Here is a 230,686-nt window from a genome sequence, read left to right as displayed (position 1 = left end):
AGAACACCAAGGTCCAGGCCAAAGCTGACCGATTGACCACAGCTCCCCCGAAAATGGAACACAATTTACGGCATTCTTCCGGGGGACAAGCCATGAACGGCATTACCCGATCACAAATGGAAAGCGGATTCGGGACGGACTTTGGCAATGTTAAAATACATACGGACCACAAAGCCGTCCAGATGAACCAAAAACTGGGTGCGCAGGCATTCACACACGGCAATGACATTTATTTCAATGAGGGGAAATATAATCCTTCATCCCGCTCCGGAAAACATTTATTAGCACATGAACTGACACATACGGTGCAGCAAGGGAAGGGAGAATTGATTCAAAGAAAATCAGAAAAACCAGAAAGTAAAATCGAAGATGAAATAAATAAAGAATTGCCTAATAATAAAGTTGGAGTTCCTTCTCAAAAAGATAATTTGAAAAGAAATGCTCCAGACCAGAATAAGGAAGTAAAATCTACAGATATTATTAATGATTTATCATCATTAAGTGATAATAAACAACCTAAACAACTAGATGAAAAAGCTAAGAATCTATCTCAAAATAAGGCTAACTCATCTAATGGTGTTTTAAATCAAGGTCAAATAGCACCAATAGATGAACAACCAAATCAATCTCAACTTAAAAAAACGAAAGAAAGTGCAGAGAAAAATATGCAGGCTTCCCTTAGCGAAACAAAGAAAAAAGACCAAAAACCAGGGAAACAACCTAATAAAAAAGGTAAAGTTAAGACAAACAAAAAAACTGGGATTAAATCAACAGTTGAGCGTGGTCAATCTAAATCAAATAATGATACAACTGGGGTTTCAGCTATTAGTTTAAATACTGACTTACCAAAAATATCTAATACCAGATCGATTGGTAGCAAAGTGTTACTCACAAAAATAAATGAGTCATATCTACAATTACAGCAACAATTTTTAGATCGTTACGCTGAAAAGAAAGAGAGCTTGTCCGCTTTTGTTACGTTACAGCAACAAGACTTAACAGATACCGGTATAAGTATTGAAGCGCGTATAACGAATGCAATTACAAATGCGAGAACTATTATTATAAACAATATAGCAACCAGTCAAGGCCAAATATCTTCCCATAGAGTAGGTCAAGATGGCATATTAACTGGTTCTGAGAATAGTTCAACAACTAATGTTGCCACTATTTTTACAACAGGTCAAACAGATATTACAAATGAGGCAAATACTTTAGCAAATCGATCAGTTCAAACAGCAAACGATTCTGCAAACCAATTACAAACCAATGTGACTCAATCGGTAAACGAAGCATACAATGTTGGTGAGCGAAAAGCAAATGTAAACGACTCAGATACCGGTGTGAGATCGGCAAAACAGAGAACAGCTCGAGAAATAGCTGCAGATTCATCTGAAAAAATAGCAGGAGGCCGTGCAGATGCAGAACAAAAGATACGAAGTACGGGACCTATGGCTTCGGAAGAATTTCAAAAGCAAGGCAGAGAAGCAGCTTCGCAGTTAATTTTAGGAAAGTCACAAGTTGATGGTGAGATATTAAATATATTTTCAAATGCCAAAGTTGGTGTTAAATCAATTGAAGAATCATCTGACCAATCATTACAGCAAACTCAAGCACAACTTTTAGATCAGTTAGTAGATCTGGAAATAAAACTGCTACAGCAACTTAAAAAAGAAATAGATAAGAAAATTGCCGATTTACATAAAGCCGAGCAACAAACGATGAGTTTGTTTGATGAGCAAACACAACAGGCTCTTACTAAGAGTAAAATGCAATTGCAAAACAATAACAGCGAAATTGCAGCCGCAAATATTTCTGAACAAAAAGTAGACGAAGCTCATGCACTTGTTGTCCATGACATGAGTGGCGGCTTCAATTCTTTGCAATTGAGTTTTGAAAACAGTGCGCAAGAAGCAACAAATCAATTAGCACAACAGAATACTGAACTCAGAGGTAACCTGGGCAATACACAATCCGTAATTTTGTCCCAAATCGATGTGTTTTCTTCTAGTGCTCAAACACAAATAGATCAAAGCAAAGGGAATACCATAACACAGCTAAGCGAAGCAACCGGACAAGCTGTCTCCGGATCAAATCAAATCGTCGGGCAAGTCGACACTAATATTAAACAACAAGTACAAACCATAAATCAAAACTTCACAAGTGGCTTTGTAGATTTTGAAGGGAATTTAGGAACCCAGGTTAATGAAGCGACTCAAGAAGCCCGAACTCCACTAAGAGATTTAAATTCTCGTATTGATGAAGGTCAAACCCGAGCCGCTACCCGAGCGGAAAGAAGTTGGTTGTCCAACCAGTTTCATGACGCAGTCGAAATGCTATCCAGTCCGGGCTTTTGGGCTGGTTTAATTGTAGGTTTATTGCTCACCATAGTTTTTTTATTGCTCATAGCGGGTACAGCACTTACAGGCGGAGCTCTTTTGGCTGTATTGGTAGTTGGTTTTGCCGTCATTGGTGGGGTGGCTGCAGCGGTAGGATCTGTAGTAAATCAAGCTACTAATGGAAGTTTCACGGGGGGATGGGATTGGTCTCGTGTAGATTGGGGGCAAGTAGGAATGGCAGCACTATTTGGCGCTGCAGCAGGGGCTGTATTTGCAGTAGTCGCATTTGTAGCTGTTGAAGTTTTTTCCGTAGCGGTAGCTAGTTGGACCTTTGTCGCAATAATGTCTGTAACTGCGGGCGTAGTAACTGTCATTACAAATCTAATTAATGGTCAACCATGGGATAAAGATTTATTGATCAACATGACTATCGCTGGTTTTTTTGCTTGGCTGGCAAGATTTTTGCCTGGCGGCAAGGGGCGCCCAACGGAGGAAGTGCCATCAGATACTCCCGAGCCAATACCAGGAAGGCCTAGTGAGCCTGACGGTCCTGAAAGGGTTCCTCCAGAAACAGAAGTACCTGTACCAATTAGGCCAGGACAAGAGATTATAATTGATGATGTTTCTAGGTTATCATATACAGATGTGACATCTAACGGAAGTAAAAACACCTGGAATCTCTATGATACAGAAACAGGTGCTAGGTTTACTCATTACGTTAAAGCAACTCCAGAAACTGGACCAGATATGTTTCTTGATCCACAAAATGCTCTCATACCAGGGGTAGGTAGAGTCAAACTGGTAGCTGAAGGGTTTAAGTGGACGCCAGAGGCTAATAGGTTGAATATGGAAGCTTATGAAGCCTTATATGGTCACCGTCCTCCTAATTTGAATGGGCAAATATGGGCTTCAAATTTAGATAGGTTTGTAATTAACTATGATCAGGTTCGTGCTCAAAACCCAAGTCTTTCCAGACAAGCAATTGCAGATACAGCCATTAGGGACACCTCTTTCGGACAAGGCAAAATAGAACAAGGATATGGGGACTTGAGAGTTGTAATGGATGGCGTAGAATTTAGAGATGTTACAATTTATAATAAAAAGACTGATACTTATACAACTTATCGTGACGTTCCAAGAAATGATGTGGCTATAGATGTTATAGCAGAACCTGATTCACAATAAAGAATTAGTATTATAATTGTAAATTAGAATATAATAGGCTGAATTTTATGCTTAAACAAAAAATTAATATTAGTATTAAAGATATGAACAAATATCAAATATCAAATTTAAATGAGATACCAGAGGAGCTGATAGGGAATGCAAGAAAGCTAGATAGTGAATTTGAAGCAGAATCCTATTTAAACCTTCTTGTAACCCCAGAAAATTCTAAATATCTCAGAAGTTTCGTTAGACAGGTAGTCATTAATGGAGAAAAAGTAAATACATGGAAGAAAGGACGGGCACTTATTGTGGATTCATCACTAGTAGATCAATTAACTAAAGACAAAGAGGAGATTTTCGGATATGACAGTGCAAATTTTAAAACGATCATAAGACCGAATTATGAGGCATGGAGTCGAGGATCTGATTTTGGTGGTATGTTTGTTTTTTGTGAGCCGGATGCAGATTACCGGTCATATACTCCACCCGGATATGGTATCATTTCTTTAAAAGAATTGGATCTAATAGAAGTAGACCAGAAACACATTACAACACAATTTCGAAGATGGTTAGCTTCAAGGATGGCTGCTTTTCTGAAACATAAAAATCAACTGGAAACTTTTGATAATGCCAAAGTTTTAGAGGAGCTAGTGACTAGAGATCAATGGACTGAGGATGCAGTAAGAGCCTTTGAAGGCCTTGGCAAAGAAAAGGCAACTTGTAGTTGGGGAGATGATGCCATACCTGGCTTTTGTGGCGATGATGCTTTTTATGGTGAAATCTAATTGTAAAGTACCGTTAAAGAACCCAAATACTTAGGGGAATATTCCCCATATTTTACCGGAATTTCCCTGTTGATTTATTCTTCCTGTCCTCGTATTTTAGAAATAGCTTTCAATAACCAAGATCATGAAAACAATAAAATACCGATCCACCGGCCCCGACGTCCGCTTCCTGGAAGAAATACTGGAAAAGATGGGTTATACCGTGGTGGTTTCCGATTATTTCGGTAAGGACACTGATGCCGCCGTACATGATTTTCAGCAAAAAAACAGCCTAGTTGTGGATGGTGTCGTAGGCATCAAGACCTGGTCCAAACTCCTGGAAGCTGAAAAGGACATCCTGCAACACAATGACAAATTACTGGCCGAACAGGACCTTATAGATTTTGCGCAACACTATAACCTGGAACTGGCCGCCGTTAAGGCCGTGAACGAAGTGGAAAGCAACGGTAAGGGATTCCTGGTGGACGGACGCCCCAAAATTCTCTTCGAAGGGCATGTATTCTGGAAAGAGTTGGTAAAAAGAGGTGTTGATCCTCAGCAATTCCTGTCATCCAGAACTGCTGATATCCTGTATAAAAACTGGACCAAAAAACATTATGCCGGTGGTGCGGGAGAATATCACCGCCTGGAAAAGGCCGCCGGGATGTCCGACTTACAGGATGTCCATGACGCCGCCTACAGCGCCGCTTCCTGGGGAGCATTCCAGGTCATGGGATACCATGCCAAAGACCTGGGTTACATGTCTGTAGATCATTTTGTGGCCAAACAATACGAACACGAAAGAGAACATTTGAAAGCATTTGGCAAATACCTGGAAGTAAATCATCTTATCCGTCATATTAAAAACAAAGATTGGGCTGCTTTTGCAAAAGGTTATAACGGGCCGGGATACAAAGAGAACCGATACGATGAAAAGTTGTCAAAGGCATACAACCGGTATAACTGAACCGCCCTGCACTGAAACGCACAGAGGTTTTGATATGCCATGAAATTGGGTGTTGGTTATTGAGTTATTAGGTTATTCAGTTAGTCATGCAATACGCATAAACCAAATAACCCATTAACCTAATAAATAACCAGGCTATAATTTTTTCGCACAACTAGAGTGCGGTAATAATCCCGATTGCAATAGTTATCGGGAACAGGGGCTTGACCCTCAACTGAAAACAATAAAAAACCTGAAAGCAATGAAGCCATTTTTTGACCTCTTAAAAAATACCCTGGAGTACCGGATGTACATTGCTTTCGGAACGGGAGAAAATGTAGCCAAACCCTGTTTTTGTCCCCCCAGGGATGAATTTGATCTCTCCTCTCCCCTGGCGCGTTTTATATCCGAACACCGCCTGGGCGACCAAGATCTGCTCCTGCTTTTGCTTGCCCTGATACCTCACCTGTCCCCGAATTATCTCAGCGATATCGTATCCGTTGTTTTACCTAATGGCGGGGAATTTCCCCTCTTCGGAGGGGTAAAGGCCAAAAATCACCGGGGCATTCTTCCTACCGGAGAAACTGCCCTTTTTCTACTGGCAGGCGGCGATATGGATGAACGTGTACAAGCCATAGAATTCATACACAGCGAATCCTGTTTATTCCGAAAAAAGATCCTCTCCATGGAGGAAGTGCCCATCGGAGAGCCTAAAATGAGCGGCAAACTGATCCTGGATGAAGAATATACGGAACTGCTGACCACGGGGAAAATACTTAAACCGAAACTCAGCACCAACTTCCCCGCACAACTTCTGGAGACCGAAATGGAATGGGAAGACCTGGTTCTGAACCAAAAGACCCTCAAACAAATAAAAGAAATAGAATCCTGGCTTCACCATAATGATATATTGCTGAACGAATGGAACATGAAAGGAAAGATAAAACCGGGATACCGGGTAATGTTATACGGTCCTCCGGGTACCGGTAAGACACTCACGGCAAGTTTGCTGGGAAAATATACGGGCCGGGATGTATACCGTATAGACTTGTCTCTTGTAGTATCCAAATATATAGGAGAAACAGAGAAGAACCTTTCTTCCTTGTTTGACAAGGCTACCAACAAAGACTGGATATTATTTTTTGATGAAGCGGATGCTATATTCGGAAAACGGACCAATGTCCGTGATGCCCATGACAAATACGCCAACCAGGAAGTGTCCTATCTCCTTCAGCGCATCGAGTCCCATCCCGGGCTGGTCATACTGGCATCCAACCTTAAAAGCAATATAGACACCGCATTCAGCAGGCGTTTCCAGTCGATCATAGATTTTGACATGCCCACTTATACCGAGCGCTTGCAATTATGGCAAAACAACCTGCCCGAAAAGATCCCCCTGGCCAAAAATGTCTGCCTGAAAGAAATATCCCGGAAATATGACGTTACCGGGGCCAATATTGTCAACATTATACAGTATACCTGTTTGAAAACCCTGGAACAAGAGCAGGATACCATCCAGCTGGAAGATATCGTAAACGGTATCAAGAAAGAATATGTAAAAGAAGGGAAAATGTTATAAATATAAATAGACCGGTACTTAGCTTAAGTCCCTATTTATAAAGCTCGGTCAACAGGTCCTGAATATCCAGGGGTCTTGTATACATATGCAGCGATCCGTCCGGTTTCCGGGGCCATTCTTCCCTGGGACGATCCCGGTAAAGTTCTACTCCGTTACCATCCGGGTCATCTAGGTACAAGGCTTCGGATACACCGTGGTCCGCAGCTCCCGTAAGCGGATATCCCGCCTTTCTCAGCCTGTTATATATTACTGCGAGATCCTTACGGGTAGGATACAAAATTGCCGTGTGAAACAGTCCCGTAGCATCAGCTGCCGGATGCGGCCCGTTTTTACTGTACCATGTATTCAGCCCTATATGATGATGATACCCTCCGGCGGAAATAAAGGCGGCATCTTCACCGTAAGTGGTTATCAGTTCGAACCCCAGTAAATCACAATAAAATTCCAGAGCTCTTTTAATATCCGAGACTTTCAGGTGCACATGCCCTATTCCTGTTCCTTCCGGAACTTTATACATATCTGCCATAAATATACTTTACCTCTCCGGATACGCGCTAAGCAATCACGGTTTTTTGCATATCAAAGATAGTGCATAATAGGGGTACAAAACGAACATTATGACAACAACAGAAGATCTATTTCTTTTAAAATGTGCAACGGGATGTCATAATATGTTTTTTAATATCGTATATTCTCCTCAAAACATAAAAAAGCCTTCCGGGACAGGTATTTTTTGCGCCGTCATACACAGGCAACAATTTTTTTAAATAATTTTAACAGCCCATGTGGAATAATTAGTTTTACTTTCGCGTTTCTAAAGGATATTTCCCTTTAAACCATACACTAAACCTTTTCAGTTTCATGGATAATACCCCGGATTCCGTTCTAATCGAGTTGTTGTCACACGATAACGAAAAGGCGTTTACTGTCCTCTATTACAGGTATGCGGGAAAAATAAGGGGTTTTCTGTACCGCCTTAGGCTGAATACTCATACCGATGATATTATCCAGGAAACTTTTATCACTGTCTGGCGAAAACGCCACGATATGGATGCGTCCGGTAGCATAGGGGCATATATTTTGACCATAGCCAGGAACCTTGCTCTTAAATCTATGAAAAACGAATTGCAACTTGCCATTTCCGATCTTTCCGCCGCAGACATCCCCGACCTGACGGATATGGACAGTACAATGACCAAAGAAGCTTTTCACCGGGCGCTGGAATCTTCCATTGAAAAACTTCCCGACCGTCCCCGGGAGATCCTCATTCTGAAGCGTATCAAAGGACTATCTACTGAAGAAATAGCCCGTGAACTGGGCATCAGCAAAAGTACGGTCGAAAACCATATGAACCGTGCCCTTGCCACACTTAAGGAAGAACTCTCCGGTTTTTCTACCATTTCCCTGTTGCTGCTCGAAATATATTTCCTGCGTTAAAAAGTACTCTTCTCTTATTTAACACCCATTTAACAAAAAACCATTAGGTGTTTTTGCCACTTCGCGGATATACCATATGACGAAAGTCTAAAAAAGCAACCTAAATGGACAGATTAAACATATTGTGGCAAAAATATCTCCGGAATGAACTTTCCCGTGAAGAAACCCGCCAATTACTGAAAGCGATGGAAAAGGAAGCTAACCGGTTGTTGTTTTCACGGCTGATGGAAAAAGAATGGGATGCTGCCGAAAAGGAAAACATTACCAGTTCCGATCACAAATTAATGCAAAAGATCAGAATTGAACTCGGGATGAAACAAAACAGGCCTTCCGTACGCAGGAGGCTGTTCCTTTATACTTCTGCGGCCTGTTTTATTCTTTTGTTCGGGTTAGGAGTCTGGTGGATAGCCCCTCAGTTTTTCGGAGGGAGAGACTTCATAAGGGTGGAAGTTGCAGCGGGACAACCTGCAGAAGCTTTTACTCTTCCCGACAATTCCGTAGTATGGCTCAACTCGGCAACGGTTCTGGAATACCGTAAGAATTTTAAGGAGGGCAGGGACATAAAACTGGAAGGCGAAGCTTATTTTGAGGTGTCTCCCGACCGCACGCACCCCTTCCGGGTAAATTTTCGCGATAACGAACTCCTGGTCACAGGGACCCGTTTCGTCGTCAAAGCCTATACCAACGAGGAGCTTTCCCGGGTAGATGTGGAAGAAGGAAGTGTAAAGGTCTATCACGATTCCGACAGTACTGCCCTGCAACGGAACAACAGTCTTGTTATTGATGAATATGATAATACGGCTACATTCAGCCGGTCCGACTTCACCGGGGCCAATTCCTGGAAAGATGGCCTGCTGAGCTTCAATAATATTCCCCTGGACGAAACCCTGAATGCTCTCGAAAGGTATTTCAACGTATACATAGATACCGATGCTCTTTCCGGGACAACAGTAAAAAAACACATTACCGCAGCATATCCGCTCGGGACATCGCTTAAAGAAGTCATGGAAGGGTTACAACATCTGCTGGACATTCATTATGAATTTAAAGATTCCGGAACATTGAAAGTTTATGAATCCCCGGAAACAAAACTTCCCTGAAAACATATTCAGTTCCTTTTCCGCCAACTTAATTACAAACATTAAACTAAAAACAACGTATGAATCTTTTGTGTAAAAGAGTATGTCTCTTTGTGTTCCTGACATGTAGTTGCATTCCTGCCCTGGTGGCCCAGCAGGATGATATTCCGGACAATATCAGTGTGAATGTAAGACCGGGTAGCTTAAAGTCCATACTTGAACAGGTACAACAACATTCCCCCTATTCCTTTGCCTATAACAACGAAGAAATATCCCGGGTGACCGATGCCGGGATAAAACAAGGAGAATACCGTCTTGTTAAACTATTGCAAACACTGGAACAAAAACACCGGCTGGATTTTCAGAACAGGAACGGGGTGATCTATGTAAAGCAAAGAAAACCGCGGACACTCCGGGAAATAAAAGGTCGTGTAATTGATGAGTCAGGCGAACCGTTACCTCAGGCTAATATCATAGAGAAGGGAACGTCCAATGGTGTGGTAACAGATATGAACGGTAATTTCAACATGAGAATTTCCGGGACAAATGCCATTTTGCTTATCTCCTATCTGGGATACCTGACCCGCGAAATACGGCCGGGAGATAAATCCGTTATCAATGTCGATCTTAAACCGGATGCCTCCAAACTCGATGAAGTCGTGGTCACCGACCGCAGAAATATTACGGAAATCAAAAAACCGCAGATGAGTGTAAACCGGCTTTCGGTTGAACAGATCAAACGGATCCCTGTAGTGCTTGGAGAGCCTGATCCGTTAAAATCATTGTTACAGCTCCCGGGAGTTACCAATGCCGGAGAGGCCTCTTCGGGGTTTAATGTCCGCGGCGGCGCTGCCGACCAGAACCTTATTCTGCTGGACGGCTCCCCGATGTTCAGCGATTCTCATCTTTTCGGTTTCTTTTCGGTATTCAACGCCGATGCTATAAGTGATATGGAACTCTATAAAGGAGGTATCCCCTCTACCTTCGGCGGACGTGTTTCTTCGGTGCTGGACGTGCATCAGAAAAACGGCGACTATCAGGACTTTCACATGAACGGAGGTATCGGACTGATATCGAGTAGGCTACTGGCAGAAGGACCTCTTGCTAAAGGAAAAGGATCATTCCTGGTTGCCGGGAGAAGTTCTTATGCGCACCTCTTTTTAAAATTGGCAGACAACGATAATTCCGCATACTTTTACGACCTGAATACAAGACTGAATTACAGGTTCAACAAGAACAATACTCTGTTTTTGTCCGGTTACTTCGGTAGGGATATTTTCGACTTCGGTAATAATTTTTCCAGCTCATACGGAAATACCATGCTCAATCTCCGGTGGAAGCACGATTTTTCCGATAATTTAAGCTCCGATCTGTCCCTGATCTATAGCGACTATCGTTTTGGCCTGGAACTGGAATCCCAGGATTTTATATGGGACAATGCCATTGAATCCTATAGCGCCAAATATGACTTGAGACATTACGTATCGGATAATTTTAACCTCCATTACGGCGCCCATGCTACTTATTACGATTTTAATCCCGGCACATTGAAACCGAACGGGGAAAACTCTTCGATCAATTTTGAACAGCTGGATAAAAAATACGCCCTGGAACCGGCCTTTTATATCGATGCCGAACATGAGATATCCGAAAAATTATCTGTACGGTATGGCTTGCGATACAGTATGTTCTACAGGTATGGGCAAGAGGACATCAACATGTATGAGAATGACCAGGCAGTGGTTTTCAACCCTGATTTCGGAATTTACGAAGAAGGCACGCCCATAGGTTCAACCCATTACGGAAGCGGAGAAAGTATAGCAAGCTTCGACAACCTCGAACCGCGAATAGGTATTTCGTATGTCCTGAACGATAATACATCCGTAAAAGCTAGTTATAACAGGATGTCGCAATACCTGCATTTGCTTTCCAACACCCAGTCTCCTACTCCGATAAATATCTGGACCCCAAGCGGCCCTTTTATAAAACCACAGCTCCTGGACCAGGTAGCCCTGGGGTATTTTAAAAATTTTAATGAGGATGCCTATTCCCTCGAAACCGAAGTATTTTACAAGAAGGTAAAAAACCGTATCGATTATATTGATGGCGCTGAGCTTATTGCCAATAACGATATTGAACAGGTTATCCTGAACGGGGAAGCCCGTTCCTATGGACTGGAAATATTGCTCCGGAAAAACACCGGCCGGCTCACAGGATGGATAGCCTATACCCTCTCCCGCGCGGAACAGAAAACCCCTGGGCGCACTCCTGAAGAAACAGGGATCAACAATGGGGAATGGTACCTGTCACCTTACGACAAACTCCACAACCTGGCTATAACCGGGGGGTATGAATTCAATGACAAATGGTCTTTCGGAGCAAATTTCACCTTCCAGACCGGGCAGCCTTATACATATCCGAAAGGGCAATACGAGATCGGGGGAATTATGGTGCCTAATTATACCTCGCGCAACGAAGACAAGCTTCCCTCCTATCACCACCTGGATATTTCGGCTACCTATACCCCGAAACCGCAAAAGAAAAAAGGCTGGCAAAGCGAATGGGTCTTTGGTATTTACAACCTGTACAGCCGGAAGAATTCGGCCTCCGTAAGCTTCCGGCCCAATGAAGACACCGGTGTAAACGAAGCAGTTCGTCTCTCCATATTCGGTATTATTCCAAGTGTATCATATAACTTCAAATTTTAAAGAAAATGGACTCTTTTAAATATATATTTCTATTAATTGTAATCACAGGTTTGGTCTCATGCGAAGACGTGGTCGATGTTGACCTGGATACCGAAGAACCGCGACTGGTTATCGATGCCGGCATAGAATGGGTAAAAGGTACCAACGGAGCGCAGCAAACCATTAAACTGAGTACGACCACCGACTACTATTCCGAAGAAATTCCCCCGGTTTCCAACGCCGGGGTATATATAATGAACAGCGACGGTACTGTCTTTGATTTTGTGGAAACGCCGGGAACGGGGATATATGTTTGTACCGATTTTATCCCGGTTATCGGGGAGACCTATGAACTGACGGTTACGGCAGACGGGCAGACCTATACGTCCAGTGAACAACTTATGAGTGTTCCTGAAATTACACGTATAGAGCAGGATTACGACGCTGGTTTCTTGGGGGATGAAATTGAAGTTACATTTTATTACCAGGATAACCCCGAGGAAAATAATCACTATATGGCCAGGTTTGAGACGGATTTTCTTATTTACCCGGAATACGATATCGATAATGATGAATTTACACAGGGCAATGAAATGTTCGATAGTTTTAGTGACGAGGACCTTGAAATCGGTGATCGGCTTGACATAACTCTATATGGAATTTCCGAACGTTTTGACAATTATATGTCCCTCATTCTCGAAGCGACTGGCGGAGGGTCGTTCAGCACACCACCGGCCAATGTACGGGGAAATATCATAAATACTACCGATGAAAAAAATTATGCCTACGGTTATTTCAGGCTTTGTGAAACGGATGTGCGTTCGTACGTGGTGGAGTGATCTGCGAACAGAAACTTTTAGGTGTAGGCTTACCGCCTGGTCTCGCTACTGACTATTTTCTATTTCCACTATTTATCAGAAAAAGTATGAAGAAAGAAGTTCCCGTTATTATAGAAATATTCCGAACCGATATTACCGATCCGGTTAGGGCTGATATATGTCAACTGGTATTGTCCCGTCACTTTCCGCTTGCTGATATTAATTTCGACCTGGAAGATCCGGATCATATATTACGTGTGGAAGACAGGGATGTAGATACCACAGGAATCATTCGTGTCGTTGAATCTATGAAGATAGCCTGTGAACTTCTATAAGATAACAACTATAAAAAAATCCCCGGGAATCTTAATATTCCGGGGATTTTTGATAAATTATTTCACGTGTTACTATTATCAAATGAACTTAGTTCCTTTTTTACATAATAAACTGAAGCTTCAAATAACAAAACACTATTGATTTACTATCAGTCCTTTATCTCAACAAGTTCCAGGTCAAAAATAAGGTCTTTGCCTGCAAGAGGATGGTTACCGTCCAGAACAACGTGATCTTCTTCTACTTTCGCAACACGCAACTGGTATTCGGAACCGTCGGGATTTTTGGCTACCAGTCCCATACCGACTTCCGGAGTAATCTCGGCAGGAAGTTCCTCTTTTTTGATAGAATGGAAGAGTTCCTCGCGCACTTCACCATAAGCTTCTTCCTTCGGAATGGTCACAGTTTTCTTTTCATTTACCGCCATGTCTATAAGTCCCTGTTCAAACCCGGGTATAAGGCTACCCTGCCCCAACTGTACTTCCAGGGGTTCTCGCTCCAAAGAACTGTCAAATACCTGTCCGTCATTCAGTTTTCCTGTGTAATGCACTCGTACCGTGTCGTTTGCTTTTACTTTACTCATAAATAAAATGTATCTAAATTTATAGTCGTTTAGCTACAAAGGTAAGATTTCTCAAGTATCTCCAAGGGAAATTACGGGATAATTTACTGATTTTGATCTTATTTCGGTTCTTTCATGTCCCTAATAACCTGCTCAAATGGTAATACGGCGCTTTCTTGCCGTAATTTCCCAGACCTCTGATTTTTCCCCGTTGCGGATCACCGCTATCTCGTCGTATAAGTTGATCGTAGGGCATATATGATAAGGAATACCGTACAAAACATCTCCCACACGAATATTTTCCCAATTGTCTACCCGAAGAACACCGTGCTCTTCACTTTGGGAGAGCAGCTGGTAACCGGACAGGTTCAGGAATTTCACGCGGCGGTCCGTAGGGTTTTCCGCAGCAACTGCTTTATGTCCCAGGTCTATGGTAACGATTTCCTCGGCAGGTTTGGAAATCACCCGGCTTACCAGAAGTACGGCAAATTTAAAGTCCTGTTCTGTAAGTTTTTCATCATAACCCCAATCCCAGAATACACAGGTGCCGGGGCTGCATATCTTCTCTTTGTCCAGGCTATGCGTGGTAAATGCAGGAGTACCGCCTGATATAACCTGTAAATCCGGATGTATCTTTTTAAGGTTGGCAATCACTTCTGTCAACCCATCGAAGCCTGCTTCCAGTTTTTCCTTTCTTTCCCTGTAATCCGGATGGCAGTGATGACCATCATATACATGCAATCCCTCCAGGCTTACATGGTCTGTTTTTTCTATTTTATCGATGAGTTCCGTTAACCGGGGTCCCAGTTCCACTCCGGACCGGTTCATTCCATTGTTTATATCGATAAAAACAGACACATTCTTCCTTGCCTCTTTCGCCTTTGTTTCCCATATTTCAAGAGTGTACGAATTATCTATAATCGTGTAAAACCGTGTTTCGGGAAAACGGTCCGCAAGTGTAAAGAAACGATCCGTCTTGGGGCCTACGAGTTGGTGGGCTATCAGAACACTTTCCGCACCTTCTTTTGCAGCCATCTCCGCTTCTGCTATGGTAGACGATTTAAAGTTTTTTAATCCGAGCTTGACCATACGTTTTACCACTTCCGGCATTTTATTGGTTTTCAGATGCGGTCTCAGCCTGTTTATATCTCCTCCTACTATATTGAGCATCTGCTGCAGGTTATGCTCCAGGTGTTTTTCATATAACACCACTGTCGGCGAGTCTATTTTCTCTATATTATCGATAATATACCAGTCTTTCATATTACAGTTTTTGCCTTTCAAAGCTAAGTAAAACCAAAATATTTATTATCAAGTTATAGGTTAAAACCTGCTCCCGACTATATCAATATTCATTGCGGTTACTTTACTTTCTATAAATTTTAGCCACCAATACCCGGATAGCCCCACAGTTGTTTTAAAATGATTTGTGCATCCGTGGCAAAACAGACTTCCGGTTTGGCATAAACCTATGGGATTTAAGTCCATAGCAGTTTAGTGGCTTGCGTCTTTGTCAATTCGGAATAATCTAAAAATCATCACAAAAAATTGCGTGACCAAATAGTTTTATATAAATTAGTAACCGATTAGTTACATAATATATGAGAAGAGATGTCTTTCAGGCTATAGCCGATCCTAACAGAAGGGCCATTATCCATTTACTGGCAGGTGAACGGCTTACAATTAACCAGATAGCAGACAATTTTGAAGTGAGTCGGCCTGCTATTTCCAAACACATCAAAGTGTTGACGGAATGCGGACTGGTAGTGATAAAACCACAAGGCAGGGAGCGATATTGCGAGGCCCGCCTAAAAAAACTCGGGGAAGTCTCCGAATGGATAGGGCAATATCAAAAATTCTGGACCGGTAAACTCGATGCCCTTGAAGATTTTCTCCATGAAAATTGAATAAATTTTGACAACCCCGACCAGTTTAAAAACCTATGGCTTTATGAAAAATAGTCCCTTAATTATCGAACGAATATTTAACGCTCCCATAGAAAAAGTCTGGAAGGCGCTTACGGACAAAGATCATATGAAACAATGGTACTTTGATTTGGAAGAATTTAGTCTCGAAGTCGGTTTTGAATTCAGTTTCATGGCCGGAAAGGATGAAAAAAAATACCTGCATTTATGTAAAATAACCGAGGTTATAGAAAATAAAAAAATTGCCTATACCTGGCGATACAAAGGTTATGCAGGCAATTCCCAGGTGATTTTTGAATTATTTCCCGAAGGCGACCGGACAAAGCTTCGACTTACCCATGAAGGTCTTGAAACATTCCCGGAAAGCAACCCGGACCTTTCCAGGGAAAACTTCAACTACGGATGGACATATTTTATCGGTACGGCATTGCTGAAATTCATAGAACGACCGGAAGAGGTTTAATTCGTAAAACTTACATAAACAAACGGAAAACATGAAAAAACTAAATCGGAGTATGTAGAAGCACAAATGCTCATACGAAAGCCCGTAGCAATGGTTTTCGAAGCATTCATGGATCCGGAAATCATAAAGAATTTCTGGTCTGCGCATAGCAACGGTAAACTGGAACCGGGAAAAGCCCTGACCTAGAAATGGGAAATGTACCAGGTTTCCACTCCTGTCTTTGTTAAGGAAGTATCCGTTAATACTAAGATTTCCATAACATGGGGAGAACTTCTACCGTTGTGGATTTTGATTTTACAGTTCTTAATGAAAATGCTACTTACGTAGTCATCAAAAATTACGGATTTGTGGAAGAAGGTGACGAACTTCTCTGGATCATAAAGGATTCTGCCGGAGGCTTTACCACTGTTCTGGACGGATTAAAAGCGTTTCTGGAACACGGAATAAACCTAAATCTCATTGCAGATAAATTTCCCTATAAAGCCCAGGGGCGTGAATAAAAATTCCGGGGCTTTATCCATAATACTGCAAAAGATATATATACAATAGCCTTAGTACGGTTGGAATTAACGAGTTGATAACAATTCGCTTATTTTTTTACAGACCTCGTTGATTTATATCTACAATTTTCATATTTTGCAATCCCTTTGTTCTTAATTTTCCTTACCTTTAATTAAGACAAGGTTTTAAAATAGCAGAAGATGACCGACGTTACACGTATATTTGATATTCCCTACCTCCAACTTGAAAAATACAACCTGAAAGACGCCCTGGTAACCAAACAGGATGGTACCTGGAAAGAAACCTCCAGCAAGGCTTATGTGGACCAGGCCAACGGTATAAGCAGGGGACTTCTCCGCGCAGGGCTTGAGGTAAACGATAAAGTAGCCGTTATCTCTTCCTCCAATCGCACCGAATGGCACCTGTTGGATATAGGTGTATTGCAAACAGGGGCACAAACCGTGCCTATCTATCCTACGATTTCAGAAGAAGATTATGAGTACGTGCTCACCCATTCCGGGGCGAGATATTGTTTTGTATCGGATGAGGAAGTGCTGGCCAAAGTAAATGCCATCCGTGCCAAAGTCCCTTCTTTGCAGGAGGTATACTCCTTTGATAACATTGAAGGAGTAAAACACTGGACAGAAATCCTCAATGCAGGTAAAGACAGCTCCAATCAAGATGAGGTGGAAGCCCGGAAAAATGCTATAAAAGCAGGGGACTTGGCTACATTGATCTATACTTCAGGAACTACCGGAAGGCCTAAAGGCGTTATGCTCTCACATCACAACATCGTGTCCAATGTACTCGGTAGCGCCGAACGGGTCCCGCTGAATGCAGGAGACTCCAGGGCTCTGAGTTTTCTTCCCATATGCCACATATTTGAACGAATGGTGGTTTATCTCTATCAGTACTACGGCATATCCATTTATTTTGCCGAGTCCATAGACAAAATGGGAGACAATCTCAAAGAAGTCAAGCCCAATGTAATGACTGTTGTGCCCAGGTTGCTCGAAAAGGTATACGATAAAATTTATGCCAAAGGAGCAGAATTAACAGGCGTCAAGAAAAAATTATTTTTCTGGGCGTTGGAATTGGGAGAAAAATTCAAACCGTATAAAGCCAACGGATGGTGGTATGAAATGCAACTGGGGATCGCCCGGAAACTGATATTCAGCAAATGGCAGGAAGGGCTTGGTGGAAAACTGGACATTATGGTTTCCGGAAGTGCCGCACTGCAACCCCGCCTGGGCAGGGTATTTGCCGCTGCGGGAATCCCGGTAATGGAAGGTTACGGTCTTACGGAAACGTCTCCGGTAATTGCTGTAAACTGCCAGAAAAATCACGGATGGAAAATCGGTACCGTAGGAAAAATGATACCCGGAGTTGAAGTTAAAATAGCCGAAGACGGAGAAATACTTTGTAAAGGGCCCAATGTAATGATGGGCTATTATAATGATCCTGAAAAAACCGAAGCGGCATTGACCGACGGATATTTTCATACCGGGGACATCGGGGAAATAGACTCGGAAGGCTTTTTGCGCATAACGGACCGTAAAAAAGAAATGTTCAAAACCTCCGGAGGAAAATACATTGCCCCTCAGATCATAGAAAACGAAATGAAACAATCACGTTTTATCGAACAGATTATGGTTATTGGCGAAGGCGAAAAACTTCCCGCGGCTTTTATTCTTCCGAATTTTGATTTCCTGAAAGAGTGGGCGGCAAGAAAACGTATCAATATTGGGAAAACCAACGAAGAAATTGTGGTAAACCCGGAAGTTATTGCCCGGTACAAGGAAGAAATTGCTTCTTATAACCAAAGATTCGGTCATTGGGAACAAATAAAGAAATTTGAACTCACCCCCGATATATGGTCTATTGAAAGCGGACATCTTACTCCTACCTTAAAACTCAAGAGAAAGATCATTAAAGAAAAGTACAAGGATTTGTACGACAAGATATATCGTCTCGATGAAAACGGAAATAAAAACTAGATATATATTCGGAATAAAAAAATCCGGTAGCTCGTTTGCATAAACACATACTACCGGATTCAGAAAAGAGAAAGTCCTTAAAAAGTTTTTAATGCTATTTGCCCCTGCCGGACACGCGGGTATTGTTTTCCTAATAAAGTGTTGTTTTTCATAATCAAAAACTACCATAATCCCGAAAACCGGACAATAGCTTGAATTTTTAAGGACTTTTGATTTTCCAAAAACGACCCGAATACGGAGTTCACATTCCCTAATCGCCTTTTTCCGATGTTTGCTCCTCTTGTGGGCCGTATTTATTGAATAGTTCCAACGGGCCATCCAGGCCGACTTTTAATACGGTCATATAGGTATCCGCAGCTTCCTGCGGAACTTTCACATACGATATTCCGGGATAATTTGCCCAGTCTATAGCTCCTTTGGTATAGTACTCCAGCTTCTCACCACTGCCTACAATACTTACGGAAGTTATCTTATTCTTAACCCCTTTCAGTACCAGTTCGTTTTGAGGGATTCCGGGCACAAAGAGGTAAAGCGTTTTTCTGTCTTCTGATAAAGTCGTCGGGCCGTAGAAATAGTGCAGATCAATCCCCTTGCGGGTACTGTATATCGCTTCTTTATGTTTATGCGTCCATTTTCCCAGTTCTTTGAGTATGTGCTCCTGTTCTGCCGGAATTTCTCCATTTGCCTTCGAACCGATATCAAGTAAGAGGTTGCCTCCCATACTCATCATATCCGAAAAAATACGGATGACCTCGTATGGCGTTTTATATTCGGTATCCAGGGGTTGATAGCCCCAACTTCCGTTCATGGTAAGGCACAACTCCCAGTATTTAGCAGGGGGATTAAATACCGGCACCCCTTGTTCCGGAGTGGAATAATCCCCGTACCCCTGCAAACGGGAATTAATGATCGTATTCGGCTTTTTAGCCAGCAGTTTTTTTCTTATCTCAGAAGCTTCCCATTCCTCCGCACTATGCTCCCAGTCACCGTCAAACCACCAAAGATCGGGGTTAAACGCTTCGGACAGTTCCTCTATCTGTCCGAACATATACTTTTTATAACGCTGCCAACGCTTGGGTTCCTTCTTTATATCGTAGCGTTTTTTCTCTTTCGTTAATTCATTATAATCCTTATGCGACCAATTGGAGAGTGAGTAATACATCCCTACTTTCAACCCGTTAGCCCGCAATGCATCTGTAAAGGGAGTGATAAGATCGCGCTTTGCCGGAGTGTCTTTTACGGTAGTCGTACCTCCCTGTTTACTGTCCCACAAGGCAACCCCGTCATGATGACCAGAAGTGAGCACGGCATACTGCGCCCCGCTTTCCTTGATAAGTTCCGCCCAATATTCCGGGTCGTAATTTTTTGCGGTAAATCCGTCTAATTGCTTCATATAATCCTCATGTCCTATCTTCCCGTTGTAGAACGACCAGGATTCGTCTATACCATTTACGGCGTAAATTCCCCAGTGAACAAATATTCCCAGTTTGGCATCGGCAAACCACTTCATTTTTCGTTCGTCTACGGAATCCGATAACTTCTCATTGCCTTGTCCATAAGAAAATGCGGACAACAGGCATAACGGTAATAGTAACAGGTGTTTTCTCATAAAAACAAGGTTTAATCAGTATAACGTGTTCGATAACAAATATACAGTTTTTGTTATATTATGCCCTCCCGCAATACAATATCCCGGGACCAAAGCATACCCGCTTCTTGATGATCTCATTAAGCAGTATGTCAAAACACCTTTAAATAACTGTTAACAGGTAGTTTATACTAGGTATTGTTATAAAATTATCATAAATTAATGGTTCGTTTTACAGATATAAAAATTTAACGCCTATTTACTATGCGTGCATAATAAAATTTTGTATATTTGGTTTTCAGACCAATACACATGAAAGACAAAACCATAGATTATGCCTTGAGAGCTACCTGGCAGGCTGTCGCCAGGATGTATAATGAAGAAGCCGGTAAGTACGAGACCACCATGGCAACGGGTTTCACCCTGTTGAGCATAGACCGGGACAAAGGCACACCTTCCACTTCACTTGGGCCGAAAATGGGAATGGAAGCGACCAGTTTATCCCGTATATTAAAAAACATGCAAGCCAAGGGGCTTATCGAAAGAAAACCCAATCCGAGTGATGGCAGAAGTGTTCTTATATGTCTCACCGAACTCGGACGTGAAAAAAGAGAACTTTCCAAAGCAGTAGTACTCCGGTTCAACGAAGTGATAAAAGACAGTATTTCCGAAGAAAAACTTGAGACATTTTTTGAAGTTGTAGATGTCATCAACAATCTCATTGTGGAAAAGAAGATTTACAAAACGTAAATACGATCGGTTTCCTTCATCCGTACTAAAATACATAATAACGACAAACCACAGAAAACAAAGAAATGAAACGAAACATTAAGAAAGTAGCGGTAATAGGCTCCGGGATTATGGGAAGTGGCATCGCCTGCCATTTTGCCAATATCGGCGTAGAGGTACTGCTTCTCGATATCGTGCCCCGCGAACTTACCGAAAAAGAGCAGCAAAAAGGATTAAGCCTTGACGATAAAGTCGTCCGTAATCGCATTGCCAATGACAACCTGACTTCCGCATTAAAATCCAACCCCTCTCCTATTTATCACAAAAAACTCGCAGACCGGGTCAGTACCGGAAACCTTGAAGACGATATAAAGAAAATTGCCGGTGTAGACTGGGTCATCGAGGTTGTTGTAGAGCGGCTGGATATCAAGAAAAAAGTTTTCGAACAAATAGAACAATATCGCACACCGGGTACCCTTGTTACTTCTAACACATCGGGGATTCCCATTCATTTTATGAGTGAGGGCCGTAGCGAAGATTTCCAGGAGCATTTTTGCGGAACGCACTTCTTTAATCCTGCGCGCTACTTAAAGCTTTTTGAAATCATACCGGGGCCGAAAACTTCCAAAGAAGTGCTGGATTTCCTGAATATATACGGAGACAAATTCCTTGGAAAAACATCGGTAGTTGCCAAAGACACTCCCGCATTCATAGGAAACCGTATCGGGATCTTCGGTATTATGAGCCTGTTCCACCAGGTAATGGAAATGGGACTCACCATAGAAGAAGTGGATAAACTTACCGGCCCGGTAATAGGACGCCCGAAATCTGCTACATTTCGTACGGTAGATGTCGTAGGATTGGACACTCTTGTCCACGTAGCTAACGGCTTGTACGAAAACTGTCCGGATGATGAAGCTCACAACCTTTTTAAACTTCCCGGTTTCATCAATACCATGATGGAAAATAAATGGCTGGGAAGCAAAACCGGCCAGGGATTCTACAAGAAAATTAAAGGTGACGACGGAAAGAGTGAAATCCTTTCCCTCGATCTCAACACGCTGGAATATCGCCCTGGTAAAAAGGCTTCTTTCGGCACGCTGGAACTCACCAAAACCATAGATAGGCCCATAGATCGCTTTAAAGTACTCGTAGGTGGTAAAGACAAGGCCGGTGAGTTCTACAGAAAGAACTTCTCTGCCATGTTTGCCTATGTCTCTCATCGTATCCCCGAGATCACGGACGATCTCTATAAAATAGACGATGCCATGAAAGCCGGTTTCGGCTGGGAAAACGGTCCCTTTGAGATCTGGGATGCAATCGGTTTAAAAGAAGGTCTCAAAGTAATGAAAGCCGAAGGACATGAACCCGCAGCATGGATAGAAGAAATGTTGGATTCGGGCAACGACTCCTTTTATACCGTAAAAGACGGCAATACATACTATTACGATATTCCTTCCAAATCGCAGGTAAAAGTTCCCGGACAGGATGCATTTATCATTCTGAACAATATAAGGGAGAGTAAAAAAGTGTGGAGCAACAGTGATGCCGTTATCGAAGACCTGGGAGACGGAATTCTTAACCTGGAATTCCAGTCCAAGATGAACACTATCGGTGGAGAGGTATTACAAGGGATCAATAAAGCCATAGACCTTGCTGAAAAGGAATACGCCGGACTGGTTATTGGTAACCAGGCAGCCAATTTCTCCGTAGGCGCCAATATAGGAATGATCTTCATGATGGCCGTAGAGCAGGAATATGATGAACTGAATATGGCCATTAAAATGTTCCAGGACACTATGATGCGGGTACGCTACTCCTCCATTCCCGTAGTTGTGGCCCCGCATGGAATGACCCTCGGTGGCGGATGCGAAATGAGTATGCATGCCGACAAAGTGATTGCGGCTGCAGAAACTTATATCGGCCTTGTGGAATTCGGCGTAGGAGTAATACCCGGAGGTGGTGGTTCCAAGGAAATGACCCTGAGAGCGGCCGATACCTTCAAAAAAGATGATGTCGAACTCAATGTCCTTCGCGAATATTTCCTCACTATCGGTACGGCAAAAGTATCTACCTCTGCTTACGAAGCATACGACCTCGGTATTCTCCAAAAAGGAAAAGATATCATTGTGGTAAACAAAGACCGCCAGATAGCCGAAGCAAAAAAACATGCCATATTACTGGCAGAAGCCGGGTATACACAGCCTATCCGAAGAAAAGATGTCAAAGTACTCGGAAAACAGGCGCTCGGTATGTTCCTCGTAGGAACTGACAGCATGTATGCCGGTAAATACATATCCGAACACGATAAGAAGATCGCCAATAAACTTGCCTACGTTATGGCAGGAGGAGACCTTTCCGAAGCCACAAACGTAAGCGAACAATACCTGCTTGACCTGGAAAGAGAAGCTTTCCTCTCGCTCTGTACAGAACGAAAAACCCTGGAAAGGATACAACATATGCTTAAAACGGGGAAGCCGCTCCGCAATTAAATAGTAACAATGTTTACCATGCAGGAAAAATATAAGAACAGATACCGGGTAGATTCCTCACGGTTACCTTTATGGGACTATAAATGGGCAAAGGCTTATTTTGCAACGATTTATACTAAGAAACTGGGAAAATGATTCTCTTTTCTAACTGATATAAAAAATCTAAAAAAATGAAAAAAACAGCATATATAGTAAAAGCATACCGGACTGCCGTTGGAAAGGCCCCGAGAGGGACGTTCCGGTTCAAAAGGCCGGATGAACTCGCTGCGGAGACCATTCAGCACCTGATGAACGAACTTCCGGGACTGGATAAAAACCGTATCGATGATGTTATCGTCGGAAATGCCATGCCCGAAGCCGAACAGGGATTGAACATGGGGAGACTTATTTCCCTTATGGGGCTCGACATCGTAGATGTTCCCGGGGTTACGGTTAACAGATATTGCGCATCCGGAATAGAAACGATAGGCATAGCTACGGCAAAAATACAGGCGGGAATGGCCGATTGCATTATAGCCGGGGGAGCCGAAAGCATGAGTTACATTCCTATGGGCGGATACAAGCCAGTCCCCGATTACGAAATAGCCAAATCGGGACATGAAAGTTACTACTGGGGAATGGGCCTGACAGCAGAGGCCGTAGCCGGGAAATTCAAGGTGTCCCGTGAAGACCAGGACAAATTTGCCTATAATTCGCACCGGAAAGCCTTAGAAGCACAAGCCGAAGGTAAGTTCGACAGGCAGATCGTCCCTATAGAGATCGAACAGATTTATGTGGACGCTTCCGGGAAAAAAACGGCAAAATCATATACTGTAGGTAAAGACGAAGGTCCGCGTGCAGATACCTCCATAGAAGCCCTGGCAAGACTAAGGCCCGTATTTGCCAATGGCGGTAGTGTTACCGCCGGTAATTCCTCACAAATGAGCGACGGGGCCGCCTTTGTAATGGTTATGAGTGAAGAAATGGTAAAGGAACTCAACCTGGAACCCATAGCGCGACTGGTAAGCTATGCCGCTGCCGGTGTAGAACCCAGAATAATGGGTATAGGACCTATAAAAGCTATTCCGAAAGCATTGAAACAGGCTGGAATGCAGCTAAAAGACATTGAGCTTGTAGAACTTAACGAAGCTTTTGCATCCCAATCCCTTGCCGTAATCCGCGAACTCGGTATGGACCCGGATATTGTCAATGTAAACGGAGGGGCCATAGCCCTGGGACATCCACTCGGATGTACAGGAGCCAAACTGTCCGTGCAATTGTTTGACGAAATGAAACGTCGCGGGAATAAATACGGTATGGTTACCATGTGTGTAGGCACCGGTCAGGGAGCGGCAGGAATTTACGAGTTGTTATAAAGCAAGAAAAGAATAAATAAAAAGATAACGGTTATGGAAACACAAGCAGAAAAAGACAATATCCTTCGTGGTGGACAGTTCCTCGTAAAAGAGACCGCATGCGAAGATGTCTTTACTCCCGAAGATTTTTCAGAGGAGCAAAAGATGATGCGCGATACGGTAAAAGATTTTATAGACCGGGAAGTATGGCCAAATAAAGAACGATTTGAGAAAAAAGATTACGCCTTCACCGAAGAGATCATGCGCAAAGCTGGTGAGCTTGGTCTTCTCAGTGTAGCCGTACCGGAAGAACTTGGCGGTATGGGAATGGGATTCGTGTCCACAATGCTCGTATGTGATTATATTTCCGGCGCTACAGGTTCTGTGGCTACCGCTTTCGGGGCGCATACCGGAATAGGTACTATGCCCATACTTCTTTACGGAACTGAAGAACAAAACCAAAAATACGTCCCCAAACTGGCTACGGGAGAATGGTTTGGTTCTTATTGTCTCACTGAGCCGGGCGCAGGAAGCGACGCTAACAGTGGTAAGACAAAAGCCGTTCTTAGTGACGATGGGAAACACTATCTCATTTCCGGGCAGAAAATGTGGATATCCAATGCCGGGTTCTGTGATCTTATGATTGTATTCGCCAGAATCGAAGATGACAAATATATTACCGGGTTTATTGTAGAATACGACCCGGAAAACGGCATTACCCTCGGGGAAGAAGAACACAAACTCGGAATCCGGGCCTCCTCTACCCGGCAGGTATTCTTCAACGAAACCAAAGTTCCGGTAGAAAACATGCTTTCCGAACGGGGAAACGGTTTTAAAATAGCCATGAATGCCCTTAATATAGGCCGTATAAAGCTTGCTGCCGCATGTCTGGACGCGCAGCGAAGGGTAATTACCAACTCCGTAAAATACGCCAATGAGCGTGTACAGTTCAAGACCCCTATAGCACAGTTCGGGGCAATCAAGGCCAAACTTGCCGATATGGCCACGACTATGTATGCGGGAGAATCTGCCTGCTATCGTGCTGCCAAAAATATAGAAGACAGGATTGCTATCAGAAAATCCGATGGTAACAGCCACCAGGAAGCCGAACTGAAAGGTGTGGAAGAATACGCTATAGAATGTTCTATTCTGAAAGTGGCCGTTTCCGAAGATATACAGCACTGTACGGACGAAGGTATCCAGATATTCGGCGGAATGGGATTCTCCGAAGACACACCTATGGAATCTGCCTGGAGAGACGCCCGTATTTCCCGTATCTATGAAGGTACCAACGAAATAAACCGTATGCTTGCCGTGGGCATGCTGGTAAAAAAAGCCATGAAGGGACATGTGGACCTCTTGTCCCCGGCCAAAAGTGTAGCGGACGAACTCATGGGCATCCCCTCTTTCGACACTCCCGATTATTCCGAACTGTTCTCCGAGGAAAAAGAAATGATCGGGAAGCTGAAGAAAGTATTTTTAATGGTTGCCGGGTCAGCCGTACAAAAATACGGTCCGGCATTGGAAGAACATCAGCAGTTGCTTATGGCTGCCGCCGATATCCTGATTGAGATCTATATGGCCGAATCCGTAATACTCAGAACGGAAAAACTCGCTAAAAAGAACGGAGAGGAAAAATCCGAAGCACAGATCGCTATGGCCAGATTATACTTGTATAAGGCGGTGGATATTATTACCGAAAAAGGAAAAGAAGGTATTGTTTCTTTTGCGGAAGGCGACGAACAACGAATGATGCTGATGGGGCTCAAACGTTTTACAAAATACACGAACTTACCCAATGTCATAGCCCTGCGCGAAAAAATAGCAGACAAGATTATTGAGGAAAACGAATATTGCTTCTAATTCCCGGTAACAAAAACTATCGGGGAGGTTTTGGTTGGTTAAAAACGCCTTGCTATGCAGGGCGTTTTTGTTTTCCAAATACCCGTTCTTCCCTATTCTTTCTATCTTCAGCAATTCAAAACAAGCCTGTTCTCACCCTGCCAGTATGTCCACTAGCTTCGGTGCAGATATTCCTCCGTGAGATTCACTGTATACGGCTTTCCCGTCCCTGATAAGTATGAGCTGCGGACTTTCGTGCATCACCCCAAAACGGGTAGCAATGGTATTGGACACATCCTTGTATTCCAACAGGTCCAGGTAATAAAATTTAGCATGTACCTTTCCCGGGGTCATTTCACTTTCGAAATTCCTGTAAGCCATCCTGCTTATTCCGCAGCGGGTGCTGTGTTTAAATATGACTACCGGAACTGTATGACTTTCCTTTTCAATGTCCTCCAGCTGTCCAACATCCGTAAGCCGCTCCCACCCCCATGACTTTTGTTTTTCATAATCACTTTCCTCCGAATCCGGAGTCTTTTTACCAAAAATAATATCAAAAAATCCCATAACTTTATATCTGATAAATTTGTCTTAGAGAATGCAAAGGTAAATGATCCTGACCATTTATCCGTAAGACAATTGTCAGGATGACCTTTTGAATAAAAATGCCATTTTGTCTTCTGTTTTTCAGGGGTTTACTGACATTTTGTCCATCTTCTGGTAATGGAACAAGAATTGACCTTACCGGTTAAAATCTATTAGTTACAGTATAATAAAACAATACAGATGAACCTTAATAATTTTACAATAAAATCACAGGAGGCCATACAACAAGCGCAACAAATAGCCCAGGGTTATGGCCATCAGCAAATCGAGAACGAACATCTCTTCAAAGCCATTTTTGAAGTGGACGAAAATGTACTTCCCTTTCTGCTGAAAAAACTACAGGTGAATGTCCCGCTCTTAAAACAGATACTGGATAAGACCCTGGAAAATTTTCCACGGGTGGAGGGCGGACAGCTTATGCTATCCAGGGAAGCAGGTGCCGCTTTGAACGAGGCCAGTGTCATTGCTAAAAAAATGAATGACGAATATGTCTCCATCGAACACCTGATACTGGCGATCTTCAAATCCAAAAGTAAAATCGCACAGATATTAAAGGACCAGGGAGTAACCGAAAAAGGGATGCAAACCGCTATTGACGAATTGCGTAAAGGCGAAAGAGTAACTTCTTCCGGAGCGGAGGAAACGTACAACGCTCTGAACAAATATGCCAAAAACCTCAATCAGCTGGCCAATGACGGTAAACTGGACCCTGTTATAGGGCGTGACGAAGAGATCCGAAGAGTATTGCAAATCCTGTCACGAAGAACCAAGAACAACCCTATGCTCGTAGGAGAACCGGGAGTTGGTAAAACAGCCATAGCCGAAGGTATTGCCCACAGGATCATACAGGGAGATATTCCGGAAAACCTGAAGGACAAGGAGATCTATTCTCTGGACATGGGAGCCCTCATCGCAGGAGCAAAGTACAAAGGGGAATTCGAAGAGCGACTGAAATCCGTTATCAAAGAAGTTACTGCTTCCGATGGGAATATCGTAATGTTCATAGACGAAATACACACCCTGGTAGGCGCTGGTGGCGGCGAAGGGGCCATGGATGCGGCAAACATACTTAAACCGGCACTTGCCCGCGGAGAGCTCCGGGCCGTGGGGGCCACTACTCTCGACGAGTATCAAAAATACTTCGAAAAAGATAAGGCGCTGGAGAGACGTTTCCAAAAAGTAATGGTAGACGAGCCGGATACCGAAAGTGCTATTTCCATACTTCGTGGTATTAAAGAGAAATACGAAACCCACCACAAAGTGAGGATCAAGGACGAAGCTATCATCGCCGCAGTGGAATTGTCCCAGCGTTATATAACCAACAGGTTCCTGCCCGACAAGGCGATTGACCTGATGGATGAGGCCGCTTCCAAACTGCGAATGGAAATAAATTCCAAACCCGAAGAACTCGATGTGCTGGACAGGAGAATTATGCAACTCGAAATAGAAATTGAGGCGCTAAAACGCGAAAATGATGAAGATAAACTAAAATCTCTTAATGCGGATCTGGCCAATCTCAAAGAAGACAGGAATGAGATCTATGCAAAATGGCAAAGTGAAAAAGAGGTTGTAGACAACATACAGAACACCAAAGAAGATATAGAAAATTTTAAAACGGAAGCAGAACGAGCAGAACGGGATGGTGATTACGGAAAAGTAGCGGAAATACGTTATGGAAAAATCAAGGAGGCCCAGGAAAGACTGGATATGCTCCAGGAACAGTTAAATAAGCAACAATCGGAGGGCAGTTCCCTTATCAAGGAAGAGGTTACCAACGAGGATATCGCTGAAGTAGTGGCTAAATGGACCGGAATCCCGGTAACCAAAATGCTGCAGAGCGACAGGGAAAAACTCTTGCAACTGGAAGAAGAACTCCACAAAAGAGTGGTCGGACAGGAAGAAGCAATACGAGCTGTATCTGATGCTATCCGCCGAAGCAGGGCAGGATTACAGGACGAAAAAAGACCTATAGGCTCTTTCCTTTTCCTCGGAACAACCGGGGTTGGTAAGACCGAGCTTGCCAAAGCGCTTGCTGAATACCTGTTTGACGACGAATCCGCCATTACCCGTATAGATATGAGTGAATACCAGGAACGTCATGCGGTGAGCAGATTGGTTGGTGCACCTCCGGGATATGTAGGATACGATGAAGGCGGTCAGCTTACGGAAGCCGTAAGGCGCAAACCCTACTCCGTGGTCCTGCTGGACGAGATAGAAAAAGCACACCCTGACACGTTCAACATATTGCTACAGGTACTGGACGAAGGACGCCTGACCGATAACAAAGGTCGGCTTGCGGACTTTAAGAACACCATTATTATAATGACCAGCAACCTGGGAAGCCATATTATCCAGGGGAAATTCGAAGCCGTAAAAGACATACTAAGTGCTACGGAAGCCGCAAAGGTGGAAGTACTGGGATTACTGAAGCAGACGGTGCGGCCGGAATTCCTGAACCGTATCGACGATATTATCATGTTCACCCCGCTTACCGAGGCCAATATCAGGGAGATCGTACAGTTACAACTCAAAAATGTAACCAGGATGATCGCGAAGCAACACATTGTTCTCGATGCAACGGAAGAAGCCATCTCCTATCTTGCCAGGAGAGGATATGATCCTCAGTTTGGCGCAAGGCCTGTAAAACGGATGATACAGAAGGAAGTCCTCAATGAACTTTCCAAAGAGATCCTGGGGGGCACGATAACTACGGATAGTATTGTACTTCTAGATGAATTTGACGACAAGCTCGTTTTCAGGAACCAGGAAGATATTGTCAAGGAATAAGAAAAGAGTTACCATTATAAAACAAAAATAGCGGGAAAGACCCGCTATTTTTGTTTTATTAAAAGCTACCGCTTTAATCTTATTCCATAGTCTCCAGTTTGGACTTTAATTCCTGGTATTTGGCATCTTCACCAATAGAACCGTAAATATTCATCAGGGTTTTTGTTGCTTCCTGACTATCAGGGTTCAATTCCAGGATTTTTTCCAGGTAAGGAACAGCTTCCTTGTAAAGTCCCTCTCTTTTTGCCTTCAATTCATCATAGCGCTGGTTATCCGCTTTGGAAGTCCCCAAACTGTTCATTTCATCTACTATGGCAACTTCTTCTCCGAGGACCAAAGAAGCCATGTTCATATAACTTGCTTCGTATTTAGGATCAAGTTCTATGGCCTTTTCATAATATTTTCTGGCTTCTTCCTTATTTCCCTGCTCCCCTGTGATAACTCCAAGGTTATAGTAAAGCATAGGATTGTTAGGATCTTTCTGAATAGCCTGCTCCATTACTTCTTTAAACTTGTCCTTTTGTCCCAGTTTAATGTAAAGGTTTGCTTCGGTCATAAGAAGATTAACATCTTCAGGATCTACTTTTCTTGCTTCCTTCACCGCCTCTATCGCTTTTTCGTTATCTCCTTTTTGAGTATAGATCAATGCGATATTTTTTACGATCTCAGGAAATCTCGATTCGTTTTTCTCCTCTTCCGGTTTTTCATGCGTCCCTGCCTTTATCATAAGATCTCTTTGGTCTTTGGGGAGCTCTTCTTTTTCACCGGTTTCCTTGTTGGTGGCATAATATTTCACCGCTTCTCCGGTATACCCGAGTTCCTTGAGTTCTTCGTAATATTTTAATGCTGTGTCGTAATCTTCTCCGTTTACAGCGCTCGAAGCAGCATAATAAAGGTAATCCTGGTTATTGGTATCCAGCTGGTATGCCATATATAATTTTTTGGCTGCCGCTGCATAATCCTGATTCTGATTGTCTTCTACCGCAGAATTTACCAGGTCGGCAGAAATGGATTGTATCAACTGGGAAGCTTCCCCGGTATATTTTTCACTACCGCTCTCCTTTTCAACGGCAATAAGCTCTTTGAGGGATGCTACCGCCTTTTGGTAAGAAGTATCTGCTTCTCCCCCGCTTTTTGCCTCTTCGTAGTTCAGTTTGCCATCCAGAAAATAATACTGGGCCTTGTACTTATCGTCCGCAGAAGAAATCGTGGACTCTATACTCTGCAACGAGGTCCTGGCTTCTGCTATACTTCCTTTTTTCAACGCTTTCTCCGCATCTCTCAATTCTTTCTTCTGAGCTATAGATAAAGAAGAAATTAACAATGCAGAAAAAATAAAAATCTTTTTCTTCATGAGTCTTGAATTAAAATAGTTTCTTTTTTAATTATATCCGTTAAAACGGTTCAAGATTAGGTTTTATTTTTTGGATTTAAATAAACTCCGGATAATATTTTAACAAAATTAATCATTTGTCTCCACATTATCCATCTCGGTTCCATCAAATTCCTCATCATTGGTCTCCTCTTCACGCATCACTTTCGCAACGGCCGCAATAGAATCCTTCCCTTTGATATTTATAAGCCTTACTCCTTGGGTTGCACGCCCCATAACCCGTAAGTCACTAACTTTCAATCGTATAGCAATTCCGGATTTATTAATAATCATCAGGTCATCCGTATCAGATACGCTTTTTATGGCCACTAATTTACCGGTTTTTTCCGTAATGGAAATAGTTTTCACTCCTTTTCCTCCACGATTTGTGATTCTGTATATCGGACTGCCATCTTCAGGGTCATCGATAAATGTTCGTTTACCATAACCGTTTTCGGATACAACCAGTACGCTTTCTTCCTGCGGATTGTTGATCGTTATCATTCCCACAACTTCGTCCGAAGCATCTGCAAGCGTAATACCTCGTACACCGGAAGCATTTCTTCCCATTGGCCGGGTCTTCTCTTCTTCAAAACGGACCGCTTTTCCGGATCTTACCGCAAGCATCACCTGGCTGTTACCTGTGGTGAGCCTGGCTTCCAGCAATTCGTCATCTTCTCGTATGGTAATAGCGTTGATACCGTTTTGTCGCGGACGCGAATATTGCTCCAAAGATGTCTTCTTAACTACACCTTTCTTTGTAGCCATTATCACGTAATTATTATTGATGTATTCTTCATCCTTGAGGTCCTGGGTACAAATAAATGCTTTTACCTTATCGCTCTGTTCGATATTAATAAGGTTTTGAATGGCCCTTCCTTTGGAAGTTCGTGTACCTTCGGGAATTTCATATACCCGGAGCCAGAAACATTTTCCTTTTTGAGTAAAAAACAACATATACTGGTGGTTTGTCCCTACAAAAAGGTGCTCCAGGAAATCCTCGTTTCTCGTATTGGACGCTTTTTGTCCAACACCTCCCCTGTTCTGTGTTTTGTATTCAGACAGCGAGGTTCTTTTAATATACCCCGCATGCGATATGGTGATTACCACCTGTTCGTCCGGGATCATGTCCTCAATACTAAGATCCCCTCCGGCATATTCTATGGTGGACCTTCTGGGATCTCCGTATTTATCCTTGATTTCATGGAGTTCTTCTTTAATGATCTCCATTCTTCGCTCTTTACGTGCCAGAATATCTTTCAGTTCTTCTATCAACTGGATGATCTCTTCATACTCCGTACGCAGCTTATCCTGTTCAAGTCCGGTGAGCTGTCGCAATCTCATTTCTACGATCGCCCTGGCCTGTAGTTCAGAAAGAGAGAAACGCTCCATTAGTTTTTCTCTCGCCTCTTCCCCATTGCTGGAAGCCCGGATAAGGGCTATTACTTCGTCTATATTGTCGGATGCAATGATAAGTCCCTCAAGGATATGCGCCCTTTCTTCCGCCTTTTTCAGTTCGTATTCCGTTCTGCGTACCACAACGACATGGCGATGTTCCACAAAATGGTGGATCATATCCTTAAGGTTGAGCAGTTGCGGACGCCCTGCGACCAGCGCTATATTGTTAACACTGAAAGAAGATTGCAGTGCCGTATATTTATATAATGTGTTCAGTACAATGTTCGGTATCGCGTCTCTTTTCAGTACATAAACAATACGCATCCCTTTTCGGTCTGACTCATCCCGGATATTGGAAATACCTTCGAGTTTCTTATCATTAACAAGGTCTGCGGTTTTCTTGATCATCTCCGCCTTGTTTACCTGGTAAGGAATTTCCGTAACCACGATGCACTCACGTCCCTGTACTTCCTCTATCGTAGCTCTGGCACGGATAACCACCCGTCCTTTCCCGGTCTTGAAAGCTTCCCTGACCCCGTCATACCCATAAATAACACCTCCTGTTGGAAAATCGGGAGCTTTGATGTGTTGCATCAGTTCATCGACATCTATCTCGCTGTTATCAATGTAGGCGATAGTTCCGTCTATTACTTCCGTAAGGTTATGAGGAGGCATGTTGGTTGCCATACCTACAGCAATACCGGAGGCTCCGTTTATAAGGAGGTTTGGCACCCTTGTAGGCAATACCGTCGGTTCCTTTAATGTATCGTCAAAATTCAGGGAGTGATCTACTGTCTCTTTGTCTATATCTGCCAACATGTCTTCCGAGATCTTTCTCATCCTCGCCTCGGTATAACGCATTGCGGCAGGTGGGTCACCATCAACGGAACCGAAGTTTCCCTGTCCGTCCACCATCATGTAACGGAGACTCCATTCCTGAGCCATCCTTACCATGGCATCGTAAACTGAACTGTCCCCGTGCGGGTGATATTTACCCAAAACCTCTCCTACTATCCTAGCCGACTTTTTATACGACCGGTTACTCATAACGCCCAGTTCATACATTCCGAACAGAACCCTTCTGTGCACCGGCTTTAATCCGTCCCTTACATCAGGAAGGGCACGTGACACAATGACCGACATCGAATAATCGATGTAAGCCGACTTCATCTCATCTTCAATATTAATAGGTATCAGCTTTTCTCCTTCTGCCATATTAAAAAAATTAATTATACAGGTTTAATTTCAAATCGAGCCAATATACGGATTTTATCCACTTCCCTTGAGTAAAACCCTTTGCTTTTTTAAGTATTTTATTAACAGTAATGATACATAGCTCAATGTATATTTTTCCTGTTGATAACCAGTATATTTGCGCCTTCGCAGCATTTACCTATCCACAAGCAAATGCGTGTATTCCCCGCTTTTACGGAAGCATTCCAATACCCTTACAGCACCCCGAAAGAGCATTTTTACCCTAAGGAGCCATAGAAAACGAAAGGGTACGCACACAATACCTTACTAGCCCTGGCATCAGCATCCCGGAGACGGTTAATAAAATGCACGTTAAAAATTTTTGTTTTTCATAGATTTTTCGTCTATTAGCAGTACGTTCCACTTCAAAGGGTATGGTTTTTGTAATATCGTTGTAGATTTTTTTTATTTTTAAACCTGTTCCCCGCGGCCCATACCTTTTTAGTGATGTCGGGGATATTCGAAAGGAGACAAAATTATGGATGACAATTTTTCACCGAGAGTAAAAGATGTTATTGCTTATAGTAAGGAAGAGGCGCTTCGTCTCGGACATGATTTTATAGGCACGGAACACCTTATGCTTGGACTACTGCGTGACGGTAGTGGCAAAGCAATAAACATACTTAATGCAATGGATGTGGACCTGGATACGCTGCGGAGAAAAGTGGAAATACTGAGTCCGGCAAATTCAAGCTCTGCTTTTGTTGCCAACGACAAAAAGAATTTACATCTCACCAGACAAGCGGAACGCGCTTTAAAGACAACATTCCTGGAAGCCAAGCTCTTTCAGAGTTCTTCCATAAACACAGCGCACCTTTTGCTCTGTATACTGAGAAATGAAAACGACCCTACTACCAAATTACTGAACAAGCTTAAGGTAGACTATGACGGGGTCAAAGAACAATTCAAGTTTATGAGTGCAAGCGAAGATGAATACATAGACCTGCCTTCCGCCGAATCTTTTTCGGATGAACCGGGAGCTGCGGATGAACCTTCAAGGGACAACCCTTTTAACAATCCTTCCGGGGGTAAATCTACCAAAAAATCCAAGACTCCGGTCCTGGATAATTTCGGACGTGATTTGACGCAACTGGCCGAAGAAGGTAAACTGGACCCTGTAGTAGGAAGAGAAAAGGAAATAGAACGGGTATCACAGATACTCAGCAGAAGAAAGAAAAACAACCCGTTACTGGTCGGAGAACCCGGTGTTGGTAAAAGTGCCATTGCCGAAGGTCTGGCCCTGAGGATCATTAAGAAGAAGGTTTCCAGGATACTGTACAATAAACGTGTGGTTACTCTGGATCTGGCCTCCCTGGTAGCCGGGACCAAATACCGCGGACAGTTCGAAGAAAGAATGAAAGCCGTGATGAACGAACTGGAAAAAAACGACGATATCATCCTCTTCATCGACGAGATTCACACTATTGTTGGTGCTGGTGGTGCAACGGGCAGCCTGGACGCCTCCAACATGTTTAAACCTGCCCTGGCAAGGGGAGAAATACAATGTGTAGGTGCCACGACTCTGGACGAATACCGGCAATATATCGAAAAAGACGGGGCTTTGGAACGACGTTTCCAGAAGGTTATCGTAGAACCGACAACGGTAGAGGAAACTATAGAGATACTGCACAACATCAAAGAGAAATACGAAGAGCATCATAATGTGAATTACACAGAAGAGGCTATAGAAGCCTGTGTAAAACTCACAAACAGGTATATGACAGATCGTTACCTTCCGGACAAAGCCATCGATGCACTGGATGAGTCCGGTTCCAGGGTGCATATCACCAACATGCAAGTGCCCAAGCAGATACTCGAACTTGAAAAACAACTCGAAGATGTGAGGGTCCTCAAAAATTCGGTGGTCAAAAAACAAAAATACGAAGAAGCCGCCAAGTTGCGTGATGATGAAAAACGCCTTGAAAAGGATCTGGCAGCTGCCCAGGAAAAATGGGAAGAAGAAAGTAAACTGCACCGGGAAACCGTTACTGAAGACAACGTTGCGGATGTGGTTTCTATGATGAGTGGTGTTCCTGTTAACCGTATAGCCCAGGCAGAAAGCAGCAAGCTGGCAAAGCTTCCGGACCTTATCAAAGGTAAAGTTATCGGGCAGGATGAAGCTGTTGGTAAAGTGGTCAAAGCCATCCAGAGAAACCGGGCCGGACTAAAGGATCCAAACAAACCCATAGGGTCATTTATTTTCCTGGGGCAGACCGGTGTGGGAAAAACCCAGCTGGCCAAAGTACTCGCAAGAGAATTATTTGATTCCGAAGACTCCCTTGTACGAATTGATATGAGTGAGTATATGGAAAAATTTGCCATATCCAGACTCATAGGTGCACCTCCCGGATACGTAGGGTATGAAGAAGGTGGACAGCTTACGGAAAAAATACGCAGAAAACCATATGCGGTTATCCTTCTCGATGAGGTGGAAAAAGCGCACCCGGATGTATTTAATATGCTGCTCCAGGTATTGGACGACGGTTATCTGACCGATAGCCTGGGAAGAAAAGTGGATTTCAGGAATACCATTATAATAATGACTTCCAATATCGGGGCCCGCCAGATTAAGGACTTTGGCCAGGGTGTTGGTTTTGGTACAGCAGCAAAAAAGGCTCAGGCAGATGATTATCAGAAAAGTGTTATTGAAAATGCCCTCAAAAAAGCCTTCGCTCCGGAATTCCTGAACCGAATAGATGATGTCGTGGTCTTTAATCCGCTCGAAAGAGAAGATATTCATAAGATCATAGATATCGAACTCGAAAGGCTTTATATCCGTATCAAAGACCTCGGTTACAATCTTAAATTAAGTGATGCCGCCAAGGATTATATCGCCGAAAAAGGATTTGACAAGCAATACGGCGCACGTCCGCTTAAAAGAGCTATCCAGAAGTATATAGAAGATACTCTCGCCGAAGAGATCATCACTTCCAAACTTGCGGAAGGCGACAGCATCTTTATGGATCTGGATAAAGATAAGGAAGAACTTACTGTAGCTATAAAAAAAGCAGAAGAGCCCACCAACAGTTAATATTTGTATAACTGTATTCAAGTATAAAGCCGTACTTTACGTTTCTGTTTAAAGTACGGCTTTTATTTTTTCAGGTATCCCGTTGTCTGGTAAAAAGATAACAATAGATTTACAATTTTTTCTTTTAAAATTTTGATATATTGTAGTTTATTTGCTGCGGCAAAAAAGCAACCTTATTACATAAAACATACCATGACAGAAAACAAGACCATCGTTGGAAGTGAAGAGTGGGTTGCCCTCCCCCAACTTCAGATTCCCGCAATAAAAGTACGCGTAGACAGCGGAGCAAAAACTTCTGCCCTACATGCGGTAAACATAAACCCGTTTCAGCGAAACAATGAAACCTGGGTAACCTTCGATGTTTTCCCTATTCAAAATAATGGTAAGAAACTTACGCACTGCGAAGCGCTTGTCATCGACAAAAGAGTCGTAAAAAGTTCTACTGGAAACCGGGAAAACAGGTATGTTATCCGGACTGCCCTGCATATCAACGGTTCGGCCTGGGATATTGAACTCACGCTTACCAACAGGGACAGTATGGGATACCGGATGCTGCTAGGCCGGGAAGCCATGATGGGGCGCATGCTCGTAGACCCTGAAAGCAGCTTTTTATTGGGTGAAATGTCCGACGAAGATGTGGAGAGTGAATACAAACTTAAAATAGAAAGCCGAGACGGACTGAAAATAGGGGTTCTGGCAAGTAATCCCGATCTTTACAGTAACCGCCGGATCATCGAGGCAGGAGAACGAAGAGGTCATGATGTACGGTTTTTTAACATCCGTCAGTGCTATATGAAACTGGATGCCAAAACCCCTGAAATACATTACAGGGGAGGGAAAATACTCAATGACCTTGATGCCGTAATCCCCCGTATCCGTCCGGCAATGACGTTTTACGGTTGCGCCCTGACCAGGCAGTTCGAATCTCTTAAAATATTTTGCCTGAACAGTGCTGCCGCTATAAACCAGTCCAGGGACAAATTGTTTTCCCTGCAATTGCTTCTTAACAACGGTATTGACATCCCTACCACCGGGTTTGCCAATTCCCCTTTGGATACTAACGACCTTATTAAAATGGTAGGAGGTTCTCCACTTATCATCAAGCTATTGGAAGGCACCCAGGGTAAAGGGGTTGTATTGGCCGAAACAAAAAAAGCAGCAGAAAGTGTTATCAATGCCTTCAAAAGCCTGAATGCAAACATTCTGGTTCAGGAATTCATAAAAGAAGCGAACGGTAAGGATATCCGTTGTTTTGTTATAGACGGTAAGGTTGTGGCAGCCATGCAAAGGGAAGCTCCTCCCGGAGAATTCCGCGCCAATATGCATCTCGGTGGTACAGCCTCACTCATAAGGGTTACTTCGGAAGAAAAAAGAATTGCCGTAAAAGCAGCCAAAGCCATGGGACTTCAGGTTGCAGGGGTGGATATCATCCGTTCTTCCAAAGGGCCATTACTTCTTGAAGTAAATTCTTCACCGGGCCTCGAAGGTATCGAAACCGCTACGGAAAAAGATATTGCTTCCCTGATGATCAAAGCCATCGAAAAATACCTGAAATACAATCCGAAGGAATATAAAGATTCATAACTGTCAAAAAGAGGTTGTTTTCCAGTGAAACGCCTCTTTTCTCTCCCCCTCCTTCACGCACATATCATTTTTCAGGATGCTTGCACAATCCTTCTTTTTCCGAATGAAAAGCTTTTTCTTCGAAAATATGTGCCTTTCATCTAGTTTTTTTCTATTTACTTCAAAGCCGTTTTACTTTCGTACCGTCCTTTCAAAACAACCTATACTTTTTGATGTATCTTTTTAACCGGGAAACAGCCCGCTCATTATGACAAAAAGAGTAAAACTGGACTTTGGATATCTCGAATTCCACGAGAACTTCGTTATTTCGGAAATAAACGAAGGGACACATGTTGTATCAGAGCAAAACAAGATTCTTATCTCTCTTTGTCTCGAAAATTTTAAAGGCAAACCATTCGGCTATATTTCCAACAGGATATATTCTTATTCCATTGATCCTTTTACCTATCTGGAAGTGGAGAAAATAGAAAATTTTGTTGCCATTGCTATTGTGGTCAGTACATCCGCACAGAGGCTTAGTTCCAGGATAGAAGAATTGTTCTGCAAAAAGCCTTTTCAGTATTTTTATAATCTGGAAAATGCCAAAAACTGGATACAGCATAATGTAAATGCTTCCGGGGTTACCTTCGATTAACTGCTATATTTCAGCACAAAATCGTCCGGTTATAATTTCCACAATTCTTAAACCCGGTCCGTTTAATCCGTCAGCATTTCCTCATCTATACTATAATCTTTTAAAAAGATGATGGCATTTGCAATATCATTATGTAAGATCCTGTCCTGACTGATAAATGGTACTTTCTTTCGGAAGTTCTTCAGGAACTCCTCCAGAAACGGCGATGTTTTTGCGGGTTCACGAAATACCAGTGCCTGAGATGCGTTGAGTAACTCAATAGCGAGGATACGCTCTACGTTATCCAGTAACCGCAGGCATTTGGTAGCGGCATTGGCCCCCATACTCACATGGTCTTCCTGTCCGTTGGAAGATACGATACTGTCCACGCTGGCCGGTGAAGCGAGTTGTTTATTCTGGCTTACAATGCTTGCAGCCGTATATTGTGGTATCATCAAACCTGAATTAAGTCCGGGATCGTTAACCAGAAAAGCCGGTAATCCCCTCAGTCCGGAGACCAATTGATATGTTCTCCGTTCCGAAATATTTCCCAGTTCAGCCATAGCTATGGCCAGGTAGTCCAGGGCAAGTGCGAGCGTCTGCCCGTGAAAATTCCCTCCCGATAATATTTTGTCTTCATCCTGGAAGATATTTGGATTGTCCGTAACCGAATTAATTTCTGTTTTAAATGTTTTCCGGACAAAATTCAGCGTATCCTTCGTAGCTCCATGTACCTGCGGCATGCAACGGAATGAATACGGATCCTGAACATGCTTCTTTTTCCTGGCTATAAGTTCACTTCCTTTGAGGAAACCGGAAATTCTTTCCGCTGTCTTCACCTGCCCGCGATGCGGCCTTATGAGGTGAATGGATGCATCAAAAGGCTCTATCCTGCCATCATAAGCTTCCAGCGAAATACTCCCTATCAGATCGGCCAGATAAGAAAGTTTATACGAACGTATCACCAGGGATATCCCATAAGCACTCATAAACTGGGTTCCGTTTAGCAGGGCCAGACCTTCTTTGGACTGTAGCTGCACAGGTTCCCACTCCATTAATTTCATCATTTCATTTGCCGCTACCATTTCCCCTTTATAATACACTTCTCCCTTTCCTATCAATGGCAATGCCAGGTGAGCAAGAGGAGCCAGGTCTCCCGAAGCCCCGAGCGACCCCTGTGTATATACCACGGGAATAATATCGTTATTATAAAAATCAATAAGCCTTTGTGCCGTGGACAACTGAACACCGCTATAACCATAAGAAAGAGCCTGTACCTTGAGAAGCAACATCAGTTTTACAATATCCACAGGTACTTTCTCCCCGGTCCCGCAAGCGTGGGACATCACCAGGTTTTCCTGTAACCTGCTGAGATGCTCCCCCGAAATTTTAATATTATATAACGATCCGAACCCCGTATTGATCCCATAAATGGGCTCTTTTGGGCTTTTCAGCTTCTCATCCAGATACGCTCTGCACTTTTTTATATTGAGTTTGGCTTCTTCAGAAAGCGCTATCTTCTTATTGTTCCGGACGATATCCAGTATCTGCTCCAAATTCAGTATGTCCGTGCATATATAGTGTGTATCCCTCATTCCTGTAGAAGTTGAAAAATCGGTCAAAATTCCACATTCAAACCAAAAAATCCAAGTTTTTATTGCTAATTATTTATTATGAAAAGCGAAAACTGAAAAAAACGTGATTTTCCCTGCTCTTCTATTGTTTCGTTTCCTGTCCGGTCGACGGATTCTCCGGGCGGGCAAAAAGGTCCAGGAAAGCATCTCCCGTATAATCTATGATCCCACTTGCCGTAAGCGCTTCATAACCTGTGTTGGAAACAGCAATATCTCCGGCCTTCCCGTGAAGATAAACCCCGAATATAGCCGCGTTGACAGGGGTATACCCCTGGCTTATTAGTCCCGTTATGATCCCGGTCAGAACATCCCCGCTCCCTCCGGTTGCCATTCCGGGGTTCCCGGTACTGTTCACATATAACCTTTCGTTATACACGACAACTGTATGTGCGTCTTTCATAACCAGGACCAGGTCGTGTTCTTTTGCAAAAGCCTTTCCTTTTTCCAGTTTTTCCATATCGTCCTTCCACGCCCCCACTAACCGCTCCAATTCCTTCGGATGTGGAGTGAATACGGATTTTGCCGGTATCCATCGGAACAACTCAGGATTCTCAGATAGTATATTAAGGGCATCGGCATCAATTACCAGGGGGGTATTGTTTTTCTGCAGGAACGCTTTAAAAGCATCTACCGTAGCCATATGTTTCCCCAGTCCCATACCTATACCTATCACCTGTGGCTCTATATCAAATGCTATCGTGGAGATATGTTCGTCATTAGCATCCGTAAGGGCCATACTTTCCGGTAATGCTGTCTGAAGCACCGAATATCCGCAACGGGGTGTATATGTAGTGACGAGTCCGGCGCCCGAGGTCAGGCAAGCCTTTGCTGAAAGGTAAACAGCCCCTATTTTACCGTAACTGCCACCTATAAGCAAGGCATGCCCGTAAGTACCTTTATGCGAAAATTTCTTTCTTGGAAGATAGAAAGACAGGGCTTCCTCTTTTTCTATAAATACGGCTTCGGGTTCCGTGCTTTGCAGGTACTCTTTGTCCAGGCCAATATCCAGCACTTCCCAGGAAGTCGTATAAATACCGGTATCCGGAAGGAAAAACACCAGTTTAGGAAATTGGAACGTCAATGTATGTGTGGCCTGGATAACCGGGGTTCCCTGCTCCGGAACAGCATCCATAAACAACCCGGAAGGCATATCTACGGAAAGTACGAAAGCTCCGGTAGTGTTGATATGCTTCACCAGATCGCTCACCCATCCGGAAGGCGGCCGGTTAAGTCCGACCCCGAAAATAGCATCTACTACAATATCTTCACGGCCTATTTTCGGCAGTTCTTCCCCATTATCCCCGTTGAAATGTTCCGGCCAGTGCTTCATATTTTTTATTCTGTCCAGGTTGAGGAGAAAATCCGGTGATCTTTTTTCATTGAAATCCACAACATACGCTTTAACATGGTACTTGTTCTCCAGCAGGTGACGCGCAATAACAAGTCCGTCACCACCATTGTTCCCGATACCGCAAAAAACATGGATGTGCACCGGATTGCCCTGTAACCTGTTATGCAACCACTCAAAAACCTTCCTTCCTGCCCTCTCCATCAGTGCATCACTGGTTATATTTTCATTCAAAATTGTTAATCTGTCAGCTTCATGTATTTGTTTCAGGGAAAAAATATTCATTATTTTGAGTTTTTATTTTTTCGTTAAAAATTTCGCAAAAGTTAAAAAAATGTTTGCTCCTCTTAGCAAATGTACTACATTTGGACTATCAATACTTTAACAAGTGTCAGAGACTTTTAACATATCACCCATTACTTCTAAAGGATGTACTTCTACATCCGGGATGATATCTTTTGGCATTATTACTACAGGTATTATTACCCCCTTTGGGGTATAATTTCTTTCATATAATCCATATTCCCCTGTTTGAACCAGACATTCAAACCCTTAATACTTATAATCAACTCAAGATTTTTCACACATGAAAGTTTTAAAATTCGGAGGTTCATCCGTTGCCAATGCTGAACGCATAAAATTGGTAAAAAAAATTGTAGAAAGCAACGCCATAAATGATAAACAGGTAGTTGTTGTATCTGCTTTTAGCGGTGTTACCGACCTTCTCCTTGAAGCGGCCGAACAGGCTGCCCTGCGGAACGAAGACTATACACAAATAATGGAAGAAATAGAGAAACGGCACCTGGATATTGCCAGGGAACTACTCCCTGTTTCCTCCCAAAGCAAAACTCTCAGTGCCGTTAAAAGAGAGCTAAATACCCTGGAAACCCTTTTGGAAGGAGCTTTCCTGATCGGTGAAACCACATCAAAATTACTGGACAGGATACTTGGGTACGGAGAACTTCTTTCCTCTTATATTATAGGTGAATTCTTTATTTCCGAAGGTGTGGATGCTATTCACAAAGACAGCCGGACCCTCATCAAAACCGATGAAAATTACGGCAGGGCCGCTGTTGACTTTACCGCTACCAACCACCTTTGTGAAACTTATTTTGGTACCGTAACCTATAAAACAATCGTAGCTCCCGGGTTTGTTGCTTCTTCAGTAGGTGGAAATTCTACCACACTCGGAAGAGGCGGATCGGACTATACAGCAGCTATCATAGCAGCTGCGGTACATGCTTCCGTATTGGAAATATGGACTGATGTAAGCGGTATGTATACTGCAAACCCGAAACTGGTAAAACAAGCTTTCGCCATACCCGATATCTCTTATGAAGAAGCCATGGAACTGTCTCATTTCGGAGCTAAAGTACTGTATCCGCCAACCATTCAGCCCGTACTTCTCAGAGGGATCCCTATTCATATACGCAATACCTTTCACCCGGAAAAAAAAGGCACTTTTATACGTAAAAACACCAATGGTTCCTCCCGTCCCGTTCGTGGGATCAGCCACATAGATAGTATGGCGCTACTTTCCCTGGAAGGTAGTGGTATGGTTGGGATATCCGGTATTTCCAAACGGTTTTTCGAAGTGCTCTCCCTGCACAATATCAATGTAGCCCTTATCACCCAGGCTTCTTCCGAACATTCCATATGTATCGGTATCGCCGAAAAAGATAAGCAAAAAGCGGAAAAGGCGATAAATGAAGCTTTTGAGTACGAAATAGCTGCAAAAAAACTGAACCCGGTAATCGTAGAAGACAATCTGGCCATCGTAGCCCTGGTTGGTGATAATATGAAAAGCCATCAGGGACTCAGCGGTAAAATGTTCAGCGCCCTCGGACAAAACAATGTAAACATCAGGGCCATAGCGCAGGGAGCTTCGGAGCGGAACATTTCTGCCGTGATCCATAAATCCGATGTTAAAAAAGCGTTGAATACCCTACACGAGCGTTTCTTTGAAGATAATGTTAAACAACTCAATATCTTTGTGATGGGTGTCGGGAATGTAGGTGAAAAATTTCTCAACCAGATAGACCGGCAAAAAAAGTATCTCAAAGAGAAACTGCGGCTTAATGTAAGGGTTGTGGCGCTTTCCAATTCCCGGAAAATGTATTTTGACGACAACGGGATAGATCTGAAAAACTGGAAGGAAGCCCTGGAAAACGGAGAAACAGCCGGGAAGGAAAAATTCTTTGAAAAGGTAAAAGAACTCAACCTCAGGAACAGTATATTCGTAGATAACACGGCCAGCGACATCGTAGCTGCAACTTATGCGGATTACCTGAAAAACAGTATTGCCGTGGTAACCTGTAACAAAATAGCTTGTTCTTCAGATTTTGAACACTATTCCCTTCTGAAAGACCTTTCCAGGAAGTACAATGCACCTTTCCTGTTCGAAACCAATGTAGGAGCCGGGTTACCGATTATTGACACGCTCAAAAACCTGGTAGCTTCCGGAGATAAGGTAAATAAGATACAGGCCGTGCTTTCCGGAAGCCTTAATTTTGTATTCAACAACTTCGATGATAAGAGCTCTTTTAACGAGGTCGTAAAGCAGGCACAAACAGAAGGTTATACCGAACCGGACCCAAAAATAGACTTGAGCGGTATTGATGTAATGCGAAAAATACTCATCCTTGCCCGGGAAAGTGGTTATGCATTGGAGATTGCCGATATCGAAAACGAATCTTTCCTCCCGCAAGAGAGCCTGGATACAGTTTCAGTAGATGATTTTTACAAATCCCTGGTAGATTACAAGTCACATTTCGAAAAAATATACATGGATGCTACTTCTAAAGGATGCAGGCTGAAATATGTAGCACAATTTGAAGAGGGCAAAGCTAAAGTCGGACTTCAGCATATACCCAAAGACCATCCTTTCTACAACCTGGAAGGAAAAGATAATATCGTGCTGTTCTTTACGGAAAGGTATAATGAACAGCCCCTGCTTGTAAAAGGGGCCGGGGCCGGGGCCGATGTTACCGCGTCGGGGATATTCGCCGATATCATAAGGGCCGGGAATATGTAGCTATCCATAAAAGATGTCCGGTTTATTATCTGTTACCAACCGATCGGACATCTACTGCTTTAAAAAATGACAAAATGAACGAAATACGATTTTTTTGCCCGGCAACCATTGCAAATGTGACCTGTGGATTTGACGTACTCGGATTATGCCTGGATACGGTAGGAGACGAAATGGTGGTCCGGAAAACAGATAACGGCAAGGTATCCATTACCAGGATCGAGGGCCAGGAACTCCCCCTCCAGGTTGAAAAGAATGTGGCAGGTGTGTCTGCCCTGGCCATGCTTAAAGCCCTCGGAAGTTCGCAGGGGTTTGAAATAGAGATATACAAAAAGATAAAGCCCGGAAGCGGTATAGGAAGTAGCGCGGCAAGTGCGGCGGGGGCCGTATTTGGCATGAATAAGCTTCTCGGGGAACCTTTTTCCGCAGCGGAACTTATTCCCTTTGCCATGGAAGGGGAAAAACTGGCCAGCGGCGCACTTCATGCGGACAATGTGGCCCCTGCCCTTCTCGGCGGCTTTTCCCTGGTGCGTAGCTACGAACCCCTGGATGTTATAAAACTGCATACCCCCGGAGAGCTTTTTGCTTCCGTCATACACCCGCAGATCGAGGTTAAAACTGCAGACGCCCGTTCCGTACTGAAACACTCCGTACCATTAAAAAAAGCCATTCAGCAATGGGGGAATCTGGGAGGTCTCGTAAGCGGGCTCTATACCGAAGATTACGAGCTGATTTCCAGATCGCTTAACGATGTCATTATTGAACCTCTGCGCAGTTTGCTCATTCCTAAATTCGACCAGGTGAAACAGGCCGCATTAGATACGGGGGCACTTGGAGGAGGGATTTCCGGTTCCGGCCCGTCCATTTTTGCCTTGAGCAAAGGACAGGACACCGCTGCAAAAGTGGCAGAAGCCATGGCCGGAATATACGCCGATGCAGGAGTAGATTTTGACGTACACGTTTCCGGTATTAACATAGAAGGGATGCGAATCCTTTCCTGAAAAATATCCTTAGGAAAATGCTTGGTAAGAATACGCAGGAAGAAAAAAGATTTTATGTCTTTACCGGAGGACCGGGAGTAGGAAAGACCACAACCCTCCAGGCCTTATCCCGACCCGGACTGGAATGTGTTCCGGAAGTGGCAAGAGAGATCATCCGCGAACAAATGGATAGTAAAGGGAATGCTTTACCCTGGAAAGACAAGAAAAAGTACAGGGATATGATGCTAAGCCGTTCAATAGATTCTTACCGTTCCGCAAAGGAAAGAAAACCAACAGATATCCTTCTCTTTGACCGTGGCATTCCGGATTCTCTTGCGTATTCCCGCCTGGAGAATATTTCGTTATCTGAAGAATCGGAAAATGAAATACACAGGTATCGTTATAATAGCAAGGTATTTCTTTTCCCGGCGTGGGAAGAGATATACCGGCTTGACGAAGAGCGAAAACAGGATTTTGAAGAAGCCCTGAAAACTTATGAAGTGATGCGCGAAACATATACCAGATTGAATTATGAAATAGTGGAACTCCCGAGAACCAATTTGGAGGACCGTGTGAAATTTATACTGAACCATCTCAACTTGTAAAAAATAATGAACTATTACAGCTTAAACCGCAAAAGTGAAAAAGCATCTTTCAGAGATGCCGTAATACAGGGACTTGCTCCGGACAAAGGATTGTATTTTCCTGAACCGGTACGTCCGCTGGAGTCTGATTTCATAAAAGACCTCGAAAACCTTTCTAAGGCGGAAATTGCCTTCCGGGCCATAGAACAATTCGTCGGAAACGAAATACCGGAAGAAGAACTTCGCAGTATTGTGAACGATACGTTATCTTTCGACTTTCCTCTGGAGAAAATAGAAGAAGATGTCTACTCTCTCGAATTGTTTCACGGGCCCACCATGGCTTTCAAAGATGTCGGGGCCCGGTTTATGGCCAGATGCCTCGGGTATTTTAACCGGGGCAGAAAGCAGGATTCGGAGAAAGTAACCGTTCTTGTTGCCACTTCCGGAGATACCGGGGGTGCTGTAGCAAACGGTTTCCTCGGCGTGGAAGGTGTGGACGTGGTTATCCTCTACCCTTCCGGAAAGGTGAGCGATATACAGGAAAGGCAGCTCACGACCCTGGGACAGAATATAACCGCACTGGAAGTAAATGGTACTTTTGACGATTGCCAGGATATGGTTAAAACCGCCTTTCTGGATAAAATATTAAAAGAAAAGAACCTCACCTCGGCCAACTCTATTAATGTAGCCCGATGGCTACCACAAATGTTCTATTTCTTTTTTGCCTACAAACAACTGAAAAACAAGAATAAAGAGGTCGTATTTGCTGTGCCGAGCGGAAACTTCGGAAACATTTGCGCGGGTATTATGGCCAATAAACTAGGGCTTCCTGTAAATCATTTCGTAGCGGCTACGAATATTAACGATACAGTACCTCAATACCTTAAAAGTGGTGTGTATTCACCAAAACCGTCCAGACAGACAATCTCTAATGCCATGGACGTAGGGAATCCGAGTAATTTTGTACGTATACAACAGCTTTTCGACAATGACATAGAAACGTTGAAAGCTAAATTTTCATCTTGTAGTTTTACGGATGAAACCACGCGAAATACCATGGCCGCACTTTACAAAAAATCCGGTTATATCGCCGATCCGCATGGTGCCGTAGGTTACCTGGGACTTAAAGCTTATCTTGACAAAAATCCCGGAAAAACCGGAATATTCCTCGAAACAGCACACCCGGTAAAATTCCTGGATATTGTGGAAGAAACACTGGGAGTGAATTTAGGTATCCCGGAGCAGATTCAAACGGTAATGGGTAAAGAAAAAGTGAAGCAGAACATAAGTTCTTATGATGAACTTAAAACTTTCCTCCTGGATGCCAGGTAAACTCTGATTGCACAAAATCCGTTGAGAATTAAAAACAGTAATATTCCGGGCAGAACCGGGAAATCTTCAGATCAGGTTTCCCGGCCTTTTCTCAATGATCGGATCATATAAACTGAAACACCTTTGAATATCTTATTTCCGTTATTTTCTCAAAGCATCTTTCAGTATGGTAACCGGGTGTTTTGCTTTTCTGCCCGTCCCGTCCAGTATCTGGTGCCTGCAACTGGTACCGTTCGCTGCAATAATAGTATCACCTTCCGCATCCCGTACGGCAGGGAACAATCGTAGCCCTCCTACTTTCATACTCACTTCATAGTGTTCTTTTTCATAACCGAAAGAACCGGCCATTCCACAACAACCGCTGTTAATGATACGGACATTGTAGTTTTCGGGCAGGTTGAGGATATCAAACGTGACTTTCTGATTGGACAGGGCTTTTTGATGACAATGGCTGTGTATTTTCACCTGCCTGGAATCATCCGTGAACTGTGCCGCGGTAATATTTCCTTTTTGTACCTCTCCTGCGAGAAACTCTTCAATCAAAAACGAATTCCGGGCGATCCTGGTCGCTTCTTTCTTATCGGTAGCCAGCTTCAGGTATTCATCCCTGAACGACAGGACAGCGGAAGGCTCCAACCCGATCAACGGGCAATTTCCGGAAACCAGTCCTCGCAATTTTTCTATATTGCTGTCCGCAACTTTAGCCGCCTGCTTCAAAAAACCTTTGGAAATAAAGGGGCGCCCACTATCTCCTTTATAAATCCGAATACGATATCCTAACCCTTGTAAAAGATCTACCGCATCACTTCCAATATCTCCATCTAAATAATTGGTAAACTCATCGATAAAAAGAATTACTTCTACTTTATCTTTAATATTTTTCGTTTCTGAAATTGACCTTTTAAAAGGTTTTAACGGAGGGAAACTCCTTTCCGGCGCAATACCGATCACTTTTTTAAGCAGTCCTGCCGTAATGTTATTTCGGTATACCTCATTTACCAACCAGGGAAAAATGGATACAAAACTATTCAGTTTCGTATTATAGGCAAAAGCTTTGTCCCGGAAGCTAGTTCCGTTTTCCTTTTGGTATTGGTAAAGAAATTCCGCTTTTAAAGTAGCCATATCCACATTGCTAGGGCATTCACTACTACAGGCTTTGCAACTTAAACAGAGATCGAGTACTTCTTTGATCTCCTTATGGTTGAACTTGTTTTCTTTTTCAGACCGGGTAAGAAATTCCCGTAAAGTATTGGCTCTGGCGCGTGTCGTATCCTTTTCGTTTTTCGTCGCGTGGTAACTCGGGCACATAGCTCCGGCCGACAAATGGGTTTTCCGGCAATCACCACTACCGTTACATTGTTCCGTAGCCCGCAGTATTCCTTCTGATCCTGAAAAATCGAGAAACGTGCGTATTTCCGGTTCTTTGCGATCCTTTTCATATCTAAGGGATTCGTCCATCGGGAGAGAATGAACTATTTTTCCCGGGTTGAAGATATTTTTCGGATCAAAAACAAACTTTATTTCCGTTAATAGTTGATAATTTTCCTCCCCCAGCATTAGTTTCATAAACTCCGAACGCACTATTCCGTCCCCGTGCTCTCCGCTCAGGGAGCCGTTATATTTTTTCACCAGTTGTGCCACATCTGTAGTTATACGGCGAAACATAACCACATCTTCTGAAGCCTTCAGGTTAAGTATCGGCCGTAAGTGCAATTCTCCCGCCCCGGCATGGGCGTAATAAACCGCTCTTTGGTCGTATTTCTTCATCAGAGCCGAAAATTCTGTAATGTAGGGAGCAAGATCATTCAGGGCTACCGCAGTGTCTTCTATGCAAGCCACAGCCTTTTTATCTCCCACAATGTTGCCTAACAGTCCCAATCCGGCTTTCCGGAGTTCCAGTGCTTTCTGAATATCATCGCCATATAGCACCGGGTAAGCATAACTCTGTCTGCTTTCCACAAGCGTTTCCACTAACCTGCTTTTTCTCTCCTCCAACATCTCTACGTCATCCGATCTCAACTCCAGCATAAGAATAGCCTGGGGGTCTCCTTCTATAAAAAAGCGATTGGCCATCTGGTTCTTGTTATTTTTGGTACAATCCAGTATAACCTTATCCATCATTTCACAGGTAAACAGGTTGTGCCGCATTACCGGCACAACAGCGCTGAGGCAACTTTCGATACTCTCAAAATGCGCTGCCACCATAACGCTGTGTTTCGGGGGAAGGTCTTCCAGTTGCAATTTGATCCTGGTAATAAAGGCCAATGTGCCTTCGCTGCCACAGATTAACTTACAGAGATTAAAATTTTCCCCGTTCCGCTCAAACGGTTTCTGCCTGATAATCTCATCAATGGCATATCCGTTATTTCTCCTGTGAATTTCGGGTTTGGGATAGGCATTGTGTATACGTTCTCTTACTTTCTGTGATATTAATTTTTCGTGTAAACTTCTATATATATTACCTTCTAAGGTTTTTAATTTAAGCTTTTCTTCAAGTTCTTTATCTGATAAAGATTTAAACACAACCTCCGATCCGTCGGATAAAACAGCTTCTATTTCCAATACCTTATCCCGGGTGACTCCATATTGGATGGAGGTTGTTCCGCTGGAATTATTACCGACCATTCCTCCTATCATACAACGATTGGAAGTGGATGTATTAGGGCCGAAAAAGAGGTCATACAAGTGCAAATATTCATTCAGTTCATCCCTTATTACTCCCGGCTCCACATCTACTGTCTTCTTTTCCTGGTCGACGTGGAATATTTTAGTGAAGTAACGCGAAACATCTACCACAATCCCCTCTCCGACACACTGCCCTGCCAGGGAAGTTCCTGCCGTTCTGGGGATGAGCGATAAATTGTTCTGCGAAGCGTAAGCAATTAGTTTTCTTATATCTTCTTTGGTACGGGGATATGCTACCGCAAGGGGAAGTTTCCGATATACGGAAGCATCTGTGGCATAGATATTTCGATGTAAATCATCATTTTGTATCTCTCCTTCAAGCTGTAAACCTGCCGATTTTAACATGATTCTGATAAGATTTGTGTAAAAATAGCGTTGTATTGGCATTAAACAAAGTTAAATTGAACCATATGAGAAAAATATTCTTGTTCTTAATTGTTGTACTCGGCGTTGCTTCCGTATCTCACGCACAGCGAATATCTCCCAATGCTTTGGGATTGCGTATTGGTGACAGTGACGGATTTGGTGCAGAGGTATCCTATCAAAGATTGTTAAAAAGTAATACCCGCCTGGAACTCGATCTCGGATGGCGCGATTCGCGTCACGTAGATGCCGTTAAACTTACCGCGCTTCACCAATGGGTATGGAGACTTGATGGCAACTTTAACTGGTTTGCAGGTGCCGGTGGCGGATTGGGTAGTTACGACAATGACAGGCTGGACGAAAGCGGAAGTTTTTTATTCCTGGCAGGAGACATTGGCCTTGAGTATAACTTCGATATTCCCCTTGTACTCTCTCTGGATATGCGTCCGGAACTGGGATTCAATGACCACTACAGGGATGATCTCGATCTGGACATCGCTCTCGGTATCCGATTCCAGTTCTAATATACTGAAACAAAGAAGGTTTTAGAGTTATCCTTTTATTTTGCAATCCGATTCGCAAATATCATATGGATTTGGATGTATAAATGTTAAAAAAATTCCTTATATTCACCTATAAATATTGTTAAATTAATAATATCTGTTATGAAAAATTTTGTTTTTTTAGCCGTTTTGTTTGTGGGGTTCATGGCAACGTCCCAGGCACAGGAGATATCTCCTAATGCCCTTGGCCTTCGTTTAGGGGACAGTAAAGGGTTTGGAGCCGAAATATCCTATCAGAGAGCCCTGGGAGCCAATAACCGCCTGGAACTCGATCTGGGCTGGAGGGACTCCGATCATGTGGATGCCTTTAAACTTACCGGTCTGTACCAATGGGTATGGAATCTTGAAGGTAATTTTAACTGGTATGCAGGCGCAGGTGGTGGCCTTGGCAGCTACGACAATAACGATATTGACGACAGCGGTGCCTTCTTTTTTGTAGCAGGTGACGTTGGTATCGAATATGATTTCAATATTCCGCTTATTTTATCCCTGGATTTCAGGCCTGAACTGGGTTTTACGGATGAATACAGGGACGGACTGGACCTGGATATAGCTCTTGGTATCCGTTATCAATTCTAAGAATATTTATTAACATGATATTTCAGCTCCCGAAAGCCTTGGTTTTCGGGAGTTTTTTATACTATGTCTGTGTGCCGGAAACTCGTACTCCTTCTTTTTTAATGGTATTGAAGGATACCTAGTCTCAAATCCAACAATATCCTGGAAATAATAGCCTAACATTTTCCATCAATCTCTGATCTGTCGGCTTCAAATCACTTTCACTTCCATATTTTATACGTTTATAGTACCTTTAGGTCCAAAACCCAACAAAATGTCTTTGAAAAGTGTTTCCTGTGTCTTTGTTCTATACCTCGTATTACACGGCATCCTGATATCCTGCAATTCCCGGAACAAGGAGCAGAACCAAACCCAAAAAGAGAATCTGGAGCACGAGGTTCCGGATAGTATAACTTCTTGTGAAACCGGACTTCCACAACGGTTTTCCGGTAATTCGGCCAGTGATTCCGCAAACATCCCACAAGGAGAAACTTCCCATAAAGATATGGTCTGGATTCCTGCGGGAGAATTTCATATGGGGGCTTCCGATGACGAAGGACGACAAGATGAATACCCCTCCCATATAGTAAAAGTAAACGGTTTCTGGATGGATGAAACAGAAGTGACCAATGCCCAGTTCCGGAAATTCACGAAAGAAACAGGGTATGTTACCACAGCAGAGAAGGCACCAAAATGGGAAGATATCAAACAGCAACTTCCTCCTGGGACCCCTAAACCTCATGACAGTGTCTTTGTTGCTGCTTCCCTTGTGTTCTCCCCTCCGGCACATCCGGTACCCCTAAATAATGCATCACAATGGTGGAGTTGGATGAAAGGTGCCGATTGGAAACACCCGGAAGGACCGGGAAGTTATATAGAAGGAAAAGATAACTATCCAGTAGTGCACATTTCCTGGGACGATGCCAATGCCTATGCCAGGTGGGCCGGAAAAAGGCTGCCTACCGAAGCAGAATGGGAATTTGCTTCCCGTGGCAAACTTGAAGATAGTAAATACCCGTGGGGAAATGAAGATATCGAAGAGGGCAAACCCAAAGCCAATACCTGGCAGGGAACCTTCCCGAACAAAAATACCGATTGGGACACCTATCCCCTCGCCGCCCCCGTTAAATCCTTTTCTCCGAACGGATATGGACTGTACGACATGGCAGGAAATGTATGGGAATGGTGTTCGGACTGGTATCATAACGATTATTATCAACAATTACAGGGTAAAACAACCGATAACCCGAAAGGTCCGGAAAACAGCTACGACCCTATGGAGCCTACCGTTCCGAAAAAAGTGATCCGTGGTGGATCTTTTCTTTGTAATGCATCATACTGTAAAGGGTATCGGGTAACATCACGCATGAAGTCCTCTCCCGATACCGGTATGCAGCATACGGGTTTCCGGTGCGTTTCTCCCGGAAAATAGATCAGATAACAGTACAGTTTGAGATTCAGCCTGCCCCGGAGTACAGTTCCGGAAGGTATTATAAAAATTATCCTTGAATGAAAACCATAAAAATAACCGGGGTTCCGGAACACTTTAATCTTCCCTGGCACTTTGCTATTGAGGAAGGGGCCTTTAAAGAAAGAGGTGTTGACCTCCAATGGAAAGACACTCCTGAAGGTACGGGTAAAATGTGCAACATGCTTAGGGACGGAGAAACCGACATTGCCATTATTCTCACCGAAGGTATAGTAAAAGATATTACGGCAGGTAATCCGTCCGGTATAGTACAAACGTACATAGAAAGCCCGCTGATATGGGGCATTCATGTGGCAGAAACATCCAGGTACCAAAAGGTTGAGGACCTTCGCAACACTACAACCGCCATAAGCCGTTTCGGCTCCGGGTCACACCTGATGTCTTTCGTTAATGCCCGTAAAATGGAGTGGGAAACAGAAAATCTCAAATTTGAGATCGTGAATACTATAGATGGTGCAGTAGATGCCCTTACGGCGGGCAAGGCTGATTATTTTATGTGGGAACGTTTTATGACCAAGCCACTGGTAGACAGAGGGGTATTCCGCCGTATAGGGGACTGTCCTACACCGTGGCCCTGTTTTGTTATCGCCGTACGGACCGAAACATTGGAAGAAAACAGGAATGTGATCAAACACATTCTGGAAGTGATAAATACGTATACAGAAGATTTTAAACAGATCCCAAGTATAGACAGAACCCTGGCCAATCGATTCGATCAGAAAGCCGAAGACATACGCGAATGGCTTTCTTTAACCCGGTGGAGCCAGTCCCCTATGGATAAAAAGACTATAGAGACGGTACAAGACCAGCTTCTTGAACTGAACCTTATTCCGGAAAAACTGCCTTATGAAAAGTTGGTCACCCTCGTGTAGCCACACATTTCAGGTTGTGTATTTCTATAAATATACAACCTGAAATCCTATCTAAAATCACCATTGTACGGGCTGTTTTCCCAGATTTTCCAGGTAGACATTGGTCTTGCTAAAATGTTTATTGCCAAACCATAGCCCCCGGTTAGCACTCAATGGTGAAGGATGTCCTGTTTCAAGTACAAGATGTTTGCTTCGGTCTATTTTGCTTCCCTTTCGTTTGGCATAACCACCCCATAGCATAAACACCACGTTTTCCTTTTCATCTGAAACCTTTTGGATTACGGCATCCGTAAAATTCTCCCATCCTTTGTTCTGATGACTCCCGGCCTGGTGTGCCCTTACCGTCAGTGTTGCATTAAGAAGCAGTACTCCCTGGTTAGCCCAGCGTTCCAGGTTACCACTTTTCGGATAAGGAATCCCGATATCCGCTTCTATTTCCCGAAAAATATTGATAAGCGAAGGCGGATGTGCTATACCATCATTAACCGAAAAACAAAGTCCGTTCGCCTGTCCGGGACCGTGATACGGATCCTGACCGATAATCACCACTTTTGTATCATCAAAACTACAATGGTCAAAGGCAGAAAATATCTCACTACCTTTCGGGTAGCATTTATACTGTTGATATTCATTCTTTACAAAGTTTGTCAGGGATGCAAAATAAGGCTTCTCAAATTCCGGTTCCAGTTGGGTTTTCCAGCTGGGGTCTATATTTACATTCATTATTTCTAGTTTGTCATGCCAAAAATAATGAATCCCGAAAGCTTATCAAAAAAGCAGGAATAGCTGTTATTCACAAAACAGTAAATTATTATTCCTCAGATCTTTTACAACTTTACTTCTCCCCCATTTTCGGCAGATCTGTAAATGGCTTCCACAACACGGATATCCCTGAGTCCTTCTTCCCCGGGTACCAGCATGGGTTTTTTCTGCATAATGGCCAGCGCATCATCATCCATTTGCCTGGCTTGCTGCCACGGAAGCTTGTAAGGATGGTTGATCTCTCCCAATGGGCTGCTACCCTTAACTCCTTCGTAAGCAGAAAAAGGGGCCATTTTAATATCACCTTTATCGCACGCTATATGGAGAAAATTAATATTCTCCCCGAAACTGGTTTTAATATCTGCAAAAACACCTCCGGGAAATTCCAGTCTTGCCACGGCAGTCTCATCCAGTCCGTTCTTATAAATCTCAGGCCTGGTTGTGGATAGTTCGGCAGAGACCACTGCCACGGGCTCTATGGCAGATCCCAGGCGGGCTCCCTGGATTGCATATACTCCCATATCATATAAAGCGCCACCTCCCATTTCCTTTTTTTGCTTCCAATGATCGGTACGGTTATCTCTGTACCCGGCAGCACAATTTACATTCTTGACATTTCCCAGTAATTTTTCCTCTACAATACGCCGGTATTCCTGTGTATTAGGTTCATGTTGCAGTCTGTAACCAATAGCAAGGGATTTTTTATTCTTAGTACAGGCATCTATCATATCCCTGCATTCCTGTTCCGTAAGTGCCATAGGCTTTTCACACCACACATGTTTTCCGGCTTCCGCTGCCCTAACAACATACTCCCGGTGCATAGAAGGTGGAAGGACTACATAAACCACATCGATATCCGGATTGTCCGCTATGGTATCGAAATTTTCATAATCGTATATGTTCTTATCCGGAATATTATACTTTTTACTCCAGGTTTCCGCTTTGGCAGGAGTTCCGGTTACAATCCCCGCGAGATAACAATTTTTGGTTTGCTGCAATGCCGGAGCCAGCAAATCGGTACTGTAATACCCAAGTCCTACAAGGGCCACTCCCAGGCGTTCTTTGGATATATCGCCAGAAGCTAACAACAGGTTAGGCGTAAAAGCAATGGCACCACTTCCCAGGGCAATAGTTTTCAATACGGTTCTTCTTGAAAAAGCGTTCATGGTTATAGAAGTTTTGATATCAGACGATTAAGTTAATTTATTTTTTGCGGTTATCAAAAAAAACTGTCTCAAAGCCATTATTTACTTCCTTTATGCAGCATTTTCAAATCTTCGTTGTCAATTGCAGTTTCGGTACATCAAACAGGGTTTGTAATTGTTTTTAATTGGTAGCGCTTATCATGTTTGATGTTTTTCGGCTATTTTGTCCAAAACAGCTATAAATATCAGACCTTTCTCACATCTCATGATTTTATACGAAGTAACAATAAGGAGGCAGGAACATTTTTATAAAAAGACATTATTTTTTTGTAAATTTCAATTATGGAACGTTACAAGCGGTTCATCGGAGTGCTGTTTAAGGAAAAGACAGGGAAGTCCTTAAAGAATTACATTCAGCAACATCGCTACAGTCTGCTGGAACAGTGCTTAAAACACGGTACGGGATTAAACAACTCTTCTTGGAATTTGGTTTTATCGACAAGAGCCGTTTACACACGTTTGTGAAAGGATATTCTGTAAAAAACATTTACCGGGTTAAATGAGCATTATTTTTATTTAAAATTATGTAATAAATCGATCGTAATTTTTCTTTTTCCATATTTAAATCCAGGAAATTACTTCTTTCAATGGATTTATTTATAATGTTTTTATAAGTTTGCGATTATTTACGTTAATCCATAATAATACATCATGAAAAGGAAAATTTCCGTATTGGCAGGTATTTTCGGCACTGTCTTTTTCAGCTTCGGACAGGTTCAGAACCCGGAATGCCCACAAAACCTTTCCATTTTTGCAGAACACGCAAAAAACAAAAACTATGATTCGGCCTACGAGCCGTGGAAAATGGTCTATGAAAACTGTCCTGATCTGCATTGGGCTACATATCATTACGGTGAACGGATACTGAAGGATAAAATTCAAAAAGATCCTTCAAACAAGGAACAGTATATAAAAACGTTGACGGAGTTATATCAATCTGCCCCAAAATATTTTCCCAAGCGTTACAATGAAGTAGGAAGCAAGATAGACATTGCCCTCCTGATGAATGACAACAAACTGGGATCAGAGGAAGAAGTTTATAATCTTCTGGACCAGGCTTTTAAAAAAGACAAAGACGCTTTTAAAAACCCGAAAGCACTATACCTCTACTTCTCTACTCTTGTAGATTTACAGGCTGCCGGTAAAAAAGACCTCCAGGAAGTATTTGATGTATATGATGAAGTAACTGCAAAGATCGCGGAAGAGAACCAGGAACTTGCGGAAACCATCGTAAAATACGTAGCCAAAGAAGACGAGGGAACTCTTACTGCTAAAGAAAAACAAATACTGGCCGGTGCCCGTCAAAACGGAGAAAACTACGAAAAAATAAATAGCAGTGTAGATAACAAACTAGGAAAACTGGCGGATTGTGATAACCTGATTCCTCTATACCAAAAGAATTTTGACTCACATCAAAATGATGCAACATGGCTTAAAAGTGCTGCAGGAAGAATGGATTCCAAAGATTGTACCGGAGATCCTCTTTTTGTAAAGCTGGTAGAAGCTCTTGATAAAATTGAGCCTTCCGCAAGTTCCAAATATTATTTGGGTTCCCTGTATGAAGAGCAAGGGAATAAAAACAAAGCCCTGGAGTTTTTCAAACAGTCTATTAACCTTGAAAGCGATCCGGTTAGAAAGGCAAACAAACTGACCAGCATTGCTTCCAAAATGAGCAAAAGCGGACAAAAATCTGCTGCTAGAAACTATGCTCAACAGGCTTTGGACGTTAACCCTGCGAACGGGACACCTTACCTGATCATTGCTTCCCTATATGCCAACAGCGCTAATGAATGCGGTAGCACTACTTTTGAGAAAAGGGCTATTTACTGGAAAGCTGCGGAGATGGCAAGAAAAGCCGGACAGGTTGACCCATCTTTGAAAAGCCGTGCGGCACAAACTGCTGCTAGTTATGCGGGAAGAGCCCCAAGCAAGCAGGATATCTTTAGTGCCGGAATGGCCGGAAAAACAGTTAACTTCAGTTGTTGGATAGGTGGTAGCATAAAAGTGCCTAATTTATAGTAACAACGTTTCCTCTTTCAGCCATTACAATATGAAAAACCGGGCTTACATCGTAAAATTGTAAGCCCGGTTTTTTTTTCAAACGACCGGCACTCCGTTTTTCAGGTATTCGTACATTATTTCATTAAAACATTCCATTTCTTCATAGGGCATTAACTGTACGGCAAATTCCAGAGCAGCTTTTATATCTATATATGGTTGTCGTATGAACCCGGATAAGTCATATTCCGGGTATTCCAAAGCCATAATACAAACTTTGACCAGGCTCGAAACGCCAAACAGTACATCCAAAGGATTGTCCAGCAAAAAACCAGCCCTGTAGTATACGCTTTCGGAATTTTGCTGATATTTATAAAATTTATTTTCTATAAGCTTTTCTATTCTCCTTTTTACCTCGTCCCTTTCTTCTGCAGACAATGGTGTTGTGTGTGGTAATGAAGGGGCTTTTTTCCTGGGCTGTGAAGCATTTTTATCTACTCTGCATGCTGTTATCCCCGTATCGAAAAGCTCTCGGAGAGCGGTTTGCAATACCTTGAATTTCCCTTGCATAAATAGCAGTTCTTCTGTACTTATTTGGTAGTTATATCCGTATCGTACTTCTTTATAAGCACGGTCAAGCAACTGTAATACCCTATTTTCATATTGATTTTCCGGGTCAAACAGTACACCGAGCTGCGGAAAAAAATGCTGGATATATTTTTGATGCTCCGCAATACTATGACATATCTTTTCCTTTCCGGTTACCAGTATTTCCACCAGCCGGAAAGAGATTTCCATAGATTGATGCAACATAAAAGCGGTTTGCGGATAATCTTCCTTATCATAATAAAAATCGGTGCCTTCCCGGAAAGCCTTTATTTTGACACAGTCTGTTTCAAAACGTTTTTTTGCCGTGGCCAGTGCCTTTTCCATATCGATGTTTTCCGATAGTGGTTTCATGTTTTGTCCTTCATTTCTGTAAACCAGATTCGGGCTTTGGCAAATACGTATAAAAAACAAGTTTCCCTCACACATTTGTTTTTGCATATATTCCAACGTATACAGGCGAAGCAGAAAACCTTCCTGGCCTTCCAATATATCTGCTATAATGGCAGAGTGATCGTTTTGCCGGGGCAAAGCTTCTTCCGGAAACAATATCAATATCAGTTTCTTCATATCTTCACCTTTTCCCGTATCGGAAGTGTAAATGTATTGAGCATCTATTAGAGTAGTTATTTTAGACAGTATCTTTTGTAAAGCGGTATTTTTCATAAGTGTTAGATTTAAATAATTTAGAAAAAGGTCGTTTTCAGACAATAGATTACCTTCTCCCTGCCGGCGATAGAGAGGGAAAATACCAGATGAAAACCTCGCATTTAAATTGGGATAAGCTTAAGGACAGACTGAAAAAGCCTTAATCTTCATGGAAATAACCCCGAAAGATGTCAATAAATTCACTTTCGTGCATGGGCAACAACTGATAGATGTTTCCTAGTATGTTGTTTGCATTGATATCCTGGCGGGAAATAGCTCTTCCCCAGTGGCCACGATATACAATTTCAGTAAATCGGAGATCGTGCCCGGAGGTTCTGGTATCCCTTCTGTCGGATTCCTATAATATAATCTTTACCCGGACAATATTTTAATTGCCGGAAATGAGCCGGAGCAATTTTCCAAAATTCTTCTAATATAGAGTGTTTCTGTTTCATAATGGTGTAACTTTAAGTTCTTTTAAATTATACACCTGAAACTTCCACAGGACCCAAGTAAGATAGTTTTTTCAGTAGATTTTTTTCCCATCCATAAAGATTAGGATTTAATATTCTGTGTAAGAACCTGAAAATCCACAAGTTCGCCCGACCTCTTCTGTGTCAGGACAGAAATACTCCTTTCCGTAAGTTGCAAGATACGGGGATATCCTCCGGTAGTCTGGCAATCCCGCATCAATATGATCATTTTTCCGGAAGGGGTAAGCTGTACAGTGCCGGGAATTGTAGCCGAAGTGATTATATTGAAATTGTTGGGAGACAAAAGCTCTTCCAGTTGGTAAGCCATGCGGTTGTTTTGTGCGGAAACAGTAAAAGCAGCATTTTCCAGCTGTTTTCTGTCGCCTTCGGATAATGATTCGTATTCTGGTCCGGGACAGACCTTTAAACGCGACTCAAACAGAAAGTCATTATCTATCTTTATCTCTATAAGATTTTCTATATCTCCCTCAAAAGGTTCATAGGGCAGAGTACCTCCTTCCGGTATACGGGCTGTTTTGGTTACGGGGACATACATTGATCGGCTGTGGAGCACCTTATTCGTTTTTATTCCGCCTTTAATCCCGAGATAGGCACGGATTCCCCTGTGCAATTTACCAAAGGAAAGCACATCTCCTCTTTTTACCCGAACCACACGGTTATATGGTATTTCCGTTTTATTAAGCAAGGGCTGCATCTCTGCCCCGGTAACCACAATATGCGTAGGTTCGGAGAATTCCAGTACTGGTCCCATCATGGTCATCTCCAGAATGGCAGCGTCATCATCATTATTCAGTAACCTGTTGGCAAGCACAGCCGAAAAAATATCCATAGCACCCGAAACCGGCACTCCCATATGCCTGTATCCTGTTCTGCCGGAATCCTGAACGGAGGTATAAAAACCCGGCTTTAAGACTTTAATCATGCCATTCTTCTTTCTTTATTTTATAAACTCCTGCGGAAGCCTCAATACTTATCAGCTCGTGTTCGGCTTTTTTGACACTGAAAAACATCACCTTGTCACCTACCTTTATTCTGCATGGTTTTTTCCGGGAGGCATCAAACAGTTTTATCGGAGAATTTCCGATGATATTCCAGCCTCCCGGGCTCTCCTGGGGGTACACCCCCGTTTGTCTTCCTCCTATACCTACAGCCCCCTTTGCTACTTTAAGCCTGGGTTCGTCCCTCCGTGCAGAAAAAAGTCGTTCGTCCAGTCCGCCCAGGTACATAAAACCAGGCAAAAAGCCTATGCCATATACGGTATACTCCCCTTTCGTATGAAGTTGCACAAGTTCTTCCGCAGGCATTTTTTTATCCCTGGCTAAAGTTTCAATATCCAGCCCGAACTCTTCGTCATAACATACAGGGATATGCCATAAACGTCGTTTGAGCGGTTTGTGTTTACGGTCTGAATACAACTTGCGAAACTCCTTGATTATTTCTCCGAATTCCGTTTTTTCGGAAAAAATAGCCAAAAGGGAGTGATATGCCGGCACCAGTTCGCATTTGTCCCCAAAAGCCTTATGAATGGAATGCCGAAAGCGGATAACGTCTTCCAGAACGGCTTCGTCAATTCCCTCCGGCCACTCCATAAGAACAGCCGTCTCTCCCATAGGTTTATATACGAGTTCGTAGTTTTTCAAAGTTGAAGTCATATTGCTAAGTACCTAAAAAACTCTATATTTTAAAAGTAAAACCTATGTAAATTTGCAACTTATAGATGTTTATTAATATTTGTACATACTACTCTTGTATCAGGTAACGAAGTATTTCAACCGCATTGGGATTGTCTCCGTGCAAACAAAAAGTATCTGTTTTTATAGTCACTTCTTTGCCACTTAAGGTACGTACTTTACCTTCTTTTACCATAAACAATACATGTTTTCGCACCTCTTCTTTATCCAGAATCACGGCATTTTCGGTATTTCTGGCAACAAGGCTCAGATCATCATTGTAGTTCCTGTCGGCAAAAGCTTCGTAAGTAATGCGGAATCCTTTTGAAACAGCCAGTTTTTCGATCACGGAATTATACGGAACGTAAACCGGCACCCGATCGCGGTATGACCTTATAGCAGACAGAAATATTTCCGCAATGTTTTTGTTCTTCGCCATATCGTTGTATAAAGCCCCATGTGCCTTGATATGATGTAACGGTACTCCCTCTTCCCTTAGTATATTTTCCAAAATGGCTATCTGTTGCTGAAGAGATCCGATCAATTCTCTCTCTTCCATATTCAAGGATTTTCTTCCGAAATTTTCCCGGTCCGGATAGGACGGATGAGCGCCTGTCCCCACGTCATTTTGCACGGCCAGGTCCACCACTTTTCGCATACTCTCCATATTTCCGGCATGCCCGCCACAGGCAATACTACACGAAGATATAAAGGGCATCAGCAAATGCTCATTGTTCGACCCTTCGCCTACATCACAATTCAGTTTTACAGACATTCACATCAGTTTTTTTCGCTATTTTGAACAAGTTTTATCAATGATTCGGGTTTACCACCCAAAGACTTTGACAATACTCCGCAATCCCAGGATAACAGTTATAAGTATAATAATCCCGGAAATTATATTTTGCCATAAAGTGTTTTTATAAAAGCCTAGCACTCCCGCGCGATTGACCACCCACCATAAAAACAGGGCTATAACCGGAAGTAAAATACCATTGGCCACCTGAGCGAACAGAATAAGTTCTATGGGCTTCAGTCCCAGGGAAGCAAATACCACCCCTATACCGATGATCACCATCCAGACCATCCGGAACCGTATATCCGTGAGAGAAGCATTCCAACCGAAACATCCGTTAGCCACATAGGCCGCCGCAAGCGGGGCGGTAACGGAGGAAGTTATTCCCGCTGCAAACAAACCGGTACCCACAAAATAGGTGGCATATCTGCCATATAAAGGTTCCAGCCCATGTGCCATATCCATAGCATTACTCACATTGGTAAGGCCGCTACCCGCAGCAGTTATAATGATCGCCATAGACACCATTCCCCCCAGTATTATTGATATCAGGGTATCTTTTCTTGCCGGTTTCAGGTCGGATTCCTTATTCCACCGTTCTCCTACCAGTGAAGCGTGCAGGAACAGGTTATACGGCACTACCGTTGTTCCCACCAGTCCTATAATAGTAAATATACTGTCTTTCGGAAACCCCGGCACGAAAGAACCCCGAAGTACAGCCCCCCAGTCGGGCTTGGTGAGCACTGCAGCACATAAAAAAGAGAGGCTCATAAGTAATACCAGTCCTATCATACACCGTTCCAGAATTTTATAATTTCCTATCCAGAGAAGAACACATGCTATTCCGCCTATTATTACAGGGTAAAAAGTACCGTATGCTTCACCAAAAATTCCTGCAATACCCAGAGAGGCGCCGCTAAGGTTCCCGGCTTCGTAAGCTGCATTACCAACAACTACCGCGGAAAAGACCAGTACCATTGCCGGTATTTTCAACCATTTATCCGATCGTAATTCCCTTTTTATAATTTCGGCCAGTCCCTGCCGGGTGAGAATACCTATACGTACGGCCATTTCCTGTAAAACTATTGTAGCTATTACCGAGAGCACCATAGCCCAAAGTAAAGCATAGCCAAATCCTACTCCGGCCAACGTACATACCGTAACCGTGCCCGGGCCTATAAACGCCGCGGCGACAAGGGTACCTGGTCCTATATTTTTGAAAAATCCGAACATCAGTGCGCAGTGTTCAGGGCATATACGGCAAAAGATCCCAGCCAGTGCGTTCCTTCGTAATTGTCATCTACAATATGCGGAAGTGAATGAAGCACATGGTCGTTTGCTATCCGTTTTAAATGACCGTATTCAGGAAAGTCTTTGGCAATACCGTACAAACACCATGCACGGCTGAAATTAACGCCATCCAGATGCACCAGTTTACCATCTTCCCTGTCGGATACCATTCCCTGTTCCAGGTTAAAAGATCTGTTCTTTAACTGCGGCAGGAATTTCTGCAGCCAGTTCCCGAATTCTTCTTTGGGCAATACTCTTCGCATGATATCCGCTTCTTCCAGGCAGGGGGACAGAAAATCGAAACCTCCGGGCTCCCAGGTGATGGGACAATCCGCGTCCTGCAGGTAAAAGTCTCTGGCCCTGGCTGTAATAAGTTCTAACAGCCGTGCATCGTTTACTGTCTTTGCATAGTCATAAGCAAAAGTAAGCCCGAATGCCGTATTGGAATGCTCCCCTATACGTATGGGATAATTCAGTTTAGGGAGGAAATTCATATAACCGCTTACAATAACATCCGTAAGGGGTTGCAGATTCTCTTCCAGTTCTCTTGCCAAAGGATCGTTCCACGTATGCAATTCTTCAGCCAGCTTCAGCAACCAGGCCCATCCGTAAGTCCGTTCATAAGAAGGTTCTTTGGAGAAATAGGCTATTTCCTGCAATATATTTTCCCGTGAAATATTTTCGTTTAACTTCTTTTTTATTTCTTCTGCCCGCTCGATATCCGGGAATTGTTTCAGCAGATTTACCAGCATCCAGTGCCCGTGTACGGACGAGTGCCAGTCAAAACAGCCGTAAAAGGCCGGATGCAGACTTTCGGGTGATTGCAGGTCGGTAGAATCACTTAAGGTCTGGTTCAGTTTATTCGGATACTCGGTTTGCATACAGGCCAGCGGTAATGCGGCCAGTCTGTTGGCTTCTCCGGGAGTCAGTGTGACTTCGCGGATATCAGGTTCCGGTTTTCCAGATTTTTCCCGGTTTTTTTTCGGAGTACAACACACCAGAAGTAAAAGGATCAAAACAGTAGAAAGTTGTTTCATATCAGATATTAGATGTTAGATATTTGAGACGAGATTACGGATTATTTTAAGCCAGCCAGCCTTCGCGGTCCAGGCTTCGGTATTGAATTGCTTCGCTGATATGATTGCCGGAAACCTTTTCGGAATGTTCGAGGTCGGCAATGGTACGGGCTACTTTCAATATCCGGTCATAAGCCCTGGCGGACAAGTTAAGCCTTTCCATAGCATTTTTCAGCAATTCTTTCGAAACATCATCCAATTCACAATACTCACGGATCTGACGGGTATTCATCTGCGCATTATAATGAATATTTTCAGAATTTTTAAACCTTTCGGACTGTATTTCGCGAGCGGTAGTCACTCTTTTTCGTATTTCCACACTTGCTTCGCCCTTCCGGTTGTCCGATAATTTTTCAAACGGAACAGGAGTAACTTCAATATGTATATCTATCCGATCCAACAGCGGCCCGGAAATTTTTCCCAGATAGCGCTGCATTTCTGCAGGTGAAGAAGTTACCGGGGCATCCGGATCGTTAAAATATCCTCCGGGACTGGGGTTCATACTGGCTACAAGCATGAATGATGATGGATATGTAACAGTGAATTTTGCACGGGAAATGGTTACTTCCCGGTCTTCGAGCGGCTGTCGCATAACCTCCAGCACCCCACGCTTGAATTCGGGAAGTTCATCTAGAAAAAGTACACCATTATGGGAAAGTGAAATTTCGCCGGGTTGCGGATAAGTACCCCCACCGACAAGTGCCACATCCGAAATAGTATGGTGTGGCGAACGAAAAGGCCTCTGGCTCATCAGCCCAGAGTTTCCGGTCCGGCCGGCCACACTGTGTATCTTGGTCGTTTCTACCGCTTCATTCAGGGTCATCGGCGGAAGAATACTGGGCAGACGCTTGGCTAGCATCGTCTTTCCTGACCCGGGCGGACCTATAAGGATAATATTATGTCCGCCCGCAGCAGCAATTTCCATACATCGTTTTATACTTTCCTGTCCCTTTACATCGGCAAAATCGTGTTCCGGGAAGTCGAGTTTTTTGTAAAATTCCTCATGCTTGTCTACTATGGTTCGTTGAAGTTTTTTTTTCTCGTCGAAATGATCGATTACTTCCCGGATATTTTTAACACCATATATTTCAATCCCTTCCACAACAGCAGCTTCCCGGGCATTTTGTTCCGGGAGAATAAACTTTCCGAAACCTTCTTCCCGCGCACGGACCGCAATAGGAAGTGCTCCTTTTATCGGCTGCAGGCTACCATCCAGGGACAATTCTCCCATAATGATATACTCTTCTATCCCTTCACTCTTTATTTGTCCCGAAGCTGCCAGGATACCTACGGCGAGGGTAAGGTCATATGCCGACCCTTCTTTGCGCATATCGGCCGGAGCCATATTTATGGTTATCTTTTTCCCCGGTATCTTATACCCGTTGTTCAGCAATGCGGCGGCGATCCTGTAATTGCTTTCCTTTATAGCATTGTCCGGAAGCCCTACAAGGTGATATCCCACACCTACCGCTACATTGACTTCGACAGTTATCGTTGTAGCTTCCACTCCGAAAACGGCACTTCCGAATATTTTTGTAAGCATATGTTCTTTTTTGTTTAAAAATATAAAAATTAACATATATGTAAGAGAAGCTTCTTAACTTTGTTATTTACAGTCAAAAGTTATATAACATGTTTCACCTCCATCATCTGTATATAACCTACTGGAAAGTCAAGTCCATTATCGGTGTCTGTTAGGGGTTCCTGACAGGCATTTTCTTGGTCTGCTGTATCGTTTTCCCTGATTTTATAATGAAACATTATTTATGTGATTAGTATATACTATTCCTAATTGCTTTTTTAACCCCTTGCCTCTTATGGCCAACAGCAACACAACACATCATGAAAAAAGAAACCATTATAGAGAATATAATAAAGCATAAACAGAACCCTAATCTGAAATTCATTCTAAAAGAAAAAACCGAAGCTTTTGCCTCACAATTGTTCCTCACGTTGTTTGACAGTGATATGTCGGTTTCTGATAATATTAACCTGCTGAAAGAAGAGTTTCAGAAAATTGTGGACCTGGCATGCTGGGCTCCGGGAAAACCCTGCGCTAAGATATGGGAGAGTTACCTCAACGAACTTCCGGAAATCCTAAGGAAACTGAACCTCGATGCCAAAGCTATTGTAGAGAACGATCCTGCTTCCAGGACTATTGAAGAGGTATGCCTGGCTTATCCCGGATTTTACGCTATTGCCATTTACAGGCTTAGCAGACCGCTTCACCTTTACGGACTACCCATAGTCCCCAGGCTGATGGCGGAATATGCCCACCGGCTTACCGGAGTGGACATTAATCCCGGGGCCCAGATAGGAGAATCTTTCTTTATTGACCATGCCACGGGGATCGTTATCGGGGAAACCACACTGATAAAGGATCACGTGAAGATATACCAGGGGGTTACTCTGGGAGCACTCCACGTGGAAAAATCTCTTACAGACGTAAAAAGGCACCCTACCGTAGAAAGTAATGTTACAATCTATGCCAATGCTACCATACTCGGAGGAAAAACGGTAATTGGCGCCAATAGTATTATAGGAGGAAACGTGTGGCTCACAGAGTCCGTACCGGAAAATTCCCTGGTATACCACACGCCGGATATAAAAATTAAAGCTAACGGAAAGATTAAAAGCGAGGATTAAACTTTAAAGTTTAATCCTGGTTTCTTTCCTCTTCAAAGGAATAACATAAGCTCCTCTCTCTTTTTTATAGGAGAGCTTTTTTGTTGTACCTTCTATACGGAGATACGCTTTGGGCGTAAATTCGTCTTTTGCGTTCAGCACCAGTTCCGTTTCCCCGAATTGCGGATCGTAATTCACCTGTTTAAAACTACCGGCATCGAGGGTAAACCATAATTTTTCCGGGGCTAGATATATCTTGTTTTTTGCTGCTGTGGTGAGTTCTACTTTTATTATTTTATTTTCAGCAATGCAATTTCCGCCAAATGCTACCCATCCCATATCCTTGTCTTCGGTTATATAAGTGGCCGAGTTTACTGCGTATCCGAAAAACCCGGAGCCGTAATCACCGGACAGCCCGTCTATCTTTAAAGTGGAAGGGAAAGAGTGAAAAGCAGCCGGACCAAAACCATCCTCGGTAATATTGGAAATCGATCCTAAAAGTCCGCCGTATCCCACTTTTAAAAGATATATATCCTCCGGATGTCTGCGGTAATGGGTAAGTACGGGGATTGCATTTAATCCGGAACCATAATGATGTATCTGTCTTTCTATACGCGAAAGTTTACCTCCGTACAGAAAATCCCAATACCTTCGGGCGTTTCCGTTATAGGCCCAATGTGGCATTACGGGCATGTAGGCCAGTATGGCATCCAGGGTGACCTTTGCTTTTTCATCAAATCCGAAGTAATCGGACCACATGTACACTTCTTCCTGCCCGGTAGAATCCCACGGCATCTCGCTTCCGAAAGGATAATTGAGGCTTTTCCAGTGTTCTGCTCTTTCTTTCATGCGATTTTCCAGGTCACCGGCCATTTCCGTATAATTTTCCCGTTGCAGATCTTTCAGGATGGCGAGAAATACTGTTCCTTCCATTTGTCCGAACTGCGCATAATAGGGTGCCAGGTCGACCATGGCAATTGATGTGTTGTAGGCTTGTTCCAGGTACCACTCCCACGGATGATTGGTGACCAGCCCTTCGTGATATCTCGCCAGACGATACATTACCCAGTATGCAGCGGCGACATGCGGGTAATTGTACGAGCGGCCAATATCGTCCGCTCCTTTTTTATCCCATGCCGCCCAGGTTCCGTAATTGACACTCTCATCGTAGGTCCCGGCGGGCATTTTTTCCGGTTCATAATAGAATATACTTTTCTTTACTCCATATTTTTGTGCCCCCTCACTATGCTGGATGGTTCCCCACAGGGTTTCATCGATAAACCGCTGTAACTTTTCCAGTTCTTCTTTGTCGGGCCGTACCAGTTGTTTCATCATGGCTCCCAGCCAGCTTCCAGCCCCGCCTTCATCGCTAAGACCGGCTATCCAGGCACGACTGTCCTGGGTTACCTGTCTTTTTTCTTCATAGTCATAACTGATTACGGAAGGATTACGGTGAAAAGGGTCCCCTTCTTTGTCAAACCACTGCTCGGTAAGAAGGAAGTTCCCGAAATCTTCTACAACTTCACTTTCTGGTTTTATGATGTTGTAATGTACAGTTTGTTCCAGTCCGTTTTTATACCGGATGGTCAGGCGTGCCCTGCCCCATTGGTTTCCGTTAACCGTATATTTCCGTGCACCGGAGGCGGTGATTCCTTCGGCTTCAATTTCTAATGCGCCTTCCGGCTCCACCTTGAAGGTGTCCACATCTTCTCCGTATTGCAGGAAAAGCTGTCCCTTAACATCCATAGGTAAAACATACCCGGGAATTCCAACAGCAACGGGACGTTCTTCCTCTTTTAATACTTCAGGTATTTGTCTTATGGCGTCCGTAAGTACGAATTTAAGGGAATAGTTACGGATTTCCCCCGGGCGCAAAATTTGTGAGGTGGGATGGTTCCACTGCTCTACTCCTTCCCATTCCGTTTCGGCATAGGCCCTGCTGTGCGCCATCCATTCGTGGAAACCTTCAAATACGATACTTTGGCGTGTGGGATCTTCCAGTAAGGGGCGATATGCTTCAAAAGGCATATTTTCTTCCGGAATTACCAACAGATCAGGGCCGTTACCATGAAGCCTTTTTACTTCCAGGTAACCCGCATCTTTTCCTGTATACGGATCGAAGAATACATTCTGAGCATGGGCTTCATCCAAAGATTTACCTTCGAGTATGTTATTAAATATCATAGGAATTCCCAGGGCGCCTATTTCCACATCAGAAGCAGAGGTATTGGTAATTTCAAAACGCATTACGAGGGAACCTTCCCGGGCTTCGTAGTAACGTTTTACGGAAAGCGGTATATCCTGCGGAAGTGTACCGGCCAGGTCGGCAGCCGCCAGTACATCACCGGAAACAGTCAACGGTTTTACTTCGGATCGTTTGGTTGCGGTAGAATAATTTTTCCATGCTCCACCGGACAGCCTTACCCTTAAATTAATATCTCCCAAATGAAACAGGCTGTCCTTATCTCGGATACGGAGACGATCGCCCGGAGTAAAATCAAAATCAGGAACCGAGACAGGTGACAATGCAGCTACCGTTTGCGAAGATTTTACCAGTTTTAACTGAAAATCTCCGGTAGAATGTGTCGTATATCCCTTTTCCAGTTCCATCACCGAAGGGCGTTCCGTAATCTTGCTCCAATAATCCTGTGCAATCGCAATACGTACCAGAAGTAACATCAGAATTACAGGCATCCGGCTCTTTAAAAATTTAATCATTATACTATACAGTTAATATTTACTAATTATTCTTCTCCTCTTCCGCACCCTAAACGGACAATTTTTGTCCGAAGCTGTTTTATTTCACGGTAAACAGATAGATTCCCGCACTTTCCCGTGGGATTTGAACACTGTTATCCTTTAAGGTTACATCTCTTTCCGAAATGAAAATATTATCTTTATTCTCCTCCGTGTTAAATACCATATCATTTTTTCCGGTGAGGGAGATAAGCTTCCCCTCTTCTTCTACATCTATTCCCGGCAGATTAATTTTTAACGGATACTCATCGTGAGTGGCATTTATTACCGATACGGTAAGCGTTTTACCACCTTCCGAGAGTGTTGCCGCTACATCCAATGGTTCCGGGGCTCCGTTTACGGAAACAGGCCGTGTTCCGAAATACTTTCTGTACATTTTTAAAACCAGCCCGGTGCCTTCCATCCAGGAATCCGTTTTGGTTGTTTTTATAGCCCCGATAACATTTACGGTCTGCGCGTAATTGGCCATGTAATAAATATCCGATTGACGGGAAAATTCGTTAATACCGGCGGCAATTCCAAGCGCGTCCCTGAGGAAATAACGAGTACCCAGCAATCCGAAAACATGCGGGCCATACCAGTAATTCCACTCGTCCATAGCTATTTTTATATCCTTTTCCTTCAAGCCGGGGATTTCTTCCCTGCAACGGCGGTGTTCTTCCGCAACTTCCCGGATGACATCCGGTATCTGCTTTACATGAGTAAGCAATCCGCCTGAGTGCCAGTCCTGTTTATAGAAATGTTCGCTGATGTAGGTCATATTGTTACTGCTATGCGCATACATCATATCGTTCCATTTACCGGGAAAACCTACGCCAATAAGTTCGATGTCCGGATCTTCTTTCCACATGGCTTCGGCTACTTCATTGTGTTTTTTCACATAATCTTCAACCGGCATATGTCCCAGTTGCCAGTCTCCGAACATTTCGTTACCCACTGCCCATAACTTTACATTATATGGTTCGGGATGTCCGTTCTCTGCTCGAAGCTTTCCCATTGCTGTTGAGGTATCTCCGTTAAAATAAGCCACTTCTTCGGCGGCCATTTCCGCAGTTCCCAGGCCGGTGTTTACAGCAACATTCGCTTCGGCATCGAGCAGTTTGCACAATTCCATGAATTCGTGTATTCCCACATCGTTATATTCCAGGCCGTTCCAGGCCCTTTCAAATTTTGTAGGACGGGTATCCGGATCCCCGATACCATCTTTCCACTCGTAACCGGATACAAAATTTCCCCCGGGCCAGCGATAAACGGGAGCATCCAATTGTTTCATGAGCTCAAGTACGTCCGGCCGGAATCCCTGCACATTATCTGCCGGCATCAGGGACACTGCTGCCAGCGTTACTTTACCTCTACCATAAAAGGTAACGGTAAATCTACCATTATCGGAATCGGACGATGCCTCCAATTCAAACGGGATTTTCACAAAACCGTCGCCTGGTATTTTCAGGATCTGCTCCTCCCCGTTTTCACCGGAATGCAGAGAAATCCCTATTTTATCCATCCCGCTTCCGGGCCGTAAAACGACTCTTCCCACATATCTTTTTCCTCCTTTCAAAGCCAGGCTGTCCTGGGTGAGTGTCCATTTTTCCCCGGTTGTATTTACTACGGGAATGTTACCCCTGGAATATTCCTGACTGTTGTCTATGGTTATTGCTGTCGTATCTATACTCGTCTTCCAGGGCGATTTTCCGGTGCCCGGCAGGTGGTAAAATTTACGGTCTTCCAGCATTTCCGCCCATATGCCTCCATATATACATTTACCCATGTGTTCAATGAACTGACCGTAAATGTATGGCGACATCGGGTCGCGCTCTTCCTGTATATTTATCGTAACTTCCGGTTTCAATACCCTGGCCGAAATTTCCTCCAGCCGGATATTGTCAAAACCCGCTTTACCTTTTGCTTTTCCGTTTTTTCCAAGCAGGCATTCTATCATAAAACTGTCTTCTCCGCCGGAATTAAACTCCATTTCCACATAGGTCCAGTCCGTATCGCCGGTAAACACCTGGTCATTAGCTAATTCAAACCGGCCTAACCTAAAACCGGCACCGGAATTTTCATTTTCCCCCGAAACACCTTCTGTCCTGATATAACCGGAAACCTTATAAGTGGCATATGGTTTAACGTTCACCTTTTTAAACCACCTCGAAACTGTCATGGAATCCGACTGTAATTCCAGCACACGAGTATCGAACTGTGTGGATATGGTATCCGAATAAGTTTCCTGATTGCTGTAATATTCTTTTTCCCAGCCGGAATCCGGAGCATTCTTGTCTTGTCCGGGTGATAGTAGTTTTGTTTCCTTTTCCCCGGAACATCCGAATGGCATCCATACTGCCAGAAACAGTATAATTAATGTTTGATGAATTTTCATTTGTTTCGTTCCGTTCCTCATACTTGATTTCTTAGCATTCCAACATCGTAAACCGGACCTGGCTTGTTTTTTTCAGGTAAAGCCTGTGAACTCATTTCCACAGGCTCTTTCCTTTTGTGTTTATCGGTCTTTTATTGGATCGTTATATTAAAGACAAAGGTTGCCTGGACCGTTTGTCCTGGTTCATGTTCATATACCAGCGCTTGTTTTATGGTATACGTATCCCCGACTGCGGTCTGTCCCGGATATTGCCCTATGGTAAACCGGAAAACCGAGGCATCGAATTCGGAATAAACCCTGGCATCATCGCCCCAGCCGATTACGTCACCGACTGCATTGAACCAATGTCCATATCCGTTTGCGGTTGTATTGCTGTTAAGACTTCCGTCACTTTCCACCGCGTAAAAAGTAATACTTTCATCCATCAAATTAGTAATTTCATTAGGCTGAAGCAGGAAAGCCTGTGCAAGTTGTGCCAGATCTTCTTCCAGCGCTACGGTTCCCCCGGAGTAATTGTCCCCGCTGAATGGAAAGCTAACATCATAGGTCAGCGTTACATCGGCCGGAGGCAATGTATCATCTATCGGGATGTTTCCGTAAAGATCGGTATTTGTAAATTTAACTTTATAGGGCCACTGATCGTCGTTGCTTTCGTCCTCATCCCAGGGATGTGGTGCATAAACACTTGGGGCTCCGGTTACGACAAACCACAGTTTACTGCAGTTCTGCGGCACGGTAAAAGTTGCCGTATTTACGGTTCCCTGGTTCATATCCCCATAAACCCTGGTGCCGTCTTCCAGCAAGGCTACATAACCGTAACGCCATCCCGCGCTTCCCGGATCCTGTACCTGGTTGTATCCGGCAGCATTTACCATCCCGGTAAATTCGGTAGATATTTCTGTTCCGGCAGCAGGAACGGCGAGACGTATAACATTATATCCCGTGGTGCCCGGACAACGATCGTAGGTAACCTGGTAGCTTCCGTCGCTAAGCATGTTACATTTAAAGGTCTGTGCTCCAATGTAATCTTCTCCTGTATCGCGTATGGCATCCAGGTCCCAGGTTGCGAATTTGGTTGCAGCATCATAAATTTCCTCATTGAGCTGTGCGGTAGAAATACCCGTAATACGCATATATGCCTGCAGCGGGTCTTCAGGTTCTTCAGCCATACGCCATATTTTCCCAATGATATCTTCACCGTGCTTGTCGGCCCAGTAATAGTGTATAAAATAACTGGCATAACGCTGCCATTCGTGACAGATATGTCGGAAATAATTTTCCGTATAGACGGTAAAATTATGGGATGTAAATGCCTCTTGCGGATAGCTTTGGTAGGACTGCCACTGTGCGGTCTGTTCCCAGAAGCCATTACCGCCATTCCCCCCGAAACCATAGCGAAAACCTGTTCCGCCACCCAGATCGCAATGTACCTGGTACTGAAAACTATGGCCTATTTCGTGCGCAATCGTGGACCCCACGGGCTGACAGGTGTTAGGACTTACCCATAATGCCCCGATGACATCGTCATACCCGGCGCCGGTAGCCAGCCATTCGTCCTGGTGATAGAGAAAAATCATCATCTTATAATCATCCAGATTAGAATTGCCCACCCCTGTTTCTGCAAATTTCAGGTCGTCAATGTTCAATGCGTAAAATTCCTCTGCTTTGGTCAACAGATCGTCAATATCCACCCGGTATGCCGAGGGGGTTTCTGCTGAACCCGGATCGTTATTTCCGTAATCGGCTCCCCAGAATACGATGAAATGCTCGGACTGCCGGCTACGGCCGTAATACCAGGTACTGGTACTGTCAAAAAAATCCATATTACCGAACTCGTTCGGTTTATAAATTTTAGTCGTGTCCACTGCCGAAGGGTCAAAGGTATCTCCGTTACCCCCGCCATTGTCCGGATCCAAAGGGTCCGGGTCTGCTTTGGCACAGCCGGCTATCATTATAACAGCAGCGGCTGCACTCAAAAATAACTTGGTACAGGAACCTAAAAGGTTCTTTTGGTCTTTTGTTTTGAAATCGGTTAATTTCATGGTTGATTTTGATTTAGGTTAAATTAAAAAGTTTAATACCCCTGATTTTGCTGCAGGTTGGGATTGGAATTAAGAAAATCCTGGAAAATCGGGAAGACGTTCTTATTTACCGCCGTTTGGGGATCTGTTTCGGCATCTTTACAGAACCAGGACTTCCCGTTATACACATTCATGTCCTTTCCGGTAACACGAAAACGGATAAGGTCCTGCCTGCGGTGATGTTCTCCGACAAATTCCCAGGCAAGGTCGTCCAGTAGTCCTCCGAATTCGATATCTTCTCCTCCTTCGTATGTTGCAACAAGAGCATCAGGGTCATACACGGTGGCACCCCGGTTGGTCCACTCCCGGTGCCCGTAATCGTAAATGCTGCCTCCCATAAGGTCGGCTGCGGTACGAACGGCATCCGTAGGGTTCATAAACGCCCTTTGGCGTACATCGGTAATCATTTGTGCTGCTTCCGACTGGTTACGTCCAAGGCGGAGCAGACATTCTGCTTTTATAAACATCGCGTCGGCAAGGCGGAAAAAAGGAACATCGTCGCCATAAGTTCCATCATTACCGGGGACTATTTCGTTTTTGACAAACCTGTATCCCTCAAGCATGTAAGCCCCTGGGTTGTCTATGGAATGTACTTCTTTGGTATACACCAGGTTCACTTCGCCCTGGTCATCCGCATTGGTTCTCAAGGGTTCACCGCTGTTATAATCGTATTGCTGACCGTTAGCCCAGGTATCGTCCAGACGGCTGTCGTTTTCGTGATAGGTGTCTATGAACTGCGGTACGGCACAACTCCCGTTCCACGGTGTCCCGTTATATCCGAAAGCTTTTGCTCCCGCACCAATAAGAGCCTTGTTCACAAGGTAATTCCCGGAAGCATAGGTCATATCCAGTGGAATAGCAAAAATAACTTCCGGGTTCCCGTTGAGGTCTGCCTTAAAGTTATCTTTATAGGAAGCTGACAAGGAGTAGCCCCCGTTCATGATGATATCTTCTGCTTCTTCCAGTGCCAGTTCGTAATATTCGTTACTTGAAAAATCGTTGAACCAGGCATTGTGATTAAGATACATTTTAGTCAGGATCATCGAGGCTACATATTTATTGGGATGACCGAAAATCTTATCTGTTCCCAGATCTTCTTTTGCCTCGGTAAGTTCGGTTACGATAAAATCGAATAATTCCTGCGGATCTGCCTGTTCCGGAAGGTATCCCGGCGGCACATCCTGGGTGGTTTCGAGGGCTACATTACGAAAACAGTCAAAAAGAATATAATACAATAATGCCCTCATAGTACGCATTTCGGCCTTCAGAGCGGCATTTTGCTGTACTTCTTCCAGGTCAAGGACTTTATTGGCGTAACCTATGCCATTATAGCTATGGTTCCAGATGGTCCAGAAATGACCGATATAGGAGTTAAAAGAATGTTTGTGCATGGCAATGTAGAGATCTCCCCATCCCACGCCAATACGTAAAGGGGTCATAATAAGATCAGACGATTCTTCCTGGATATCGAAAAGTCCGTTCCAGGCCCAGTATACGCTACGCAATTCACCGTAAACAGCACCTGACATCCGCTCTATATCGGCTTCGGTAAGCTCGATATTCTCCTCGCTGACATCGCTGTATACGGTTTCGGAAAGGTCCGTACAGGCGCTAAGCACAAATACAGCACCTGTAATAAAAATCCTGGATATATAGTTGATCGGTTTCATAATTTCATTATTTGAAGGTTACATTGAGGCCAAGGGTCAGGGACCTGATGGTAGGGTACTTATCGCGAAAGTCGTTTCCGGCTGCAAAAAAATTGTCATTTGCCAGTTCCGGGTCCATTCCTTTATACCCCGTAATAGTCAAAAAGTTTTGTGCCGAGCAATACAGGCGTAAACCGGAAATGTATTTTTCCATTTTTTTCACATCAAAGTTATACCCGAGGGTTACGTTGTCGAATTTCAGGAAATCCCCTTTTTCCAGGTAATGGCTAACAAAAGCCTGGGCCTGTGCACTGGAAAGCGGCGTTATCCCGTAAACAGGATCTGCAGCCGATCTCAGGCGGTTATACTGAATGGAATTATTCTCGTAATACATGCGCTGTTCGTTGAGTATTTTAAAGCCGAACTGTCCGCTCACCTGCATACTCAGATCAAATTTCTTATACCGAAATGTATTGTTCCAGCCCAGGTAAACTTTAGGGAATCCATTTCCGAGATACTGGCGGTAATTGTTGTTATTGAGACTGGTGGAATAAGTCATGGCTTCACCGGTTTGCGGATCTTCTACAAGCCATAGCCCATCTTCCGTAACCCCAACGGATTTCAATCCCCAGAAATCCCCTATGGCGCGTCCTACTTCCACACGGTGGGTAGGGACAGAAATGGGATCTCCGGCAAATGCTTCATCCCGGTAATCTTCGGTCTGGTACAAATCGTTGGATAAGCTCAGTAGTTCACTTCTGTTATGGGAAACGGTTACCGTAGAATTCCACCGAAAGTTATCGTTCTTCACCGGAACAGCATCAATCATCAATTCCCATCCCCGGTTTCGAATAGACCCTACATTGGCAAGTGTCGTATTGGCCAGGTTCGGAGGAACGGGAACATTGTATTCGTAGATCAGGTCTGTAGTTTTTTTACTATATACATCCAGAGAACCTCCTAACCGGCCTTCGAACAGGGAAAAGTCAACCCCTACGTTAATCTCTCCCGTTTTTTCCCATTTGAGGTCCGGGTTCGGATTTTGCGCTACCCGAATGCTGGGTATCCACACACCATCTTTATTCAGATAATTACCGTAACTATTATTAAATTCGTAAGTGGTAAGAGAACTATAGTTGTCATCGGGCCTTTGTCCTGTAACCCCGTAACCTGCCCTTAACTTCAGGTTATTGATCCAGGTGGCCGATTCCAGAAAGCTTTCGTTACTGATGGTCCATCCTGCAGAAACAGCCGGAAAAATTCCCCATTTGTGATTGTCCCCGAATTTAGACGAACCTTCCCGCCTTATACTGGCCAGGATATTGTATTTGTTATCAAATCCATAGCTTAGGCGGCCGAAGAAACCTATGAGCGTGTTATCTTCCTTAAAACTACTCATACTCGCCCTTCCGTCTTTCAGCAAATCTCCCGCACTTATATTATTGTATTTATAAGCATCTGTCGGGAAATCGGCATTACTGACACTAAAGTTGCTCTCACGCTGATAGGTATAACTATATCCCCCGAGAACGGAAAAACGATGTTTGTTAAAGTTAAACTTATAATTAGACGTCAGTTCCAGCGTTTTTTGCTTGGTCTCTTCATGCCCGATATATGCCGATCCCTGAAGCCCTGTAACTCTGGAAGAATAATAACTTGAAGTAGAATACGTTGCAATTTTACGACTGTAAAGGTTATTGGACAACATCAGGTTGGTTTCCCAGTTTTCTATGGGTTTAAAGGTAATGTTACCGATCATGTTGGTTTTTTCCCTTTCGTCCTCACCCAAAAGTTCATTGAGCATGGATACCGGATTATAATACTGGTAGCGGTCCAGTTCTTCATCCCATCCCCCGTTCTCATCATAGACGGGCGCGGTGGGATTGCGTATAACTGCCTGCCGATAGATATTATTGATATCGGAATTACTGGCATTGTTAGGAGTTAAAGTACGGTGATCCTTCAGAAGGTTAATGTTCACTTTCACCATATTATTCAAAAAATACTGTGAAAGGTTCATTTGTACCCTGATCTGGTCATTACTTGTTTTCATGATGGTCCCTTCCTCATAACGGTAGGATACGTTACCGGAATATGTGGTTGTTTTTGTTCCTCCGTCTATATTCAGGGAGTGGTTGTGCATAAAACCCGTTCGGGTCACGGCATCTACCCAGTCCGTATTGTGCCCCCGGTCATTGAAGGACGTTTTTCCTTCCCTTATATCGGAAGCAGTCATAAAATCGGCATCTTTATAAAAATCGGATATGGAGGTATAACCTACATAGTTAATGGTGGTAGGTCTTTCGCGCAAACCGGCCTTTGTGGTTATGTAAATCACCCCGTTGGCCCCCCTGGTCCCGTAGATGGCAGCGGCGGACGCGTCTTTCAACACGTCAATGGACTCTATATTTTCGGGGGCCACCGTATTAATCTCTCCCGGTACACCGTCTATCAGGACCAATGGGTTGACATTCCCCGTAAGCGTGGTAACCCCACGGAGCATGATGGTGGAAGTAGCGTTGGGATCTCCGGAACTTTTAGTGATGACAAGCCCGGCAACTTTCCCTTTGACCAGTTCCGAGGCGTCCTGTATTTTACCTACCAGAAAGTCTTCCGATTTTACGCTGGCAACGGCGCTTGTTACGTCTTTTTTCTCCTGGGTCCCGTAACCGATAACCACGACCTCGGACAGACTGGTTATGTCTTCTTCCATAGCTACCTGTAATGAAGTCTGGTTCCCTACGGCTATTTCCTGGGTTTTGTACCCCATATAGGAAAATATCAGAACGGAATTACCGCCACTAAGCGTAATTTGAAAATTTCCGTCAAAATCGGAAATAATACCTGTAGATGTGCCTTTTTCCGCAATAGACACCCCTGGTAAAGGGGCCCCGGTCTCATCAGTTACTTCGCCTGTAAGTACTTGTTGTGCAAAAGATGACAAAGAACAGCAGAGACAGAGTAGCAGAAACAGTTTCAGGTTCCCTGCTCCGCAATTTGTCCTTGTTTTCCAAAATAAAAAATTGAATGGATAGTTGGTTCTCATAATATTTGAATCGTTAGTTTTGTAAAGTGTATCAAATACACGTTATAAAATTATGAACTCACCATCCATATTGCTAAATAAGATATTAGCCGATTATGGTACTATATTATCATTTTTTTAACTCTAATACTAAAATACCGATCAACATTTAGGAAAAATCCTTAATTGACAAATTAAACATCGTTAATTATGTTAAAAAAATAGCCTTGCAGAAGGTTTTCCCGCAAGGCTATTACCAGTGTATAATAAATATACTACTTACCGTTAAAAGAAATCATAACCCAGATAACAATGGCAAGTATTACTACAGAAGCTGCTATGTCTATCCAGCCATAGCTCTTTTCTTTGTTTTTATCATCTTTCGATAAGGTAGAAAAAGTAAGTCCCGCGAGTTGTTTTTCGTCCTGTGCCGGAGTAAGCAAACTTACGGTAACCAACAATACAATACAGAAAAGGAAGAACCACGCACCGAACGTAAGGAAGTTCACGGTAGCCAGTGTATGAAGTAAACTTCCTTCCGCAAAACTACTGCTCATCAATTCTATAGCAATCCTTCCCATACCCACGATAAAACCGGTCACCAGGGTGGTATATGCTCCTACAGCATTGATACGCTTACTGAAAATACCCAGGAGGAAAACGGCTGTGATCGGGGGAGCTATATACGATTGTACGGATTGCAGATATTCGTATAGCACACCGGATATGTTGGCCATAATAGGGATCCATATGATCCCGAGGAACACTACGATCAGGGTAGCTATACGTCCTATTTGTACCAGCTTTATCTCCGAGGTATCCGGTCTCAGTTTTTTGTAAATATCTACCGTGAACAACGTGGAACAGGAATTAAACACGGAAGCGAGCGAGCTCATCAGTGCCGCAAGTAACCCTGCCGCTACCAGTCCGCGGAGTCCGGAAGGCAAAAGGTTACTCATCAATACCGGAAATGCTTCGTCCGGAGTTTCCCATTGCAACAGTCCTTTTTGTTTCAACGCCAAGGCTATTACCCCGGGAACCAGGAACAGAAATACCGGAAGTAGTTTAAGGAATGCTCCCCAGATAGCGCCTCTCCTACCCTCTTTCAGGTTTTTGGCAGTAAGGGTACGTTGTACGATATACTGATCTGTACACCAATACCATATACCTATAATGGTACTGGTAATAAACAGGCTTGGCCACGGAAAATCAGGATCGGAAGGTGGACGCCACATATTAAAATATTCCGGCCCAAGCGTTGCTTTCAGTTCTCCCCAGCCTCCAACATAATCGAGACCGATAAAGGTCAGCGCTGCAGCGCCGATAACCAGTATAATAGCCTGAAGGGTCTCCGTATAAACCACCGCACGCATACCTCCGAAAATGGTGTATACCCCGGTTAATATAACCGTAGCAATTGCCCCCACCCAGAAATTGATACCGAGCAATGCAGATACCACTATTCCTCCGGCATAAATAGTTACGGAAACCTTGGTAAGAATATAGGCTACCAGGGATACAACGGAAAGGAACCAGCGCGATTTTGCACTGAACCTGCGCTCCAGGAACTCCGGCATAGTGAATACGCCGCTACGGGCATAGAACGGCAGGAATACCCAGCCCAGGATAAGCACTACCCAAGCCTGTATTTCAAAGATCAGCATCGGCATTTTGTTTCCGGCACCTGCACCTGCAAGCCCTACAACATGTTCGGAACCTATATTGGAAGCAAAAATAGAAGCCCCTACGACAAACCAGCCGATATTTCTCCCCGCAAGGAAATAATCTTCGGTATTTTTTGTCTTTTTCATGATTACCCAAACCGCCAGCCCGAACAGGACCAGGAAGTAAAGAGATATACATATCCAGTCCCAATTATCTAAACTCTTCATGTATTTTATGGTTGGTTTTTAAAGAAATAGCATGACCCTAACTATGTCATATACCGCTTTTTCCATATGTTTTATTTAACAGTAAATTTAAAAATGGTCGTCGTGTGGTATTCCTCTCCGGGATTCAGTACCGTAGAAGGGAAATCCGGTTGGTTCGGGGAATCCGGGTAATGCTGTGTTTCCAGGCACAGTCCGGAACGGTGAACATAATTTTTGTTTTTCTTTCCTATCAGGGAACCGTCCAGGAAGTTACCGGAATAAAATTGTATAGCAGGTTCTGTAGTAAATACTTCCATCCTCCGCCCGTTTTCCGGAGCGTACAATGTTGCAGCCTGTCTCATCTCATCGTTTTCCCCGTTAAGTACCCAACAATGATCATATCCTTTACCATATTCCAGTTGGGTATCTTTCTGCCCTATATCCTGCCCGACAGTCTTGGATTCCCTGAAATCGAAAGGAGTTCCTTCTACTTTCTTCAATTCCCCGGTAGGTATCAGGGTTTTGTTAACCGGTAGAAAAGCATCGGCATTCAATACCAGTTCATGATCCAGGATGGTTTCACTTTCCGGAGACAGGTTAAAGTAAGAATGCTGAGTCAGGTTTAAAACCGTCTTTTTATTCGTAGTTGCGCTGTACTCTACTTTCAGTTCATCATCATTGCTAAGGGTGTACACCACGGTCACGTTCAGGTTACCGGGATATCCTTCTTCCATATCCTTGCTTTGGTATTGCAATTTCAGTGCGGTCCCGTTCTCTGCTGTCTCCTCGGAAGCGGTCCAGAGGACTTTATCAAATCCCCTGTTGCCACCGTGCAGGTGATTCGGACCGTCGTTTTTGGCCAGGGTGTATTCCTTTCCGTCCAGGGTAAATTTACCATTGGCGATACGGTTTCCATACCTCCCTATCAGAGCTCCGAAATAAGGTACTTCCTGCAGGTAACCTTCCAGTGTATCGAATCCGAGTACAATATCCGCCTGTTTTCCGTTCCTGTCCGGAGTGGTCAGTGAGGTGATGATTCCGCCATAGGTAATGACTTTCATTTGCAGACCGTTGACATTGGTAAGTGTAAAGCGTTCCACCTCTCCGCCATCGGGCAACGTACCGAACTTTTCACTGGTAACGGATACAGAAGGTTGTTCCTTTTCGACTACCTTGTTTCCCTGTGGTTCGGCCTGTTTTTTCTGTTTGGTATTGCATGCTACTAAGACAAACAATACCACAGCTAAATATTGGGTTTTCATAAAATAGATTTTTACAAACAGAGACCGGTAAGCGCTGCTTGCCCCCTTACCGATCTCCGTTCTTTAGTTACATATTGTTTTGAAACAAGTGGTAATATACTTCATTCCACCGTAACTTTTCCTTAAAATCCCGGACAATAGTGTTCTTGTCTATGGGTAATAGTTCAACTCCCGCCATCTCGGCAAAGTCTTCCAAAAATTCGGTAGTAGCAGCCTTGCTGTACACCGTATGGTGCGATCCCCCGGCCAGTATCCATGCCGATGCCGCGGTTTCCAGGTCGGGTTCAGGTTTCCACAATGCCCGGGCTACGGGAAGTTTGGGCAGGTCGTGTTCCGGTTCTACGGTCTGCACTTCGTTCACAACCAGGCGAAACCTGTTGCCCATATCCATCAGGGCTACATTTATTGCCGGGCCCGCGCCGACGTTAAATACCAGTCTTGCCGGATCTTCTTTCCCTCCGATAGACAGCGGATGTACTTCCAGTTTCGGCTTTTCCGATGCTATGGACGGGCATATTTCCAGCATATGCGATCCGAGTACGCGGGAACCTTCCTCACGGAAATCATAAGTGTAATCTTCCATGAAGGAAGTTCCCCCTTCCAGTCCCTGGGTCATTACTTTCATGGTATGGAGTAAAGCCGCGGTTTTCCAGTCGCCTTCTCCCCCGTATCCGTAACCATCAGCCATAAGCCTTTGCGTGGCGATACCGGGAAGTTGCTTGAAACCGTGAAGGTCTTCGAAGGTATTGGTATATCCTCCAAAATCGCCCTCTTCCAGGAAAGCCCTTAACCCGAGTTCTATACGGGCAGAGTCTTTAACGGAAGCCTGGTTAAATGCGGGGTGATCGGTACGGTATTGTTCTTTGTAAACTGCAAGAAGGTCTTCTACCTGTTTGTCGGTAACAGCATTCAGGTATTCTACCACGTCTCCTATGCCATAGCCATTTACGGAAAAACCGAAGCGCATCTGGGCTTCCACTTTATCTCCTTCCGTAACGGCAACATGGCGCATATTATCTCCTATCCTGGCTATTTTGGCACTTTGGAATACATGCCATCCCACGGCAACACGGGTCCATACACCGAGTTTTTTCTGTACCTTTTCCTCTTTCCAGTGTCCTGTGATTACCTTACGGTTTTTGCGTAACCTGCTGACCATAAACCCGAATTCCCTTCCGCCGTGCGCGGACTGATTTTCATTCATAAAATCCATATCTATGGCATCACAGGGGATTCCCGCGTTATACTGGGTATGCAGGTGGCACATGGGTTTACTCAATAGCTGAAGTCCTTTAATCCACATTTTTGCGGGCGAAAAAGTGTGCATCCACACAACTACGCCTACACACCGGTCGGTCACATTGGCTTCACGGCAAACTGCCGCTATCTGCTCCGGTGTGGTGACGGTAGGTTTGAATACCACATCTACGGGTATTTCACTGCTGTTGTTCAAGTATCCGGCTATTTCCTCCGAGTGCCTTGCAACGTTTTGTAGTGTTTCTTCCCCGTACAAGTGCTGGCTCCCGGTGACGAACCACACTTCGTGATCGTTCAGATTTGTCATATTTTTCTATTCGTTATCCTGATTATTATTTTATTTTTTATGATCTTTTTATTGTCCGTAATAGGCATCCTTACCGTGTTTACGGTTGTAGTGTTTTTGTATGAGGGTATCTTTTAACCTGGGTGCGGACGGATTGATCTGCAAGGTCAGATAGGCCATTTTGGCCAGTTCTTCCAGTACTTTACTGTTGTATACTGCCTTATCCGCATTTTTTCCCCAAGCAAACGGGCCGTGATTTCCAAGTAATACCATCTCTACTTCCGTATGGGAAAGTCCTTTTTCTTCAAAACAATCCACAATCTGTTTACCGGTCATGTGCTCGTAGTTGCCTTGAATGTATTCGTCTTTCATAGGCGGGGCGCAAGGTATATCGGTAGTCAGGTGGTCCGCATGGGTGGTCCCGAAGATAGGAATATCCATCTGTGCCTGTGCCCAGGCCACAGAATAGGTGGCATGGGTGTGTACTATACTGCCTATGTCTTCCCATATCTTATATAAATAGGCATGGGTTTTGGTATCGGATGAGGGACGCATTTTTCCTTCTATGATATTATTGTCAAAATCCACAATGACCATGTCTTCCGGAGTAAGGTCGGCATAGGGTACACCACTGGGCTTAATGGCAAAAACCTTTTTATCCCGGTCCACACAGCTTACGTTACCAAAGGTATACACCACCAGTCCCAGTTCGGGCAACTGCATATTGGCCCGGTAACACACTTCTTTTATTTCCTTGTATTCAGACATCGGATGTTGCTTTTACATTGTTCTTTTTATGTGTGTTCTCTTCTATGAATCCGGCCAGGGCTTCGTAACGGGAATACTTCTCTTTATAAGCTTCCACCATTTCCGCACCGGGTTCATATGTTTTTTCCATAGGGCTTCCCATCGCCTTTACCGCTTTTTCCACGGTGGAATAAACTCCGGCGGCAACTGCGGCATAAATAGCTGCCCCAAGCGCCGGCGCCTGATCTGAAACGGCAATACGTATGGGCCTGTTCAGTACATCGGCAAGGGTTTGCATCACAAAAGGCGCCTTTTTTGCCACACCACCGATACCTACAACCGATTTTATCTCTACCCCTTCATCTTCGAAACGATCCACGATCTTCTTCGCACCGAAACAGATAGCCTCTACAAGGGCACGGAAAATATGCGGCGCTTTGGTTCCCAGATTCAGTCCGGTTATCGCGCTTTTCAGGGCCTGATCGGCAAAAGGTGTGCGACGGCCGTTTATCCAGTCCAGGGCCAGCGGAACGCTTTCTTCCGCCGGTATTTTTTCGGCCTGTGCGGATAAGATTGGAATGACCTTACTTTTTATTTCTTCCAGAAGTTGCTTCCTGGTTTCTTCCGAAATCAGTTGAGTTTCCGACAACAGGTGATCCAGGGGCCAGGACACGATTTCCTTAAACCAGGCCAGCAGGTCCCCGAAAGCGGACTGTCCGGCTTCCAGGCCGATCCATCCGGGTACTACCGAACCATCAACCTGTCCGCAAATTCCTTTTACGGCATTGTTCCCGATGACCTCTTTCGGAGCTACCATAATATCGCAGGTGGACGTTCCCATTACCCGAACGAGGGAAAAAGCCTCCGCTCCTGCTCCAACAGCACCTGCATGAGCATCAAAAGTCCCGACGGCAACTACGGTGTTTTCCGTAAGTCCAAGTTTTTCACTCCATTCTTTACTCAGGTTCCCGGCCGCCATATCGGAAGTATAAGTATTGGTATAGAGGTTGTTCTTTACTTCTGCAAGATAAGGGTCCAGGCGGGAAAGAAAATCATCTTCGGGCAGACCACCCCAGCTTTCGTGCCACATGGCTTTATGACCGGCAGCACATCGGCTTCGTTTAAAAGATTCCAGGTCTTTTTCCCCTGTGAGAATAAAAGTCATCTGGTCGCAATGCTCCATCCATGACCACGCTGCTTCTTTGACGGCGCGGTCTTCCCTGGCAATATGCAGTATTTTGGCCCAGAACCATTCGGAAGAGTATACGCCTCCTATGTATTCGGTATAATCGATCCCGCCCCAGTTCCTGGCCAGGTGATTTATTTCGGCAGCTTCTTTAATAGATGTATGGTCTTTCCATAGCACCATCATCGCGTTCGGGTTTTCTTCAAAACCGGGAGTAAGGGCAAGCGCTTTACCGGTTTTATCCACGGGGACTGGTGACGATCCGGTGGTATCTATACATATACCCACAACATCTTCCGGCTTTACACCGGACCTTTTCACTACGGTCCGGATCGTAAATCCCATACCTTCTATATGGTCCAGCGGATGTTGCCGGAATCGGTTTTCGGGAGCATTGCAGTACTTTCCTTCTTTCCATCGTCCGTACCAATGCACTTCGCTCTCCAGGGTCTCCCCGTTGGCGGTGTCTACCAGTACGGCCCGCACCGAATCCGTGCCAAAGTCCAGCCCTATTACATATTCACTCATTATATTATTATCTTATTTTTAACACTTTAAAAATATACACATAAATAATTACTTTAATTCCAAAGTAACCACAGAAAACGGGGGAAGCTTTACTTCCAGTTCTCCTTTTTTACCGGAAAAATCCTTAAATGCCTTCGGGGTGATTTTTCCGGGATTATCAAAAGTATTATGATCCTGTAATTTAGCCGAGGTAAGTATAGTTCCGGTAGCCCCTTTCGTGTTCACGCCGTCTATATTCAGAGAGAGCGTGTGTGATTTGGAAGTATCTATGTTAACCAGGGAAATGTGTACCACTCCATTCTTATCTCTGGAAGCGGATACCGAAAGCGCCGGAAGTTTTTTTCCGTTGTATGTATAGTCTGTATTGTCAAATTCAACCGGAAGCAATGTGGCATCCTGGTGCACGCTGTACATTTTCATTACGTGATATGTAGGGGTAAGTATCATTTTCTCCTCATCGGTAAGTATCACGGCCTGGAGTACGTTTACGGTCTGTGCCAGGTTGGCCATTTTTACCCGTCGGGCGTGATTGTTAAACGTATTAAGGGTAGTTCCGGCGATCATTACATCGCGCATGGTATTCTGCTGATAGAGAAATCCGGGATTTGTATCGGGTTCTACTTCATACCATCCCCCCCACTCATCCACGACCAGGGCTATTTTGTTATCCGGATCGTACTTGTCCATTATTTCACTGTGTTTGGTAACCAGTTCTTCTATCTCCAGGGCACTTTCCATAGTTTCGAAATACTGCTTTTCGGAGAAAGCCGAAGCAGATCCCTTGGCATTCCAGTCTATTACGGCGTAATGATGCAGGGCCATTCCCTCTATAAGGTTGTGCTTAATATTCTTCATCAACACCTCTGTCCATTTATAATCATCATCGGAAGCGCCGGAAGCAATGCGGAATATACCGGATTCGTTAGACCATCCGCTCAGGAAAGTTGAATACTTTCTATAGACATCAGAATAATATTCCGGGGTCATATTACCACCGCACCCCCATGCTTCATTCCCTATTCCCCAGTATTTTACATCCCAGGGTTTTTCCCTTCCGTTCTCCTTTCTCAGATCGGCCATAGGGCTTTTACCATCGTGGATAGTGTATTGCACCCAGTCTATGAGTTCCTGTACCGTTCCGCTACCCACATTTCCGGACAGGTATGGTTCGGTTTCCAGGAGCTCGCACATATTTAAAAAATCGTGTGTCCCAAAGCTGTTATCTTCGGTGACCCCTCCCCACCAGCGGTTCACGATCGTAGGTCGGTCTTCCTTCGGGCCTATACCATCTTTCCAGTGGTAGGTATCTGCAAAACATCCTCCGGGCCAGCGAAGGTTTGGTATATTCAGTTCTTTAAGGGCTTTAACAATATCATTTCTAACACCGGCCGTATTCGGAACCGTTTTGTTTTCCTCTCCTACATAAAAGCCATCGTAAATACAGCGTCCGAGATGTTCCGCAAAATGGCCATATATATGTTTACTTATGGTATACTCTCCTTTATCGGCATGAATGGTAACTTTCTGCTGGGCTTCCGAACACAGAGCGGACAGGCCAAAAGCAACGGATAAAATAATGGTATTGGTTTTCATAGATTAAAAGTTAAAAGTGTATGTTTTACATTTGTAAATGTAACTAAAAAATATTAAAATGCTAATTATAACCAGAAAAAAAGTGTCCTCTAATTACAAACAACACAATTTACAAGAAGATTCACATCTCTGTCACATCCCGACAATCAAAATATTTAGGGGTGTTTCTGGTTTTTCCTGAAATTAAATGTATATTTATCCGTTCATAAATAATATCTTACAAAAACTGTGCATAATAAAACTGTTTCTCCCCTCTTTGTATAGTGTTCTTAATTTTATCGAATCAACAAATCTTAACAATGGATTACAATTACAATCAAGAAGACAAAGCCCTCGTGGCTGTAGACTGTATTATTTTTGGCTTTGACGAAGAGGATCTCAAGTTGCTCCTCATAAAAAGGGGGTTTGAGCCGGAAAAAGGAAAGTGGTCGTTAATGGGCGGGTTTTTAAAGAAAAACGAAACTCTTGACGAAGCTGCAAATCGTGTACTCTATACACTTACCGGCCTTAACGATGTGTATATGGAACAACTATACGGCTTCAGTAAAGTGGACAGGGACCCTGTAGAAAGAACCATATCCGTCGCTTATTACGCCCTTATTAATATCAATGATCACAATCCGAAACTGCTGGATGAACATTCCGCGCAGTGGTTTTCCATATCCGAAGTGCCCGATCTAATATTCGACCACAATGAAATGCTGGATAGAGCCCTTAGACGCCTGCGTCGCAGAACATCTTCCAACCCCGTTGGCTTTGAATTACTACCCAAAAAGTTTACCATGCGGCAACTGCAAAAGCTCTACGAAGTTATTCTCGGAGACGAACTGGACAAAAGAAATTTCCAGAAAAAGATAAAGCAGATGGATGTCCTGGTAAAATTAAAGGAGAAGGATATGACATCCTCCCGCAAAGGCTCTTTCCTCTATGAATTTGACAAGGAAAAATACGAGGAAAAAGTATCCGACGGCTTTACTTTCCGGGTCTGAAATTCCCGTAACAAAGCGGCAGATGTCCGGAGGAACAGTGAAGTTCTTTTAAAACCCTGTTTTTAAGCGAATTAAATAAGGTGATTTTTTTTTCAAAAAATACATGTCCTTATTTGGCAACTTATTTTTTTTGTACATTTTTGTAACCGATTAGGCTGAATAAGAATGAAACTTGTTTATGACCCCGGGTGTATGGTAATGAGGAAGTCGTTGCCATATACAGTTCCCAAATGGAGCGACCGGGTTTTTAAGCTTACTTCCGTTATTACATCTAAACTTCACTCATATTCCGGGGCATCTGCCGTAACCCATGCCCCGTTTTTACGTATTTGATCTTTTTGCTTTTATATTATATATTGTTACCTACAAAACAACTCTTATTTTTATAATACAAAAGCTTAAGAATGAAAACGAAATACATAGATCTCATAGATCAAACCTATTATTTTCCACAGGAAGAATTCACTCTCGATAACGATTCGCTGAAGTTCCACGATATTGACCTTATGGCATTAGTGAAAAAATACGGGGCTCCCTTAAAATTCACATACCTGCCGCAAATATCCAATAATATACAAAAGGCAAAAAAATGGTTTGACAAAGCCATTGAAATACATAACTACTCCGGTAAGTATCACTATTGCTACTGTACCAAAAGCTCCCATTTTGAGCACGTGCTCACCGAAGCGCTGAAAAACGATATCCATATCGAAACGTCCTCTGCTTTTGACATTAATATCGTGAACAACCTCATGAAACAGGGAAAGCTCACCAAAGACCATTATGTATTGTGCAACGGCTTTAAGCGCGAACAATATGTGCAGAACATTGCCGACCTCATTAACAGCGGGCATAAAAAATGTATTCCCATTATCGATAATTATGAGGAAATAGACCTGCTCAGCGAGGACATTGATGGCAATTTCGATATCGGAATACGTATAGCATCTGAGGAAGAGCCTAAATTTGAGTTCTATACCAGCAGGCTTGGTATAGGGTACAAAAACATCATACCATTTTACAACAGGGCCATAGCTGACAATAAAAAAGTCAGGCTGAAAATGCTACACTTTTTTATCAATACCGGTATACGGGACACCGCTTACTACTGGAATGAACTCCTTAAGTGCCTTAAAGTTTACGTACAACTTCGAAAGATCTGCCCTACCGTAGACAGTCTGAACATAGGCGGAGGCTTTCCTACCAAGAATTCCCTCGCCTTCAATTACGACTACCAGTATATGATCGATGAGATCATTAACCAGATAAAGATTTCCTGCGAAGAGGCCGATGTGCCCGTACCGCATATTTTTACCGAATTCGGCAGTTTTACCGTGGGCGAAAGCGGAGGGGCCATATACGAGGTCCTCTACCAGAAACAGCAGAACGACCGGGAAAAATGGAACATGATAAACTCTTCCTTCATCACTACCCTGCCGGATACCTGGGCCATCAGCAAACGTTTTATTATGCTGGCCATAAACCGCTGGAACGATGAATATGAAAGGGTGCTCCTGGGTGGACTCACCTGTGATAGTGACGACTACTACAACAGTGAGCAGAACATGAACGCTATTTACCTGCCCAAGTACAGCAAGACAAAACCACTATACATAGGTTTTTTCAATACCGGGGCATACCAGGAGACCATAGGGGGCTTTGGCGGGTTGCAACACTGCCTTATCCCTACACCAAAACACATATTAATAGATAGAGACCAGGACGGCAATATCACCACAGAAGTATTTGCCGAGCAACAGAGAGCAGAAGACTTACTTAAAATTTTAGGGTATGACGAAAATTAGAAAAGAAAGCTGACCGCTGCATGAACCGGGTGCCGGGAGACAACATCTTCTTTCTGCCAACAGGCAGACATCCGGACCGGAAAAATGACTGTATATTTCCGAAGGACAGATCACAGAGAGCAAATAGATGTAAAAAATAACTACATTCTCTGTTATCTTCCTCCGAACAACACTAATTAGTAAAAAAACAGATTACCGATGCCGGGAGACCGTCGGGATTAAAAACAGAAGCCCGTTACCCGTCTGCCGTCATCCGGGAAAAACAACAAATACGATGAACAAGAGAACGTACGCAGGAATACCTGAAAAATACACTCGTATAGACGATGCCAGGGTAGTATTGATTCCTGTTCCTTATGATGGTACCAGCACCTGGCAAAAAGGAGCCGACAAAGGCCCCGAAGCTTTTTTGCACGCCTCCGATAATATGGAATGGTTTGATATAGAAACACGTACCGAACCCTATAAAAAAGGAATATACCTGGCCCCGCCCATTACGGAGAACGCTTCCCCGGAAAAAATGGTAGAAACCGTATACCGGACTACCAAAAGCTATATCAACCAGGATAAATTCGTTACTATTTTCGGTGGAGAACATTCGGTTTCTATCGGAACTATCCGGGCCTTTAACGAGTGTTTCGAAGCCCTTACCGTAGTACAGATAGATGCCCATGCCGACCTGCGGCCGGAATACGAAGGCTCTGCCTGCAATCATGCCTGTGCCTTGTACGAAGCCAGCCGGAACACCAATCTTATACAGGTGGGTATACGAAGCATGGATGTTGCCGAACTGGACAACATGGACGAGAACCAGGTTTATTTTGCACACGAGATCATCAACGATGATGACTGGATGACCGATGCCGTACACCAGATGACGGAAAACGTGTTCATCACCATAGACCTCGATGCTTTTGACCCCTCCATCATGCCGTCAACAGGTACTCCGGAGCCAGGTGGACTGCTGTGGTATGAAGCCCTGGAATTTCTCCGCAAAATATTTAAGAAAAAGAATGTGGTGGGATTTGATATCATGGAACTTTGTCCGGATGAAAACGAAAAATCTTCCGACTTCCTGGCGGCCAAACTGTATTATAAAATGCTGGCTTACAAATTCAAATACACCGGGAAACAGGACGATGATGAAGACGAGGATTAATTTAATTGTTTTGTAAGAATATTTTTATATTTTTATTACACCCGGCAGAGATGCTCCACAGAACATCTCTTCGGAAAAACAGAAAAACAGGTCCTCCCTGTTATCACGGGAGGGCCTCCAAAAAATTATAAAAAAGAAAAACAATGAAGGGAGCTATTTCAAACTTTATAGAAAAATATTACCTGCACTTCAACGCGGCCGCCCTCGTAGATGCTGCCAAAGCCTACGAACAGCAGCTGGAGAACGGTGCCAAGATGATGGTTACCCTGGCCGGGGCCATGAGTACTGCCGAACTGGGCAAGATCTTTGCCGAAATGATCCGTAAAGACAAAGTACAGATCATTTCCTGTACCGGGGCCAACCTCGAAGAAGACCTGATGAATCTCGTTGCACATTCCCATTACAAAAGAGTGCCCAACTATCGCGACCTCACCCCGAAAGAGGAATGGGAACTGCTCGAAAAAGGGCTTAACCGGGTTACCGATACCTGTATCCCCGAAGAAGAGGCCTTCCGCCGCCTGCAAAAACACATCTATAAAATATGGAAAGATGCCGATGATAAGGGAGAGCGTTATTTTCCCCACGAATACATGTACAAGCTCTTGCTTTCCGGTGCCCTGGAAGAATATTACGAAATAGACCTCAAGGATTCGTGGATGTACGCCGCTGCGGAGAAAAACCTGCCGATAGTAGTCCCCGGATGGGAAGACAGTACTATGGGCAATATATTCGCTTCCTATATCATTAAAGGCGAACTGAAAGCATCTACCATGAAAAGCGGTATCGAGTATATGGCCTTCCTGGCAGACTGGTATGGCAAGAATTCCGGTAAAGGCGTTGGGTTCTTCCAGATTGGTGGCGGTATCGCCGGAGATTTCCCTATTTGTGTCGTCCCCATGCTTTACCAGGATATGGAAATGCACGATGTACCCTTCTGGAGCTATTTCTGCCAGATATCCGATTCCACAACCAGCTATGGTTCCTATTCCGGTGCGGTCCCCAACGAAAAGATTACCTGGGGTAAGCTGGACATAGACACGCCTAAGTTCATTATAGAATCTGATGCCACGATAGTAGCCCCGCTTATTTTTGCATATTTGTTAGATATGTAAAATGAGAAAAAAAATAACTTGCATACAATATTCATTTTGATTTATTTTTAGGCCAGTATTAACAATTCCCCCGTATGAAACGCGTAATAGTTGATTATAAGAAACTTACCAATGAAATCCTCACCCTGTTGGTAGAAAAGTACCCCGACGGTTATGGTGATGACGACATTATAAGGTTTAAAAATGCCAATAACGAGACCGTGGAAGCACTGGAAGTGCGTACCAATGATGCGGTTTACCTGGTAAAAGTAAGTACCAGGCTGGCAAATACCATGGAGAACTTTGACGAGGATGAAGACGACTTCGACTCCGGGGATGTAAGTAGTTCCGTAGATATTCCGGACGATCCGGAAGAAGACGAAGAATAGAGAAACACAACAAAAACTCCTGAAATACCGTCAGGAGTTTTTTATTGCCGGACAGCAACCAAAAAACAAAGCCACGGATACACAAAAACATCCGTGTATCCGTGGCTTAAATATGTAAACCATATGCGGTAATTATCCGTTTACGGGTATAAAGACTTGCTGCCGTTGGCTACGACATTACTTCCCAGCCCGGAGAAAGATACTTTAAACTTGCTGGAGCTAAAGCTGAGCGATCCCGTTGGTGTACACAGGCCCAGGGCGTACTGGCACTTACCATAGGCCCCGGAGTTTTTGGTGACCTTGCTGTAACTCTTTGCCTTTCCGAGAGAAATATGCCCCCAGTCGCTTACATCCGTATTGGAAACCCTTCCGGAAGAATAATAGATGGTGATCTTATACCCCATTTCTCCCCGTTTGGAGCCCCATAGCCATTTGGCGGTCCACCATTGTTTGTACCACTTGCTATAGGTCCTGGCCTGAATACCTTCTTCTTTTCCGGAAGAAGCTTCTTCCGAAGTTTCGGTTTCCCCTGCTTTATCGATCATGACCAGTCCGCTGAGAATGTTGTCCCATACAATTCCGGAATCGCGATAGAAGCATTGGGTCTTGTAGATGGCTTCTCCCCTTTTCCAGGTGATCTGCATGACGTTGTCGCCGGACTTTATTTCTTCTTTAGCAGCCTCTTCTACCCTGCTTTGTGTATCCGCCAGTCCCTTACCGGAATACAGGCTTTCCATAGGGTCTATTTGCACGGAAGCAGGATCGGTAATATTGCCATAAGCTATAACATTAGCTTTGTCTTTTACCGTACGGTGAGATAATTCCACGCCTTTTTCGGTGGTAACACTTCCCAGTAGCTCAATACCCATAATTTGCAGATCGTCTGGCAAATATTTAGCCAGGTTCTGACGGGTCAGTTCCAGTTGTTCTTTTACCGCTTCCGGCAAATCCTGGGTTGACAGCGGGGTAAGTTCGCTTTTCAGGTCTTCCGTAGTCTTTTGTTCCTGTGCAACTTCATCCGGTAATTCTGTGGTGTCGTTCTGGCAGCTATACATAGTCAGCGCCAATAAGGCTATCATCAGCCTTAGCATAATTGAAGGTTTTGTTTTCATCGTAATGTAAGATTAAGGGTTAATATTATGTTAAAACTAACAAAAAATCTTACATGAATAACAAAACCTAACAAAAAAATATGTGGTCCCGGGAGATGGGGAGTGAATTGGGGATTTTGTTGGGTTGAGGGAAGAAGGACACCCCTCTGCCTGCGGCATCTCCCCTGGAGGGGAGAGACTTTTTACCTTCTATATGGTATATTTCCCCCCGGGGGGGAATTTAAAGATATGGATACGTTGATAAATCTTTATTATCTATCCCTGGGTGGGCTATATTAGTATATACTCCTCCAAACTCTCCAATTCACTAACTCATCAACTATAAATACCGCTCGTTTAGTATTCTCAGGTGGTGCTTTAAGTGTCCGGAGATGATAAAGCCAAGAGCCCGTACGGACAATTGGTTACCGCTTACGGTGCCGGAGCGCATCAGCATTTCATTGGTAAAGGTGTGAAAAAGTGATACCGAATTCAGCCGGGTAGCTTTCAGGTCTACCATCAGTTCCTCCTTAGTTCGGTTGTGGGCATTGGAATATGGCACGTAATCGTCCTGCTCAAAGCCGGGGAGATCGGTTTTGTCGTTGCGGGCAAAGCGCAGAGCCCTGTAAGCAAATATCCGTTCCGTATCTATAATGTGTTGCAGTACTTCAGCTACGGTCCATTTTCCTTCGGCATAACGGTACAACAGCCTGTCTTCGGGCAGATCGCGGATAAAATCGAGCAACTCCGCTTCGGTACTTTTGAATGCGCCAAGCAGTTCCGTCTCATCCAGGGCGAGGATGTAGTTACTGTAATAAGAATGGTATTCGGTTTCCTGGAGTTCCCTTGAGTGTATCATTGTATTTTTTACGAAAGGTAGCTATTTTTTTTCGTGGGGTACAAATAGAATGCGCTCTTTTTTAATCGGGTTTTGCGGTTTCCTGCACGGCTTATAAGAGGATTTAAACGGCTGTAAAACCCTGTTAAAAAAACACGTCTGTTTTACTGCTCATCAACTTTTCTTTATATTTATAGGAAAAGAGACAAACATGTAGTTCTCTTGTTATCAAAATACTACCCATGGATACAGCTACATTTCGAATATCCGTCAACCGTAAGGCCCATATTGTCGAGGCCGATCCTGCCACACCGCTACTGTACGTGTTGCGGGACATCCTGGAACTCAACGGTCCCAGGTTTGGTTGCGGACTGGCGCAGTGCGGGGCGTGTATGGTGCTGATGGACGGCAATGCTGTGCCCAGTTGTAGCATACCGGTGCAGGCGGTTACGGAAGCGGAGATCACCACGCTGGAAGGCCTTGCCCCGGATACGAATTCCCTTCACCCCGTTCAGAAAGCTTTTGCGGAGGAACAGGCCGCACAATGCGGTTATTGCCTGAATGGCGCTATCATAACTGCAGTGGCTTTGTTGCGGAACAATCCGAAGCCAAATGACGAAGAAATACGGAGCGGTATGCAAAGAGTACTCTGCCGCTGTGGTGTACAGGCCAGGATGATACGGGCTATCAAAAAAACGGAACTATAAACAGGACAGACCTCCGTTCCGTTACGCAGCCCCACTCTTCCGGTCTCTGGAACTACAAAATCCATGAACTAAAAAAACACGACTATTATGACCGTACAGAGCCGAAGAAACTTTATCAAGACCACCGGTTGCCTGACCATTGGTTTTACCCTTGGGGCGGTTTCCGCATTTCCGGATGTACTTTCCCCGATGCAGGAACTTCCCCGCGGACTTCGCCGCCATGCTTCGGTAAATGCCTGGCTGGAAATACTACCGGACGGCAGCCTGCGGGTATTCACAGGCAAAATAGAGATAGGCCAGGGTATCCGTACGGCAGTGGCACAGGTAGCTGCGGAAGAGTTGTACATGGGGATGGATAAGGTACAGGTGGTTATTGCGGATACGGACCGTACACCCAACGAGGGCTATACTTCCGGCAGTGGTTCTATAGAAGGCAGCGCCATGTCCGTCCGTTATGCGGCAGCTTATGCCAGGCAAAAGCTACTGGAACTCGCCGCTCCCCGCCTGAACGCTTCCATAGCCGATCTTTGGATCTCCGATGGCCGCATAGGGACGGATAAAAACAGTTCGGGTATATCTTTCAGCGAGGTACTGGACGGGCGGCAGATTGAAGACGTGGTACGGCTGCCCGTACAGCTAAAACCCCGTAAGGAACGTCGTGTTATAGGCAAGCCCGTAGCCCGTAAAGACATTTACTTTATGGCCGCGGCACAGCCTGTATTTGTACATAATATGCGTTTTCCGGCTATGGTACATGCCCGTGTGGTACGGCCGCCGTCGTATAAGGCAAAACTCAAGTCGATAAATGAGGAGGCAACGGGGAAAGAATTTCCGAAGTTGTTGAAAATCGTAAGGGACGGCAGTTTCCTGGCGGTGCTTTCCCGGGATGAATACACGGTAATCAAGGCCCAGGAATATTTGCAGCAAAACGCCAGGTGGGCGATATCCGAACCTCTGCCGGACATAGCGGATAAAAAATTACCGGAATACCTGAAATCTCTCCCTACCGAAGATGAAACCGTGACGGACAAGGGAAGTTTTGCCGGGGATACTGCGGAAAAGGAATGGATCTCGGCTTCTTACTTTAAACCGTACATTATGCACGGCGCTATAGGGCCATCCTGTGCCCTGGGACTTTATAAAGAAGATCAATTATTCATATGGACACACAGCCAGGGGGTATTCCCGCTACGGGAAACACTTAGCGGCCTGCTGGACATGCCGCAGGAAAATATTCATGTGCAGGGTGTACCGGGAGCAGGATGTTATGGCCATAACGGGGCGGACGATGTAGCTGCAGATGTGGCGCTTCTCGCCCGTGCGTATCCCGGTAAACACATCCGGCTGCAATGGTCCCGGCAGGAAGAACACGCCTGGGAACCTTATGGCAGCGCCATGATACTGGAAAACAAGGCCCTGTTGAGTACGGAGGGACGTATTACTCACTGGGAATACGACCTGTGGACTGATACGCACAGTACCCGGCCGGGAGGTAACCCCGGAAGACTGTTGCCAGCGTGGTATCTTAAAAAAAATATGACGGACAACTCCCCGGGTTTTGTCGGCGGCGGGTATCGCAATGCGGAACCGTATTACCAGATCCCCAACCAGAGGATACATGCGCATTTTTTTAAGGGACCGCTTCGTGTATCGGCCTTACGGGCATTAGGCGCCTACGCCAACCTGTTTGCCATAGAGTGTTTTATGGATGAACTTGCCGGGCATGCCGACAAAGATCCGTATGAATTCCGCCTGATGCACCTGAACGATCCCCGTGCCCGCGATGTCCTGCAAAAGCTTCGGGAGCGGACTTCGGTAGAAACCCACCCGGAAGGTACGGGCATGGGTATTGCTTTTTCCCGCTATAAGAATACTGCCGCTTATTGCGCGGTGGCTGCCAGGGTTGCCGTGGATAAAGATAACCGGGTAGTCCTGCAAAAAATGTGGAGCGTTATCGATGCGGGGGAAACCATTAACCCGGACGGACTGAAAAACCAGACGGAAGGCGGTATGATACAATCGGCAAGCTGGACTCTGAAAGAGGAAGTGACCTTTAATACGGAACAGATCACCAGCAGGGACTGGAACTCCTACCCTATTTTTCGCTTTAATGAAGTCCCGGAGGTTGACGTTACCATTATAGACCGTCCGGATGCACCGCCACTGGGCGCCGGGGAAGCTGCACAGGGCCCTGCCGCCGCCGCTGTGGTCAACGCCGTTTATCACGCCTGCGGAAAGCGGGTAAGGCGATTGCCTTTGGAAAAGTATTTGTAGTTGTGAGGTTGTTAGTTAATGGATTATCCCGTTATTCAGGTGGAAATGTGAAACTGGAAAATAAGGGGAATCTTTTTCTATTCATCCTTAAAAATAAAACCTTGTTAAAACTCCTCCCTTCTGATGAAGGGAGTGGACAAACTTCAGTTTGGACAGAGGGTTTTGATAGCCCAAACCATTGGAGTTAATACCAAACATTTGCCTACATACGCCAAAACCAGGTACATCCATCTCCCCTGTTTCCTTAAGTTCCCGGATATCCTCTCCTACTGTATTTTATACTATTCCCCGCATGGCGGCATTATCCTGTCGAGTTCCACTACAGACACATAGCCTGCAAATCCGTATTCCGCATAGCGCTCACAGGCGTACGATTTGTTTTCAGCTTTATTGGCGTAGTCTACGGCGAGAATTATTTTTCCCGCTTCTTTCAGGGCGCGTACGTTGGCCAGGTTTTCGGCGCACCAGTCTTCCGTACAGGGAATATCGGCATCCATAAAAAAGAGGTCTTCCACGCCCAGACCATCTATGGCTTCGGTATAGCCTTCGTAGTGGCGGAGTTCGGGGGAATTCTGCGGAAAAACCCAGAAACCGGGCGATTGTTGTTTGGCATATTCACTGATATGGATGATCTGGTCTACCATTTTCCCGGCCAGGCTTTCCCGGTCTTCGCCGGGCACGAGGTCCAGGTCTATTTCTTCATAGGCATTGGGGATATCGAGATACACCCCGTCAAACCCGGCGGCAATGGCCTGGTCTATACGTCCCTTTACGGCCAGTTCCCACCAGGCCGGCTCCCAGTATTTTACAAAATACTCATCGGGCCAGTCCGGCCAGTGGTTGAGTTGCAGGCCGGCTTCTACTACCGCTGCATATTCCGGGCGGTAGGTCTCGTTAGTGCCCATAGAAAAATAGGCCAGCACTTTTTTACCGGAATTACGCAGGGTTTCTATCTCTTCTTTGGTAAAATAACCTTCGCCCCCGTCCCTTGCCAGGTCTATCACGGCCAGGTCCTGCTCCGCTTCTGCCAGTGCGTCCAGTTTACCATCGGGGTAATTGGTCAGTTGGTACACAAAATTGCGAACTTCTCCCGTTACGGCGGGCGGATTGTTTTCTTCTCCGGCAGTAAGATCATCGTCTTCATCACTACACGCGATGTTTATACCAACTAAAAGAAGTACAAACATATAGGTCAACGGAATACGTAAGGTTTGGCATATGGTGGTCATTTTCATGTTGTTCGTGGTTTTTAAGGGCTTGTTTTTGCTGATAGTATGGTATATCGGCATCATTTTAAAAGAAATTTAACCTTACTTCTTTCCGGAATAACGGTTTTTATAGTGTGTTTATTTTTTACAGGAAGATATCAGCAAGAAATAATAGCTATTTTATGGAAATCCGTATAAACTTACGGAAGATTTGTAGAATATTTGTTATCCCAATTTCGAACCAGGAATGCTTTTTTATGATGGAACGAACTGTAGCTACAAAATTAGGCAATACCTAAACCTGTTATCACGTGGCAATTTTATCTAGGAAATAAGAAAGATTGGTATTTCTTTCCCCTATTGTTTGTGTTTTAGGTTCAATGTAAAGAAAAATGCAGTATTTTTAATCGCCGTTTTTCACTTTAAATAAAGTACACTAACCTATTTGTAATCTGAAAATTAAATGACAAAAAACTACAGCTTAAAAGTCTATGCTCCAATATTGTTATTATTTTTCCTGATCCTCTCCGGTTGTTCAGGTGACGATGACAATGTAATTACACTGGAAAACTTTTACAAAGGGGCCCTTACTTCTGCAAAGACAGAAGACCTGGCGGGGATCTGGTCTGTATACGAAGTGGAATACGAGGGAGAAAAAACATCGGTCCCGGTATCCTACCAGGGATGTGGCCGGGATTTTTTTGTTTTTATGGAAAATGGCAAATACAGCCAATACGCTGCTAATTCCGAATGGTGTAATTACGATACGGATGCAACTAACTGGTCATTGAATGAGGGGATTATTTACATAGGCCCTTCCGTACCACAATCGGAAGAAATGGTCCTTGTCGGTTTGAATAAGGACAAACTTATATTCAGGATGAAAATAGACATGGATGAAGACGGTACCCTTGACATTTTGACTTTTACCGCGCAACGATATGCCCCTCCCAACGATCCGGACATTTATACAGCTTCCTTCCAATGGGACGATAGTTCCGAACACCAGGACAAAATACGGCTTAAGTGGATGAAATACCAGGGGCTAAACAATTTCGAAAAATATGAAATTTACAGAAGTTCCGGGGAATGCAATAAAAACAATGTAGAACTTATAGGTACTATCACCGACAAAGACCAGGACTTTTTCATAGATGAAGAACCTCCTGCGCAAGAAGAACTTTGTTACTTCTTCCGGTTATATACAGATAAGGGCCTGGTGGGAGAAAGCTTTCCTGCCCAGGTCTTTACCCATTACCTGGAGGCCACCCCGGTAGCGTTATATCCCCCCGAAGTTGTGAATGATGCCATTAAACTCCATTGGGAAACCTATAAAGGATATTATTTTTCTCATTACGAAATTACGGTCGGAGCAGCTAATTACGATGATTCCCCCCTAAACGAAATGGTTGTGGCAAAAATAGAGGACATCAATACCACCACCTTTACGGATAATAACCCTCCTTATGTGGTAGACCCCGTATACAGCGTTTATGTATATGATACTTTTGGGTTTAAAAGCTTTGTATCTACAGACATAAACAGTAAAAAAGCGACCTACACAAAACCCGGGGTCCTTCCCTTTGATACTGTAGAATTCGTAGCCATAGATAGCGAAGAAACCATCATTTACCTCGCAGCCGAAGGCGATCTCTACAGGTATAATTACAGTATGCAAGCCATAGAAGCCAAATCGGATATTTTTCCCAATTCGTTCACCTCCACCCCGATACAAGTTGTAAAATCAGCCGATTACGGTAAAGAGATCATCTATCATGCACATAGTGAATTGTATGTATATGATGCTGGTAGTTTAAAGTTAAAGTATAAGCTGAAGGCAGAAAATCACCTCTCCTTCTATCATTTTATTTACCTGCATGACAACTTGTGGCTGCTTACCGACTCAGATTATGTATATACCTGTAAAAGAGAGGCAAATACCTTTACACTCATTGACAAAGTGCCTCATTTTACAGCGCACCAGGGCGATGCAAATTATTATCCCATTGCAATAAATAACAACCAGGTTATTGTGGGGCATAATGAAGAGCCGCAGAGTATCAAATTTACATTGGATGGCAACGGACAACTCGCGGAAAGGGAAAACGTGAACTTTAGAATGAGATCATCATATGATCTGAAAATTATGTATAACCCCCAGCAAGACTATTTGGCAGATTTTGTAAACAAAAAACTTTATACTGCCGATAACTTTACTGTTTTCCGGTCTTTTGAAGAACCCCGCTTCCCTTCGGGCATAAGCGCGGATGGAAACTTGATCCTGGGGTCTAACAACAGCCCCGCCTGGCCCTGGCCCGAAAATGACCAGCCGGAGCGAAAAGCATTGATATATGATGTTTCATCACAAATGGTAAACACATACGAAACCAAAGGTTACCCGCATTTATTATTTGAAAACCACCTAAGGCAAATAGTCAGTATATCATCCGGTTTAAAACGGGACCGCTTGGATGGTCAATTATATCAACCGGACATTTTCGTGGAGATTGTTGAGTAATAAGAAAAACCAGCAAAAAACACTCTCCCCTCTGGCGCTCGTTTGCAACGAGTGCCCAATCGTAAACAGCGTTTGTAACGCCCCCTGTTTTTATAAAAGAAATGTCCGAAAAGTATAAAGTTATAGACAGCACGGAACCTACTTTTATTACCCTTACGATAACAGATTGGGTGGATTTGTTTATCCGTCCCGTGTATACCAATATACTGGATGATAGCCTTAATTATTGCATCCGCCACAAAGGCCTGGTGGTACATGCGTATGTGTATATGACCAGCCATTTACACCTTATTGTAAGCTCTACCGGGGAGGAATTGCAAAACATTGTCCGTGATTTTAAAAAGTTTACTTCCAAACAGATCATAACAGCCATTAAGGAGCACCCGGAAAGCAGACGGGAGTGGTTATTGAATAAATTCAGCTATGCAGCCAAACGAACCGGGAGAGGTAAACATTATAAAGTATGGGAAGACGGTTTTCATCCGGTGTTGCTGGATACCATTAAAAAAATAGAACAGCGTGTACATTACATTCATTACAACCCTATTGCGGCGGGAATGGTGTATGAAGAATTGGCCTGGATACACAGTAGTTACAGGGCTTATATGGAAGATTGGACGGAGAATCCGAATGTGGAGTTGCAAACATTGTGGTGAGTAATGATAGTTTTGCAAATATAGACTGGTTTAGCAAAGGGGAGCATTGCAAATGCAAGAGACAATGGGCACTCGTTGCAAACAAGCGCCAGAGTCTAAATCATACTTTTTCCTTACGGGGATTAGAAACGATAAGATGCACCCATATTTATTATACCCTTATATCCAAAACCTACTTCGGCAAAAACCCCGAGTTTATTACCATACCTTAGTCCTATGGCATTCAGGTGAAAATTAAAATGGGAAAGCGAATCATCATCAGATCCGGATGAAGGTTCGTTGGGGCTGTATTTCTCCTTTGTAAAGGATACCCCGGCACCGATTCCGGAATACAATTGAAATTTAGTATGGTTCAGATAAAGGTAATTTCCTTCAACGGCAATGGTATAGTTGTTTGCACTTACCTCTCCTGTTTCTTTAAAAGAATTGTCTTCTTTTCTGAAAGTAGTGCCCGAGGAATATTCGTATAAAAAAATCCCCCCCACTTTTATTCTTTTGCTGACCTGCCTTTTATACGAAAGGAAAAATCCCCCGGTATAATCCCGATCTACCTTGTAATTTCCTAAGGTAAACAGGAAAGAAAAGGTGTCTTCTGCCAAATCTAATATCTCATTTGAAGTCCCTATTCCATATCCGACAGATATGTCATTTTTAAGAAACGTACGTTCCTGGGACCATGCGAAGTGGCTCCCTGAATACATCATTATCAGTAATAGTAATAGTTGGTAATTTTCTTTTTTCATCATGTTATAACTTAAGTAGGAATTATGAATTTAGCGTAAAATACATTAATTATCTTTTTCACAAGAAAGAATAATCTTTCTAAAACATTAAGAATAAACAGGTAATTAACATATATTTAACAAGGGAATAGTACCGTGAAAGGCGAATATTCATTGCAAAGGAGTGCCAGGCACACAAAAATAAAAACTCGGGATGGCTGAAGTTTTGAGGTTTAAGCCATAGATTATGATAAGACAAAAGCCCCTTGACATGGGGCTTTTTGGTCTTTTCGAGATTTTTGCAGAGCATTACAAATGCTAAAGACAATGAGTACGCGTTGCAAACGAGCTGGTGGCTTACCCGGGTACTTCAATTCATTTGAAACATATGTTTTTTGGTAGCACTATCGTTTTTTTTTGTCGCTAGCCTCATACAGAAAGATGATTAACAAATAAAAATGATGGCCAGGACGGTCACGATCAAAGCCCCGGCTATAATGCCCAGTAAAAAGCAGGTGGCGGGTAGCCGCAGCCAGTTGTTGGCCCCGGGGTTTTTGGTATGGTTATTATGAGCTGTTGAAGTTGACACCACTAATCTTTATGTTCGTCTTCTCCCTGTTGCTTCGTCTTCTCATTCATATAAATTAATATACAATGTGCTTCGTTTAAAAAATGGCTTTCCGGAACAGGTAACATCCGCATGGCCAGCCGTAAGATGTTATTTATGCTGTTCTTCATATCTATCTCCATAAGTTCCCCGGAAGAAGCCTCTTTCTCCGTAGCTATAATGCATAAGTTAAGAAGATCGGCTATGATCAACATGTGTTCGGTATAGCCTGATACTTCTATTTTCATTTCAAAATTGTCTGTTTCCGCATTGTATTTTAAGGTCTCAAAACACTTATATGCCTTTTCCCGCAGGAGGTCAAATAACCTGTTTTTCTGTTCCATATGTATTGGTTTTAGTATTATTAGTGCTATTCCTACTCCCCTGTTATTGTTGTGTTTAACAAAGTGTGCCCCGGCGCTTCCGGCATTTCCACAGGTTCCTCCCGTACATAATGCAATTTCTTTAAACGTTCCAGTTCCTGTATGGCTATTTCCCTGGCGTTGCTCATAAAGCCATCAACCACACCATAAACTTTCTCAACATCTTTCCTGCTGATGCCGGCATTTGTACGGCTGCGTATAATGCTATGGCCATAGCACAGCAGGTAAAACAGGTAATGCTCCCGGTATGAGGTTTTCGGGAAAAAGCGGTCCGGGAGTTCCGTAAAGTGGCTGCACAGGTGCAGCAGGTAATCCAGGGCGTAGTGTTTGGGCTTAAACTCCCAGAATACAAACAACAGTCCCAGGCATACCTGCTCTACCGCATCCCCCAGGATGGCCACCCTTGCGGCGGCATCTTCAGGGTATTCGTCCTGTGCTATAGTACCGTGTATATAGATGGCATGGCGCCAATGGCTTTTCCACTTTTTGTGTATCCGTTTCCACACTTTGGGGTGCCTTACCGGGCTAAAATGAAATCTTTCAGGATCATCTTCTCCTCTGTAATACGCCAGCGGTGTACCCATAATGGTACGAGACAGGAAGTTATGTCCGCGGTCTACCTTATCCCATGCTTTTCCAACATCATATACTACAGGATATACACAGCAGGGTTGCGACAGGCCCTCTCCTGCTTCTTCCAGTAAGGTATACATGGAGGGCGTCCAATGGTCTTCTACGAGTATCAGCAAAGTGTAGGCCGTTAGCTCCACAGGGGCGTAGTGTACAGGTTGCATAAATACCTGCTGTGTGTGCAGCACTTTTCGCTTGCCCATTACATAGATGGCACAAGGGATTATGTATTGCTCTAGCTGTGCTATAAGTTCCTGCAAGAGCGTATCTTTCTCCAAGGGGTATTGTGCAACACCATCGTACTGTGTGGCCTGTTGCGGGGATTTTAGCCCCTTCAAACGGTAGTTGTACCGTTTTTTCAGCAGGGTTTCTATTTGCTCTGCCTGTTGGTGGATATGGGTAAGCTGGTGGTCCGTAATATGGTAGTCGTTGCGGTAGCGGCTGGCTATGTAGGCTTCGTCCAGTAGTTTCAACAGCAAGGCCTCTTCTTCTGTTTCCGTATTAAAGATACGGCCCAGTTTCGGGGCGTAGGGTCTCAGGTTGTTTTGCAGTTCTTTTATACTATGGCTTTTGCGTTCCTTGCCCATGATAAAAAGCGTCGCAAAACGCAGGCTGATCTCTACATACTGGTGCAGCATCAGGGCGGCATGCGGGCGGTACTGGTCTCGCTTGTAATACTGTGCCCCTTCCAGGAAAGCACGGGCTTTTACCGTTTCGTTGGTATAGCGGACCTTTAGATGTTTTTTTACCACCTCGTCTACCGTATAGGGCAACAGCCCGGGGGCATCTTCCGTAGCCTTATAGACCAGTTTATGCGGCAGGCAGCCGTGTATAAAGAACAGGTTCTTTTCTTTAAGCTGCTCTTCCGCATAATCCATATCAAAGATGCGATAGTGATAGGCGGTTTCTTCCCGGAAGATACGGCCTACGGTGGTGGCCAGTTCTGTAGTGAGCACGGAGCAACGTCCCCGCAGCAGGATGATAAGCAAACTCCCCTCCTCTATATCCGTCTGGTAGATATATTGTACTTCCAGGAGCTGTACCAGCTTTTGTGTAATGTCTTGTATAGATAAAGCCATAATATTCGTTTAAAAAGGTTAACAAAAAACTATACGGGGGTAGCAGGTATACGGGTGTAGTGGTAAAAGAAAGGAAAAGGCGTCCCTCTTCCTTTCGTACTACCCCAAAATAACAGGGCATACCACCCTGCTAAGCCTTATGTTGCGAAAACCTTCAGAAAAGAAGTTTATAAGAATGCTTTTGCTTAGTACAGAAGAGTTACCGGAAATAAAATAGGCGTGGAACTCAACTTATTGTTTCGGAGGTACTGGCATACCTTACCACGATAAGTGAGCCCACGCCCGGGTCGTAGGCCATTTACACTTATTGCCTCGTGGTGATGAAAAGTGCCAGTTTTCCAAAACAAGACTCTAAGCGAATAGCTTCTAATATTTTTTTGCTTTTAGAAGTATCGCAAATGTATGTATTTGCATCAAATATAATAAAAAAATCTTCATGTAGGTGAATTCACTCACGATATTTTATTTAAAACTTTAGAGATTGTCCCGTAAATGAAAGAATTACTATGGATTCCGAATATCAAAAAAAAGAGTTTTTACACTTATTTGGCCAGCAGATTGATAAAATACGTGAGACAAAAGGATATAGCTATAGAGATATTGCTACGAGGAGCAAATTAAGTGCAAGCGATATAAGCAAATTTGCAAAAGGTAGGGTTAATATAACTTTATCTTCCATTATGGAACTTGCCAAAGGCTTAAACGTACATCCGAAAGAGTTATTTGATTTTGATGTACCAATGGAGACAGAAAGAGGTTAAACACTTCTAAACTGTTGCTCATTTGCAACCAATACAAGACAGCTTTAGGTATTTTGCCATAAATACACGGTTATGCTAGATGATAAGAAGAAAAAAGAATTCATTGTTAAGTTTGCCCAAAAGTTAGGAGAAATCAAAAAATCAAAAAACTTAAGTTTTCGAAAAATTGGTGCAAACTGTGATCTTGATGCCAGTTTTATTAGCAAAATAGAGAAGGGTACTGAGAATATTACTTTAGAAACTATCCTTAATCTTTTGTATGGTTTAGATGTGCAACCCAAAGAATTATTCGATTTTCATGTGGATTTGAAAAAGGATGATGTTAGGAAATAGAGCATTGGTAAAATTATAAGGATATTGCTTCTATGTGTAGGCTTCCCTAAAAATGTAGGCTTACTTATAGCGATTGTGCCTATAGCAGAAGTCCATGTTTTTGATATTCTACTTTAAACCCCATAAATTTAAACTACAAATAAAGATTGGAAATTAATAATAATTTATAAAAAGTGATCTTTGTGATTTTCCTTGAAATTAAGAATCGCTGACTTGTGCAACAACTACCTATTGCTAGATAGCATTTTTATCAGAAGTATTTCTTATAAATAGCTTCTCCCATTTTCCGGTACTGGCTTGATTTAAATTTTTTGAAATCAAATTGATTAATGTTTTTCAATTTTAATTTGTAATCTTCTACAGATAAGACTTTATTATTCTCGATCAATAATCTCAATACGTTCAATACTCCATTTATAAAGGTTACTGTCAATAGACCTTTGGAATTACTTGGACTGTATGTTTGCCATTGTTCACTATCAAAATTCATTTTTAGAGCTATTAATAAATCTCTTATTTTTTCAACAGAGAAGTCTATGTATTCGTCAAGTAATTCGAATTCTTTATTATTTTTTTGTTTTAATTTCTGTTTGTTAGAATGATTCCAAATCATGTAAATACTGTCCTTTGCTTTTACATCTTCAATTTTTATTAAAGGTCTTAATCCAAAACTAACAATAGAAGCAGTTTTAATTTTACCTTTTTCATACCAATATTGTTCTATTAAATTACCAAGTGGACCACTCTTATTTAAACCGGCCAATATTCTTTTACCAATTGCAACAGAAGAAAATGGACTAATCATTAATTCAATTTCCTGTTTTAATTGAGATCTCACATTGGTCTGATTAGAATTAATTTCCAAAAATAAATTGGCTTCGAATTTTAATCTTGCTTGCTTGCTTTCATTTTTAGGGAAAAGAATTCCGGTAACTAATAAATTTTGAATAGTTCTCAATTTAGAAATATTAGGTTCAAATTGATCGTCTCCTTCGTGATAAGCATAAGTTCTATGTTGTCCATCTATTAGACCAATAATATTGCATTCATCATTAATTTCAATGAGAGCAGGAGTGACTTCCGTTGCATTTCTACCAACAAACTGACCATTGTCATTTACTGAAAGAAGATTGTTTTCTTTATCATATAATTTGATTTTATCTATTGATATTGTCGAAATAATATTGTTTATAAAGACTCTATTCTTGTCTGTTAAATATCTTCTCATACTTGATATCTTCTTCGCCTCAAACATACGTTGATAGTGACCAATATTTTCAATATCACGCCAACCATTTTGTCTTAGAACGTATGACCTTTTAAGTAAGGACTCTGCATCAATATAAAACGACACAATTTTATATCCTTCATCAAAAGAACTTTTCTCTTCTGGAAGTATGTGTCCGGAAAACTTATTAGAAGATTCTAATGATGAATTTTTAATATTCGACCCATAATCTTCAATTGGAATTTTGATAAATTCTAAAAACTCGTATTTACTAGACTTTTTTATTACTTTGGTTAGACTTTTAAAATATTGAACGATGTGATGATCAAAAAATGTTACGTTTTCTACTGTGTTTTTATGTTCTTCCGAAATGGTCTTTTTGGAACAATATAAAATTTGTAGCCTTAACTCATTTTTTGAATACTTCCCTTCAATATTTTCCTTATGGTATTTTTTAAAGCTTTGTAGCTTTTCTTCTGTCAATAAAAAATCTATAAATTTTCTTTTATCAAGATTGACTTTATCATAAAATATTTTCTTTGCAAACAAGTGGTCTTTAGGGTCTCCAATAGTATATTCTACGAGCAAAATGATATTTTCATAAATGAAAATATCATCTAATTCAGTTTTTCGATTGTCATATTCAAAATGCTTTCCGTCTATATATAGCAGTCTTTGAAATCCTATATTTTTTAGAATAGTCGAGATTTCATTTCTTTGATCCCTTTTCTCTTTCCTTAAAGCTTTTTCTTGTGGAGAAAGCTTCTTTCTCGTTGTCTTTTTTCTAGTTTTTCTTGTTGCCATACGAAAATTTATAAATAATCATTTTCACTTAAGTCAACACCAATTTCACTGATAACCTTTATTTTAGGGGAATTAAGATCAGAATTTTTTACAAATGAATATGTATTAGTTTTTGTGTATCCAAAATGTTTTTTATTGTTGAATCTTTTAGATTCTAAAAATCTGAATATTGGCTCAATACCAAATTTAGATAAAGGTGCTTTACTGGTTAATACTTTTACTTCATCCAAAAAAATGTTTTTATCAACTTGTCCAATAACCTGGTATTCAACTAGTATTAATTTGTGTTTAATTTTACTTGCTTCTTTGGGAATGACAAAAATTTTAAAATTATTAAGATTGGTGTTCTTTTCAATGCTATTAATCAAGACGCGAGCATATTTTAAAGATCTTAAATCAAGAATACGTTTTTCAAAATCTCCTTGATCCTTATTTTGGGAAAATAGTTCATACTCATTTCTATATTTTGAAAAGGTATTTTCTAAATATTCTTCGAACATTGAAATGTATTTGGCATTTAATTCGAACCCAATGTAATTTCGCTTCATATATGCAGATTGCGATAGAACTGTTCCACTACCTGCAAAAGGATCCAAAATATTATCATTTTCGTCTGTGCTTATTTGAATCATTGTTGCAACCATACTTTGAGGTAATGGGCAGAAATGTCGAATATATTCATCTCCCCAAGAACCTTGAGTTGGAATTGGAAATTCCCATACTTCGTCTAAAGCCTTTCCTTTAGGGTTATATCTTTCAGGATATTTTATCCACCATTTCTTTAATTGAGAAGTGTCATAAACTCTGACATTATTTTTATTCGACTTATAATTTATGGTTTTAGAGAAGAAAAGTATATACTCAAACTTTCGTTGCATAAAGCCATTTGTTGACCAAGGAACTGTTTTGTCCTTTTTCCAAATAATAACATCTTGGAGCAACCAACCTATCTCTTTTAATTTGCCAGAAAGATCAAAGGGTAATGTGACAACTTGATTATTTCGTTTAAAGGTATCTATTATTATCCATAAAGTTCCGTTCTCTTCTGTAATTTCAAACACACCTGCAAAAATTGATTTTAGATCATTCAAATAATCTTCATAGGTTTGCCCATATCCAACTTGGTTATTAGAATCATAGTCCTTCATATCATAGTATGGTGGAGAAGTAATCGTAGTCGTGATCTTTGTTTCAGAAGAAATAGTATCTAAAATATTTCTGGCATCCTGGTTATAGATTACGTTCAGTGACTCTTTAGTAGTTTTTAATTTCATTTATTTTTAGATGCAATTTTTTTAATTTAGCTTAATGCTCAAATATACACAATGAATCGTTTCTGTTAATAAAATACCTCAATCCCAAAAAGCAACTGTACTTACCTGGAATCAGAAAGTTCTGGTTAATTCATCATTTTATATAGCATTCCTTATTTGGTATATCAATAAAACCCCTAATATCAGAGAAATTTACTAAATAATTTTACGGTTTTCCACATGTTGCAGAAAAAAAAATGGATTTGTTTGGTTTTGTAGGGGAAAGATTAATTGGGTTGTGTGATAAGCCGGGGCTTCGATACACCCCGGTCGCAGACCGGGGCACTCAGCCGCCTTTGCTTAGGTTGTGAAAGGTTGTAATAAGCTACATCAAAAAGGACAGAATAGAGGTGGCTGAATGCCAGCCACAGGCTGGTGTATCGAAGCCACTGAGGCACTCAGCCGCCTTTGCTCAGGCTGTAAAAGTTTGTTATAAGCTACATCGAAAAGGGCAAAACGGAGGTGGCTGAGTGCCAGCCGCAGGCTGGTGTACCGAAGCCCCGGGAGTTTTATTTTTTCAATAATTCCATCCGGTATTTTATCATCCGGATAATAAGGTCTTTTGGCAAAGGTTTGTTCAACGGAAACTGGACCGACCCCTTGCCTTTTTTGTATTCGTCCAATTCGGCATCAAACTTTTCCATAGTTGTGGGATGCGGATAAAGGCCAACGTGTTTTTTATATCCTGCAATCATAATTTGCTGCTCTCTTTTCCCCCCTTCAACCAGCGCATATGCAGGAATATTATAATTGAACAGTTCCGTTGCGCCAGGTTTGGCTTTAAGAATGCATTCTTTCAGTTCCAAAAGTGCTCGTTTCGTCTGTTCGGGTTGAGCGTTAAAATATTCGTCAACAGAATTAAACGGGTTTGTTCCACTCATAATCCGGTGTTTTTTTATTTATAAATACTTTTTTTATAGGGTTGTGGTGAAGCAATATTCGCTACAATTATTTTGTTCGTCCCGTAATAGTTGAATATTTCTTTTGGCGAAACATTCGGTATATTTTCGGCCGATATTGTCGCAACCCAGCACAGAACACTTCTATTAATATATTCCTTAATTTCTGTAGTTAGTTCCATTTTTTTAATTTACGCACAACACACAAATATATACAATCCTCCTATTTTGCATATTTTTTAAGACTGAGTTTTAAAGAACACCCTAAAAAAACAAAACCCGAGTTTTTATAATGCGCTATCAGCCGCACATTATTTCCCGTGGTATCCAGTCTTACATACGGTTTTCCCATAGCTATGGCGTATTCCTTAGCCCAGTCTACAATTTTGGCGGCAAAGTTATGCCCCTGAATCCGGGTTAGTCGCAATTCTATGAATATAAACGGTGCTATCCTCGTTTCTCTTTTGCCAGATCTGTGCATCACTAAACGCAATCGCTCAAATGCAGGCAATTTCCCAATTAATGGTCATTTTCCACTGCCGGTTTTCACTAATTTCATTTTCAACAAGCCCCCGAACCCGGATAGCAAGAATACGAGGGTTTCCGGGAGGAAAATCAACCGCAAGGAAACAAAACCATTATTGTAGCAGGTTTTTTTAATCGTTCTTTGTAATCTTTAAATCTTTAAAAAATCCTTCTGTTCCGATTTCCACCCAAAGTCCAATACTACCCGATGTTGAATTCCCTTTCATTTCACTCACTACAAATGAAGGATATTCTTTGTCATTTAAATACAAGGTTGCCTTCTTGCCTTCTACTTCTACACGCATGGTTATCCATTCGTCCAATCCGATATCCGCATAGGTTTCGAATTCACCTTTTGAGTTTTCTCTAAGCACGTTAAATTTATAATCAGGATAAGCGTAGTATTGAATAGTGTGGTTTCTTCGTAACTGGTCATCTGCCCGGCCATTTGTTGGTCTCAGATAGATAGATTCATAGGACGAATTATCTTCATTAATCCGGAATGCAATTCCAATAAATCCCCTGGCAAACTCCGGAGCGTCTTTAAGTAACCTGCTTAGTACCTTTATCTCAATTGTACCGTTGACGAAGTTCAAATCCTTAATTTTTACAAATGTCGGTTCATCTACGGTATTGAATAAGTTGTCCTTGTCAAAAGGCAACGCTTCTAAATCTCTTTCAATCCGCAGTGCTTCTTTTCCGTGCAATTCCGTAACCGAAGCCTTTACATTAGAGATTTCAAATTCCTGGTTTTCCCATTTCAAAGTTTGGGCACAAGAATTTAATGTGGTTAAACCCAACACTGTTGCCAATAGCGAAATGATTTTCATGGTGAAATGATTTGTGTTCGTTTTTCTTTTGCTTGCCGCTACACACAAATATACACAATCCCCTTTCCATATTTTTCAGGACCTAAACTTTTAAAAGCCAGGGTGGAGGTCAACATACGCACTTCCCTGGTCCAGGGTATAAAACGCTATGAGGACTATCCTGTCAAAAAAGTTCAGTGCACTCAAACCCCATTCGCTTTATTTCCCGGACCAAAAAATCATTGGTTGCGGCATAGCTATTTATCCTGAGTATATTTTCCCTGTCTTCCAGGTCAAAATTCCAGTTCCCCTGGCCAACCAATACATCCAACAGGTCCCGAAGAGATTCTATAGCACCTGTTGTTTTTACCGAGGTTCGAAAAATTGAAATCTCCTGCTTTCCTTTTAGATATAAAGACTTCATAGTACTCACCATTTCATGTTTTTTAAGTTTCAATGTCAAGTCGTATACGCGGTTTTAAGCATTGTTTCGTATGTTGCTGGTTTTGATTGGCTGTGAAGCATTCTTCCTGGTCCCCTTCCTGTATATAATATTTCACAACTAAAAGGGATTAAATGAAATTCCCAGGTTAAAGTAACCCGCAGGCCGGGGCTCATAATCTATCAGCGCATTATCCTGGTTGAAACGTTTCCCTTTTTCCGTAATACGCGACTGGAATACGTTTAATAGTCCCGCTTTTGCCGTTAAAACCAGTTTCCTCTTTAACAGGTATTCATACATAATACCGGATTTTAATGCTGTTTGCCTGTATTCAAAAGTATTGGTGTATGGCACAATCTCGTTGCTTTTAAAATAAAACCTTGTACTCTCCAGTTCTGTTCCGAATGAAATTCGGCCTGTTCGCCCTAAACGCGTACGTAGCATAACATGTGAAGGTAATATTACATCCAGGTTCCACTTGCTCCCGAATAGGGGTGCGGTATATGTAAACGTAGGGAGTATGGGTACCGTAGTCGTAGGATCTATAAACCCCATCAAACCTACGGTTAAAGTGCTGCTTGATCCTCTTTTAAGTACCATAGTGGCAAATGCCATACCCGTTACCCGCCCGAACATTTCCTCGCTGGCATCGGCCGTTATACGGGCACCGTAGATTACAGGTTTTTTAAAAAGGGAAGAGAAGTATGTAAAGTTTACAGAAGAGTTCATATAATGAAGATCTGCCCGTACGTTCCCGTCCTCTGCATTGGTGTAGTCATAACTCCGGAAATTGTAGTTCCCGGAATAACCTAATTTCCATCGCTCCTTTTTTATAATGGGCAGGTTGATATTCAGAGAAAAATCCTGAACCGCCTCTGCATGTCCCTTACCGGCTTCGCTCCCTGAAATTTCCCTATCAAAATCACGCGACCCGATAACTCCGTAACTAATGTCGAGAATCCTGGCCTGGGAAAACTGCTCTGCCACACTTTTATAAAATGCTTCAGGATTAACCTGTAAAGAATCCTGGGCAACAACGTTAAACTTCAGAAGTAATAAACAGGCCCCAAGCAAAAAATATTTCATCCGCTAAAAATTTGAAATTTACGGGACAAATCTAATAGATGAAGAATGGCGTATTTAAGTTATTATACCAAATACCATCTTTTTTATACCAAATGGTCAGGAGGGTATTTTCGTATAATAATAAAGCTGATTGGTATAATAATCCGGTTAGACAAAAAAAAATGGTTTTACTTTACTGCCGGAAATTTGTTTTACTCCTATGAATATTGCCAAAAAAGATTATTTTGTTGATTTTCTAACTCTGAAAAAATACCGGATACTCAGACATATATCCATTCTATTTCTGCTTGCCGTAATTATTCTGAGTAATAAGAAGGTAAACCCGGACCAGTTTTCGAGGCCCTTAATAAAATATTATTTACTGGCTTTTGCATACCTCATGGTAGTCATTATGTTTTATATAAATATGTATTTTTTAATCCCCCGTTTTTTATATAAAAAAAGCTATATCATGTACCTGGTTTCCTTTGTAATTGTCGTGAGCCTGGGTTTTATGTGTATTACGGTTTTTGAAGATATTTATATAGCTGAGTATAGAATTGAACCACGTATAGATAAAGGCTTTTTTTTAAGACTCTTCGATGCTAGTTTTATTCTCATGCCCTTTATTCTAACTTCCACAACATTAAAGCTCTTTCAGTGGTGGATAACCAATGATAAAAAAATAAATGAATTAGAAAACAAGGCTCTGAAAAGCGAATTAAAGGCACTAAAGAACCAGATAAACCCCCACTTCCTGTTCAATATGCTGAATAACCTGAATGTGCTGATTAAAAAAGACCAGGAAAAAGCCTCACAGGTAACCCTTAAACTTTCGGATTTTTTAAGGCACCATTTATATGAAAACAATCAGGCCTCAGTTACATTAGCCTCAGAAATTAAATTTATCAATGATTTTCTGGAGCTGGAAAAAATAAGAAGAGATGACTTTACATTTACCGTTGAAAGTTCTCCGCACATCCATAAAAATTTGAAGGTACCTCCTAATATTTTCACTGTATTTGTGGAAAATGCCATAAAACACAGTAAAGATCCTATAAACCCCGCGGCGATAAAAATATACTTCGAACAAGAAGAAGATCACATCCTTTTTTCCTGTATAAATACAAAGACAACTACAGACAACGAAGACTATAAGAAGGGCATCGGTTTAAAATATGTTAAAAGAAGACTTGATTTGCTATATGAAAACACCTATAACATACAAATAACAGACCTGGATACTTCATATCAAGTAAAATTAAAACTACCATTATGAACTGTATTATCGTTGATGACGAGCCTTTGGCACGGGAAGGAATGACAGATCTTGTAAACTCCAGACCGGATCTGGTATTGTGCGGAACTTTTAAAAATGCGATCCAGGCACAGGAATTTGTTAAGGAAAATAATGTAGACCTTATTTTTCTCGATATTGAAATGCCAGGCATTAACGGATTGGAATTTGCCAGGACTATTTCTGAAAAAACACTTGTCATATTCACCACAGCTTATAAGGAATACGCTTTTGAAAGTTACGCGGTTGATGCTATAGATTATTTGTTAAAGCCCATTTCGGAAAGCCAGTTTAATAAAGCTATTAAAAAAGTATTTTCTTTTAGCAAGCTCCTTCAAAGCGGGTATACGGAAGTGGATAAAATAACTCAGGATTTCCTGTTTATAAAATCCGACAGGCGGTTTTATAAAATACATTTCAATAAGATTCTGTTTATAGAAGGATTAAAAGATTATGTGGTTATACATACTGTAAACGACAAAATAATGACCGCAATGAATTTAAAAACCATTCATAATAAACTTCTCAAAACCATTTTTATCAGAGTCAGTAAATCCTATATAGTTAACGAAGCTGCAATCGAATCTTTTGACAACCACACTATTTATATCCAGGACTATGAAATACCTATCGGAAAAGTATTCCTGGAAGATTTCTTAAAACAATATCTGAATAATGATATCCGGGAATAACATCCTGTTTTCCGCCGGTATTAAGATTATCTTCCGATCCATTGGCAACTCCGCAATTCGCCAGTTAAACCCGGGAGTTCAAAAACAGGTATTCGTATCTTATCCCCTGACCCCGTACAACAATAGTCTTTTAAAAGCGTAAATAGCCGGAAAACTTATGAAATGCTTTTTTATACGCCTAATAAATTCCGATCGGAACAACAACTGTTCTTCTTCGCCCAGCCTTTCCATATACGGAATCAGTGAAGAACCGGAAATGAAGTGATACAGATCCATGTCGTGCTTCGCTATAATGGGGTATACTTTCACAAAAATATTCAGGTCTTTCAACCCGCCGGCATACATCATCCCGGCATAGTCATCTACCTGCAACAAGGGCGAATTCCGGCAAAAGCCATCGAGCGCATCCACAAACGGTTTTTCGCTTACCATTTCTATGAGTATCCTGTTGAGTGTATTTTCTTTCTGAAAAGGCATCTGAACGGCAAACTGTCCGCCGTCGCCTGTTTTAGCAATTAATTCCGGGAACAATTCATAATGGTTTTCCGACCATTGCAGCGCTGCATTGCTAAAAACCAGGTCCCAGTTTTGTTCCGTATCCGAAGCCACAAATTCTTCGACGGTAGATTTTTCAAAACTAAGGTTTCCACTCTCAAACTTCTTGCTTTCGGACAACATTTCGGGCGAAGGATCAATACCCAGAAAACGGGCTTGTCCGAACTTCCGGGCCAGGAAGCTTGTTTGCTCTCCCGTACCGCACCCTATGTCTATACCTTTTTTTAAATGATCACCGGAAATTAATTCCATCAAATCAAAAAAGGGCTGGTACCGGACATGCTTGAACGTGTTGTATTTTTCGGGATTCCAGGGCATAGCTGTCGGCACTTATAAGTTAGTTCTTTTTTCAAATCGGGCCAATAACTCCGTCGGCGTATAGCCATATTGCTTTTTAAACGCAAATGAAAAATGCGACAGGTTTTCAAAACCTGTTTCGTAGCACACCTCTACAGGCCTTTTTTTCTTTTCTGCAAACTGGTAATGGGCCAGTTCCAGTCTTTTTTGTGTGAGCCATCGTTGTGGTGTGGTACGGAATGCTTTACTAAAATCGCGCTTAAACGTGGTGAGGCTGCGCCCGGTAAGATAACTGAATTTTTCTAAAGGCAGGTTGAACATAAAGTTTTTCTCCATGTAGTCCACCAGGTCTATTTTACCGGGCTCTTCAAAATTAGCCAGCACATGGTCTATCTCCGGAAATATGGTGCGGAGAATGCTTATGGCCTCCGTAATCTTGAGCGATGCAAGATCCGAAGGCAGATCCTCCATCTCAAAATACGGTATTAAGGAAGCGAGACAGCTTTCCAGTAAAGGATGATTGTTAAAGCTATAGATTTTTTGCGGTGACGAGGCTACCGGTCTCACCTTCCGGCTGGCATAAAAATAGCGCAGCCGGCTTGTAGACAAATGCATAACCACAGTTTTATGCGGCTGCCCGTCTTTCGGATAGTTGATTATGGTGGCCAGTTGATTTCGGGGAATTAAAAAAATATCTCCTTTTTTAAATACATACGTAGCACTGGCTTGGACTATTTTTGTTTCACCCGAAAGAAACCACACCAGCATATGATGATCGAACATAATGTCCGATTTGAAAAACTTATCCTCGTAGCAGGAAAGCTTTATATCGTCTGTTATATATTTTGCTTTATACTCCATAGGTACCCGTGCTATACAAAAATAAGTATTAATCGACATTAAACGTCATACCCGTCACTTCTTCACTCCATGTCCATACGCGTCTTGCTGCGGTTTGGTCCAGGGAATACGGTTTTACCCCCGCTACCATAACTTCTTCTGAAGCCAGCGGAGCAACGTCCGCATCTTCGCAATACACCCCTCCAACAGTATTTAGCATAGGGCTGGTAGCACACCATACCGTGGTAGCGGCCCCTTGCGGCACAGTTTTTAATGATGCTGCTACTTCGGGCAGGAGGTTACCTTCGGCATCGCAAAAACCCATTTGCTGAAACAGTACCAATGAGGCTTCCCTGGCAAGGTCTGTGCCATTTATTGACCCCGGGTGCAGGGAATAGGCCCTTACGTTAAATGGGCGGGCACGGTGGTCCAGTTCGAGGGTAAATAAATTGCTGGCGGTTTTAGACTGCCCGTAAGCCTGTAACGTTTCGTATTCCCGGTTCAGGAAATTGGGATCTTCAAAATTAAAAGGAGCGAATTGATGCCCTTGTGACGATACGTTAATTACCCTGGCCCCGTTTGCCTTTTTAAGTGCGGGCCACAATGTTGCGGTAAGTTGAAACTGTGCCAGGTAATTGGTAGCTAACTGCGATTCCATACCACGATAGTCCCTGCGCAACGGAACCCACATAATACCTGCATTGTTAATGAGTATATGTAACGGCCTGCCCGAAGCCAGGAACTTTTCGGCAAAGGCGTCTGCAGAACCCGGTTTCATAAAGTCCAGAGCAGCCAGTTCTATATTAGCTATACCACCGAGGTTTTCCTTTGCTTTTTCTACATCCCTTGAAGGAACAATTACCGTAGCCCCTGCCCTGGCAAGGGTCCTGGCAGTTTCCAGGCCTATGCCCGAATTACCCCCGGTTACGATAGCAACTTTTCCTGTAAGGTCAATACCTTTAATAACATCTTTTGCCGTAGATAAGGCATTAAACCCCGAACCTAACGGGTGTTGCAACATCCCCTGATTATTGTTTTGTTTCATTGTTTTAAATTTTAATGTTTATGAAAGCAAAAGTAACAGGGATGCCTTTCGACCTTTTTGTTTAAACGTCCGAATATGCTTTGTTCAAAAGACCGGGGTTTCGATACCCATTGCCTTCGGTAATCACGCAATAGCCATGCCGTCCGGAAACATCATAGAAATTACATTGTTAAAGTAGCCAAAACGAAGGAGGCTGAGTACCCGGGCGTAGCAAAAGGCGTCTCAAAACCATCTTAAAAAAGGCAAAAAAACACACAGTATTTATCACAAAAAAATGTTAATTCACTCATAACAAGACACTTGTACAAATGTTTTTTATTACATTGAGGATATACTTAATCAATATCCACCGTTATGGACTCTGAAAATATGAACCTAAGATATCTTATTTTCCTGCTGGAAAAGATTCATGTGGAAATCCGCAATTTACGCCGTCATCCCATCGTAGAAAAAAAATACCTCGACAATGCAGATATTATGCAAACCTTTAATATAAGTGCACGTACGTTACGCCGTTTGCGGAAAAACAAAGAAATCCCTTTTGAAAAAATGGGCAAAAAATATCTGTACTCCAAAGAGATGATCGAAAAAAAACTGAATAAAAAGTAATTTCAGGTCACATTTTCCCTTCCCTTATTCTTTTTCTTCACCGGAATCCGGCTCCGGTATAATTTCCATATCCTGACAGGTAAAACAAGCTACCTTTCTTCGGGTTGCCTTCGGGTTATCTTCGGGGCACCTTCGGAAAAACATCTTTTTTTCCGAACAACACCCGGACAATATCCGAACAAGACCCGAAGGAAACTGCTATACCTATGGCCAAAAACGGCCAAATGCGGACAAAACCGGCCAAATGCGGCCACCCGCATACAACCTGCCCGAAAGCTTTATATCTTGTTGATTATTAACCATAAATATTTGTAGTATGGCAACTATTGTAAAAGGAATCCTCGGTGGATTCTCAGGAAAAGTAGGTACTGTTGTCGGCGCCAACTGGCGTGGTAAGGATATCATCCGCAGCCGGCCGAAGCCAAGCAAAAAACCACCTACGGACAAACAGGTGTTACAACAGTTGAAGTTTAAACTGGCGGTAACGTTCCTGCAACCTCTAAGAAGCATACAACGTATGTATTTTGGTACGGAAAGAGGTGCAAAATCGAGAGTGAACCTGGCGGTCTCCTATACCATAGGGGAAGCCATGGAAGTGGTAAACGATATACCGGAACTGGTGTATAACAAGGTAATGATTACCAAAGGCGACCTGGCAGGGTTTCAGAATGTAACCCTGACGCCGGAAGCCGGGGGAATATTCAACCTGAACTGGGAGGACAACGCACAGCAAGGCAATGCCCTGGCCACCGATATGGTAAACCTGGTATGTTATTGTGAGGAAACCGGCGATTTTATCCTCTACCTATCCCAGGCTACCCGCGCTGCACTGTCCGCAACGGTTACCCTGCCCGATGTTTATACGGGTAAGGAAATACAGGTCTGGGCCTATTTTAATAACGAGCCCGAAACCCTGGCCTGCAACAGTCCGCACCTGGGGGCGTTTACCGTTCTCTGAATCTAAAGAGGTTATCTGCAAGGATGGCCTCTTTTTTTTGGAATTATCAGGATTATATGAAAAAACATTTCTTTCCGGAGCATTCATGCTGTACGGACCATCTGCAATATATTTTAATTTGCACCCTCCTTCCGGAACTGCATTATTTATCACCAAAGAAGTTATTTTCAGAATAAAAAACTTTTTTTTAAGGGTTTCTTTTATTTTTTATGTCATAATTATAAAATCCCCTCATAATGCCATAAATCAATGTTCTCGAAGACATAACCCCGGAAACCTAAAAAATGTTTAACCTGCTAATTCTATTCTAATGAAGTCTACTAAAATTATTTTTTTACTGTTATTAACTACTTTATTATTTGTTGTTTCCTGTAATGACGATGACACCCTGCCCGATGACACCACCACAACACCACGGGCGGTCACTATGGATAACGAGGCCAGGGAAAAAGGGATTCTCTGGGATCACAACGATACGATAAGTATCTATTTTCTTAACGGAACGAAATCGCAAAAAGACAGTGTAAAGAAATACGTCCGGGACTGGGACGATGTCATTAACCTTGCATTTAACTACCCGGATACGGCCGGTGATACACAAGTAAGAATATATTTTGACTCCACCACCAGTTCGGGGTGGAGCAAAATAGGCAAAAAAGCTTGTTTAAATGTAACCGATACGACGCAGCCCACGATGGCCCTTTATAAAAATATTTCTACCCGCTCCGGGAAAGTTATTTTTGATAAGGGCACCATAAGGCACGAATTCGGCCATATGCTGGGACTGATACACGAACAACTAAGACCGGATACGGGCATTGCGTGGAAAGATTCTTTAAATATACGTGGTGGTGGTGAGCAGATCCTTGAGGAGGATTTCGAAGATTATGTCCGCTCCGAATATGATCCGCTCTCCATTATGCATTATTCCGTCCGAAATACGGAAACTACTGACTCTTCCTCGCTACCGGGATATATAGTCCACGGAGAACTCTCGGTAAAAGATATTGAGTTTATTCAAAGTCTGTACCCCGTACAGAACTAAGATTCAGTAACATCCCCGGGGCTTATACTATATAAAAGAGATGCTGTTTTCTTGTTTAAAACAACATCTCTTTTATGTTCAATCCTTACGGGAGTACCTTTTTAACTTTCTTCATTAGTCATAACGCCTTACAGCATAATCCTTTTTATTGTTGTTTTCAAGCTTAAGGACATCCGTGCACCCATGGCAAAACTTCCCAAGTCCAACTCCAAAGCTTCTCCCTATAGCAAGGAAAACAATACGGAGAACGCTCCCTTCAGCATTACCCTGAGCTTACTATAAGCAATACGTTTCTGTGCCTTTACGGTATTGATGGAAATGGATAAGGCCTGGGATATCTCGTCATTTTTATAGCCTTTTAAACTCAGGTTTATGATCTCTTTGCATTTATAGGGCAGCATATCTACGGCCTCCCGGATAATTTTCGAAGATTCTTCGAGTAATACCTCCCTGGCAAAAAAGGAATCGGATTCCAGTTTTTTCAGGTCGGCGGCTTCCAGGGGGTTCTTGCTCCTGTATTCCTTGCTTTTAAGATAATCGAGCGACTTGTTTTTTACCGCGGTATACAGGTATGATTTCGCAGCGTTCTCATCGCGGAAAGCAACCTCCATGTCCCAGACACGGATAAACACTTCTTGTACGATATCTTTGGAAAGTTCAATATCGCCCACGTATTTGCAGGCAAACAAACACAGGGAATCATAAAAGGTATTGAACAACGCCTTGTACTTACGTATGGAGATTTTACGGGGGTTTGTGGGTTTCAAAATCTCATAAGTATTAGTTTATTATCAGGTTAAAGGTCTAAACCTTGTAAATTCATTGCGGTTATTTTAGTTTCCGTTCATGTTTTAGCCACTAATTCACAGATAATTAAAGCTATATTTTTCTGAAAATAGTCCGTGTATCCGTAGCAAAACAGACTTCCGGTCTGCTATAAAACCTATAGACCAAGTCCCATCGTGATCCAGTAAAAGGCTAAAACCTGCTTCATTGCCGTTCTTTTAGCTCCTATACATATTTTAGTTACTGATTCACGGACATTTTGAATTAGTCTTCTGAAAATTATCCGTGTATCTGTGGCAAAAACAGGCTTCCGGTCTGAAAGAAATACAATGTTAGCAAACAGATCCGGATATAATTATCACTTTAAATATTTCAGCAATAATTTAAGATCATATTCTCAAAAAGTGATTGAATTTAGTATTAAAATTTCAAATACCAAAATATCAGGTACAAATGACTATATCTTGTACATAATATACTGAACAGGTTGAGAGAATTTTTGGATTTATTGAGTTGGAAGTTGGGAATTACCCGGTTACCCGCTTATTGAGTTATCCCCAATAACCTAATAACTCATTAACCAATTAACTTAATAACAAATACCCACTTCCCCCTATCCCTCTTAATATTTGATTTTCGTACTTTTGCTACATGGAAGGAAAAGAGACACTTGAAGAATATTACGCTCATAGTTTTAAACAGATACCGGACGACCTGTTATCTGCTTCGGGCGCCGTGGCACATTTTAATATCCTTAAAAGAGATAACTGCTTTACGGCACTCAGTTTTACCCGGAGAGATTATTATAAAATAGTACTTACCCGGGGGAATGCGGTCCTTTATACGGAAAAGGGAGAAGTTATTATCGATAAACCCGCCCTGTTCTTTTCGGACCGGAGTATCCGCTACGGCTGGCAGAATGTCGGGGACGGGCAGGACGGTTTTACCTGTTTGTTCAATGAATATTTTGCCTCACCTGGATTGCGGAAAGCTTTCCGGAAACTGTTCTCTTTATTCCAGGAGGACATCTACCCTTTTTTATTCCTTACCAATGCCCAATACCGGCAGTTAGAGCAGTACTTTACGCTGATGCGGAACGAGTATTGCAGTAACTTTACCTATAAAGACCGCATGCTGCGCGACCTGCTTAATCTTATTATTTACACAGGAATAAAAATAAAAACATCCGATAACAAAGAATTTCCGGGAATACACCACCGGGACCTGGTAACACGGTTCATGGAAACTCTGGACAACCAGTTCCCCATAGAGTCACCTACGGCTTCCTTAAAAATAAAAACTCCGGCAGATTATGCAGACCTCCTGCATATCCACGTAAACCATCTGAATCACAGCGTAAAGGCACAAACCGGGAAAACCACTTCCGAGCTGATACGCGAACGCATTCTCACGGAAGCCATGAACCTGCTCCGGTACAGCGACTGGCGCATCTTTGAAATAGGCAACAGCCTCGGTTTCGAGTATCCGCAACACTTTAATTCCTTCTTTAAAAAGCATATAGGCATAAGTCCCAAACAATACAAACTGGGAGTTCCGGCTAACATTTGATTTGTTTAACTTTTGATTTGAATTGATTATTTTTTCATCGGGGAAGTACAGATAATTTTGTCGTGTAAAATTACGCTGATTTACCTGCTATGAGAACATATGATAAAAAACACGAACGGATCAGTACTATTTCGATCTTTTTGCTCATTCCATTATCGGGACTGGCCACAGATATTTTCATACCTTCTTTCCCGGAAATGCAGGAAATGCTTTTGACGGACAACAAGGGCGTACAAATGACACTGAGCTGTTTTCTTATCAGTTACGGGATCTCGCTTCTCGTAGCCGGGAGCTTAGTGGACAGTTTCGGGCGGTATAAGCTGGTCCTGGCTTCCTTGTTGCTGTTTTCCCTAAGCAGTTTTGCCATTGCCATTGTGCCTGACCTCTATTTTATTTATGCCATGCGTATATTGCAGGGGATCACTACAGCTTTTATCGTTGTGGGGAAAAGGGCTTTCCTGGTAGATATCTATAAGGGCAGGAAATTGCAGCACTACACGAGTTTAATGACTATCATCTGGTCTATGGCCCCGATTACAGCTCCCTTTATAGGGGGATACCTTCAGAAAGGGTTTGGCTGGACCTCCAGCTTTTATTTCCTCGGGGGCTATGCCCTGGTGATGCTGTTTATAGAATGGTTTTTCTCCGGGGAAGCGTTTACGGAATTCAAAGCCTTTAACCGGAAAAGTATTGTTTCCACTTACAAAGCCGTACTCAAAGCCCCGGATTTTTCCACGGGACTGGTAATTCTGGGCCTAACGTACGGCATGGTCATGGTGTTTGCCATGTCTGCCCCCTTTCTCGTAGAAAACCATTTCAATTTTTCTCCCGTGGTAACGGGCTATTGTGCCCTGCTATCGGGATTGGGGATTATGAGTGGCGGAATACTGGGGCGTTCCCTGAGCACTCATCCTTTTTTACCTAAACTGTTCTTTGGTGTGGTTATGGAAATCGTTGTTGCGGTGTTGATGTTTGCCACGGGTAACTATGTTTCCAATATTTATGTCTTTGCAGGGTTTATATACCTCCTGCACCTCTTCAGCGGGTTTTTATACAACGTATATTTTACCTACTGCCTGACAAGATTCCCGGAATATGCGGGGGTGACCAACGGGCTCACCAGTGGGGCAAGTTACCTGGTGACCTCCGTGGCAAGTTATGCCATAGTAAGTATATTACACATCCGGAACCAACCCGGAATGGCTTTGAGTTATATAATACTATCCCTATGTATTCTTTCCCTGCTCTTTTTCCTTAGGAATGTTGTTAAAAAGCGAAGTCTGTCCAGGAAAGAAAGTTATTAGCCGTAGAGTTCAGGTATCTTTTAGTGCACCCGGGTTTATATGATTGTATTGTTAAATGATATAAATATTCCGGGGTTAAGGACGGATGTAAAGAGGCTGCTAAAACTATTACATTTAAAAGAAATAATCTTCGATCTCCAAAAAAATAAATATTGAAAAATTAAATAATGTTTAGATTCTTTGTTTAAAGTCAATTACCCCGGGGGCAGGCCCGCAAGGAATGATACCGAAATTTGGATGCAAGTGCCGGAGCATTTAAATCGCATATGATAAGGCAGTACGGAATTTAATTGTTACTTATTTTTAAATCTTTGAAATATCCTATCGTTCCTATATCTACAAAGAGACCAATTCCTCCAGATTTGTTCTTACCTTTCATTTGGGTTACTATAAACGAGGGATATATTTGATTATTTATATATAAAACAGCTTTTTTTTCCTGAATTTCAAGCTTTAAATGTATCCATTCATCCAGGCTGATGTCGGCATACGTTTCATAAAGTCCGGCAGATTCTGTTCTCAATCTGTCAAATTTGTAATCAGGATAGGAAAAGTATTGAACGGTATGATTTCGCTTAAACTGGTTGTCAGCCCTTCCATTTGCAGGTCTTAGATAAACAGATTCGAATTCGGAATTAGAATTGTTTATCCTAAAGGCAAGTCCAATAAACCCCCGTGCTCCCAAGAAAGGTGATGGATCCTGAATCTGGCTTAAAACCTTTACTTCAATGGTCCCGTTCTCTAAATTCTCACCGGCCAATTTAAGAAAGGTGGGCTCATCTACGGTTGCACTTAAATCTAACGGATCAAAAGGAAGTTTATCCAAATCTCTTTCTACTTTAAGAACCGTATCTTTATGTAGCGTTTCAACAGATACTTTTACATTGATGCATTCTAAATTGTAACCGCAAAACTTTATATCTTGAGCCATCAATGTCAATGTAGAAAAAAACAATCCTCCAAAAAGAATACTCTTTAATATTTTCATTTCATATATCTTTATTTACCAATTTAAAGGTAACCTCCTGCGCTCTATTGAGACAATAAATAAGCTTAAGAAATAATCTTAATATAGTTTAAGAAAGATGATTATATGGTTTTCTTTTGAGCTATTTTTTTCCTGATCTTACTCAGGAATTCCGGGGTAACCCCCAGGTAAGATGCTATCTGGGTGCTTGGCAGCCGGGTAACCAGATTAGGAAATTCCCTGATAAAAGTCCGGTAACGATCTTCGGCTGTAGAACTGATATTCTGAAGTATCCGTTGCTGATAATCCATATATTTTTGTTCAACAATTATTCTGAAATTCCGGTCAAACTTATGATAATTAACATACAGATGGAGCAAATCATCATGGCCAATCTGCAAAACCATTGAAGGTTCTATGGCTTCTATATACAACTTGCTTTGTTGTTCTGAATAAAAACTTTGAATATCTGAAATCCAGGTGTTTTCAACAGAAAATTGAAGATTATGTTCCTTAAAATTGGTATCAAGCGCATACATTCTTAAACAGCCTGACACCACAAATGTAAAATCTCTGCAAATCTCACCCTCCTGCAGTAAAAAAGCTTTACGTTTCAGAACTCTTGGTTTGAATAAACGTAAAACTTCTTCTTTTTCTTTTTGGTCCAAAGGGAAGAACTTATTGAAATCATTAATCAGAAATTCAAAGGCTTGTTCTATGTTGCGATCTGTTTTCAGTTTGCGGTTGTTTTTGTTATACAGTAAAGGTATCCATAATTTTTCACTCAGAATATCTACGTCTGACGAAAACCAGCATACCTTCCAGCAGAAATACATTGTAATTGCAATAATTATCGGGACGAAAAACAAAATTCAGACAGTCTCTTCATATTCAGTTATCTTTTTTGACAGATAAAATGATCCGTAGTTTTTGCCAGGATGGTATTTTGCTTAAAAATGGCCGTCCGAAATGTATTGTGGTTAAAACAATAATGACCACCATACCCGAGAATGCCATAAATCCGGATATCTCATGCCCAGCCAACAAGACTGCTTGTTGATTAACCTTAAAATAAAGTGCTTTTCCCGCCATAACGGAGGCATCAGCAGTGGTATTTCCTTTAACGATCGCCGTGTGATAAGTGTTTTGAAAGAGGTCTGCAGCCACATGATTTGTCGAACCTATCTTTGAACTTAATTTATTATGGTAATCCTGTGCTCTCCAATATTCAACATAACCTATTACGGATGTGGGTATAAGACTACCTATAGCATTACGTGCCATGGCAAGATAACATAGTACTTGTGTAAAAATATCCAGCTTCACATTTTTGGTAACGTATTTCCCCACCCCGGCAAAAATCAACATATTGCCAAAGCCTCTCAGGACATACGGCAAAATCAGCATGTTGTAATCCGCGTAATTACCAATAGTAAAATAGAGGCTATAATAATACCCCGTTAATGAAGCGAACGCTATTGTAAAGAATATTTTAAAAGGACCGTTAATTTTTAAAAACCAATAATAGCTAAAGATTGCCCCCACCACTATGCCTGTAACAATCCCCCAGTTCAGGCTGCTTATGTGAAGGTGGTCCAATCGCAGTACCCCGGTTGTAAATGGCCCCAGAACACTACCGCTGGCTCCTAAAAATGGCTGCATAAATAAAATAGCCAGTATGGATATATTTACCGATTTTATCTTAAAAACCCCGGGGCTAACATAAGGTCTTCTTGCGCTAAACATTCTGAATGCGGTAAGTATTGCAAACAACAAAGAAAGCCATATAGCCACTTGTATGCTCTCCGAATGAAGCCAATTGAGCACCTGTCCATACGAAAAAATATAAGTCAGCGAGGTAAAAAGACAACACCATAAAAAGCAGCCAAACCAATCGATACCATATAAGGGCAGTTTCCTGGCAATCCTTATGTGCTTTAACAATAAAAGAGCTAGTATGATCATGAATGCGTGGGCACCAATGATGATCTTGTATATAGCTGTCCAGTTATAATCATAGTTAAGTTTGGTGGCCCAAATACCGGATACCTGTCCGCAAAAAAGAACAATCCCCAATACCACACTAAAGAAAACACCGTAATCTTTGTTTGGGGTTATAATGAGTTGTATGGATACTAATGTCTCAAAAGTTCCAAGCATTTTTGCAGTTCCCAGGATAAATGAAGCAGCTGCTATTACCGGTACGGATTCTGAAATAGTAGTTATAAAAAGCATGACCATGACCACCAGGGAGCATCCGATAATAATCTGCCGGGAAGTAAACCTGAGTTTAAACCGGAACAATAACGGAAACATAAAACAGATACCCACCATAGTCATTTGCAAAAAGAAATTCAAATCTTCTTTTAACAACTGATGGGCTCCGCTGATAGTTCCCGCTAAAGGCGGATAGGCTGTATTGGAGAACTGAAAAACAACCGAAAAAAAAAGAAACAAAACGATCCTCAGCCATCTGGGAACACTATTCCTGAAAGCTGCGACTGTATGTTTATGTGCGCCATGAGACATTTGTTATTTCTCTTTTTGAACATTTACAATTACATTCATTCCGGCTTTTAGTTGTGTAAGGATTTTAGGATCAGTGTGATTGTCAAACTCTATCCTGACAGGTATACGTTGTTGCACTTTAACAAAATTTCCTGTTGCATTATCTACCGGTACCATGGAATAAACAGATCCTGTTGCCGATGCAAAAGCTTCTACATGACCCCATAAAACAGTTCTGGGAATACCGTCTACTTCAAGCTTTACTCGATCTCCTTCTTTTATAAACGATACTTGCTTTTCTTTAAAATTTGCAGTAATCCATTTCCGGCCGTTATCGACAATATCTGTCAGTTGCTCCCCTGCCCGGACCAGTTGTCCTTCAGTTATAGTTTTCCTTCCTACAAATCCGCTAACGGGAGCTGTAATCACGGTATACTTAAGGTTTAGTTGTGCCACTTTCAGCTGAGCTTCGGCTCTTTTTACAGATGCGTTACTTACCTGGATTTTATTTTTGGCTTCCTGTACCGTGAGGCTGCTTCCTTCTTTACTTCTTTCTAAGGTTTCCAGCCGGGCCTTAAGGGCATCATAATCACTCTTAACCTGATCGAACTGTTGTTGTGTAACCGATTCTTTCCGCAGGAGCATGGTGTAGCGGTTATAATTTTTCTCAGCATTCCACAACCTGGCTTTAAGTTCCTGAATTCTCGCTTCGGAAATGTGTACCCCATTTTCTACGGTACTAATGGTTGAGGCGGTTACCTTTCTTCCGGCTTTTGCATCCAGTAGGGCTGCTTGGGCCAGTTCTTTTTGAACCATGTAATCACTGTTGTCAATAACCACAAGGGTATCCCCTTTTTCAACGCACTGAAAATCTTCATACCTTACACTTCCGATATAACCGCTTACCCTTGTGTTTACAGGTATCAAAAGCTGCTGTACTTGGGCATCATCTGTATATAGTTCTTTATTAAAAGTAAAAAAATAACAACCTACTGATGCCAATATGACAATTGAAAATAGCCCTATTCCAATTCTTCCAATTTTACCACGTGTATCTTTTTTGTAAGGTTTATGCCGTGCTGGTCTGTTCATAATTATAACTGTCCTAATATTTTTAATAATTGATAATAGGCATATACGATCCGGACTTTTGCCGTGGTCATCCTGAGGTCTGCTTCCAGTTTTTGGTTACTGGCATCCATCACTTCAGTATTTAATGCCAGTTGTTCCATATAATTGTCTGTAATCCTCCTGTAGTTTTCATTGGCGAGCTCCTGTTGTTTCTCTATCGTTTGAAGCTGGTTATATGCCTGCCTGCATTTGATGAAGTTATTACTTACATTCCGTATCAAATTTTGCTCTACAATCTCTTTGGATAAATGTGCAATGCTGATGTCTTTCTCGGCTATTTCAACTTTTCTCTTTGACAAGTATAAATTCCCTACAGGAATATTGACTTTTACGCCTACAGAATTGTTGTTGGCATAAATATCCTTTGCAGGAATGTCAAAAGCATACGGCCTGTTAAATGTTCCTGAAAAAAACAAAGAAACCTGAGGGTAATTGAATGATCGTTGTCGTTCCAGTTTCTTGTTTGCAATGTCAATGTTGACATTGGCTTCCTTGCTTTCCGGGTTTTCACCTAATGCGGAATCCTGCAATTTTTTATCTGTAGTCCGAAAAATCAGATTTTCGAATTCTACAGGAATATCCAGCAAATCATCTGGTAGAATTGTTGAGCCTTGTGGCAGATCTAATACGGAGATAATGTTATTGTTGGTTATTAATATCTGATCTTTGATATTGGTAAGTGCCAGATCAAAAGTGGACACCAATAACTCATTTCTTATTCTGTCACTCTTAAGCGCCATACCGGCTGAGTACCTGTCATTTATCTTGTTCAGCAACTCTTTACTAAGAAAAATATTCTTTTCATAAACGATCTTTTGTTGGTACAGCTGATATAAATCCAGATAGTATCCGATCAGGACAAGCTTTACACTTTGTGTGCGTTTCCGGAGGTTCAGTTCTGCCAGTCTATATTGTAATTCAGCTATATCTATAGTTGTATTGATTCGGCCGCCGGCATAGAGTAAAAGACTTGCCTGCAAAGCATATGAGTTTGCAAAATGAGGCATCTCATAGAAGCCGTCGGGCATTGTACCCAGCCCCACAACCCCCACATCTGTCAAATAACCTGCACTACCCGAGAAACCAATATCCGGTAACTTGTCATTCTTTCTGTCTCTGATCTCTAATCCGGCTCTTGTTAAGTATTCTGCACTTAGCTTTATTTCCCGGTTATTATCCGAAGCCATTTTGAGAAGCTCATTTACGGAGAGTTTTATGGTGTCATTCTGTGCAAACAGCAGGCCCGTGTTAATAATAAAGCAGGTAAACAAAAATATTTTTTCACCTATGGCATATATATTCATCCCTTTGTCAAAAATAAAGATGCAAATCTCACCATTTTATATACTCTGAACCATAGACAAAAGAAATCTGAATATGTCTAAAAGTAAGGTTGTTGTTTTCTATATTTGCAAAACAGATGCTCAGCTTTAAATAAGCGATTTAGCTCATTAAATGGTTACTAAAGGCAAAAATCAGTTAAAAGACATAGAAATCCCGTCCATAAAAAAAGACATCGGGATTACTCAAAATATACCGGATATACTTATCTATGATTCATTGGCCCACGAATCTGGTTTTGTACGAAATAAGCCTTTTCGTTCCGTACACTTTTCATTGATTTTTGTATTGAAAGGGACATTGCAACTGAAAGTCAACTTATTTGAATATTCGCTTAAAGAGCGTAATGTCATCATTATACCTCCATCTGCCATAAGAGAAATAAGGTGGAGTGATCGCAATGTTCATTTTATCTCATTATTATTTACTTCGGATTTCCTTCAGGAAACAGGTGCGCTGGGCAAATACTTTAATCTTGCCAATTTTCTAAAAGAGAGCCTGCTTACTTCCAGGGAAATAACAATCGAGGACCACGAACTGATTTTGGAGCTTATTTTTATTATATACAGGTTACAGAAAGGGGAAAATATTCAGGATACGGATACCGAGATTGTAAGAAATATTTTTAAAAGCATCTTACTTAAAGTCAAACATTATTATAATGACATTGATCAGCAAAAAAATCTATCCGGAACCATTATGTACAGATTTATGAGTTTGCTTTCTCAAAATTACTTAGTGAACCGTGAAGTATCATTCTATGCGCAAAAGCTATTTGTGAATGAAAAGTACCTGACCCAATTGCTAAAAAAACGTACCGGGAAAACCGCACGTAAATTTATTATTGATATGGTTATCCTGGAAGCAAAGGTATTACTGGATGACCGGTCACTTTCCATTAAGCAAATAGCAGAAAAACTTCGTTTTGAAAACCAGTTTCATTTCAGCAGGTTTTTTAAGCAGTATGCCGGTATGCCGCCGAGCAAGTACAGGAATTGACACCTCTTTGGCCTTCATACATTTGCCTTTTTATTATAATAAAATACCATAACCGTGACGTGCCCGTACACCATATCTAAGGTAACAATACCGGATATGCCGTATACGTACTCCAGGCATAATCTTCCCCTCCAGTACTTTTATAAAGGTTATCACCGATATTCCTGCTCCTGCAACAAAAAAATAAAGACACTTTTCTTAAAATCTTAAACAAGTTCAAGCTTATTTCTTAAAGTTCTTTATTGTCTTAGCCTCTCCAATATGATCAACTTTGTGATATTAAATATCAAATGGTTAATCAAATAAAATGAAGAATTTATGACAAATGAAAAAGATGTAATCATGAATGTAGTTCGTGATTATGCTACAGTTTTAAACACTGCCCGGATTGAGGCTATTCCCGGTTTTTACACCGACGATGCCATTTTTATGGCAAACGGCTCCAGAGGAATTACAAAAAATGATCTGCAAAAAAACACCGGCGGAAAATTTTTCAGCCATAACAGGTTCCGTATCGAATACAAGCCCGAAGAAATTATTGTATATGAATTATTCGCTTTTGTGACTGCCACGGCAAGAACATCTACAGATAACATTCCCCTCGGCATAACACTTAACAATACAACCCGTGATTTTTTTGTCTTTAAGAAGATAGCTGAAGATTGGAAAATTTTCCGGTATATGTTTAATAGTGACAATGCCCGGGCGATTTAAACCATGAAAACAGCAACATTATTTCGACCGGGCGGCCCCGAATATTTGTGCATCGTGGAAAGGCCTGTTCCTGTAGCTGTAGATGAGCAGGTATTGATTAGAGTAAAGGCATTTGGACTTAACCGTTCTGAATTAATGACCAGAAAAGGCTTCTCTCTCCAAGTACAGTTTCCCCGGGTTTTAGGAATCGAATGTGTTGGCGAGGTGGCATACGACCCGTCCGGGATATTAAAAAAAGGGCAACAAATCGCCGCCTTTATGGGTGGTATGGGCAGGGACTTTGACGGTAGTTATGCAGAATATACGGTTTTGCCAAGATCAATAATTATTCCTTTTGAAAGTAATCTGAATTGGGAAATATTGGGTGCTTTGCCGGAAATGTTTCAGACCGCATTCGGATCTTTACAAACGGCATTACAAATAGCTAAAGGCGAGCATATTTTAATCAGGGGTGGTTCTTCATCAGTTGGATTACTTTCAACACAGTTGGCCAAAATAAACGGACTTTATGTAATATCAACAACCCGGAATCCAAATAAAAAAAACTGTTTATCAGAACACGGCAGTGATGAAGTTTTCATTGACAACGGTGATCTGTCTTCTCAGGTTAAAAATCTACCTTATAAGATTGACAAGGTACTGGAACTGGTTGGAACCGAAACACTGCAAGATTCATTGAATTGTGTTAAACCCGGTGGAATTGTTTGTATGACAGGAATGCTGTCTGAAAAATGGACAATTGAGGAATTTGCACCCATGGATTATATTCCTGCCGGAGTTTATTTAACCGTTTACGACAGCGGCCGGTTAAGAGTTGAGGGGACTTTTTTTCAGGAATTTATCAAAGATATTGAAAAAGGGTCTGTTTTACCGGTTATCAAACATGTGTTTAAACTTGATGAGATAGTTGACGCACACAAATTGATGGAAAGTAATACAGGAGTTGGTAAAATTGTAGTTACTATCGAATAAAGCATTATAATGATGAAATCAGATTTACACATAAATCTACCTGTTATATCCGAAAAAACACTTTCGGATACATTCCGCCAGGATATAACCAAAGGATTAGGCGATAACCCGAAACGGTTGTTCTCAAAATATTTTTATGACGACGTAGGCGATAAACTATTTCAAAAAATAATGGAAATGCCGGAATACTATCTTACCGATTGTGAATTGGATATTTTCAAAAACAAAACGACAAGCCTGTCCCGGTTCATCCCGTGTAATAATAGGCCTTTTGATCTTATAGAACTCGGGGCCGGAGATGCTAAAAAATCGACCTATCTTCTCAAATATTTTAACACCCAGGGAATGGATTTCAGGTATATGCCTATTGATATTTCCGGCAATATCCTTAACGAGTTAGAAGAAAACCTGAAAAACGATATTCCGGAATTGAAAGTCGTACCATTAGAAGGAGAGTACTTTGAAATGCTAGACAAGGTCCTGGAATTATCCAATAAACAAAAGATCGTTTTGTTTTTGGGTAGTAACATTGGCAATATGGAAAGAGAAGATGCAGAAATGTTTTGCCGTGGTTTACACAACAAACTCACTACGGGGGATATTGTTTTAATTGGGTTTGACCTTAAAAAAAATCCGCATACTATTCTTAATGCTTATAACGATGTCAAAGGCATTACGGCTGCTTTTAACCTTAACCTTCTTTCACGCATAAACAAAGAATTGGGTTCGGATTTCGATGTCGACCGGTTTCAACATTATCAAAACTATGATCCGCTTACTGGAGAGTGCAGGAGTTTTTTGATAAGCCTTTCCAATCAACAGGTTTGTATCGGCGAAGAAGTGATCTCATTTGCAGAAAACGAGTTTATTCATATGGAAGTTTCCCGAAAGTTTTCACTAAAAGACATTGCCAGAATGGCTGAGATATCCGGATTTACACAGATAGCGGCATTAAAAGACACAAAAGGATGGTTTGTTGATGCTGTATGGCAGGTGAGCTGATCCAAAAAAATAAACACCATGAATGCAGAGACAATAACAAACGATAAAATTTCAGCACTTCAAAATCGCTATGCGGAAGTACGTAGCTTATCTGTAAAGATATGTGAACCGTTGGAAATTGAAGATTATGTGGTGCAGCCTGTAGGAGACGTCAGTCCGCCTAAATGGCATTTAGGGCATACTACCTGGTTTTTTGAAGCTTTTATACTCCAGCCCAATGAACCGGGATATAGGGTATTCCATGAACAATACAACTTTGTCTTTAATAGTTATTACGAAACGGTTGGTACGCGGGTTATCCGCACCAACAGAGGCAATCTAAGCCGTCCGTCCGTCGTGGATATTTATCGCTATCGTGAATATATTGACATCAAAATGAAGACTTTTTTTCAAAATAAAAACCTGAATGAAAATGTTTTACAGCTTATAGAACTGGGGCTTAATCACGAACAACAGCATCAGGAACTGTTGTTAGCTGATATCAAATTTATTTTAGGACATAATCCGCTGTTTCCCTCATATAATGGGGAAATAGTTGACAGCCAACGACACTCAAAACCGGTAAAATGGATCTCCTTTCCAGAAGGTGTATATGAGATAGGGTTTAAAGGAAGTGGCTTTTGTTTTGATAATGAATTGGGAAGACATAAAGTATATCTGAACGACTTCAAAATAGCCGATCGACCTGTTACCAACAGAGAATTCCTTCAATTTATGGAAGACGGGGGTTATAACAATTTCAAGCACTGGCATGCAGAAGGCTGGGATTGGGTTAAGCAAACAAATGCAAAAGCCCCCCTTTACTGGCATTTTATGGAAAACAAGTGGATGTATTACTCCTTAAAAGGACTAAAGGAAATTGATCTTGATAGAGCACTCTCCCATATCAATTTTTATGAAGCGTCTGCCTATGCCGCATGGAAGGGAATGCGGTTACCAACCGAAGCAGAATGGGAAGTGGCTTCTGAAAAGACAGATTGGGGATTACGCTGGGAATGGACAGGAAGTGCCTATTTGCCTTACCCCGGATTTAAAAAAGAACCGGGTGCGGTAGGTGAATATAACGGTAAGTTCATGGTGAACCAGATGGTTTTGCGAGGGGCATCGGTTGCCACCCCAAAAGGACATAGCAGAAATACTTACCGCAATTTCTTTTATACTAAGTCACAATGGCAATTTACCGGTATAAGGCTTGCAAAATAGTATTTTATTTAGAACAAAACGAAAAGGAAATATTCGGGCTTTCCGGTCCCGACAGCTGCGTGAAAGCAGCAATCGTAAAAACAATGCCTGCTAACAGACTAAGGCAAAAAAAGATTGTATAATCCGGTATCTTGAACAAGTTCAATGGTCTTTCTTAAACTTGTTTATAGGTTATTCTCATCTCTTTAAGGGAACTTTGCAGTGTGTTAAAATAACAGCTACAAATGAAAATACAAGTTTTTATTCAGAGACTAGTAATTGTGTGTTTCATAATGGTATTGAGTTTTTCCCTTAATGGACAAAACATTGAGAACACACGCTATTTTATGCAAAACCAAGTCATGCCAAACAGTTCGCAACCTTATGGTAACAACAAAAAACATGGACATTACCTGAAGTCTGTTGATGCTAACATCTATTACGAGGTGTATGGTGAAGGTAAACCATTGGTTGTACTACATGGCGGAATAGTAGGCAGTACAAAAGAAATGGGACAGTTTATAGATAGTTTATCGAAAAATCATAAAGTAATAGCTATTTCTACACGTGGCCACGGTAAATCTGAAATAGGACATATACTTCCTTCTTATGACCAGAAAGCCAAAGATGTAAATGCTGTTATAAGCAAAGAAACCAACGATAAAGTAATTGTTCTTGGTTTCAGTGACGGAGCATATACAGGATACTTCTTTGCTAAAAATTATCCTGGTAAAATATCCAAACTTATAGCTATCGGAGCCGGCGAATGGAAGAAAGGTTTTCGTCGCTTTAATATGAGTTCCGAAATAATTTCATCTGCAGATAGCCTTTACTGGCAACAACAACTCTCATTGAGGCCCGAACCGGAAAGAGTTGACGAATGGTTTCATACACTCAATGATTATTATAGTTCACTTGAAATCAGCACTACCATGTTTAAGGAAGTAAAATGCCCGGTACTGTTGCTCGCAGGTGAAAAAGATGAAAATGCGCCCTTATCAACAATTATGGCTGCATACGATTATCTTCCAAATGCTCAATTAGGCATTATACCTAATGCCCCTCATCCCGCTTTTATTACAAATTTTCCGGCGGTATGGTTTTGTATAGCACCATTTTTAAAACAGAAAACAGAACAAATTAAAAATTAAATAAAATGAATACAAACGTAGAAACCGTTCTTTTACACCACCTTACTGCCTTTGGCAATAATGATTTAGACGCAATACTTGAAGATTATACCGAAAATTCAATAATCTTTACCCCCGAAGAAATTATAACGGGCTTAGCTAATATCCGGATTTTTTTTAAGGACTTTTTTTCGGCAGTACCAACCGGCTCTGTTTTTGGAATGAAACAAAGAGCTATTGAAGGAGACGTAGCCTTTATAGTTTGGAGCAGTGAATCTTCAAACACCAAAATCCCTCTTGGGACCGACACTTTTGTTTTTAATGAAAATAAAATACAATATCACACAGTAGCAGATTACAGAATTAAAAAATAATGTATTACCATGAGAAGAGCTTTCAAGTTCGTTTTTTCCACAATTGCTGTGATGTGTGCAGGGCCGGCAGTTAACGCGCAGGAGTTTTTATCACCTGCAAATTCAACGGTTGAAGGTACCGCGCCTGGTATGAAGGTTAAATTGCTCAGTGAGACGGACCAGACTAAAACCTATGTCTTGATTTTCAAAAAAGAAGACGAATTGCGAGCAGGTTTGACCGAGTTTGCGAAAACATACAATGTAAAAAGTGCTCATTATACCGGTATTGGTGATGCTTTATCCGCCAAATTCGGCATTTTTAACTATAAAAGAAAAGAATTTAAGGTTATCTCCGTAGACTCTGCGGAAGTAGCATCATTTGAGGGGAATATAGTATTATATAAAAATGATCCTGTAGCGCATACCCACGCAAGTGCCGCGGCTACAAACGGATTGGTATATGGCGGTCATTTGTTGCAACTAATAGTGGGGCCGACATTTGAAATATTTGTAACCGTAGAAGAAACGCCCTTATATAAAAAATATGACCCTGAATTTGATGCTACCATTATAGCCCCTGAACTGGAAAATTAATCATTAACCATAAATATCATGGAAATAACAGCAGCTGTAGTAAAAGATAAAGGCGGTGAATTTAAATTGGAAAAAGTTACGCTTGATGAGCCAGGTGCAGAAGAAGTATTAATAAAAATTGTAGCAACAGGAATTTGTCATACCGATATGGTAGCCCGTGACTTTATAATGGGTGCCCCGGATTTCCCAGTGATATTAGGACACGAAGGGGCAGGAATTATAGAAAAAACAGGCGGAAATGTTCATCATCTAAAAGCAGGGGATCATGTAGTATTAACTTATGGTTTCTGTGGCGAGTGCGAAATATGTCGTACCGGAAACCCGGCATATTGTTACGAATTTTTCGATAGAAACTTTTCCGGTTCAACAATAGAAGGGCACCATCACCACCATGACCGTGACGGTAAAGATATTAATGACAATTTCTTTTCACAGTCATCCTTTGCAACATATGCCATAGCTCATAAAAACAATGTTATTGCGGTTCCAAAAGATGTCCCGCTTGAAATACTGGGACCACTTGGTTGCGGCATTCAGACCGGGGCGGGTGCAGTAATTAATACGTTGTGTATAAAAGCGGGAAGTTCAATTGTTATATCAGGGACTGGTGCAGTAGGATTATCTTCTGTAATGGCGGCAAAAGCGTCATCGGCAACTACCATAATTGCCGTAGATATTAATGATGAAAGGTTGGTTTTTGCGAAAGAACTTGGCGCAACCCATACTATCAATTCACTCAATGAAAATGTCCCTCAGCGAATTAAGAAAATACTGCCCAATGGCGTTCAGTACGGAGTAGATACAACAGGAAGAAACGAAGTTATTAATAACACATTGGAGAGCCTAGCTCCGGTGGGTGAATTAGCCATTATAGGTGTCGCCACAAAACCTTTAGAATTGCAGACAAATATTTTCCTTACCAAAGGATATAAAATCAGGTTTGTCAACCAAGGAGATAGTGTTTCGGAAGAGTTTATACCAAAATTAATTAATATGTTTAAAAACGGACAATTCCCTTTTGACAGGTTAATTAAAAAATATTCGTTTGAAAAGATAAACCAAGCTGTTGCGGATTCTGAAAAAGGAAAAACTATAAAATCGGTATTGCTCATTGGTGATTACAACAAATAGTCTGATACCATTATGAAAGCACTAATATCAATCCTCAAATTATCTACTTCTACTTACAAATAACATTGTTTATGGCCAGGTAAAATACCCCGTTAACAATCGATGAAAAAAGTACTACGGGTGAGTATCTATAAACCTCAAACAGTTCCTTCAAATTATATTATGTGTTTTATAATTCCGGGAGGGGCTTTTTATATCCTTGGATATGATGATTAAGGCATTTTCCTTGCAAAATCACTTGTTGTAAGAGGATATACGGCAGCAGTTCTAAAGTTCCGTTTGGCCCGGCTTAAACCCGGAATTTCCTTAGAACAATTAGCAAAGGTAATGTCGTTTTATAAACCCCGATCCTGGTAATCGCGATAAATATCAGGATATCAGGAACGGGATTTGAACATTTTGCCCGGTGATCAATATTTTTACTTGATTTGTAGCTTCAGGGTTATTTTTATCCTGGAATTTTCAAGAAAAATCTACCATAGCTTTGATAACATTGTTTTCCGGATCGAGCCAGCTATCAAAATCGCGGATCATTTCGGTATAATGTGCTTTGTGGGTAACAAAGGCTTCTACCGGGAATTCCCGGATATGGGCTATAACGTATTCAAAATCTTCCAAAGTGGCATTCCGGCTGCACATCAGGGTGGTTTCTTTGGCGTGTATTTTCGGGTGATTGAATACCAGGTCTTCTTTGGAGAGTCCCACAAGAACGTACCTTCCACCGTGTGCCATATAGTCCGTACCGCTTTCGAGTGCCCTTTTGTTGCCCGTAGCGTCAAAAACCACCGTAGCCAGGTCGCCATCGGTAATATTATCCACACCGGATACGGGGTCTTCGGAAATATGGAATACATGATCGGCACCGGCTATATCCCTGGCAAAACCTAACCGTGTTTGCACGGCATCTATGGCTATAACCCTGGCCCCGGCTATTTTGGCAAGTTTTATGATCCCCAGCCCTATGGGGCCACAGCCCACCACTACCACAGTTTCGTTAGACTCCAACCCTGCCCGGCGTATGGCATGTGCCCCGATAGCCAAAGGTTCTACCACGGCCATTTCTTCGTGCGACAAACCGTCTACCGGGATCAGGAGATCATTTCGCACAACAATTTCTTCCTGCATCCCGCCATCGGCATGGACGCCAAGCACACGAATATCGGTACAGCAATTGGTTTTTCCCTTCCGGCAGGCAATACAGTCGCCACAGCTTACATAAGGCATTACAATGACTTTATCTCCTGTCTTCAGTCCTTTATCGTTCTTTTCTATTTCCAGTATTTCCGCAGCCAGTTCGTGCCCCAGTATCCGGGGATACTGAAAAAAGGCCTGGTTACCCGCATAAGCGTGCAAATCGGTACCGCATATGCCTACTTTATGTATCTTGAGCAGGGCATGGCCTTCTTTTTTTTCCGGTTTAGGTTTGTCTTCCAGGACAAATTTGCCGGGGGTCTCACATACTATATATTTCATTTTTTTTAAGTTTTAGGTTGTAAGTTACGGGTTGCAAGTTTCAAGTTACAGGTTATAGGTCGCAGGTTTGGGCACAAAACGAGGTGGCTGAGTGTTCCGAACTACGTTCGGAATGTATCGAAGCCACCGGGTTACAGGTTCCATATTCATTTTATATTTAATACTATTTCCGCCGGTTCCAGTCCTTCCGAACGGGCTTTGAGAACAACTTTTTCACCGCTTCCATCGGATTGCAGGATGATCAGGCATTTTCCGTTAAAGGCGTTCTTTTCCGGGGCTTTCATGGAAGTGGTGTCGGCCTGGTAGCCGTTGTCCACTCCTACTATTTTGGCTCCCCCGCTTACTTCAAAAAATACTTTGTTGTCCGCTTTCGGAACAATATTTTTATCTTTATCCACTACATTTACGGTTACAAAGCACAACGTTTTTTTATCTTTCTTCAGATCGTCCCTGTCGGGCTGTAATTGCAGCGCAGCGGCTTTTCCTGCCGTACGGACCTCCTGCTCCAAAACAACTTTACCGTTTTTCCGGGATACGGCTTTAAGCGTTCCGGGAGTATAAGGCACACGCCACATAACATGGAATACATCTTCCTTTTTGGACTTGCTGCCAAGCGATTTGCCATTGAGGAAGAGCTCTACCTCATCGGCCTGGTTGTAATAGGCCCATACATCTACCTCCTGCCCTTCTTCCCAGTTCCAATGAGGGAATACGTGTAGCACAGGTTTATCGGTCCACTCGCTTTGGTACATGTAATATACATCTTTCGGAAAACCTGCGAGGTCTACAATACCGTAATACGAACTCCGTGCGGGGTAATCGGGGTATGGTACGGGTTCGCCGAGAAAATCAATTCCCGCCCATACAAATATACCGGAAATAAAATCGAGGTCTTTAACTACCTTCCAGGTTTCTTCATGGGTCGATCCCCAGTAAGCTGCAACCTGGTCATAAGCCGATACGGTATAATCTTCATGTCCTTCAAAAGGCGCATCGAATGCTTCGGGCCAGTGCATGATACTGTCCGACGGCATGTCGTAACAGCCCCTGGTGGCAAGACCCGAAACATTTTCCGATGCGATAAATTTTGCTCCCGGGAACCGGTTGGGAAGGTCTTTATAGGCATCTATTTTATAGTTAAACCCGAGTAGGTCCAGCGCGCCGGACTGGTATATAAAGTTCTTTCCGGGTTCGTTTTCAGTCAATGCACAGGTCACGGGGCGGGTAGTATCCAGCGATTTTACGATATCGGTAAGTTCCCGTGTTATGGCTATGCCGGTACTGTCGAATTGTTCGCGAATCTCGTTGCCTATGCTCCACATTATCACGGAAGGGTGGTTCCGGTCGCGCTTTATAAAATCTTCCAGGTCTTTTTTGTGCCATGCGTCCCAATCGGTATGGTAATCTTCCTTGACCTTTTTCTTTTTCCAGGAATCAAAAGCCTCATCCTGTACAATAAATCCCATTTCGTCACATAGCCGGAGTAATTCCGTTGAATGCGGGTTGTGCGCGGTGCGAATGGCATTGGCCCCCATTTCTTTCATAAGGGTGAGTTTCCTGCGGAGCGCATCCCCGTACACTGCCGATCCCAGGGCCCCGGAGTCGTGATGCAGGCATACACCGAGTATTTTCATGGATTTGCCATTGAGCGAAAAGCCTTTTTCAGCATCAAAGTCAAAATACCGGATACCGAGCGGGGTTTCGTACTCATCTGTTTTTTCTTCTCCATCATAAACCCGGGTAAGTACTTTGTACATATCGGGGCTGTCTACACTCCACAACTGCGGCTCCTGTACTGCCAGGTGCTGCCGTACTGTTATGGTTTGCCCGGAAGCTATATGCCGGGAAGATTCAGTCGTTGCCACACTACGGCCATTGCTGTCCATGATTTCCGATACGACTTTCAGTTGCCTTTCTTCCGTATTTTCATTAGTCACCTCTACCTCCAGCGTTGCTTTGGCAGAAGCCCTGGAGACTTCGGGAGTGGTGACGTATGTGCCCTGCGGCGCTACATGTAATTTCCCGGTAGCTACCAATTGTACATTGCGATAGATACCGGAACCGGTATACCAGCGGGAATTGGGTTGCGGGGAATTGTCTGCCTTTACGGTCAGTACATTGTCTTTTCCGTTAAAATTAAGATAGGCGCCAATATCGTAGCCGAAGGAGATATAACCGTTGGCCCTTTTGCCCAGGCTATGCCCGTTGATCCACACTTCGCTGTTACGGTATACCCCGCCAAATTCTATCCGTACGGACTTATCCTGCCATTCATCCGGAACTTTAAATGTTTTGCGGTACCAGCCTATACCCGTGGGCAATGCGCCTCCGGCAGTACCTGCCGGGTTGTCTTTTCCGAACTCTCCTTCTATGCTCCAGTCGTGGGGCAGGTCGAGCACGCGCCAGGAGCTGTCGTCATATTCCATAGCAGAAGCATTAAGACTATCTCCCAACAGGAACTTCCAGTTTTCATTAAAGTCCTGAATGATCCGCGCCGGTTTTTCTTCGGTATGACAACTAAAGAAGATTACAGCTATGGCCAGGTAAAACAGGTTCTTGGTTGTTTTTATCATAGTATTGGTTACATTACAAGTTCCAGGTTACAAGTTCCAGGTTACAGTTTCAAAGCCAAAAATAGAGGTGGCTGAGTGTCCCGGCTCCGCCGGGATGTACCGAAGCCCCGCGTTACAGGTTATTACACAGAGATACTCAAAGACACTCAGAGGTTCACAGAGGGTATTTGACCCGGGTAAGCTTTTTTCTTCTCTTCTCCAAGGTCTAACATCTTACATCTAAAATCTCCCCTATTGAAATTCCATTTTATCCAGTCCCTAAACTGGTGCTCGTTTGAGCAAAGCGGAAACGAGTACCTATTGTAAAGTGCGTTTGCAACGCACACGAAAAGACGGACTTTTTATTTTTTCTATATATAAGTTCTGAGTTCTAAAGTCTCTCATCTTAAATCTAAAATCTTATATCTTATATCTCCTCTATTGAAATTCCATTTTATCCAGTCGCAATCGGCTGAGATCGGGGGCGGACAATCGTATTTTATAAGTCCCCGCATTGATATATCCTCCCGTGGTAGTATTGAGTATTTTCCATTTTACATCCGCTACCGGGAAGTTTATCTCATCATCACGAAGCACTATACCGTCGGAAGATTCTATTTGCAGCCTGACTTTTGCCGCTTCCGTGCCGGTATTCATATACCGGAAACGAAGCAGGTATTCCCCGGCCAGGCCCGGGTTTACTTCCCAGGTAATGCTGTTGTTCCCGTCTTTTACAAAGGTTACATAATCTTCTTTTTTAAAATGTCCGCGTTCCGCTTCTTTCCCGGATATGGCGGCATCCTCGGCTTCGTGCGTAAACACAGGACGCGAGTCATCATCTTCTCCCATATCGTATTCCGGCACCACCACAATACTATACATACCTACCCGCTTATTTTCCCCGGTCCCGTTTTTACCGAAAACTACGTCTTCACCCCGGGTTGCCTTACGGTGGTAAACGGTATATGTTTTTCCGGCTCCGTCTGCCGCTACATCTCCTGTTTTTTCATATCCTTTAAGCCACACAGGTAAAACGGTCACCACGCTATCCATAAGCACATAGACATCGGAGTTCCGCAAGGGGATAAAACTACCGCGGAAGTCTTTACCTGCCAGCTCTTCCCAAAAGCGTATACGGTCCGCCCCGAAAAGCTGGTAAGGCAATGCTGAAAAACGGACTTCACTATCGGTACATACCCGGTCTCCTGTATCTAACCAGGAAACTATCTCGTATTTCCCCTGTATTGCGGCATCGGCCTGTACCCCGGTAATATTGGCAGGCGATGCCGGGGCCGCGCGGGCTACGGCATCATCCGCAGCAATAGCTATACCTGATATAATAGCCTGCCCGGAGGTTACTTCGGGAAAGGATATTTTTAGCTTTCCTTGTTCTGCTCTTGCCCGAAATGTTTTTTTTAAGGCTTTGTCATGTCCTGCTTCTTTCCAGATATCGAGATTGTGAAGTACGGTTTTATCATTGATAGCAATATCAAAATTACGCCAGTTGCTGCAATCGGTATGTGTACCGGTTCCGTACCAGGGTTCTGTAAAAAACAGGGTTACGGTATATTCCCCGTCAGGTACCGGGAATTCGTAGCGAAGCCTGTCCATACCGTAACGGTAATGCTGGAACAGCCGCCAGTTGGCGGTACCGGAAACCGGATCAAAAGTTCTGCCCTGGCTGGCATAAAAATCGGGAAGGCCAGCGAAATCATCGGTCCAGGAAAGGGAACCCCAGGTATTTTCCCCGCTCTTATGCACATCGGCAGCCCAGATATTGCCATAGGTATCCGTATATTCCGCTCCCCCGGCATTTACCCGGTACAGGTAATTTTTATCCCTTTCGGGTTCCATGATATCTTCTGTAGTCTCTTTCCATTGTTTAAGTCCGGGGGCTTCGGGCAAGTGATGCAGCACGACATGATCTCTCGCTACTTCCCTGCCGTTCTCATAGCCTACGGCATAAAGCAGGTTGTGCTGTACGGGTACGTTATCCCAATGAAAATGCTTCCCTTTGCCGGGGTTTTTCTTTTTACCCAGCGAGATCTTACCGGTATCATTGAACAATTCCACTTCCTCGCAATTGGAATATACGACAATACTGTCTTTGGTCCCGGCTTTTGTCCATCGGTCCGGCCAGGAATGGGATACGATATAAATCATAGGGTCCTCATGGGCCGGGGCATAGTTGGCCATATACATATAATAGGCATCGAGTGGTTCTCCCCATACGGTAAACAGGCCCTTGTAATTTACCGGGCCTACGCGGTCCATATCGCGCCATGCTTCACCGTTCTGGATTCGCCCCGGATTTTCATGTGATGCGAACAGCCAGTTGAACTGGCCTGCTGCCTTATCCCTGACGGATTCGGCCTGGGCTACCTTGATCTCCATAAGTTGTGAAAAACGCTCTTCGGTATAGACTCCCTTCTGACGGAAAGGGCCTTCTCCGTGCAACCCGGCAGTACGCCAGGCGCCATACTCTCCGTTGAGCCATTCTTTACTGAGCTCAGCGCCGTAGTTAAAGGGGTCCCCTCCATAGGTGCCCGACCAGTTTTGTATGACATTCCAATCTGTCCCTTCTCCGCCGTTACAGGTCGTAACCAGTCTTTGGGCGGATGCGGTCGGGTCCATTTGTCTTATGATTTCGGTACACTCCCGTGCAAAGGCTTCGGGGATAACACTTTCGTTCTGTAGTCCCCAGAGCACTACGGAAGGACTGTTCCGCCGTTCGCGTATCCACTGTTTTAAGAGTTTTTTGAAGTTTTCGCGAAATTCGGGAGTATCGTACCAGATATGTGCGGAAAACTGGCTCCAGAACAGCAGGCCTTCTTCATCGAGATGTTCCTGGTATCGCAGATTATGCGGTTGGTGTGCTTCCCGGAAAGCATTGAACCCGGCAGCCTTTACCTGGTCTACCCGTGCTTTTACCTGTGTACCGCTAAAGGCATGACTTTTCCCGGTAAGGTGCTCGTATTCGCAGGTTCCGTTGATAAACAAGGGTTTGCCATTGAGGTAAAAACGTCTGTCGTCTCCTTCTCTACCCGCCGGCCAGCTGATCCAGCGTATACCGTAAGGAGTACCTATGCTGTCCACAACTTTTCCGTTCTCCCTGATGACGGTGGACAACTGGTACAAATAAGGGTTTTCGGGCGACCATAAATGCGGACGCTCCACTTCGAGTTTTGTTTTTGCGGTCTCCAGGACTTCTCCCTTTTTCAGCGATACATTCTGAACGGCCTGTGCGATAATCTTGTTCGTACTATCCCGTAAAGTATGCTTCAGTTGTACCCCGGCCCGCTTTGTACGGTAATTATGTATTTCGGCTGTTACCCATAACAAGGCTTTTTCTTCGGATACTTCGTCGCCGTTCCAGATATGTACACCGAATGGCTCTACACGAACATCTTCGGTAATCACAAGGGATACGGGACGAAATATCCCCATAGGTTGTGATCCTTCGGAAAATCCCCATTCGCCGGAACATCCGCCGCATACCCAGGGCAGATCGGCTATAAAGGCAGGGTGTTCTGCTTTTACGGCTATGATATTGGGCTTGCCGGTATGTACGGCATCCGTAATGTCTATGGTAAAGGTGGTTCGCCCGCCCTGGTGCTCCCCGAGTTTCTGGCCGTTGACCCATACGGTCGCATAAGACCCGACACCTTCGAAGAACAGGAAATAATGTTTGTTCTTTTCTTTTTTGTCCAGTGACAACTCACGGCGATACCAGGCGGTACCGTGACGATTACCATGCTTCATCCGGCGGTATCCCTCGTAACGGTCCCAGTTGTGCGGAATGTTTACCTGTTGCCAGGCGGTATCAGGGAAATCACGGCGAATAAAGGATGCTTCTCCAATAGTGTCCCGGCTTTCTTTGATCGTGGTTTTCCAATCTGCATCCAGGGGAATGACCCGGCGGACAGATTTTTCCTGGCCGGCGGACATTCCCGGAATGCAGCACCATAAACATATTAAAACTAGTATTTTGTACATTTTTTTATTTATAGTTGGGGTGGGTTGTGGATTCGAGATTCGAGGTTCGAGGTTCCAGGTTTCAAGTTTCAAATTGCAGGTTAAAAGTTGCAGGTTTCGGGTTACAAGTTACAGGTTGCGGATTTGTGGATTTGTGGGTTTGTGGGTTTGTGGGTTTGTGGGTTTGTGGGTTTGTGGGTTTGTGGGTTGCAGCCAGAGCAAAGGCGGCTGAGTGTTCCGGGCATAGCCCGGAATGTATCGAAGCCCCGGGTTGCAGGTACTCGTTGCAAACGAGCATCAGGTCAAAGACAAACTTAATAACCCAGTAACTAATAAAACAACCAATCTATAGCTTTCTTCTCGTCTGCCCCGACGAGTCCGGCATCACGGTCCTTGATCTCCTGTTCCGCATCTATAAACCCGAGAATAAGGGCCCGGCCTTTGTCCAGTACCAGTTCGTTATTCCCGGCATCGAATTTATAGGTATGTATGTTTATTCTCGGCATATCTTTTACTTCCATTGCGTTGGCTATGACTACTTCGGCTTCTCCCCGCAGGTTTCCTGCCGCATTGGTTTCGAGTACAGGGGGTAATAAAAATCGTTTTTGATCGGTATTGAAATACCCGACCACGACTTTTACGGGTTTATCATTCTGAAATTTAAGATGTGTTCCCCGTTCTATCTGTTCTTCCTGCGATATATATACGCCTTCGAGCACTTTAAGTTCGTCAGCTATCGCTGTTACGGGTATTCCTTTATATACCTGCTGACCTGTTTTTACCACATACCTTTTTGCTTCCTGTTGCAATGTTACTTCTGCGGACGCCCAGGGATTTACTTCTTCTTTTTGTAGTTTTCCGTCTTCGGATGCTTTAAGCCTTTCTATATTTCTTTGAAGGTTAGCCAGTTCTCTTTCGTATAACGGCAGCATTTCTTCCCAGGTTTTGTGCTTGCCATCGTCTCCGCCTATCGGTATACGTCTTTGGGCGGTTTGCATACTATTAGCATACAAGTAATTATCTTTAGTTAATTCTACTAATTCTTTATAGTGTACTATACTCTTTTCCAGCGGATCTACGGCTTTTTCCAGATCCGGCAGGTTTTCGGAATACTGGTAACGCAATACGTGCTGCATGGATTTTACTTTCCACGAAAAGAAATTGGCGAAGGCCCTGTAGCAGTACATGTCGTTTTTAAGCCTTTGGAATTCTTCCTTATTTTTGGTTACCCCGGCTTCGGCTTTTTCTATGGCTTCGACCGCTTTTTCGCCATGTGCCGTAATTTCACTGATAATCTGTACCGGGGTCTCTCCTGTATGCTTCTCCCCGTTCCATTCCTTTTCGGCATACTCGATGAGCTTTTCCCCTACGGGACCACAGGATTCGTAAAACCCGGGATAAATATGATATTTATATGGATTTACAAGCTGGCTGGCCAGCATACCCAGCAACAGGGTTTGCCTGTTACCCTCGGTAATACCGAACCTTCTCAGTGTTTTGGGGGCTATTTCCCCGGATTCTTCATAGGCATCGAGAATAGCCTTACCTTGTTCCGGGCCTGTTCCGTACATGTCTGCCAGCATATCGCCCCAGTAGGCAATTTCGTCTGTCCTGTTTCTTTCGCTTTTCCAGGCATATCGCGCCCAGGCCTTGTACCATATCCAGTCGCGCTCTATTTCCAGTAAACGGGGTTCGGTTTTGTCGGCTGTATAAGGCCAGTCCCAGTAAGACGCCTGCGGGTACAGGTGCAGGGCATTGGCGCCGTGAACGCGATGCATAGCGAGTACGCTTTTCTGAATGAAATCGGGCGAACCGTAACGGAAAGGTTCCAGGTTGGCCAGGATATGTACATTGGAGATATGTACGGAACCTGCTTCACTCAGCTTTTTATGAATTTCGGACCACGGGCCACGCGGTTCGTAGGTAGTGAGGGACTCCCCGTTGTATTTATGAGTTGTATAGAGATTGTTATATAGGGGCAACGCATGTTCCATGACCAACGGCGCGTCGGTATCATGGGCCCGGAGAATAATAGGCGGTTCATCTGTACGGCCCAGCGCTTTAAGTCCATCCTTAACCCCCGGAATGATGGTTTCGGTAAACCACTTTACATCGGTTTCCTTACCGCTCATGGCTTCGCCGAGGGCTACCAACAGCCCTACATTGGGATATTTCTCTATAAAAGCGGCAATGGATTTCCTGGTGTAATCGGCTATCAGCGGGGTTATAGGCCGCTGCCTGTCCTGGGTCTTAATATCGTAATGCTCGGCAAAGGGTTTGGACACGATAATGTTGTAGAACATTTGTATGACCCAAATCCCCCTTTTGTTGGCTTCTTCGGTAAGAAAACGAAAGATCTCCTCGTTTTTCTTAAAGGTTTCTTCGTCTACTTCTACGGCAAAAGGATAGTCGTTCAGCTTTACCAGGGAAGCAAACGGGTGGCCGTTCCACAGGTAAAGGGAGTTCATCCTGTTTTCTACCATATTGTCGAGATATTCGATCCACAACTCTTTATCGTAAAACCAGGGAAAGGTTTCCGGGGTATAGGGGTATTCGTATACGGTCCTGCCGGGAAGATAGGTGGGTTTCTGTACCCCGATACAACTACCGCGAAGTACCATTTTGGGGGCATCGGAGAAATCGAGCGTAAAGTCCACCTCACCGGATTCTTTGACCCGGTCCGCTATTTCCAGTGCACCGTATAAGGCTCCGGAAGGGTCTGCGCCTTCTAACCGTAACCCGTTTTTTGTTGCTGCAATGCGAAAACCTTCTTTTTTAAGTGAACTATCTCCGGCATTCCGGATGTAAATTGTTTTTGCATTCCCGGAAAGCAAGGTGGTATCTGATAAAATATCGGTTTTATAACCTGCTTCCTGTAATGCTTCCGAGAGTTTTTCCGCTCCGAATTTTATTCTCGGCGAAGCGTCAGCGTCGTAGACAACAGTTACCTGCTTTTTTTGAGAACAGGACAGGAATATCATGCTCAGGATGAGGATAAAGTACGGTTTGTATGATTGGGTTTGTTGCATTTTGATTTAATATTACAGGTTACAAGTTGCAGGTTACAGGTTATAATTTTAGTCACAAAGCCAAAACGGAGGTGGCTGAGTGTCCCGAACTATGTTCGGGATGTATCGAAGCCCCGGGTTGTTGCAGGCACTCGTTGCAAACGAGCACCTGGGAGCCTTTTCTTTTTTCAATACATAAATCTTACGCCTAACATCTAAAATCTCATATCTACCCTTACTGAAATACCGATTTCAAATAGGCTACATTGGCGCCGTAGTTGGCTTTTACGTTCCTTACCATGTTTACATCTCTTGACCTTTCTACGATGAGCCATCCTTCCCACTTCATTTTGTCGAGGGTTCTTTTTATTTCGGGCATATCTATCTGTTTATCGTTTTCCAGCCATACGCCATCGGTATTGGAACAGTGTATCTGGGCGATATGTTTTTTTCCAAGTATACGAAGTTCCTCGCTAATATCTTTTCCGTGCTCTACGGCATTGGCGAAATTGAAGGAACTTTTGATGTACGGGGAATTAACTTCTTCCAGGAATTTTTTTTCTTCAGTGGCATCAAAAGAGGTTTCCACGGCGATGACCCCACTTATCTTACCTGCTTTTTCTCCTGCACTGCGGAGTCTTTTCACGATTTTGGGGCGCAATTCGGAGTGTTTTACCATATCGCCCTGTACCCCGAGTGGTAAAAAGGCTATTTTGACATTCATGGCTTTCATGGCATCTACCGTATCCTGTACCATACGGTCTACCGTAGGACGTTCGGCAAAGGACTGGGCATAAAATCCGGACATGGCTATGGAACTGATACCTACACCGGTATTCCGGGAGGTTTCGAGGAACTGTTTTACCATAGCGGGATCGGACAGTTTACTGTCAAAAGTTTCCCTCGAACCGAGTCCGCCCATATCCAGTTCTATACCATCGGCATGTATTTCTTCTGCAAGAGAAAAGGCACTGAGTTTTTGCCTTTTTAATATCATCCAATCGCACACAGCTATTTTATACCGCTGCTTTTTGATATTTCCAGTCAGCGCCTCTATCGGGTTACCGTATGCCCCGACTACTACTATTCCTGCCGTAGCCATGGAAACGGTTTTCAGAAAGTCTCTTCGGTGGTTTTGTTTATGCTGGTTTTTCATTGTTTGGGTTATCAGGTTTCAAGTTACAGGTTTACAAAACGAGGTGGCTGAGTGACAGCCGCAGGCTGTTGTACCCAAGCCACCGGTTTGCAGTCTAAGCCAAAGCAGAGGCGGCTGAGTGTTCCGGCGGAGCCGGAATGTATCGAAGCCCGGGTTCTACTCCCCCCTCCCTGTTCCCGGCCATATACCGTTCTCTATAGGATAAGACACCATTTTATCAGGGTCTATTTTTACGTATTTTATCTTTTCTCTTCTCCAGGTATATACGATATGGATCATACCGTCCGCGCCCTGGATTACGGAGGGATAGGAATACTGACTGATCTCGGAGTCTTCGAGGATAAGGGATGCTTTCCAGTTGATACCGTTATCCGACAGGGAAACATGTAAGGGAGTCCTCGGGCCTTTTACTTTTCCGTCCGGTGGCAATACGTGATTGTATACCAGCAAATGTCTTCCGTCTTGCAGGGTCACGGCATCGGTGCCGGAGTTATTGTTAGGCAGGTCAAGCAATTCCCAGTTTGACCAGGTTTCCCCGTAGTCTTCGGACCAGGACGTCCCCAGTGCCCTGTTTCGCGTACGGCAGATGATCTGTAGTTTTCCGTCTCCGTGTTTGAGTATGCTGGGCTGAATGGCATTTATGGGCTCCGGTCCTCTCGGGATGGTATCGGTCATGCTCCACGTTTCTCCGAAATCGGGGGTGATCTCCATACGCACATGCCAGCCGTTTCCTTCGGTACTGGTAGGGCATACGAGCTTACCGTTTCCGACAAGTTCGGGTTTATTCTTTACCGGCCCTATATATCCTTCGGGCAGTTCTTCGGGCTCGGACCAGGTTTTTCCGCCGTCGGAAGAAGTCATTTTTAATCCCCACCATTCGGATGGTTTAGGGCCTATTTTATAAAACAATAACAGGTCGCCATCGGGAACCTGGTACAAAACGGGATTCCACGACGGGTAGCGCAACGTATCGTTTATCACACCATTGGCCACTTCTATGGGTGTACTCCAGCTATCCCCGGTATTACGGCTTACCCATATACCTACATCAGGATTGCGCTCCTTGGTGCCGCCGAACCATGCGGCTACAAGCCCGTCCGGAGTTTCGGCTATGGTTGCGGCGTGGCATGAAGGATACGGTGCTTCTTCATAAATAAATTCGTCGGTTACAATCCCTTTCCTCCAGGTCTCTTCTTCAGGGGATGTCTTGTTTTCGGTCTTGCAGTTATACAAGGTCAGTGCAACACATACGAATGCTGCAATACGTAAGGTTTTCATGTATGTTTTTATTGTTTTTTAATGGTCACATGGAACCTTTGATGATCAAAATAATCATTATTTTGTGTATTAAGGATTATTTTAATCATGTCGGTTTCATCTTTTTTGTTTTTATGGCTATCATCTGTCGCTGCTAATGTAAAAAATACATTTATTAAGGGTATCCTGCACTGTCCCGACTTTACCGTTTTATCCGTCGATACGGATCGCATAAGTCCCCGAAGGCAATTTCACAATGATCTTCTCCTGTTCCCGGCGATAATCTATTCCGCTCCGGTTTAACTTTTTCTTATCGATCTTCACCTTTTCCGCTTCTTCTCCGGGAAGATATACTTCTGCCGATGTGTCCGGCGGAATGGTTACCTCCCATTGCAGTTTCCCGGCTTTTTTGTGCCAGTGGCTTTCGATAGGTCCTCTCACGGAATTGTAAGTTGCGGACACTTTATCCAAACCACTGTCAAAGGCCGGCTTCATTATTATCTTCTTAAACCCCGGATAATCCGGAGCGCTTTTTATTCCGGCGAGGTCTTCGTAATACCAGATCAGCAGATCGCCGAGCAGCATAACATGGTTCTGCGAGTTCATTTTGGGACTGGCGGTATTACCATTCCACAATTCCCATATGGTAGTAGCCCCGTTCTCTACCATGTATCCCCAACCCGGATAGGTGATATTGGAAGCCAGTCGATAGGCAAGATCGGCCCTTCCGTATTCGGTCAGGGTACGCATGAGGAACTGTGTACCTATAACCCCGGTACTTATATGGCCGTTATTGGTCTGTTCTATGGTATTTATAATATTGCCGAATACTTTTTCCCTTCGGTCCTTCGGTGTCATTCCGAAGGTCAGGGGCAACAGGTTTGCGGTTACGGTGTTATTGTCGTACTGATTGTTTTCTTCATTGAAAAAACGGGACTGGAAGGCAGATGTCATATCTTCCATAAGGGTCTGGTAATGCCTGATGTCTTCCTGCGGAGCGTCTATTATCCCGGCAAACCTGGTCATCAATTGCAGCAGGTATACATAATAGGCCGTAGCCAGTAATACCCCGTCCGTTTTACGCGCGGGATCTTCGGAATGGATAAGTTCCAGGGATTCCGGGGGCACGCACCAGTCGCCATACTTGTCTTTGGTCATCAGGCCTTCGTTGAGATAGTTGGCTTCCATATACCGCATCCATTTTTTCATGGAGGGGTAATGCGCTTTTATACTCCTGCTATCCGCATATTGGGAATACAGCATATCGGCCACGGTAAAATAGGTCGCGGGCCAGGTAACATTGTCGCCGTAATACCTCCAGAAAGCGGGAGCCACATCGGGGATACCGCCGTCTTCGGTCTGGGCATTCCTGATATCGTGGAGCCATTTGGCATAGAGGGTAGCGTTGTCAAAAACAAAACTTTCCCCGTAAGCCCCGGTAGCCCTGTCACCCAGCCAGGGTTGTCTTTCGTTGCGCTGCGGACAATCGACCGGCATCCCTTTATAATTGCCTCTTATCCCCCAGTAGGCATTCTCAAAGACCCGGTTGAGGGTGGCGTCGGAAGTCTCGAAAGTCCCGGTGGTTTCCATTTTATCATATACTACTCCCCCTTTGAAATTCCGTAACGCGGGCTTTCCGGGAAAACCTGATATTTCCACGTAGCGGAAACCGTGATAAACAAAAGTGGGCTGCCATATTTCTTCTCTGCCTCCTTTCAAAGTATATACGTCGGTTACTCTGGCATCGCGAAGGTTTTCGGTATAGAGCGATCCGTCTTCTTTCAGGGATTCTGCAAAACGCAGGGTTACGCGGTCGCCCCGGTTGCCGTTTACTTTAACCTGTAACCAACCTACCATATTCTGGCCCATATCGAGAATATACTTTCCTTCGCCATGCTCTTCTATGGCAATGGGATCAATTTCTTCCATCACCCGCATTCCCGGGGTCATCTGTGCTTCGTAAAATCCGCCGGGCTCCTGTACATAGTTCGCATTTAACCAATGACTATCGTCATAACCCGGCTGGTCCCACCCGAGTATTTCCTTACGGGCATCGTATTCTTCGCCGTCATACTCATTATTTGTACGAATGGGACCGTCGGCCGTGAGTTTCCAGCTTTCGTCCGTTTTGATAACTTCCCGGCTGCCGTCGGTGTATTCTACATCTAACTGCATGGCCATTTTCGGGAATCCGAAAGTTTTTATTTTGTACGGTTTGTAATGCTGCCGCATGGTAAAATACCTGCCATTACCCAGGATGGTCCCTACGGCATTTGTACCGGATTTGAGCATGGGAGTGACATCGTAGACGTTATATTTCACATTTTTGGTGTAATCGGTAGGTACGGGAGCCAGTACCTGGTCACCGACTTTCCGGCCATTGATGTAGAGCTCGTACATACCAAGCCCCATGATATAGACTTTGGCTTTACGCACTTCTTTTTTAAGGTCTACTTCCTTGCGGAGATAGCGTGCAGACAAACGGGAAAACTGTGTTATGCTATCCCACGGAAAAGCCTTGTCCATACCTATCCACCGGGTGGACTTCCATTCGGCATAATTCAGTATACCCATACTCCAATAGGCCGGGCTGCTCCAGGAAGTTTCTCTGTTACCGGTCCACACTTTTACTTTCCACCAGGCTTCCTGCTTGCTGTGCAGGGGTTTGCCTTTATAGGTTATGTAGAACGCATTTTCGTCCTGTACTTTTCCGCTATCCCATAGATCGGCTTCGTTGTTTTCGAGTTTTTCTTTGGTAGATGCCACCAATACCCGGTAAGCCGTGCGGCGGATATTTGGTTCATTGGTCCCTAACTGCCAGCTCAACCTAGGGTTTACTACATCAATGCCCTCTGGATCGGTAAGCATTTCACATTGCAGGCCGATTGCGCGTACACCGGTATCGTCCGTAGCTGCACAAATTGTTGTCAGGCTGATCAGGCAATATATCAGGTAAAGGATACGGGTGTGCATGTTATTTATTTTTATTCTGTTATGATCTTCTCCAATTGCCCGGTTGAAGCTATTTCCTTCCCGTTACGGAATACACGAAAGCCTTTGCCCTTATGGTACTTCTCCCCGGTTTTATCCCATAGGATGGTGAGAATGTCTCCGTGATACAGTACATTATCCAGGCAAAACCAATCCCATGTATCCCGAGGGATAAGCGGGCTCACTTCAATTTTGTTGTCTTCCCTCGGGCGTAGCCCTATAAGACCGTTAATGATCAGGTCGTTAAATGTGGAATGATTGTAATACCTGCTTCTCTCCCGGTCTCCCATTAACCAGTACCCGGTAGTTTCGTCGAGATATTCCCCTATGTATGGTCTGCCACGGTAATACTGACTTTCGACATACAGGTTCATATGTTTAAAATAATCTTCCTTATTTACGTAGTCCTGCTTATACCCGTTGAGTACATTGGCCATAGCCGTCAGGGTCTGGGCAGTGGCAAAAGGCCATACGGCACCGTCCCATTCGCAGGTCCCGGAGCCATGGGTACGAAAGCGGGGGCTTCGTCGCTCGGCGGTAGTAAGGCCGAAAGGAGCGAGAAAACCTTCCTCTTCTTTCACTTGCTGCCACGCTTCTTCATAACCCTTACCCTGCTCCGGGAGGTTAAAATACCATGGGATAAATCCTATAGCTTCTCTTACGTTTGCAGAGCTATCGGCCTGTTTATAGGTTTCGAAAAAACGATCGGAACTGTTCCACAGGGTATTTTGGATTAATTGTCGGAGGGTATCCGCTTTTGCATCGTACAGCCCTGCAAGCCCCATATCACCTTTCAGTTTGGTTATGCTGGCAATAGCCCGTGCATTACCATACATATAACTGTTTATGGTGGGGCGTACATTTCGCTCATGACGGCTTCCGCTCAGAGATTCTTCCATACCGTCCTTAACATCATTCTGCCAGAACAACCCGTCGGGGCGTTTCCTGTTCTCTTCCCACCCCTTATACTCATCCACCAGGTCGGGCAACATATCAAACAAAAATTCCTTATCGCCGTTTACGAGGTAAAGGTCATAGAGGGAAGATGCCGTCCAGCTACTGAAAGAGTTCAACTTTTTCATAGGAGCGCCATCATTTCCACGGTACCAAAGGTGTACATCCTGTTCTATGTATTCCGGGTTGTGCAACCAGCGGAATTCGCGAATATGATGCCCGAGGGCGCAGCTTATCAGATTGTACTTATCGGCATATGAACGCTCTACAAGGAACTCGGTAATACCATAGCCTTCGGGAGTGTTTTTAATATGTTTACGCACACTCCACCAACGGTAATAATACATTTCTTCGAAATTGTCCTGCGGACACTCGAATAGCGGAATATTGTCTTTCATCCACGCCCAGGCACTATCGTTGGGTATGGCCTGACGGATGTTCTCGTCTTCCATACGGTTAAAGTATGCTGCGTAATGTTCAAAATCTTCCGCTTTCAGCACGGCAGGTTTTCCGGCCTGCCCCTCCGTACCGCAACTGATTGTTGTAGCGATAATGATGATGAAGAGGTATTTAATAAGTTTCATTTTTAGTTGTTTCAGGTTACGGGTTACGGGTTTCAGGTTCCAGGTTGCAGGTTGCAGGTTAGGCATTGGTTTTCAAAGCCTCTACAGAGGTGACTGAGTGTTCCGAACTCTGTTCGGAATGTACCGAAGCCACCGATCTACCCTCCATAAACCGTATATATTTTTCCTGCTACGGTCCGGAGATCGTATTCTTTATACCGGGGTAACTTTACTTTGTTCAGTTTGGATTTATCTGCTATAATGGGTTCGGCTACTTCGGGAATCGTAAAAAACGGGTTCGGGTTTTCTCCTTTTGCTCTTTGGAGGTTTTCTCCTTTTAACCCGGTTGCGGAACGCAACCTGAGGTTTCCCCCGTTTTTGGATTTTACAACAGCTTTATGGAGTTTACCGTTTTTCCAGGTCATATCGAGTATAAATCCTCCACGGGTTACCAATCCTTTGACTTCGCCGTCTTTCCAGGCGGAAGGCAATGCCGGAAGCAGGTGTACGGCACCTTCCTGGCTTTGTATGAGCATTTCGGCTATACCGGCTATACAGCCAAAGTTTCCGTCGATCTGGAAAGGCGGGTGTGCATCGAACATATTGGCATAGGTGCCCCCTCCTTTTTTTCCGGGGACTACCAGGCTAAGCTGGTCCTGTAATAGTTTGTACGCATGGTCGCCGTCGAGCAACCTGGCCCACAGGCACACTTTCCATCCCATAGACCACCCGGTGGATTTATCCCCGCGAAACTTTAAGGATGTTTTTGCGGCATCGAACAGTTCCGGGGTGCGGAAGGGGGAAATCTGGTTACTGGGAAACAGCCCGTAAAGGTGCGACACATGCCGGTGTTTATCTTCGGGATCGTCCCAATCGTGCATCCATTCCTGCAACTGGCCGTGTTTTCCTATCTGCATGGGAGCAAGCCGGGATTTGGCTTTTGCCAGTTCGGATGTGAGATCCTTATCTGTTCCCAATATCGCAGCTGCTTCGGCAACGTGGGTAAACAGATCGAATACAAGTTGATTGTCCATTGTGGTCCCGGCTGCAACCGATGCTTTTCCGCCTTCTGCGGCATGGGTATTTTCGGGAGAAACGGATGGTACCACCACCAGCCAGCCATGCTCGGGGTGCGGTACCATAAAGTCAAGGAAAAACCGGGCCGATCCTTTCATTACAGGGTATATTTTTTCCAGGTACCCCTTGTCTCCCGTAAAAAGGTAACGGTCCCATAAGTCCTGGCAAAACCACGCTCCCCCGGTGGGCCACATTCCGGATGCGGCCATGTCTATTGCCCCGGTAAAGCACCATATATCGGTGTTGTGGTGCAGTACCCAACCGTCGGCATCATACATGACCCTGGCGGTTTCTTTCCCGCTTTCGCTCACTTCTTCGGCCATCTGCACAAAGGGCTCATGCATTTCGGTGAGATTGGTGGATTGTGCCGGCCAGTAGTTCATTTCGGCATTGATATTTACGGTGTATTTACTTTCCCAGGGCGGAAAGAGCTGATCGTTCCAGATGCCCTGTAAATTGGCAGGTTGTCCGCCGGGTTGTGAACTGGATATCAGCAGGTACCGGCCGAACTGGAAATACAGGGCGGCAAGCTGAGGATCGGATACTTCGGAAAAGTTTCTGATCCTTTGATCGGTAGGTAGCTTTGCGGCATCGGTAATTCCGAGATCGAGAGACATCCTGTCCATAAACTTTCGATAATACGCGGTATGTGCGGAACGGATATTGTCAAAATTTTGAGCCAGGGCCTTTTGGAGAAGGTCCCTGCTCTTTTGTTCCTGGTCTGCGGACAGTTCTTTATAGTTCTTAAAATTGGTGGCTATGGAAATATACAGGGTGGCTTCGTCTACGTTGTCGAGACTCATAATGCCGTTTTGTACGGTAATTTTTCCTCCCCGGTGTGTTGCCGCCAGCCGGCCCATAAACTTAACTCTTCCTTTTTGCCCTTCTACGGTACTGCTAACCCCGGAAAGTACGAGCTGGTCTTCGTCGGTATAGGGGTCGGTATGATCGAACGGGCTGTTCATAGAAAGATTACAGGTAATACTTCCCCGTTGGTCGGCAGAAAGCTTAACGGCTATAACATCGGTCCTGAAGGCGGTGATGATCTCTCTCGTATAGGTTACATCGCCTGCTTTATATTTTACGGTGGCAGTAGCATTGGCAATATCCAGGTCCCGGTAATAATCGGTATATGTCGCATGCCCGGGAAAGGAGATATACAAACTGCCAAAGGTCTGGTAAGGCATCCCGTTATTGGTCGTAGCCATCATTTCCTTGTTGACCAGGGCATCGGCTTCCTTATATTTCCCTTCGAAAATAAGTTTTCTGACCTCGGGCAATGCCTTTAGTGCTTCGGGATTAGCATTGTTATTCGGTGATCCGGCCCATATGGTTTCTTCATTCAGTTGAAGGCGCTCTATGGCAGGGTCACCGAACACCATGGCCCCGAGCCTGCCGTTACCCAGCGGTAGGGCTTCGTTCCAGTTTGATGCGGGTTTGTCGTACCAGAGTTTCATCCGGTTTTCCGGGGATTGTGCATGCAGTGTAGCAATTCCGGAATAAAAGGTTAATAGTAATACGATGTGCAATAGTTTCATCGGGATATTTGTTTTTTATTGTAGTTCTTAGTTGTTAGTTCGTAGTTGTTAGTTCGTAGTTTGTTAGTTATCACTCTCCCGAGTTTCGGTACGGGAAAACGCCGAAGGGTTTGCCCAGGGTTGCTGATTAGAGCGCTTTTTTGTTTTCTTTTCCAAAAAGTTTATATAGCGCATTAATATCTTTCAAGGCATTTGCCGGGAGTTTTTCTCCGTTATCACCGAATACTTTCAGGGTGTTCTCTTCTTCTGCCACGCAGGCTGATTCGTCTATTTCTCCTTTACTGTTCTGTACTTTTTTCAGATCCAGATCGAGGTATTCTGTCATAAAACGGTATACGGCCATTCTTTTGGATTTTCCGTAATCGTGACCTTCGTCGGGGAAATGGGCATTGCTGACCCGGTCTTTTTTGCCGTAGAAACCATATGTGCGTTGGATAAAGGGAAATTCGAGTTGGGGGACGGCATGGGTCCAGTCTTTTCCGTCGGAAACTACAAGCTGTGGCCTCGGGGCTGCCATAGCGGCGATCTCGGCATTATTGGTCCCGTTGCCGCAAAGGTGCAGGGGCTGACCACTCTCGCAAGGACAACCACCGGAAAAATGTGAGGAAACCATAACTACGGGGGCAGATGCTTTTACCCTGTCGTCCAGCGCAGTGAGGAACATGGTATGTGAACCTCCGCCTGAACCTCCGGTTACCGCAACCCGTTCCGGATCAGCATGGCGCAGGGTAAGCAGGTAGTCCAAAAGGCGCATGCCATCGAGTACCTGTACGGTTGCCGCAATACTGTTATGATGGTATTTGTAAGGAAACTGCAATTGTGATTCTCCCCAGCCAAACAGGTCAAAACCGGCTACTATAGCGCCCATCCTTGCCAGGGTGGCGCTCCTGACCTGCTGACTTTCCCGGTATCTTCCCTGGCCGAAATGCCCGTTGGGACATACAATAACCGGGTGTTTTCCTTTCAGGGGATACGGTTTGTATACGGAACCTGTGGCATATACTCCCGGGAGTATTTCGAGTGCGATATTTTCCACGCTATAGCCATTATAAATCCGTTTTTTGGTAAGGACCGGTTTGGTCCCGGGCGCTTCCGGGGCTTTATCGAGCCACAGGGCAGCATACATACAGCTTTTAAGGGAGTCCTTGCGCTTTTCCCAGCTATCTTTGTCATTATACAGAGTTTCCAGATATTGCAGGCGCTCTTCCCCCACGTTTACGGAACGCCGGGGATATTCGAACTTCCGGATAATGTAGACGGAATCGGACTCCTTAAAGAAAGTCAGGTCGAACGGGGCGAGAATATTGGTAAGAGATATTTCCGGGTGTCCGTAGCGTATACGCCAGTCGGCATAGTCGAGGTTCTTGTCTTTCAGAAGTCCTCTTTCATCTTCAACTGTTACATTAAATATTCGTTCTATCTTATTAATAGTGTGCAAAATAGGTTCATTGTATTTACTATCGGAGTTTTGTGCAAACAGTTTACTGCCATGAGCCAGAAGGAGCGGCAGGATTAAAAATATTCCTCTCCCCGGCATAGCATTTATACGTTCTTTTTTTATCTTTTTCTTATTCATAACCCGTTTTTATGTGGCGGTTCCAATACATATTCTACCGTATATTTTCCTGAACCGAGATGAAACGAAGGTAAATTACTACCTGTTATCTGATCGCTCTCCCGTATGATTTTCCCGTTTATGGTTATCCCTTCGGACTGTGCCCCGGGGAGTTTTACCGTGGCGGTGGTATTTGCCGGGATTTCGAATGTGTACTTTACGGTATCTCCTTCCCGGTGCCATTCGGAATGTATAGGGCCGTAAATGGAATTATACCCGGCTTTTACATAGGTCAGATCGCCAGTAACTTCAGGTTGCAGGAAGAAATGCCGGAAACCTGGTTTTTCTTTATCGGGAACGATTCCTCCCAGGCTGCGGAAAAACCATTCTTCTATCTGTCCCATCATAAAATGGTTGAGGGAATTCCCTTTCCGGGGGTCCCACTGCTCGGTGAGTGTCGTTAATCCGAACTTGATCTGGAACCCGTAACCAGGGGTGTCGTAATGATTGTGCATTTTATACAGCACATCGTTATAACCGTTGCGGGCAAGTACCTGGTACAGGTAACGGTTACCCACATCGCCGGTAGTCAGGCGATATCCGTGTTTCCGGATATCCGCCAGGAGGTTTTCCAGTACTTCCTGCCTGTTCTCTTCCTTTACGATATCCATAAAAAGCGGTACGGCATTACTGAACTGGCTGCCGGTACCGTATTGTCCGGTCGCGGGATCGAAAAACTCACGGTTGAAGGCTTTGCGGATCGTTTGGGCAAGATCTTTATATTTTCCGGCATCTTCTGTTTCACCAAGCATGCCGGCCGCTTTGGCCACCAGTTCTGCTCCCATGAAATAGTGGGATGTGGCAGACAGGGCAACGGGACTGTTTTTGGAATACCCGGCAGCATGTTCGCCATAGTCGTACCAGTCTCCCAGCCCATGCGATACGATATGACCAGTGGCAGTGGTTGTAAGGTAATCGACATACTTTTTCATGACCTGGTAGTACTTTTCGATAAGCGATGTATCACCATAGTATTCGTAATACATCCAGGGCAGCATAATCCCTGCCACTCCCCACTCGGGCGAATCGGTAAAGTCTCCTCCGAAGACAATATACTCGGGGGCGATATTGGGAATAAGCCCGTCCGGTCGTTGCGCATCGGCTATGTCCCGCATAATCTTCGGGATAAAGGTTCGCAGGTCGTAATTGTAAATGAGTCCCGGGCCGTTAAGGTGGGTTTCTTCGAGCCAGCCGAGCTTTTCGCGATGCGGGCAGTCCGTAAAAACACTTTGGAAGTTACTTTTTACGGCATTATCGATAAGCTGGTGTGTACGGTTGAATATTTCGTTGGAAGAAGTAAAACTCCCGGTATTTTCGGCAGAATTATATACAAAGAGTGATTTAACTTCAGAAATGGTTGGCAGGGTATCATTACGGGCTTCAGGGTAATTGGCGCCTTCGAGCTGGACGTATTGAAATCCGTAATAACTGAACCGTGGGCGCCAGGTTTCTTCGCTATCTCCCTTCAGGGTATACTGGTAATAGTATGGCTTTCCGGAACCACCTTGTGCCACGGTACCGTCGTCTTTGCGTGATTCTCCCACCCATATACGTACGGTCTGCCCCTTTTTGCCTTTTATTTTAATTTGGGGGAAACCGGATATGTTCTGCCCCATATCCAGTACATATACACCGGGAAGGGGTTCGGTCTGTTCTTTCACGTCATACTCCCGCAATACTTTTACAGGTGGCGCGGTCTGCGGCCTTAATGTTCCTTTGGGGGCTTCCTGTATAACTACAGGTTTCCAGCCTCCTCCCCGGAACCCGGGACTATCCCAACCGGGTTGTTCAAGCCGGCCGTCGTAATCTTCACCTCCGAAGATGCTGTTGAACACTACCGGACTGGAAGCATATTTCCAGGAATCATCGGAACGGACCACCTGTTCGGTTCCGTCCGCATAAGTAATCTTCAAACGGAAGAACAGGGTAGGCGGTCCAAAACTGACGTAAAATTTGGAATATCTTCCTGCCAGGGTGTTGTACATGCCATTGCCGAGCATCACTCCCACTACATTTTCACCCTGGGTCAACTGACCGGTGACATCGTAGGTATTGTAATACACGGTTTTATCGTAGTCGGACCATAAAGGGGCAAACTCACTACCTCCTGTTTTCTCCCCGTTGATAGTGAGTTCGTACTGCCCCAATCCACTTATGAAAACTATGGCTTTTTTTATTTTTTTATCGTTTTTCCACGTCTTTCGAAGTAGGATGCTTCTACCGGCCAGGGAGTCCGCGGCAGCAACGATGGAATCTCTTTTTTTCTTTTTAAGGGTTGGTGTGTGGTAATTTCTGCCTTCCGGCAGATCGCTGTCTTCTTTCCGTATGGCTCCTATCCACCGGGCTTTCATCATATTTTCTTCCGGGGCCTGGTACCAGGTGTTTACCGCACTCCAGGGAGATTCGTTCCCCCGGTTATCCCATACTTTTACTTTCCAGTAATAATACTGCTCTCTCTGTAATGAATTGCCTTTGAAGGGTATCCTCTGGCTTTCTGACGAATTTACGGTACCGCTGTCCCATACATCACCCTCCTCTTTTTCCAGTTTTTCCCTGGTGGTAGCTACCAGGATGCGATAGACAGTTTGTAGGACGTCTGTTCCGGAGGCCTGTAACTGCCAGCCCAGACGGGGATGCTGTGTGGTAATTCCCATCGGGTTTGCTCCTGCTTCACAGGTAAGCCGTATCGCTTCGGGAGAAGTGTCTTTGACTTCTCCGCATGCCGATAAAAAAGCTGTACAGGTTAAAACAAGGATAATATGTATACAGTATGCTTTCATCAAAAGTTTTCAGTGGTCAGAGATTCCAGCAGAAATACTGCTTCGGGTATTTGTTTGCCGGTATCGGGCAGGTCATCGTAATTATCTGCGGGTGTATCGGGAGTAGGGAAATGACGCTGTTCGCCGGTACGGAACATGATCCTGCTGAATTCCGCCGTGGGGGCGTAGAATATCCTGGTCCCTTTATCTTCTCCATTGATTTTCATCGTATAGGAACGTGTAGCTGCATCGAGGGTCATTTCTATGGTATAACGCCGGTTTGCCTCGTATTCCAACAGGTTTTTAAACCGGGCCCCTGCCTTGGTCTTTAATATGCCATCCTTGTCAAATATAAGCCGGACGGACGGTAATCCCTTTTTGTCCTGGAACTCGATTTGCAGGAGCCCCTTGTCGTTCTGTCCGGGCACAACTGTAAAGGACGTTTTTAAACGGGATGTTTCCGGGATCACCCGTTCTGCCCTTGCATAATCGAAAGCGTCCTTGTCCCGGAGCGACAGGTGTTTTTTACCGTCTTTTCCTTTTTCTACACCCACAGGAGCTAGTACCAGATCGTAAATGTTCCAGTTCCGGAGTTCTTCTCCGTCGGGTAATTCATTAAAAACATCTGCCGCATGATTTTTTGCCTTATCGGTTAACGGTACGGGCACCGAGGCCACCCATATGTCTTCTTTGTTCATACTGTAGGTTACCCACAGGTTTCCGTCAGGAGGGGTACCGTTGCCCTCTGTTATGCCTCTTACGTATTGTGGGCCGTAGGATTTGTAGTTCCCGCCGTAACGCATAGGGGTGATCTCCCCGTGAACAAGCATAAGATCGGTATATTCGAGACCGTCCTCACTGGTGGATACGGCCAGGGGCCAACGGTATTCGGACGGATTGTAAACCGTGGAGAATTTACCGTCGGATGTTTTTTGTCCCCATATCTTGGCATTGCTGTTAACAAAGCCCGGAGCCCGCAGGGGATGATATTCCCAGCTTTTGCCACCGTCGTTGCTTATTGAGGTCAATGCATGTTTCCACAAGCCTACTACACGCCCGTCATTGAGGTGGTAATAACTGAATGCCTTAAATTGTTTTTTCAGCGGTATAAGAGGATCATCGCGATCTGCTTCTTCTACCCATTGCTGCATCATCAGGGGTTCGGACAGTAATTCGTCGCACGCTTTTACAAACCCCTTGTCTTCGCTTTCGGTATAGAATGGATAAACGGATTTTGAAGTATCCCAGGATTTGTTATACCTGATAAAATAAATAGGGCCGAATGTACCGTCGTTGTATATTTCCCTTACGGCACGGCCTATCCCCTTTCCGTCGTTGGGATCGTCTTTTTCGTCCAGGGCAATACCGTAATAAGCAAGCGTAAGCAAACGTCCGTCCGAAGCTACATAGAATCCCATACGTTGATGCATAACGGCATCGAGGTTTTTGGCCACCCCATCATATCCCTCTTTTTTCCAGCCGTCCGGAATGCGGTATGGCGGGAACAGTACCTGCGGTTTTCCCCAGGTATTTCCGTCGGGAGATGTCACGAGAAAAGTTTGTCCGGGGGGAACGTGTTCGCCCACCGGGTCGCTAAGATATTGTAAGAAAAACGTATTGTTCCAGTGGGCCAGGTTGGGTGCGTGATTATAGGTCCACCCAAAACCATCTGCCTGACCGGGATGTTCCCTGCTGGCCCGCATAACCTGCCTGGCATGTACGCCTACAGCGAGTGGCAACTGCCCGTGATGGTAATCGATGTTGGACAGGGTTGTGCCGGTATAATGTACGGTATCCTGTGCTTTGTTGTCCTTTTGTTCGTGTTTTGCTATAAGTTCCTTCAATACTTCTTCGGAAACGGTACTGATGGTTCCATGCTTATGTCCTTCGGGCAGGCTGATCTGCTGGTGTATGTCTTCGAAAGATGTAAAATCGGTCGTGGAAACGGCACCGTAACTTTTATCCCCGTACTGGTCGTAATAAATAAGCCATTTATTGTCTTTCTCTAGCACGGTTGGGCCCTCGGTAAGGAAATCCGTCAGGGGTTCGGAAATATTATCGAAGGGTCCCAGCGGTGTTTTTCCGAAAGCTACCCGCATAGCCCTGACGGGACGGGTATTGTCTTTCAGCACCAGTACGTAATCATCTTTTCCCCTGCGGACAATCACGGCGTCTATAACACTAAACCCGGGATCGAGAAAAAGCTTGGTGTCCGAAAAGGTTTTGAAGTCCTTCGTGGTCACATAATACATACGATGGTTATTCTTTTCTTCTTCTTCCCCTTTTTCAAAACGGTGCGGTATGGTAGATGCCCAGATGATAATATACCGGTCTTCGTCCTTATCATAATAAATTTCGGGTGCCCATACGTTTACAACATCGGATTCGTGCTGCATAACGGGGATATATTTTTGTTCTGACCAATGGATAAGGTCGCGCGAACTGGAATAACCGAAGCCGTTACCTCCTTTCCATTCCGTCGTCCAGACCATATGGTAAGTACCGTCGGGACCTTTGACGATGGAAGGATCGCGCATAATACCGCTTTCTCCTGTTCCGGGTTCCAGGTAGGGGCCGCCAAGGTCTTCCCAATGATTACCGTCTCTACTATAGGCCAGGTAGAGCCCATCGGTAGCAGGTTCGCGGAACGAGGTGAAAATATATATTTCATCGTCTTTCCCGGTAGTACAGGAAAAAAGGAAAAACAATGCTAATAGGCTATATATAAAGCGGGTCATTTATGTGTTCTTTATCGTGCCTTTATGTTGTTGGAGCACGTGATTTTTAGTTGGTTTTTTTTGAGGGACACCCCTCTGCCTTCGGCATCTCCCCTCAAGGGGAGAGGTTTGTTCTGTTTAATTAAAATCTGAATGCGAGGCACCCCTCTGCCTTTGGCACCTCCCCCGAAGGGGAGGAATTCTTCTTTTAATTTCATTATCGCATTTGCTCATTTGCTCATTATCAAATTTAAACCGAAGTGAGTATAAGTACCCAGTCGTTACCATCTTCTTTTTGTCCGGGCGGGTCGAATTCCTGTTTCCCGGTGTTGTCAAATGTTCCTATATCCTGTGTCTGTCCGTCGCGGGGGTTGTACCATTGTGTTTTTACCTTCTCGCCTTTTATTTTCCCCATATTGAGGGTGATGTTTCGTCCGTTGCAGGTATACACCAGGACGTAATCCTCGCCACGCGTAGCGGTCTGGTAGTCATGCCGCTCTCCCTGGTCGGCCACGAGAGACTGGTCAGGTATCCTTTCGAAATAGGGAAACTGCAGCATTAGTGCTTTCAGGTATTGCATTTGTTTTGCCCCGGGGTCGTTGATGGCATCGGTCCAGTATTTTTTGTTACCGTAAGCGCCTTCTTTGTCTACGGGCCGGTGCATCTGCATTACGGCACTGTGCCCGTAAGTGTAGCCTGCTGCTCCTGCAAAAACAGACCAGTAGCCATACCTTCGTACATCCTTGTCTTCCCAGAAAGGTTCTTCCGGATCGTGCAGGCCTTGTGGTATGCCTTCATAGGAAGGTTCGCCGTCTACGGTAGGCTTAACGGGCTTCCTGTTATAGTCCGCCTGTACGTACCGCCAGTTGTCCTCGCCATATTTTCTTTCGCTGTCGTCCTGGTCATATCTTCTGTGGCCGGACTGGAACATATTGAAATCGAGCCAGGATTTGTCGTGGAACCAATCGGATGACTGCATACGCCCCCGGGGATGGAAGGTTAACAATTTGTCCGGATTTTCTTTTTTCAGTGTTTCTCCTATGGCATTCCAGACATCGGTGTATTCGTTCCCGAAGGTATCGCCACCATCCAGCCAGATGATATTATTTTTGTCTTTATATCTTTCGGCAAGAAAGGATGCGTATTTACGGGCATCTTCCACACTTACCTTTCCGGTTTTGACATTCGATCCCCATACGGGTACCAGGGCCATGTACAGGCCTTTATCGGCCGCACTTTCCACAGCATAATCGACATGGTCCCAGAAATCGTATTCTTCTTCGTTTTCAAAGGTATTACCGGGTGTAACGACCGACCGGGCGACATTCTGTTTTACCAGGGCGGTATCTCCGTAGACATTGACAGCATCGAGGGAGTGCAGCACCATCACCTGTATGACATTGAATCCCTTGGCTTTCCGGTCTTCGAGATATGCATCTGTTTCTTCCCTGTTCAGTTTATTGAACAGTAACCATGCGGTATCTCCCAGCCAAAAAAAAGGTTTTTCGTCTTCCGTAGCAAAAAAGCGATGGTTACCGGATATTTCTAGTTTGGGAACATCCTGTACGACTACAGTAGTTTCTTTTGTTTCCTTTTCTTTTTTCTTTTCGTTACAGGAAAAGGCCGTAAGGGTCAATAAAGCTATAAACAGCAGGTATGTACTGCGATATTTACGGGTCATGTTCTGTTATCTTTTTACGATGAATATTAGTTTGTTGGTTTCGTCAATAGTATGTTCTCGCCCTCCGCGCAGCGTGCTTTTCCTGGTCGCTTTTCCGTCGGACAAATCTACCTGGTACAGATCGTAATTTCCCCTGTAGTTTTCCAGGTTGAGCGTATAGATCGTTTTATCCGTGAAATACAGCAGGTAACTGTTTCCTTCGTCCTGTAGTGCCCAGACAGATTCCGGAGTACCTTCTTCTACAGTCATTCGCGGAAGGGCGGTGTAAAACGAGGTTAAATTCACTTCGGGGATTGCGGGTAGCGAGCCTCCGGCCATTAAAACAGGCCAGCCGAACCTTCCGGAACCCGGGGTGGAATAAATCACGGCTTTACCGGGATATTTATTGCGGTATTCACGCACGGCACGATATACCTGTCCGGGAGTCTCTTTACCAGTTTTCATTTTGCGGGCATGTTGCCGCGGAGCGAGGTTTTTGCCTCCTTGAGGAGCATAGGCACTACCGTCCTGTTTGTAGTGCCAGTAACGGATGTCTATGACATCTACAACTGCCGATCGTTCGGGGTCAGCCAGTATGGCATCCTGTACGTCTTTGGTAGCGCTAAGGCCTATCCATTGGCTTTGCCCGTTTTCTTTTTCCCACCGGGCCACAACATCGAGCCAGAATGCCATGAAATGTAAGGGGCCTGTATACTCGGCGCTGGTAAGCTGGATAACATTGCTGTTCCCGGCAAAGTTTTCCAGTCCTTTACGTATGTATTGTTCGTGAAGTTTCCGCCGGACCGGGTGGTTTACGTCATAAAACTGCTCGGCCAGGAAGATGCGTTTATCCCCTGCATACGGGGGCGGCTCGGGAAAGCCCGTGTTGTTTATATTGTTGGCTGGACGCCAGGGCGAATCGGCCCAGTGGGCTCCTGCTTCGAGAATATTGTGCTGAAAATACTGCTGATGTACGAGCAGTTTGCCCTGTTGCTCTGCTTTATCCGCGAAGCTTTTGAGCCTGTTCCAGTACCAGTCGTTATAACGGGTGAGGTCGTATTTACTGAGCCTGTCCCAGGCTTCTCCCTTTCCGCTGCGTGCAAAGGGTTGTTCGTAAAAAGGCGGCCAGCCATCACCATTGAAACGTCGTACACGTTCGTGGTCGTCCCTTCTGCGATCGTACCAGAGTCCGTAATTGTGTTCTATACCTGCTACATTATTAGTGGTCATATAGGATACTACTTCATCCAGGTTATCGGTATAGCCCGTGCCGGTATAGCCGGGTGTAAAACGGGTGATATGGGGAGTAGCCTGGACTATATCTCTTTTGCGCAGGCTGCCCCGCCACCATTGCACGGTATGGCGTGTCCCGGTAAGCAGCTTTCCTCCGGCAGTAAGCCAGCCGTTTTCCAATTGTATTTTTCCGGGAACAGGTACTGTTTTTTTATGTGAAGAGGAAATAACGTCTTCTACATTTTTAACTTTGTGATGTTCCGTGGGCACGGGATTCCTCTCCGAAGCTTCGTCTATCCAGCCGGAAAGTTCCATATTCTTCCGGGTGGCCAATGCGGTGAGTTCGGCTGCCTGTTCTATAGTGGGACTGGAGGATGGTTCGGTGCCGAGGTCTATGATATACGGATCGTAAGGCAGTTCTCCTAGCCGTTCTTCTAACTGGCTGTAGTACAGACTCCGTGGTGAAATATGGCCGTTAACTTCTTTCCAATAGCCGTTCCCGGAAAATTGCCCCCAAACGCCGAAAGCCCAGTTCCGGGAAGTTGGCGGACTGTAACATTCTATTTTGGAAGCGGAACTCTCCCAAAACACGCTGTTTGAAGCTGTCCACCCGGTTCCTCTGCCGGCCTGTTCGCGGTTTTTGAGGCTCAGGGCATGGCCATCGATCTCCATGATATCGAATAATGCCCCGGAAACCCAGCTACCGGTGGTTCCGCTAAAGCTGTAGGGCAAATATGCCTTGCATTGTACAAAGGCGTTCGGCCCCGGGGTTCCGTAGCCCCCGACAGTAAAATCGTGATAGCCGTATTCGGAATAACAGCGTTGAAAGAGGGTTTGTTGTCCTTCGGTATAAAAGGTGTAACGCCGTGGCTCACCTATCTCGGAAACGGGATCGAGAGATTTGCAGTCTTCTACGGTAACTCTTTTTACTGTGGAAAGGAGTTTTACGGCTCCACCGGCAAAATGCCCGAAATTCACCCGGCGTACCCAGCTATCGGTTATATTTTCCATAATAACACCGAACCAGCGGTGTTGTTCGTCCTTTTCATTATCGGTATCGTATGCGGATGCCAGCCGGAGGTTCTCTACTCCGTTGTGCGAGGAACGCCTTGTCCAGGTATAGGGTATGACTTCTGCCGGACCGTACTGCGGGTCCAGGGCCTCGGTAAGGGGTACGTCTATAGTGATCGTATTACCGTTTACTTCGGTAATCTGCCTGCCCCAAAGGATATCGACATCTCCCGGCTTCCATCCTATCCACCCGGTCTCTCCGCCGAATTCTTCCATCTGAAGCGTTTTTATCCAGCTTTCGGTAGAGACCCTCCGTATGTATATTTTATCTCCTGCTTTTAATCCTTTTGTGCTTACAAGGGGAATTTCCACAGCATTTACGGGTACAAAAGTATCGGCCGTGGCAATGGTGTCCCCGTACTGCCTGTTGTCCCGTCCCTGTATGTTTATAACGGGTTCTCTTCTTTTTCCTTCCCCCACAAGTAATGTACCGTCCGATCCGGTGCCACTGCCCCTCAATACAACGCCGGTATAGGGTATTTGTAGTGAACCATACACGGAAAAGGTCCCTTTATCGAGTAATACGGCTCCGCGGAAACCGTCTTTATCGGGTTTCAAACTGCCTACATAGTCTATGGCGGATTGAATACTTGCGGTGGCATCGCCTTCTGTTACAGGCACAAAAACTTTTGCGGGCACACCGGGTATGGGTTTTTCGGATGCCATATATCCACAATAGGAAAAATCGGGGATGCGATTACCTTTCTCATCCCGGGTATACACGAGTTGTCCGTCATCTCCTTTCAGGATATCCGGATGTTTTACCTGGGCACAGATGGTAAAACAAAAGAAAAAGAAGGATGATAAGAGTAGACTCCATCCCCGAATATTGTGGTGAGTAAACATTAACGTATGAGGTGAGTGATACATTATTTCGTATTACTATTACTACAGAAAGACAGTAGAAGCCGGCAGACAGTTGTGCCGAAGCACACCGTACTGCCAACTATCTATTGCCTACACAACTAACTACTAACTCCAGATCTGTTTGTATTTTCTGCTTATTTATTATTTGCCTGAGCTTTTATTCTCTCCTGCCATTCTTCTCCTGCCTTTTTAAGGTCATAGCCCTGTGCTGAGAGATAATTATTAATCTTCCCTTTGTATTTGCCAAACCAACCGTGCTTCTCTTTAGATGACCCGGCATCTATGGCATGTTCTCTTGCTTCGGTAAGATAAGCCAGAATGGTGTCTTTTTGTGTTTGTGTAAGATCGGGCAGCATATCCTGAAAAGCGCGGTATGTTTTGGGCAACACCCCGTAAGTCATCCCGTCTTTTACCCCGCTTACTTGTTCTTCGGTAAGTTCGGAGGACAGTTTCTTCAGGTATTTTTTATGCAGTTTCTTTATGGATTTAGAAGATTTCTTCTTCAGTTTTTCAATGGCCTTTTCTTTGGCTTCATCACTTTTACTGCTTTTCTTTACCGCTTCTATCGCTTCGTCTCTTGGATCGTGAATGCTACTGAGATCCCTGTACTGTTGTGCAATAATATCTCTTACCCGTATCTCCTTTCCGGCATCATTGATCCCTAGGTCTTTTATAATTTTTGCGGCACGTTCATTAGTGACTTTTATATAGGCTTCATCTTGATCTTCCTGGGCACAAACAAGGTTCAGGAACAGTAAGCATATTACAAAAATCGGGGTCTTCCGGAGTGGTGTTATCTTTATTTTACACATATATTTAAACTTTAGATAAACTATTTCATAACATTAATTATCAACTATTTGAATCAATTAATAAACATTTTGTTTATTCGGTTTTTAAGGGGTTTTCTCTTAATTATTGGAGTAATCCACCGGCCTGGTCTTTCAATGTATCCCTGTTGTTCCCGAGGTTTGTCCAATCTACTTTTTTGGTAGGGTCTATACCGTTTATATACTTCTCGATATTGGTGTATCCGTCGCCATTGATATCGCCATTGGCATCGGAAGGATCTTTCGGATCAAGGTTGTATTTTTTCTCCCATTTATCAGGTATCCCGTCACCGTCCGAATCTTTGTATGGCTTTCCTTTGTAATCGGGATATCCTCCTACTTGCCGGATATTGGCAATAATCCCTTTTTTATAGGAATCTGCAGGAAGTCTTCTTTTTACATACGTTTTGGTATCTGCTTCCAGTCCGTCGGGATACTCGATTTTTCCGGTGCGAACCTGCCCGATTATCCTTTTATCAACGGGGTCCCTTTTGGGCAATGTTGCTCCTGCATTTTTCAGCACGTATTCATAGGCTTCCCCAGCAGACATTTTGGTGTAAAAGGGAACTTCAAAGGGCTTGTCCTGTTTCATATAGGCAAAGTGCTCTTCCCATTCCTCTTTCGGTGATCCGCCCGGCTGCACTCCCCCATTCCAGTTGTCCCGGGTCACTTCGGGGTTTCCTTCCACGAAGTTCCCATTGACATAGGCACGACCGTAAGTTTTGGGATCAAGCCAACCGGACTCGGGTTTCAGGATACGATGTCTTACATCGTCGTCCGGGGTGATAGGACCCGGTTTATAGTAATTATTGATAATGTTATACATGGAGCGATAATCCCCGCCATCTACGGAGCGGTTCCACCAGTTGAAAAGTACATTATTGACAAAGGTGAAATCGCCATACATTCCTATGGAGGGGTTTCTGGCTACATTATTGGCCCACAAATTTCTAAGGAACGAACTGTGTATTCCCCCGATAGTACTTCCGAAAGCGTGATTGTAGGTATCCAGTCCTTCCGAAGAAATGGAATTTTGAATGGTGATATTGGCTGTCGGAAGCTTTTGGCGATCGGAATTTTCATTGGGTTTGAACATATTTCTGTACATGGACATGTTTTCGTCCAGCCCCCAGCTTACCGAACAATGGTCTATGATAATATTTCCCATAGGGTCCCCGCCAAGGGCATCGTCTCTCCGGGTTACATCGGTTTCTCCTCTTCTGAAACGCATATGCCTGATAATAACATCGTGCGTATCTACCGAAAAGGTTTCCCCGGCCACACAAATACCGTCCCCAGGGGCGGTCTGGCCTGCTATGGTAATATAAGGGGCCCGGACGCTAATGGGAGTTTTAAGCCTGATGATTCCGGATACATTAAAAACGATTGTCCTGGCTCCCCCGGCTTCGCAGGCTTCCCGAAGGGTCCCCGGGCCGCTGTCTTCCAGACTGGTAATTACATATACTTTACCTCTCCTTCCGCCGGGTGTAAAGGCTCCTCCGCCTTCGGCCCCGGGGAACGCGGGTATATCGGCTTTAATAAAATCGCCCGGATACGAACCCCAAACGACATAGGGCCTTCCTTCTTTCCTCTCTTTTTTGATAACAGGAAATACTTCTTTCTCCCATTTTTCGGCCAGACGCTCTTCTTCGGCCTGCATCATAGCATCCGTCTTCGCCTGTTCTTCTTCAGGTATTTCAGGATACTGTGCACGGGCCTGAAAAACCGTAAATACGGAAAAAGCAACTATTGAAACAACTCTAGACTTCATTACTGATATTAATTTTGACGAGAGCCGAAAACCAACGGCTCCCGTCGTGCATAATTTATTATTTTGTATATGCTGCCAAACCGTTTTTTTGATCTGCAAGCACATCTTTATTATTTTCCAGGTCTTTCCAGTCTACTTTTTTGGTAGGGTCTATACCGTTTATATACTTTTCTATGTTGGTGTATCCGTCCCCGTTAAGGTCTTTATTGGCATCGGACGGGTCATTAGGGTCAAGTCCGTATTTTTTCTCCCATTTGTCGGGCATACCGTCTTTATCGGAATCTTTGTATGGTTTTCCTTTATACTCAGGGTATCCTCCTACTTGTGCAATATCGGTTATGATTCCCTGCTTATAGGCATCGGGAGGAAGTCTTCTGTGTTCGAACTGGTAGAAGGATTCCGGATCGAGTCCTTTTACATATTCCGGTTTCCCGGTTTTTACGGTACGGATAACCCTTTCATCTACCGGGTCTCTTTTGGGTAATGTTGCTCCTACATTGGTCAATACATAATCCTGCACCTTTTCGACCGGCATTATGGTTATGTAAGGCATGGGCATGGGCTCCTTAGCCCTCATATAAGGGAAATACTTAGAAGCCTCTTCAAATGTCATCATATCGCCCTTACCGGCCATCTGCACACCTCCGGCCCAGTTATCACGGGTTACTTTGGCATTTCCCTCTACAATATTTCCTTCTACGTATGATCTGCCAAATACAAGAGTATCCAGATCGCTACGCCCCGATTCGGGTTTCAGGATACGGTAACTTACAGACGATTCCAAATCCGTTACCGGGCCCGGTTTGTAGTAGTTATTGATGATATTGTACTTGGCCTTGTAATCTCCTCCATCGGTAGTACGGTGACTCCAGTTGAATACGATATTATTTACAAAGTTAAATATACCGTTCCATCCTATAGACGGGTTCCTTCCGGCATTATTAGCCCATAAGTTACGCATAAATGCACAATTCTCCCCTCCCAGGGTACTTCCCAGGGAATGGTTATAGGTATCAAGCGCTTCGGAGAAAATACTGTTTTGGATAGTTACGTTTACCGTACCTAGCTTTTCATCTTTGTAATCGGCTCCCGGGCTGTACATATGCCTGTAGATTGACATATTTTCGTCGAGTCCCCAACTGGCGGAAACATGGTCTATCATGATATTTCCCACAGGATTCCCTCCTATGGCGTCATCCCTGCGACCTACAAAGGTTTCTCCCCTGCGGAAACGCATATGCCGGATAACTACGTCGTGGGTATCTATCCACACAGTCTCTCCGGCTACACAAACTCCGTCACCGGGAGCTGTCTGCCCGGCAATGGTTATGTAGGGAGCACGTATAATAAGCGGGCTTTCCAGCTTGATGATCCCGGCTACGTTAAACACGACAATCCGTGCTCCTCCCTGTTCGCAGGCCCAACGGAGTGTTCCGGGCCCTCTGTCTTCAAGACTGGTTACGGTATATACTTCGCCGCCACGACCTCCGAAACTATACATACCACCGCCTTCTGCCCCGGGAAATACCGGGATCTCTGCCTGGGGCAGGTCATCGGGCCGGAATGCCCAGGGAATGTATGGTTTTCCTTCTCTCGCTTCCTTTTCTACTATAAGCAAGGCTTTTTCCCAGGCTTCATCAGATCGTTTTTGGGCATCTACCTTGATCGCGGCTTCTTTGGCTCTATCTTCTTCCGTGAGTTTCGGATACTGCGCAAAAGCCACTAACGAACAGGTTATTAGTACTAGTGATAATGCAATTTTTTTACGGGTCATAATTAGGTGTTTTCTGGTTTAATTTTTCACATTAACTATTATTCATTAAAAACAGCATTTTAATCCATTATAAAACAAACTGTTTTTCTTATTCTCTGTAATCGTAAGTCCCATCTGCCCCGGAGGCATCTTTCCAGCCTATGGTTTGTTCCAGCCAGTCATTTTGTGTTAAAACACTGCTGTTCAGTCCCTGGATATAATAATTCTGCTTCCAGTCAATCTGAGCAGGGTTCCCGTTGACATTATCCATAGGAGTTATCAGTTCTTCCAACACAAAGTTATCGTTGTAAATAGTCGCCAGTTCCTGTAATTGCTCTTCGAAATCACCGGCATCGGGATCTACAGAAATATCTTCGCGCATACCGGCCAGGGGATCGTCTGCGGTAGTCACTCCATTATATTGCAGGAAATGCCCTGTGCGCTGGGTACCGTTAATAGGTTCTATTCCGAGCATGGCACAGGTATTGTTTCCTGCTGAAGCATCATCGTTGTACAGCATCCACCGTTGTACGTCCCAAAAGCGTTTTCCTTCATAAGCGAGTTCTATTCTTCGTTCGTACAGGCAGGCTTCAATAGCTTCGTATTTACTGCCCAGCGTACCTATACCGTAATTATTGGCAGACGGAATACCCACGCGCTGTCTTACTTTTCCGAGATAGGCGGTACAATTGGCTACATCGCCTATTCCTGCATAGCATTCGGCTATATTCAATAATAACTCGGCATACCGGTATTCGAAAATATCTGTACCGGAATATTCAAAACCGCTTTCGTTCGTAACATCTGTATTGGTCATTTTATAAACAAATGCGGGACTGGATAATTGGTTATTATCGCTGAAATGTGCTTCATCATTATTATCTAACCAACGATATGCCCATACTACAGATTCCGGATCTTCTTTATATCCCCATTTTCTGCCCGAAAAGGCAAAAGTCCTGTAAAACCGGGGATCGCGATTGAGGAAGAAAAGGAAATCGTCATATTCGTTTGCAGCAGTAGGCCTGGAACCATCGGCCATAGGAAACAAATCGATCATTTCTTTCGGGGCCGATTGCCCTCCGCCACCGTCCTGGCTGTTTAACCGGATATTCTGCTCCCATGAATTGTTCAGGTAGTTGCTCAGGTTGCCGCTGCCTAAAAGCTGTACGGTAATGGCTTCGGAACAGAATGAGTTATCTACCAGGAACATTTCTTCCCAGTCTTTTGCGGAACTTCCGTATAACCCGTATCCATCTGCGGTTAACTGGTTTTCGGCTTCCAAAGCAGCCTGCAGGGCTTGCTGCCATCGCTCGCTACTGTCCCAGTTGCTGTTGAACAGCGGGCTGGCATAGGTAAGTAATACTCTTGCTTTCTGAGCCAGGGCTGCTCCTTTGGTAAAACGTCCGTAATCTGCCGGTTCCCAGTTCTCAGGCAATAAGCTTGCGGCCATATCGAAATCTGCTACGATCTGCTCCACCACTTCGGTAATACTTGCGCGGGGAAGTTTTATACTTTCGTCCGTAGTAGATGGTGTCTGAACTTCGGTTACAACAGGTACACCTCCATAGACACGCATCAGGTCAAAGTATTGCAATGCCCTCAAATAATACATCTGTCCTTTGGCCCGGTTGCGGAATTCTTCATCCAGGTCAGCTCCTTTAACATCTACTTCTTCTATAAAAGAATTACACTCCCTGATCCTGTGATAGGGCTCGTTCTTTACTTTATCTTCCAGCCTGGTACCGTAATAGCCGGAGGCATCGTCAGCATTAAAAAAGGTGAGGGTTGGATTTATCAGGTCCCGCATTCCTCCTATTTCTTCGGTCATACCGGAATTTTCAGTGTTATAAGAACCTACCACAGTAGATGACGGTGAAGTATAGGCCGCGAAAAAATCGTAATACACATTATCGATATACGAGGTAACCCGCTCCTCGCTTTGGTAAAACGTATCGTCGTACTCTCCGTAATTTTTCATATCCTCCAGAAAATCATCGCTGCAGGAAACTCCCGCTACCAGGAGAAGGATCATGCTTACATATGTGCTTATATTTGTTTTCATAATTATTTTCCGGTTTAAGTTAGAATGACACATTAAGATTAACCGTCCATGTTCTGAGCGTGGGATAGCTTACATAAGAATTATCATACATATTCCTGTAATTATCAGGATACGGATTATTCAAAAACCAAAGATTGTTTCCTGTTACGCCAACGGTAAGCCTGTTTATAAAAACTTTGGACAGGAACTCTTTGGGAAGTTCATACCCTACGGTAAGGTTTCTTATGGCACATGAAAAAGTATTTAATTTCCAGAAATCTGACGGTTGTGCAACATAATCGTAAAAAGCCAGGTTAGGATATTTTCCATCCGGATTATCGTCCGGATCATACATATCTTTCCAATAACTTTCGTGCGCCCACATGTTGTGCGATGAAGAGGTCCCCTGTTTTACGATATCCATCATACGAACCCCACCCCAGGAAGTCTGGATCTGGGTCCTTAAGTAAACCGATTTATAGGCCATTCCCAGGTTTGTAGTGAAGCCATAGGTGCGGTTCTTTTTCACCAGCTTTACATAATCCAGGTTTTTGGCAATCTGTCCGTCTGGACCTGCCTGTGTACCGTTTTCCGTATCGAACTGTCCTCCTACATCGTTGTAGGCCATCATTCCTTTGCGCATGGCATCCATAGAACTAACATCAAAATACATGGGGTCTACACCTGCTGCTGCTGCATTTTCGGAAAGATAACTCCAGTATCTTTGTATGTCTTCATCGGTACGCAGAATACCATCTCCTGTAGAAGTTTCTTTCCAGGTTTCCATTCCCCAAACCGGGAAGAACAGGGATGCCCCTTCCTGTGTTATATTATTCGACGGATGCTGCAGCGCCTGTTCCGGATATTTTTTGACTTTATTATTGGAGAACCCGAAGTTGACTCCTACATTATAGGAAAAATCATCCGTTATGTCGTCCCGCCAGTTCACATTAAACTCCGCCCCCCAGGCATCTACTGCCGCAAAATTCTGCTCGGCGAATCCACCACCGACAGAAATAGGGACTCCCGCAGTACCTGCCATACCCGTAAGCATATCCGTGGTCCTGTCATAATAAAAATCAGCTGTAACCTGTAGCCTGTTATTCAAGATGTTGAAATCCAGTCCTGCATTATGCTTTAGGGTATTGTCCCAGCCTACATTTCTGTTAGGGTTTACTTTAGGTGATAGTCCGTTCCCTAACATTCCACCGTTCTCGCCAAATTGAAATCCCTTGTCCGTATACAGATCATAATACTGCATCCATCTCCAGGCTTTAATATTGTCTTTTCCAGTTTTACCTACGGAATAACGTATCTTCAGGAAATCCACCCAGGGTAAGGCATCCACGAACCAGTTTTCTTTAGACATGATCCACCCTAGCTGGAGGGAAGGAAAGAAGCCCCAGTAATTTTCCGGGGCAAATTTCGTAGAAGCATCACTACGGAAAAGGAACTGGAATAAATATTTTGACTTATAACTATAATTAACCCGGCCGAGATAAGAAAGAGTTCCTGCTTCTCCTTTGTAGGAGGTGGAGTTATTGGATAGTTCTCCCGCCGTTTCATGCGTACCCAGATAGTCAGCAGATGTATTTTCATAGGCCAAACGCGTGCTCTTATAACTGGATTCGGCACGTTCCATGGATACCATGGCACTGATATCATGATCTCCGAAAGTCCTGGCATAATTTATAAAGAAGTTGGCCTGGGTACTTTTACTGTTATAATTATTGTAATAAACGCGTGAATTACGTTCGTTGGTCTCTATATCATAATCCGAATCTGCGGCAGCACTTGCAAGATGACGTCCTTCATTATTATAATTGGTAATCCTTGCCAGTTCATAAGGTAACTGAACCTGTTCGGTGTATCTGGAATTTTCATTCCTGGAGAATGTCCCCTTTACTGACAACCCCTTAATAAAGGGAACCTTATAGGTCAGGGATACATTAAAATTGTACATAAAATCTTCTTCCGTTTGCTTTGACCCATTGTTCAGTGTAGCGAAGTAGTTCCACCCTGCAATAGTACGGTTGGAATTAGCACTTCCAAGATTCCTGTCCGTACGTGGAAACGGTGACATCCAGTAATCTTCTCCATTTACAGTTGTCAGCCAGGGGATATATCTGGGCATATGGAGCAAATAGCCGTAATCTGCCTGTTCCCCCCCACCTGCTTTAGAACCGTAGCTGCTGTCGCTGATATTTGCGGCAGCCTTGGTAAACGATTTTTCCACACTCCCGGAATTTCCGGAAACAGAGGCCGACAGATCAAAACTTTCCGAGATTTTGGCATCTACACCAGTACGGAAATTCCATTTATCATAATCCTGCTCCCCCAGATTGGATCCTTGTGTAAAGTAGGTAACTCCTGCAAAATAAGTCGCTTTCTCGGTTCCCCCGCTTACACTAAAGGAATGTCGTTGCTGTCCTGCTGCAGACCATGCCTTGTCCAGCCAGTCATAATCGAGGCCCCTCATCTCTTCCAGTTCCTCGACGGAAAACAGGTTTCTTCCTTCATCATCCCTGTTGTCTGCTTTTAAAAACCTGTTATGCCAGATGCCATATTCATAGGCACTCATGGTTTTACTGTGACTTACGGCATCGTTAAAAGAAAACTGGCTATAATAATTGAATGTCGGCTTACCAATCTTTCCCCTTTTGGTTTTTACAACTATGGCTCCCTGGGAAGCACGGGCCCCGTAAATGGCTGCCGAACCGTCTTTTAAAACGGTAATGCTTTCTATTTCCGAAGGGTCTAAACGATTAAAGGTTTCCAAGGTAGGGAGCCCTGTTTCCGGGTCTACCTGTATCATATCATCAATTACAACCAGCGGTAGTGATGTTCCTCCGTCTTTAGAAAATCCGAAAGTCTGACGAATCTGAAGGGTTGCAGCCTCCCCGGGACGTGTGGAACCCCCGGATACGGATAATCCCGGTATTTGTCCCCGTAAGGACTCCGAAAGATTGGATACGGGAAGGTCCCTGACCTCATCCGGATTGATGGTCCTGATAGCACCCGTAAGGTCTTCTCTTTTCTGAGCGCCATATCCTACAACCACTACTTCGTCAAGTTGAGCATTGTCTTCTTCCATAGTTATGTCTATGTTCAGATCTTCGTCGACAAGATGCTCTACGCTTTTCATTCCTATATAGGAAAAGCGTATAATATCTCCTTTGGAAGCATTCATCTCATAACTTCCGTCCATGTCGGAGACAGTTCCGTCATTAGTGTCCTTGATCAAAATAGTAACCCCAGGCAGCGGTATACCCATAGTGTCCGTTATTGTACCGGAAACTGTAGACTCCGCCTTGTCCTGGGCATAGACGATAATGTTTCCAAGGAGAATCAACATCGTCAGCCACCTTTTTATACATTCGTGTTTCATTGGTTATTGGTTTTAGTCAGTTAATCTAATAAACTACTCATTATCAAGTAATTAATATTTGTAATCGATTGCATTTTTGTGTATTTTTTACATTTAAATTAATGGTTACTATAAGGCTTTGCGCTTCGTATTTCCGAAAACCAGTCCATGTTTTTCCGGAAAAAGCGATTTTTTAACAAATATTAATTTGATAATAATACCACTCTAAAAATGTAGAGTAGCCAAATGTCAGTAATCATTTTTAAGAAAGTGTCCTGTACTGTACTGCTTTTTCCTTCTTTTTGTCCGTTCGCCATCGCCCGAACAAAAACGTTTTCGCTCGCATTCAAGGTGAATACTGAGTTCAGGATATTTTATGAAAAAAGCTTTGCAGATCCAACAAAAAAATTATGCTAATCCCGTAATTTTTTATCAGAGATTCTTAAAATCAAATATAAACCATCAATATGCCATCCAGACAGCCATCTCTCCCACTGCCCGGTTTCCCCAGGTAAAATAGGGTACAAATTTTACGGCAATCCCTTTTCCCTCTTTTTCCAAGGGACGGTATAACGATTTCTTCCACTTCCTGTTCTTTATCCCGGCGGTGGTTTTTAACGTTACAACCTGCCGGTTTGCTATCAACTGTTTGTCAAGATCAAATCCGCCTTCCGGATCAAGCGTTATTTCATTTATCCTTGTATCTCCGGGCAAATCTTCTGATTCAAGGCAATATACCAGCGGCCCTCTTTTTACGGCTACCTGGTTCCTGGCTTCTTCTACCAGGGGATTGGCTTCCATCAGGGTTACAGGCATAGGCAGGTTCAGCACTATTTCGTCACCTCTTTTCCACTTACGACTTACCTTCGCGTAAGTCCCGGGCCGCAAATCCTGTGTAATCTCTTTACCATTTACTCGTATACTCGTCTCCTTACACCAGCCGGGAATGCGGAGAAACAGGTTATATGGTCTTGCAGGGGTCTTTTTTATTGTGAGTGTTATTTTTCCATCCCAGGGATAATCGGTCTGTTGTTCGACTATTATCTCCTTACCATCGGGCAAAGCAGTATTGAGTGTATTACTACCATAAAGGTTGACATAAAGACCCTCCCCGGATATACTGTAGGCATAGTTATTCACTTCGGCCAGTGTACGGGTAACGTTGGGTGCACAGCAGTTGGACAGGGCTATATATCCCTGCCGGGTATTCCCCCATCGTTGTTCAAAAGGCAAATCGGCCGAAACCAATAGCGGATTGGTGTACAAAAATTCCTTTCCCTTTATACTGATACCAGACAAAACGCTATTATACAGGGCAAGTTCTACAATGTCGGCATATTTGGCCTCACCGGTCAGCTGTAACATACGCCAGTTCCAAAGGACATTGCCTATATTGGCACAGGTTTCGTTATGTGCGGTAGCATTAGGTAACTGGTACGGTCTGCCATACGCCTGGTGTATTTTTTGTACTTCGGAAGGATCATAAGAGGTACCATCCGGGGATACACCATCGTAAAGAGCCCCGCAGGCCCCGGTAATATACATCTTACGGTAAATAACATCTTCCCAGATGGATTGCAGATTATCCAACAGTACCTTTTCCCCGGTTTCCGCATAAAGATCGGCTACCCCGGCGTAGAGATAATTGGCCCTGACGGCATGTCCCATCGCCCTTTTCTGCTCCCGGAACGGGATACGATCCTGGTTATCATCCGTTCCATCATCGGTAGTACCGCGAATATCTACAAGATTTTTGGCCAGTTCCAGGTAACGGGGATCTTTGGTGGTACGATACATTTCTACAATACCCATATAATGTGAGGGACAAATGGCATTTCGTGCAAGTTCGGGCGATGCTTTCCGGTAAAAATCATAGAGATAATCAGCTACTCCCCTGGCTACCTTCAGAAAATTGTCCTTCCCGGTAGCCCGGTAATGTATGCAGGCCGCTGTCATTAAATGGCCCATATTGTATTTCTCGAAACCGAGCTGTTTTTGCAGTTCTTCTTCACCCAGGGTTCCCCAGCGCTCTTCGATAAGTACCGGGGTATGGAGATAGCCGTCCTGTCGTTGTGTTTTGGCTATGAGTGCAATGGCCTCATCCATCTGTTTATCCAGGGAAACATCTTTGGTCAGGGCATACATAGCTGCCATAGCTTCCATTATTTTGTAAAAATCGCCATCGTGAAACGACGGGCCGTCGTGCTTTCCTTTCATCAGGCCAGCCGCTATTTCAAAATTCCTGTACGCATGTGTGGTTTCGGCATCGTGGTACAGGTTCCACATATAAGGCAGGGTATTGTTTTTTTCCGTTTCGAACTGCTCTTTCCAGAAACCGCCGGTCCAGGTTACGTCGTTCAAACCTACGCCTTTTAACCGGGCGTAAGGGCTTTCGGAGGTATTCACCAGGGATTTGTTCTGGGCGGTGATTCCCTGAAGGATAAGGAATATTATGATATAGAAGGGTTTTTTGTGTGTTTTCATGGTTTTGTTTCAGGTTTCAGATTACAAGTTTCAAGTTGCAGGTTCCAGGTTCCAAGTATAAGTCCCTGAGTGAAGCCGAAGGGTCGGTTTTCAAAGCCTCAACAGAGGTGGCTGAGTATTCCGAACTGTGTTCGGAATGTATCGAAGCTACCGGTGCAACGAGTCCCTCTTTACAGGGCTATTCCATACTAAAGGCATTCACTCTCCTTATCATTGTATCTCCGGAAGCATCTTTTACCTGTACATCAAAGTACATAAATCCTTTTTTGGAACTTTTGAAGATGATCTCGTCTCCGGTTACGGATACACTTACATTTTCCTTTTGGAGAATGGTGTATTCCGGCTGGTTTTGATATCCTGCAAAGAGCTCCTTTCCGGAGAGTGCTGTTTGCGTTTCGGTATTCACAAAATAATGCGGTCGGGCCATCCAGTCCAGATATTCGCCCAGTTCGGTGTATCCGTCTTTATCCTCATCTGTATTGGTATCGGTGAAATCTCCTTTTACCGAATCAGGATTCAGACCACGTGCTTTTTCCCACCAATCGGGCAGACCGTCATGGTCGGTATCCCAGTCTCCGGGACGTTTTTCTTCAGGATAGTTTTCCCATCCGCCGGCATCTTCCTCGGTATCTATCGTACCGGGCAAACCACTTTTGCTGCCTTTATAGGTATAGGTGCTATCGCGTGTTTCTTTTATGATCCTTTTGTCGTATTCGTCCTGTTGCGATTGATTGGTTCCCACATCGGAAAGTACATTTTTATAAGCCTGCCGGGCGGCATGTGTTTTTACATAAGATTCAAAGAACGGTTTGTCCAGATAGGTTTCATAATCCACCTGTGCCGGGCCGGAAATTGAAATGGTCCTCCCTTTTTCCTGGTTAGATTCATCGAAATAACCTGTCATCACATTTTTATCGAAGAAATACTGTTGTTTTCCGAGACCCACGCCTTCATGTTGTGCATTCAGGGCATAGAAAAAGTTGGTAGAAGGTCCGGGTTTATAGTAGTTCCCCACAAAGTTCACCTGGTTGGCGCCGCCGTCCGTAGCCCGGTGTCCCCAGTTATACACTACATTGTTCCGGATATCCAGTCGTCCCGTATAGTAACTGTCACCGTTTATTCCTCCGGCAATACTCCAGTTCCTGCCGTAATTATGTGCCAGTAGATTATGATGAAAACTTCCGATATCACCGCCTATCGAGGCTGCATAGCCGTGCATTTTTCCTTTTTCGTATTTGCTGTGCCCGGCTACATTAAGTGCTTCGGAAATAAGTGTCCGCTGCAATGTAATATTATGCGCGCCACGGGAACTAAAGCCTTCATCCAGTGTCCAGCTTATAGAGCAATGGTCTATAATACTGTGGTTTGCTCCTGTCAACCCCATACCATCATAGGTCCGGCCGGCACCGATCCTTACCCGTAAGAACCGGATAATACCATCGTCCCCGGTAAGACCTATAGGCGCACGACTTATAGTGATCCCTTTTCCGGGAGCTGTCTGCCCGGCGATGGTAATATAAGGCTGGTTGACTACCAGTCTCGATTTCAACTCAATGTTCCCGGAAACGTTGAAGACGATGGTCCTCGGGCCGATTTCACTGGTTACGGCTTCACGCAGACTGCCCGGTCCGCTGTCGTTCAGATTGGTGACTTCCACTACTTTTCCGCCCCGGCCACCAATCGCGTAGCGCCCGTAGCCTTCCGCACCGGGAAATGCAAGTTGTGCCGGACGAAAGGACCATACGGTTCCGGGGGTTATTTCACCATTCTCCTCTATGACATCGACCCGCCAGAAATAGGTTTGCATACTGTATAACTTCTCCGTCCTGAAACTATTTTCCTTGATCTCTCCTTTATATTCCGGTGATTTCCTGGTTGCCCCAGCCACAGTTTTTTCGTCTTCACCAAAGTAAACATCATAAGTCATCTTTGTCTCCGGTGCATTCCACCGGAGCTCATGGCTTTCACCGGGGACGTGAAGGTCATTATTTGCGGGCTCCGGTGCATAAGCTTGTTTCATTTTGTTTGGCATATCTATTTCCAGCCCGTTAATCACCAGGTTTTCATTGGAAATTCCCGATGCTTCATCTGTTTCGAACCGAAAAACCACATTCTCTCCTTTCCGGGCTTTGAATTTTATAAAAGCCATAGCGGCATCTACGATTTTTATCTCCCTGTTACTCGGGGTTACCGTCTCCCTCAGTTCTTCGTTCACATAGATTTTCACAGGTCGGAACTTCGTAGCCTCAGGGCTGTCAAACGTATTGTGAAAAGTCAACAGTGAATGTTCTCCTTCTTTAAGTCCGCTTATGGTAAGGGTCAGACTGTTCCCGGTACGTAAGCCATCATTTATCAGCAAACTTTCTCCGCCCTTCTGTATCCCTGCCTTATACCATGATGAGGACAAATCTCCCTCCAGCCGGATGATCAATCCTTCTATTTCCTTTTCGGCTCTGGTTTCGTCACCTATAATCCAGGAGGCAGATTCCGGGTAGTGTACTTCTCCCGGTTTACGCCCGGCAAAATCAAAATCTATTTTTACAGGTTGTTTTTCCGTAACATCCTTATGTTCCGTACACTGAACACCCGTGACTATAACGACAAGTATCAGAATGGCATTTATTTTATTTTTCGCAAAGGCTTTCATTAGGTTTTATTTTTTTGAATTCGATATATCCAGTAGATTAATGACGTCTTTTTCCCTTTCCCGGGGAAGTATTTCCACTATTTTTAGTTTTCCGTTTTCAAGTTTGGCTTCTATCGTAGTATTTTTGGGAGCATGCAGTTTAAAATGGACATTCCAGTCACCGGGCCATGCCGGAAACAAGTATATTTTATCTCCTGCGGTCTGTAGCAGCATTTCCTGCATGCCTATCATACCGGAACCACCCTGGTTATGATCGGGTACCCAGTCAAATCCGGGGCCCCAGAAAGCGGGAAATCTCCTGCCGGAATCGGCCATTTTCTTCAGGGTTAATTGCGCGGCTTCTTTGGTCATGCCCATGACCGCCGCAAAAATATTGTCCTGTTTCCATCCTATATGGCTGCGGAACTTTACAGCATCGGGATCGTATTTCCAGGTATTCTTTGCTACGTCCAGCCCGGGCTTGCCAACGCCATATATCCGCCAGGGAAATACAGGGTATAATTGCGGAACTTCGGTATTGTTTATCCTTTCCCATACTTTGGCCGGAGCCAGTACTTTGTGTCCTTCTATTTCCCGGAAGCTCAACGGGGGAATAAGATTGGCAGCTTCCCGGATATATATATTTTCATTATCGCTCAGCATACCGTCCGGAAGTTCCAGTAATTTTTGCGTAATCACTCTTAGTCCGGCTATTGTGGAATTGGCATTATAAGTCATTTTATAGGTTTCGGCAGCGGACCCGGGGTATAAAACCAGGTGTCCCTCGTGGTCCAATGCTTTTGCCCCTCTTTTACGGGCGAGATGCTGGTAATGCTCGTCAAAAAAACGAATGCAGCTTACGATAAAAGGTACATACCGTTCTATACTCTTGTTGTTATAGCGATGTCTTTCCAGCATCATCAGGCAAAATTCGAGTACGGTGTCCCACTGGTATTCAAGCCAGGCGTTGTATTGCATGCCTGGGTCATATCCGTCCGGGCGTTTCCAGCCATATTCGGCAGGATTGGGCAGGCCGAAGTTTTCCAGTTGTTCGGTAAATGATGCCCCACTATGCCCCCAGTATACTTCGCTGCGCAGTTCGGCATTTTTCTGCAGGCGGAGATAAAAATTAAGCTGGGCATCCATCATATCGAAATCCCCGCTTTTGAGCATGGGAAAATAGACCAGCCGTTGGTTTTGTGCCGTCATGGTACCACCTCCCCAATTGCGGAAATCGGGAGTGAATTGCAGGGTGGTATCAGTATATACGGGGTCATAAGTAAAAAGCCCGCCGTTGAATTTCGTCGGGTAGTCTCCGTAGGCATTACAACCCAGCATATAGCGGAACAACTGATAGTTTCTTCCTGTTTGCCACAGGGTGTCCGTTTTCCGAGCGCCACGTTCCCCGGTATATACGAAACTGCGTTCCCAGTAATCGTTCCACCACCGCATGGTACGTTTCTCCTTTTTGACAAGACTTTCTTTATTATATGCCTTAATCTCTTTGTTAAGATTATCCTGCCACGACCGGATATTTTCCGCCTGTGAGGTATGGAGATAGATATGTAGTTGCTGGTGTTTTACAGGTTTTGAGGTTTGTAACCTCCATGCTTTAAAACCCGTATCGCGGTAGGTCCCGGAAACCGTACCGGTTGCCAGCATGCCGGATGCAGTGATATGCCCTCCGAAAGTGAGATCTGCCAGCGGATTGTACATCTGTTCTTTTACCGGGGTCATTTCCTGTTGTACTACTGCTACGTCAAAGACTGTTTTTTCCCTGTTGCGGTGGTAAAACCGGATATCGTTTTTGAGAAAAGAAACGGAGTCTTTATAGGTTATAATTTCCCCCTGCGGTGCCCATTTGTACGAATTGGCATTGTTGGCCTTTCCTTCTACCTTCCTGTTCCTGTAACGCCAGTTCTCATAGAAAGCACTGACGGAAACCGGGGTCCGGCTTTTAATATCGGCATGAATTACCGGGTCAAAGACATCTACCCACAGCTTAACCTTTGTTTCCTTCCCCTGTATTTCTATAAAACCGTCTTTCAGTACCAGTTCCTGACGGAAATCTTCATCGAAAGGATTGGGTTCAAATCTGATTTTCATCCGGCCCTGTTTTAGCAATGTATTGTGTTCGTCAAACGTGCCGCTCCGGGATATATAAAAATACAGGTCGCCATCTTCTACCCACACATTCAGACCGATATCACCGCCTCCCAGTGGCATGGCCCCGGAAGCATTTTCACTTTGTTCCGTCCATACAGGATTATAATCTTCCAGTACTGGGGTTTGTGCCGGGAGGATGGCAGTGAGAATAAGTAATATGCAGGGTAATATGTGTTTCATTAATTGGTTATAAATTACAGGTTACAGGTTTCAAGTTTAAATTACATGTTGCAGTTACAGCCAGAACGAAGGCGGCTGAGTGCCCGAGCGCAGCGAAGGGTGTACCGAAGCCCCGGTTATTACACAGCATGTTTACATATGTTTATTCTTTTAATAATTCTACTCCAAAACTCCGAACCTCCAAACTAATAATTACTTTACTCCTCAATAACCACCGGCCCTAATAACCCGGCTTTTAACAACGGGGTATCTTCCAAACGGAACGGAGCCGTGGTATTGGTCAATCTTTCGGATGCGGGGAGTTTTTGATCTCCAATGAGCCGGTTGGCCCAGGTGTTGGTTATTTTGATTACGAGTTTGTTTTCTCCTTTTTGCAGCGCTTCACCTATAAATACCCGGTGCGGATACGTCCAGATCGTGCCACAATCTGTATTGTTAAGCGAGACTTCGGCTATATTGGCCACATCACCCAGATTGAGCCAGGTGTCTCCGGTTTCCCCGTTCCAGGTAAAGGTCTTTTCGTATACCGCAGTACCGGAATAATAGCGGATACTGTCGTTGCCGGAAGTACTCCAATCCGACAATGGCATTACTACCGGAGTTTTCGGGCCGTGGAACGCAGGATCAAAGATTATTTTCCAATCTTCCCCGATCTCCTGTACTTTGGCGTATTTTTTCCAGTTCTTTCCCTCATTCCGGGATGTTTCCCTTGTTTTTTCGCGAAATTTTACGAAGACGGAAGCATTCTTATCCAGTTGCAACGGAATTGTAGTCCGACCGTTTTCTGTTTTCCATTCTCGCAGTGTTGTAGTCTTCCCGGAAACCGCATCATATAGTTCGGGAACTTTCCCGGTAACCCGGAAAGATATGTTCACCCTTCGTTTTCGTTCTTTCTGGTTTGATATAAAATATATGTCTTCGGCAGTCGTACGCCGGTGGGTATAAGCTATATCTGGTACTTTTTCCGGGGTATCTTCCCCAGTAATGGTTATATCCGGCTCTATGCCAATCGGACTAAAATCCGTTAGGGTATAGGGTAGCATGATTACCGTACCTTTTCCTATTTTTCGTCTGTTTAATTCTTCTGTGTCCCCACCGGAAGCGCCAGCCCATAGTTCACTAACAACGGCTTCCAGTTTCTCCTTATCTTCCGGTGTTCCGAAACCGGGGGTGCGTTCCGGTTTGGTCCCCAGAAATACGGTAGCACCTGCTTTGACGAGTTCCAGTATTTTTTGCGCCACTTCAATCGACATCATAGCGTTCGGTGACATTTTCCTGCTTCCCGAAAATACCAGGGCTCCGTAATATATGCCCGCACCAAAAGTTACTTTACCATCTTCTACCTTCGCTTTTCGGAGCAGGACATCCGGGTTAAAAGAATCGTATTTATATCCATGGAGGGCATCTATCCAATGGGACAGGTCTGTTATATTTGCCGAAGAGGTTACTTCTTTGGGCATTTTGGCCAGTGGCTGTCCCTCATTGGCAAGCCGTACCCTTTCTTTTTGTACGGTTTCTTCTCCGAATATTCCAGGCAGGGAAGGTACCAACCGATCCGGCAGCACGGCCCTCGACGGCAATTCCTCGCCGGTAAATACGGCAAGGTCTATAACAGGTTTTCCCTTTTGTAATTCGTACTGAACCCGTTGCGCGTAATCTATCCATGCTTTCCCCGGTTTCCACCAGGTCTGGTTGCGTTGTATGTATGTTCCTACCCCGTCGAGGGTCATTCCGGGTTTCCGGTCCGGCCAGGGATTGTGTACAAAGACGTGATAGAAGAAACGGTTTATGCCAAGGGCATAGTTCCGGTCACCTAATGCCTTCAGGTTTCCGGGATGCTCGTCCCAGTCCATCCGTAATTCGGTGTAGGCTTCGGCCTGGATGATATCTTTACCGTAGATATGTCCTCCTGAAATGGCATCGAGCATATCATTGGGTTTATCGTGTGTAGGGCTTTTCAACCAGAACTCACCGCCGGGATAATCCACATATCGGAAATGCCGGAGGGCATCGCTTACCATCGTAGGTGCCACATTTTCGGTGCTGAACGCTACTCCTGCCTTTTGTGCTTCGCCAGCCATAGTGCCGAAGAAATTATCGGCTATTAACTCCGAAATGGTTTTACGTACATCATAAAGTACCTTCTCGGATGTTTCGGCATCTTCTAAGGGAATCCCTGCCACGACAGGGAGATAATCCACCAGATCATACCCCCTTCGTTCTTTGAAGGCTTTGCGGAATACGGGCGACCAGTTCTGACTGCCGCATTCCCAGCTATCGATATGTAAAATACGCAATACTCTTGCGGCCAGTTCCGGACCGGCGGTACGTATAGCTTCGCCGAACCATTTATCGAACTGTAAACGTATGGCTTCCGGGTTGAACTTATCTACTTCCAGTCCTACCCCACCGCCACCGGTAGCATTGGTATGCCCGGTAGAAGTATGTGCAAAACGCATGATCTTCCACTTTCCCTCGGGCGCATCCCAGGAAAGTTTCCCTTCTGCATCGGTATGGGCCGTGATATTGATGATATCTTCTTTGGCGAGACAGTTTTCCGGTGGGAGCATTTCCGTAGTCGATTCCGTGCTTATGCGCCATACTACACCCGATTTACCTTCGTACTGGTCGATCTTCGGTTCTTCGGAAAGGATGATCTTGTTTACTTTTAACGCTGGTTTCCACTTGGCAGCATCCAGGTCTTCGGCTCCGGGTTCTGAGCCTTCCGGGTCATAGACAAAACGAAAATAACGGGAGGTTACGGGTTCTATGGCATGAGTGTAAGCGGCGTCCGTGTCCTGCCATCCCTGTCTCGGAGGGATCAGCCGGGTTACCCGCTCAAAATGCACTCCGTCTTTGCTGGTTTCTATAATAAGTCTGTGGGACTGGTAGTTATTACCGCCGGTTATTATTTTTATATTCCGACAGGTAAATGGTTCATTGAAACTATATTGTACCCATCCTTTTTCATACATTTTCACATTTCCCTTTCCATCCCGGTCACTGAGAAAGTTCAAATTCGTTTTATCGTCCGAACTCCATGTTATTTGCGGTTGTACCTGCGTACTGTTCCGGTAATTTTCCTTAACAGGAAGCGCAAAGACAGCAATATCCTCGTAATATCCCTTATAATTGGGAGGTATGGGGAGTTGTAAATCCAGTTTTTGCCCTCCGCGCACCAGCGTATCCGACCACACTACTTTCTGCATGGACAGTTCCCGGGTGATCCAGGGCCCACCAGCCACGGCAAACCCGTCGGAAGCGTGCATGGCCAGCTCCATACCGAGCCTGTCGGCCTCTTTCATTGCAAATTCTACCATATCCCACCATTCGGGGCTTAATTGCAATACGGGCGGATCGATAAGCGGAGGATCGGCGGGACCTTTTATAGCCATCAGGTAAGCCCCTCCTATACCCGTTTCTTTCATGGCTTCCAGGTCGGCCGTAATCCCTTCCCTGGAATAAGCCGACTGCATCCAGTACCAGTAAACCCAGGGTCTGGATGATTCCAATGTAGGTTCAAAACTGTCTTCCTCCCCCTCTTTTGGAGCATTACAGGAAAGGATGCTCAGCATGAACAGAACAATCCACAATATTTTGTTTGGTTTATGCATTTTAGTCACTTATTACATATTCAGGAAACTGGGGTGGCGCCCCCTCTGCCTTTGGTATCTCCCCTCAAAGAGGAGAAATTATTATCTTTTAAACATTCTCAAATTATCGCATTGACACACTCCGGCTGTGCTCACTCAGCGCATCACATTATTACATTAGTATTTCTATTCAAATCATTGCAACATGGCATCCAACTCTCCTTCCATATAAGGAATAATACAAAAGTTATAATGATATTCTCCTGCCGGAACCTGGTATTTCTCCAGCGGTTGCCCTACTTCGGACCAACTGTCGTTCCCTCCTACTCCCATTTGCACGAGATCTATATTTACGGTAATGTAACCGGCATTCTGCAGATCAAAAGTATGTTTAGCTTTATTGATATCGGCTTCAGTATAGGGCCATGCACTCATACTTAACAAAGAATCGCCGGCCACGACCAGTAAACCTTTTTCCTTTCCCGAAGTTGTAAAGGCCATCCAGCGTACATCGGTACGGTTAGCGTTTTCCTGGGGCATTACATATGGTTCCGTAAACTTATCAAGCGGAAGGTTATATATTCCTGCTCCGAAACCGTGATTACGGTCGGAATAGTTCTCCAACGGACCTTTTCCGTACCAGGAGATACTCCTGTACGTATCTTTTATTCCGGTTTGCATACCCACTTTAGGAATATTGGGCAGGTCTTCAGAAGCTTTCAGGTGATAGTCTACATGTACCGTCCCATCCGCCGCAATCTTATAGATTACTTCTACCTCGGCTTTTTTCTTTATGACCGTATATGTATTCTGTAAGGTAACGGCACCATTTTCCTCCTTTACCTGCGTTTTTTTCAGTTCCGGTCGGGCATCGTACCAGGGTTTAAGTACTTTATCAGGTTTCCAGCCTTTCCGGTCGTTATCGGTAAGCGGTCGGGTAAAATGTGGCATCAGGGGACGAAATACCTGTTCTTCTCCACGGAACACATAGGAAGTCAACGCTCCGTTTTTCCGGTCGAAACTTATTTGAAAATCTTCTCCTTTAACTATGTAGGCACTTGATTTTTTTTGAATTTCCGGACTGATTCCTGTCATATTTGCATTAATCGTAACAGGCTTACGCTTTCGCAATATAAATTGGTCCGATGCTACGATGTGCCCTTTCGGGGCCCAGTCTTTGTCTTCCGGCAAACGGAAATTCAGGTTGAGCAGGTATTCGGAATCCTTATCCATTTCCGGCAGGTAAGATGCCATGCTAATCAAGGTATCTTTCCCGGCTTCGACAGCAAAGGGCGGAAGTTCTTTCTGCATAACGGAAATACCGTTTTTAAGCAGCTCTATTTCCGGTATGTATTCTGCCAATGAAATGGCTGAATGTCGGTTGGATATCCGTAGCATCTGTTCAACTTCCATACTGCTTTTTACCGGTTGAAAAACCCATTTGCATTCGTACATGGCTGCTTTCGGCCTGCCGTCGGAAGCTACGATGCCGTTGATATTAAAATTGCCATCGTGTAGTTTCTCTCCAAAATCTCCACCGTAGACATAAAATTCCTTTCCTGTAACCGAATCTTTTTTCTGCAATCCCTGGTCTTTAAAGTCCCAGATACAACCGCCTATAATCCTCGGGAGGGAATGAAATTCGTCCCATAGCTCTTTCAAATTACCGGTAGAATTCCCCATGGAATGCGCATATTCCACAAAAATAATGGGACGGGTATCCGCTTCCTGGTCGACCAACAGTTTTGGAGTAAACACCCCGGGATAAAAGCGGCTTACCATATCCACATAAGGCTCATCCGTCGGGTTTTCTATGCGATGGGCATGGTCTTTAGGGTAACCGGGTTCGCCGGGAGCTATGTATCCTTTTAGTCCCGGGTTTCCCTGTGCGGGTTCGTAATGTACGGGCCGGGTAAGGTCAAAATCGTGTGCCCAGCCCGCCATGGCGGCATAGGCCGGGCCCTTCCCTGCCTCGTTCCCCAGGCTCCAGAAAATTACGGAAGGGTGGTTTTTATCGCGCTGTACCATACGGGTTAGTCTTTCCATATGTGCGTGCAACCAGCGCGTATCGTTGGCCAGCTTTCCTCCCAGACCGTGTGTCTCCAGGTTGGCCTCATCCATTACCATAATGCCGTATTTATCACAGAGTTCATAAAAATAAGGATCGTTCGGGTAATGGCTGGTGCGTATGAGATTGAAATTAAATTGTTTGATCGTCTTTACATCTTTTTCTATATCCTCCCGGGTAAGCGCTTTTCCCCGGACCGGGTCATGATCGTGGCGGTTTACGCCATACACGTAGGTTTCCTTTCCGTTGATAAGCAGTTTGCTGTTTTCTTTGGAAAATTCTACGGAGCGGAAACCTACCTTGCTGCTTTTTACTTCTTCTATTTCGCCGGACGGGTTTCGAAGAACAAGCAATATAGTATACAGGTCAGGTGTTTCTGTACTCCACTTCCGGGGTTCTTTAATCTCTTTTTCGAACATCCCGAATTTTACATTATCGAGCCTCGGGTAGCTTTCGTTGAGGATCTCTTCTGCCTTTTTTTCCATCGGCCCGGAAAATACCTCCCGGTTTTCCGGATCGTACAGTTGTACCTGCAAAGTATAGTCCCGAATGGTATCGCCGGTGAGGTTTTCGATATCGGGACGCAGTTTAAAGAGGGCATTTTTATAGTTTTCATCCAGTTCGGCCTGCCAGAAGAAATCGCGAATCCGCAGTTTGGGTTCGGCCATGAGGAAAACTTCGCGCTGAATACCGCTCATCCGCCAATGGTCCTGGTCTTCGAGATAAGAACCGTCGCTCCAGCGCAGCACCTGTACGGAAAGTATATTTTCTCCTTCTTTCAGGTATGGAGTAACATTAAATTCCGAAGGTAAAAAACTATCCTCCCCGTAGCCTGCAAATTCCCCGTTTACCCATACCCGGAAAGCCGAACTGACTGCTCCGAAATGCAGGGTAATGTTTTTGTCTTTCCAGCCGGACGGAACAGTAAATGTACGCTGGTAGGAACCCACGCCGTTGTAATCAGCAGGAACAAAGGGTGGGTTCACCGGGCGAAAAGGATATACGGCGCTTTTATAAATAGGAATGTCATAGCCCTTCATTTCCCAGTTGGAAGGGACTTCTATCGTATTCCAGCCTTTTACCCTGTCAACATAAAAATCATTCGGGGCTTCGCGGAGATTTGCGCTGTACCTGAAATCCCATAAACCGTTTAACATTTGTATGCGGCTCTTATTCCTGTTGCCCTCCAGAGCATCTTCTACGGAAGTATAGGAATAGGCCGTTGTACGGGCTGCATCCCTGTTAAGGCTGGTCACCAGGGGATCTTCCCAGGGGCTATCGGCATATTTTTGTGGTACCCGGGGTATTCCTGCCGGTTCACCGGTTACGGTTTGCGCCAGGGCTAAACCACAACCGGCCAGAAAAGTACATATGATATAAAAAAACAGTTTATTCTTCTTCATTGTTTCCGGTTACAAAATACATATCACTTTCCCCGAGGTCTTTGGAGGTGGCAACGGCTATTCCACGCTGATCTTTTTTGTTTACGGCACAATAAAAATGGTATACTATACCGTCATGTTTCACCACGAACGATTTGTGAGCAAAGCGGTTATCGTAATCTTCGGAAGAACGGATCAGGTCTTCTCCCTCCCAGTCTTTCCAGTGGATAAGGTCATTGGAAACGGCAAAACGGTTAAATGCCCCGTCTTTCCAGAAGGCCCCGAAATAGAACATTACCCATACATCGTTGATCCGCTGAATATACGCATCCCCGGATATTCCCTTGTGATGATTGATCACCGGATCTTTTCCGAAACGCTCCCAATGTTTCATATCATCGGACACCGCCATACCGATACGCTCGGCACCGCGGGCAGGGTTAATACTATCTCCCCGGGCATTGTAATACATGACGAACTCGTGGCCTGTTTCCCTGTTTTCGTCACGGATCACGGAATTTTTGTACATGGTGCTATTGTCCCACCAGCTTACCTCTTTGTCTTTAGGGGTCAATACGGGCTCAGACAGCCTTTTCCATTCGTGTACCTCGTCAGGTGATTCTTCGGTATAGGCCATTCCTATGGAAAGTATTCCTGCCTCGTAACCCCTGCTATCCCCCCCGAAGTAGCTCATCCAGTATTTATCGTCATAGGTTTCCCAGGTGTAGCTCCCTCCCCATTCGTAGTCCTGCAAAGCGATATAGCCGGCTTTCTGGTTGACGTCCCAATCGGTAGTATCGGAGAAAGACATGATTTTTCCTTTCTCTTTCCAATGCAGCAGATCATCGCTTTCTCCCAGCCAGGTTTCATACCCGCGACCATCGTACATCAAATAGGTCATATACCACTTCCCGTCTTTCCGGAAAATACTTGGGCAATCCATCTTCAGGGAATCATTTGGCGGCACCATCACCAATCCGTACTTATACGGCGTTTTTATCTCCTCATAAATTTCCTGCATCACGGCATCCGTGATCTTTCTTTTCTGTTTCTTTTGGGTACATGCCACAGACAGGGCTAACAGGAGCAGGATTACCGGGATATATATTTTATTCTTGTCCATATATTATGCTTTTTTTGTTGCATAGGGAAACACGAAACTTTACAGAGCTTAGTATGACCTGAATTTCAGGAATAATGTATGTTTTTTTACGCCTTCTATCCATTTCGGTTGGGATGAAGGGCCTACGAGATCGGTGGCGTTTACCTTGTTTCGTACGGCAGGTATCACATCAAACACAGCTATACCTGTTTGTGGCAGGGTGTACAACAGGGCATCCCTGCCATCTCTGGGAGTATATACACCAAGATAACTGCCGGACTCGGGGTTACTTAACTGTACTTCTCCCTGCGAGGTACGGAAAACCGCCCATTGCCATTGGTTAAAATACCCCTTGAACTCGGGATATACAAAAGATTCTCCGGGGATGGGATCATTATAATCGTTCTCCCATACGTCGAGCGTAGTTCCCTGTAGACGATTTTGCCATACGCGGTACGGACCTTTCCCAAGCCACCTAATACTCTTCATGTTATCTTCCGGGTAATCGAAGGACACTCCTGCCAATTCCACTACGCCATGATAGTCATACTCATAATCCAGTTGTACGGTACCACCAGCTTTTACTGTCCACTGTACTTTTTGCAACGGTCCGAAATAGTCGGCACTGACAACTACTTCACCATTTTTTTCTTCCGCAGAGATATGTTGCAATTTTTCTTCGTAAGCTATTTCTTCATAGATACGGTCCTCTCCTTTGGCCGCATCTTTATCTACAGAACCATCAAGGGTCCTGTCGCCTCTTCGGGCGGCTATAAAACGAGGGCCATTGTTGATATCTATCACCTTCCCCGACTGAACAACCTGTTGCAATTTCCCGGTTTTCCGGTCTATTTTTATTTGTGTACCGGAAGCGGTAATCTGGTAATAGTCTACTGTTTCCTGCAGAGAGATTTTGCCTTCTGCATGCTCTGCCACCGGTTCTTTTTCTTTATCCCAGGTATAGGCCCATGTCCACAACTCTTTGCCTTCCGGGTCGAGTGCTTTGAGGTAAAGTACGTCCGCTTCCTTCCAGTTGCCGGGAAGTTTTATTTGGAGTTCCCCGGTAGCATGGGGGGCTATATCCGGCCCTTTTACCGTTTTCTTCACTATGGTCTTACGCTCTGCATTTTTGTCTTCCGGATTCGGAAACTGCGCCAGTTCCCATTCCAGTGTACAGCGATTGGTATTAGTGAAGTCGTAACGGTTTTCCAGGGTAAAGACGCCATCGAAATCGTCCGGGAGTCTTTCTTCCTGAGTTATCATTACCGGTGACCATATTTGTTTTATGGTATAGAAACTGCCTTCTTTTTCGTGGTGCGGACCTACGATACCGTCCGCCCCGTAATTTCCCTGGTTATCTATCCGCCCATCCTGATCGGTACGGGCAATACCTTCATCTGCATATACCCATAAATAACCGCCGCCGCTCCTGGGATGTTTTCTCATCACTTCCCAATAATCATGCAATCCCGCTCCGTGTCCGCCGTCATAGAGACCGTGCAGAAACTCGGTGGCCATAAAAATCTCTTCACCGCGGAAATATTCAAGCGTCTCCCCGTAGGACCTGTAGTGCATAGTCTCTACCCCGTTGAGTTCCTGTTGCGGATGTAATACGGGACGTTTTTGCAGATCCCAGATATCGAACTGGTTGTCGAGATTGGTATTCCAGCCGCCTTCGTTCCCGTTAGACCAGAAGATAATAGACGGGTGGTTCAGGTCGCGGGTTACCATTTCCCGGACCAGTTTTTTCCCTATGGCATCGTCGTAATGTCCGTGCCATCCCCCGAGTTCGTCCATGACATACAGTCCCAATTCATCACAGGCATCCAGGAATTCCGGATCGGGCGGATAGTGCGATAGCCTTACGGCGTTCATATTCATCTCCTTAATAAGCCGCACATCGGCATAATTGAGTTCCTTATTGAGCGTGCGTCCCGATTCGGGCCAGAAACTATGCCGGTTTACTCCTTTCATCAATACACGCCGGCCATTGACATAAATACCGTCTCCTTTATGTATTTCTATCGTATGAAAACCGAACCTGTCGGAAACTTTGTGTAACAGATCGTTTCTTTTGTAAAGTAAAAAATCAACATGGTAAAGATCCGGAGTTTCGGCGGTCCATTCCTTTATATTATCGAATGTACCGGCCAATCTTACCCTGTCGCTCCCCGGGGAAACTTCTCCCTGCAACGTCCCTTTCTTTTTGCCATCGGCACCGGTTATAACCGCTTCTACCCGGAGGGCGGAAGCACCTTCCCCGAGAAAGACATCCGCTTCGAAACTACCGTCCGCTTCGGCTTTTATGGCAGTACGTTCTATATTTTGCGCCGGACGGGCTTCGAGAAAAACGGGACGGAATATTCCACCGAAATTCCAATAGTCCGCCCTTCGCTCTGCAAGGTTTACACTGCCGTTTTCGGATTCTTTGCTTACGGTGACTTCGAGCAGGTTTTCTCTACCGTATTTCAACAAGCTGGTAACATCATACTGAAAGCGATAAAAAGCCCCTTGGTGTTTCGATCCGGCGGAACGGCCGTTAACTTTAACTTCGGTGTCGGTCATGGAACCGTCGAAAACTATCTTCACCCTTTTACTTTCCCATTCCTTCGGAACGGTAAAAGTATACTTGTATTCTCCGACCTCATCGGCTATACCGTCCGGGTGGGGCTTTCCGTAAAATTTGATACCGTATTGGTATTTGCCGTAGCCCTGCTGCTCCCATACGGAGGGTACTTCTATGGTTCCCCATTTCCCGCTGTTTCTTCCTTCTGATACTTTAAATTCCCATGTTTCGGTATCCTGGTAGCCTTTACCGGAAAGATAAAGGACTTCTGTTTCATTTCCTTGTTGCGCCCTGAGGCTATACAGGGATACAATGCTTAAGATCAGGTGTAAGAGAAATACTTTTCTCATGGTTAACGGTTAGTTTTTATATTTATATTGAATGTTGTATGTTTTTCCGGGCGCTATCTGCAATTGATAGGTATGTGCCGCAGTTTCCGTAATTTCCCCTTCACCGCAAACGGGTTTGGTCTTACTCTTAAAAGTTAGTATTCCCGTTCCTCCGGCTCCGCGAATGCGCATTTTCTTTATGCTGCAATACACTTCTATTTCTCCTTTTGGCGCAGGTACTTTACCCTCCATCCATTTCAGTCCGCCGAGATTCGGTTCTACCGAATAGGTTTCATAACCCGGTGCGGTAGGTTTTACCCCCAGGTAATACTTCCCGAAAAGGTATATGGGGCTCGCTCCCCAGGCATGGCACAGGCTCTTTCCGAAAGGTCTGCCATACATAGCAAGCTGGTCGGCTCCTTTTTCGGAGGGGTCGTATTTCTCCCAGAAAGAAGTGGCTCCTAGATCGAGCATGCCTCCCCAATAATCGCGTATTTCATCGAGCACGTATTCCTGTTCGCCCATGGCACAAAGGGCTTCGAGTTCATAAAAACGCATATATGGCGTGGTGATCTGCTGTACATCGTCATTCAGCAATACATTTTGTTTTACTCCTTGTTTTTGCTTTCCGTCCAGGTAATCAAAGAAAATGGCAAACATATTAGTGTAGCGGGTTACTTTATCTTTGGTTTTGCCCGCTACACGGTTGTGCAGGAATGCCTGTTTTTCTTCTGACCAGAATGCACGGAATATATCCTGTTTTAATACTTCGGCTTCTTTTTTATAGGTTGCGGCTGCCTCGTTATCCTCAACAATACCGGCACAGAGTGACATGGCTTCCAGACTGCGTGCCAACAGTAATTGTTCAAAACTAACCTCGCCTTCCTTGCTCAGTCCGTCCGCCCAATCGATAAAAACCCAGTCTCCGGCCAGCCCCTGCATCATATTATTTTCGTTACGCCTTTCCAGGCAAAAGTCCATCAACGATACCATACCGGGATATATCTGCCGGATAAAATCCTCATCCCCGGAATACAGATAATAGTCGTATACACCGAGGAACCAGTAAAAAGAATAGTCCATAATGGTATTGATATGGCTGTTTACCGGGTCTTTTCCGCGTAAGGCAAAAAGTGTTCGTTTTACCGAAGGGTTATCGAAAAACAGGTAGTAATTCATCAGGTAGCTCTGGTAGGCATCTCCGGACCATATCCACCTGTCGCGCTTTATGCCGTCTATAAAAAACTCCCGCGTGGTCAGGTGCATGGTATAGGCCGATACTTCCCATATTTTGTTGAGCAGATCGTCGGAGCTTTTAAATTCGCCCCGGTATTCGAGAGGCAGATATTCATATAACATGGATACGGAGTCTACCTGAGCCGTTCCTTCGGTGCGCACCTGCACATAGCGGAAGGCTTTGGAGGTATCGAGGGTATACGTTTCCAGCAGGGTTCCATCCACAATAATTTCATCCAGGGTTTCACAAGCTTCGACCGACCGGGCTTCCTCTTCCGATTCCCCGTAGTACAGGTTTACTTTTCCCTTTCCCTTTAGTCCGTGCAGGCGAATAAAACCAAAAGTCTCTTTTCCGAAGTCGGTTATAAATCCGTTGTTTTCTCCTTTAACGGATATGGCATGTTTCGGTGTGGTTTGCAGTTTAAATGCGGAAGGGGCGTTTTCGGGAGAATCGAAATTCCAGCTTCCTACCTGCTGCCATTCGGTCCCAGACTGACCAGAGGCACGACCTGTTTCGTCTATCCATTCCTTATCTTCATAAGTTACTTCCCACGAAGGGTCGCTAACCAGGTGTTTTCCCTGTACGAAAACGGCCGGAGTTTTCTCCTGGTTATACACTTTAATGGTAAGATGGTGCTTCCCGGCGGGAATGGTCATACGGGAGGGATCTCCATAATACATGGCTCCATCGAGTTGTATTTTACAATTCCCTTCGGAGGCAATGCTAATGATATCTTCCTCCGGAAAGGTAAAGTGCTTTTGGAACGTTACCAGTGCATACGGACTGTAATAACGCCACAAAGGTGGAAAGAATGCTCCGCGTTCCGTACGGCGTGCCTGCATTTTGTTACTCAACCATATTTCATAATCCCCGGGATACCAGATCCAGGTAGCATCCGGACTCTCATGCTGTGCGGCTACCGGTCCTCCGCATAAGCACAACATGGCCACTAAGGCCAGTAAACTGTAACGAATATATTTTTTATTGTTTTTCATTTTTATTTTTGTTGGCATGTATTTTCTTTTGCTCTACGTCTCAATAACTAACGACTCCGAAACTCCCCGACTACCAGCCGTTAAAAAGCAGGTATAACCCTATCATAACTACGGCCAGTGCTCCCCATAACCAGCGTACCGTACCGGACATCCGGGCTATCTGTGTTTCCTTCCGGTCTACTGTAATTTGTTTTTTCTTATCTGATATAGAAATAGCTATCATCAGCACGGACAATACCAGGAAAATATAAAAGGACAACAACAAAAAGTGTGGCCAGAAATCATGGGTTTCTGCCGGAAATACCCATAGATAAAAAATTCCTGTCCCTATGCTTAGGGCCGTCCCCAGGGTCAGTACAATATTCACGCCTTTTGTCGTGGCCTTCTTCCACAGAACACCAAAGAGAAATACCGTGGTCATGGGTGGGGCTATGAACCCGAGTACGGACTGAAATACGTCAAAAAGGTTCAGTCCCTTTATACTATCTATGCCCAAAGTAATAAATACGGCGATAGCTGCCCCGATAACAGTAACGAGATGGCCTGTTTTCCTGATCTTTTTGGAACCGGCTTCCGGTTTGTATTTTTTCACATAAATATCCATCGTAAACACAGTGCTCAGGGCATTCAGTGCAGAGTCAACCGTACTCACCAAAGCAGCAATAAGCACTGCCATAACCAGGCCCTGCATTCCCGGGGGAAAAAGTTCTGTCACCATGGTCATATATGCTTTATCCGGATCATCCAGGTTAGGAAAAAGTACGTAACACAGTATTCCTGGCAGGATAAACAGAGGAACATCCAGTATTTTGAGCCACCCGGTAAAATTGGCTCCGAATTGTCCCTGTTTTAAATTTTTTGCTCCCAGAACCGACTGTACCATCGACTGATCCGTACACCAGAACCACACGCCCATCACCGGATATCCGAGTAAAATAGCCGGCCAGGGATAGTTTGTATTGTCCGAAGGTAGAAAAAGGTTCCAGAATTCGGGTGGTGTGGCATCCTTCAGGGCGCCGATACCACCGGCCTTATCCAACCCGGTAAGAGTAAGTGCCAGTGATACTACAATAAGTAATATCATTTGGAATACATTGGTATACGCTATGGTTTTGAGTCCGCCCGCAATAGTAAAGAAAGCTGCAATAGCCAAAAGGACAATGACGGAAAGCCACAGGGGAAATCCTAATATCTGCCGGATAAGGACACCCCCGGCAAAGAGAGTAAGTGACAACCAGCTTATAAGAATCGTTATCAAGGTATACCATGCCAGAATATTCCGGGTGGAGTCTCCGAATTTATTGCCCATATAGCCGGGCAGCGTAGCCGTTCCGCCACCGAGATATCTCGGCGCGAAAACAGCGGCAAGCAAGAATATAAACACAAAAGCATACCACGCAAAATTTCCGGCTACGACACCGGTGGTAAAACCTATACTCGCCGATGCTATTAGCATGGAAGGGCCCACATTGGTCCCCCACATGGTAAAACCGATACCAGGCCACCGTAGCGAATTTCCGGCCAGAAATGGGTTATCCCCTACGGCACTTTTGCTCCTGAAGCTTACCCAGGCACCAATACCGATCACTATAATGAGATAAATCCCCACTACAATAAAATCGATCGGTTGTAACTTATCGTATATGTTCATTTTTTCGGTTGGTTAACAGCTCTGATCCAAGCCGTATTCTTCCAGCACATCCTTTATTTTCTCCGGTTTTCCTGATTTCAATGATCTTTCCATTGCTTTCAGCAGGGCAACGGTTCCCATACCTTCCGTCAGATCGGGATATGCGGTTTCATTGTTGCGTATGCATCCGGCAAAATATTCCAGGTAATTGCGGTATTCGCCAGCATGATGGCTTTTACCTTCAAAAGGGAAATAATATTTGAGTTTATGTTCCCAGGTTATGATACGTTCTTCTCCGGCATTGTCGGTAATAGCATACCGCAGGTCCATATAATCGCCCTGACTGCAACCTTCGGTACCGCGGAGTATGCAACTCATTTCACTATCTCTCTTTACAGGTTGTACCGGACCGGTATATGCCCCGGAAACCCGGGCTATCCTTCCATCCGAAGCCCGGAAAATGAAATGCATCGTATCCGGGTTTTTCAGTCCTCCCATTTTACCATTGGCACTTAGCATACCATATCCCATTACTTCCTCCACATCAGGCAGATACCAGCGGATAAAATCCACAGGGTGGCTCAATCCTCCATACAACCATTGGAACGACGGTTCAAGCGACCAGGGTTTGGCCAGAAACCAGCGATGATCGGCATGATAGTACGCTTCTACGGTAATAAGTTCGCCTATTAGCCCGGCCTCATAATCCTTCCGCTGCCGTTTCATAGGCTCAAAAAAGCGGCTGCTTTGTCCGACAAATAATTTCAAGTCTTTTTCCTTCTGAAGTTTCAGCAGCCCGGCCGCATCTTTCAGATCGTCGAGCAAGGGTTTCGTACAGACCACATGTTTCCCGGCCCCTAAGGCAGCCCTGATATGCGAAGCATGCAAATGGTCCGGGGTATAGATAGCTATGGCTTCTATTTCCGGGTTATTTAACATCTCTTCATATTTGGTAGTATAATTACCAAATCTCATTTCTTCACTTCTTTTGCGACATAAATCTTCGCTCAGATCACAGATCTGAACGAGTTCTATTTCCGTACTTGACAGGGCGGCATGCATGGTGCTTCTGCCTTCGCCCAGTCCGAGTATTCCAAGCCGTAATTTTTTATTGTTTATCATTGTGCTTAGATGATTGGTTTGCGTTTCCTTCCGGGGTAACCCCCTCTGCCTGTACTTCAATTAACTCGGCAACCACGGCATCTCCCCTGAAGGAGAGAGGATTATGTTTACACTTTTTCAAATGCAGCGCCTATTCTTTTAAAATATCATTGTATTCCGGTTCAATACCGGCATTTTTTCTTATTTCTTCAGATACATCCGGGCCGTTATTCTCCCATTCGTTGCCGGGACCGGGAGTGTTGGAAAAGAACTTGTCTTTTTCCGTCCAGTTATCTTTTATCCTGATATAAGACGACCCTTCATCCAGATATACATACTGATAGTGTTCCGGTATATGGGCATAAGGGGCTTTCATCAGATCGTATATGGCATTCTCACTGATCTCGGTATTGGGCTGGGCGGACAACGTATACACGCCCCCGACATCATACATTTGTTTGGCAAAACGGTGTATCCTGTTGGCATGCACCAGGTTATTATGGGAAGCATTCACCGTTTTTGTCCATCCCCAGCCGACGCATATTCCCGAATAGTTGACGTTTCTTATTTCGTTGTGCTCGATGGTTACGTTCTGCGCATAGCCCACACTTATACCGACACAACCCCAGTCCTCATTGGTAGCATCGGACACCAGGTTATTGGCTATTCGTATGTCACTTACCAGCTCGCGACGGTCGGAAGGATTATAAGGCAAATGCGCTTCAAAATCGGCATTTCCGAAATAACCTGCCTGTATTCCCGTTCCGCCTATATCCCGAAATACGTTTCCTTCTACACGACTATGGTGCACCCCTGTAATAAAATCGACCCCCGTCGCCGCCATATGGGTAAAACGGCACCGTTCAATAGTAATATCATTAGCATATTCCGCCTCCAAAGCGGCAGGCTGTCTTCCTATCCAGGCCTGGTTTTCGAGGGCGGCTTTGTCCGGGGTTCCCGGGGTTTCCAGCTTATATGCGTCGAGAAGGTAAAATCCGGCCTGCAGCGGTACATGTCCTTTACGGGAGGGGCGTAACCAGGTAGTATGTGCAAATTCTATCCCTTTAAAAGTAATATGGGATACCGGGCGATCTGCTGAGCCCGTAATTTTTGTAATCGATTGCAAAAATGGAGCGATAATTTCAGCTTTTTGCATGTCTTCACCTTCTTCCGGCCAGTAGTATATTTTCCCGGACTTATAATCGGCAAACCACTCTCCCGGATTGTTGAGCAACTCTATGGCGTTACTGAAGAAAAATGCCGAATTGCCATTATACTTCTTTTTTTCGTCTATAAATGGTGCGGGCCACGGATGCTCGAATTCTATTTTACTCTCGGGCTGCTCAAAAGTAAGTTTGGTTTTGTTGCCGTTTACCTGTACATTCCTGATCCGGAGATTGGCTATGGCCCACCACTGATGAATTATAAATTCCGGGTGGGAACCATTGCCAAACGTAATATCGGGCGTAGGAATCCACAGGGCTTCCTCTTCACTATCTACAGAAAGAATACGTTTCAGTTGGCCATCGTTAAGCGTATTGGCCAGCACGGCCTTTTTACCATTTACCCAAAGCTGCCGGAATTGCAGCCAGTTTCCTGCCATAAAAGGTATATCGGCCACCCATACCTTTCCCGAAGCTTTTATGGGAAGGCCAGGTACCTGCTGCTCCGGTTTTTTCCAATTGGCAATGATCCGTCCACCGGAAACCAGGGGATGTGCCCCTTCTGCCGCCCGTATTATCGTGGGGTTGTCCGGGGTGCCGGAATCTTCCGGTCTTATGAGTACAGAAGCATCCGGTCTGTATACCCCGTCCTTGAGGATAATATGTATGCCCCCCTGTATGGAAGGATCATTCAGCCTTCGTAACTCCCTTGCCTGTCTTAATGCCATGTCAACCGATGCCAGGGGTTTTTCCTCCGTTCCGGGATTCCGGTCATTTCCGCTACTGGCTACCCATATTTCCGAAGACCGGCAATAATTTACTGAAAACAAGGTGCATAACACAGTTGCTACTAATAATAAATGTTTCATTACACGATATGAATTCTATGTGTTCTGCCCAAATTTAAAACTTCCGCAGGTTTCAACTATCCTGTACTTACTTGCAGTTTTGTTAATATCCCGGATTTTGTTCCAGTCTGGCATCGATGTTGGCATCTATGGCAGAAAGCGGGATGGGGAAAAGATTATGGTATTCCTGAACGGAATTTCCGCTTTCCGGGTTATACAATCTCACCCTTTCTGCAAGCTTCCCTACCCTGTTTAGTGTTAGCCTTCGTGGTTCTTCTATGATGAGTTCCCGCGCTCTTTCGTCCAGAATATAGTCCAGTGTAACTTCTCCCGGCCCTACTTCTTCTGCATGGGCACGACGTCTGAGCTCATTAATATCGGCGGCAGCCTGTTCCGAATTTCCCATACGCCAATAGGCTTCCGCACGAAGCAGGTATGTTTCGGCCAGGCGCATGATGTAGGTATCTTTAAAAGCTCTGCCATAGGATTCTCCTTCCGGAAATAACTGCGGTTCTATTTTCATGATCATGGGATAATAATTCACCATGGTATCGGACTGAACGACAACGGGGTTCACTTCCTGCCCGAAATATGGAGAATCCGGGTTGTTATAGTAGTATTTTCGTTTGATATTGTATGTGGAATTCCTCATATCGGAAGGATCGTCTTCCCAGATATTGTTATAGAAGTACGGTGTAGGCCTCACCCAGGCCACTCCTCTTCCCAGACTATCTGTGGTGAGTTGCATCCCGGTATTTCCCTCAAGGTCCTTGATATCCCACCATTGTGGCCCCCATGCCCGTAACCAGCCGTTGGAATACCATTTTTGCCCTCCTGCGGTACCACCTGGAGTCTGAAATTCAAATTGCAGTGCCCAGATGGTCTCAGTATTTGTTGTAGTGGAACGGTTCTGGTTTTCATCCTTAAATAAATCGGCAAAAACGTCGCCGGGCCTGTCGGTATAATTTCCGAACCGCTCTGTCATCAGCCTGTAACGCGGTGAATTTATAACTTCCGTAGCACTGGCTACCGCAGCTTCATAATCTTCCAGGCTTATATATACCTCAGCCAGCAGGTGATTTGCCGCTCCCTGCTCTATCCGGCCATCTTCAGGGGCTTCTACGGGTAGCCACCTGCTTGCATATTCCAGGTCTTCCCGAACGAATTCATAAACTTCTTCTCTGCTGTTTCTTACGAAATCTGTTTTCGGGATATCGGACAGACGGTCTACAACAGGCACTCCTCCGTAGAGATTGGCCAGGAGGTTATAAGCATATCCCCTGAAAAACCTCGTTTCTGCGATAATGGCATTTTTTTCCTCCTCACTTTCCCAGGAAATGTCCGGATTGTCTATATATGCCAGTATATTATTAGCCCTGGGAATAAGGTCCAGATAGGCCCAGTTCCAGTAGAATTCCACACTCCATTGGGTGGGAGTTAACCACGTCTGATAGTTCTCAAAATCGGCCAGTCCCCGATCACCGGTACAGGCAACATCGGTTCCCAGCCAGAAGGAGTTCATACGCGAGCCATCGGGATAGAAAAACAGTTCTCTTGCAGCAATATGCAGACTGGTAATGGCACTTTCAAAACCTTCTTTATCGACCAGCAGGTTTCCGGAATTCGGTATTCCTATGGGCTCTTCGTCCAAAAAATCTTTCTGACAGGATGATAGTACAGATACTATTACCGCCATCATCAGATACGTACTGATTTTTGTATAAATAGTTTTCATCGTTTATTTTTTTTGGTTAGAAACTGATATCCAGTCCTCCTACGATAGTTCTTGCAGAAGGATAAAGGTCGCGAATGGAAGCATAACCGCTCTCGGGGTCAGGTCCCATCCAGTCTGTCCAGGTATAAAGGTTCCGGCCGCTTACGTATACCTTGAGAGCATTTAATCCCAGTTTCTTTACCAGGTCATCGGAAAAATTATAGGCCAGGGTTACATCCTGCAAGCGTATGAAATCACGGCTCTGATAGAAAGACATTCCGAGGGGATTTGTCCAGTTAAGGGATGGCCGCGAATCGGAACGGTTTTCCGGGGTCCAGTATCCCGCATCGATCATATTGACCGCCCGCCCGGCATAATTGGCCCCGGAATATGGGCTGGGATCTAGTAAAGGTAAAGGAGCTTCCCATCCTGCCGCAGCATTGAGGAAGAAGGAGAGCGATATGCCCTTATAACGAAAATCATTCCCTACCCCGATACGGTATTTGGGTTGTCTCTGGCCCAGTATCGTACGGTCTTCAGGAGTTATCCTGCCATCGCCGTTTATGTCCTTTACCTTCACCCAACCGGGCCTGTAACCTTCGGGAAGTTCGTCTCCTTCCTGGTAGATACCGTCAAAAACATAATCGAAATTCACACCGATGGGATGTCCTATAAACCAGCGGTTATTCAAATCATTATCTTCTACACCGTCATCATTGGTATCACTTCCGTATAAATGCACGATTTCGTTTTTATTGGTGGAAAAGACTACGGAAGAGGTCCATCTGAAGTCGTTTTTATTTATATTGATCGTATTGAGTGTCGCTTCAAATCCCCTGTTGTTAATTTCCCCGATATTGGTGAGGACATTGGAAAAACCATTAGCCGTAGGGATGCTACGCCCGGTAAGCAAATCCGTAGTTTTGGTATTGTAATATTCCAGGGTACCGTCTATTCGGTTATTGAAGAGTCCGAAATCTATGGCGGCATTAAAAGAAACGGAAGTTTCCCACTTCAGGTTCGGATTGGGCATGTTGTCGGAAATGGGGAATGATCCTGTATGGGTATCACTTCCATCCCCGAAAACGTACTGATCGAACATAGACTTATCCAGCGAAGAATACGGAGAAACAGCCTGGTTACCGATCTTACCATAAGACAAACGCAGTTTCAGAAGATTGACCTTTTCTCTCAAAGCATCCATAAACGGTTCTTCGGTTACGATCCACCCCAATGCGGCGGAAGGAAAATTACCGTACTTGTTGTTCGCTCCGAAAACCGAGGAACCATCTCTCCGCATGGTAAAAGTAAGCAAGTAGCGATCTTTGAACTGGTAATTAAGACGGGTCATCGCCGACACGCCGGTGCGATCTTCTCCTGAAGAATAATTACGTTGCACATCAGCTATTTCCAGGTTGTCCCATCCGTTGACATCCGTAAAGAAGTTTCTCCCCTCGGCCGTGGTGCTTTCCACATACAGGCTGTTGGCCCCATAAAGGAGTGTCAGGTCAAAATTGTGATCGCCTATTCTTTTTTCAAACTTTACAATATGTTCCATCTGCCAGTTAAAACGGTTCTCATTGGTCTTGTTTGCCGCTCCCAGATTGTTTATACCATTTTGTTGATAGATAGGTATAAAGGTGTAATCATGCCCCCATTGGAGATTGGGATTATAATTAAATCTATAAGAAAGGCCTTTCAGAAAAGGAAAATCGATTTTTAAAAATGCACTGGCCATCAGGTTGTTATATATTTCCTCGTTTTTCCGTTGCGTAGCATTAAAAAGCGGATTAAGCAGTAATTGATCGTTGGTAGGATAAGGCAGTATTTCTCCGTCTTCGTCATGTACCCGGGAATATGGAGATAACCAGTAAACACCTTCAAGGTCGGCATTGACCCCTGAAAGATTTCTTTGTGAATACATGCTGTTTACCCCTATGGTAAGCCAGGGTGTAATCTTGTTCTCCATATTCATTCGTAAGGACAGTCTGTTGGCATTATCTCCGTAAATAAGTCCCTTTTCATCTACATATCCCCCGGAAATAAAGTAATTGGTCTTTTCCGTACGCCCGGAAACACTCAGGTTATATGAACTTTGTACTGCTCCCTGTTTTACGTATTTCCAGGGGTCGACAGTATTCCCTTCCCTGTATTGCAATAATTCCGTTTGGGAATCCAGTATATCTTCTGCATCGAGGATCGGCGTTTCTCCTGTTCCTGCATTCTGAATGTTGTAGTCTCTGCGACGCTGCAGGTAACCTTCCCCATCATACAGGGGAACAGTATTGCCATATTCCGAAAACCCGGCATAAGTATTAAAGCGGATAAGAGGTTTTTCGGAAGTCCCTCCTTTGGAGGTAATGAGAATAACTCCGTTTGCAGCCCGTGCACCATAAATGGCGGTTGCGCTGGCATCCTTAAGTACTTCCATGGATGCAACATCGGCAGGATTAATATCTGAAAGTTCTCCGTAGAAAAAAGCACCGTCCAGTATAATCAAGGGGTCATTGCTTGCCGTAAGTGACGATTGCCCCCTGATAAGCAAATTTCCGCTCTGCCCCGGTCTACCGTTATCGTTGAACTGTACACCGGCAACCCGGCCCCTCATAGCCTGCGCCACATTGGTGTTGGGCTGGGATTCCATCTGCTCCACTTCTACCGAAGTTACAGACCCCGTTACGTTCCGCTTACTTTGTGTACCATACCCTATAACCACCACTTCATCCAGATTTTCCCTACTCTCCACCAGGGTTATATTCATCTCGTTTCCGGCGCCAATTATCTTTTCAATCGATTGCATTCCGATATAAGAAAAAACAATCTGCTCTCCTTCGGAAACCCGGATTTCGTAATTCCCATCAAAATCGGTCTGGGTTCCCCTGTTCGTATCCTTAATAAGGACATTAACCCCGGGAACGGGTATTCCTCCTTCGTCAACTACTTTGCCGGTAATATTCTTTTCCTGTGAAAAGACCATCGTGACAAAAAGCAGACCAACGATCAAATGCAGTTTTTGTAACATCATATTTCTAATTTTGATTAGTATCGATTAATCTTTTCAGATTATATATTCCGTAAAAATGACCCGGACATAGCATAACCAGGTTATCATTCAGTAGAGCCACCCAATAAAAATATACGGCCGCAATCATATGGTGAGGTTTTCAAAAGTATGGTTCAAAAAATAAAAATGTATCCTGCTCTATCCTGTAAATATGCACATATAATCAATTCTCTGACTAACCAAAACATATATAGTTGTTTATTTCGGAGTTTAAAAAATGAGTGTCGAACACACTTTATTTTCAGACACTTACATAAATAAGGGATTGAGAAGACTTGGTACTAAAATCAGCTCTGTTCAGCTACATTTTGCTGTAGTTCAGCTAAAAAAATTGGATTAATCATTATTTTTATTGTACCTTTTTAATGGTTAAAAAAGTAAGAATTATTATTAAAAAAACTTTAATTTATTGAAACACAAATACCCTTAATCATGAAATCACACCTACTGAAATCCCTTCTACGGAAGTGGATCACACCCCTGATCGTATGTTTTACATTGGTAAATGCTCCCCACGTTCGTGCGCAGGTCAACACGGGCGGAAATGCCTCTACGGCAGATCATCAGAAAGAAATAATCGGGTACATCACCAACTGGGATGCCTGGAAAAGTTCGGCGGCGGGTGTACCGTCTGCCGGTGCTCTTACACACCTCAATATCGATTATTCCAAGTATACCATTCTCAACTATTCCTTTTTTGGTGTTGCGGTAGACGGCTCGCTGCACAGCGGCGACCTGCGTAACAAAAACATTCACCAGGAAGGACAGGTACAGCAGCCGGCCGACATATTCTTTACCAGTATCTATGACAGCTGGGATATGCTGTTGCTTTTCGGTGAGATCGAAGCGGTGCATTATATCAGTGAAGATATCAAGACCCGTGCGGAAGCCCAGGGTTTTGTGGTCGAAGTAAACAGCAATACCTGGGAACATCCGGATTGGGGTCTGAGCGGCACCCTGCCCCTGCCCCTCCATAAAGAGGACGGGGCGCCAGGGGTACTGGAACTCGCCCGTCAGAACAATGTTAAGGTAATGGCATCTATAGGTGGCTGGAGCATGTGTAAGCACTTCCCCGAAATGGCCGCCGATCCGCAGAAAAGAGCAACTTTTATTGCCGATTGCCAAAAACTCATCAACACCGGTTTTGACGGCATTGATCTGGACTGGGAATATCCCGGGCCATATGCCGGAATGAATTTTACGGGAAGCCAGGCCGATTTTGCCAATTTCCTGACCCTGGTACAGGAGTTGCGCGCTGCAATAGGTCCGGATAAACTTATCACTGCCGCATTCTCTGCTGACCCGGTGAAAGTCCAGGGGTTCAACTGGTCTTCCCTTTCGGCGACTATGGATTATTTTAACTTTATGACCTACGATTTCAACGGTGGGTGGTCGGACATTGCAGGGCATAATTCTCCGTTATATCCCTATGACGGTGCCGAAGCCCCGGATTTCAACTGGCAATCTACCTTAAACGCACTTACTTCGCTCGGGGTTCCTAAAAACAAGATCAACTTCGGAATGCCTTTCTACGGCCGCGGGGTGATCACAGACGGCTCTGCCGGGCTTAATATATCTACTCAAAAGAGAAATGAAACGGTACAACCTGACGGTCCTATCGTTACCTGTGCGGATTTCGTAAACTGGCCCAGGGATGTTTACGATGGTACACCAAATTATTTCTTCATTCAGCAAGCCATGAATGCCGGGGGATGGACCAGGCATTGGGACGACCAGGCCAAAGTTCCCTACCTGACCAAGGGTAATTATTTTCTGAGTTATGATGATGAAGAATCCATAACACATAAATCGCAGTTTATTGTGGATAATGACCTTGCCGGAGCCATCGTATGGACCGTATACGGTGACCTCGAATTCAGCGGAAGTCCGGAAAGTTTCGGTACCAAACTGAAACGCTGGCCCTCTATGTCCTCTCCCCTTATCAATACGGTAAACGAAGCATTCGCCGGGGAAGGTAGCCCACTCCCAACGACACGTATTACCTCCCCGGAAAGCGGAACAGCTTTCGAAGCCGGTGAAAATATCACTATTGAAGCCACTGCATCGGGAGGCCCCATTACCAAAGTGGAGTTTTTTAACGGAGAGGAAAAGCTGGGGGAAGATACCGAAACTCCCTATAGCTTTACCTGGAATAATATTCCGGCAGGCAGTCACAATATCAAAGTAGTTGCCACAAGCGATGCAGGAACTACCGTGTCTTCGGAAAGTATATCCATAACCGCAAGTACAGACTCCGCCTGTCCTGATGATTTCCGTATAGTAGGGTATATGCCGTCCTGGGCTGGGACTGCTGCCGAAATACAATATGACAAGCTAACACATATTATATATGCTTTTATCAATCCGCAGGCATCGGGAGACGGTAGCCTTACGGCCATAGAAAACCCGGCAAAACTACAACAGATAGTTTCCAGCGCCCATACCAACGGTGTTAAGGTAATGATTGCTGTAGGCGGGTGGACCGATCTCAACAATCCCGGGTTTGAAACACTCTCCGCCAATGCCACATCCCGTCAGAACTTTGCCGACAACCTGCTAAACCTCGTCAACCAGTACAACCTGGATGGGGTGGACATAGACTGGGAATATCCTCGTGAAGGAAACGAACCTCAAAATTACGCAGCCATGATGCAAAAACTGGGCGAAGTGATGCACAGCAACGGTAAGCTCCTCACAGCAGCGGTTGCCGCAGTGGGCTATTATGCCGACGGTATCCTGGACAGCGTATTCCCTCATATTGATTTCCTTAACCTTATGGCTTATGACGGAGGAAGCGGATCTACGCATTCGCCCTACAGCTATGCCGTACAGACGCTCGATTATTGGCTGGGGCGTGGACTTCCGGCATCCAAAGCCGTCCTCGGTGTGCCTTTCTACGCCCGGCCATCCTGGAGTTCGTACCGTAATCTCGTAGCCAGCGGAGCCGATCCGAACAGCGATACTTATAATGGTGATTACTACAACGGGCTGACCACAATACGGCAGAAAACACAACTGGCAGCAGAACGTGCTTCCGGGATTATGATATGGGAACTTTCACAGGACACCAATGATAATATTGCTATTTCCCTGCTCAATGCCATTCACGATGAGGCCCCTGATAATTGCCAGGGTAACGGAGGAAATCCGAGTATATTTTTCACATCACCAGCCAACGGCAGTACCGTAACCACAGGTGAGCCGGTAACGCTTTCGGTAAACGCCAATGATGACGGCAGCATTACCTCTGTTGTATTTGAAGTGAACGGACAAACCCTTACCGCTTCCGGAACGCAAGGTTCCTATGCTGCCTCCTGGACTCCACCTTCGGACGGAACGTATACCATAATCGCCACTGTTACGGACAATGAAGGAAACACGGCAAGCGCACAACTAACGCTTACGGCAGGTTCCCTTTCCGGTTGTTCCGCTCCTGCCTGGGGGGCCAATAGTATATATGTCGCTGATGACCAGGTTTCTCATAACGGTGGATTATACAGGGCAAAATGGTGGACGCAGAACGAAAACCCGGAAACACATTCGGCAGAATGGGATGTCTGGGAATACCTGGGGCCATGCAACAGTGCTTCCATAGCCTTCGGTAAAGAGATGTCACCGGCCGTACTGTACCCGAATCCGTTTTCCGGAACCGCTACGCTGGAAGTAAATCTCAAAGAAAGTGGTAATACAAAAATATTGATGTACAATAATTCCGGAAGGCTTATCCGGAATGTCAGTGAGGGAGACCTTCGTAAAGGCAGGAATGAAATAACCATAGAAGGGTCCTCCCTGCCGCGAGGAGCATATTACCTCAAAATTTACAGTCCCGATAATAAATCTATAACCATACCCGTGATTAAAAACTAGATGTTTTTATAAAGCGGGTGACCCAAAATCTTACATTATGAAAAAAACAGTATATAACATCCTACTTATGTTTTTGTTGCTTTATGCCCATGCAGAAGCACAAACAACCGTTCCCTTTGAGATCAACAACAACTCGCCTTACCCTGACAGTGAACTTTATGTCGCTGTAGTAGGAGAAGACCTTGCAGAACCCAGCCAGCATATCTGGGTAAACACCGCTACGGGTAATACCTTTCCCATGAGTCCTTCGTACAATACGATCCAGGGACCTGTCGTTGGAGGGAATGCAGGGCCGGGAGGAGATGGCAAATATGCCGACTGCTTCACCAGGCTAAGTGATATTCCCAATAAAACAATAATGATCCCTCCCATCCAGGGATGCCGGGTTTTTATCTCTGTCGGAAGCCCGTTATACCTCTACTTTTTCGGAGCTTCGGGAGCACAGAGAGGGTACACTTCTCCCAGTTATACCAATCCCACCGATCCGAATATCGGTATCAAATATGAAATTATAGAACTTACCAATAATGAATATGGTTTTTTTGGCAATCCTACCAGGGTGGATTCTTACCAATATCCTTTAACCATGGAATTGTACGGTAATAGCGGTTATTACAAAAAAGTGGGAGAACAGGCCACACACAGCGAAATCCTGGCCGCATTCCCTTCGAGCGTACCTGTAGAATTCCAGGGGTGCCTGGACGCGGAGACCGAAGAGATTACGGCTCCCGGGAAAATTGAGGATTTTGCCGATGGCAGCGTAGGTACGATGCCCATTCCCGGTCCCTATGTACATTATATGAAACCATATGTCGATGCCGTATGGGCCAAATACGCCAATGAAGACCTTATTTTCGATTCCGGGGATGCCGGGATATGGCAGGGACGTGTTCAGGGTGAACAGCTTGTAATGACCGCCGTTTCGGGAGGTTTCCAGGGGCGACAGGCTATTATTACCCGGCGTCCTACCACACAGGAAGTATTTGAAGGTAAAGGTGTTCTTGACATGGGTGTACAGGATGATACCACCGACAAACTGGTCCAGGCGCAGATTTGTGCCGCTCTGAACAGGCATGTTATTGATATTACTACCCCGAACGTCGGGCAGCAGGATTGGTCGGATGCTTCCGAATACTACCAGGAATCTCCCTGTAACCACTACGCCAAATTCTGGCACCAGCAGGGAATAAGTATAGATGACCTTTCTTATGGCTTTCCGTATGACGACGTATGGGATTATTCTTCTTCGGTACATACTCCGAATCCGCAAAAAGTGGTCATAGGTTTCGGGGATAATAACGGTCAGCAAAATGCCGTGGAAGGTGATTGGCAACTGGTATGGCAGGACGAATTCACCGATGGTATTGGCCCGGACTGGGTATTTGAAACAGGAAATGGTGCTAATGGGTGGGGAAACAATGAACTGCAGTATTACCGGGCGGAAAATGCCAGCGTTCAGAACGGGGCCCTGGTCATTACGGCCAGGCAGGAAAATTTCGGAGGATATGGCTACACCTCAACCAGGATGAAGACCCAAGGTAGAAAATCCTTTAAATACGGAAGAATGGAAGCTCGTATTGCCATCCCTTCTTCCCTGGGTACATGGCCCGCATTCTGGATGCTGGGCAACAGCATATCTTCCATTGGGTGGCCTAAATGCGGTGAAATAGACGTCATGGAACATATCAATACTTCTCCAAATATACATGGCACCATGCACTGGGAAGACCACAACGGAAACTATGCGAATTACGGAGGAGATACTCCGGCCAATGTTACGGCATATCATGTTTACGCAGTGGAATGGGACGAAAACTATATCCGGTGGTTCCTGGACGGACAGGAATATCACGTAGCCGAGATTAGCAACGGCGTAAACGGAACCCAGGAATTCCATGAGAATTTCTTTTTGATACTCAATATGGCCATAGGTGGAAACTGGCCCGGTTTCCAGGTAGACAACAGTGCTCTTCCTGCTAATATGTATGTAGATTACGTAAGAGTTTATCAGCGCAATGGTAACGGCGGCGGAGACCCCGGATTTTCACAACATATCGAGGCGGAAAGTTACAATAACATGAGTGGTGTGCAAACCGAAAACACAACAGATTCCGGTGGCGGACTGAATGTGGGATATATAGATACGGGAGACTGGATGGCCTATAATGCCATTAACATCCCCTCTTCCGGTAATTACACCATACAGTACCGGGTAGCCAGCGAAAGTGGAGGCGGACAATTATCCCTGGATATCAATGCAGGAGCAACGGTACTCGGTACGGTTAATATTCCGTCTACAGGCGGATGGCAGAACTGGACTACCGTTTCTCATTCCGCATACCTCAATGCAGGAACACACAATTTTGGCATCTATGCACAGAGTGGCGGATGGAACATTAACTGGTGGCGTATCGTACAGCAATCGACAGCTTCAGTCCCGGCTCTACAGGAAAAAGAAGAAGAAAGCATCTTGTACCCCAATCCTACTCCCGGCCATTTACAAGTTAAATTCGATGGAGATAATGCCGGTATTGGCGTATATGATATGAACGGGCGACTCGTTATACCATTCCGGAATGTACAGCCCGGAGAAGATATAGACGTTTCCAGCCTGAAAAGTGGTATATACATACTCAAGATGAATGTCAACGGCGAAGAAAAAACCCGGAGGTTTATCCGGAAATAAATTTCATATTAAAAACTGAAAAAGGTTTATGGTTTCTCTTAAGAGTAATGCCATAAACCTTTTTATATTTATCCGAAACACTTTCTTTCCTCCCTACTCTGCGGTTAATTTCCGATCACAGACACCCCGCAATACCTATGTATAACATATTGTCAACAGCATAGACACCCAAACGAATTCCTACCCCTCACGATAATGCTTCCAAAAAAAAGAGTATATTTATACTATTATTTAAAATAAAAAAGAGTAATTTTACTCTAAATTCTTAATAGAAATGATGAACTATACACTGGTACGAGATGTTATTTCGTTGGTTGAGGACTACGAAAAATCCGCGGACTATCCTGCCTACGGCCCCGGAGTAGAAGGCTTTAAAAAGTGGATTTGCCACCGGGAACAATCCGTATTACTTCAGGATAACGAACCTTACTGGGAAGGTAAAGAAAACGGCCGCGGCCCGGACAGTGTAATTAATACGCTACTGGTACATCTCAACCGTTATGCAAAGACTTATTCAAAAGCCGCTATACACGATTCCGAATTTTCCACCCAGGAAGAATTTATCTACCTGATAAACCTGAAGGCTTTCGGACCTATGACAAAAATGCAATTGATTAAAAAGAATATTCACGATAAATCGGCGGGAATCAAAATAATTCACCGGCTACTCGAACATGAATGGATCGAACAGAAAACCTCTTCGGAAGATAAACGAAGTAAGATAATTCACTTAACTGTAAAAGGTTCCGAAACCTTGGAAAAGCAAATGCAGAAAATACGTAAAGCAACACAAATAGTTACGGGAAACCTTACCTCTCACGAAAAAATGGAACTCATACGACTGCTCGATAAGCTGGACAGGTTTCATCGCCCTATTTATTCTGAAAATATCTCGCCGGGAGATTTACTTGAAAAGGTAAATGCACAGTATTTACCCGGAAAAAATTGATCCTATGACAATGAAAATCGCTATTATCGGTTCAGGTTTTTCCGGTATTTCTGCCGCCGCTTATACCGCTTCAGCAGGCCATGAGGTACATGTATTTGAAAAGAACAGTACCATGGGCGGGCGGGCCAGACAGTTTAAAACTTCTAACGGCTACGTGTTTGATATGGGGCCCAGCTGGTACTGGATGCCCGATATCTTCGAAGAGTTTTTTAAGGATTTTGATACTGCCCCCGATCATTTTTATAAGCTGGTTTCCCTGGATCCCCAGTTTGAAATGGTATTTCGTGATGGTATTACCGCTATTCCGGAAAAATACGATGACATGCGCAGGCTTTTTGAAAATCTCGAAGATGGAGCTGCCCTTAAACTAGACCGGTTTATGGAAGAAGCCAGAATAAAATATGAGATAGGTATGCGGGAATTTATCAACAAACCCTGCCTGTCATGGACAGAATTCCTTTCGTTGAAAATAGCCCGGAATACTTTGAAACTGGATCTGCTCACTAATTTCCGTAATCACGTGCGACGGTATTTCAAAAATCCGAAATTAATAACGCTCATGGAATTTCCAGTGCTTTTTCTAGGAGCTACTCCCAAAGATATTCCTGCAATGTACAGTCTTATGAACTACGGTGGTTATAAACTGGGAACCTGGTATCCCATGGGGGGATTTTATCGTGTTTGCGAAGCCATGATTGCTGTGGCCGGACAACAAGGTGCACATTTTCACGTGAATGCCGACGTAGAAAAAATACATGTCGTTGATGACCGTGCCCATGCGATAACCGTCAACGGGAAAACCCTCTTATTCGATGCTGTAATTGCTGGATCGGACTATCACCATACTGAAACACTCCTGGATGAATCATATCGTAATTACAGCGAAGATTACTGGCAAAAGAGGATATTTGCTCCCTCCTGCCTGATTTATTATCTGGGGTTTCGTACCCGGATACCAAACCTGAAACATCATACCTTATTCTTTGAAAATGACTTCGATGTACATGCCGATGAAATTTATCGTGACAAAAAATGGCCTTCCAAACCACTTTTCTATGCCTGTTGTCCGTCACAAACAGATGATGAAGTGGCCCCCGAAGGACATGAAAACCTGTTTCTGCTCATGCCTCTGGCAACGGGTATAGAAGATCATGAAGAATTACGTGCAACGTATTTCACGGAAATGATCTCCCGGCTGGAAAAACACACCGGCACTTCGAACCTGGTGGAATACATCGACTATAAAAAAAGTTATTGCATAAAAGATTTTATCAGGGATTACAATGCCTACCAGGGCAATGCCTATGGCCTGGCCAATACACTAAACCAGACAGCGGTATTGAAACCATCTATAAAAAACCAAAAAGTAAAAAACCTGTATTATACCGGTCAACTCACGGTTCCGGGGCCCGGAGTTCCTCCTTCTATTATTTCCGGTAAAATAGTGGCCAAAGAAATAAATCAACTTAAAAACATACTGGTATGAAAATTCTTTTTGACGAGTTATCATTCAAGATCTGCCAGGAAACCACCAAAAAATACAGTACAAGTTTCTCTTTTGGGATACTTGCACTCTCCAATGAGATACGCCCTGCCATATATGCAATTTACGGATATGCCCGCCTGGCCGATGAAATTGTGGATAGTTTTCACGGCTATGACAAGAACTACCTCATGCAACATCTGCGGGAAGAAACGGTCTATTCCATAAAAGAACAAATATCCCTGAATCCCGTTATTCATGCGTTCCAGCAAACCGTAAACCGGTACGGAATAGAATGGGAACTTATAGATACGTTTCTTCGTAGCATGGAAATGGACCTCAGGCCAATCGATTACGATTCCGATCTCTATGATACATACATCCTGGGCTCTGCAGAAGTTATCGGGCTTATGTGCCTGCGGGTATTTGTAAAAGGTGATAAAGAAGAATACCAAAAGCTGAAGCCCTATGCTATGAGACTGGGATCGGCATTTCAAAAAGTGAACTTTCTCAGGGACCTGAAACACGATTATAATATCCTCGGTAGAACTTATTTCCCGAACGTTAATATGAAGGAGTTCGATACCGGGGTAAAACTGGAGATCGAAAAGGAGATCGAACAAGAATTCCGGGAAGCCCTGGAAGGTATAAAAATGTTACCCCATTCGGCTAAATTCGGCATATACCTGGCCTATACCTATTATACTTCCCTGTTCCGCAAAATACAGCAGACACCTGCACAAAAGATCATTTCCGAACGGATTCGTATTCATAACGGTAAAAAAATATCATTGATGATGAGCAGCTACCTTCAGTTTAAAATGGCTATGATATGAAACTAATGTTGCTCATATTTTTTACAACGGCCAATACCGTTTTTGCCGTGAAGCAACAGGAATTTCCCGAAAATATAAGGAAGCGTTACACTATGGCTCCGTTTAATAAGGAAATATGTATGCAAACACTGGATATTCTCGAAAATATAACAAAAAGCAGCAAACAAACAGCTTACCTGGGAGCTTTCCAGATTATCAGCGCGAAACATCTGTTCAACCCTTTTAAAAAACTGAAGATTTTTTCGGAAGGAAAGAAAAATCTGGAATGGGCCGCAGCGCAGTCGCCGGAGGATGTGGAAGTACGTTTTATCCGGATGTCCATACAACGGGAAATCCCCGGTATCCTGAATTATAAATCCGATCTGGAAAAGGACAAAAAATTTATTGTTAACAATTATTCTCACATCACTGATACGGAATTACAGGATATTATTTTTCATTTCCTGAATAAAAATGATATGTTAACCCCGGAAGAGGAAAAAATGTTAAAGAGATGATATATCAATTACACAAATCACAACAATTGTATTGTGATATAGAAACTGCCTGGCGTTTTTTTTCCAACCCGGAAAATCTCCCTGAAATAACGCCGGATACCATGGGATTTAAAATAGTCTCAAAACCCGAAACACATAAAATTTATGAAGGGATGACCATCGACTATAAAGTCTCTCCCCTGTTGGGTATACAGATGCACTGGCAAACGATTATCACCCAGGTCAGCGAAGGTCGCAGTTTTACCGACTTCCAGGAGAAAGGCCCTTATACGCTGTGGAATCATTTTCACGAGTTCATTCCTAACGAAAAAGGTGTCCTGATAAAAGATACGGTAGACTATAAACTTCCAATGGGTATATTAGGCCAATGGCTGCACCGCATGATGATAAAGCGCAAACTGGAAGCTATTTTTGATTACAGATACCGGGTCCTGGAAGAGAGATTTAACAGCAACGGACTAAAAAAACAAGTACTATGAACTTGCTTATTGTAGTTATTACATTCTTTACCATGGAAGGTATTACCTGGCTTACCCATAAGTACATAATGCATGGGTTTTTATGGGTTTTGCATAAAGACCATCACGATAAGAGTCATAGCGGGAAAATGGAACGCAACGATTATTTTTTCCTGATTTTTGCCATTCCGGCCATCGGTATGCTATATTACGGATCTTTAAACGACTTTAGTCCCTGGTTTTATATAGGACTTGGAGTAACGCTGTATGGTTTTGCCTATTTTTTTGTGCATGACATTTTTATCCATCAGCGTATACGGATTTTCCGCAATACCAAAAGTCCTTATCTGCTGGGCATCCGGCGGGCCCACAAACAACATCATAAACATACGGACAAAGGAGAAGGTGAATGCTTCGGTTTTCTCTGGGTACCGGTAAAGTATTTCAAAATGTATATACAAAAAAGATAATATGGAAAACTACCTGTACCTGGCTGTCAATTTTTTCACGATTATTATTTGCTTTATATATGCATTTCACAGAAAAGTAAGGTTCGACAAATATTTTATTCCCTTTCTTAAAGCCAGCCTTTTAGTAGCTGTTCCTTTTATTCTCTGGGACATATGGTTTGCCGCAAACGGCGTTTGGTGGTTTAACGAGCGGTATCTTACAGGGTTCCGGTTATTAAATCTACCCGTAGAAGAATGGCTTTTTTTTATTTGCATTCCTTTTTCCTGTGTATTTACATACTACTGCCTGGATCTGTTTCTGAACCTCGGGAAAGATCGGTCAAAAGTACCTTATGGGATTTACATGGCCATCTTTTTATGCTTTGGAATTGCGGTAATACACTATGATAAACTATATACTTTTGTGACCTTCTTCACCACAGGACTCTCCCTGGTCTTTTTGAAATTTGTAGTTAAATATGATTCCATAACCAAAATTACGGCAGTATATGCCGCTTTACTTCTGCCATTCCTGGTAGTTAACGGAATTCTCACAGGTACGGGACCGGAAGAAGCTGTTGTAAATTATAATCCCGAAGATTTCATGAAGATCCGGATACTCACCATTCCTGTGGAGGACGCCGTTTACGGTTATGAGCTTGTTCTGTGGAATATCTTCTTTTTTCGCAAATTCTCGAAAAATATTGAAAACAATGAATAAAATAAACGTATTCTGGTTTCGCAGAGATCTCAGGCTCCATGATAACTCCGGTTTGTACCATGCTCTTCAATCGGACAGGAACGTTTTACCGGTGTTTATTTTCGATACGGATATACTGAAACAATTTATCGACAAAAAAGATCGCAGGGTGCATTATATTCATCAGGTGCTTGAACACATCAATTCGGAATTACAGAAAAACGGCTCTTCCCTCCTCACCTTTTTCGGCACTCCGCAAGAAGCATTTGAAAAGCTATCGGAACAGTATGACATAGAACGTGTTTTTTGTAACAGGGATTACGAACCCGAAGCATTAAAGCGCGATAAAAATATACACGAACTACTGAAGCAAAAAAATATAGCGTTCCAGGACTATAAAGACCAGGTCATATTCGAAAAAAACGAAGTTGTTAAAAAAGACGGTGATCCGTATACGGTGTATACCCCCTATTCGAAGACCTGGAAAAATTTACTGAAGGAAACGGATTATGAAGATTTCGATATAAAAAAAGACAATTTCCTTCCCGGAAAGAATAACAAATTCCACACGCTGAAAGAAATCGGTTACGAAAAAACGGATATCACCTTTTCCGTACCGGAACTGAATCCCTCTGTCATAGACACCTATGATAAATACCGGGATTATCCTGCCATGGAGCATACGACAAACCTGGGTAAGGATCTCCGGTTCGGCACCATTTCCATAAGACAATGCGTGCGTTTTGCCCTTCAACACAATAAAACCTGGCTTGACGAACTGATCTGGCGGGAATTTTTCATGCAGATACTATACCATTTTCCGGAAGTGGAAAACCGCTGCTTCAAGGAAAAATACGAGCAGATAAAGTGGCGCAATAACGAAGAAGAATTCCAACGCTGGTGCGAAGGTAAAACAGGATATCCTATCGTAGATGCAGGCATGCGCCAACTCAATCAAACCGGGTGCATGCACAACCGTGTGCGGATGATCACATCCAGCTTTCTCACTAAACACCTTCTTATCGATTGGCGTTGGGGAGAAGCTTACTTTGCACAAAAGTTACTGGATTATGACCTGGCAGCCAACAATGGTAACTGGCAATGGGCGGCCGGATGTGGCTGTGATGCGGCCCCGTATTTCCGGGTATTCAGTCCGGAGGCCCAGACCAAAAAATTTGATAAGGACCTCAAATACATTCGCAAATGGTACCCGGACTATGATTCCGACCTGTCCAATTATCCGATAGTGGAACACAGCTTTGCCCGAAAACGCGCCCTTGAAGCTTACAGAAAAGGATTGCACGAGAAGGATTAACTTTCTGCCACAAAAAAACGGTATAACCGAATAACGTTAATTCCTTCCTAAACAGCTTTTGGCGACTTCCCGTATTGTCATAATTTGTTTAACTTTACTCATACTACATATTCAACATAAAAAAGTTTTTTTAAAAGAAAATGGCAATAAACCGGGAATACACGAGTAACTATAAGAAAATAGGCTTTTTACCCGTATCGGAGCTTACCCTGGATGAAATAAACGATTCGTTCTATACGGACTACATCAAAGTGTTATATCTCCCTGTGGGCTACGAACTAACCGTAGATTTTACGCATTATAACATACGCAAACCTTCGCTTTTCTTTATAAACAGTAACCAGTTCATGCGCCTGGACAAAGCCGGAGAAGAGCAAGGTTACTTCATGTATTACAATCGTGACTTCTATTGTGTACAGATCCACGATGCCGAAGTAGCCTGTGACGGTTTGTTGTTTAACAACATATACCAGGTTCCTGTCACCGAATTGTCTCCTAAGGAAAATACAATTATTCTCAGTCTGTACGAACAGATCCTTGAAGAATTCGAACTACAGGCTTCCACACAGGAAGAAATGCTTCGGATTTATCTGAAACAAATCATTATACGTGCCACACGGCTCTGGAAAGAGCAGCAACTGGGAAAACTAAACAGCGAGCCAAACCAGGAAATCGAGTTTTTCAGGGACTTCAGCCGCCTGGTGGAAATTCATTTCCGGAAAAAACACAGTGTCGCCGATTATGCGGATATGCTCGGTGTAGCAGCCAAAACCCTATCCCATAAGTTTAAACGTCATGACCTGCCCCAGCCTAATGAGGTGATAAAAGACAGGATCATCCTCGAAGCCAAAAGATTATTGAATTATACGGGACTGAGTGTAAAGCAGATTGCCTATGACCTGGGGTACGAAGACCCGCCCTATTTTAACCGTTTATTCGCTAACAAAGTAGGAAGCAGTCCGGCTGTTTTCAGGAAAAAATATTCAGAAGGGGAAAAAGTACAATCAAAATAGGCTTTTGTGTATTTCCGGTAGCTTAAGACGGGCTTACCTTTGTTTTATCAAAAATAAAAATTGTTTAATCCTTAAATAGTAAACTATGAAACGTAAAGCACAAGCCGTATGGAACGGCAGTATTAAAGAAGGAAAAGGACATCTTACCACCGGTAGTACCGTCCTGGACAAAACTCAATATTCATTTAACAGCCGTTTTGCCGAAGGTAAAGGCACCAATCCCGAAGAGCTTCTCGCCGCTGCCCATGCCGGATGTTTCACCATGAAACTGAGCCTGGATCTCACCGAAGCAGGATATGAAGTGGAGGAACTGGGCACTTCCTCTACCGTAACCCTCGACAACGGAAAAATCACAAAATCCTTACTTCAACTCCAGGCTAAAGTTCCCGGGATTGACAACGATACCTTTCAGGACATCGCCAAAAAAGCCGAAGAAACCTGCCCTGTTAGCCAGGCCTTTAGTTTTGACATCGAACTCGAAGCCAAACTTGTATGATATTGGATTGCAGGTTACAAGTTGCAAGTTATATCTACGCCTGTAATAACAGAAATTATAACCGGAACCTTTAACTTGTAACCTGCAACCAATTCTTCCTACCTGTCCAGCCATTGTTTGAACTCTGCCACCTTATTTTTACTTATTACCACGGTATCGCCGGTATCTGGCTCTACAGTAATCCGTAATTGGTTTTTCCCATACATCCATATGTTTTTTATCGCCTGTACATTAATAAGAAACTGCCTGTTAGCACGATAAAAACTATCCGGTCCCACCTGCTTTATCAATTCGTCCAGACTGTTATTGCTCTGAAACTTCTGTCCGGAAAAAGTATGTATATAAGTCGTACCGTTTACCAGGTTAAAGAAAGCGATCTCTTCTACCTGTATGGCCACCATTTCGTTCTTATGATACGTCACTATCCGCTTACGGGATGCCGTTTCTTCTTCTATCAATGCAGTAACGGATTGTTCTTTTGATTTTTCTCTCGAAGCCCTGAGACTTTCATTGAAGGCGGTCAGTTGGTTCACCTTTTCGGTAAGTTCTTTTTTTTCCGTCTCCGTGGCTTTCTCATATTTTTTGTATATCCACCGCACTATCCCGAAACAACACAAAATAACAGCAAGTGCCCCCAGGAGAGCTCCCAGCATGAACCGGTTATACAAACCGGACAACTGGGTTTGCAAAACAGAAATATTCGCGTGAAATGCCACCATCCAGTCCGTTCCGCCTACCGGATAAACACTGACGATCTCCGAAGAGCGAGCAGGGTCAGAAAACGATCGTATGCCCTCATACTGTTCTCCCGATCGCAATACTTCACTGAAGGCAATTTCCTTTTCACTTTCAGACAGATAGAAACGGGAATTGTTTTCGCCTATCTTTTGTCCCACCAAAGCAGGATCAGGGTGGCACAATTCTATGCCTTGCGTATTGTACATACAGATAAACTCACTCCTGATATCGGTATTCAGAATACTTTGTTGCAGATTACGTATTACCTGTTCTTCCTGTAATCCCGCCCGCAATTGCTGTTCCAGGAGCACAGCTATTTCCCTGGTTTCCCTTTGCCCGGATTGCAGCTGGGTGTCCCACAGGCTTCTCTCCGCCGATCGATAAAAATATTGCAGCGAAACAAAGCCCGCCAGCAGGACGACAACACTTATTCCCAAAAAAATGAAAACATATAAACGCGATTTTTTCATTCAAACACCGGTATTTATTATTCAGGTAAACGTATCCGGATTACCTGCAGAAACGAAAATTATACAAATTTACCCAAAACTCCACGCTGCTGAAAAGATTAAATTCTTCCCGATACATCCCTCCACAGCTATGGAAAACGGTTAAAACTTCTTCTTTTCCCTAAATAAATACCACACAAGGGAAAAAAGTACACTAATAATAGCCGTTTGTGTATTTTTTGAAGCACTCTGCGAACATACCTTTGTTTCATCAAATTAAAAGAATGTTTAACTATTAATGAAATAAACTATGAAACGTAAAGCACAAGCCGTATGGAACGGTAGCATCAAAGAAGGAAAAGGACATCTAACCACCGGTAGTACTGTCCTGGACAAAACCCGGTATTCATTTAACAGCCGTTTTGCCGAAGGTAAAGGTACCAATCCCGAAGAACTTCTCGCCGCCGCCCATGCCGGATGTTTCACCATGAAACTGAGCCTGGATCTCACTGAAGCAGGATATGAAGTGGAAGAACTGAGCACTTCTTCTACCGTAACCCTCGACAACGGAAAAATTACAAAATCCTTACTTCAACTTCAGGCCAAAGTTCCGGGTATTGGCAACGATACTTTTCAGGACATCGCCAGAAAAGCCGAAGAAACCTGCCCCGTAGGTCAGGCCTTTAATTTTGAGATTGAATTACAAGCGCAACTAATTTCTTAATCACTAAAAACAAAAATCATGAAAACGTTCATTAAAATCAAACAAAGCCTTATCTTACTTACTTTAACCTTAACAACAGCAGCCATGGCACAGGAAAAACGTCCTTATGAAGGACAAAAAGACCCCGAGATTTTCACTGAAGTACGCTCCTTTCTGGACGCATTAAACTCGGGAGACGGAAAGCCCCTGGAGACCCTTAGTCCGGAAGATGCACGTCAGGTACTGGTCGGTGCACAAAAATCCGTATCCGTAGATTATTCCGGTATAGAAGAATCCGAGCGTGTAATCTCGCAAAACGGGAATAAAGTAAATATTCACATTACCAAACCCAAAGGAGTTAAAAAAGATGCACCGGTGTTTATTTTTATCCACGGTGGCGGATGGGTGCTGGGAGATTATCCCACACACCGCCGGTTAGTTCGCGACCTGGTGGTAAACAGCGGTGCCGTCGCAGTCTTCCCTGACTATACACCTTCTCCGGAAGCACAATACCCCACAGCTATTAACGAGATTTACGCTGCAACCCAATGGGTAGCCGAAAACGGTAAAGAAATAGGCGTGGATGGTGAAAACCTGGCCGTAGCGGGGAACAGCGTTGGTGGAAATATGGCTGCCGTTACTGCCCTGATGGCTAAAAATAATAACGGACCGAAAATCAAGTTGCAGGTACTCCTGTGGCCGGTGACCGATGCCAATTTTGAAACCGCGTCCTACAACCTCTATGCCGAAGGAAGGTTCCTTACAAAAAATATGATGAAATGGTTCTGGGACAATTACCTGCCCGACACCAAAAAACGCAAAGAGATCTACGCATCTCCTTTGAAGGCCGGTCTCAATGAACTGAAAGGATTACCTCCTGCACTGGTACAAACTGCCGAGAACGATGTACTGAGAGACGAAGGCGAGGCTTATGCCAGGAAACTCAATGAAGCCGGTGTTCCCGTAACCTTAACGAGATATAACGGCCTTATACACGACTATGGCCTGCTCAACCCTATTGCAGATGTTCCGGCGGTACAGACTGCAATACTCCAGGCTGCTGCCGTAATCAAAGCTTCATTGCAATAGATTTATCATTCCCCTCCCCGCTCGGGGAGATCATAAAAGGCTGCTCCGAAAGGGCAGTCTTTTATTTTTGGATGGCTCCGCCGGGGTCCGGTAAAGAACACCATTTTTTTAAGGCTCCAATATTCGCCTTCGGGAGCAATAATTCCCCTCTCATCATTTTATACGCTGCTCCACAGCTTTCTCAATATAATTTTGTCCGAAAAATAAACGTAACGAGCAATGAAAAAAATCGGTTTTATACTTCTCATTTTACTGGCATGCTTTACGGTCGCCCAGTTTTTCGGGCCTGATCCGGAAAATATTTCCGGGGAGAAAAGTCACTCCCGCTCTAAACTACTGACCAATGTACCGGACCACGTAGAAAACATTTTACGGAATTCCTGCTTTGACTGCCACTCCTCTCAACCGGACCTCAGCTGGTTTGACCGGATCACCCCGGCTAATTACCTGGTGGCTTCTCATATACGGGAAGGACGGGAAGCCCTCGACTTTTCGAAATGGGACAGCCTGCCTACCCCACAACAGAACGCTAAGTTATATTATGCACTGAACAAGGTCCTTGCCGGTGAAATGCCGCTTCCCTCCTACACGCTGCTACATCGGGACGCCGAATTGACCACTGAAGATATACGTACGTTAAAAACCTACATAAATTCACTCACCCCCAGAAAATATGCC

159 protein-coding genes (2 of these 159 only partly in view) are annotated in these 230,686 nt (G+C 44.1%); 73 read left to right on the top strand and 86 right to left on the bottom strand.

Annotated elements, in window-relative coordinates:
* From ACVBDY_RS09065 to ACVBDY_RS09050, 4 genes are all read left to right on the top strand, one after another.
* Nucleotides 1–3,524: the 3' portion of an eCIS core domain-containing protein gene (locus tag ACVBDY_RS09065; protein ID WP_447175155.1), read on the top strand. Its footprint begins 415 nt before the window's first position; 3,524 of the gene's 3,939 nt are visible here — the last part of the coding sequence; its start codon lies beyond the left edge, outside the window; its stop codon occupies nucleotides 3,522–3,524.
* Nucleotides 3,525–3,571: 47 nt separating this feature from the next.
* On the top strand, nucleotides 3,572–4,291 hold the full coding sequence (locus ACVBDY_RS09060; RefSeq protein WP_447175154.1) for a hypothetical protein: 720 nt from the start codon (nucleotides 3,572–3,574) through the stop codon (nucleotides 4,289–4,291).
* Nucleotides 4,292–4,415: 124 nt separating this feature from the next.
* Nucleotides 4,416–5,237 (top strand): N-acetylmuramidase domain-containing protein, encoded by an 822-nt coding sequence (locus tag ACVBDY_RS09055; RefSeq protein ID WP_447175153.1) that lies wholly within the window; start codon nucleotides 4,416–4,418, stop codon nucleotides 5,235–5,237.
* 241 nt (nucleotides 5,238–5,478) lie between these two features.
* Entirely contained in the window at nucleotides 5,479–6,795 is a 1,317-nt protein-coding gene (locus ACVBDY_RS09050) for an ATP-binding protein (RefSeq protein WP_447175152.1), read from the top strand.
* Nucleotides 6,796–6,826: 31 nt separating this feature from the next.
* Here the strand turns inward: ACVBDY_RS09050 and ACVBDY_RS09045 are convergent, their stop codons facing one another.
* Complete coding sequence (locus ACVBDY_RS09045) at nucleotides 6,827–7,321, bottom strand: VOC family protein (protein WP_447175151.1); 495 nt, start codon at nucleotides 7,319–7,321, stop codon at nucleotides 6,827–6,829.
* Nucleotides 7,322–7,656: 335 nt separating this feature from the next.
* Between ACVBDY_RS09045 and ACVBDY_RS09040 the strand changes: the two genes are divergently transcribed.
* From ACVBDY_RS09040 to ACVBDY_RS09020, 5 genes are all read left to right on the top strand, one after another.
* Nucleotides 7,657–8,232, top strand: coding sequence for an RNA polymerase sigma factor (locus ACVBDY_RS09040; protein ID WP_447175150.1), 576 nt, complete (start codon nucleotides 7,657–7,659; stop codon nucleotides 8,230–8,232).
* A gap of 104 nt (nucleotides 8,233–8,336) precedes the next feature.
* Complete coding sequence (locus tag ACVBDY_RS09035) at nucleotides 8,337–9,332, top strand: FecR family protein (RefSeq protein WP_447175149.1); 996 nt, start codon at nucleotides 8,337–8,339, stop codon at nucleotides 9,330–9,332.
* Between the two features lie 59 nt (nucleotides 9,333–9,391).
* On the top strand, nucleotides 9,392–12,019 hold the full coding sequence (locus ACVBDY_RS09030) for a TonB-dependent receptor (RefSeq protein ID WP_447175148.1): 2,628 nt from the start codon (nucleotides 9,392–9,394) through the stop codon (nucleotides 12,017–12,019).
* A gap of 5 nt (nucleotides 12,020–12,024) precedes the next feature.
* Entirely contained in the window at nucleotides 12,025–12,837 is an 813-nt protein-coding gene (locus ACVBDY_RS09025; RefSeq protein WP_447175147.1) for a DUF4249 domain-containing protein, read from the top strand.
* 86 nt (nucleotides 12,838–12,923) lie between these two features.
* Nucleotides 12,924–13,151, top strand: a complete 228-nt coding sequence (locus ACVBDY_RS09020; protein WP_447175146.1) for a hypothetical protein — start codon at nucleotides 12,924–12,926, stop codon at nucleotides 13,149–13,151.
* A 149-nt stretch (nucleotides 13,152–13,300) separates the two neighbouring features.
* Here the strand turns inward: ACVBDY_RS09020 and ACVBDY_RS09015 are convergent, their stop codons facing one another.
* Both ACVBDY_RS09015 and ACVBDY_RS09010 read right to left on the bottom strand, forming a co-directional pair.
* Nucleotides 13,301–13,732 carry an FKBP-type peptidyl-prolyl cis-trans isomerase gene (locus ACVBDY_RS09015; RefSeq protein WP_447175145.1) on the bottom strand — a complete coding sequence of 144 codons (432 nt, stop codon included), beginning with the start codon at nucleotides 13,730–13,732 and terminating at the stop codon, nucleotides 13,301–13,303.
* Nucleotides 13,733–13,864: 132 nt separating this feature from the next.
* Nucleotides 13,865–14,974 carry a D-TA family PLP-dependent enzyme gene (locus tag ACVBDY_RS09010; protein WP_447175144.1) on the bottom strand — a complete coding sequence of 370 codons (1,110 nt, stop codon included), beginning with the start codon at nucleotides 14,972–14,974 and terminating at the stop codon, nucleotides 13,865–13,867.
* 338 nt (nucleotides 14,975–15,312) lie between these two features.
* Between ACVBDY_RS09010 and ACVBDY_RS09005 the strand changes: the two genes are divergently transcribed.
* The 4 genes from ACVBDY_RS09005 to ACVBDY_RS08990 all read left to right on the top strand — a co-directional run bounded on the left by ACVBDY_RS09005 (nucleotide 15,313) and on the right by ACVBDY_RS08990 (nucleotide 18,597).
* Nucleotides 15,313–15,618, top strand: a complete 306-nt coding sequence (locus tag ACVBDY_RS09005; RefSeq protein ID WP_447175143.1) for an ArsR/SmtB family transcription factor — start codon at nucleotides 15,313–15,315, stop codon at nucleotides 15,616–15,618.
* Between the two features lie 43 nt (nucleotides 15,619–15,661).
* The gene (locus ACVBDY_RS09000) at nucleotides 15,662–16,099 is read left to right on the top strand and encodes an SRPBCC family protein (RefSeq protein ID WP_447175142.1); all 438 of its coding nucleotides are present in this window, start codon (nucleotides 15,662–15,664) and stop codon (nucleotides 16,097–16,099) included.
* Between the two features lie 260 nt (nucleotides 16,100–16,359).
* Entirely contained in the window at nucleotides 16,360–16,599 is a 240-nt protein-coding gene (locus tag ACVBDY_RS08995) for an SRPBCC family protein (protein ID WP_447175141.1), read from the top strand.
* A 201-nt stretch (nucleotides 16,600–16,800) separates the two neighbouring features.
* A complete protein-coding gene (locus ACVBDY_RS08990; protein ID WP_447175140.1) occupies nucleotides 16,801–18,597 on the top strand; it encodes an AMP-dependent synthetase/ligase in 1,797 nt (598 codons plus the stop codon).
* 250 nt (nucleotides 18,598–18,847) lie between these two features.
* Here ACVBDY_RS08990 and ACVBDY_RS08985 read toward each other — a convergent pair whose 3' ends face one another.
* Nucleotides 18,848–20,206: an alpha-L-fucosidase gene (locus ACVBDY_RS08985; protein WP_447175139.1), complete on the bottom strand. Its 1,359-nt coding sequence runs from the start codon at nucleotides 20,204–20,206 to the stop codon at nucleotides 18,848–18,850.
* 291 nt (nucleotides 20,207–20,497) lie between these two features.
* Here ACVBDY_RS08985 and ACVBDY_RS08980 point away from each other — a divergent pair, with 291 nt between their 5' ends.
* The 4 genes from ACVBDY_RS08980 (at nucleotide 20,498) to ACVBDY_RS08965 (ending at nucleotide 26,603) form a co-directional block, all read left to right on the top strand.
* Nucleotides 20,498–20,935 carry a MarR family winged helix-turn-helix transcriptional regulator gene (locus ACVBDY_RS08980; RefSeq protein WP_447175138.1) on the top strand — a complete coding sequence of 146 codons (438 nt, stop codon included), beginning with the start codon at nucleotides 20,498–20,500 and terminating at the stop codon, nucleotides 20,933–20,935.
* Between the two features lie 65 nt (nucleotides 20,936–21,000).
* A complete protein-coding gene (locus ACVBDY_RS08975) occupies nucleotides 21,001–23,406 on the top strand; it encodes a 3-hydroxyacyl-CoA dehydrogenase/enoyl-CoA hydratase family protein (protein WP_447175137.1) in 2,406 nt (801 codons plus the stop codon).
* Between the two features lie 170 nt (nucleotides 23,407–23,576).
* Complete coding sequence (locus ACVBDY_RS08970) at nucleotides 23,577–24,761, top strand: acetyl-CoA C-acyltransferase (protein ID WP_447175136.1); 1,185 nt, start codon at nucleotides 23,577–23,579, stop codon at nucleotides 24,759–24,761.
* A 33-nt stretch (nucleotides 24,762–24,794) separates the two neighbouring features.
* A complete protein-coding gene (locus ACVBDY_RS08965) occupies nucleotides 24,795–26,603 on the top strand; it encodes an acyl-CoA dehydrogenase FadE (RefSeq protein ID WP_447175135.1) in 1,809 nt (602 codons plus the stop codon).
* A gap of 132 nt (nucleotides 26,604–26,735) precedes the next feature.
* On the opposite strand, the gene ytxJ is transcribed toward ACVBDY_RS08965, so the two are convergent.
* On the bottom strand, nucleotides 26,736–27,149 hold the full coding sequence (gene ytxJ, locus ACVBDY_RS08960; protein ID WP_447175134.1) for a bacillithiol system redox-active protein YtxJ: 414 nt from the start codon (nucleotides 27,147–27,149) through the stop codon (nucleotides 26,736–26,738).
* Nucleotides 27,150–27,368: 219 nt separating this feature from the next.
* Between ytxJ and clpB the strand changes: the two genes are divergently transcribed.
* Nucleotides 27,369–29,975: an ATP-dependent chaperone ClpB gene (gene clpB / locus ACVBDY_RS08955; RefSeq protein ID WP_447175133.1), complete on the top strand. Its 2,607-nt coding sequence runs from the start codon at nucleotides 27,369–27,371 to the stop codon at nucleotides 29,973–29,975.
* A gap of 79 nt (nucleotides 29,976–30,054) precedes the next feature.
* Here the strand turns inward: clpB and ACVBDY_RS08950 are convergent, their stop codons facing one another.
* Both ACVBDY_RS08950 and gyrA read right to left on the bottom strand, forming a co-directional pair.
* On the bottom strand, nucleotides 30,055–31,329 hold the full coding sequence (locus ACVBDY_RS08950; protein WP_447175132.1) for a tetratricopeptide repeat protein: 1,275 nt from the start codon (nucleotides 31,327–31,329) through the stop codon (nucleotides 30,055–30,057).
* Nucleotides 31,330–31,437: 108 nt separating this feature from the next.
* A complete protein-coding gene (gyrA, locus tag ACVBDY_RS08945; RefSeq protein WP_447175131.1) occupies nucleotides 31,438–33,960 on the bottom strand; it encodes a DNA gyrase subunit A in 2,523 nt (840 codons plus the stop codon).
* 517 nt (nucleotides 33,961–34,477) lie between these two features.
* On the opposite strand from gyrA, the gene ACVBDY_RS08940 reads away from it, so the two are divergent.
* The 3 genes from ACVBDY_RS08940 (at nucleotide 34,478) to ACVBDY_RS08930 (ending at nucleotide 39,248) form a co-directional block, all read left to right on the top strand.
* Nucleotides 34,478–37,030: an ATP-dependent Clp protease ATP-binding subunit gene (locus ACVBDY_RS08940; protein ID WP_447175130.1), complete on the top strand. Its 2,553-nt coding sequence runs from the start codon at nucleotides 34,478–34,480 to the stop codon at nucleotides 37,028–37,030.
* Nucleotides 37,031–37,222: 192 nt separating this feature from the next.
* Nucleotides 37,223–38,614, top strand: coding sequence for a 30S ribosomal protein S6--L-glutamate ligase (gene rimK, locus ACVBDY_RS08935; protein WP_447175129.1), 1,392 nt, complete (start codon nucleotides 37,223–37,225; stop codon nucleotides 38,612–38,614).
* A gap of 247 nt (nucleotides 38,615–38,861) precedes the next feature.
* Entirely contained in the window at nucleotides 38,862–39,248 is a 387-nt protein-coding gene (locus ACVBDY_RS08930; RefSeq protein WP_447175128.1) for a hypothetical protein, read from the top strand.
* Between the two features lie 62 nt (nucleotides 39,249–39,310).
* Here ACVBDY_RS08930 and hutH read toward each other — a convergent pair whose 3' ends face one another.
* Nucleotides 39,311–40,822 carry a histidine ammonia-lyase gene (hutH, locus tag ACVBDY_RS08925; protein WP_447175127.1) on the bottom strand — a complete coding sequence of 504 codons (1,512 nt, stop codon included), beginning with the start codon at nucleotides 40,820–40,822 and terminating at the stop codon, nucleotides 39,311–39,313.
* Between the two features lie 121 nt (nucleotides 40,823–40,943).
* On the bottom strand, nucleotides 40,944–42,494 hold the full coding sequence (locus tag ACVBDY_RS08920; protein ID WP_447175126.1) for an NAD(P)H-hydrate dehydratase: 1,551 nt from the start codon (nucleotides 42,492–42,494) through the stop codon (nucleotides 40,944–40,946).
* 301 nt (nucleotides 42,495–42,795) lie between these two features.
* Between ACVBDY_RS08920 and thrA the strand changes: the two genes are divergently transcribed.
* From thrA to thrC, 4 genes are all read left to right on the top strand, one after another.
* Complete coding sequence (gene thrA, locus ACVBDY_RS08915; RefSeq protein WP_447175125.1) at nucleotides 42,796–45,243, top strand: bifunctional aspartate kinase/homoserine dehydrogenase I; 2,448 nt, start codon at nucleotides 42,796–42,798, stop codon at nucleotides 45,241–45,243.
* Between the two features lie 74 nt (nucleotides 45,244–45,317).
* Entirely contained in the window at nucleotides 45,318–46,241 is a 924-nt protein-coding gene (locus ACVBDY_RS08910) for a homoserine kinase (RefSeq protein ID WP_447175124.1), read from the top strand.
* Between the two features lie 17 nt (nucleotides 46,242–46,258).
* Nucleotides 46,259–46,825 (top strand): AAA family ATPase, encoded by a 567-nt coding sequence (locus ACVBDY_RS08905; RefSeq protein WP_447175123.1) that lies wholly within the window; start codon nucleotides 46,259–46,261, stop codon nucleotides 46,823–46,825.
* 6 nt (nucleotides 46,826–46,831) lie between these two features.
* Nucleotides 46,832–48,136 (top strand): threonine synthase, encoded by a 1,305-nt coding sequence (gene thrC / locus ACVBDY_RS08900; RefSeq protein ID WP_447175122.1) that lies wholly within the window; start codon nucleotides 46,832–46,834, stop codon nucleotides 48,134–48,136.
* 141 nt (nucleotides 48,137–48,277) lie between these two features.
* Here the strand turns inward: thrC and ACVBDY_RS08895 are convergent, their stop codons facing one another.
* The gene (locus tag ACVBDY_RS08895) at nucleotides 48,278–51,166 is read right to left on the bottom strand and encodes an FAD-binding and (Fe-S)-binding domain-containing protein (RefSeq protein WP_447175121.1); all 2,889 of its coding nucleotides are present in this window, start codon (nucleotides 51,164–51,166) and stop codon (nucleotides 48,278–48,280) included.
* Nucleotides 51,167–51,231: 65 nt separating this feature from the next.
* On the opposite strand from ACVBDY_RS08895, the gene ACVBDY_RS08890 reads away from it, so the two are divergent.
* The 4 genes from ACVBDY_RS08890 to ACVBDY_RS08875 all read left to right on the top strand — a co-directional run bounded on the left by ACVBDY_RS08890 (nucleotide 51,232) and on the right by ACVBDY_RS08875 (nucleotide 54,666).
* Nucleotides 51,232–51,708, top strand: coding sequence for a hypothetical protein (locus ACVBDY_RS08890; protein ID WP_447175120.1), 477 nt, complete (start codon nucleotides 51,232–51,234; stop codon nucleotides 51,706–51,708).
* Nucleotides 51,709–51,849: 141 nt separating this feature from the next.
* Nucleotides 51,850–52,326, top strand: coding sequence for a hypothetical protein (locus ACVBDY_RS08885; protein WP_447175119.1), 477 nt, complete (start codon nucleotides 51,850–51,852; stop codon nucleotides 52,324–52,326).
* A gap of 253 nt (nucleotides 52,327–52,579) precedes the next feature.
* Nucleotides 52,580–53,737 (top strand): formylglycine-generating enzyme family protein, encoded by a 1,158-nt coding sequence (locus ACVBDY_RS08880; RefSeq protein ID WP_447175118.1) that lies wholly within the window; start codon nucleotides 52,580–52,582, stop codon nucleotides 53,735–53,737.
* A 77-nt stretch (nucleotides 53,738–53,814) separates the two neighbouring features.
* The gene (locus ACVBDY_RS08875; RefSeq protein WP_447175117.1) at nucleotides 53,815–54,666 is read left to right on the top strand and encodes a substrate-binding domain-containing protein; all 852 of its coding nucleotides are present in this window, start codon (nucleotides 53,815–53,817) and stop codon (nucleotides 54,664–54,666) included.
* A 57-nt stretch (nucleotides 54,667–54,723) separates the two neighbouring features.
* On the opposite strand, the gene ACVBDY_RS08870 is transcribed toward ACVBDY_RS08875, so the two are convergent.
* Nucleotides 54,724–55,389 (bottom strand): uracil-DNA glycosylase, encoded by a 666-nt coding sequence (locus ACVBDY_RS08870; RefSeq protein WP_447175116.1) that lies wholly within the window; start codon nucleotides 55,387–55,389, stop codon nucleotides 54,724–54,726.
* Nucleotides 55,390–55,493: 104 nt separating this feature from the next.
* Nucleotides 55,494–56,594, bottom strand: coding sequence for a Gfo/Idh/MocA family protein (locus ACVBDY_RS08865; protein ID WP_447175115.1), 1,101 nt, complete (start codon nucleotides 56,592–56,594; stop codon nucleotides 55,494–55,496).
* A gap of 690 nt (nucleotides 56,595–57,284) precedes the next feature.
* Between ACVBDY_RS08865 and ACVBDY_RS08860 the strand changes: the two genes are divergently transcribed.
* Nucleotides 57,285–58,652 (top strand): tetratricopeptide repeat protein, encoded by a 1,368-nt coding sequence (locus ACVBDY_RS08860; RefSeq protein ID WP_447175114.1) that lies wholly within the window; start codon nucleotides 57,285–57,287, stop codon nucleotides 58,650–58,652.
* A gap of 78 nt (nucleotides 58,653–58,730) precedes the next feature.
* Here ACVBDY_RS08860 and ACVBDY_RS08855 read toward each other — a convergent pair whose 3' ends face one another.
* From ACVBDY_RS08855 to ACVBDY_RS08825, 7 genes are all read right to left on the bottom strand, one after another.
* Nucleotides 58,731–59,903 (bottom strand): hypothetical protein, encoded by a 1,173-nt coding sequence (locus ACVBDY_RS08855; protein WP_447175113.1) that lies wholly within the window; start codon nucleotides 59,901–59,903, stop codon nucleotides 58,731–58,733.
* A gap of 537 nt (nucleotides 59,904–60,440) precedes the next feature.
* Entirely contained in the window at nucleotides 60,441–61,301 is an 861-nt protein-coding gene (locus ACVBDY_RS08850; protein ID WP_447175112.1) for a 5-oxoprolinase subunit C family protein, read from the bottom strand.
* Nucleotides 61,294–62,019 (bottom strand): 5-oxoprolinase subunit PxpB, encoded by a 726-nt coding sequence (gene pxpB / locus ACVBDY_RS08845; RefSeq protein WP_447175111.1) that lies wholly within the window; start codon nucleotides 62,017–62,019, stop codon nucleotides 61,294–61,296. Before pxpB ends, ACVBDY_RS08850 begins: the two co-directional genes overlap by 8 nt.
* 100 nt (nucleotides 62,020–62,119) lie before the next feature.
* Nucleotides 62,120–62,824, bottom strand: coding sequence for a 5-oxoprolinase subunit PxpA (gene pxpA / locus ACVBDY_RS08840; protein ID WP_447175110.1), 705 nt, complete (start codon nucleotides 62,822–62,824; stop codon nucleotides 62,120–62,122).
* A 51-nt stretch (nucleotides 62,825–62,875) separates the two neighbouring features.
* Nucleotides 62,876–64,078, bottom strand: a complete 1,203-nt coding sequence (locus tag ACVBDY_RS08835; protein ID WP_447175109.1) for an Nramp family divalent metal transporter — start codon at nucleotides 64,076–64,078, stop codon at nucleotides 62,876–62,878.
* Nucleotides 64,078–65,172 carry a DUF2891 domain-containing protein gene (locus ACVBDY_RS08830; RefSeq protein WP_447175108.1) on the bottom strand — a complete coding sequence of 365 codons (1,095 nt, stop codon included), beginning with the start codon at nucleotides 65,170–65,172 and terminating at the stop codon, nucleotides 64,078–64,080. Before ACVBDY_RS08830 ends, ACVBDY_RS08835 begins: the two co-directional genes overlap by 1 nt.
* A 46-nt stretch (nucleotides 65,173–65,218) precedes the next feature.
* Nucleotides 65,219–66,754 (bottom strand): YifB family Mg chelatase-like AAA ATPase, encoded by a 1,536-nt coding sequence (locus ACVBDY_RS08825; RefSeq protein ID WP_447175107.1) that lies wholly within the window; start codon nucleotides 66,752–66,754, stop codon nucleotides 65,219–65,221.
* A gap of 299 nt (nucleotides 66,755–67,053) precedes the next feature.
* Between ACVBDY_RS08825 and ACVBDY_RS08820 the strand changes: the two genes are divergently transcribed.
* Nucleotides 67,054–67,857, top strand: coding sequence for a serine O-acetyltransferase (locus ACVBDY_RS08820; protein ID WP_447175106.1), 804 nt, complete (start codon nucleotides 67,054–67,056; stop codon nucleotides 67,855–67,857).
* Between the two features lie 3 nt (nucleotides 67,858–67,860).
* On the opposite strand, the gene ACVBDY_RS08815 is transcribed toward ACVBDY_RS08820, so the two are convergent.
* The 11 genes from ACVBDY_RS08815 to ACVBDY_RS08765 all read right to left on the bottom strand — a co-directional run bounded on the left by ACVBDY_RS08815 (nucleotide 67,861) and on the right by ACVBDY_RS08765 (nucleotide 88,455).
* Nucleotides 67,861–70,554, bottom strand: coding sequence for a DUF5695 domain-containing protein (locus ACVBDY_RS08815; protein ID WP_447175105.1), 2,694 nt, complete (start codon nucleotides 70,552–70,554; stop codon nucleotides 67,861–67,863).
* 79 nt (nucleotides 70,555–70,633) lie between these two features.
* The gene (locus tag ACVBDY_RS08810; protein WP_447175104.1) at nucleotides 70,634–72,970 is read right to left on the bottom strand and encodes an alpha-L-arabinofuranosidase family protein; all 2,337 of its coding nucleotides are present in this window, start codon (nucleotides 72,968–72,970) and stop codon (nucleotides 70,634–70,636) included.
* A 131-nt stretch (nucleotides 72,971–73,101) separates the two neighbouring features.
* Nucleotides 73,102–75,012, bottom strand: coding sequence for a DUF4859 domain-containing protein (locus tag ACVBDY_RS08805; RefSeq protein ID WP_447175103.1), 1,911 nt, complete (start codon nucleotides 75,010–75,012; stop codon nucleotides 73,102–73,104).
* Between the two features lie 32 nt (nucleotides 75,013–75,044).
* Nucleotides 75,045–76,721, bottom strand: a complete 1,677-nt coding sequence (locus ACVBDY_RS08800) for a RagB/SusD family nutrient uptake outer membrane protein (protein ID WP_447175102.1) — start codon at nucleotides 76,719–76,721, stop codon at nucleotides 75,045–75,047.
* A gap of 7 nt (nucleotides 76,722–76,728) precedes the next feature.
* Nucleotides 76,729–79,746 (bottom strand): SusC/RagA family TonB-linked outer membrane protein, encoded by a 3,018-nt coding sequence (locus tag ACVBDY_RS08795; RefSeq protein WP_447175101.1) that lies wholly within the window; start codon nucleotides 79,744–79,746, stop codon nucleotides 76,729–76,731.
* A gap of 254 nt (nucleotides 79,747–80,000) precedes the next feature.
* Nucleotides 80,001–81,617, bottom strand: coding sequence for a sodium:solute symporter (locus ACVBDY_RS08790; protein WP_447175100.1), 1,617 nt, complete (start codon nucleotides 81,615–81,617; stop codon nucleotides 80,001–80,003).
* 71 nt (nucleotides 81,618–81,688) lie between these two features.
* Complete coding sequence (locus ACVBDY_RS08785; protein ID WP_447175099.1) at nucleotides 81,689–82,858, bottom strand: aldose epimerase family protein; 1,170 nt, start codon at nucleotides 82,856–82,858, stop codon at nucleotides 81,689–81,691.
* A gap of 67 nt (nucleotides 82,859–82,925) precedes the next feature.
* Nucleotides 82,926–84,422: an L-arabinose isomerase gene (gene araA / locus ACVBDY_RS08780; protein WP_447175098.1), complete on the bottom strand. Its 1,497-nt coding sequence runs from the start codon at nucleotides 84,420–84,422 to the stop codon at nucleotides 82,926–82,928.
* Nucleotides 84,423–84,470: 48 nt separating this feature from the next.
* Nucleotides 84,471–85,169 (bottom strand): L-ribulose-5-phosphate 4-epimerase, encoded by a 699-nt coding sequence (locus tag ACVBDY_RS08775; RefSeq protein ID WP_447175097.1) that lies wholly within the window; start codon nucleotides 85,167–85,169, stop codon nucleotides 84,471–84,473.
* The gene (locus tag ACVBDY_RS08770) at nucleotides 85,162–86,862 is read right to left on the bottom strand and encodes a ribulokinase (protein WP_447175096.1); all 1,701 of its coding nucleotides are present in this window, start codon (nucleotides 86,860–86,862) and stop codon (nucleotides 85,162–85,164) included. The genes ACVBDY_RS08775 and ACVBDY_RS08770 overlap by 8 nt, the downstream gene beginning before the upstream one ends.
* Before the next feature lie 48 nt (nucleotides 86,863–86,910).
* Nucleotides 86,911–88,455 carry an alpha-N-arabinofuranosidase gene (locus ACVBDY_RS08765; protein WP_447175095.1) on the bottom strand — a complete coding sequence of 515 codons (1,545 nt, stop codon included), beginning with the start codon at nucleotides 88,453–88,455 and terminating at the stop codon, nucleotides 86,911–86,913.
* A gap of 299 nt (nucleotides 88,456–88,754) precedes the next feature.
* Here ACVBDY_RS08765 and ACVBDY_RS08760 point away from each other — a divergent pair, with 299 nt between their 5' ends.
* The 5 genes from ACVBDY_RS08760 to ACVBDY_RS08740 all read left to right on the top strand — a co-directional run bounded on the left by ACVBDY_RS08760 (nucleotide 88,755) and on the right by ACVBDY_RS08740 (nucleotide 93,888).
* Complete coding sequence (locus ACVBDY_RS08760; RefSeq protein WP_447175094.1) at nucleotides 88,755–89,444, top strand: NUDIX hydrolase; 690 nt, start codon at nucleotides 88,755–88,757, stop codon at nucleotides 89,442–89,444.
* A 404-nt stretch (nucleotides 89,445–89,848) separates the two neighbouring features.
* Nucleotides 89,849–91,249: an arginine decarboxylase gene (locus ACVBDY_RS08755; protein ID WP_447175093.1), complete on the top strand. Its 1,401-nt coding sequence runs from the start codon at nucleotides 89,849–89,851 to the stop codon at nucleotides 91,247–91,249.
* 274 nt (nucleotides 91,250–91,523) lie between these two features.
* Nucleotides 91,524–92,408 (top strand): agmatinase, encoded by an 885-nt coding sequence (gene speB / locus ACVBDY_RS08750; protein WP_447175092.1) that lies wholly within the window; start codon nucleotides 91,524–91,526, stop codon nucleotides 92,406–92,408.
* A 143-nt stretch (nucleotides 92,409–92,551) separates the two neighbouring features.
* Entirely contained in the window at nucleotides 92,552–93,520 is a 969-nt protein-coding gene (locus ACVBDY_RS08745; protein WP_447175091.1) for a deoxyhypusine synthase family protein, read from the top strand.
* A gap of 74 nt (nucleotides 93,521–93,594) precedes the next feature.
* Entirely contained in the window at nucleotides 93,595–93,888 is a 294-nt protein-coding gene (locus ACVBDY_RS08740; RefSeq protein WP_447175090.1) for a hypothetical protein, read from the top strand.
* Nucleotides 93,889–94,028: 140 nt separating this feature from the next.
* Here ACVBDY_RS08740 and ACVBDY_RS08735 read toward each other — a convergent pair whose 3' ends face one another.
* Nucleotides 94,029–95,000 carry a hypothetical protein gene (locus ACVBDY_RS08735; protein ID WP_447175089.1) on the bottom strand — a complete coding sequence of 324 codons (972 nt, stop codon included), beginning with the start codon at nucleotides 94,998–95,000 and terminating at the stop codon, nucleotides 94,029–94,031.
* Nucleotides 95,001–95,319: 319 nt separating this feature from the next.
* Entirely contained in the window at nucleotides 95,320–95,838 is a 519-nt protein-coding gene (locus tag ACVBDY_RS08730) for a DinB family protein (protein WP_447175088.1), read from the bottom strand.
* A gap of 221 nt (nucleotides 95,839–96,059) precedes the next feature.
* On the opposite strand from ACVBDY_RS08730, the gene ACVBDY_RS08725 reads away from it, so the two are divergent.
* Nucleotides 96,060–96,524, top strand: coding sequence for a (2Fe-2S)-binding protein (locus ACVBDY_RS08725; protein ID WP_447175087.1), 465 nt, complete (start codon nucleotides 96,060–96,062; stop codon nucleotides 96,522–96,524).
* A gap of 87 nt (nucleotides 96,525–96,611) precedes the next feature.
* Nucleotides 96,612–98,798, top strand: a complete 2,187-nt coding sequence (locus ACVBDY_RS08720) for a molybdopterin cofactor-binding domain-containing protein (protein WP_447175086.1) — start codon at nucleotides 96,612–96,614, stop codon at nucleotides 98,796–98,798.
* A 281-nt stretch (nucleotides 98,799–99,079) separates the two neighbouring features.
* Here the strand turns inward: ACVBDY_RS08720 and ACVBDY_RS08715 are convergent, their stop codons facing one another.
* Entirely contained in the window at nucleotides 99,080–100,090 is a 1,011-nt protein-coding gene (locus tag ACVBDY_RS08715) for a glycoside hydrolase family 191 protein (protein ID WP_447175085.1), read from the bottom strand.
* A 379-nt stretch (nucleotides 100,091–100,469) separates the two neighbouring features.
* Between ACVBDY_RS08715 and ACVBDY_RS08710 the strand changes: the two genes are divergently transcribed.
* On the top strand, nucleotides 100,470–102,524 hold the full coding sequence (locus ACVBDY_RS08710; RefSeq protein WP_447175084.1) for a hypothetical protein: 2,055 nt from the start codon (nucleotides 100,470–100,472) through the stop codon (nucleotides 102,522–102,524).
* Between the two features lie 101 nt (nucleotides 102,525–102,625).
* On the top strand, nucleotides 102,626–103,180 hold the full coding sequence (locus ACVBDY_RS08705; RefSeq protein ID WP_447175083.1) for a transposase: 555 nt from the start codon (nucleotides 102,626–102,628) through the stop codon (nucleotides 103,178–103,180).
* 122 nt (nucleotides 103,181–103,302) lie between these two features.
* Here the strand turns inward: ACVBDY_RS08705 and ACVBDY_RS08700 are convergent, their stop codons facing one another.
* From ACVBDY_RS08700 to ACVBDY_RS08685, 4 genes are all read right to left on the bottom strand, one after another.
* Entirely contained in the window at nucleotides 103,303–103,926 is a 624-nt protein-coding gene (locus ACVBDY_RS08700) for a hypothetical protein (protein WP_447175082.1), read from the bottom strand.
* Between the two features lie 421 nt (nucleotides 103,927–104,347).
* The gene (locus ACVBDY_RS08695) at nucleotides 104,348–104,491 is read right to left on the bottom strand and encodes a hypothetical protein (protein WP_447175081.1); all 144 of its coding nucleotides are present in this window, start codon (nucleotides 104,489–104,491) and stop codon (nucleotides 104,348–104,350) included.
* Between the two features lie 2 nt (nucleotides 104,492–104,493).
* On the bottom strand, nucleotides 104,494–104,853 hold the full coding sequence (locus tag ACVBDY_RS08690) for a hypothetical protein (RefSeq protein ID WP_447175080.1): 360 nt from the start codon (nucleotides 104,851–104,853) through the stop codon (nucleotides 104,494–104,496).
* 32 nt (nucleotides 104,854–104,885) lie between these two features.
* On the bottom strand, nucleotides 104,886–106,601 hold the full coding sequence (locus ACVBDY_RS08685; RefSeq protein ID WP_447175079.1) for a HEPN domain-containing protein: 1,716 nt from the start codon (nucleotides 106,599–106,601) through the stop codon (nucleotides 104,886–104,888).
* Between the two features lie 506 nt (nucleotides 106,602–107,107).
* On the opposite strand from ACVBDY_RS08685, the gene ACVBDY_RS08680 reads away from it, so the two are divergent.
* Together ACVBDY_RS08680 and ACVBDY_RS08675 are read left to right on the top strand one after the other, a co-directional pair.
* Nucleotides 107,108–107,362, top strand: a complete 255-nt coding sequence (locus ACVBDY_RS08680; protein WP_447175078.1) for a helix-turn-helix domain-containing protein — start codon at nucleotides 107,108–107,110, stop codon at nucleotides 107,360–107,362.
* 72 nt (nucleotides 107,363–107,434) lie between these two features.
* Nucleotides 107,435–107,695 (top strand): helix-turn-helix domain-containing protein, encoded by a 261-nt coding sequence (locus ACVBDY_RS08675; RefSeq protein ID WP_447175077.1) that lies wholly within the window; start codon nucleotides 107,435–107,437, stop codon nucleotides 107,693–107,695.
* 250 nt (nucleotides 107,696–107,945) lie between these two features.
* Here the strand turns inward: ACVBDY_RS08675 and ACVBDY_RS08670 are convergent, their stop codons facing one another.
* The 7 genes from ACVBDY_RS08670 to ACVBDY_RS08640 all read right to left on the bottom strand — a co-directional run bounded on the left by ACVBDY_RS08670 (nucleotide 107,946) and on the right by ACVBDY_RS08640 (nucleotide 114,801).
* Nucleotides 107,946–109,727, bottom strand: a complete 1,782-nt coding sequence (locus ACVBDY_RS08670) for a DGQHR domain-containing protein (RefSeq protein WP_447175076.1) — start codon at nucleotides 109,725–109,727, stop codon at nucleotides 107,946–107,948.
* Between the two features lie 8 nt (nucleotides 109,728–109,735).
* On the bottom strand, nucleotides 109,736–111,001 hold the full coding sequence (locus tag ACVBDY_RS08665; RefSeq protein ID WP_447175075.1) for a DNA-methyltransferase: 1,266 nt from the start codon (nucleotides 110,999–111,001) through the stop codon (nucleotides 109,736–109,738).
* Between the two features lie 548 nt (nucleotides 111,002–111,549).
* Entirely contained in the window at nucleotides 111,550–111,921 is a 372-nt protein-coding gene (locus ACVBDY_RS08660; RefSeq protein WP_447175074.1) for an iron chaperone, read from the bottom strand.
* Nucleotides 111,922–112,162: 241 nt separating this feature from the next.
* Nucleotides 112,163–112,420 (bottom strand): N-acetyltransferase, encoded by a 258-nt coding sequence (locus tag ACVBDY_RS08655; protein WP_447175073.1) that lies wholly within the window; start codon nucleotides 112,418–112,420, stop codon nucleotides 112,163–112,165.
* Nucleotides 112,421–112,595: 175 nt separating this feature from the next.
* Nucleotides 112,596–113,294 carry a 3-keto-alpha-glucoside-1,2-lyase-like domain-containing protein gene (locus ACVBDY_RS08650; protein WP_447175072.1) on the bottom strand — a complete coding sequence of 233 codons (699 nt, stop codon included), beginning with the start codon at nucleotides 113,292–113,294 and terminating at the stop codon, nucleotides 112,596–112,598.
* 163 nt (nucleotides 113,295–113,457) lie between these two features.
* Entirely contained in the window at nucleotides 113,458–113,697 is a 240-nt protein-coding gene (locus ACVBDY_RS08645) for a hypothetical protein (protein WP_447175071.1), read from the bottom strand.
* Nucleotides 113,698–113,835: 138 nt separating this feature from the next.
* Complete coding sequence (locus ACVBDY_RS08640) at nucleotides 113,836–114,801, bottom strand: DUF6268 family outer membrane beta-barrel protein (RefSeq protein ID WP_447175070.1); 966 nt, start codon at nucleotides 114,799–114,801, stop codon at nucleotides 113,836–113,838.
* 199 nt (nucleotides 114,802–115,000) lie between these two features.
* On the opposite strand from ACVBDY_RS08640, the gene ACVBDY_RS08635 reads away from it, so the two are divergent.
* Both ACVBDY_RS08635 and ACVBDY_RS08630 read left to right on the top strand, forming a co-directional pair.
* Nucleotides 115,001–116,059, top strand: a complete 1,059-nt coding sequence (locus ACVBDY_RS08635) for a sensor histidine kinase (protein WP_447175069.1) — start codon at nucleotides 115,001–115,003, stop codon at nucleotides 116,057–116,059.
* Complete coding sequence (locus ACVBDY_RS08630) at nucleotides 116,056–116,769, top strand: LytR/AlgR family response regulator transcription factor (RefSeq protein WP_447175068.1); 714 nt, start codon at nucleotides 116,056–116,058, stop codon at nucleotides 116,767–116,769. The genes ACVBDY_RS08635 and ACVBDY_RS08630 overlap by 4 nt, the downstream gene beginning before the upstream one ends.
* Nucleotides 116,770–116,868: 99 nt before the next feature.
* On the opposite strand, the gene ACVBDY_RS08625 is transcribed toward ACVBDY_RS08630, so the two are convergent.
* From ACVBDY_RS08625 to ACVBDY_RS08615, 3 genes are read right to left on the bottom strand one after another with little or no spacing between them, the layout of a single operon-like run.
* A complete protein-coding gene (locus tag ACVBDY_RS08625; RefSeq protein WP_447175067.1) occupies nucleotides 116,869–117,654 on the bottom strand; it encodes a methyltransferase domain-containing protein in 786 nt (261 codons plus the stop codon).
* Nucleotides 117,655–118,482, bottom strand: a complete 828-nt coding sequence (locus ACVBDY_RS08620; RefSeq protein WP_447175066.1) for a helix-turn-helix domain-containing protein — start codon at nucleotides 118,480–118,482, stop codon at nucleotides 117,655–117,657.
* 28 nt (nucleotides 118,483–118,510) lie between these two features.
* A complete protein-coding gene (locus tag ACVBDY_RS08615) occupies nucleotides 118,511–119,506 on the bottom strand; it encodes an SDR family NAD(P)-dependent oxidoreductase (protein WP_447175065.1) in 996 nt (331 codons plus the stop codon).
* Nucleotides 119,507–119,875: 369 nt separating this feature from the next.
* Between ACVBDY_RS08615 and ACVBDY_RS08610 the strand changes: the two genes are divergently transcribed.
* The 3 genes from ACVBDY_RS08610 (at nucleotide 119,876) to ACVBDY_RS08600 (ending at nucleotide 122,118) form a co-directional block, all read left to right on the top strand.
* The gene (locus ACVBDY_RS08610) at nucleotides 119,876–120,115 is read left to right on the top strand and encodes a helix-turn-helix domain-containing protein (RefSeq protein WP_447175064.1); all 240 of its coding nucleotides are present in this window, start codon (nucleotides 119,876–119,878) and stop codon (nucleotides 120,113–120,115) included.
* A gap of 316 nt (nucleotides 120,116–120,431) precedes the next feature.
* Nucleotides 120,432–121,073 carry a DUF6266 family protein gene (locus ACVBDY_RS08605; protein ID WP_447175063.1) on the top strand — a complete coding sequence of 214 codons (642 nt, stop codon included), beginning with the start codon at nucleotides 120,432–120,434 and terminating at the stop codon, nucleotides 121,071–121,073.
* A gap of 310 nt (nucleotides 121,074–121,383) precedes the next feature.
* A complete protein-coding gene (locus ACVBDY_RS08600) occupies nucleotides 121,384–122,118 on the top strand; it encodes a M12 family metallopeptidase (RefSeq protein ID WP_447175062.1) in 735 nt (244 codons plus the stop codon).
* Between the two features lie 221 nt (nucleotides 122,119–122,339).
* On the opposite strand, the gene ACVBDY_RS08595 is transcribed toward ACVBDY_RS08600, so the two are convergent.
* Nucleotides 122,340–122,885 (bottom strand): RNA polymerase sigma-70 factor, encoded by a 546-nt coding sequence (locus ACVBDY_RS08595; protein ID WP_447175061.1) that lies wholly within the window; start codon nucleotides 122,883–122,885, stop codon nucleotides 122,340–122,342.
* A gap of 670 nt (nucleotides 122,886–123,555) precedes the next feature.
* On the opposite strand from ACVBDY_RS08595, the gene ACVBDY_RS08590 reads away from it, so the two are divergent.
* Entirely contained in the window at nucleotides 123,556–124,473 is a 918-nt protein-coding gene (locus ACVBDY_RS08590; protein WP_447175060.1) for an AraC family transcriptional regulator, read from the top strand.
* Between the two features lie 89 nt (nucleotides 124,474–124,562).
* Complete coding sequence (locus tag ACVBDY_RS08585) at nucleotides 124,563–125,777, top strand: MFS transporter (RefSeq protein WP_447175059.1); 1,215 nt, start codon at nucleotides 124,563–124,565, stop codon at nucleotides 125,775–125,777.
* Nucleotides 125,778–126,063: 286 nt separating this feature from the next.
* Here ACVBDY_RS08585 and ACVBDY_RS08580 read toward each other — a convergent pair whose 3' ends face one another.
* The 5 genes from ACVBDY_RS08580 to ACVBDY_RS08560 all read right to left on the bottom strand — a co-directional run bounded on the left by ACVBDY_RS08580 (nucleotide 126,064) and on the right by ACVBDY_RS08560 (nucleotide 131,687).
* On the bottom strand, nucleotides 126,064–126,765 hold the full coding sequence (locus tag ACVBDY_RS08580; protein WP_447175058.1) for a hypothetical protein: 702 nt from the start codon (nucleotides 126,763–126,765) through the stop codon (nucleotides 126,064–126,066).
* A 101-nt stretch (nucleotides 126,766–126,866) separates the two neighbouring features.
* Nucleotides 126,867–127,580 carry a Crp/Fnr family transcriptional regulator gene (locus ACVBDY_RS08575; RefSeq protein ID WP_447175057.1) on the bottom strand — a complete coding sequence of 238 codons (714 nt, stop codon included), beginning with the start codon at nucleotides 127,578–127,580 and terminating at the stop codon, nucleotides 126,867–126,869.
* A 55-nt stretch (nucleotides 127,581–127,635) separates the two neighbouring features.
* Nucleotides 127,636–129,273 (bottom strand): MFS transporter, encoded by a 1,638-nt coding sequence (locus ACVBDY_RS08570; RefSeq protein WP_447175056.1) that lies wholly within the window; start codon nucleotides 129,271–129,273, stop codon nucleotides 127,636–127,638.
* A gap of 3 nt (nucleotides 129,274–129,276) precedes the next feature.
* Complete coding sequence (locus ACVBDY_RS08565) at nucleotides 129,277–130,344, bottom strand: HlyD family secretion protein (RefSeq protein WP_447175055.1); 1,068 nt, start codon at nucleotides 130,342–130,344, stop codon at nucleotides 129,277–129,279.
* Between the two features lie 2 nt (nucleotides 130,345–130,346).
* Nucleotides 130,347–131,687: a TolC family protein gene (locus ACVBDY_RS08560; RefSeq protein WP_447175054.1), complete on the bottom strand. Its 1,341-nt coding sequence runs from the start codon at nucleotides 131,685–131,687 to the stop codon at nucleotides 130,347–130,349.
* Nucleotides 131,688–131,838: 151 nt separating this feature from the next.
* On the opposite strand from ACVBDY_RS08560, the gene ACVBDY_RS08555 reads away from it, so the two are divergent.
* From ACVBDY_RS08555 to ACVBDY_RS08515, 9 genes are all read left to right on the top strand, one after another.
* Nucleotides 131,839–132,723 (top strand): helix-turn-helix domain-containing protein, encoded by an 885-nt coding sequence (locus ACVBDY_RS08555; RefSeq protein ID WP_447175053.1) that lies wholly within the window; start codon nucleotides 131,839–131,841, stop codon nucleotides 132,721–132,723.
* A 318-nt stretch (nucleotides 132,724–133,041) separates the two neighbouring features.
* Nucleotides 133,042–133,437 carry a YybH family protein gene (locus ACVBDY_RS08550; protein WP_447175052.1) on the top strand — a complete coding sequence of 132 codons (396 nt, stop codon included), beginning with the start codon at nucleotides 133,042–133,044 and terminating at the stop codon, nucleotides 133,435–133,437.
* Nucleotides 133,438–133,440: 3 nt separating this feature from the next.
* Entirely contained in the window at nucleotides 133,441–134,409 is a 969-nt protein-coding gene (locus tag ACVBDY_RS08545; protein ID WP_447175051.1) for a zinc-binding alcohol dehydrogenase family protein, read from the top strand.
* 9 nt (nucleotides 134,410–134,418) lie between these two features.
* On the top strand, nucleotides 134,419–135,411 hold the full coding sequence (locus tag ACVBDY_RS08540; protein WP_447175050.1) for an L-histidine N(alpha)-methyltransferase: 993 nt from the start codon (nucleotides 134,419–134,421) through the stop codon (nucleotides 135,409–135,411).
* 18 nt (nucleotides 135,412–135,429) lie between these two features.
* The gene (gene egtB, locus ACVBDY_RS08535; protein ID WP_447175049.1) at nucleotides 135,430–136,614 is read left to right on the top strand and encodes an ergothioneine biosynthesis protein EgtB; all 1,185 of its coding nucleotides are present in this window, start codon (nucleotides 135,430–135,432) and stop codon (nucleotides 136,612–136,614) included.
* A gap of 224 nt (nucleotides 136,615–136,838) precedes the next feature.
* A complete protein-coding gene (locus tag ACVBDY_RS08530; protein WP_447175048.1) occupies nucleotides 136,839–137,744 on the top strand; it encodes an alpha/beta fold hydrolase in 906 nt (301 codons plus the stop codon).
* A 5-nt stretch (nucleotides 137,745–137,749) separates the two neighbouring features.
* Nucleotides 137,750–138,097: a nuclear transport factor 2 family protein gene (locus ACVBDY_RS08525; protein WP_447175047.1), complete on the top strand. Its 348-nt coding sequence runs from the start codon at nucleotides 137,750–137,752 to the stop codon at nucleotides 138,095–138,097.
* 9 nt (nucleotides 138,098–138,106) lie between these two features.
* A complete protein-coding gene (locus ACVBDY_RS08520) occupies nucleotides 138,107–138,670 on the top strand; it encodes a PPC domain-containing DNA-binding protein (protein ID WP_447175046.1) in 564 nt (187 codons plus the stop codon).
* 18 nt (nucleotides 138,671–138,688) lie between these two features.
* Nucleotides 138,689–139,801, top strand: coding sequence for an NAD(P)-dependent alcohol dehydrogenase (locus ACVBDY_RS08515; RefSeq protein WP_447175045.1), 1,113 nt, complete (start codon nucleotides 138,689–138,691; stop codon nucleotides 139,799–139,801).
* A 462-nt stretch (nucleotides 139,802–140,263) separates the two neighbouring features.
* Here the strand turns inward: ACVBDY_RS08515 and ACVBDY_RS08510 are convergent, their stop codons facing one another.
* From ACVBDY_RS08510 to ACVBDY_RS08355, 32 genes are all read right to left on the bottom strand, one after another.
* Nucleotides 140,264–141,274 carry a zinc-binding alcohol dehydrogenase family protein gene (locus ACVBDY_RS08510; protein WP_447175044.1) on the bottom strand — a complete coding sequence of 337 codons (1,011 nt, stop codon included), beginning with the start codon at nucleotides 141,272–141,274 and terminating at the stop codon, nucleotides 140,264–140,266.
* A gap of 146 nt (nucleotides 141,275–141,420) precedes the next feature.
* Complete coding sequence (locus ACVBDY_RS08505; RefSeq protein ID WP_447175043.1) at nucleotides 141,421–143,847, bottom strand: glycoside hydrolase family 2 TIM barrel-domain containing protein; 2,427 nt, start codon at nucleotides 143,845–143,847, stop codon at nucleotides 141,421–141,423.
* Between the two features lie 417 nt (nucleotides 143,848–144,264).
* A complete protein-coding gene (locus ACVBDY_RS08500) occupies nucleotides 144,265–147,822 on the bottom strand; it encodes a malectin domain-containing carbohydrate-binding protein (protein ID WP_447175042.1) in 3,558 nt (1,185 codons plus the stop codon).
* A gap of 308 nt (nucleotides 147,823–148,130) precedes the next feature.
* Nucleotides 148,131–150,830: an alpha-d-galacturonidase gene (locus ACVBDY_RS08495; protein ID WP_447175041.1), complete on the bottom strand. Its 2,700-nt coding sequence runs from the start codon at nucleotides 150,828–150,830 to the stop codon at nucleotides 148,131–148,133.
* A gap of 214 nt (nucleotides 150,831–151,044) precedes the next feature.
* Complete coding sequence (locus tag ACVBDY_RS08490; RefSeq protein WP_447175040.1) at nucleotides 151,045–151,965, bottom strand: sugar phosphate isomerase/epimerase family protein; 921 nt, start codon at nucleotides 151,963–151,965, stop codon at nucleotides 151,045–151,047.
* 156 nt (nucleotides 151,966–152,121) lie between these two features.
* A complete protein-coding gene (locus ACVBDY_RS08485) occupies nucleotides 152,122–153,243 on the bottom strand; it encodes a sialidase family protein (protein WP_447175039.1) in 1,122 nt (373 codons plus the stop codon).
* A 189-nt stretch (nucleotides 153,244–153,432) separates the two neighbouring features.
* Nucleotides 153,433–156,195, bottom strand: coding sequence for a glycoside hydrolase family 78 protein (locus ACVBDY_RS08480; RefSeq protein WP_447175038.1), 2,763 nt, complete (start codon nucleotides 156,193–156,195; stop codon nucleotides 153,433–153,435).
* Nucleotides 156,196–156,206: 11 nt separating this feature from the next.
* Complete coding sequence (locus ACVBDY_RS08475; protein WP_447175037.1) at nucleotides 156,207–157,817, bottom strand: MGH1-like glycoside hydrolase domain-containing protein; 1,611 nt, start codon at nucleotides 157,815–157,817, stop codon at nucleotides 156,207–156,209.
* Between the two features lie 71 nt (nucleotides 157,818–157,888).
* Entirely contained in the window at nucleotides 157,889–160,345 is a 2,457-nt protein-coding gene (locus ACVBDY_RS08470; protein ID WP_447175036.1) for a glycoside hydrolase family 95 protein, read from the bottom strand.
* A 127-nt stretch (nucleotides 160,346–160,472) separates the two neighbouring features.
* A complete protein-coding gene (locus ACVBDY_RS08465; protein ID WP_447175035.1) occupies nucleotides 160,473–161,921 on the bottom strand; it encodes an alpha/beta hydrolase family protein in 1,449 nt (482 codons plus the stop codon).
* Nucleotides 161,918–164,740 (bottom strand): glycoside hydrolase family 78 protein, encoded by a 2,823-nt coding sequence (locus ACVBDY_RS08460; protein WP_447175034.1) that lies wholly within the window; start codon nucleotides 164,738–164,740, stop codon nucleotides 161,918–161,920. Before ACVBDY_RS08460 ends, ACVBDY_RS08465 begins: the two co-directional genes overlap by 4 nt.
* Nucleotides 164,740–167,457, bottom strand: coding sequence for a glycoside hydrolase family 43 protein (locus ACVBDY_RS08455; RefSeq protein ID WP_447175033.1), 2,718 nt, complete (start codon nucleotides 167,455–167,457; stop codon nucleotides 164,740–164,742). The genes ACVBDY_RS08460 and ACVBDY_RS08455 overlap by 1 nt, the downstream gene beginning before the upstream one ends.
* A gap of 229 nt (nucleotides 167,458–167,686) precedes the next feature.
* Nucleotides 167,687–169,117 carry a glycoside hydrolase family 140 protein gene (locus ACVBDY_RS08450; RefSeq protein ID WP_447175032.1) on the bottom strand — a complete coding sequence of 477 codons (1,431 nt, stop codon included), beginning with the start codon at nucleotides 169,115–169,117 and terminating at the stop codon, nucleotides 167,687–167,689.
* Between the two features lie 6 nt (nucleotides 169,118–169,123).
* Nucleotides 169,124–172,270 carry a DUF6298 domain-containing protein gene (locus ACVBDY_RS08445; protein ID WP_447175031.1) on the bottom strand — a complete coding sequence of 1,049 codons (3,147 nt, stop codon included), beginning with the start codon at nucleotides 172,268–172,270 and terminating at the stop codon, nucleotides 169,124–169,126.
* Nucleotides 172,271–172,401: 131 nt separating this feature from the next.
* Nucleotides 172,402–173,079, bottom strand: a complete 678-nt coding sequence (locus tag ACVBDY_RS08440; protein WP_447175030.1) for a DUF3826 domain-containing protein — start codon at nucleotides 173,077–173,079, stop codon at nucleotides 172,402–172,404.
* A 103-nt stretch (nucleotides 173,080–173,182) separates the two neighbouring features.
* Complete coding sequence (locus ACVBDY_RS08435) at nucleotides 173,183–174,868, bottom strand: polysaccharide lyase (protein WP_447175029.1); 1,686 nt, start codon at nucleotides 174,866–174,868, stop codon at nucleotides 173,183–173,185.
* A gap of 58 nt (nucleotides 174,869–174,926) precedes the next feature.
* Complete coding sequence (locus ACVBDY_RS08430) at nucleotides 174,927–176,642, bottom strand: polysaccharide lyase (protein ID WP_447175028.1); 1,716 nt, start codon at nucleotides 176,640–176,642, stop codon at nucleotides 174,927–174,929.
* A gap of 88 nt (nucleotides 176,643–176,730) precedes the next feature.
* Entirely contained in the window at nucleotides 176,731–178,686 is a 1,956-nt protein-coding gene (locus ACVBDY_RS08425) for a RagB/SusD family nutrient uptake outer membrane protein (RefSeq protein WP_447175027.1), read from the bottom strand.
* A 19-nt stretch (nucleotides 178,687–178,705) separates the two neighbouring features.
* Nucleotides 178,706–182,053 carry a SusC/RagA family TonB-linked outer membrane protein gene (locus ACVBDY_RS08420; RefSeq protein ID WP_447175026.1) on the bottom strand — a complete coding sequence of 1,116 codons (3,348 nt, stop codon included), beginning with the start codon at nucleotides 182,051–182,053 and terminating at the stop codon, nucleotides 178,706–178,708.
* Between the two features lie 441 nt (nucleotides 182,054–182,494).
* A complete protein-coding gene (locus ACVBDY_RS08415) occupies nucleotides 182,495–184,516 on the bottom strand; it encodes an aceric acid hydrolase (RefSeq protein WP_447175025.1) in 2,022 nt (673 codons plus the stop codon).
* A 178-nt stretch (nucleotides 184,517–184,694) separates the two neighbouring features.
* A complete protein-coding gene (locus ACVBDY_RS08410; RefSeq protein ID WP_447175024.1) occupies nucleotides 184,695–187,163 on the bottom strand; it encodes a pectate lyase family protein in 2,469 nt (822 codons plus the stop codon).
* 6 nt (nucleotides 187,164–187,169) lie between these two features.
* Entirely contained in the window at nucleotides 187,170–189,488 is a 2,319-nt protein-coding gene (locus tag ACVBDY_RS08405; RefSeq protein WP_447175023.1) for a DUF5703 domain-containing protein, read from the bottom strand.
* A 197-nt stretch (nucleotides 189,489–189,685) separates the two neighbouring features.
* The gene (locus tag ACVBDY_RS08400) at nucleotides 189,686–193,102 is read right to left on the bottom strand and encodes a glycosyl hydrolase (RefSeq protein ID WP_447175022.1); all 3,417 of its coding nucleotides are present in this window, start codon (nucleotides 193,100–193,102) and stop codon (nucleotides 189,686–189,688) included.
* Nucleotides 193,103–193,276: 174 nt separating this feature from the next.
* Nucleotides 193,277–196,552 carry a glycoside hydrolase family 2 TIM barrel-domain containing protein gene (locus ACVBDY_RS08395; protein WP_447175021.1) on the bottom strand — a complete coding sequence of 1,092 codons (3,276 nt, stop codon included), beginning with the start codon at nucleotides 196,550–196,552 and terminating at the stop codon, nucleotides 193,277–193,279.
* Complete coding sequence (locus tag ACVBDY_RS08390; protein ID WP_447175020.1) at nucleotides 196,539–197,654, bottom strand: glycoside hydrolase family protein; 1,116 nt, start codon at nucleotides 197,652–197,654, stop codon at nucleotides 196,539–196,541. The genes ACVBDY_RS08395 and ACVBDY_RS08390 overlap by 14 nt, the downstream gene beginning before the upstream one ends.
* Nucleotides 197,655–197,702: 48 nt before the next feature.
* A complete protein-coding gene (locus ACVBDY_RS08385; RefSeq protein WP_447175019.1) occupies nucleotides 197,703–200,549 on the bottom strand; it encodes a glycoside hydrolase family 2 TIM barrel-domain containing protein in 2,847 nt (948 codons plus the stop codon).
* 9 nt (nucleotides 200,550–200,558) lie between these two features.
* Nucleotides 200,559–202,760: a family 78 glycoside hydrolase catalytic domain gene (locus ACVBDY_RS08380; protein ID WP_447175018.1), complete on the bottom strand. Its 2,202-nt coding sequence runs from the start codon at nucleotides 202,758–202,760 to the stop codon at nucleotides 200,559–200,561.
* 70 nt (nucleotides 202,761–202,830) lie between these two features.
* The gene (locus tag ACVBDY_RS08375) at nucleotides 202,831–204,411 is read right to left on the bottom strand and encodes a sodium:solute symporter (protein ID WP_447175017.1); all 1,581 of its coding nucleotides are present in this window, start codon (nucleotides 204,409–204,411) and stop codon (nucleotides 202,831–202,833) included.
* A 12-nt stretch (nucleotides 204,412–204,423) separates the two neighbouring features.
* Nucleotides 204,424–205,512, bottom strand: coding sequence for a Gfo/Idh/MocA family protein (locus tag ACVBDY_RS08370; protein WP_447175016.1), 1,089 nt, complete (start codon nucleotides 205,510–205,512; stop codon nucleotides 204,424–204,426).
* 130 nt (nucleotides 205,513–205,642) lie between these two features.
* Nucleotides 205,643–207,523: a right-handed parallel beta-helix repeat-containing protein gene (locus tag ACVBDY_RS08365; RefSeq protein WP_447175015.1), complete on the bottom strand. Its 1,881-nt coding sequence runs from the start codon at nucleotides 207,521–207,523 to the stop codon at nucleotides 205,643–205,645.
* Between the two features lie 82 nt (nucleotides 207,524–207,605).
* A complete protein-coding gene (locus ACVBDY_RS08360) occupies nucleotides 207,606–209,237 on the bottom strand; it encodes a RagB/SusD family nutrient uptake outer membrane protein (protein WP_447175014.1) in 1,632 nt (543 codons plus the stop codon).
* Between the two features lie 16 nt (nucleotides 209,238–209,253).
* Nucleotides 209,254–212,241: a SusC/RagA family TonB-linked outer membrane protein gene (locus ACVBDY_RS08355; protein ID WP_447175013.1), complete on the bottom strand. Its 2,988-nt coding sequence runs from the start codon at nucleotides 212,239–212,241 to the stop codon at nucleotides 209,254–209,256.
* 471 nt (nucleotides 212,242–212,712) lie between these two features.
* Here ACVBDY_RS08355 and ACVBDY_RS08350 point away from each other — a divergent pair, with 471 nt between their 5' ends.
* From ACVBDY_RS08350 to ACVBDY_RS08295, 12 genes are all read left to right on the top strand, one after another.
* A complete protein-coding gene (locus tag ACVBDY_RS08350) occupies nucleotides 212,713–216,147 on the top strand; it encodes a glycosyl hydrolase family 18 protein (RefSeq protein ID WP_447175012.1) in 3,435 nt (1,144 codons plus the stop codon).
* 37 nt (nucleotides 216,148–216,184) lie between these two features.
* Entirely contained in the window at nucleotides 216,185–218,833 is a 2,649-nt protein-coding gene (locus ACVBDY_RS08345; protein ID WP_447175011.1) for a beta-1,3-glucanase family protein, read from the top strand.
* Between the two features lie 274 nt (nucleotides 218,834–219,107).
* Complete coding sequence (locus ACVBDY_RS08340; protein ID WP_447175010.1) at nucleotides 219,108–219,782, top strand: MarR family winged helix-turn-helix transcriptional regulator; 675 nt, start codon at nucleotides 219,108–219,110, stop codon at nucleotides 219,780–219,782.
* Nucleotides 219,783–219,786: 4 nt separating this feature from the next.
* Nucleotides 219,787–221,268, top strand: coding sequence for a bifunctional phytoene desaturase/3,4-desaturase (crtID, locus tag ACVBDY_RS08335; protein WP_447175009.1), 1,482 nt, complete (start codon nucleotides 219,787–219,789; stop codon nucleotides 221,266–221,268).
* A complete protein-coding gene (locus ACVBDY_RS08330) occupies nucleotides 221,265–222,101 on the top strand; it encodes a phytoene/squalene synthase family protein (protein ID WP_447175008.1) in 837 nt (278 codons plus the stop codon). Before crtID ends, ACVBDY_RS08330 begins: the two co-directional genes overlap by 4 nt.
* On the top strand, nucleotides 222,098–222,598 hold the full coding sequence (locus ACVBDY_RS08325; RefSeq protein WP_447175007.1) for a hypothetical protein: 501 nt from the start codon (nucleotides 222,098–222,100) through the stop codon (nucleotides 222,596–222,598). The genes ACVBDY_RS08330 and ACVBDY_RS08325 overlap by 4 nt, the downstream gene beginning before the upstream one ends.
* Nucleotides 222,595–223,077, top strand: coding sequence for an SRPBCC family protein (locus ACVBDY_RS08320; protein WP_447175006.1), 483 nt, complete (start codon nucleotides 222,595–222,597; stop codon nucleotides 223,075–223,077). The genes ACVBDY_RS08325 and ACVBDY_RS08320 overlap by 4 nt, the downstream gene beginning before the upstream one ends.
* Nucleotides 223,074–223,526 (top strand): sterol desaturase family protein, encoded by a 453-nt coding sequence (locus ACVBDY_RS08315; protein WP_123215414.1) that lies wholly within the window; start codon nucleotides 223,074–223,076, stop codon nucleotides 223,524–223,526. Before ACVBDY_RS08320 ends, ACVBDY_RS08315 begins: the two co-directional genes overlap by 4 nt.
* A 1-nt stretch (nucleotide 223,527) precedes the next feature.
* A complete protein-coding gene (locus tag ACVBDY_RS08310; protein WP_123215415.1) occupies nucleotides 223,528–224,226 on the top strand; it encodes a lycopene cyclase domain-containing protein in 699 nt (232 codons plus the stop codon).
* The gene (locus ACVBDY_RS08305; RefSeq protein ID WP_447175005.1) at nucleotides 224,219–225,520 is read left to right on the top strand and encodes a cryptochrome/photolyase family protein; all 1,302 of its coding nucleotides are present in this window, start codon (nucleotides 224,219–224,221) and stop codon (nucleotides 225,518–225,520) included. The genes ACVBDY_RS08310 and ACVBDY_RS08305 overlap by 8 nt, the downstream gene beginning before the upstream one ends.
* A 140-nt stretch (nucleotides 225,521–225,660) precedes the next feature.
* On the top strand, nucleotides 225,661–226,533 hold the full coding sequence (locus ACVBDY_RS08300; RefSeq protein ID WP_447175004.1) for a helix-turn-helix domain-containing protein: 873 nt from the start codon (nucleotides 225,661–225,663) through the stop codon (nucleotides 226,531–226,533).
* Nucleotides 226,534–226,618: 85 nt separating this feature from the next.
* On the top strand, nucleotides 226,619–227,029 hold the full coding sequence (locus ACVBDY_RS08295) for an OsmC family protein (RefSeq protein WP_447175003.1): 411 nt from the start codon (nucleotides 226,619–226,621) through the stop codon (nucleotides 227,027–227,029).
* Nucleotides 227,030–227,127: 98 nt separating this feature from the next.
* Here the strand turns inward: ACVBDY_RS08295 and ACVBDY_RS08290 are convergent, their stop codons facing one another.
* Complete coding sequence (locus ACVBDY_RS08290; protein WP_447175002.1) at nucleotides 227,128–228,237, bottom strand: LytR/AlgR family response regulator transcription factor; 1,110 nt, start codon at nucleotides 228,235–228,237, stop codon at nucleotides 227,128–227,130.
* A gap of 289 nt (nucleotides 228,238–228,526) precedes the next feature.
* On the opposite strand from ACVBDY_RS08290, the gene ACVBDY_RS08285 reads away from it, so the two are divergent.
* The 3 genes from ACVBDY_RS08285 to ACVBDY_RS08275 form a co-directional block, all read left to right on the top strand.
* A complete protein-coding gene (locus ACVBDY_RS08285) occupies nucleotides 228,527–228,940 on the top strand; it encodes an OsmC family peroxiredoxin (protein ID WP_447175001.1) in 414 nt (137 codons plus the stop codon).
* 18 nt (nucleotides 228,941–228,958) lie between these two features.
* Entirely contained in the window at nucleotides 228,959–230,008 is a 1,050-nt protein-coding gene (locus ACVBDY_RS08280) for an alpha/beta hydrolase (protein ID WP_447175000.1), read from the top strand.
* Between the two features lie 219 nt (nucleotides 230,009–230,227).
* Nucleotides 230,228–230,686, top strand: partial view of a cytochrome P460 family protein gene (locus ACVBDY_RS08275; protein ID WP_447174999.1) — the start only. 513 nt of this gene lie beyond the right edge of the window; the window shows 459 of its 972 coding nt (coding positions 1–459); the start codon lies at nucleotides 230,228–230,230; its stop codon lies off the right edge, out of view.

The organism is Sinomicrobium halophytocola (assembly GCF_052983395.1).
The sequence above is the reverse complement of the archived record's forward strand: the minus strand, read 5'-3'. Positions and strand labels throughout refer to the sequence as shown.

Bases quoted from the DNA above. Each gene is read 5' to 3' on its own strand.
- ACVBDY_RS08820 (WP_447175106.1), top strand. From the start codon at position 67,054: ATGAAAAAAGAAACCATTATAGAGAATATAATAAAGCATAAACAGAAC.
- ACVBDY_RS08920 (WP_447175126.1), bottom strand. From the start codon at position 42,494: ATGAATATTTTTTCCCTGAAACAAATACATGAAGCTGACAGATTAACA.
- ACVBDY_RS08795 (WP_447175101.1), bottom strand. From the start codon at position 79,746: ATGAGAACCAACTATCCATTCAATTTTTTATTTTGGAAAACAAGGACA.
- ACVBDY_RS09035 (WP_447175149.1), top strand. From the start codon at position 8,337: ATGGACAGATTAAACATATTGTGGCAAAAATATCTCCGGAATGAACTT.
- ACVBDY_RS08500 (WP_447175042.1), bottom strand. From the start codon at position 147,822: ATGTACAAAATACTAGTTTTAATATGTTTATGGTGCTGCATTCCGGGA.
- ACVBDY_RS08560 (WP_447175054.1), bottom strand. From the start codon at position 131,687: ATGAATATATATGCCATAGGTGAAAAAATATTTTTGTTTACCTGCTTT.
- gyrA (WP_447175131.1), bottom strand. From the start codon at position 33,960: ATGGCAGAAGGAGAAAAGCTGATACCTATTAATATTGAAGATGAGATG.
- ACVBDY_RS08355 (WP_447175013.1), bottom strand. From the start codon at position 212,241: ATGATGTTACAAAAACTGCATTTGATCGTTGGTCTGCTTTTTGTCACG.
- ACVBDY_RS08875 (WP_447175117.1), top strand. From the start codon at position 53,815: ATGAAAACCATAAAAATAACCGGGGTTCCGGAACACTTTAATCTTCCC.
- ACVBDY_RS08545 (WP_447175051.1), top strand. From the start codon at position 133,441: ATGAAAACAGCAACATTATTTCGACCGGGCGGCCCCGAATATTTGTGC.
- ACVBDY_RS08430 (WP_447175028.1), bottom strand. From the start codon at position 176,642: ATGACCCGTAAAAAAATTGCATTATCACTAGTACTAATAACCTGTTCG.
- ACVBDY_RS08805 (WP_447175103.1), bottom strand. From the start codon at position 75,012: ATGAAATTAACCGATTTCAAAACAAAAGACCAAAAGAACCTTTTAGGT.
- ACVBDY_RS08855 (WP_447175113.1), bottom strand. From the start codon at position 59,903: ATGAAAAATACCGCTTTACAAAAGATACTGTCTAAAATAACTACTCTA.
- ACVBDY_RS08655 (WP_447175073.1), bottom strand. From the start codon at position 112,420: ATGCACAGATCTGGCAAAAGAGAAACGAGGATAGCACCGTTTATATTC.
- ACVBDY_RS08905 (WP_447175123.1), top strand. From the start codon at position 46,259: ATGCTTGGTAAGAATACGCAGGAAGAAAAAAGATTTTATGTCTTTACC.
- ACVBDY_RS08380 (WP_447175018.1), bottom strand. From the start codon at position 202,760: ATGAAAAACAATAAAAAATATATTCGTTACAGTTTACTGGCCTTAGTG.
- ACVBDY_RS08495 (WP_447175041.1), bottom strand. From the start codon at position 150,830: ATGCAACAAACCCAATCATACAAACCGTACTTTATCCTCATCCTGAGC.
- ACVBDY_RS08475 (WP_447175037.1), bottom strand. From the start codon at position 157,817: ATGCCTAACCTGCAACCTGCAACCTGGAACCTGAAACCCGTAACCCGT.
- ACVBDY_RS08910 (WP_447175124.1), top strand. From the start codon at position 45,318: ATGAACGAAATACGATTTTTTTGCCCGGCAACCATTGCAAATGTGACC.
- ACVBDY_RS08790 (WP_447175100.1), bottom strand. From the start codon at position 81,617: ATGAAGAGTTTAGATAATTGGGACTGGATATGTATATCTCTTTACTTC.
- ACVBDY_RS08520 (WP_447175046.1), top strand. From the start codon at position 138,107: ATGAGAAGAGCTTTCAAGTTCGTTTTTTCCACAATTGCTGTGATGTGT.
- ACVBDY_RS08415 (WP_447175025.1), bottom strand. From the start codon at position 184,516: ATGAAAACACACAAAAAACCCTTCTATATCATAATATTCCTTATCCTT.
- ACVBDY_RS08670 (WP_447175076.1), bottom strand. From the start codon at position 109,727: ATGGCAACAAGAAAAACTAGAAAAAAGACAACGAGAAAGAAGCTTTCT.
- ACVBDY_RS08550 (WP_447175052.1), top strand. From the start codon at position 133,042: ATGACAAATGAAAAAGATGTAATCATGAATGTAGTTCGTGATTATGCT.
- ACVBDY_RS08285 (WP_447175001.1), top strand. From the start codon at position 228,527: ATGAAACGTAAAGCACAAGCCGTATGGAACGGTAGCATCAAAGAAGGA.
- ACVBDY_RS08290 (WP_447175002.1), bottom strand. From the start codon at position 228,237: ATGAAAAAATCGCGTTTATATGTTTTCATTTTTTTGGGAATAAGTGTT.
- ACVBDY_RS08615 (WP_447175065.1), bottom strand. From the start codon at position 119,506: ATGAAACAAAACAATAATCAGGGGATGTTGCAACACCCGTTAGGTTCG.
- speB (WP_447175092.1), top strand. From the start codon at position 91,524: ATGAACAAGAGAACGTACGCAGGAATACCTGAAAAATACACTCGTATA.
- ACVBDY_RS08720 (WP_447175086.1), top strand. From the start codon at position 96,612: ATGACCGTACAGAGCCGAAGAAACTTTATCAAGACCACCGGTTGCCTG.
- ACVBDY_RS08325 (WP_447175007.1), top strand. From the start codon at position 222,098: ATGAAACTAATGTTGCTCATATTTTTTACAACGGCCAATACCGTTTTT.
- ACVBDY_RS08465 (WP_447175035.1), bottom strand. From the start codon at position 161,921: ATGAATAAGAAAAAGATAAAAAAAGAACGTATAAATGCTATGCCGGGG.
- ACVBDY_RS08620 (WP_447175066.1), bottom strand. From the start codon at position 118,482: ATGGAGTATAAAGCAAAATATATAACAGACGATATAAAGCTTTCCTGC.
- ACVBDY_RS08760 (WP_447175094.1), top strand. From the start codon at position 88,755: ATGGATTACAATTACAATCAAGAAGACAAAGCCCTCGTGGCTGTAGAC.
- ytxJ (WP_447175134.1), bottom strand. From the start codon at position 27,149: ATGGGATTTTTTGATATTATTTTTGGTAAAAAGACTCCGGATTCGGAG.
- ACVBDY_RS08870 (WP_447175116.1), bottom strand. From the start codon at position 55,389: ATGAATGTAAATATAGACCCCAGCTGGAAAACCCAACTGGAACCGGAA.
- ACVBDY_RS08510 (WP_447175044.1), bottom strand. From the start codon at position 141,274: ATGAAATATATAGTATGTGAGACCCCCGGCAAATTTGTCCTGGAAGAC.
- ACVBDY_RS08800 (WP_447175102.1), bottom strand. From the start codon at position 76,721: ATGAAACCGATCAACTATATATCCAGGATTTTTATTACAGGTGCTGTA.
- ACVBDY_RS08735 (WP_447175089.1), bottom strand. From the start codon at position 95,000: ATGAAAACAAAACCTTCAATTATGCTAAGGCTGATGATAGCCTTATTG.
- ACVBDY_RS08375 (WP_447175017.1), bottom strand. From the start codon at position 204,411: ATGAACATATACGATAAGTTACAACCGATCGATTTTATTGTAGTGGGG.
- ACVBDY_RS08345 (WP_447175011.1), top strand. From the start codon at position 216,185: ATGAAAAAAACAGTATATAACATCCTACTTATGTTTTTGTTGCTTTAT.
- ACVBDY_RS09060 (WP_447175154.1), top strand. From the start codon at position 3,572: ATGCTTAAACAAAAAATTAATATTAGTATTAAAGATATGAACAAATAT.
- ACVBDY_RS08825 (WP_447175107.1), bottom strand. From the start codon at position 66,754: ATGCTTACAAAAATATTCGGAAGTGCCGTTTTCGGAGTGGAAGCTACA.
- ACVBDY_RS08480 (WP_447175038.1), bottom strand. From the start codon at position 156,195: ATGCACACCCGTATCCTTTACCTGATATATTGCCTGATCAGCCTGACA.
- ACVBDY_RS08665 (WP_447175075.1), bottom strand. From the start codon at position 111,001: ATGAAATTAAAAACTACTAAAGAGTCACTGAACGTAATCTATAACCAG.
- ACVBDY_RS08295 (WP_447175003.1), top strand. From the start codon at position 226,619: ATGAAACGTAAAGCACAAGCCGTATGGAACGGCAGTATTAAAGAAGGA.
- ACVBDY_RS08640 (WP_447175070.1), bottom strand. From the start codon at position 114,801: ATGAAATATTTTTTGCTTGGGGCCTGTTTATTACTTCTGAAGTTTAAC.
- ACVBDY_RS08600 (WP_447175062.1), top strand. From the start codon at position 121,384: ATGAAGTCTACTAAAATTATTTTTTTACTGTTATTAACTACTTTATTA.
- ACVBDY_RS09030 (WP_447175148.1), top strand. From the start codon at position 9,392: ATGAATCTTTTGTGTAAAAGAGTATGTCTCTTTGTGTTCCTGACATGT.
- ACVBDY_RS08740 (WP_447175090.1), top strand. From the start codon at position 93,595: ATGAAACGCGTAATAGTTGATTATAAGAAACTTACCAATGAAATCCTC.
- ACVBDY_RS08835 (WP_447175109.1), bottom strand. From the start codon at position 64,078: ATGTTCGGATTTTTCAAAAATATAGGACCAGGTACCCTTGTCGCCGCG.
- ACVBDY_RS08470 (WP_447175036.1), bottom strand. From the start codon at position 160,345: ATGAAACTATTGCACATCGTATTACTATTAACCTTTTATTCCGGAATT.
- thrC (WP_447175122.1), top strand. From the start codon at position 46,832: ATGAACTATTACAGCTTAAACCGCAAAAGTGAAAAAGCATCTTTCAGA.
- ACVBDY_RS08675 (WP_447175077.1), top strand. From the start codon at position 107,435: ATGCTAGATGATAAGAAGAAAAAAGAATTCATTGTTAAGTTTGCCCAA.
- ACVBDY_RS08770 (WP_447175096.1), bottom strand. From the start codon at position 86,862: ATGAGTGAATATGTAATAGGGCTGGACTTTGGCACGGATTCGGTGCGG.
- ACVBDY_RS08505 (WP_447175043.1), bottom strand. From the start codon at position 143,847: ATGATAAAAACAACCAAGAACCTGTTTTACCTGGCCATAGCTGTAATC.
- ACVBDY_RS08590 (WP_447175060.1), top strand. From the start codon at position 123,556: ATGGAAGGAAAAGAGACACTTGAAGAATATTACGCTCATAGTTTTAAA.
- ACVBDY_RS08585 (WP_447175059.1), top strand. From the start codon at position 124,563: ATGAGAACATATGATAAAAAACACGAACGGATCAGTACTATTTCGATC.
- ACVBDY_RS08940 (WP_447175130.1), top strand. From the start codon at position 34,478: ATGGATGACAATTTTTCACCGAGAGTAAAAGATGTTATTGCTTATAGT.
- ACVBDY_RS08555 (WP_447175053.1), top strand. From the start codon at position 131,839: ATGGTTACTAAAGGCAAAAATCAGTTAAAAGACATAGAAATCCCGTCC.
- ACVBDY_RS08610 (WP_447175064.1), top strand. From the start codon at position 119,876: ATGAACCTAAGATATCTTATTTTCCTGCTGGAAAAGATTCATGTGGAA.
- ACVBDY_RS08400 (WP_447175022.1), bottom strand. From the start codon at position 193,102: ATGCATAAACCAAACAAAATATTGTGGATTGTTCTGTTCATGCTGAGC.
- ACVBDY_RS09005 (WP_447175143.1), top strand. From the start codon at position 15,313: ATGAGAAGAGATGTCTTTCAGGCTATAGCCGATCCTAACAGAAGGGCC.
- ACVBDY_RS08990 (WP_447175140.1), top strand. From the start codon at position 16,801: ATGACCGACGTTACACGTATATTTGATATTCCCTACCTCCAACTTGAA.
- ACVBDY_RS08460 (WP_447175034.1), bottom strand. From the start codon at position 164,740: ATGAAAGCATACTGTATACATATTATCCTTGTTTTAACCTGTACAGCT.
- ACVBDY_RS08995 (WP_447175141.1), top strand. From the start codon at position 16,360: ATGGGGAGAACTTCTACCGTTGTGGATTTTGATTTTACAGTTCTTAAT.
- ACVBDY_RS09055 (WP_447175153.1), top strand. From the start codon at position 4,416: ATGAAAACAATAAAATACCGATCCACCGGCCCCGACGTCCGCTTCCTG.
- ACVBDY_RS08830 (WP_447175108.1), bottom strand. From the start codon at position 65,172: ATGAAACAACTTTCTACTGTTTTGATCCTTTTACTTCTGGTGTGTTGT.
- ACVBDY_RS08310 (WP_123215415.1), top strand. From the start codon at position 223,528: ATGGAAAACTACCTGTACCTGGCTGTCAATTTTTTCACGATTATTATT.
- ACVBDY_RS08570 (WP_447175056.1), bottom strand. From the start codon at position 129,273: ATGTCTCATGGCGCACATAAACATACAGTCGCAGCTTTCAGGAATAGT.
- ACVBDY_RS08705 (WP_447175083.1), top strand. From the start codon at position 102,626: ATGTCCGAAAAGTATAAAGTTATAGACAGCACGGAACCTACTTTTATT.
- ACVBDY_RS08685 (WP_447175079.1), bottom strand. From the start codon at position 106,601: ATGGCTTTATCTATACAAGACATTACACAAAAGCTGGTACAGCTCCTG.
- ACVBDY_RS09050 (WP_447175152.1), top strand. From the start codon at position 5,479: ATGAAGCCATTTTTTGACCTCTTAAAAAATACCCTGGAGTACCGGATG.
- ACVBDY_RS08280 (WP_447175000.1), top strand. From the start codon at position 228,959: ATGAAAACGTTCATTAAAATCAAACAAAGCCTTATCTTACTTACTTTA.
- ACVBDY_RS08350 (WP_447175012.1), top strand. From the start codon at position 212,713: ATGAAATCACACCTACTGAAATCCCTTCTACGGAAGTGGATCACACCC.
- ACVBDY_RS08895 (WP_447175121.1), bottom strand. From the start codon at position 51,166: ATGTTAAAATCGGCAGGTTTACAGCTTGAAGGAGAGATACAAAATGAT.
- ACVBDY_RS08490 (WP_447175040.1), bottom strand. From the start codon at position 151,965: ATGAAAAACCAGCATAAACAAAACCACCGAAGAGACTTTCTGAAAACC.
- ACVBDY_RS08650 (WP_447175072.1), bottom strand. From the start codon at position 113,294: ATGAAAATCATTTCGCTATTGGCAACAGTGTTGGGTTTAACCACATTA.
- ACVBDY_RS08525 (WP_447175047.1), top strand. From the start codon at position 137,750: ATGAATACAAACGTAGAAACCGTTCTTTTACACCACCTTACTGCCTTT.
- ACVBDY_RS08715 (WP_447175085.1), bottom strand. From the start codon at position 100,090: ATGATGCCGATATACCATACTATCAGCAAAAACAAGCCCTTAAAAACC.
- ACVBDY_RS09010 (WP_447175144.1), bottom strand. From the start codon at position 14,974: ATGAAAGACTGGTATATTATCGATAATATAGAGAAAATAGACTCGCCG.
- ACVBDY_RS08965 (WP_447175135.1), top strand. From the start codon at position 24,795: ATGGAAACACAAGCAGAAAAAGACAATATCCTTCGTGGTGGACAGTTC.
- ACVBDY_RS08765 (WP_447175095.1), bottom strand. From the start codon at position 88,455: ATGAAAACCAATACCATTATTTTATCCGTTGCTTTTGGCCTGTCCGCT.
- ACVBDY_RS08700 (WP_447175082.1), bottom strand. From the start codon at position 103,926: ATGATGAAAAAAGAAAATTACCAACTATTACTATTACTGATAATGATG.
- ACVBDY_RS08330 (WP_447175008.1), top strand. From the start codon at position 221,265: ATGAAAATTCTTTTTGACGAGTTATCATTCAAGATCTGCCAGGAAACC.
- ACVBDY_RS08815 (WP_447175105.1), bottom strand. From the start codon at position 70,554: ATGATTAAATTTTTAAAGAGCCGGATGCCTGTAATTCTGATGTTACTT.
- ACVBDY_RS09020 (WP_447175146.1), top strand. From the start codon at position 12,924: ATGAAGAAAGAAGTTCCCGTTATTATAGAAATATTCCGAACCGATATT.
- ACVBDY_RS08630 (WP_447175068.1), top strand. From the start codon at position 116,056: ATGAACTGTATTATCGTTGATGACGAGCCTTTGGCACGGGAAGGAATG.
- rimK (WP_447175129.1), top strand. From the start codon at position 37,223: ATGACAGAAAACAAGACCATCGTTGGAAGTGAAGAGTGGGTTGCCCTC.
- ACVBDY_RS09000 (WP_447175142.1), top strand. From the start codon at position 15,662: ATGAAAAATAGTCCCTTAATTATCGAACGAATATTTAACGCTCCCATA.
- ACVBDY_RS08530 (WP_447175048.1), top strand. From the start codon at position 136,839: ATGAAAATACAAGTTTTTATTCAGAGACTAGTAATTGTGTGTTTCATA.
- ACVBDY_RS08680 (WP_447175078.1), top strand. From the start codon at position 107,108: ATGGATTCCGAATATCAAAAAAAAGAGTTTTTACACTTATTTGGCCAG.
- ACVBDY_RS08755 (WP_447175093.1), top strand. From the start codon at position 89,849: ATGAAAACGAAATACATAGATCTCATAGATCAAACCTATTATTTTCCA.
- egtB (WP_447175049.1), top strand. From the start codon at position 135,430: ATGAATGCAGAGACAATAACAAACGATAAAATTTCAGCACTTCAAAAT.
- ACVBDY_RS08390 (WP_447175020.1), bottom strand. From the start codon at position 197,654: ATGGACAAGAATAAAATATATATCCCGGTAATCCTGCTCCTGTTAGCC.
- ACVBDY_RS08730 (WP_447175088.1), bottom strand. From the start codon at position 95,838: ATGATACACTCAAGGGAACTCCAGGAAACCGAATACCATTCTTATTAC.
- ACVBDY_RS08435 (WP_447175029.1), bottom strand. From the start codon at position 174,868: ATGAAGTCTAGAGTTGTTTCAATAGTTGCTTTTTCCGTATTTACGGTT.
- ACVBDY_RS09040 (WP_447175150.1), top strand. From the start codon at position 7,657: ATGGATAATACCCCGGATTCCGTTCTAATCGAGTTGTTGTCACACGAT.
- hutH (WP_447175127.1), bottom strand. From the start codon at position 40,822: ATGAGGGATACACACTATATATGCACGGACATACTGAATTTGGAGCAG.
- araA (WP_447175098.1), bottom strand. From the start codon at position 84,422: ATGACAAATCTGAACGATCACGAAGTGTGGTTCGTCACCGGGAGCCAG.
- ACVBDY_RS08315 (WP_123215414.1), top strand. From the start codon at position 223,074: ATGAACTTGCTTATTGTAGTTATTACATTCTTTACCATGGAAGGTATT.
- ACVBDY_RS08340 (WP_447175010.1), top strand. From the start codon at position 219,108: ATGATGAACTATACACTGGTACGAGATGTTATTTCGTTGGTTGAGGAC.
- ACVBDY_RS08575 (WP_447175057.1), bottom strand. From the start codon at position 127,580: ATGTATTTCTGCTGGAAGGTATGCTGGTTTTCGTCAGACGTAGATATT.
- ACVBDY_RS09025 (WP_447175147.1), top strand. From the start codon at position 12,025: ATGGACTCTTTTAAATATATATTTCTATTAATTGTAATCACAGGTTTG.
- ACVBDY_RS08930 (WP_447175128.1), top strand. From the start codon at position 38,862: ATGACAAAAAGAGTAAAACTGGACTTTGGATATCTCGAATTCCACGAG.
- ACVBDY_RS08950 (WP_447175132.1), bottom strand. From the start codon at position 31,329: ATGAAGAAAAAGATTTTTATTTTTTCTGCATTGTTAATTTCTTCTTTA.
- ACVBDY_RS08515 (WP_447175045.1), top strand. From the start codon at position 138,689: ATGGAAATAACAGCAGCTGTAGTAAAAGATAAAGGCGGTGAATTTAAA.
- thrA (WP_447175125.1), top strand. From the start codon at position 42,796: ATGAAAGTTTTAAAATTCGGAGGTTCATCCGTTGCCAATGCTGAACGC.
- ACVBDY_RS08540 (WP_447175050.1), top strand. From the start codon at position 134,419: ATGATGAAATCAGATTTACACATAAATCTACCTGTTATATCCGAAAAA.
- ACVBDY_RS08690 (WP_447175080.1), bottom strand. From the start codon at position 104,853: ATGGAACAGAAAAACAGGTTATTTGACCTCCTGCGGGAAAAGGCATAT.
- ACVBDY_RS08645 (WP_447175071.1), bottom strand. From the start codon at position 113,697: ATGAAGTCTTTATATCTAAAAGGAAAGCAGGAGATTTCAATTTTTCGA.
- ACVBDY_RS08635 (WP_447175069.1), top strand. From the start codon at position 115,001: ATGAATATTGCCAAAAAAGATTATTTTGTTGATTTTCTAACTCTGAAA.
- ACVBDY_RS08970 (WP_447175136.1), top strand. From the start codon at position 23,577: ATGAAAAAAACAGCATATATAGTAAAAGCATACCGGACTGCCGTTGGA.
- clpB (WP_447175133.1), top strand. From the start codon at position 27,369: ATGAACCTTAATAATTTTACAATAAAATCACAGGAGGCCATACAACAA.
- ACVBDY_RS08985 (WP_447175139.1), bottom strand. From the start codon at position 20,206: ATGAGAAAACACCTGTTACTATTACCGTTATGCCTGTTGTCCGCATTT.
- ACVBDY_RS08745 (WP_447175091.1), top strand. From the start codon at position 92,552: ATGAAGGGAGCTATTTCAAACTTTATAGAAAAATATTACCTGCACTTC.
- ACVBDY_RS08365 (WP_447175015.1), bottom strand. From the start codon at position 207,523: ATGAAACATTTATTATTAGTAGCAACTGTGTTATGCACCTTGTTTTCA.
- ACVBDY_RS08455 (WP_447175033.1), bottom strand. From the start codon at position 167,457: ATGACCCGCTTTATATATAGCCTATTAGCATTGTTTTTCCTTTTTTCC.
- ACVBDY_RS08785 (WP_447175099.1), bottom strand. From the start codon at position 82,858: ATGAAAACCCAATATTTAGCTGTGGTATTGTTTGTCTTAGTAGCATGC.
- ACVBDY_RS08360 (WP_447175014.1), bottom strand. From the start codon at position 209,237: ATGAAAACTATTTATACAAAAATCAGTACGTATCTGATGATGGCGGTA.
- ACVBDY_RS08410 (WP_447175024.1), bottom strand. From the start codon at position 187,163: ATGAAAGCCTTTGCGAAAAATAAAATAAATGCCATTCTGATACTTGTC.
- ACVBDY_RS08450 (WP_447175032.1), bottom strand. From the start codon at position 169,117: ATGACCCGTAAATATCGCAGTACATACCTGCTGTTTATAGCTTTATTG.
- ACVBDY_RS08485 (WP_447175039.1), bottom strand. From the start codon at position 153,243: ATGAAAACCTTACGTATTGCAGCATTCGTATGTGTTGCACTGACCTTG.
- ACVBDY_RS08605 (WP_447175063.1), top strand. From the start codon at position 120,432: ATGGCAACTATTGTAAAAGGAATCCTCGGTGGATTCTCAGGAAAAGTA.
- ACVBDY_RS08660 (WP_447175074.1), bottom strand. From the start codon at position 111,921: ATGAGTGGAACAAACCCGTTTAATTCTGTTGACGAATATTTTAACGCT.
- ACVBDY_RS08980 (WP_447175138.1), top strand. From the start codon at position 20,498: ATGAAAGACAAAACCATAGATTATGCCTTGAGAGCTACCTGGCAGGCT.
- ACVBDY_RS08580 (WP_447175058.1), bottom strand. From the start codon at position 126,765: ATGAAAATATTAAAGAGTATTCTTTTTGGAGGATTGTTTTTTTCTACA.
- ACVBDY_RS08320 (WP_447175006.1), top strand. From the start codon at position 222,595: ATGATATATCAATTACACAAATCACAACAATTGTATTGTGATATAGAA.
- ACVBDY_RS08710 (WP_447175084.1), top strand. From the start codon at position 100,470: ATGACAAAAAACTACAGCTTAAAAGTCTATGCTCCAATATTGTTATTA.
- pxpA (WP_447175110.1), bottom strand. From the start codon at position 62,824: ATGTCTGTAAAACTGAATTGTGATGTAGGCGAAGGGTCGAACAATGAG.
- ACVBDY_RS08440 (WP_447175030.1), bottom strand. From the start codon at position 173,079: ATGTGTAAAATAAAGATAACACCACTCCGGAAGACCCCGATTTTTGTA.
- ACVBDY_RS08405 (WP_447175023.1), bottom strand. From the start codon at position 189,488: ATGAAACACATATTACCCTGCATATTACTTATTCTCACTGCCATCCTC.
- ACVBDY_RS08975 (WP_447175137.1), top strand. From the start codon at position 21,001: ATGAAACGAAACATTAAGAAAGTAGCGGTAATAGGCTCCGGGATTATG.
- ACVBDY_RS08385 (WP_447175019.1), bottom strand. From the start codon at position 200,549: ATGAGAAAAGTATTTCTCTTACACCTGATCTTAAGCATTGTATCCCTG.
- crtID (WP_447175009.1), top strand. From the start codon at position 219,787: ATGACAATGAAAATCGCTATTATCGGTTCAGGTTTTTCCGGTATTTCT.
- ACVBDY_RS08370 (WP_447175016.1), bottom strand. From the start codon at position 205,512: ATGATAAACAATAAAAAATTACGGCTTGGAATACTCGGACTGGGCGAA.
- ACVBDY_RS08425 (WP_447175027.1), bottom strand. From the start codon at position 178,686: ATGAAAACAAATATAAGCACATATGTAAGCATGATCCTTCTCCTGGTA.
- ACVBDY_RS08880 (WP_447175118.1), top strand. From the start codon at position 52,580: ATGTCTTTGAAAAGTGTTTCCTGTGTCTTTGTTCTATACCTCGTATTA.
- ACVBDY_RS08305 (WP_447175005.1), top strand. From the start codon at position 224,219: ATGAATAAAATAAACGTATTCTGGTTTCGCAGAGATCTCAGGCTCCAT.
- ACVBDY_RS08420 (WP_447175026.1), bottom strand. From the start codon at position 182,053: ATGAAACACGAATGTATAAAAAGGTGGCTGACGATGTTGATTCTCCTT.
- ACVBDY_RS08850 (WP_447175112.1), bottom strand. From the start codon at position 61,301: ATGATTAAAGTCTTAAAGCCGGGTTTTTATACCTCCGTTCAGGATTCC.
- ACVBDY_RS08445 (WP_447175031.1), bottom strand. From the start codon at position 172,270: ATGTATCACTCACCTCATACGTTAATGTTTACTCACCACAATATTCGG.
- ACVBDY_RS09015 (WP_447175145.1), bottom strand. From the start codon at position 13,732: ATGAGTAAAGTAAAAGCAAACGACACGGTACGAGTGCATTACACAGGA.
- ACVBDY_RS08300 (WP_447175004.1), top strand. From the start codon at position 225,661: ATGGCAATAAACCGGGAATACACGAGTAACTATAAGAAAATAGGCTTT.
- ACVBDY_RS08395 (WP_447175021.1), bottom strand. From the start codon at position 196,552: ATGAAGAAGAATAAACTGTTTTTTTATATCATATGTACTTTTCTGGCC.
- ACVBDY_RS08890 (WP_447175120.1), top strand. From the start codon at position 51,232: ATGAGAAAAATATTCTTGTTCTTAATTGTTGTACTCGGCGTTGCTTCC.
- ACVBDY_RS08565 (WP_447175055.1), bottom strand. From the start codon at position 130,344: ATGAACAGACCAGCACGGCATAAACCTTACAAAAAAGATACACGTGGT.
- ACVBDY_RS08775 (WP_447175097.1), bottom strand. From the start codon at position 85,169: ATGTCTGAATACAAGGAAATAAAAGAAGTGTGTTACCGGGCCAATATG.
- ACVBDY_RS09045 (WP_447175151.1), bottom strand. From the start codon at position 7,321: ATGGCAGATATGTATAAAGTTCCGGAAGGAACAGGAATAGGGCATGTG.
- ACVBDY_RS08725 (WP_447175087.1), top strand. From the start codon at position 96,060: ATGGATACAGCTACATTTCGAATATCCGTCAACCGTAAGGCCCATATT.
- ACVBDY_RS08810 (WP_447175104.1), bottom strand. From the start codon at position 72,970: ATGAAAATTCATCAAACATTAATTATACTGTTTCTGGCAGTATGGATG.
- ACVBDY_RS08865 (WP_447175115.1), bottom strand. From the start codon at position 56,594: ATGAACGCTTTTTCAAGAAGAACCGTATTGAAAACTATTGCCCTGGGA.
- ACVBDY_RS08885 (WP_447175119.1), top strand. From the start codon at position 51,850: ATGAAAAATTTTGTTTTTTTAGCCGTTTTGTTTGTGGGGTTCATGGCA.
- ACVBDY_RS08860 (WP_447175114.1), top strand. From the start codon at position 57,285: ATGAAAAGGAAAATTTCCGTATTGGCAGGTATTTTCGGCACTGTCTTT.